Below are 211,706 nucleotides of genomic sequence, written 5' to 3'. Positions count from 1 at the left end.
TACATTCCGAACCCGGAAGTTAAGCCTTCCAGCGCCGATGGTACTGCACCGGGGACGGTGTGGGAGAGTAGGACACCGCCGGACAAAATTTCATACACGCAACACGGGCGGTAGTGTCGTGTTGTGTGGTTGTAGGGAAGCCATCCGGTATCCGGGTGGCTTTCCTGCGTTTCAGGACCCTTTTCCCCGCGGTCCCCTCTTCTGCCCCGGCGCCTCTTTCCCTCTCGGCCCTTTTTCTTCTCTGGGCCTGTGGGGATAGGCCTCCGCCGGCGATCACTCTTCCCCCCGGGTGACGAGGTGCGCCTTTTCGGCGCCGACGCGGCGGGAACTGGTCACGGTTTCGGCCGCCGGCCAACCCTGCCTACCCCCGACCGTCGTGGCCTCGTCCCTCATGGCGCCGACGCAGCGGGAAGCTGGTCGGCGAATCCGGCGCCGTCCTACGGCGCAGCACCTGGGGGCACACCACCCGTCCACTCGCGTTCCCTCCCCTGGCTCATCCCCTTCATCCGTACCGTGCACTCTGATCGGTCCGGACGCGACAGAACGCGGGTCACGGCTTGAGCCACCGGCCAACCCTCCTCACCCCCGACCGTCGTGGCCATCGGCCCTCATGGCGCCGACGCGGCGGGAAGCTGGTCGGCGAATCCGGCGCCGTCCTACGGCGCAGCACCCTTCCCGGTGGGAACAGCCTGCCCCCGGTCATCGGCTATTTCTCATGGCGTCCACGGAATACGGAATGGGGAACTGGTGTGCTGGCCATGGACGTGTGCCGGGTCGGGCACCGTACGGGGGCGCCGGCATCGCCGTACCGCTTCTCGCCGACCCGGCGCCGAGCACTCCACCACATGTCGGGTGGAGGAGGACGCTCGCTGGGCGGTGCTGGGTGGTGCGCTGGCGGCGCGGGGGCGGGGATCGTCAGATGGCTGGGGCGGATCGTCAGTTGGTTGGGTCGTATTGGAAGGCGCGGACTTCTTGTGCGCATCGGCATGCGGCTGCGATCTTCGCGGCCCACTCCAGTGCCGCCTCGCGGGATGGCAGTTCCAGAACGGTGTAGCCGCCTTCGATCTGTCGTGTCTGCGGGTATGTGCCCGCGGTCACGGTCCCGTCCCCATTAACCATGACGGGCGGAACGCTTTCGTCGATGCCACCGCCGAACACCCAGACGCCGGCGTCCTTCGCCTCCTGCACCACAGTGTGCGCGGCGTCCGCGACCGCCTGCAGCTCCTCGGCGGGAAAGACCATGGCGTCACTCGGGAACGAGATCAGGTACTTCGTCATCGCGTCGACTCCTTCTTCGCGTTCAGTGATCGCACCCATCCTCGACGACGACGTCGTGCCATGTGTGCGCTTTAACTCCCTTTTCGGACATCTGATCGAGGTGGTGATCGTCTCGGGAGATTCGTGAGATGCTCGCTGCCCAGTCACCCGGGTCATGTGCCGGTTGACGGGTTGACGGGTTGACGCGTCCCGGGGCGCGGTCTTCCACTGCGCATGCGCGAAGCTCACCTGCATCCCTAGTGCGAAGAGCCGCTTTCGGTGGGTGTGGGGTCAAGTTCCTGAGTGCGTCGGCGTGCCGTCCGGCATGGCCTTGCTGGAAGAACTAACCTGGGCGCGGTCATGGGAGTGCCCGCCGAACCCTCGCCTCCGGGGGCCTTCCTCACGCCTTCGGGGAGTTGCCCGCTTTGAGCATGGATCTGACCGCGAACCCCGACCTCCCTCGGGCCGCGGACGCTGCACACCTACAGCTTCACAACGGAGAACCCCCGGAGCCGATCACAGTGCCACAGCACGACGAAGGCGATCTCTCCGAGCTGCAGCGGTACGCCGAGGCGCTGGTGACCCATCTCGCCACTGACGGCACGGTGCCACCTGCGCCGCCCAACGCCCTGGACGTGCCCGGCTACTGGCTGGCCCCCGCGATCGAGGCGCTCATACTCATCCTGTCCGGTGAGGACGCGCTGGACCCCCTTGCGCGTGCCGCCCAGCTCGACCAGGGCAACACGGCCTTGTTCCTCTGCCTGGCCCTGGCCGTGAGTGGCCATGGCGACCGGATCCATGCCTCCTGGCTAGGCACCGCGTTCGGCGAGTTGACGACCGAACATCCTGTGACGCCCGGTCAGCGCGCCCTGTGGATGGCCGCCGCGCGCGGCGCGTACGGGCCCGCTGGGAAGATCTTCGTCCTTCGCAAACTGGACGCCGCGGCGGTGTCCTTCACGACGGAACCCGACCGCTGGCTGTCCGCCCTGGTCCCTGGTGACCCGCCGCCGCACGCCACGACGTCCTCGTCCATGGCCTCGTCTGATTCCGACGCCGCACCATCGGACGGCACATCCTCGTCTTCTTCCAAGGCCGTGCCGTCGGACGTCCCGGCGTCGCCGCCGAAGGCCGCAGACGCCCCGTCGCAGGAGGTCGGTGACTCGTCGTTGATGGTCGTGACGTCGCCGGAGGTGGTGGCGCAGGCTTTGGCGGAGTCACCGGCGCTTTCGGCGCTCCCCGCACTGGCGGAGGTATCGCAGCTGACAGAGCCCGTGCGGGCCGCTGCCAGGCTCGCGCGCCTGCTCGATCGGTGTGCGGAGATCACTGCCGCGCGTCCGGCCGCCGCTCCGCGATCCGAGCGCCCGGGGCCCTGGCCGGACACCGAGCCTCTGACCGTCCTGCGTTCGCTGGTCGGGTTCGGCGACCCCGGCCCGTTGGGTTCGCTGACCGGTCACCTGCTGGAGGACGTACGGTCGGGCTCCGACCCGCACCTGGCCGCGATCGCCTTCCACGTCGCCGCACCGGTCGTGCGTGCCGCCGCCGGGGAGCTCGCCGAGGCGACCCGCGTGACGCCTCCCGAGGAGATCACGGTTCCGATTCTCGGGCACGATGTCATCCTCAGGCCTGAGGGTGCCGACGAGGCTTCGCTGGCTGCCGCCGAGGCGCGGATCAGGGCCGAGGGAGCCGCGCGCCTGTCCGGACGCTGGCTCGTGTACGCGCCGGCCCTGCTGCCCATCGTGGCGGTGATACTCGCCTTCACGGTTTCCGAGATGTTCGCCGTCGCCGGGCTGCTTCTCGGAGGGGTGGCGGGTTACATCCTGTGGCGCCGCAGCGTACGTGAACAGGCGGAGGCACGTCGGGTCGAGGCCGAGGTGGCCGAGCTGCGCGGGCAGGCGGAGGCGGCCATGTGGGCGCTCCACGACTACGCCCGTGAGGCGACCGAGCGGGCCGAGAAGGCGGCCGAGAATCTTGCCGCGGTCACCCGCCTGCTCCGCCGCGGCCCGGCCGTCGCCACCGACCACCGTTCGTAGCGGAAGTGGCAATGCCCCCCAAGCCGTGACAGCCAGGCAGGTCGGCAACGGACGGGCCCGGCCGTCGCCGCTGACCACCGTTCGTAGCCATCGTTCGAGAGATGGTGGGCGGGGGGGTGATGGTGGTGGCGCCGCTCGTTGGTTGGGAGCGGCGCCACGGAGTTCGGATGGTGGTCAGGTCGTGGTGATCTCGACGTCGGCGGGGGCGAGAAGGAAGACCTTGTCGGCGATGCGCTCGATGCGTCCCTCGCAGCCGTAGGTCAGCCCGGCGGCGAAGTCGACCATGCGGGTCGCGTCGGCCATGGACATCCCGGCGACGTCCATGATGACCGCCTGGCCCTCCCTGAAGTGCTGCCCTACGGTGAGCGCGTCGGAGTACTTCCGCGGACGGATCATGACGATCCGCGCGGGATCGCCTCCCGACCCCCAGCGCCTGGCGGCCCGTTCCGACGCGGGCATCCACTCATCCTCGTACTCGTCGTACTCGTAGGGCTCGTCGTACTGATCCCCATCGCCCAGGCCAAGGTAGCTCACCACCCTGCGCACTGCCCCCATCGGCTGTCCTTTCCGCGAGAACCGGCCGCATTCGCCGTGCCCCGACACAAATGACCGTAACCGACATGCCGCGTGGGGCCGCGCGACACGCCCATGTAGTTTTGATTTTGCCCGGCTTTCGCTGCCGTTTCGACCGGTTATCTGGGGGTGGATAGGATCGAGAGCATGCGTATCTTCACCGTCGATTCGTTCACCGATCAGCCCTTCAAGGGTAACCCGGCGGCCGTCTGCCTGCTGGAGTCTGTGAGATCCGACAAGTGGATGCAGGCCCTGGCCAGCGAGATGCGGCACTCCGAGACGGCGTTCGTTCTGGAGCAGGGCGACGGCTCGCCGCGGTCGCTGCGGTGGTTCACCCCTGCCGTGGAGGTGGCATTGTGCGGCCACGCCACCCTGGCCGCCGCACACGTCCTGTATTCGACCGGGGCGGCGTCTGGGGTGGTCGAATTTTCCACGATGAGTGGAATCCTGACCGTCAATGAGCTTGATCACGGCTATATTTCGATGGATTTTCCGGCGTGTGCGCCGGCCGAGATTTCGCCTCCGGACGTCCTCGCCGAGGCGCTCGGGGCGCCCATCGTCTGGGCCGGGCAGGGCCGTTTCGACATCCTGGCCGAGGTGGAGTCCGAGCAGGTCGTGCGCACTTTGGCGCCGGACATCGACGCGCTGACGGCCCTGGACGCGCGCGCCGTCTGCGTGACCGCCCGGGCGGCGGATCCGTCGAGCGGCGCCGACTACGTTTCCCGGTTCTTCGCGCCGAACGCCGGAGTTCCGGAAGACCCGGTAACCGGTTCAGCCCATTGCATGCTCGCGCCCTACTGGTCGGCGAAATTGGGCGAAAAGGCACTTGTAGGTGCACAACTGTCGCAGCGTGGGGGTGTGGTGCGCACGACGGTTCGTGACGACGACCGCGTGGAGCTCAGCGGCACCGCGGTCACCGTCTGGTCCGGCACCCTGCACGTCTGATCGGGCGCTGTCGTAGGCCGGTTTCTGTCGCACGTCGCGCCTGGTGTGTCCGGTGGACTGCTCGGGATGGATGGAAGCACGCATGCCCGAGCGCACCGGGCGATCAGCCCGAGCGCACCGGGCAGGTGCGCTCGGTGACGGTCACGTGTGGTGGGGCGGCGGTGTCACATGCGGTCGGGGATCGGGACGCCCAGGAGGGTGAGGCCGGTCTCCAGCACGCGGAGGGTGAGGGCGCACAGCGCCAGGCGGGACGCGCGCGTGGCGGGCGGGACGTCGTCGCGCAGGACCGGGCACTTCTCGTAGAAGCCGGTGAAGGCGCTGGCCGTCTCGTAGAGGTAGGCGCAGACCCGGTGGGGTTCGGCCATGGCCGCGGCGTTCTCGACCACGGCGCCGAAACCGAGGAGCTGAAGCGCCAGGTCGCGCTCTGCGGCCTCGCCGAGGACGATGGGCCCGGTGACGCTCGCGGCGTCGATGCCGCCCTTGCGGAAGATCGACCGGATGCGGGCCGTGGCGTACTGCATGTACGGCCCGGTGTTGCCGGTGAAGGACAGCATGCGGTCGAAGTCGAAGATGTACTCGCTGTCGTGGCTGACCGACAGGTCGGCGTACTTCACCGCGCCGATGCCGACCGCGCGGGCGATCTCGTCGCGGGTGGCCTCGTCGTACCCCCGCTCGGCGATGGCGGCGGAGGCGCGTTCGACGGCCTCGTCGAGGAGGTCGGTGAGCTTGACCGACTCGCCGCTGCGCGTGCGGAACCGGCGGCCGTCCGCGCCCAGCATCATGCCGATCTGCACGTGCTCGGCCGAGACGTCGTCGCTGAGGTAACCGGCCATGCGGGCCGAGGCGAAGACCATCTGGAAGTGCAGCGCCTGATCGGCGCCCACGACGTAGAGGATGCGATCGGCCTTGAGGTCGCGCACGCGGTAGTGGATGGCGGCCATGTCGGTCGTCGCGTAGCCGTAGCCGCCGTCGCTCTTACGGATGATCAGCGGGAGCGGCCGGTCGTCGCTGCCGGTGAAGCCGGGCGGGAAGACGCACAGGGCGCCCTCGCTGATCACCGCGACCCCGGACGCCTCGAGATCGGCGCAGACCTCGGCGAGCATCGGGTTGTAGGTGCTCTCGCCGGCGATGTCGTCGTCGGTGAGCGTGACGGCGAGCGTGTCGTAGACCTTGTTGAAGTAGCGGATCGTGGCTTCCATGAACAGGTGCCAGAGCCGGATGGTCTCGGGATCTCTGCCCTGCAGGGTCGCCACCCGCCGCCGCGAGCGCTCTTTGAAGTCGGCGTCGGCGTCGAACTTGGCGCGGGCCGCCTGGTAGTACTCGTTGGTGCCGCCGGCTTCGAGCTGGGCGATGGCGTTGGACTCGCCGATGTCGAGCAGGTGCTCGATGAGCATGCCGAAGGGCGTGCCCCAGTCGCCGAGGTGGTTCTGCCGGATCGCCCGGTTGCCGAGATGTTCGAGCATGCGCACCAGCGAGTCGCCCACGATGGTGGTGCGCAGGTGGCCGACGTGCATCTCTTTTGCGGCGTTGGGCGCGGAGTAGTCGACGACGACGGTCTGCGGAGGCGTGGTGAGCCCGACGCCGCTGCGCGGGTCTTCGAGCGCGCGCAGGGCCTGGGAGGCGATCCACCCGTCGTTGAGGGTGATGTTAAGGAAGCCGGGGCCGCTGACCTCGACCTTGGAGAAGACATCGCCCGCGTCGAGGGCGTCGGCGATGGCCTGGGCGACCTCCCGCGGCGCGCGTCGCAGCCGCTTGGCCAGGCTCAGTGCCACGTTCGCCTGGTAGTCGGCGAACTGGGAGGGCCGGATCAGCGGGTCGGCGCCTGCGTACTCCGAGCCGAAGGCGGCGCCCAGCGCTTGCTGGACCCGCTCGGTGAGCACGAGCTGCGGGTCGGTCATGCGACAAGGATATCCGCTGATCATCAGGCGCCGAGAATGGTTGTCCGGTGCCTGTGGACAACGGTGTCACAGCGGTCTGGGGTGCTTGAGGGGTCGGTGCGACCCTAGTGACCGTCCGGCCGGTTCGTCATCGCATCCGGTCGGCATGGTCGTCCCGCCAGGCGTTCGGCCGCGTGCGGCGGGGCTAGGTGTACTCGGTCACCAGAGGCGGTGGGAGCGCTGGGTGGCCGCGATGCGGTCGCCCACGCGGGCCACGGTGCCCTGGCGGGCCAGCGTGGCGGCGAGCACGCAGGCCGCGGCGATGCCCTTGGCCGTCGAGGAACCGTGCGCGATGACCACGGTGCCGTTCAGCCCGAGCAGCACCGCGCCGCCGTACGCCTCAGGGTCCAGCCGCGCGCGCAGGTCGCGGAGCCGGCCGCGCTGCAGGCCCGCCGCCAGACGGGCGAGCCGGCCGCTTTCGAGCGTCTCGCGCAGCTCGGTGAAGGCGTAGCGGACGGCGCCCTCCATCGTCTTGAGCGCCACGTTGCCGGTGAACCCGTCGGTGACGATGACGTCGACCCCGCCGCCGAGCAGGTCGTGGCCCTCCACGTTGCCGGTGAAGTTCATGCCCGGGACGGTCGCGAGCAGTTCGTGGGTCCGTTTGGTGAGCTTGTTGCCCTTGCCCGGCTCGCCGCCGATCGTGAGCAGTCCGACGCGCGGCGCGACCAGGTTGAGCGCGGTCTCGGCGTACGCGACGCCGAGGTGGGCGAACTGGACGAGGATCTCGGGCTTGGCGTCGGCGGTGGCGCCGGCGTCCAGCAGCACGGTGGGGTGCGGGCGGGTCGGCAACGGGACGGCGATCGCGGGACGCAGCAGGCCCTGCTGGGCGCGCAGCCGCAGCTTGCCGGTCGCCACCACGCCCGCCGTGGAGCCCGCGGAGACGACCGCCGAGGCGTCGCCGCGCCGGACCAGGTGGCAGGCGAGGGCGATGCTGGACCGGGGCCGTCGCAGGCTGGCCAGGGCGCCCTCTTCCATCGTGAGGGCCTCCTCGGCCCGCACGATGGGGATCTCGCCGACCGCGCCGTGCCCGGCCAGAATCTCGGCGATCGGCCGGGGCGCGCCGACCAGGACGATGGGGACGCCGTGTTCGCGAACGGCCCGCACGGCTCCCGCCACGATCTCGCCAGGGGCGTTGTCGCCTCCCATGGCGTCAAGGGCTATCGGCGGAATGCCGTCCAAGCGGTCACCTCGTACGGAATGAGTGTGTGTCCCGCATCGTAGGTGGCCGGGCGGGGTGGTCGGCCCCCGTCCACGCGGCGCGTTCGCACACTTCCGTGGGGAAAGCCGTGCTTTTGCTTCGCGCGGAGCCGTGCTGCCGGCGGGTGAGGGGGCGTGTCCCGGTCAGGGTAAGGGGAGGGCGTCTTCCGGCCGGGTAAGGAAGGCGTGCGCCTGGCCGGTGCGGGCGTGCTTCGAGCGGGATGCGCTGGAGGTGGGATCAGTGGTTGCGCCAGGGCCAGTGCCAGTCGGCGGCGCCGCGGGAGACCACGACCTTGCCGAACATGGCGCGGCCCGTCACGCGGATGAGCGGCCCGTTCGGGTCGCCGCCCTGCTCGCTTCCCTGCGCGCCGCCGGAGACGTGGCGCTTGGCGAAGATGGCGCTGCCCTCGTCGATGACCCGCGCGTTGTCCGGGACGCGCACGATCAGCTTCCCGCAGAACGAGTTGAGCTCCAGGGTGATCTCGCGCCCGGGCAGGACGGCGTCGGAGAGGTCGATGATCAGCGCCCCGAAGGTCGAGCGCAGCGTGGTGTGCCGTCCGGCGACCCACCGGCCGCTGCGGATCACCTTGCTGAACACGGCCGCGACGTCCTGGTGCTCGGCGCTGAAGCCCGAGGTGGGCGCGCCGAGCGCGGGCGGCAGGTCGCGCGTGATGGGGACGAGGTCGCCGAGGGTGACGGCCGTGTAGGCCGCTTCCAGCCGGTCGGCGTGTTCGACGCTGGTGAGGCGGCCGGTGGCCATGGCCTCGCCGAGGATCGCGGCGACGCGATCGCGGTCGGCGTCCGAGGCGCGCTGTGCGGTGTCGCCTGACTCGAAAGGCGTAAGAGAGCTCACCTCCCCCAGAGTAGCCCAACTCAAGATATGTCGCGATATGCGGAAGGTTTTGCCCAGGCTTTTCGGTCGGGCGGAACCGAGCCGACACGTTGGCGCGTCCGTACAGAAAAGTGCGAGACGCTTAACAGGCGCATCAGGTTTACCGGAGAGCCCCAAAGAGAGGAAAATCTCGCGTGACCCTGACACAGACCGGTACACGAGGGTTCAAGGCCTACACGGCCAAGCATCTGGACGATCTGCTCAAACGGGCCCACCTAGACGCCGAGACGCGCCTGCGCGTCCGCGCGGTGGCGACGGTCCTGCCGTTCCGGACCAACCCGTACGTCGTCGACGAGCTGATCGACTGGTCCGACATCCCCGATGACCCGATCTACCGGCTGGTCTTCCCCCAGGAGGACATGCTCCCCGCCGATGACGTGTCCCAGATCGCCGGGCTGCTGCGGGCCGACGCGCCTCGGGAGGAGCTCCAGTCGATCGTCCGCGCCGTGCGCATGCGGCTGAACCCGCATCCGGCCGGGCAGATGGAGCTCAACATGCCCAAGGTCGGCGGCGAACCGTCGCCCGGCATGCAGCACAAATATCCAGAGACCGTGCTCTTCTTCCCCAAGCAGGGGCAGACGTGCCACGCGTACTGCACCTACTGCTTCCGCTGGGCCCAGTTCGTCGGCGAGCCCGACCTGAAGATGGCCTCGGACGACGCCCAGTCTCTGGTCCGCTATGTGCGCGACCACCCCGAGGTCACCAGCGTGCTGTTCACCGGCGGCGACCCGATGATCATGAGCGCCGGCGTGCTCAGACGCTACATCGAGCCGCTGCTCGCCCTCGACCAGCTGGAGTCGATCCGCATCGGCACCAAGTCGCTGGCGTACTGGCCGGGCCGCTTCGTCACCGACCCGGACGCCGCCGACACGCTGCGCCTGTTCTCCTCCGTGGTCGAGTCGGGCAGGAACCTCGCCTTCATGGCGCACTTCTCCCACCGGCGGGAGCTGGACTCCGACCTCGTCCAGGCGGCCGTGCGGGCGATCAGGGACACCGGCGCGGTGATCCGCACGCAGGCGCCGCTCATCCGCACCATCAACGACGACCCGGGCGCCTGGACCGAGATGTGGCGCAGGCAGCACGCCCTGGGCATGGTGCCCTACTACATGTTCGTCGAACGCGACACCGGCCCGCAGGACTACTTCGCGGTGCCGCTGGCCCGGGCGTACGAGATCTTCCGGGACGCCTACGCCGACGTGTCGGGCCTGTGCCGCACGGTGCGCGGCCCGTCCATGTCGTCGACGCCGGGAAAGGTGTGCGTCGACGGGGTCGCCGAGGTGGCGGGCCAGCCTGTGTTCGTCCTCCACCTCATCCAGGCGCGCGACCCTGAGCTGGTCGGACGGCCGTTCTTCGCGCACTACGACCCCGAGGCGGTGTGGCTGAGCGACCTTCGCCCCGCCTTCGCCGACCGGTTCCCCTTCGACGCGGCGGGGACCGGTGAGGAGCGGCCGCCGGCCGGCGAGGTGGGCGGCAAGAGCCTCGGCGGGGAGTTGGACGGGAAGGGGCCGGGCCGGGAGGCGGACGAGGAGCTCATGCTCCGCTGACCGGCCGGCCGGCGCCCGCGAGGGGCGCCGGCCGGAGGTGTCTTCGAACGGAGCTGTGTCTTCGAACAGATGGGGAAGTGCCGGGCTCGAACGAACGAGCGGACGTGCTTTCGGTTCTGGCCGCGCCAGGCGGCGGACGGACGGTCGTCAGGCGTCGGACGCCGGAGCGCGCACGTAGGTGCGGCGGGCGATCTGGGCCTGCAGGCGGGCCATCTGCCAGTGCAGCTCGATGAGCTGCTCGGCGAGCATGCCCCGTGGAATGTCCGACGGGTCTTCGGCGGACAGGTTATCGATCGCGTTCGCCAGCTCTCGCACCCCGCACCCCCACTCCATCACGGTATCCCTCGGATCGAATCTTCGTTCGAATCATAGTGGAATCGCGGAGGAGGTGTCAGCAGATTCACCTGGCGTGTCCGGACTTCTGTACGGTCTAGCCGCATCCGTCCCGGCACGCACTCGGATGCGCTCCGGTGCCGTCAGGTCTGGTAGACGGGGGCGATGTAGCCGCGCGCCAGGGTGTTGGCCACGATGTTGAAGCCCACGACCGCGGGCGAGGCGTCCTCGTCGACCCCGAGCCTGTCCACGCCCAGGGCGTGCACGGCGAACAGGTAGCGGTGCGGGGCGCCGGGCGGCGGCGCGGCGCCGCCGTACCCGCGCAGGCCGTAGTCGTTGCGGCCGTGGGCGGCGCCCTCGGGAAGCCCCTTGTGCTCGCCGGTGCCCGCGCCGGCGGGAAGCTCGGTCACGCTCGCGGGGATGTCGAACACCAGCCAGTGCCAGAAGCCGCTGGTGGTCGGCGCGTCGGGGTCGTAGCAGGTGACCGCGAAGCTCCTGGTGCCCTCGGGCGCGCCCGACCAGCGCAGGTGCGGCGAGATGTTCTGCCCCGACATGCCCCAGCCGTCGAACACGTGGGCGTCGGAGAGGCGCTCGCCGTCGCGGACGTCGTCGCTCTCGACGGTCAGCGAGGGGACCTCGGGCAGGTGGTCATAGGGAATCGGTGGCTGGTCGACCACGATGGACCTCCGAAGGAAGGACGTTCCGGACCTCCCCATCTTGCCCCCTGCCGCGGGCCCCGGACGATCAGCGCCTCGCGGCGGCGCGGGGGTGGCGCACCCGTGACCCCCCAAGCCGTGAAGGCGCCCTCACAGAGCCGTGAGGGCGCCTTCACGCGGCGTTCGGGAAGAGCGGCGGTCGCGTCCGGGAGACGAGCCCGGGCGGCCGCTTCAGGAGTTGTAGGCGGAGAGGACCGTCGCCGGGTCGCCGTCCATCTTGATCTTGCCCTTGTGCAGCCAGATGACGCGGTTGCAGGTCTCTTCGATCACGTCGAGGTTGTGGGCGACGAGGAACACCGTGCCGGCCTCCTCGCGCATCTGGTGGATGCGCTCTTGGCTCTTGCGCTTGAAGTCGCGGTCGCCGGTGGCGAGCGCCTCGTCGATCAGCAGGACGTTGTGGGACTTGGCCGAGGCGATGGCGAAGCGCAGCCGCGCGCCCATGCCGGAGGAGTACGTCGACATGGGGAACTGGACGAACTCGCCGATGCCCGAGAACTCGACGATCTCGTCGTACTTCTCTTTGACCTGGGCGGGCGTCATGCCCATGGCGTAGCAGCCGAGCACGACATTGCGCTCGCCGGTGAGCTCTTTCATCAGCGCGGCGTTCACGCCGAGCAGCGACGGCTGGCCGTTGGTGTAGACCGAGCCCTTGTGCGGCGGCAGCAGGCCGGCGATGGCGCGCAGCAGCGTCGACTTGCCCGAGCCGTTGCGGCCGATGATGCCGATGGCGTCGCCGTGGCGGGCGACGAAGGAGACGCCCTTGACGGCGTGGACCTCCTTCATCTGCGGCCTGCCCTGGCGGCGCACGATGCGCATGAGGGCGTTGGCGGCGTTGCCCTTCTCGGCCTCGCTGGCCGCGCCGTACACGCGGTAGACGATGTGCAGGTCGTCCACGATGACCGTGGGCGTGCCGAGCGGGGTCGCCTCGGCGGGGGCGGCCTGGCCGGCCTCGGGCGTCTCGTCCTGGGGATGGGCCATCTGGGACGGCTCCTTGGTCAGCTCAGCCACGGCCATACCTCTCCTCGGCCCGCCAGAAGTACCAGAAGCCGCCGATCAGCGCGACCGCGGCCCAGAAGCCAGCGTATAGCCACAGTTGGGGCAGGCTGCTGTGCGGGATCTGCTGCGCGTCGAGGTCCTGGGCGTAGGTGCGCATCAGCAGGTGGCGCATGAGGTCGATGAAGACCGAAGGAGGGTTGAACTCGAGCAGGAAGCGTGCCCACTCGGGGTTGCCCTTCATCTTCTCGGGGATGCTGAAGAACACGCCGGAGGTGTACAGCCAGGTGCGCAGGATGAACGGGAGCAGTTGGTTCATGTCGCGGACGAAGGCTCCGACGCGTGCGAGGAGCAGGCTCATCCCGACATTGAAGATCGTCTGCAGCAGCAGGACGAAGGGGATCAGCAGCCACATCCAGGTGAGCGGCTCATCCGTGACGAGCACGATGACGGACAGCACGCCCATCGAGATGGCGAGCTGCTGGAACTCCTGGATGGTGTAGGCCAAGGGGAGCGCGGCCCGGGGGAAGTGCAGCGCCCTGATGAGCGAGAGGTTCCCCGAGATGGACTTCGCGCCGCCGGTGATCGACCGCTGGGTGTAGGAGTAGACGAACACACCGGTGATGAGGAACGCGGTGTAGTTGGTGATGTCCTTCTTCTGCCCCAGGATCACGCCGAACATGAGGAAGTAGACGGCGGCGTTCAGCAGCGGCGTCAGCACCTGCCAGAGCTGGCCGAGCGCCGAGTCGGAGTACTTCGAGACGTTCCGCGACGTGGCGTACGTGAGGACGAAGTGCCGCCTGTCCCACAGTTGGCGCAGGTAAACGGGCAGACTGGGACGCGCGATGGCGCGTCGCAACCCGTGGCGCTCGGCGAGCGCGGACAGCGATTCCTTCCCGTTGGGAGAGGTGCCGCCCGCCCGGTCGCCCGCCCGGGAGTCCGCGACAGCGGATTCCGGCTGACTCATGGCATGGACTCTATTGGATGCCGGTGGATGAGGCGCCTGCGGTCCCGTTTGATCACACATGATGGCAACCCCGGCCGGTCGGGCCTCGCCCGGTAGGGGCGCCGGGGCGCATCGCCGCAGCTCGCCGACCCGTATGCGGGGAAACTCCGCGCAGGTCGAGTGTGCGATCTGCTGCGGGTCTGTGTACCTTGGTGACGGCTTTATGCCGTAACAAGGCATTGTTAACAGGCTTGTTGGTATGCGTGTGACGTCCGGCAGGGACACGTGTGACCGAACTGCAATGCGCCAGAGACTCGCTGGTGAGAAGTAGTGAGGAATGCTCGCGGTCGTCTGGCAGGGCGTCAACTGATTTGACCATGTCCGCGAACTCCAGGGATGGATCCCCTGGGAGGCGTGCCCGACATGAGCGGCTCAGTCCCGACGCCCACCTTAGAGGGAGGATTAATCCACGATGCGTGTGACCAAGGGCGCACAGATCGTCGCCGGAACCGCACTGCTGGCGCTCGCGGTTGCGGCGTGCGGCGGCAGCGGCGGCACCACCGGTTCAAGCTCCAGCGCCGCCGGCGACGCAGGCGCGGTCAAGGTCGAGATTGCTGAACCACAGCACGACCTCATCCCGGGCAACACCACAGAGACCAGCGGCGCCGAAGTGCTGAACGCGCTTTTCGTCGGTCTCGTCGACTATGACGCGGACAAGAAGCCCTACAACCGGGTCGCCGAGTCCATTGAGTCGCCGGATTCCACCACGTGGACGATCAAGCTCAAGGACGGCTACAAGTGGCACAACGGTGAGCCTGTCACCGCCCAGAACTTCGTCGACTCCTGGAACTTCACGGCCAACGGCGCCAACGCCCAGGAAGGCAACTACTTCTTCGGCAGCATCGTCGGCTACGACGAGATGAACCCGGGCGAGGGCAAGACCCCGACCGCCACGACCCTCACGGGTCTGAAGGTCGTCGACGACAAGACCTTCACCGTCGAGCTCAAGAACCCGTTCTCCGGCTTCCCGACGATGCTGGGCTACACGGCGTTCTACCCCCTCCCCAAGTCGGCTTTCGAGTCCGAGGGCAAGCTGAAGGCGGACTTCGGCGGCAACCCGGTCGGCAACGGCCCGTTCAAGATCTCCAAGCCCTGGAAGCGCGGCTCGGACCAGACCATCTCCCTGGTCCGTAACGACGACTTCAAGGAGGGCAAGGCCAAGATCGACGCGGTCGACTTCAAGATCTACACCGACCTGAGCACCGCGTTCAACGACCTGCGCGCCGGCAACCTGGACATCATGGACCAGCTGCCGCCGGAGGCCATCTCCACCGCCAAGCAGGAGTTCGGCGACCGCTACATCGAGCAGCCGTCGTCCGGCATCGGCTACATCGGCTTCCCGATCAAGAACGGTTCCGACTACGCCAAGAACGCCGACATCCGCAAGGCCATCTCCATGGCGATCGACCGCAAGACGATCACCGAGACGGTCTTCTCCGGCACCCGCGTCCCGGCCGACGACTTCATCAGCCCCGTCGTCTCCGGCTACCGCCAGGGCGCCTGCGGCGAGGCCTGCACCTACGACCCGGCCAAGGCGAAGGCCCTGTTCGAGTCGGCCGGTGGCCCCAAGGCCGGCACCATCGAGATCGGCTACAACGGTGACGGCGGCCACAAGGAGTGGATCGAGGCCGTCGCCAACAACCTGCGCACCAACCTCGGCGTCGAGGTGACGCCGAAGCCGGTCGAGAAGTTCGCCACCATCCTGGAGGACCTCGGCAACAAGAAGTGGAACGGCGCGTTCCGCATGGCGTGGATCATGGACTATCCGTCGCCGGAGAACTACCTGCGTCCGCAGTTCGGCTCGGGCGGCAGCTCGAACTACTCGGGCTACAAGAGCAAGGAGTTCGACGACCTGGTCACCCAGGGCGACGCCGCCAAGACCCTCGACGAGGGCGTGAAGTTCTACCAGCAGGCCGATGACCTGGTGCTCAAGGAGCTCCCGTACATCCCTGTGTACTTCTACCAGACGAACGGCGCATACTCGCAGCACGTGAAGAACGTCAAGATCGACCCGTTCGAGCGCATCGACCTCTTCAACGTAGAGAAGGCCTGACGTCAACCACTCCGGGTGGTTAGGTACCCTGAACCACCCGGAGTGGGCGACACCCACGAGGGCAGCTCTGTTGGTTGCGGCGGGCTGCCCTTTGTAATGATCGGGAGATTAGATGGGCCGCTACGTCATCAGGCGCCTTCTCCAGGCGATCCCTGTGCTGTTGGGCACCACGTTCCTCATCTTCGCCATCGTCTACGCGCTGCCGGGTGACCCCCTGCAGGCGCTGGCGGGCGAAAAGCGCGTCGACCCGGTGTTCGCGGCGGCACTCCGGGAGCAGTTCCACCTCAACGACCCACTCATCGTCCGGTACGGCTATTACCTCCGTGACATCGTGAGCGGGAATTTCGGCACCACCTTCCGCGGGCTGCCGGTCTCCACCATCTTCGAGGGCAAGTTCCAGGTCACCTTCAAGCTGGCCATCGCCGCACTGATCTTCGAGGCGATCATCGGCATCGGGCTCGGCCTGTGGGCGGCGCTCCGCCGCGGCAGGTGGGAGGACAAGGCCATCTTGGCCGTCACCCTGCTGATGGTCTCCATCCCCACGCTGGTCAGCGGCTTCGTCCTCCAGCTGGTGCTCGGCGTCAAGCTCAAGCAGTCCACGGGCATCGACTTCTTCCCCGTGGCGGGCGTCCAGGACGGGATCCGCAGCTATCTGCTGCCCGGGTTCGTCCTCGCCATGATCTCCATCGCCTATCTCACCCGGCTCACCCGGACGAGCCTGATGGAGACGCTGCGCGCGGACTACGTCCGCACGGCCATCGCCAAGGGGATGCCGAGACGAAGGGTGCTCGCGCGGCACGCGCTGCGCAACTCGCTGATCCCGCTGGTGACCTATCTGGGCGCCGACCTCGGCACGCTGATGGGCGGCGCGGTGATCACCGAGACGATCTTCAACCTGCCGGGCATCGGTCAGCAGCTCTTCCAGTCGGTGTACCTGCGCGAGAACTCAGTCGTGGTGGGCATCGTGACGGTCCTGGTCCTGATCTACATCGTGGCCAACCTCGTCGTCGACCTCCTGTACGCCGTCCTCGACCCCAGGATCCGCTATGAGTAACGACACCATTCCTTCGCTGGCTCCGTCGCAACCCGCCGGACCGGCCAAGGAGAGCAAGCCGGCGAGCCTGTGGTCGGACGCGTGGTACGACCTGCGGCGCAACCCGGTGTTCATCATCGGCGCCGCCATGCTGGTGCTGCTCGTCGCCATCTCGGCGTTCCCGTCGCTGTTCGACACCGTCGGGGTGGACCCCTCGACCTGTTCCCTCGCGCAGGCGCGCAAGGGCATCACCGGCGAGCACTGGTTCGGCACCGACAACCTCGGGTGTGACGTCTACTCCCGGGTCATCTGGGGCGCCAGGGTCTCCATCATCGTCGGGTTCGTCAGCGCCATTCTCACCGCCGTCCTCGGCGGTGCGCTGGGCCTGCTCGGCGGCTTCTACGGCCGCTGGGTCGACGTGCTGCTCTCGCGCGTCGCCGAGATCTTCTTCGCGATCCCCTCCATCCTCGGCGCCCTGCTGATCCTGGCGGTCATCGGACGCGACAACGCGGGCATCGGCAGCGTCGTGCTCGCCCTGTCGCTGCTCGCCTGGCCGATGATCCTGCGCATCATGCGCGCGGCGGTCATCACGGCCAAGCACCAGGACTACGTGGTGGCGGCCCGCGCCCTCGGCGCCGGCCCTGGGCGGATCATGCTCCGGCACATCCTGCCGAACGCCGTCGCGCCGGTCATCGTGGTGTCCACGATCAACCTCGGGGCGTTCATCGCCGCCGAGGCCGCTCTGTCCTTCCTGGGCGTGGGCATCCAGTCGCCGCAGATCTCCTGGGGCCTGATGATCGCGGACGCGCGCAACCGCTTCCTGGAGGCGCCGCTTCCACTGCTGTTCCCGGCGCTGTTCCTCAGCCTGACCATCCTCAGCGTCGTCATGCTGGGTGACGCGGTCCGTGACGCGCTAGACCCGAAGCTGCGGTAGGAGAGGGCACCGAAGGTGATTAACCCGTCAATCGACACGCACTCCTTGGAGACGAACGCCGCACACGAGCCTCTGCTCGTCGTGGACAACCTGCACGTGGAGTTCAACACGCGGCAGGGCGTCGTGCGGGCCGTCAACGGCGTGAGCTACACGGTGAACGCAGGGGAGTCCCTGGCCGTGCTGGGCGAGTCGGGCTCGGGCAAGTCGGTGACCGCCCAGGCCATCATGGGCATCCTCGACATGCCACCGGCCCGCATCCCCAAGGGCGAGGTCCGCTTCCGCGGCACCGACATGCTCAAGCTCTCCGACCAGGCCCGCAGCCAGATCCGCGGCCAGCGCATCGCGATGATCTTCCAGGACGCGCTTTCCGCGCTGAACCCGGTGTTCACCGTGGGCTGGCAGATCAGCGAGATGTTCCGCGTCCACCGCGGCATGTCCAAGCGCGACGGCATGAAGAAGGCCGTCGAGCTGATGGACCGCGTCCGCATCCCCGCCGCCAAGCAGCGGGTCAACGACTACCCCCACCAGTTCTCCGGCGGCATGCGCCAGCGCATCATGATCGCGATGTCGATCGCGCTGGACCCCGAGGTGCTGATCGCGGACGAGCCGACGACCGCGCTGGACGTGACGGTGCAGGCCCAGATCATGGAGCTGCTCGCCGAGCTGCAGCGCGAGAGCAACATGGGCCTGATCCTGATCACCCACGACCTCGGCGTGGTCGCGGACGTGGCCGACAAGATCGCCGTCATGTACGCGGGGCGCATCGTGGAGGACGCTCCGGTCCACGACCTGTACAAGAACCCGGCGCACCCCTACTCCAAGGGCCTGCTCGACTCGATCCCCCGGGTCGACATGAAGGGCCAGGAGCTCTACGCCATCAAGGGGCTTCCGCCGAACCTGCTCAACATGCCTTCGGGCTGTGCCTTCCACCCCCGCTGCCCGTACCGTCGCGACAACTGTGTGACCGACGTGCCTCCGCTGTACGAGATCAGCGGGACGCGCGGAAGCGCCTGCCACTACTACCGGGAGGTCCTCGATGGCACCCTCGGGTGAGCGGATCCTCGAGGTTCGTGACCTGGTCAAGCACTTTCCGCTGACCCAGGGCATCGTTCTCAAGCGCCAGATCGGCGCGATCAAGGCGGTGGACGGAGTCTCCTTCGACCTGCACCGCGGCGAGACGCTCGGCGTCGTGGGCGAGTCGGGCTGCGGCAAGTCCACGCTCGCCAAGCTCCTCATGGCCCTGGAGCGTCCCACCTCGGGCGAGGTGAAGATCAACGGGACCGACATGGCGCGGTCGCGCGGGGGAGACCTCAAGCGGATGCGCCGCAACATCCAGATGGTCATGCAGGACCCCTACACCTCGCTGAACCCCCGCATGACGGTCGGCGACATCATCGGCGAGCCGTTCGAGATCCACTCCGAGGTGGCGCCCAAGGGCGACCGCCGCAGGAAGGTGCAGGAACTGCTGGAAGTGGTCGGCCTCAACCCCGAGCACATCAACCGGTATCCGCACCAGTTCTCCGGCGGCCAGCGGCAGCGCATCGGCATCGCCCGGGGCCTGGCGCTGCAGCCTGAGATCATCATCTGCGACGAGCCGGTCTCGGCGCTCGATGTGTCGATCCAGGCGCAGGTGATGAACCTGCTGGAGCGGCTCCAGAGCGAGTTCAACCTCGCCTACATCTTCATCGCCCACGACCTGTCGGTCGTCCGGCACATCTCCGACCGCGTCGCGGTGATGTACCTGGGCAAGATCGTGGAGCTGGGCAAGGACGAGGAGATCTACGAGCGGCCTGCCCACCCGTACACCCAGGCCCTGCTGTCGGCGGTGCCCGTCCCCGACCCCGAGGGACGCGAGACCCGCGAGCGGATCATCCTGCAGGGCGACCCGCCGTCCCCGGCCGACCCGCCCTCGGGCTGCCGCTTCCGCACCCGGTGCTGGAAGGCGCAGGACATCTGCGCCGAGCAGGAGCCGGCGCTGGAGATGCGCGCGGGCGGGCACCTCAGCGCCTGCCACTTCGCCGAGGCGTACGACATCATCCACGCGTCCTAGCCTCCGGGCTTTCGCCCCGCGCGTGCGGAGAAACCCTCCACGGTTCGTCCGTGGAGGGTTTCTGCGTCACGGCGGGCGCGGCGGCCGTCGCCGCCCGAGGGTGGTGAACGTCAGCGGATGGCAATGATCGCGGAGAAGGCGCCGCGATCGGTCAGACCTCGCCCGCCCGTGCCAGCCGCACGTGGGCGCCGGGCGGCAGGCCGAGCCGTTCGGCGGCGTCGCCCGACCGCACCGCGAAGGTGATGCGACCGGCCGAGTCGACGAACGCGACCAGGGCGTCCCGCGGCACGGCGGCGAAGGTGTCGCGGAACGGGATCGTGATCTGCCGTCTGCCCATGGACACCGCCAGCGTGTCGCCGACGCGGACGCCGATCGACTCCAGATCTTCGGCGGTCACGGAGAGTTGCACGTTGCCGTAGCGGTCCAGCGAGAGGACCTCGCCGTCGGCCGCCCCCTCGCCCAGCCGCGCCGTCGGCGCCGGCAGCGAGAGAAGGCGGTCGAGGGGGATCTCGGGGCCGACATCCGTGATCTTGTGTCCCGCGCACAGCCGCGCCGCCACGGGGGCGTAGATGTCGCGGCCGGGGAAGGCCGGCGAGACCGGGTTGAGGAACAGCCTTCTGTTCGATATCTCGTAGGCCACCTGGGCGCCTCCCGCCGCCATCAGCGCCCACGAGAGCAGGCCGTTGTCGGGGCCGATGAACACGCGGTCGCCGGCCTCCACGACGACCGATCGCCGGGCGCTGGCCGTGGCGGGGTCGACGGCGCCGACGTGCACGCCGGCGGGCAGATATGGCAGCGTCTGGGCGAGGATCGCGGCACCGCGCCGGATGTCGCCGGCCGGGACCAGGTGACAGACGTCGATGACCCGTGCCTGCGGGGCGATGCTCATGATCACCCCGTGGCAGGAGCCCACGAAGCCGTCTTCCAGGCCATAGTCAGTGAGAAGCGTGATGACAGAGGTCACAACTGGTGACTGTACGTCGTTGGAACGCGGTGTCATAGGGGCGCATCCGCAGACGGCGGCAACCTTGTCGATCTCCGTGTCCGGCCGGGCGGATGGCGCATGGTTCTGCCCTGATACGGCCGTTATGAGGGTTCGGCGGTCGTGGAGGCGTGTCGGCGCTTCGTTGATCCAGGCCGACCGGGTCTCCCGAAGTGTCATGAACAGCCGCGAATTCCCGACTACGATTGCCACGGGCCGCACGCGCGTGTCGTGGCTCAGGGTCGCGTCGCCCGGGTGCCCGTCGCATCTCCCCTGCCCGGCCCGCCGTCCACGTCTCCCGTGTACCCGACCGAGGAGGACATCATGGACACCGCACCCGATCGTGGTGACAGCGACCCCGAGGAATCCTCCGTCCCCCCGGCTCAGGGCGGGCTGACCGAGCGCGAGCGCGAGCTGCTGGCCTTCGAACGGCAGTGGTGGCGTTACGCGGGCGCCAAGGAGCAGGCCATCCGCGACGCCTTCGACATCTCCTCGACGCGCTACTACCAGCTGCTGGGCCGGCTCATCGACCGGCCGGAGGCCATGGCGTTCGACCCGCTCACGGTCAAGCGGCTGCGGCGGCTGCGCGCCTCGCGGCAGCGCGAGCGTGCGGCGCGGCGCCTCGGCATGCGCCCTTGATCCGTGGGGTAGTGCTCAACGCGTGACTCATGATGTATTGCCGGACATAGCCGGATTGGCGGCGATCAAGGCCGATCCTCAGGGCGCCGTGGTCGGACTGGACTTCGACGGCACGCTTGCGCCGATCGTCCCCGACCCGGCGGACGCCCGGGTCGACCCGCACGCGGCCGCCGCGCTGGTGCGCCTCGGCGGCCTGGTCGGGGCGGTGGTCATCGTGACCGGCCGCCCGGCCGCCACCGCCGTCGCCTACGGCGAGGTGCCCGGCGGGCCGGGCCTCGCCGACGTGCCCGGGCTCGTGGTGCTCGGCCAGTACGGCCTGGAGCGCTGGGAGGGCGGCGAGCTCAGCTCCCCGCCGCCTCCGCCGGGGGTCGAGCGCGTCCGCGCCGAGTTGCCCGCTCTGCTGGCCTCACTCGGTCATCCGGTCAGCGACGGCGTGGAACCCGGGGTGACCATCGAGGACAAGGGCAGGGCGGTCGCCGTCCACACCCGCAGGGCCGCCCACCCCGAGACGAGCCTGAGAGCGCTGCGCGAGCCGCTGGCCAAGCTGGCCGCCGAGACCGGCATGGTGGTCGAGCCGGGGCGCCTGGTGCTGGAGCTGCGGCCCGCGGGCATGGACAAGGGGGACGCCCTCGGCGCGTTCCTCGCCGAGCGCGGGGCCCGGTCGGTGCTGTTCGCCGGGGACGACCTCGGCGATCTCGCCGCGTTCGAGGCCGTCCGTCTCTCGGGCCTGCCCGGCGTGACGGTGTGCAGCGCCTCAGCCGAGGTGACCGCTCTCGCCGATCGCGCCGACCTCGTCGTGGAGGGGCCCGCGGGCGTCGCAGCCCTGCTGGCGGCCCTGTCCGACGCCCTGACGCCCTGACGCCCTGACGTCAGCGTGCGGGCGGCGGCCGTCCCGGCTCGTGGCCCTGGCCGGCGTTCGAGGACGGCGGGCCGGTCGGCGTCCGAGGGCCGGTCAGTGTTCGAGGGCCGGTCAGTGTTCGAGGGCGGCGAGCTGGTCGGCGAACCATCGGCTCGGCGGCAGGGCCGTCGCCGCCGCGCGGAGGCGGGCGCCGCGCTTCGCGCGCTCCTCCTCGGGGAGCATCAGCGCCTCGTGCAGGGCGTTCGCCGTTCCCGAGACGTCGTAGGGGTTCACCATGAGCGCGTCCCCGCCCAGCTCGGCGGCGGCCCCGGCCTCCCTGGACAGCACCAGGGCGCAGTTGGGCGCGAGGATGGGCCCCTCCTTGGCGACGAGGTTCATGCCGTCGCGGATCGGGTTCACCAGCAGCACGTCGGCCATGCGGTAGGCGGCGAGCGAGCGAGCGTAGTCGTCGTCCACGTTCAAAATCAGCGGATCCCAGTCCTCGCCGACGAACTCGTCCTCGATCTGCTTGGCGCACCGCTGCACGGCCGCGGTGTACTCGCGGTACTCGGGCAGGTCGTGCCGCGAGGGGTAGGCGAACGCCAGATGCACGACCTTGCGGTGCCACTCGGGATGGTCGGCGAGGAACTGCCGGTACGCCGACAGGCCGCGGACGATGTTCTTGGACAGCTCGGTGCGGTCGATGCGCACGATGAGCTTGCGGTCGCCCACCCGCTCGCGCAACGCGATCATGTGCGACTCGACGTCCGGCTCCAGCGCCCGCGCCCACAGGGCGTCGCCGTCGACGCCGAGCGGGTGCACGCCGATGCGCGTCGAGCGCCCCTCGTAGGTGATCGTGCGCTGGACGCGGTCGACCTGGGCGCCGAGCAGCGTCTCGCAGCAGTCCATGAACGCCGACGCCCAGCGCGCCGTCAGGAAGCCGGCCTGGTCGGCGCCGAGGATGCCGGTCAGCAGTTCGGCGGCGATGTCGTCGGGCAGCAGAGAGAAGTACTCCGGCGGCGCCCAGGGGGTGTGGGAGAAGTGGGCGATGCGCAGGTCAGGGCGCTCGACCCGCAGCATCGCGGGGGCGAGGGTGAGGTGGTAGTCCTGGATCATCGCCCGTGCGCCGTGCGGGGCCTCCTCGGCCAGGGCGAGCGCGAAGGCGGCGTTGTAGTCCTGGTAGGACTCCCACTCTCTGCGGAAGCGCATGTCGAACTGCGGCGAGTTCGGGGTGTCGTACAGCAGGTGGTTGACGAACCACAGCGTCGAGTTGGCGACCGCGTTGTACGCGCGGTGAAAGGTGGCGGGCGGTATGTCCAGCATGCGCACCGGGCCGGTGTCGTAGCCGGCCTGGTCGAGGCGGCCGCCGGGCGCGAGCCGCACCGCGCTGCGGTCGCCGTCGGACAGCGCGGCGCACACCCACAGCACCCCGCCGGCCTTGGCGACCTCCGACAGGCCGGAGACCATGCCTCCCCCGCCGCGGCGCATCGTCAGCGTGCCGTCGTCGGCGAGCGTGAACGACACGGGCCCCCGGTTGGAGGCCAGCAGAACTGTGTTCATCCGCCCATCACCACTCCTCGTCCGCCCCTGGCGGTCGTCCCTCGCCGTTTCTCTCCGTTGTGATGCGCACGTGGCCGCAGATCAATTGAATTTAACCCTCCCAATAAGATGGGTTGGTGGTCAGGTCAGGGCTGGGCACAGGCGGTCGAGAGGGGCTCGGGCATGGCACTTGACGAGACGACCGAGGAACTGGCCCGCGCGGCCGCCGCCAAGGACCACCGGGCACTCGGCGAACTGCTCCGCCGCATCGAGCCGGATGTGCTGCGGCACTGCGCCAGACTGCTGCCCTACCAGCAGGACGCGGAGGAGGCCTGCCAGGATACGCTCCTGGCGGTCGCCCGCAACATCGGCAGGTTCGAGGGACGGGCGCGTTTTTCCACCTGGTTGCACATCGTCACCATCAACTGCGCCCGCACGACCTACCGCTCGCTCAAGCGCCGGGCCGCCGAGCAGACCTCCGAGGAGGTGCCCGACCTGCGGGCCGACCCGCGCCGGGTCAGCGTGATCGCCGGGTCGCGGCTCGACCTGCTCGACGCCATGGAGGCGCTGGAGGCCGACAAGCCCGATCTGGCCCAGGCCCTGGTGCTGCGCGACATCTGCCAACTCGACTACAACGAGGTGGCCGAGCAGCTAGGCATTCCGCTCGGTACCGCCAAGTCGCGCATCCACCAGGCCCGCAAGTACGTCCAGGCCGCGCTCGGCGACGCCTACGGCGGGCCCGCCTGACCGCGCCTTACGCCGCCTGCGGCCTCGCGCGAGCACGGCGCCGCGAGGTCCCCGCCGATGTGGCCCGCACCTCGTGCGGTTTCTTCTGACGTGCGCAGATGTCTCGTAGAGTGAGACGGGCGGCCAGAGGCGCTGATGGGCGAGGTACAGTTCTGTTGGCCTGCTTGTGATACGAGCGGGACCACAACTTCATATTGCTCATCCAGAGGGGTGGAGGGACCGGCCCTGCGAAGCCCCGGCAACCCTCCCGGCTGTGGTCATCCGCGTCTGCCGAACGACGCGGCACTCAAAGACCAGTGAGACCGGCCGGGACAGGTGCCAATTCCGGCCCGTGACCAAGGTGGTCCGGGCGAAGATGAGGGAAAGGCCTCGCTTCATGGCGCTCGCAACAGCTGAGACACCGACCGCGCTCGACTTCGGCCCCGCCGTCGCCCTCTCGTGCCGCGAATGCGGCACCAGGTACGACCTCGGCCCGATCTTCGCCTGTGCGGAGTGTTTCGGGCCACTCGAAGTGGCCTACGCCTGGAGTGCTCCCGCAGCCGCCGAGGGTGCGGTGACCCGGGAGCAGATCGAATCGGGTCCGACGAGCATCTGGCGCTACCGGGGGCTGCTCCCGGTGCCCCGCGACGTCGCGTCCCGCCCCAACCTGGCCCCCGGCTGGACGAAGCTGGTCAAGGCCGACAACCTGGCCCGTGAGCTGGGCCTGCGCAGCCTGCACGTCAAGGACGACTCCGGCAACCCGACCCACTCGTTCAAGGACCGGGTCGTCGCCATCGCGCTGGAGGCCGCCCGCAACTTCGGCTTCCACACCCTGTCGTGCTCCTCCACGGGCAACCTCGCGGGCGCCGTGACGGCCGCGGCGGCGCGCGCGGGGCTGGACGCCTGCGTGTTCATCCCGTCCGACCTCGAAGAGGCCAAGATCGTCATGGCCTCGGTGTACGGCGGCCGCCTGGTCGGCATCGAGGGCACCTACGACGACGTCAACCGGTTCTGCTCCGAGCTCATCGGCGACCCGCTCGGCGACAAGTGGGGCTTCGTCAACGTGAACCTCCGGCCGTACTACGCCGAGGGCTCCAAGACCCTGGCCTTCGAGATCGCCGAGCAGCTCGGGTGGCGCGTCCCCGACCAGATCGTCATCCCGGTGGCCTCCGGCTCCCAGCTCACCAAGATCGACAAGGGCTTCAAGGAGCTGATCCGGCTCGGCCTGGTCGAGGACCGCCCGTACAAGATCTTCGGCGCGCAGGCGCAGGGCTGCTCGCCGGTGTCGGCGGCGTTCAAGGCGGGCCACGACATCGTGCGGCCGGTGAAGCCCGACACCATCGCCAAGTCGCTCGCCATCGGCAACCCCGCCGACGGCCCCTACGTGCTCGACATCGCCCGCCGCACGGGCGGCGCGGTCGAGGACGTCACCGACGCCGAGGTGGTGGACGCCATCCGGCTGCTGGCGCGCACCGAGGGCATCTTCGCCGAGACCGCCGGCGGCGTCACCGTCGGCGTGCTCCGCAAACTGGTCGCCAACGGCCTTCTGGATCCAGAGGCCGAGACGGTGGTGCTGAACACCGGAGACGGTCTCAAGACACTCGACGCGGTCTCCGCGGAAGCGAGGCCCACCGCGGTCATCCGTCCCTCGCTCGACGCATTTCGTACGGCTGTCGCCGACAACTCCTGAAAGGGCCCGATTAATGAGCGTTTCTGTGCGGATTCCGACGATTCTTCGTACCTACACCGACGGAGCGTCGGAGGTGAGCAGTGAGGGGGCGACCCTTCGCGAGGTGCTCCAGAAGCTCGACGCCGACTTCCCCGGAATCGGGGCCCGTATTCTGGACGAAACGGGCAAGATTCGCCGTTTTGTCAACGTGTATGTCGGAGAAGAGGATGTCCGATTTGTGGAGGGGCTCGACACCGCCACTCCTGAGGGGGCGCACGTCTCGGTGATCCCCGCCGTCGCCGGAGGCTGACCTCCGCGGACTTCGCGTCCTTCCCGCGGGCGGGCGGCCTCCCGAGACCCGCCGCCCTTCCGCAGGCGCCCCACGCCCATGCGTCCCAGGTGGATGCATGGGCGTCCGCATGTCCGGGGGCCCTGAACGGCCGGCTGACTATCATAATAGAAGTGCTTACTAGGCCCTCCGTTAGTGTAATTGTCAACTAACTAAACGCGAGCATAAATGGCGGCGTGCCGCTGAGAGCGAACGTCAAGTAGTAGTTTCCTGATTGACTCTGTTGCTTCAACCCTTGCCACAGGTATGGTCGAGGACGATCGACGTGGCCGAGGAGTTCGCATGCGTCTCGCCACTGAAGGTCACGGGTCCCGCGGAGGAGTGGGCGGGGTCCGGAGCCCAGCAAGAGGAGTCGGAAAGTGGCGCAGGGCACCGTCAAATGGTTTAACGCGGACAAGGGCTACGGCTTCATCGCGGTAGACGGTGGTAAGGACGTGTTTGTCCACTACTCAGCGATCATGTCCGAGGGATATCGGTCCCTTGAGCAGGGTCAACGAGTGGAGTTCGAGATCACACAGGGTCAGAAGGGTCCTCAAGCGGAGGCCGTGCGCACTGTGTGACGCGACCGGCGTCCGTCCGGTCGATGACGAAGATCCACTAGTCTCTCAGTCCAGCAGTTGGAAGGTTCGGTCTGTCATGCACCAAGACGGGCCGGGCCTTCCTTCATGTCTCCCTGCATGGTCCTACCGCCCAGCCTGGCCGTTCGGGCCAAATATTGGGCATACGGTCTGAGAAATCCTTGTGCCGCCCAGGTCATAGGGGTTGTCGCTTGCACTCGACCGGGTAGAGTGCTAAACAGTTCGTTGGCACTCTCCTGTCGAGAGTGACAAACCTGGATCGAGGCGATGGGGCCTGGCGATCCGCGGCGACAGGTGCCGTGGGGGCCCGGGTCTAATGCCGTCGCGGGCGTCGGCTCGATCCGATGCAAGCCACCCTGTATCTGGGAGGTCTAGCCGTATGGCAGCCAAGATGATCGCGTTCAACGAGGACGCCCGGCGCGGTCTCGAGCGCGGTATGAACCAGCTCGCCGACGCCGTCAAGGTGACCTTGGGTCCCAAGGGCCGCAACGTCGTGCTGGAGAAGAAGTGGGGCGCGCCCACGATCACCAACGACGGTGTCTCCATCGCCAAGGAGATCGAGCTCGAGGACCCGTGGGAGAAGATCGGGGCCGAGCTCGTCAAGGAGGTCGCGAAGAAGACCGACGACGTCGCGGGTGACGGCACCACCACCGCCACCGTGCTCGCCCAGGCACTGGTTCGCGAGGGCCTGCGCAACGTCGCCGCCGGCGCCAACCCGATGTCCCTGAAGAAGGGCATCGAGGCCGCCGTCGAGCGCGTCAGCGAAGAGCTGTCCAAGATCGCCAAGGACGTGGAGACCAAGGAGCAGATCGCCTCCACCGCCTCCATCTCCGCCGGCGACACGCAGATCGGCGAGATGATCGCCGAGGCGATGGACAAGGTCGGCAAGGAAGGCGTCATCACCGTCGAGGAGAGCAACGCCTTCGGCCTGGAGCTCGAGCTCACCGAAGGCATGCGCTTCGACAAGGGTTACATCTCCGGTTACTTCGTGACCGACCCTGAGCGCATGGAGGCCGTCCTCGACGACCCCTACGTTCTCATCGTCAACTCCAAGGTGTCGGCCAACAAGGACCTGCTCCCCCTGCTCGACAAGGTCGTGCAGGCCGGCAAGCCCCTGGTGATCATCGCTGAGGACGTCGAGGGCGAGGCCCTGGCCACCCTGGTCGTCAACAAGATCCGCGGCCTGTTCAAGTCCGTGGCCGTCAAGGCCCCCGGCTTCGGCGACCGCCGCAAGGCCATGCTCGGCGACATCGCCATCCTCACCGGTGGCCAGCCGATCAGCGAGGACGTGGGCCTCAAGCTCGAGACCGCCACGCTCGACCTGCTCGGCCGCGCGCGTCAGGTCATCGTCACCAAGGACGAGACGACCATCGTCGACGGCGCCGGCGACCCCGAGCAGATCGCCGGCCGGGTCAACCAGATCCGCGCCGAGATCGAGAACACCGACTCCGACTACGACCGCGAGAAGCTCCAGGAGCGTCTCGCCAAGCTGGCCGGCGGCGTCGCCGTCATCAAGGCCGGCGCGGCGACCGAGGTCGAGCTCAAGGAGCGCAAGCACCGCATCGAGGACGCCGTCCGCAACGCCAAGGCGGCCGTCGAAGAGGGCATCGTCCCCGGCGGTGGCGTGGCCCTGCTCCAGGCGGGCGCCAAGGCGTTCGACAAGCTCGAGCTGTTCAACGACGAGGCCACCGGCGCCGCGATCGTCCGCAAGGCGCTCGAGGAGCCGCTGAAGCAGATCGCCGTCAACGCCGGCCTCGAAGGCGGCGTCGTGGTCGAGCGTGTCCGCAACCTCGAGACGGGCGTCGGCCTCAACGCCGCGACCGGCGAGTACGTGAACATGCTGGACAACGGCATCATCGACCCGGCCAAGGTCACCCGCTCGGCGCTGCAGAACGCCGCCTCCATCGCGGCGCTGTTCCTCACCACCGAGGCCGTCATCGCCGAGAAGCCCGAGAAGACCCCTGCCGCTCCCGCCATGCCCGGCGGCGGCGACATGGACTTCTGAGCCACCAGGCTCACGCAGAACCCGAAAGGGCCATCCCCGGACTCCGGGGATGGCCCTTTGGCTTTTCCGGTCATTGACCGGCCACCGCCCGGTCGACGGCGTCGAAGGCGCGCTCCAGCAGGGCCGCGTGGTCGCGGACGACCTGCCGCGCGTCCTCGCCGGCCAAAATCCTCCGGGCGCTGACGACGAAGGCGGCGCGGTAACCGGCGACGAACAGCCCGGCCGCGAGCCGGGGCTCGAAATCGTCGGCGTCGGCGCCGGTCGCCTCTGCCAGCAGGGTGGCGACCAGGCTCTCCAGCTCGTCCACCGACTCCCTGAGCCGTGCCCGCAGCGCCGGTGAGTCCAGGATGACCTGCCAGAAGTGCTGGTATCCCTCGCCGATGCCGGCCAGCGGATGGCCTTCTCGCAGGAGCCCGTCGGCCAGGCCGCGCAGCGCGGCCAGCGGCGGCACGCCTTCGGGCCGCTCGCGGACGGCCCGCTCGATCAGCTCGACGGCCTCCGGGATGCGGTCGAGGAACAGGTCTTCCTTGCGCGGGAAGTAGTTGAACACCGTTTTCGTCGAGACGTTCGCGGCCTCCGCCACCTCGGCGACCGTGACGTTGTCGAACCCGCGCAGCATGAACAGGCCCGAAGCCACGTCCGAGATCAGCCGGCGGGTCTCCCGCTTCTTGCGCTCACGCAGTCCGAGGTCGCTGCTCACCCAAGTGACTATAGTTGGTAGAAAGTTACTGCTACGGTAAGTTTCTATTCGCAGTAATCATCTGGGCTGGAGGCGGTATGTCGGACGACGTGGACGTGGTGGTCGCCGGAGGCGGTCCCGTGGGGCTGATGCTGGCCTGTGAGCTGGCGCTCGGAGGCGTCTCGGCCATGGTGGTGGAGCGGCTGGAGGGCATGGACCCCACGATCAAGGCCGGAGCGCTGAACACGCCCAGCGTGGAGGCGCTGTACCGGCGCGGTCTGCTCCCCGTCCTGCGCGAGGCCCAGGAACGCAACCTGGAGCAGTTCGCCGCCTTCATGCGTCAACGGGCCGGGGCGCCGGCCTCCGGGGGGACGGGAGGGCCGCCCGCGCCGCGGACGCCGCCGAGGTTCGCCGGGCACTTCGCCGGCATCATGCTGCACGGCGACCGGCTCGACCCCGCCGACATCGACCTCACCGGGCACGGCCCGGCCGACCAGATCGGGCTGGTCAACCAGCAGCAGGTCGAGGGCCTTCTCGCCGAGCACGCCGCGCGGCTCGGCGTCGAGGTGCGGCGGGGCGTCGAGGTGACCGGCCTAGCAGCCGACGACGAGGGCGTCACCGTGTCGACGAGCGCGGGCAAGGTGCGCTGCCGCTGGCTGGCCGGCTGCGACGGCGGGCGGAGCACCGTCAGGAAGCTCGCCGGGTTCGACTTCCCCGGCACCGATCCCGAGATCACCGCTTACCAGATGCTCGGCGAGATGGAGGGCGCCGAGGCCCTGGGCGCCGGGTGGCACGCCACCCCCACCGGCGTGTACGCGCACGGACCCGTCCCGGGGCGCATTCTCACCGTCCAGTTCACCGCTCCCCGCGCCGGCCGCGACACCCCGGTCACCTCAGAGGAGCTGCAGGAGGCCATCCGGCACGTCACCGGGGCCGAGGTGACCGTGACCGCCGTCAAGAGCGCCACCCGGTTCAGCGACAACGCGCGCCAGGCGACCACCTACCGCCTGGGCCGGGTGCTGCTCGCCGGCGACGCCGCTCACGTGCACTCGCCGTTCGGCGGCCAGGGCCTGAACCTCGGCCTCGGGGACGCGGTGAACCTCGGCTGGAAGCTCGCCGCGACCGTGCGCGGCTGGGCGCCGCAGGGCCTGCTCGACACCTACACCGCCGAACGGCACCCGATCGGGGCCTGGGTGCTGGACTGGACACGCGCCCAGGTGGCGCTGATGCGCCCTGATCCCCACGCAAGGGCCCTGCGGAACATCGTGAACGACCTGGCCGAGACCGTCACCGGCACCACCTACTTCGCCAAGAAGATCTCCGGCGTCTGGCAGCGCTATGACCTGCCGGGCGATCACGACCTCGTCGGCCGCAGCGCCCCCGACTTCGAGCTGTCCGACGGCTCGCGTCTCGCCGACCACATGCACGACGGCAGGGCGCTGCTGCTCGACCCGAACGGCGAGCTGCGCGAGCCGGCCGCCGGTTACCTCGACAGGCTGACGGTGGTCGCCGCGGGCGCCGCGGAGCTCCCCGAACTCACCGGGCTGTTCCTGCGGCCCGACGGGTTCGTCGCCTGGGCGGGCGAGCAGGGACGGGCCGACGCCGGTGCGCTGGAAAAGGCCCTTGCCACCTGGCTGGGCTCGCCCGCGAGCGCCCACGACGTGCGGCTTTAGCCGATTCCCAGCGTGGTGGCGGCCTTGGGGCGGTACGGCCAAGACGACCTTAAGCGGCCTCCAAGCCCTCCCGAACACCATTGATCCATCGGACGCGGCGACCGGCCGGAAAAGCGGCGGGCGCGCGTCCAGGGACATCAACGGTCATGAGGAGAACGTCATGAAGGTTCGTCACAGCCTCCGCGCCATCGCCGCCGGCGCCACCCTCGCCGGAGGGCTGCTGGCCGTCGCCGGCCCCGCCTCCGCCGCCACCACCAAGGGGGTCTCCAACTACACCGCGATCGCGCCTGCCTCCAGCACGACGATGCGTCTGGTGTGCCCGTCCTACGCTCCCACGATGCTGCTCGACACCGTCGCCTTCACCCCCAAGGCCGGTGTGACCGTGACCGGCACCTCACTGGACACCTACTCCGACGCCTTCCACCGCTACATCTTGACGATCAGCGCCCAGAACGACTCCGCCGTCTGGAGTGGGCTGACGGTCTCCGCCACCTGCACCAGCTGATCGCCTTCCACGCCGGCGGGGAACGACCGGCGTAGATGGGAACGCGAGCGCATGACAGGGGATCACCGGCGGCAGGGGGTGCGCCGCCGGTGAGGTCACCGCGCGCCGTAGGAGCCGATGCCCTTCTCCAGCAGGTCGAAGGCGAGCCCGGCCTGCGCGCGGACGTCGGCGACGACCCGGTCGTGGTCCTCGCCGGCCATCTTGCGCCGGACGCCGTCCGCGATGAGGCGCCGGGTGACCGCGCACACCTGGGCGGCGACCAGGCCGGGCCGGACGTCGTCCTCGGCGGCGTCGGTCTCCTCCGCCAGGGTCTCGGCGAGGCGCTGCTCCCGGCGCTCGGCCAGTTCGCGCAGGCGGGCCTGCAGCGAGGGACTGGCGCCGATCAGGCGGGTCATGACCTCCGCCCCCTCGTTCAGCCCGCTGCGCCAGTCGCCCTCGTCCAGCGCTTCGATGAAGTCGCGGCGGAGGGCGGCGACCACAGGCTCGCCCGGTCGCCGCTCGCGGACCACGCGGCTCGGCGCGTCCACGAACAGGTCCTGGCGGTCGAGGAAGAGGTCTTCCTTGGTCCTGAAGTAGTTGAAGACCGTGTTGACGGAGACGTCGGCCACCCGCGCCACCTCGGCCACGGTCACGTTGTCGAAGCCGCGCGTCATGAACAGGCCCATGGCCATGTCGGCGATGCGCTGGCGCGTCTCGCGTTTCTTACGCTCGCGCAGTCCGAGCCGTTCTTCCATGCGCTCGATCCTAGGCACGGAAATTTGGGCGGCACCACCTATGGGGCCGCTCCACGTTCGCTGAGGCGGGGAACCGGGTCGATGACCCACCCGACGCGCCGCGGGAGCGGCGACCGCGGCGCGGCCGGGTCACAAGGGCTTGACCCAGCGGCCCCACTGCGGCTGGCGCAGGTAACCGGCGGCGGTCCAGGCATGATGGGCCGCCGTGTTGTCATGCAGGACCATCGCGTCGGCGCGCATCCCCCCGTACTCGGTGAAGCGCTTCTCAGCGGTGTCCAGCAGGACGCGGGCGATGCCTCTGCGGCGGTGGGCGGGATCGACGGCCAGCCGGTACAGGTGGCACCGCCATCCGTCCCATCCCGCGATCACCGTGCCAACCATGCGCCCGTCCAGCTCCGCGATCAGCAGCGCCTCGGGGTCGCGCTCGATCAGCCGCCGCACGGCCTGCGCGCTGTCGCGCCGATCTGTGCCCTCGGCGGCGTAGGACCAGAACGCCAGCACCGCCTCCACGTCCTCCGCCGTCCCGGCCCGCAACGCCAGAGCCCCGTCCATCGCATCCGCCACGACCGTCACGCTAACAAACGGTGGGTGCCGAGGGGGGCTGGGGTGTGCGGGACCGTGAGGAAGGTGGGGATCCGGCAGGGAAACGGTCAAGCTCTCGTACACCAGTACAAAGGCGGGTGTGCCGTCCGCTGAGGCGATGTCACGCGGACGTAGAACGGGATCCCGTGTCATGTCGATGGAGGGGTCTCCATGCTGAGTGCGATCAGGAAGGCCAGGGGAAATCCCGCTGGGGAGGCGTCAGGCCGGTCGCCTCGCCGGCAGGGGCGGTCACGCGCTCGCCGCCGGCTGGTGGCCGCGATGGTGACCGTGGTTGTGGCCGTCGGGGCGGCGCCGGTGACGGCCGTGGCCGCCACGCGGGATCCGGACCTCTCCTACGCCATCTACGTGGTCAACACCGGGTCGGGCGATGTGTCGGTGATCGACACCGCCACCAACACCGTCACCGCCACCATCCCGGTCGGCGCCGGTGCGCAGCGGGTGGCGACCTCTCCTGACGGCACACGCGCTTACGTCACCAGCTCCCGGACCAACACCGTGAAAGTGATCGACACCGCGACCAACAGCGTCACCGCCACCGTCCACGTCGGTGAGAATCCGGTCTGGCTGGCGTTGAGCCCGGACGGTACCCGCGTCTACGTCACCAACGTCAACTCGGGCACCGTGTCGGTGATCGATACCGCGACCGCCACGGTCGCCGCCACGGTCGCCGTCGGCGACGAGCCCCACGAGGCGGCGTTCACCCCGGACGGCCGGCGCGCCTACGTCCCTGTATCCCGGACGAACGCCGTGAAGGTGATCGATGTCGCGACCAGCGCCGTCATCGGCACCATCCCGGTCGCGTACGGTCCGGGAGAGGTGGCGATCTCACCGGACGGGACCCGCGCGTATGTCGACGGCTTCTACCCGGCCGCCATTTCGGTGATCGATATCGCGGCCGGCGCCGTCGTCGCCACCGTCCAGGTCGATGATTTCCCCCACCCGGTGGCGATCAGCCCGGACGGCGCCCGGGCCTATGTGCTCTGCGGCTTTCCTTACCATGTCGTGCGGGTGATCGACACCGCGACCAACGCCATCGTCGCCACGATTCCCGCCGTCCGTGGCGCCGCCCAGCTGGTCCTCTCCCCGGACGGCGCACGCGCCTACATTCCCAATTCCGGCCCCAACACCCTGTCGGTGATCAATACCGCGATCAGTGCGGTGATCGCCACGGTCCCCGTGGGCGTCGGTCCGATGAATGTGGTGCTCACACCGGACGGGTCTCGTGCCTACGTCTCGAACATGGACGCGGGCACGGTGTCGGTGATCAACACCAGCACCAGCGCCGTCATCGCGACCGTCCCTGCCGGATCGTCTCCCAATGACGCGGCGGTCGCGCGGAGACCTCGTAAGATCGCGACGTCCACGAAGCTGAGCGTCTCACCGAATCCGGTGGCGGCCGGCGGTCCGGTGACGCTCACGGCCACGGTCGGCAGCCTGGTCCCTTCCCGCGGAGCGGCACGGACGACCGTCCGGCAGCCGGCGCCGACGGGGAAGGTCACCTTCTACGACGGGACGGCCGTGTTGGGCACGGCCGGCCTGACGAACGGGACCGCCGTCCTCACCATGAGGGGCCTGACGGCCGGTGCGCACCACGTCACCGCCTCCTACGGTGGTGACAGCGCGCATGCGGAGTCCACCTCCTCGCCCGTGTCGCTCGTGGTGACCCCGGCCGCGCAGGAAGGAGGGACGGCAGGCGGGACGCCGGAGCCGCGGACGCCTGAGGCGCGGAACGAGCCGCGGAGCCCCGAGACGCGCGAGAAGCCGCGAAGCACCGAGGTACGCGCCGATGAGCACCCGTTTGCCGCGAACGAGCACCAAGCGCCGCGACATCACACGCATCATCGCCGCGACCACGCCCGCGTCGTGACCGTCCAGACGGCGCACACGGTCGAGGGCGTCCTCGGCGAATGGGGGGACCGCGGACACCGGCACTCGTGGGCCGCCTCTCGGCCCGGCCATCGGTCCACGGGCCGGCACACCCACGGCGCCCCGCCGCGCCGGCATTCGCGGCCGGCCGTTCAGCATCCGCTGTCCTCCTTCGCCGTCACCGGATGAAGACGGTCGAAAGAGGACAGAGGCGGTGGTTCGCCGTGCGCCGCCGGGCACCATCGCGGTGCCCGGCGGGCATGGCGAACAGCGTGGTGCGGTGGGAACGCGGCGCATCGAAGGCGTGTCCCGCGGTCGCCGGCCCGTGAACTCACCGGCGGCCGGGCCGGGGAGCGCGCGGCGCTGTCAGACGAGCTGGGCGGGGAGGTCGCGGGTGTGCAGGACGGTGAGGGAGGTGACGGCTCGGGTGAGGACGACGTAGAGCCGGGCCAGGCCGCGGTCCTCCGCGGCGACGATGTCGGCGGGTTCGACGACGATGACGTGGTCGTACTCCAGGCCCTTGGCGAGCGAGGCGGGGATGACCGACACGCGCTGCTCGGGGGAGGAGTCGGGGCCGAGCAGGTCGTGCGGGAGGCCTTCCGCGGCGAGGGCGGCGGCCAGGTCCGCGGTCGAGCCGTCGGCGGCGATCACGCCGATGGAGCCCTCGCGTCCGGTCGTCTCGCGGACGGCCGCGACGAGGCCGGCGGGCACGTCGGCGGTCCGGCGCAAACAGAGCGAGCCGGCGCCGGGGCGCAGCGACCTGGGGGCGGCCAGGTCGGGGGCGACCGAGGGCAGCAGGCGGGCGGCGAAGTCGAGCACCTCCCTGGGGACGCGGAAGCCGAGGGTCAGCTCGGTCACCGCGCCCTCGCTGAAGCCGAGATGCCGTAGCACCTCCTCCCACGAGCGGGCCGACCACGGCGTGGTGCCCTGGGCCAGGTCGCCGAGGACGGTCGCCGAGCCGGTGCGGCACCGGCGACCGAGCGCGCGCAGCTGCATCGCCGAGAGGTCCTGCGCCTCGTCCACGACCACGTGACCGAGCGTCGGGGTGCGTTCGACGAGGTCGGCCAGCTCGTCCATCAGCGCCGCGTCGGCGGCCGACCACTTGGCGGACTTCCACGACCGCGGGGGCTTGGCCCACAGGAGCCTGTCGCGTTCTTCGGCGGTGAGGTCGGACTTCGCCGCGGCGGCGAGGAAGTCACCGTCGGAGAGCAGCCGGAACAGCACCTGCTGCGGCGTCACCCGGGGCCAGATCTGGTCGATGAGCTGCTTGACGGGCTTGGACCTGGCCACGGCGTCCTGCACCCGGTCGTCGGGGGAGTCTCCGCGCTGCTCCATGCGCACCAGCACGGCGTGCGCGAGCCGCTGGGCGAGGGCGGCGCGTCCCGGCCCGTACCGGGTGGTGCCGCGCAGCGAGGCGACGATCTCGCGCACCTCGTGGTCGGGGACGCGGAAACGGTTGACGCCCCGGGTGATCAGCAGCCCCTCCTCGGGTTTGCTGATGTGCATCCAGAGCGCCCGGCGGAGCACCGGCGCCATGCGGGCGTCGCCCTTGAGCGCGGCGACGGCCGGCTCCTCGGGGTTCGCGTGGTCGCCGAGGATGCCCGCGACGGTGGTCTGGTCGACCTTCACCTCGCCCAGGGCGGGCAGGACCGAGGAGATGTACGACAGGAAGGCGCGGTTCGGGCCGACGATCATCACGCCCGTCCGCGCCAGCTTCTCGCGGTGCGTGAACAGCAGGTACGCGGCGCGGTGCAGGCCCACGGCGGTCTTGCCGGTGCCGGGCGCGCCCTGGACGCACACGGTCTGCGTCAGGTCGGCGCGGACGATCTCGTCCTGGTCGGGCTGGATCGTGGCGACGATGTCGCGCATGGGGCCGGTGCGGGGCCGCTCGATCTCGTCGGTGAGGATGCGCGACTCCTGGAGCGCGGCGGCCCCCTGGTCGAGGGGCTCGTCCTCGTACGCGGTCAGTTCGCCGCCGTGGAAGCCGAACCGCCTGCGGCGCACGACGCCCATCGGCTCGGACGGGCGGGCCTGGTAGAACGCCCGGGAGACCGGCGCACGCCAGTCGATCACCAGTGGGCGGCTGCTGTCGTCGTGCACGTGGCGGCGGCCGACGTGGATGGTCGGGGGCAGATCGTCGTCGCCCGCCCTGTCGAGGCGGCCGAAGAACAGGGGGGTGTCGGGGTGGTCGGCGAGGGCGGCCACGCGCTGGTCGAGCAGGCCCTGCAGGATCTGCTGGGAGACCCAGTCGCCGGCCGCGTCCGACGACAGCGACTGGGCGTGCTCGCGCATCGCGCGCAGCGCCGCGCGGGAGGCGGCGAGATGGGCGCGCTCGGACCGCAGCACATCGGCGGGATCGCCGTCGGCGCCGGCCTCTCCCGGCGTGTCGCCGGTGACCTCGGGCGCGTCTTGCAGCAGGTTGGAACTGTGATGGAGGCGATGAGAGGGGGAGTTCCCCGGCGGGCCGGGTTCGTCGCCGGATATGTCGGGGGCCAATTGGTGTCCGGGCATGCCGAAGCGCTCCTTGAGGGACGGAGGTGGTTGACAAAGGCAGCGAACCCACAAGCTTATATGATTACGCCGCCTCCGGCGTGTGTCCGCCGGCCGCGCGTCACGGGATGGGCGTACGATGCGTGGCTTGTCCGGAGTTTGCCTGGTCTTGACCTTTGGGTACTCGAATGAGGGTGACGATGCGTGCCCCAGTGGCGGTCTCTCCGGTCATTCCCGCTCTGGCGAACCTGCTGCTCGGCGGCCTGTGGACGCTGTCGGTCTTCGCGGGGTGGGGGCTTGCGGCTTTCTGCGGGAACGCCGAGACGCTCGACGCGTGCATGGACCGCCTGACCGTCGTGTCGAGCCTGTCCGGCCTCTTCGCGATCGTGGGAGCCACCTGCACGGCCGGCGGCCTTCTGCCACCACTAATGCGCAGATATCCGGAAAAGTCTTTGATACTTGTGGGGATCGCGACGGCTTCGTGGCTAATAGCGCTGGGTGTGCTTTACGTCGGCGGGTTAGTCGGTCGGTGAGCTCGCCGACACGTTGCGTTAGCGCATACCAAAATCCTGAAAAAGCGGGACAAGTCTTGTGATTCGATTGAATCATGAGGGTATGTCGCAGTTGGCGCCGAGGCAGCCAATAAGCGAGGGGGTGATGTGGTTGAACAGGGCCCAGGGTATTTCGTGGACCTGAATGCCCGTCGCCTGGGGAACCTTTCCTAGGACGGGTTTGGGGGGTCGGCGACGTGCCGCTCAGCGAAGATCACTCGCTGGCGAGCACGTCGTCCGCATCGACGATCTGATAGGCGTACCCCTGTTCGGCCAGGAAGCGCTGACGGTGCGCGGCGAAGTCCTGGTCGACGGTGTCCCTGCTGACCACGGAGTAGAATCGCGCGCCCCCGCCGCTCGCCTTCGGCCGCAGCACCCGGCCGAGCCGCTGCGCCTCCTCCTGGCGCGAGCCGAACGTCCCCGACACCTGGATCGCCACCGAGGCCTCCGGCAGGTCGATCGAGAAGTTGGCGACCTTCGAGACCACCAGAACCTGGATCTCCTTCTCGCGGAACGCCTGGAACAGCCGCTCGCGCTCCTTCACCCGCGTCTCGCCCTTGATCACCGGGGCGTCGAGGTGGTCGGCCAGCTCGTCGAGCTGGTCGATGTACTGGCCGATCACCAGCACCTGCTCGCCCGCGTGCCGCCGCACCAGCGTCTCGGTGACGTGCATCTTGGACGGCGTCGTCGCGCAGAAGCGGTAGCGCTCCTCGGGGTCGGCCATGGCGTACGCCAGCCGCTCCTGGTCGGTGAGGGTGACCCGGACCTCCACGCAGTCGGCGGGGGCGATCCAGCCCTGGTTCTCCATCTCCTTCCACGGCGCGTCGTACCGCTTGGGACCGATGAGGGAGAACACGTCCCCCTCGCGGCCGTCCTCGCGGACCAGCGTCGCGGTGAGGCCCACGCGCCGCCTGGCCTGCAGGTCCGCCGTCATCCGGAAGATGGGCGCCGGCAGCAGGTGCACCTCGTCGTAGATGACCAGGCCCCAGTCGCGGGCGTCGAACAGCTCCAGGTGCCGGTACACGCCCTGGCGGCGGGTCGTCATGACCTGGTAGGTGGCGATCGTGACCGGGCGGATCTCCTTCTTCGTCCCGGTGTACTCGCCGATCTCGCTCTCGGTGAGCGACGTGCGCTTGAGCAGCTCCTGCTTCCACTGGTGGGCCGAGACGGTGTTGGTCACCAGGATCAGCGTCGTCGCCTGCGCGTGCGCCATCGCCGCCGCGCCCACGATCGTCTTGCCGGCGCCGCACGGCAGCACCACGACCCCCGACCCGCCGTGCCAGAAGGCGTTCGCCGCTTCCCGCTGGTAGGGGCGCAGCGTCCAGCCGTCCTCGGCCAGCGTGATCGGGTGGTGCTCGCCGTCGACGTAGCCCGCCAGGTCCTCGGCGGGCCAGCCGATCTTGAGCAGCGCCTGTTTGATGTTGCCGCGCTCGCTCGGGTGCACCGCCACGGTGTCGTCGCCGATGCGGTCGCCCAGCATCGGCTGGATCTTCCTCGCCCGCAGCACCTCTTCGAGGACGGCCTTGTCGGTGCTGGTCAGCGTCAGGCCGTAGTGATCGCTCTTCTCCAGCCGGAGCCTGCCGTACCGGGACATCGTCTCGGCGATGTCCACGAGCAGGGCGTGCGGCACCGGATAGCGGCTGAAGCCGATCAGCGCGTCGATGACCTGCTCGGCGTCGTGCCCGGCGGCCCTGGCGTTCCAGAGCGCGAGCGGCGTGACGCGGTAGGTGTGGACGTGCTCGGGCGCGCGCTCAAGCTCGGCGAACGGCGCGATGGCCTTGCGGCAGTCGTCCGCCCTCTCGTGCTCGACCTCGAGCAGCAGCGTCTTGTCCGACTGGACGATCAGCGGGCCATCAGACACGTTTCATTCTCCTGGGTTCGCGTACGGCCACCGTGCCGGCGGTCCCGTCCGCTTATCCAACAAGAGCGCGGCCCGGATCAGTCCCGCTTTCCCGCGGCTTGACGCCGCGACGGCGTTGCGCGGGGAATCGCGGGGAACATGGCGGCGGCGCGGGCGCCGGTCTCCCGCCTGGCCGGGCGCCGCGCTCCGCCCGGCCGTGACGGGGCGGCCGGCCGCCGCTCAGCTCTGGGTGACGCCGATGACGATGATCGTCGCGACGCCGAGGATGACCAGGCCGACGTTGATGCCGATGGCGATCCAGCCCCATTTGAGCAGCGAGCGCGCCCGGTCGGGCTCGGTGTCGACCTTGCTGAGCGCGACGCCGGACAGGACGACGCCGGCGATGCCGCCGAGCGTGATGTAACAGCTCATGGCGAGCAGGATGCTGACGACCAGGGCGACGATGGCGTGGGTGCGCGGCCCTTCGCTCGCGGGAGCGGCCGGGTGGCCGTAGGCCTGCGGGTAGGCGGCCCCATAGCCGTACTGCTGGTCGTAGCCCGGCTGACCGTAGCCGGGCTGACCGTAGCCGGGCTGGCCATAGCCGGGCTGACCGTAACCCGGCTGGCCATAGCCGGGCCGGCCGTAGGCGGCCTGCTCGTAACCGGGCTGCTCGTGACCGGGCTGGTCGTACCCAGGCCGGCCGTAGCCGGGTTGCCCGTAGCCGGGCTGCGCGGGCGCGCCGTAGGCGTCCTGGGGCTGGGCTCCCGCCGCGTACGGCTGCTGCTGCGCGGAGCCCCCGTAGGGCTGGTCGTAGGGCTGCTGCCCGGCCGTCCCGTACCCGCCCTGGTCGTAGGGACCCGGCGCGGGCGCGGCGTACGGGTCGGACGGCGGCTCCACGAGAGTCTGGTCGTACGGCGGCCGCGCGCCGTACCGCGGGTCGTGTGGTGCCTGGTCGTAAGGCGACGGCGAGCCGCCGGGACCGTCGTGGCCGCCTTGCGATCCGTATGGACTCTGCCAGCCGTTCGGGGAGTACCCGGCGGACTCGGGAGTGCCGCTGCTCAAGATCGTCTCAATTCTGATGGTGGTCCAGCGGATCAACATTTAACACGTTATGAGCCGACTGTGCCGTGTTAATGGTCGGACCGGTAGTACGGACGGGGCGGTGGGGACGTACGGACGAGGCGGTGGGGGACAGGGGCGGCGGCGTCAATTGACGTCGGAGACGCCGGTGATGCGGTGCAGCGCGAAACGGTGGACGGCCGCCCGCGTCTCGTCGTAGGCGGTCAGGTAGCCGCCCTCCATGCGGGCAGGCTCCAGGATGCGGCTGGTCGCGTGTCCCTGGGAGTCCATGTAGCCGATCCAGACGCGCGACCCCTGCCGGATGGCCTCCTGCAGGGCCATGACCGTGCCCGTCGAAGGCGAGCGCGGCACCTGCCCGTCAGGGGCCGCCACCGTCCGCCTGCGCGCCTGATGGGCGTCCTCACCGGCCATCACCGCCCGGACGGCGGCCGCCACCACGTCGGCGTCGGGGCCTGAGGGGCCGGGCGCGGTGCGGGCGGCCGAGGGCCGCTCGGTGCGCCTGGCGTCGGCCCTGGTCACCAGCACGTCCCCTTCCGAGGACTCGGCGACAGGGGAGTAGCCGAAGGCGCGCAGCGAGTCGACCACCACGGCCCGCGAACTGCGCGAGGCGATCACGGTGGGCGCCAGCCGGCGCAGCCGCAGCGGAACGGCGCGCTTGTCGGCCATCACCTCGTCGAGCACGGACGGATCGTCGCACCGAACGTAGGAGCCCGCCGTGCCGACGCGGACGCGGCCGTGCCTGCGGGCGACGTCGCTCACCAGGTAGCGCAGGGGCTGCGGCACCGGCGTCGTGGAATGCCTTTCGAGCATGGCGACCAGCTCGTCGGCGCTGGACCCGGCGTCCAGCGCCCGCCGGATCGACCCCTCGCCGAACCGGTAGACCGTCGCGCCGCCCTTGGACTCGACGTCGGCGGCGAGCGACAGCCAGCGTCCCAGCTCGCTGGTCAGCGGGCCCGGGGCCACGGCGGTCAGGTCGGCCTGGAGCAGCACGTGGTCGACCGGCTCGGGCAGCAGCGGCGCCAGCAGCCGGGCCGGCTCGCCCGGCGTGGCCGGGGGGAGCAGCGCGCGGCCGAAGCACGACAGCGCGCCGAGCCCGGTGAACCCCAGCTGCTCGGCCTCGCGCAGCGTGAAGTCGACCAGCCGGTCGCGGTAGGAGCCCCTGCGCCGCGGCTGCTCGAACGCCAGCCGCTCGCGCACCGAGGCTGCGGAGGGAGCCAGCCCGGCGGGGGCCGACGCGAGCACCCGCAGCGTCCGCAGCCGCACCTCGGCCGCGGCCGGACGGCGCAGCTCGGGGTGCAGGACGTTCAGCAACCGGTCGCGGTCGTCCCGCTCGCCGACCAGGCCGGGCACGCGGTCGCCGGCCAGCCAGGCCGCCGCCAGGACTTCCCAGCGGTCCTCGGTGCCCTTCACCCGCCAGGCGTCGTAGCCGGTCGTGGGAAGCCACTCGCCGTCGACCGGCGCGCTGGACGCCACCAGCCCGGCGGCGTAGGCGACCTCCACCGCCAGCGCGGCCGTCCACTCGGGCAGGTCGAGCAGCTGCGCGGTCCGCTTCAGGTCGCGTACGGCGACGCCGCCCGCGCGCAGGATGCCCGGCGGATCGACGCTCCAGTGCTCGCACAGCTCCTCGACCGTGCGCACGAAGGCGAACGCCTGCCCGGCGGCGGTGCGGTCGGCGAGGGTCTGGTCGCGTTCCGCGCCGTCCAGCGGGGGCGCCCCCGGACGCAGGTCGCGGTGCACCCGGCCGCCGCGCAGCACCAGCGCCACCTCGCGGGGCAGCACGACGCTCTCTTCGCCGGTCGCGGCGAGCAGGCCGCGGGCGAGAAGCTGCTCGATCGGCGACTGGGCGGTGGCCACGCTGACCTCGCGCCAGGCGTTGGGCAGCCGGCCGGTCGGCGGCCCCCAGGCCAGCTCTTCCAGCGCCGCGCGCGCCTGGGGGGCGACGTCCCGCAGCAGGCGCTCGACGATGCCCCCCTCGGCCAGCAGGCCGGCCAAACGTTCGGGGACGGCCTCCTCGCGGCCGGTGCCGCCCCGGTGGATGGCCTGGATCAGCTCGCGCAGCCGTTCTGGCGGGTGATGCCGGAACACCTCGGCCGCGGGCGGCCCGAGCCCGGCCGGGGACTCGGAGACGTCCCGCACGCCGGGCGCGAGCCGCAGAGCGGCGTCCGGCCCGAAGATCAGGCCGAGCGTCAGCAGCCAGTCCGCGGCCTCGCGCAGCGGCCCGTCCAGGCGCGCGGCGTCCTGCGGCGCCACGGACGCGGCCACCGCCGTGCGCAGATCGCCGTAGGAGAGGCCGGGGCCGTCCTCGGCCGTCATGACCAGGAGCGTCTCGACCACCGCGAGGGCGAAACGGTCGAGCCGGTCGAGGGCCCTGCCGGTGGCCGAGGGGCTGGTGGCGCGGAGCGCCAGGCCCTCGATGTGGGCGGGAACCGGGGTGATCAGCTCGGGACGCGCCGACACCAGGGCGCGCAGCCGGTCGTCGCCGAGGCCGCGCAGCCAGTCAGTGAACTCGGTGTTCATCACGCTCCACCGAACCCCCTGTCCACCGGCATCCGCCGCACGTCCCACGCGGTGGGACCGTCCCCTCCATCGTAGGAGCCCGCGGGCCGTCGCACGCCAGTCCTGATCACCGGCGTTCCCTTGAGCCTTCGCCGCGCCGCTGTTCGGGGGCGGCGTGAGGGGCAGGTGGCGGGACGGTGAGGTGGTCATTTCCGCGAAAGGGTGCGCGGGCCGGTGCGCTGGGGCAGTATGGCGAGAGTGATCGAGCGCGCCGATCAGCTGGTCCTGGAGTACGTCAGCAAGGTGGCGGACGCCGCCCACGGCGTACTCCGCACCGACCAGCGCCTCGACTTCGTGCAGCGACTGCGCGCCCGCATCGAGGAGGAACGCCGCGGCAGCGAAGACCCGGCGGCCGTCCGCAAGGTGCTCGCCCGCTTCGGCGATCCCGCGGTGCTCCTTCAGCGCGAGGTCGCGCGGCTGACCGGCGCCGACCCGGACGCCGGGCGGCGAGCGGCGGGCGCCCGGCGGCCCGGCGGGGTCCGCGGCGCCCGGCGGCAGATCGTCTCCCGCCCGCCGTCCTCCTCGCGGCCGCCCGCGGCGCCGCCGTCCGGCCTCCCGTCCACGGGTTCTCCGGCGGCGTCCGCGTCGCCGGCGTCCGGCTCCGGCGTCCCGGGGCAGGGGACGGCCGCCGCCCACGGCGCGGCGCCCCCTGAGGGCGCGGCCCCGTCCCAGGGCGCGGCGTCCGGCCCGGCCGCCGCGCCGGTGGAGGAGGCCGCCACGTCGGTGCTGCCCGCGGTGCCGGTCTCGGGTCCCGTCTCCGGTCCCGCGGCGGGCGACGAGTTCGGCGACTCCGCGACCGAAATCCTTCCCGCCGTGACCGGCGACGGCCCGCCGAGGACGCCGTCGCCCGTGACGCCCGCGCAGCGGCCCCGGCCGCCGAGGCCCGCGCGCCCGCTGCCCCGGGGCGCCGGCTCCGGCTCGGGCGCCCGCCGCGTCCCGCCCGGGGCCGTCCCGCGCGGCGGCTCGCGCGGCGCCCCGCCGTCGTCGCCGGGCCGGTTCGGCCGGCCGGCGATGGCCGCGCCGAAGGCCGCGGACGGGCGCGACGCCAGGACGGTCCTGACCAACGAGCGCCGCGAGGTGGCGGGCATGGCCCTGCTGTTGCTGGCCGGCCTGCTCGTGCCGCTGCCCCTGCCCTACGTCGCGATCTTCCCGGTCCCGGTGCTGGTGTGGGCGGTGGGCGCGCTCACGGTGCTGTCCTGCCACGGCTGGATCTTCAAGGACCGCCTGACCGGCCTGCTCGCCCCGGTGACGTCCTACGTGTTCGGCGGCGTGCTGCTCGGCGCCCTGCGCGCCCCTGAGGAACCCGGCGGCGGCCTCACGGCGTTCGTCAACTCGTTCTGGCACGTCAGCGGGCTGATGTTCATGCTGGGCACGGCGGGAGGCGTGGCCTGGCTGGCCTATCGCCTGTTCAACCCGCCACCTCCGCCACCCCGGCGGCAGCCGCTGGGCGTGTTCCGCTGAGCAGGCCGAGCGACAGGCGCACCCATGAGGCTACGAAACGGTCGCGGTCCGCCCGCCCGGGCGGCTCGCCGACGGTCTCCTGGAACAGCCGGTAGTACACCACCGCGCCCCCCAGTACGGCGCCGATCGCCGGCCAGTCGAGGTCGGCGTCCGCGTACTCCGGCTGGCCGCGGAACCAGGTCGTGATCGCCTCGAACATGGGCTGGAGCAGGCCGTCGCGGACGACCGCGACCAGCTCGGGGAACTGGCTGAGGTCGCGGAAGAAGACCCGGGTGAGCCGGCTCTCCTCGCGCACCTTGGCCAGACCGGCCCGGCACAGGCGCTCCAGCCGCTCCTCGACGGGGAGCGAGGCGCCGACGGCCTCGACCTCCAGCAGGGCCTCGGCGATCTGGGAGCGGGTGCGGGCCGCGTGCTCGTTCATCGCGGCGGCGAGGACCTCGTACTTCGACTTGAAATGCCGGTACAGGCCGCCGGCGCCGGGGGACAGCCCCGAGGCGGCCTCGATCTCGGCGACCGACGTCGCCGAGTAACCCTGCTCGGCGAAGAGCCTGAGGGACTCGTCGATGATCCGTTCGCGCGTCGATCTGGTCATTGCCCGTGGTTACCTCCGGCCCCCGACCTTATGCGGCCGGGGTAAGTCGGTTCGTACCGAAACGGCGTCGGCCGGCGTGCTGCCGGGCCGGGGGAGTTCCCGCCTCGAAGCCGTTCCGGGCTTTTCGCGGATGGGTCTCATAGAGCGCCCGCGGGCGCGGGATCGAGCCCGGAGAAGAAAGGCCCGGCGATAAGCGGGCCCTTTCTCCACGCCAAGGTTGCCACATGCGTAGTGGTACGCGCAGTCCTCTCCGTTTGGCATCCTTTCAAGGGTGTATTCCGTAGGTTTCGATCTTGATCTCACGCTTGCCGACACCCGCGCCGGAATCGCGGCGGTGTACGACGAGGTGGCGCGCCGTCTCGGCGTGCCCATCGACACCGCCGTCGTGGTCGAGCGGCTCGGCCCTCCGCTGGAGCAGGAACTGGCCTACTGGATGCCCGCCGAGGAGATTCCGGCCGCCGCGGCCCTCTACCGCTCCCTGTATCCCGGCATCGCGGTCGAGATGACCACGCCGATGCCCGGCGCCGCCGAGGCCCTCGCCGAGGTTCGCCGGCGCGGCGGGCGCGTCATCGTCGTCACGGGCAAGCACGTCGACGCGGCCCGCCGGACGGTCGAGAACCTGGGCCTGGACGTCGACGAGGTGGCCGGTTCGGTGTTCGGGGCCGCCAAGGGCGTCGAGATCTCGCGTTTCGGCGCGGCCGTCTACGTCGGAGATCACGTCGCCGACATCGAGGCCGCCAGGGCGGGGCGCGCGCTCAGCGTCACCGTCGCGACGGGCCCCTACACCGAGCAGGCGCTGCGCGACCACGGAGCCGATGTCGTGCTGGCCGATCTCACGGAGTTCGGCGGGTGGTACAACGCCTGGCAGGTCTCGCCGAGCCCGCGGAGCCCTGAAATCGGGGGCGTTTCGACGGTCATCCGATGCCCCTGGTGGGCATAACCTACATCCATTACCATTCATGACAGTCTGAACGAGGTCACCCCTGTGCCTACTGGCAAGGTCAAGTGGTACGACGCTGACAAGGGCTTCGGATTCCTCACCCGCGACGACGGCGGCGAGGTCTTCGTGCATTCATCGGCGCTTCCCAAGGGCACGGAAGCGCTCAAGCCGGGTCAGAAGGTCGAGTTCGGCGTGGCCGAGGGACGCCGTGGCCAGCAGGCGCTGTCGGTCCGTGTACTGGAGCAGCCGCCGACGCTCGCCAAGACCGTGAAGCCAAAGGGTAAGCGCAAGAAGCCCGACGAACTCGTCGTCATCGTCGAGGACCTGATCAAGCTGCTCGATGACGTGTCCAACTTCTACCAGCGGGGCAAACACCCCGACGCCGCGCACGCCAAGAAGATCGCGACCGTGCTGCGGGCCGTCGCCGACGACATCGACGCCTGAGCACCGGCCGGCCGCCGGCCCTCGGCGGTCGTCAGTGAAAAGGGTTGGTCAGCGGCTTCGTGCTGCCCGGCTTCGGCACGGGGCCCTGCGAGCCCCGGCCGTCCGGGCGCGGGTGGTGCGCGTCCCGGTCGTCTGAGGGGGACCCGTGCCTGCCTCGGCCTCCCGTGCGCGAGCCGTTCTCCGGGGCGGCGCTGTGTCCGCCGCGTCCGTCCGGGTGTGAGCCGTTTCCGGACGGGGTGCCGTGTGCGCCGCGTCCGTCCGGGCGTGACCCGTTCTCCGACGGGGCGCCGGGCGCGCCGGACGGGACGGGGCGCGCGGCGCGGACGCGTTCGTCCCTGCCGCGGAGCCGCCTGCGGCGCGCGACGACCAGCCAGACCAGCGCGGCGGCCAGCGCCGCCGCCACCGCCGCCAGGCCGATCGGGCCCGCCGAGCGGCCCGACAGCAGCGACAGCATCAGCCCGGCCAGGCCGCCGCCCACCCAGGCGATCTGGAGCAGCGCCTCCACGACGCCGAAGGTCGAGGACCGGACCTCCTCGCCGATCTCCCGCTGGACGGTGGCGTCCAGGGCCAGCTTGCCGATCTCCTGGGCGAAGCCCGCGACCAGCGCCACCCCGACGGCCGTCCACAGAGAGAAGAAGAACGCCCCCGCCCCGACCGCCACGGTGGACAGCGCCAGCGCCATCAGGGCGATGAGCTGCGGGGAGCGCCCGCGCACCCAGGACGCGACCGCCGCGCCGATCAGGCCGCCCGCGCCCGCGCCGCCCGCGAGGACGGCGATCGTGACCTGCTCGGGGAGGCCGGCCTCGCGCAGGTTGCCGTCCTGCACGAGGAAGAGCAGGAAGAAGAGCAGAAACCCGGACAGGACGCGGATCGCGGCGTTCGCCCGCATGGCCTCGGCCACGACCGGCCCCACGTTGAGCAATGTCCGCCAGCGGCCCCGCGTCCTGCGCCCGCCGCCCCGCTCCGCCCGGCCGTCCACGGCTCCATCCGCGCTTCCGTCCGCGGCTCTGTCGGTCCGGCGGTCCGCGGCCGGTTCCGTCCAGCCGTCCGCGCCTCCGTCCGTCCAGCCGTCCGTGCCTCCGTCCGTCCAGCCCTCTGCGGCTCTGCCCGTCCGGCCGTCCGCGCCTCCGCCGCGCCCCTCGCCTCGGTCCGCGGCGGGCGGTCCGGTTCCGGCCTCGGCGGCATGCTCGTCCGGACGTTCGCCCGGCTCCTCGTCCAGGTCGAAATCGGGCGCGTCGACGTGGCGCGGCAGCCGCACGGCGGCCACGCCGGCCACCAGGAAGAGCACCATGGTGACGCGCAACAGCCAGGCGGCGCCCGGCCACACGGTCAGCGCGACCGCGACCGGGGCGGCGAGCGCCGCGCTCACCAGCGTGAACAGTGCGACCCGCGCGTTCGCGGTGACCAGGGTGATGTCGGCGGGCAGCACGCTCGGCATGGTGGCCGCGCGCGAGACGTTGTAGGCCTTGGACAGCACCAGGACGGCCAGCGCCGCGGGGAACAGGGTGACCCCGTCCGCGGGGCCGATCGCGGCGGCCATGGCCCAGCACAGCAGGCCCCTCGCGAACAGCGTGCCCGCCATGACGTACCGGCGGCCGGACCTGAACCGGTCGAGGACCGGACCGACGAACGGCGCGACGACGGCGAACGGCACCATCGTGATCAGCAGGTACAGGGCGACCTGCCCGCGCGCCTGGTCGACGGGCAGCCCGAACAGCAGCGTCCCGGCCAGGCCGACGGTGATGAGCGCGTCCCCGGCGCTGTGCGCGGCGGTCAGCTCGATCAGGCGTCCGAGGCCGGTGCGGCCGGCGCCCTGGGCGTGGGTCATCCTGCGCGTCGCCCGGCCGACCCCGCGCCCGGCCCGTGCGGCGCCCTTGGCGGCGGCGCGGCCGGCGCCGGCGGTCTTGCGCGCGGCGGTGCGGCCGGCGCGGAAGGCGCTCCGGCCGGCTCCGGCCACGGCGTGACCGGCACGCGACAGCGACGTCCGGGCGCGGCCCTCAGGGGCGGGCGTCATGCGCCCACGGAGAAGGCGCCGGTGGTCGTGCCGGTGAACAGGCGCTCCACGCTTCACCCTCCGTTCGCTCGGTCGACGCCGCCGGAAGCCCCTTTCGCCCCACCCGTCCCGTCCACGAGCTCATGTAATCACCTGCCCGTGAGCCGCGCGGGCGAGTCGGCGCGCCCGCTTCCTTGGCGGTGGATCTTCCGGTTGATGGCATGCCGCTTCGGTTTACAGTCTTACCCGACCCATACGCGTGATGTCCGCTCGCCGCATGGGTGAGAATTGACATGTGAACCGCACTCGTTCCCGCACCTTCACCGTCGACCAGGCCTGCGCCTCCGCCGTGGAGCAGGCCAGGGCCGCCGCCGACGAGATCGCCCGCCCCGGCGAGGTGGGCGAGCATCTCGGCTTCGAGGCCGAGGGTGAGCGCGTCGTCACGCACTACTTCGCCTGTCTCGACCGTGCCTACCGCGGCTGGCGCTGGGCCATCACGGTGGCCCGCGCCTCCCGCGCGCGGGGCGTGACCGTCAGCGAGACCGTGCTGCTGCCGGGCGCGGGCGCGCTGCTCCCGCCGGCGTGGGTGCCGTGGAGCGAGCGGCTGCTCCCCGGCGACCTCGGCGTGGGCGACCTGCTGCCCACCTCCGATGACGACGACCGCCTCGCACCCGGGTTCACCGAGACCGATGACGACGCCGACCGCCAGATGATCTTCGAGTACGGCCTGGGCCGCGCCCGGGTCCTGTCGGCGATCGGGCGTGACCGCGCCGTGCACCGCTGGCACGCGGGCGACTCCGGCCCGCACACCCCGCTCGCCCACGCCGCGCCCGCGCAGTGCTCCACCTGCGGCTTCTACTGGCCGCTCGCCGGCGCGCTGCGCCTGGGCTTCGGGGTCTGCGCCAACGAGTACGCCCCCGACGACGGCAAGGTCGTCGCCGCCGACCACGGCTGCGGCGCGCATTCCGAGGCGGCCGTCGCGGCGCCGGGCGGTGTCGAGCAGCCGACGCCCATCCTCGACGATCTCGGCTACGACCTGATGCCCGAAGAGGGCGTCCCCGCCGCGGGCTCCGTCGACGACGAAGGCACCGAGCCGCTCGGCCACTCCTGACCGCCGGCCGCGTCCGGTGTGGAAGCCGGTCGCCGGGCGGGCGACCCGGCCTGCCCGCCCGCCGGCCGCGCGGCCCGGCGAACTCCCGGGCCTTCTCGGCCTTGGTGACGAACCATCCGATCGCCGGCCCGGGGGCGGCCGGCCCGTCTCTCCACCTTTGGACATGACTGGTGACTGACATCTTTGGCACCGAACGCATGCGCACCACCGTCCTCGCCGCCTGGACGGCCTCGCCCGCGAGGTTCCGCGAGGACGCCAACGCCGAGGAGGACTTCGCCCTCGGCGGCTACCGCGACCGCCTGATCGTCGAGCTGGCGCAGAACGCGGCCGACGCCGCGCTGCGCGCCGGCGTCCCGGGGCGGCTGCGGCTCACCCTCCGCGACGGCGTGCTGAGCGCCGCCAACACCGGAGCCCCGCTGGACGAGGCCGGCGTCGAAGGGCTCGCCACCCTCCGGGTGTCCGCCAAGCGCGACGAGGCCGGCTCCATCGGCCGGTTCGGCGTCGGTTTCGCCGCCGTCGTGTCGGTCTGTGACGAGCCGCTGATCGCCTCCCGGGCGAGCGGGGCGGTCCGCTGGTCGCGGTCCGACACCGCCGCGCTGGTCGCCGCCGAGCCCGCACTGGCCCGCGAGCTGGCCGTCCGCGGCGGGCACGTGCCGCTGCTGCGCCTGCCGTTCGAGGCCGATCCGGTGCCGGTGCCGGACGGTTTCGACACCGTCGTGCGGCTGCCCTTGCGCGAGGCGTCCGCCGAGCCGGCCGTGCGCCAGATGCTCGACGAGACCGGCCCCGCCCTGATGCTCGCCATGCCGGCGCTGACGGTCATCGAGATCGAGGTCGGCGGCGAGACGCGCACCATCACCGCCGACGGCTGGCAGGTCGTCGAGGAGTCCGGCCGGTTCACCCCCGAGCAGGTCGCCGAGCTGTTCGCCGACCGTCCCACCGAAGAGCGCGCCCGCCCGAGCTGGCTGGTCCGCTGGGCCGTCCCCGCCGACCACGGCGACCTGCCCAAGGACGTCTCCCCGGTCGTGCACGCGCCGACGCCCAGCGACGAGCCCCTGGACCTTCCCGCGCTGCTCATCGCCACCTTCCCGCTGGCCACCGACCGGCGGCACGTGGCCGCGGGGCCGCTGACCGACTTCCTGGTCGAGCGGGCCGCCGAGACCTACCTCCGGCTGCTCGCCGCGCTGCCGAGGACGCCGCGCCTGCTCGACCTGGTGCCGGGGCTGATGGGCAAGGCCGAGCTGGACGCCGCGATCCGGCGGGCCATCCTGCGCCGCCTGCCCGACGCTCCGCTGCTTCCGGCGATCTCCCCGCCCGCCGACCCCGCGAAGCCCGCGGCTCCCGCGGATCTCTCCGAGGTCACGGCGGGGGGCGAGGCGCCGTACGCGGTGTCGGGCCGCGAGGCGTCCGTCGTGGCCGGGCCGGCCGAGTTCCTCGCCAAGATCGCGCACGTGGTGCCGGGCCTGCTGCCGGCCGGCTGGGCGTCGCGGCACCCGGCGCTGACCTCGCTCGGGGTCAGGCGCCTTGAGCTGTCCGACGTCGTAGACCTGCTGTCCGGCGACGCCGTGGCGGACACCACCCCGGCCTGGTGGCGGTCGCTGTACGAGGTGGTGCCCGCCGACGACCGGGAGGCCCTCGGCGCCGTCCCCGTCCCGCTCGCCGACGGCCGCCTGGTCCGCGGTCCCCGCGGCACGCTGCTGCTCAGCGAGAGCTCCTCGCTGGACCCGGCGCTGCTCGGGCCGCTCGGACTGCGCGTCGTCCACCCGGAGGCCGCCCACCCGCTGCTGCTGCGGCTCGGCGCCGCCGAGGCGACCCCGAGGAGCGTGCTCGAAGACCCGCTGACCCGCGCCACCGTCTCAGAGTCGCTCGACAGCGCCGACCCCGAGCCCGTGGCGCAGGCCGTCCTGGCGCTGGTCGACGCCGCCGGCCTGTCCGCCGGCGAGGCGCCCTGGCTGTCGGCGCTGGCGCTGCGCGGCGCCGACGGCGAGCTGTACCCCGCGGGCGAGCTGCTGCTCGGCGAGGGATCGCTGGCCAAGCTCATCGACCAGGACGTCCCGTTCGGCGTCGCCGCTCCCGACCTCGTCGAACGCTACGGCTCGCGCGTGCTGTCGGCGACCGGCGTGCTGGACGGCTTCGCCGTGGTCAACGACTCCGACGTGCTGCTCGACCCCGACGAGTGCGACCACGACCTCGACGCCGAGGAGGAATGGCTGGAGGCCGTGCTCGACCTGCTGCCGGAGGCCGACGTGCCGCCGGTCGTCCGCGAGTTCGCCGCGGTCCGCGACCTCGAGTACGTCGCCGACTGGCCCTCGGCGCTCGCGCTGCTGTCGCGCCCGCCGCTGCGCGCCGCGCTCCAGCCGCTGCGCGCGCTGGTCGGCGGCGAGGTCGTCGAGGTCCCCTCGTACACCGCCTGGTGGCTGTCGCGCCACCCCGTGCTCGACGGCAGGCGTCCCACCTCGCTGCGCATGCCCACCGGCGACCCGCTGCTGTACGGCCTGTACGGCGACGCCCCCGAAGGGGTGGACGGGACGGCGCTCGCGCTGATCGGCGTGCGCACGACGCTGGCCGACCTGCTCGCCTCCCACGGTGGTCCCGACGAACTGCTCGACCTGCTCGCCGACCCGTCACTGGAGGTCGACCGGGCACAGCTGCGGTCGCTGTGGATGGCGCTGGCGGCCGTGGAGCCCGCGAGGGTGGCCCCGCCCACCGCCGTGCGGGCCGTGCTGCGGGGCGAGATCGTCGTCGCCGACGCCGAGGACGGCCGTCCGATCGGCGGCAACGGCGGCCCGGTCGCCGAAGGCCTGACCGCCGCCGGCGGGCCGGTGGTCGTCGAGGCGCCCGACCTGCTGCCGCTGGCCGCCTCCCGCCCGCTCGTGCTCGCCCCGTTCGACCTGGCCGAGGCGCTGTCGGAGCTGCTGGACCTGCCGGTCATCGGCGAGGAGGTCGCCGGTGAGATCACCTCGACCGGGCAGGAACGGCCGGTGCCGCCGCAGGTGCGGTCGCTGCTGCCCTCGGCGCCGTCGAGCTATATCGAGCACGACGAGTTGACGGTCGACGGCGTCCGGGTGCCATGGCGGTTCCACGAGGGCGCCGTCCACGCGACCGGGGTCGAGGGACTGGCCCGGGGGCTCGCCTGGGCGAGCGGCCAGTGGGGAGACCGGCTCGCGGTCGCCGCGCTGCTCCGCGACCCGCAGGCCGTGCCGCTCCTGCTCGCGGAGGCCGACCTCGACGGATGAGACCGGCGGATGAGCCGGCGATTCCCCTCGCCGGCTCACATCCGCCGGGACTCATGCCCAGTGGCTCTCAGGAGCCCTCAGGACGGGGTGCGGCCGGGGACGGAGGCGTCGTCGCGGGCCCCGTCCGGCGTCCCCTCGCCGCGCGCGGCGGCGCGCCGGTCGCGGCGCCGGACGAACCAGCACCCGAAGATCCCCAGGCCGACGCCGGCCACGCACGTCCAGATCCACCACTGGTGGTCGGCCGACGGCCGGATGATCAGCAACACCACCAGCGCGACGACCCACAGGCCCGTGCCCGCGAGGATCGTCGCGGCGTCCTTGGTCTCCAGCGGGGTGGGATCCGGGGGGCGCGGCTCGTTCACGCATTCCAGCCTAGGCGAGAGCGGCTCCCACCAGGCTCAGCGGGTCCGATAACCTCCTGCAGGATCCGAACTGCACACAAGTTGGTCTCATTCGGACGACGAGCGCCCCGGAGGTCTTTCCCGCTGTGGTACCGCCTGCCAATCTGCCCGCGTGAGCGAGATAACCGCACCCGCATCCCAGCCGACCGGACTGCTCGGCCGGCTTGACCGCTATTTCCTGATCTCCGAGCGGAGCTCGACGTTCAGCCGTGAAGTCCGTGGCGGGCTGGCCACTTTCTTCACGATGGCGTACATCGTCGTCCTGAACCCGCTGATCCTCGGCGGGGCCAAGGACGCCGACGGCCAGTTCCTGGGCGACGGCACCGGCGCCGCGAACATCGCGGCGATCGCCGCGGCCACCGCGTTGACGGCCGGCGTGCTGACCATCCTGATGGGCTTCGTCGGCAAGGTGCCGTTCGCGCTGGCCGCGGGGCTCGGCCTGAACGCGTTCGTGGCCTTCGGCATCGCCTCCCAGATGTCGTGGGAGGACGCGATGGGCCTGATCGTGCTGGAGGGCATCGTCATCACGATCCTGGTGCTGACGGGCTTTCGCACAGCGGTGTTCCACGCGATTCCGAGCCAGTTGAAGACCGCCATCAGCGTGGGCATCGGCCTGTTCATCGCGTTGATCGGTTTCGTGGACTCCGGGTTCGTCCGCAAGGCGGCCGGCACCCCGTTGGAGCTGGGCATCGGCGGCGGGCTGACCAGCTGGCCCATCTTCGTTTTCGTGATCGGCCTGCTGATCACCGCGCTGCTCGTGGCCCGCAAGATCAAGGGTGCCATCTTGATCGGCATCGTCGGCACCACCGTACTGGCGATCATCGTGGAGGCGATCGCCAAGGTCGGCCCGTCCATGGGCGGCGAGAACCCGGTCGGCTGGAGCCTGGTCGTCCCGGCGATGCCCGACCAGATCGTCGGTGTTCCCGACACCAGCCTGATCGGCCAGTTCAGCCTGTTCGGCTCGTTCGGCAAGGTCAGCGCCGTGCTGGCCGTGCTGTTCGTCTTCACCCTGCTCATCACCGACTTCTTCGACACGATGGGCACCGTGGTGGGCGTCGGCGCCCAGGCCGGGCTGGTCTCCGACGAGGGGACGCTGCCCCGCACGCGCGAGATCCTGCTGGTCGACTCGATCGCGGCCGCGGCCGGCGGCGCGGCGTCGACCTCCTCCAACACCACCTACATCGAGTCGGCTGCGGGCGTCGGCGAAGGCGCCCGCACGGGCCTGGCCAGCGTCGTGACCGGCGTGCTGTTCCTGCTCGCGGCGTTCCTGTCCCCGCTGGTCAAGATCGTCCCCTACGAGGCCGCCGCCCCCGCCCTCGTCGTCGTCGGCTTCCTGATGATGACCGCCATCAGGGCCATCGACTTCAACGACTACGAGATCGCCATCCCGGCCTTCCTCACGATCGTCCTGATGCCCTTCACCTACTCCATCTCGAACGGCATCGGCGCCGGCTTCATCACCTACGTCCTGATCAAACTCGTCAAGGGCAAGTCCCGCGAAGTCCACCCCCTGCTGTGGGTGGTCTCCGCCCTCTTCGTCATCTACTTCCTCATCGGCCCGGCCAAGATCCTCCTCGGCCTGTCCTGATCCACTGGAACGAGGGTCTCTGGCCTTTCCGGGGATTCGCGTCGGAGACCGCCATGTGGTTCGCGGAAGTGGACGTCGTGGCGGTCTCCTTGTGATCCGCCACCATGGCGGGTACGTCAGCGGCGGCCGGGCCGCGAGCGTGGTGAAGCGGTGAGCGAAGGCGGCGCGGGACGGCCTCCGGAGGAGTGGGCGAGAGGCGCGGTGGCTTAGCGTTCGCCGAAGACCGCTCGGGCGAGGGGTGGGACGGCTCCGCAGGCGCGGAAGAACAGCCGGGTCGCCGACCGCTGCAGAGGGTTGCGGATGATCGCGGCGTTGGTGTTCCGGACGACCTCGCGGACGGTCTGGAACCCGTAGCTCAGCATGTCCGCCTCGTAGGCGTGCAACGCCTGTGACAACGGCTCCTCGCCGCGGTCGGCCGCGGTGAGCGCGGCGCAGAGCCGGTGCGCGTCGCGCAGCGCCGTGTTGCCGCCGAGGCCGCCGACCGGTGGCATCTGGTGGACGGCGTCCCCGAGTCCGGTGACGTTGCCCGTCTTCCACGGCCGGAGTGGTTCGGCGGCGCCGAACTCGGTGCTGTAAAGGGTGTCCGGAGTCGATTCGGTGAGCAACCGGTGCAGGTCGGGATGCCATCCGGCCGTCCGCTGGGACAGCATCCTCCGCACTGCGGCCGGGTCGGCCCGGGCTTCTGGGGCGAAGTCGCCCGGAAGGGAGTCGCGGTGTGCGATGAACGCCCACAACACGTAGTCGTCGTCATGCGAGTCCGCCAGCAGTTGCTCCGGCTCCAGTCCGAGCGCCCGTAACCGGTCGCCGAGCCTCGCGGTGATCGCCGCCGGGTCTTCGCGCCTGCGGAAGACCGCGGTGAACAGGAAGTCCTGGTGTGGCCAGAAGACGTTCATGCCGGCGAGCAACTGCTCCGGCAGCCATCGTCGGTTCGCCTCGGTGAGGAACAGCTTCCCGGCGACGGCCGTCGCCGGCAGTGTGGTGCGGCCGGCCGAGGGATGGAGTTGTGCCCACACCCGGGAGTTGGCGCCATCGGCCGCGACGAGCACGTCGGCGGTCGCGGTGGTGCCGTCGGCGAACGTCGCCGTGACCGTCCCGTCGTCCGTCCGGGTGAAACCGGTGAACTCCTTGCCGAAGCGGACGACGTCCCCGAGGCCGGCCAGCATCAGCTTGCGCAGGGTGACGCGGCTCACCGCGTGCCGGCCGGTCGTGGGGTCCAGCGGGTCTGGAACCCGGCCGTCCTGGCCGTCCTGGCCGATGCGGACGAGCGGCCGCATCCGCTCGTCGAGGAAGCTGATCCCGGGCCCTGGGTCGCCCGAGCTGGCCACCAGCACCTCCCATAGCTCGGGCGGTAAGCAGGCGTGCAGAGCGATACTCCCGGCCGGCTCGATGTTGAGCCGGAAGCCCTGGAGCCGGGAGTCGGGAGTGGTGTCCCGTTCGTACACGGTTACGTTCACGCCGGCTCGCTTCAGGCCATGGGCCAAGCAGAGCCCGCCGATGCCGCCGCCGATGACGGCGACGTGCAGACGCCCAGGTGACATTGGTTGCCGCTTTCTGGTCGAGGGCGCCTTTGGGGGTGCCCGTGCTGTCAGGCCGGCTCGGCCGTGTTCGCGAGTTCGGCGAGCAGGCGGTCATGCCAGGTCAACTCCGTCTCCAGCCGCATCAGGGTGTAGTCGAAGGCGACGGCCTCCAGCCTGGTCAGGTACGGCTGGGCTTCGGCGCGCAAGGTGCGCCAGAAGTGGAGATGCGTTGCGTAGGCATCGCGGCGCTGCCGGATGGCCGTGTGCAGTTCGTCGGGGCCGATCGCGCCGCCGTGGAGGAGCACCAGCTGGATCGGGTCCGGCCGGAGCTTGGTGTCGGCGAGGACGGATCTGATCAGCGAGACCAACTCGCTGCGGCCTTTGTCGGTGATGCCGTACACGGTGCGGGCGGGGAGGTTGCCTTCCTGCTCGGTGCGGACCACCTCGACGATGCCTTCGTCCGCCATCCGGCGCAGCGCACCGTACAACGAGCCGGGCTTGACGTCCGCCCACAGCTCCACCCGGTCCATCTGCGCGGCGGCCCGGATCTTGTGCCCGTGCATGGGGCCACCGTCTGCCAAGGCGCCGAGAATGAACAGCCGCGTTGCTCGCATATGAGTACTCAAACACGAGCATCTGAACAGGTCAAGAGAGAGTGCTCAAAAATGAGTACTAAGGAGTGGCCATGCGGCAGGGGGCGTCTGCGCTGTGCCGCATGTGGGTCGGTCGGCCACCAGGAACGGTGTAGAGCGTCTGCCGCTGTCGGTCAGATGGTCTTCGGCGATGTACCTGATCGCATCGGCGTCGGCGCCTGCGTCCTGATCAAGGGCTATGCCACTGGTGTGCCGGGTTCGGAGGGGGAGAGGGATGAGCGGAGGTGTCTGCGGGAGGTGACGCCGAGTTTGGCGAACACGTTGCTGAGGTGCCACTCCACCGTGCGCGGGCTGACGAACAGCTGGGCGGCGATCTCGTCGTTGGTGTACCCGTCTCTGGCCAGTCTGGCGATCTGGGTCTCCTGGCTGGTGAGACCGGCGACCGCGCCGGGCGTCCGCTTGCGTATGGTCTCTCCGGTCGCCAGAAGCTCCCTGCGGGCGCGTTCGGCGAAGGCGTCGGCTCCGAACCGGCTGAAGGCCTCGTAGGCGGGGCGTAGCTGCGCGCGGCCGTCCAGGCGGCGGTTCTGGCGCCGCAGCCACTCGCCGTACAGCAGGCGGGCGCGGGCCAGGTGAACGGCCATCCGGCAGCGCTGCAGATGCTCGATGGCCTCCCGGTAGAGTTCCTCGGCGACCTGGCCGTCGCTCAGCAGCGCGCGCGAGCAGGCCTCCATGCCGAGACCCCACTCGGTTCCGCCGGCGCGGGTGCGTTCGGCGAGCTTGTCCAGCGCCGCCGCCGCGGTCTCCGGCTGCGCGCTGCGGGTGGCCGCCTCGATCAGTTCGACCAGTGCCCATCCGAAGAATCCGAGGTTCTCGTACTGGCATGCGCGCGTCGCGGCCGCCAGCGCGGCGTCGTAGCGGCCGAGGCCGTTGTACAGCAGGGAGGTCGCGTACTCGGCCAGGCTGAGGGCGCGTCCCTCACCCCGGGCGCCCACTTCCGCGACGGTGGTCTCGATGAGGTCCAGCGCCTCGGACTCCTGTCCCCGCCAGGCGGCGAGCACCAGCGACGTGTACATCATGGGTGTGCCGCCCGTCGCCTCCGAGATCGCCGTCGCCTCGTCGATCAACGCCGCGGCGGTGTCGAACTCGCCCGTGTGCACGTGGAAGCACGCCTGGTAGGTCAGCGCCATCGGCAGGACGGCGAGCGCCCCCGCTTCACGGGCGCTGCCGGCGGCGCCGGTCGCCAGCTCGTACCAGGCTTCGTCGTCCCACAGCTCCGGTGCGATGGGTTCGGGTGTCACACGGACCGCCAGCCACAGCCAGCGCCGGTCCGCGCCCGCCGCGCCTGATTGCTGCTCCTGCCGGACGACGCGCAGTGCGCGCCGGAGAGCGCCGGCGCTGGCGGCGCAGCCATCGATGATGAGACCGGCCATGCCGTCCAGAAGGATGTCGATCATCCGCGGTGGCGTCGGCGGCGACGGTCCGGCGCGGGCGGCCTCGGCCACCTCCCGCTGTCCGGGGCCCTCGTTGAGACGGCCGGCGAAGATCGCCGCGCCGGTCGCCTCCAGCAGGGTCTCGCGGGCGAGGGCGGCGTCGAGGGGCGCCAGCCGGTGCGCGGCGTCCAGCAGAAGCTGCGGCGCCTGGTTGCCGCGTACCTGGGAGAAGACCAGCCGGGCTCGCAGCCGCTCGAGTTGGGCGCGCTGCATGTCGTCGAGTGGGCCGGACTCCGCGACGGTCAGCAGGTTGCCGGCCTGGTCGGCTCCGCCGGCGTCGATCTGGGCCTGAGCGGCGGCCAGCGCGCGGGTGACGCGGATCGCCGGATCGGGCGTCAGCTCCGCCGCCCTGCGCAGGAACGAGGCCGCCGCGGCCGCTCCGCCCCTGCCTTGGGCTCGGCCGGCCGAGCATTCCAGGGCGACGGCGACGCTCTCGTCGGGACAGGTGGCCGCGTGCGCGCGGTGCCACGCCCTGCGGTCAGGATCAAGGGGGTCGGTGGCCTCCGCGAGCGCCCGGTGGGCCGTCCGGCGATCCGGCGCGCACGCCCTCCGGTAGATGGCCGAGCGCACCAGGGGATGGTGGAACCGCACCCTGGCGCCGAACTCGACCAGGCCCGCGGCCTCGGCCGGCGCGGCGGCCTCCACCGGTATCCCCTGCGAACCGGCCGCACGCCAGAGCAGGGCCACGTCTCCGGTCGGCTCGGCCGCGGCGGTCAGCAGCAGCCGCCGGCTGTCCATCGGAAGTGATCGGAACCGCTGGTGGAAGGCGTTCTCTATGCAGTTCGCCAGGGGGCGCCTGCCGGGAAGCCAGAAACCGCCCGCCAGTTCGACGGGTGCGAGCGCGCATGGCATGTGCAGCAGGGCCATCGGGTTGCCGTGAGCCTCGGCGACGATCTGGTCCCGCACGAGCGGGTCGAGCGGCACGCGGACGGCCGAGGCCAGCAAGGCCCGCGCGTCGGATTCGCTGAGCCCCTCGACGGCCAGCATCGGTAGACCGGCCAGCTCGTGGGCGTCATCCGGCTCCCGCAGGGCGAAGATCAGAGCTATCGACTCGGCCTTCAACCTCCTGGCGACGAACGCCAGCACCTGCACGGACCCGTCATCGAGCCACTGCGCGTCATCGACGAGACAGAGCAGCGGCTGATCCGCCGCGGCGCCGGCCAGCAGGCTGAGCGCGGCCAGGCCTACCAGAAACCGGTTCGGCGCCCCGCCCGCCTGGAGTCCGAACGCGACGGACAGAGCGTCGCGCTGCGGCCCGGGAAGCTCGTGCAGCCTGCCCAGCATGGGCGCGCAGAGCTGATGGAGGCCCGCGAACGGAAGCTCCATCTCCGACTCGACGCCCGAGACCTCGGCGGTATGGAACCCGACGGCCCGGCCGGCCGCGAAGTCCAGCAGCGAGGTCTTGCCGATCCCCGCCTCGCCGCGGAGGACCAGGACGGCGCTGCTGCCCGCCCGCGCTGTGGCGAGCACGCGCTCCAGCGCGGCCAGCTCCCGGCTCCGGCCCCGCAGTGCGACCTGCTTGTCGATGGCGGGTACGCCCATGGGTCGATCTTCCTGCTTTGCGGCTTGGTACGTCGTGCGGCCGATGCGGTCGTCGATCAGGCAGAGACGTCCGGCGTGCCGGTGGACCTCGGCTCGCGACTCGATCTCGCGACGCTCGTGGCCGATCGGAAGCCGGTCAGAAGCCGGTCGGAAGGCCGGTCGAAGGCCGGCGGGCCGGGCACGCTACCGTCAGGCGCTACCTGATGTGGTCAATGCCACTTTAGTGCATTTATGGCCTTTAGTCGGGATTTGAGGATGGGGGAGAGCCGGAGCGCCACCGCGAACCCGGTGTCCCGGGGTTCGAGCACGGGGCCGGCCCTGGGGGTGACTCCCGGGGTTGTCCCGGGGGCGTCGCTCCGCTCACCAGGGCGATCGTGGGCATTCCAGCGACACGAGGTCGCTGGTGACAGCAAGGAGACCCACATGTCTGCCGCTCCCGGAGAGCAGGCCATCCGCCCGTTCAAGGTCGAGATTCCCGAGGCGGAGCTCGAAGAGCTGCGCGCGCGCATCGTGGCCACGCGCTGGCCCGAGCAGGAGACCGTCGCGGACCAGTCGCAAGGTGTGCAGCTCGCGACGATCCAAGAGCTCGCGCGCTATTGGGCGTCGGAGTACGACTGGCGCAAGATCGAGGCGCGGATGAACTCGCTGCCGCAGTTCATCACCGAGATCGACGGGCTGGACATTCACTTCGTCCACGTTCGCTCGAAGCACGAGGACGCTCTGCCGCTCATCGTCACCCACGGATGGCCCGGCTCGGTCATCGAGCAGCTCAAGATCGTCGAGCCGCTCACCGATCCCACGGCGTATGGCGCGGACGCCTCGGACGCCTTCCACCTGGTGATCCCGTCGATGCCCGGCTACGGGTTCTCCGGCAAGCCGGCCACGACCGGCTGGGGTCCCGAGCGCATCGCACGCGCCTGGACAGAGCTGATGAGGCGTCTCGGATACACGAAGTTCGTGGCGCAGGGCGGCGACTGGGGCGCGATCGTCACCGACCTCATGGCCGTGCAGGCGCCTCCGGAGCTGCTCGGCATCCACTCCAACATGCCGGGCGTGGTACCTCCCGCCGTCGACAGGGCCCTCCAGACCGGCACTCCGCTGCCGGACGGTCTCTCGGACGAGGAAAAGCGCACGTGTGAGCAACTGGACTTCGTGTACCAGCACGTCTACTACGCGTACATGATGGGGTCGCGTCCGCAGACGCTGACCGGTTTCGCGGATTCGCCCGTCGGCCTGGCGGCCTTCATGATCGACCACGACGCGCGCAGCCTGGAACTGATCTCCCGGACCTTCGCCGGACACCCCGAAGGCCTCACGCGAGACGATGTCCTCGACAACATCACGCTCTTCTGGCTGACGAACACGGCCATCTCCGCGGCCCGTCTCTACGCGGAGAACAAGCTCCCCTTCTTCGGCGTCAAGGGCGTCTCCATCCCGGTCGCCGTGAGCGTCTTCCCCGACGAGCTCTACCAGGCCCCGAAGAGCTGGGCGGAGCAGGCGTATCCCAAGCTCATCCGCTACAACAAGCTCGGCAAGGGCGGGCACTTCGCGGCCTGGGAGCAGCCGGCCCTCTTCGTGGACGAGGTCCGCGCGGGGTTCCGCTCGCTTCGCTAGCCGACCGGGTCCGGGCGAAGGCACGTGACCGCGCCCGGCGGTGCGGTTGAGGGCGCAGGCCTTCGCCCGCGGGCGCGGCCGGGCGGCTCAACGGCGAGCCGCCCGGCCGGCACGGGCCTGTCCGTCCGCGCCGCACCCGCTGTCGAGCCTGCTCATGAGCGAACCTCGCTCCAACACAAGGAGCGTTACGTGCGACTGTGGCCGCACGCGATCGTCCGTGACGACCGACGCTGTTCATCCAGGAGGCCGGGCCGCTTCCCTGAACGCCGTACCTCCGGCGGCGCTACTCCGCGTAGGGCTGGTCCTTGCCCTGAGCGCTGTATCCGAGGCTCCAGATGTAGCCGTCCGGGTCGGCGAAGGTGCCGCCGTACCCGCCCCACGGCAGGGCGCCGGCGGGCTTGAGGATGGTGGCGCCCGCCTTCTCGGCCTCTGCCATGATCTCGTCAACCCGCGCCTCACTGCGGACGACGTAGGTGAGGACGATCCCGCTGAAGCCGCTGCCTTCCGGGCTCGTTCCCACCTGGCCGGCCAGGCCCTCGCGGCCGTAGAAGCCGACCGGCGAGGCTCCGTCCGACTCGAAGAACACCGAGATGCCGTAGTCATTCTTGATCTTCCAGCCGAGCCCTTCGGTGTAGAAGCGCTTGGCCCGGTCCATGTCGTGGACGGCGAGGAGGATCGAGCTGACGTGTGCTTTCATGCCTTGTCTCCTTCGTGGGTAATGGTCGTGCACATGCAAGTCACGCTACGGAGGACTCCGGATGTGGCGCTTCTTCATTCCTGACCGGTTCGGCGAAAGGCGCAGAGGTGACCAACTGGCTTGCCGAGACGGAGTCCCTGCTCTCACGTCACCGTTCCTCGCCGGTCACCGTGCTCGACTGGCGGCGGCTGGAGCCGTGGGACATCGCGAGAGCACAGCTGGCAGGCGGCCGTCCCGAACGTGTGATCGTCAAATGGGTGCGGTCCCACCACCCGGACCAGACCCGTCCCGTGGCGTGGCGGTCCCGCACCGAGCTGGCCGCTCTTCGGTTCCTCTCCGAGGACCTCGCCCTGGACCTGGCTCCGCGGGTCATCGCCGCCGATGTCCCAAGCGGACTCATCGTGCTGGAGGACCTGGCCCCGCGTGTGGCGTTGGATCAGTTGTTGCGCGCGGACGGCGCCGCGGCCCATGCCGATCGGCTGGTCGCCTTCGCCCGCGTCCGCGGTGAGTTCAGCGCGGCCACCGCCGGCAGGGCGGCGGCCTACTACACCCGCAGGGCCGCTCTCGGGCCGGTCGACCCGGCCGCCGACCGCTTGGGGCTGGAGGCCACCGCCCGCACCGCCGAGGCGCACCACGCCTTGCCGCACCTCGCCGGCTGGGCGCGGCAGTTGGTCGGCCTGCTCCGCCGGCGCTGGCCGGACACCGATGTGGACCTCAACGACCAGACGAGGTTCCCGCCCTACTCGGCACGCCGCCGGTGAGCCTTCCGGCCTCGAGTCCGAGAGCCGCCGCTTCTCAGCACGCCGGCACGCCCTTGTTCTGCAGCGCGCCTATGGTTTGAGCGGACGGGGCGAGGTGGCGTGCGTGCATTGTTCGGTCCAGATGCATTTGCCGGTGGCGGTGTAGCGCGTGCCCCAGCGGCTGGAGAGGGCGGCGACGAGTTGCAGGCCGCGGCCTCCCTCGTCGGTCTCCGATGACCGCCGGATGCGGGGCGTGCTGAGGCTGCCGTCGGAGACCTCGCAGGTGAGCACGTCGCCGCGGATCAGGCGCAGCCGGATGGGGCCCCTGGCGTGCCGGACGACGTTGCCCACGAGCTCGCTGGCCAGCAGTTCCGTGGTCATCGACAGCTCGTCCAGCCCCCACGCGGCGAGCTGGTTCCTGACGTGTTCGCGCGCCTGCCCGGCGGCGATCGCCTCCTCGGGCAGCGGCCAGGAGGCGACGTCGCCGGACGGCAACAGGTGGGTGCGGACGATGAGCAGGGCCGTGTCGTCGGTGGTGGACCGATGGACCGGCAGCAGGGTGGTCGTGAGGGCGTCGCACAAGGACTCCAGGCGGTCCTGCTCTTCGTCGACGGCCGCGTCCCCTGCCGGCGGGAAGGCGTCTCGCGCCGCCGGCCGGTGCGGCTCCTCGGCGAGCGCGGCGGTGAGGGTCCGGGCGAGGTCGGCCATGCCCGTGTCGATGTCCAGGGTGGCCGATTCGACCAGGCCGTCGGTGTACAGCGCCACCAGGCTGCCCTCGGGCAGGCGCATCCGGAAGGTGTCGAAAGGCGGGGTCGCGGCGCCCAGGGGCGGATCGGGGTCGCCCTCGGGGAAGAAGGCCGTGCCGCCGGGATGGACGATGGCGGGCGGAGGATGACCCGCACGGGAGAACACGCAGTCGCCGGTGGTGGGGTCGTAGATCATGTACAGGCAGGTGGCGTAGGAGTCGTCGCCGAATCGGGCGACGAGATCGTTGAGGTGGGCGAGCAGTTCGTCGGGGGACAGTTCGAGGTCGGCCAGGGCGTGCACCGCCGTGCTCAGGCGGCCCATGGTGGCGGCCTGCGCGACACCGTGGCCCATCACGTCGCCGATCACGAGGGCGACGCGCTCGCCGGACAGCCGCATCACGTCGTACCAATCGCCGCCGACCTCCATGTCCTTGTTCGCGGGCAGGTAGCGGGTGGCGGCACGGACGCCCGGCGGTGAGGGGAGGGCCCGGGGCAGCAGGCCGCGTTGCAGCTCCTGGGCGCGGTTGTGCTCGACGTCGTAGAGGCGGGCCCGCTCCAGGGCCTGGGCGACCAGGCCGCTGATCGCGGTGAACAGGCTGCGCTCCTCGGCGGTGAAGAGATGCTCCTGGTCGAAGGCGATGACACAGCCACCCATGGCGCATCCCGAGGCGATCAGCGGGAGCGCGGCCCAGGCGTTCTTGCCCCCGGTCGCCGGGACCTTGGCCAGGCTCGGGTGGCCTGCGACGAACTCGTCGGCCGAGGCGATGAAGATGGGGGCGCGTTTTCTGATGGCGTGCGCGATCGGCCAGTCGTCCTGCATGGGCGCGTCGAGGATCTCCGCCACGAATTTCCGCGAGTACCCGACGGTGCCGACCGGGCGCAGGCGGTCGTCCTCCTGGTAGAAGATGCTCAGCCCGGTGGCGCCGAACGGCCGCAGGACATGGTCGGCGACGGCGTCCACGACGTCCTGCACGGTCAGCGCGTCCGCGAGCGCCTGGGTCAGCTGCTGGATCGTGGCGACGCGCCGCGCAGCGACCTGCTCGGTGCCGGCCATCTCGGCTTCGTGCCTGCGCCAGGCGGTGACGTCCCTGAGATGGATCGTCGTGCCGCCGGGAAAGCGGGCGTGGTGGATTCGGTACCAGAGCTGGCCGTTCGGCGACTGGACGTCCAGATCGGCCGGCGTGCCGTCGGCCGCCTGGCAGTGGGCTTCGAGCTGGGGCATGCCGGCGTCGCGGAAGACGTCCCAGAGCAGTCGTCCGGCCGGATCCGCGTCGGAGTCGAGCAGGCGTCCGGCTTCGAGGTTGACGAAGGTGATCCGCCAGTCGGTGTCGACCACGAGGAACCCGTCGCTCATGTGGCGCAGGACATGATCGAGAAGTTCCCGGGCGACGAGGTTGTTCCCCAACCCTCCTCCCCTGGGTGGACCGCCGAGCGCGGTAGATCGTGCGGATGCCGCACGTTGGAATCAGTTACCTGAAACAATATGCGCAAAAGCACAAAGAAATGGGCAAACCAGGGCATCTGTGTGTAATGTGCTGGTCGACTTCCAGCCCCCATGAGACCGGTTGTGCCCGGATCGTCCCCGCCCGGGCCTCGGTACGCCCGCCCGATGCCCGGTGCGCGCGCTGCCGCTGAGCGGACCGGTACGCTCCACGCCCGTGACGCCGCGGCAGGCCGCGCCCTGCCAGGGGCGCGAGGCCGGACGTCGGTTAGTGTCGTGACGTGGCCGTCAAGGGGAATCGGACGGTGCCGGTGGAGCTGCTGCCCCGGCTCCGGCTGGCGCGTGACCACATCGACCGTCACTACCAGGCCAAGCTCGACCTGGACGGGCTCGCGGCCGTCGCGGGCATCTCCAAGTTCTACTTCGTCCGTTGCTTCGAGGCCGCCTACGGTGAGACCCCGATCCGCTATGTCCTGCGCCGCCGGCTGGAGCGGGCACAGGATCTGCTGCGCTTCGCCAACCTCACCGTCACCGAGGTGTGCATGGCCGTGGGCTTCAGCAGCCTGGGGTCCTTCTCGTCGAAGTTCACCCAGGTCGTCGGAGAGAGCCCGAGCGCCTATCGTGACCGGTGGGCGGCCCACGGCGCCCCGCGGGTCCCCGGGTGCTATCTGTTCATCTGCGGAGTGCTCGACCCGGCGGGCACGGTGGCGCCGGAAAACCAAGATCGCGATTTGTGCAATATTGGAGAAGTCGCAGATGAGAGGTAGGGAGTAGCTTCTCCCGCATGATTACGAACATCTCTCTGACGACGATCTACTGCCTCGACCAGGACGCGGCCCGCGACTTCTACGTCGACGTCCTCGGCTTCGTCCCACGGGTCGATGTCGTCATGGGCGACGACTTCCGCTGGGTCACCGTGTCGCATCCCGACCACCCCGAACTCGAGATCACGCTCATGAAGCCCGGCCCGCCGCTCGACTCCGAGGCCGCCGACTTCCACCGCCGCCAGCTTGAGAAGGGCCAGAGCGGCGGTCTCGGCCTGGCCGTCGACGACTGCCGCAAGACCTACGAGGAACTGTCCGCCAAAGGCGTGACCTTCCTGCAGGAGCCGTCCGAGCGCCCGTACGGCGTGGAAGCCGTCATGCGCGACAACTCTGGCAACTGGCTCGTGCTGGTCGAACAGCGGGAGTACCAGCCGAACGCCGGCGGCTGAGCGAGGCCGGAGAGCGCCGCGCTCCGCCGGTGGCCGTCGCGGGTGCCTCGCCACCACCTGGACGGCCGCCCGCCGCCCTGCGGTGTGCGGGCGTACGGGCGGCCGGGAACTCAGGTGCGAGAACTCAGGTGATGGTGCAGGGGACGCCGTTGAGCAGGAATCTCACGGGCCTCGGGGGATTGCCGTCATGGGCGGCGTTGAAGCCCGTCTGGACCGAGGCGCCCGGCATGATGACCTTGTTCCAGTCCAGGGCCCGGGCCGTGATCTGCAGGCCCGTCTGGCTGAACAGGGCCGAGTGCCCCGAGAGGAAGCGGACGCCGGGCGGCGCGTACTCGATGACCAGCGTCCAGTCGTAGATGGGCGTGGTGCCCGTGTTCTTGATCGTCACCCAGGCGGCCAGGCCGGTGTTCCACACCGTGACCCCGTAGGTCACGGCGCACGACAGGGCCGGGGTCGGCGTGGGCGTGGGCGATGGCGTCGGGGTCGGACGGGGAAGCCCCTGGCGGGCGAGGGCCGCGAGCGGGTCGGACGGCGCGCTGAGGTTGCCCGCCGCGTCCTTCGCGACCACGACATAGGTGTAGTACGTCCCGGTGACCAGGTTGCCCTCGGCGAATGCCAGCCAGCTGGAGGGGCGCACCGTGCCGGCCCTGACGTACCCGGTCGCGGTCTGGCGGTAGATGTCGTAGGCCGTGACCGCGACGTTGTCCGTCGAGGCCTGCCAGCAGAACGTGACGCCGGGGTAGTCGGCCAGGCAGCCCTCGACCAGGCCGGTCGGCTTCGTCGGCGGGGTGGTGTCCCCGGTGGGCGACGGACTCGGCGACGGGCCCGGGCTGGGCGACATGCCGATCGCCGCCCCGACGCTGATCAGGCTGGAAGGCGGGCTCACGTTGCCCGCCGCGTCCTTGGCCACGACGTACAGCGTGTACTGGCGGCCGAGGACGCCGGAGAAGCCGCCCACGGTGCCGGTCGTGCTGGCGGCGAGGACGAAGCCGTCGGTCTCCAGGCGGTAGATGTCGTAGCCGGTGACGCCCTGGTAGTCGGTCGAGGCGGTCCAGCAGATCGCGACGTATCCGGAGGTGGTGCTCGGGACCGGGCAGGGGAGCAGATTGGTGGGCCGCGTGGGCGGCGTGGTGTCGGCGGCCGCGCTCGCGGGAGCGTCCGGGAAGGCGGCGGCGTGCACCGCGTGCAGGGCGGCGGCGGGGGCGGAGGCGGCGGCGTGCGCCGCCGGGGCGACGGTCACGGCGGCGAGGAATGCGGCGGCGAGGGTCGCCCATAAGGACGGTTTGCGAGGTCTCATCGTTCCCCTAATCGGTCATGACGACGCGTGACTCTGGCAGCGAGCGTGAGACGGCAGCGGCAGCGCGTAAAGCCTCCGGCCGTGCGCGGGGCCGGACGCGCTGGTCACCGGTGAACGGTTCACCGGCCGCGCCGCCGGCACCGTGGAGGCCCGTATCACCGCCTGAGCCGAGGTGCTGGCGACCGACCTACGCCGAGGCGCCCGTCCGGGTGAAAACCGATTGTCCGGTCCCCGGCGGCCCGGGTGCTCGTCCGCAGGGAAAACCGATTGTCCGGTGCTCGGCGGCCCGGTTAACGTCGAACGCCCTTCTCTACTCGATCGGACGATGATCATGCCTTGGAGCGCCCTGAGCCGACGCTTCCCGGTGCTCGCGATCCGCGACTTCCGGCTGCTGCTCGCAGATCGCTTCCTGGCGCCGGCCGCCGTCGCGTTCTCGCTGGTCGGCATCTCCTTCGCCGTGCTGGACCTCACCGGGTCCACCGCCGACCTGGCGTACGTGCTCGCGGCGCAGATCGCGCCGTCGCTGGTGTTCACGCTGATCAGCGGGGTGATCGCCGACCGCATCCCGCCGCAGCGGGTCATCATCGCGGCCAACGTCATGATCGCGGTGTCCGAAGGGCTGCTGGGCATCCTGGTGATCACCGGGCAGGCCCGGCTGTGGCACATGATCGTGCTGGAGACGCTGACCGGGGTGGGGATGGCCGTGTTCTACCCGGCCTCGCAGGCCCTGCTGCCCAAGATCGTGCCGGACGAGCTGCTCCAGCAGGCCAACGCCGTGAGCAGACTCGCCATGAACGGCGCGCAGATGGGGGGCGCGGCGGTCGCGGGCGTGGTGGTCGCCGCCGTCGGTCCCGGGTGGGCCCTGTCCGTCTGCGGCATCGGGCTGCTCGGCACGATCCCCCTGCTGCTCTCCATCAGGGTGACCGGGCACACGAGGACGGCCGCCGCCGGCATGATCGCCGACCTGCGCGACGGCTGGTCGGAGTTCATCTCGCACACCTGGCTGTGGGCCATCGTGGTGCAGTTCTGCGTCGTCCTCATGGCCTGGTACGGCGGGTTCATGGTGCTCGGCCCCGCGGTCGCCAAGGCCGAGCTGGGCGGCCCGGCCGCCTGGGGGGCCGTCACCTCGGCCGAGGCCCTCGGCCTGATCATCGGCGGCGTGGTGTCTCTGCGCTTCACCCCGCGAAGGCCCATCCTGGCCGCGGCGCTCATCGGCGGCCTGCTGGCGCTCTCGCCGCTGTCGCTGGCGATGCACTGGCCGCTGGCGGCGGTGTGCGGGTCCGCGGTGTTCCTCGGCGCCAGTCTTGAGGTCATGATGGTGCAATGGAGCGTCGCGCTGGCGCGCAACGTGCCCGCCGAGCGGCTGGCCAGGGTCTCGGCGTACGACGCGCTGGGCTCGGTCATGGCGATGCCGCTGGGCGCGCTGGTCGCCGGGCCGATCGCCGAGAACATCGGGCTGGCGCCCACGCAGTACGGCGCCGCCGCGGTGATCGTCGTGGCTTCGGCGCTCACCCTGCTCTCCCGCGAGGTGCGCACCATGCGCTCGCCGGCGACGCCCGCCGTGGACGACCCGGAGGCCGAGACCGCCGCGTCCACCCCGCGGTGAGCCGTGACGCCCATCCCCCGTGACCAGCGGATCCCCGTGTCCGGCCCGTGAGGACCGGCCCGCCGGGGGCGATGTGGAGCCCAGAAGACGTTCGAGCCACCGGGAATTGGGACATGTCATATATAGTTAGCAAAGGTAATGACCTATGCTAACGAATACCCCAAAGAAGACGGAGCGCCCGTTGGACCTGCGCAGCGACGCCGGGCTGGCGTCCGCGCTGCGCGTGTCACTGGCGCGGCTGACCAGACGGCTCCGGCGCCAGGGCGGAGCCCACAAGCTGACCCCCACACAGGCCGCGACGCTCGCCGCCGTAGAACGGCACTCAGGGATCACCCCTGGCGAGTTGGCCGAACTCGAAAAGATGCAACCGCCCTCGATGACACGGGTGATCGCCGCACTGGAGGAGCGGGGCCTGGTCGCCCGCGCCCCGCGGCAGACCGACCGGCGGCAGGTGACCGTCAGTGTGACGGAGGCCGGGCGAGGGCTGCTGAGGGAGGAGCGCCGAGGCAAGGAGGCGTGGCTGGCCCAGCGGTTGAAGGACCTGTCGCCCGAGGAGCGGGCGACGCTGCGGGCCGCGGCGCCGATATTGGAGAAGCTCTCGCAGATGTGACCCGTCCACAGGCTGTGGACGACGAGCCCGCCGACCCTCCCGAACCCGGCACGCCGTCCGCGGCACCCGATACCGTCACGGCCGGCCCTCGGGGCGCGGCCGTGCGGAGATCGGAGCTGGGGGAGGTGCAGGCCGAGGAGACCCGGGGCGCCGTGACCGTCACGCCGTCGACCGGCGGCATGTTCCGTTCGCTGCGCAACTACAACTACCGCCTGTTCGTCTCCGGCAGCGTCGTGTCCAACGTCGGCACCTGGATGCAGCGCACCGCCCAGGACTGGCTGGTGCTGGAACTGACCCACGGCAGCTCGGCCGCGCTCGGCGTCACCACCGCCCTGCAGTTCCTGCCGGTGGTCCTGTTCGGCCTGTGGGGCGGCATGCTCGCCGACCGCTACCCGAAGCGGCCGCTGCTGATGACCGCCCAGTCGCTCATGGGGCTGCTCGCGCTGACGATGGGCCTGCTGACCATCACCGGGCACGCACAGGTGTGGCACGTGTACGTGATGGCGTTCATGCTCGGCCTCGTCTCGTGCGTCGAGGTGCCCACGCGCCAGTCGTTCGTCGTGGAGATGGTCGGCCGCGACGACCTGTCCAACGCGATCGCGCTGAACAGCTCCACCTTCAACCTCGCCAGGGTCGTCGGCCCCGCGATCGCCGGCGTGCTGATCTACGCGCTCGGCGGCACCGGGCCGATCTTCCTGCTCAACGCGGCGTCGTTCGCCGCCGTGATCACCGGCCTGATGCTGATGCGCGGCGCCGAACTGCGCACCCCCGAGCGGCTCGCCCGGGCCAAGGGACAGCTCCGCGAGGGCCTGCGGCACGTCTGGCAGCGGCCGGAGCTGCTGATGCCGATCCTGCTGGTGGCGTTCGTGGCGATGTTCGCGACCAGCTTCTCGATGAGCATCGCGCTGATGTCCAAGCAGGTGTTCGGGCAGGACGCGTCGTCGTTCGGCGTGGCCTCCAGCGTGTTCGCGATCGGAGCCCTGGGCGGGGCGCTGCTCGCCGCCCGCCGGGCGCGGCCGAGCCGCCGCATGCTGATCGGCGGCGCCGTCTGCTTCGGCGTCGCGCAGATCGCCGCCGGCCTCGCCCCCGCCTACCCGGTGTTCCTGCTCCTGCTGATGCCGGCGGGCATGGCGATGATCACGACGAACACCGCCGCCAACTCCTCGGTCCAGCTCGCGGCCTCGCCGGAGATGCGCGGCCGGGTCATGGGAATCTATGTGCTGGTGTTCACCGGTGGCGCCCCCATCGGCGCGCCGTTGATCGGCTGGGTCGGCGAGCTCGCCGGGCCCCGCCTCGGAGTGGTGATCTGCGGAGTGATGTGCCTTCTGGGCGTCGGTCTGGCGATGCTGCTCACCCGTTTCGCCGAGGGAAGGACGCGCGGTGCGGCTGTTCGTGGCGTTGTCGCCGCCCCCGGAGGCGCTCGCTGAGGTCGCCGAGGCCGTCGAGCCCCACCGGGACGGCTGGCCCGACCTTCGCTGGGTCGCCCCCGAGCTGTGGCACGTCACGATGAGTTTCCTCGGCGAGGTCGCCGAGGAGATGCTGCCTGACCTGTCGGCGCGGCTGGCGCGGGCGGCGGGCCGCCATCCGGCGATGACGCTGTCGTTCGGGGCCGCGGGCGCGTTCTCCTCCCCCGCGCGGGCCCGGGTCGTCTGGCTCGGCGTGCGCGGCGGCGGCGCGGGCCTGTCGCGCCTGGCCGCCTCGCTGGCCGCCGGCGCGCGGCGCGCGGGGGCGGGACACTCCGACGACAAGCGCTTCCACCCCCATCTCACCCTCGCCCGCGCGCGCCCGCGCACGGGCGTCGACGCCCGGCCGCTGGTCGAGGCGCTGAGCTCGTTCGACGGAACCCCGTGGCGCGCCGGCGCCGTCCACCTCATGCGCAGCCACCAGGGGCCGTCCGTGCGGTACGAGGCACTCGGGGCATGGTCACTCGCCGGACGCGGCTAGGCTCCAGGACGTGGACCGTCCCCGTCGTTGGCTGCTGCCCACCGTGCTCGCGCTTCTCGTGGTCATCGTGGTGATCGGCGCCCTGCTCACCTAGCCGTCCGCCGGGCCGGGCGGGCCGGGCGGGCTGTGCGGGCGAGGCCCGCTGGTAAGGCGAAGGGCCCCCGGCGCGGCGCCGGAGGCCCTCTGTTCACGAGCGGCGCCCAGGCGGGCGCCCGTGGTTCACCAGGCGTAGGCCTCGGGAGCCGGTCCGCCGGGACCGGGGAAAATCTCGTCGAGCGTGGCCAGCGCCTTGTCGTCGAGTTCGATCTCCAGCGCCCGCAGGCTGCCGTTGAGCTGGTCGACCGTGCGGGGACCGATGATCGGGCCGGTCACGGCCTGCTGCACCAGCAGCCAGGCCAGCGCCACGTCGGCCGGTTGCTCGCCCAGCTCGTCGCAGAACGCCTCGTACCGCTCGATCTTGTCGCGGTGCTTCTCGAGCACGGAGGTGACGTGCTCGGAGGCGGAACGGCCCTTGTCGATCTTCCGGAGGATGCCGCCCAGCAGGCCGCCGGCGAGCGGGCTCCACGGGATGACCCCGAGGCCGTACTCGTCGCACGCCGGAAGGACCTCCAGCTCGACGGTCCGGGTGAGCAGGTTGTAGTGCGACTGCTCGCTGACCAGGCCGGTGAAGTGCCGCCGCTCGGCCGCCTCCTGCGCCCGGGTGATGTGCCATCCGGCGAAGTTGGACGACCCCACGTAGATGATCTTGCCCTGCCGGCGCAGGACCTCCATGGCCTCCCAGATCTCGTCGATCGGGGTGGCCCGGTCGACGTGGTGCATCTGGTACAGGTCGATGTAGTCGGTCTGGAGCCGCTTGAGCGATGCGTCGCAGGCCCGCCGGATGTTCAGCGCCGACAGCTTGCTGTCGTTGGGCCAGTCGCCCATCGCGCCGTTCAGCTTGGTGGCGATGACGGTCTTCTCGCGGCGGCCGCCCCCCTGGGCGAACCACCGTCCGATGATCTTCTCGGTTACGCCCTCGCCCTTCTTCCAGCCGTACACGTTGGCCGTGTCGAAGAAGTTGATCCCCAGCTCGTGCGCCCTGTCCATGATGGCGAACGAGTCCTCTTCCGAGGTCACAGGTCCGAAGTTCATGGTGCCGAGGCAGAGCCGGCTCACGGACAGACCTGAGCGTCCAAGGTGTGCGTATTCCATACGACTCACACTAAACACCTGGAGTGCACTCCAGCCCAGCCCGTCCTCCCGTGAGGACGAGGCCGGGGGCGGACCGCGTCCCCGACGTCCCCGACGCCGGAGGCCGTGACGGCGCGGACCGTGTCTCGACCAGACCTATCCCAACTCCAGCCCTGAACCCGCGCGGTGGCTGCGGCGCGCCGCCCGGGGGCGCGGGGCATGATGTGCGAATGGGGAGCAACAGGAGGGTGTTCACGGGGGTCGGCGTTCTGGCGGTGCTGGGGGTGGTCGCCGCCGCCCCGGTCGCGGCGTCCGCCACGGCGGCGCACCAGGGCACGGGAGCCGCGCCGGTCGCCGCCGCTCCGCGGGACGCGGCGCAGGCGGGTGAGGCGGGCGGGCCGTACGCCGCCGTGAGACCGCGCGGCGAGAGGGCCGGGTCCGACGACGGCGAACAGCGACTGCTGTTCCGGTTCAAGGACCCGCGCATCGCCGAGTCGAGCGGCATCGCCGTCTCGCCCACGCACAAGAACGTGGTCTACACCCACAACGACAGCGGCGCGGGGCCGCAGTTCTTCGCCGTCGGGACCGACGGGCGCACTCTCGCCACGTTCACGGTCGCCGGGGCGGCGGCGAGAGACTGGGAGGCGATGGCGGCCTCCGTCGATCCCGCCACCGGCCAGAGCGTGCTGTGGTTCGCCGACATCGGGGACAACCTCAACGGCGGCTGGCCGGACTACTCGATCTACAAGGTGGCCGAGCCCAAGGTGCTGCGGGACGCCACCCTGCCCGCGACCCGCTACCGCTTCCGGTACAAGGACGGCAACCGCAACGCCGAGGGCATCATGGTCCATCCGACCACCGGGCGGCTGTACGTCGTGAGCAAGGAGTTCGCCGGCTCGGTGTACGCCGCGCCCGCCAAGTTGCGCACGGACAGGGTGAATTTCCTGCGGCGCGTCGCGCCCGCGCCGATCATGGCGACGGACGCCGCGTACGCGCCCGACGGGTCGAGCTTCGTGATCCGCACCTATTTCTCGGCGTCGGTCTACCGCGCGCCGGGCGATCTGATCGCCCGGGTCTCCATGCCGTCCCTCCAGCAGGCCGAGTCGATCACCTACACCAGGGACGGGAGATCGCTGCTGACCGGCACCGAGGGCGCCGCCAGCCCGGTGTACCGGGTGCCGCTGCCGGCGGCCGCCCTGCGGGGCAGGGCCGCGGACGCCCCGGGGCGTACCGCCGGTCCGCAGGTGAGCGTCACGCCGTCCCGGGCGGCAGGGGCGCCCGACGTCGCCGCCTCGCACGCGGCGGCGAGCGACGGTGACGACGGCGGCGTGCCCGCGGGGGTCATCGCCCTGTGGCTCGGGGTCGCCCTGGGCGCCACCGGCATCATCGCGGTCATCGCCCGCCGCGTCGGCTGAGCGGTCCTCCTCGCCGCCTCGCGTACGGGAGGCGCCCGCCGGGGCCGGTGCACGCGGTCCCGGCGGGCGCCTCCTATCCCCATGTCCACGGCCGCCGTCCCGGCTCGCCCGCCTGCGCCGTCGACCGGCGGCGACCGTGCCGTGGATCAGCCGTGGATCAGGGCCGGCTCACCGCGCGGGGCGCGGCAGGATGGAGTCGGTCGCGGTGCCGATGGGCGCGGGGTACGCCGGGCGTCCGTGCGGATGGTGCGACGGCGGACCGGCGGGGCCGGCGGGGACGTGGTACAGGGGCAGGCCCCAGCCGTCGCACGCCCGATGCGGGAAGCGCAGCTTGGGGCACGGCGGGCTGCACGTCACCTCCACCGAGTCGAGGAAGTTGCCGAGGCTGGGGGAGCCTCCGGCGGAGGACACGGCCTCGACCGAGAACCGCGTGAGCTTCTGGCCCTTGGGGACGCGGTAGATGCCGGTGTAGTGGCCCCACGAGATGCCGCCGTCGGAGATGTCGGACGTGGTCTGGCCCAGCGGGATCTGGACCGTCGTGCCGCCCGGAGTGCCGATCCTGACGCGGATGACGTCCTTGTGGTCGGGGCTCGCGCTGCGCGCGCGGTGCGCCAGCCGCCATACCAGGACGGTCCTGGGGGTGGTGGCGACGTCCTGGTACAGGGTGGACGCCTGCGTGCCGTTGATCTCGGCGAACGTCCTGCCCGAGTCGGCGGGGACCTCGGGGCCGGCGGCCGGCGCGTTGCCCGGCCCCCAGAGTTCGATGACCCCGTCGGGGGAGGTGGTCCGCCAGTTCGGGATGTCGGTTCTCATGTTGCCGGCGCCGCGCACGCCGGTGGGCTCCTCGAACCCTCCGTTGCTCAGCGCGCACGCGGGGGCGGGCGTCGGCGGGGTGGCCGGCGCGGAGGGGGACGACTGCGCGGAGGCGGAGGAGATCCCCATGGCGGGGACCGTCAGGAGCGCCGTGGCGCCGAGAAGGAGGACCCGCTGTGGCAGGGAGGCCAGAGCATGGGCTGAATTCATGAACTTCCCCTCGATCGGATGACTTCGCCCCGGGAGGTCGGGGCTGGAGGGCACGCCGGAACATCAGTGCGGATCATGCCGGCGTGCCTGTCGTGGTATGCCCTGCGGAAACGTGGAACCGAGGGAAGGGGAAGACTCTTGGGCCGTCCCGCCTCAGGGTTTTACCTGGGCGATCTTGTTTGTCCGGAGGTGTCCATGCGGGCGACGAACGGCTCGCCGCGCAGGGCCCGCTCGACCAGCTCGATCGAGGCGGCCAGCCGCACCAGACGCGGGCCCTCGCGGCGGTAGGTCTCAAGGACGGCTTCGATGGCGTGCGGCGGCAGGTGTTCCTTCAGCTCGACGGCCGCCCGCCGGTACCCGGTGCGCGCGGCGTCGACCGTGGCGTTCACGTGGTGCAGCGCCATGCGCGCCAGGGCCAGGGGGTGCCGCCGGAGCACGCCGTAGGCCCGGTAGTCGGGCGGGACGGCGTCGAGCAGCCAGGTCACCGCCGAGGACTCCCAGTCGGGGCTCCCCGGCGGACGGACCTCTGGCGGCCATCCCGGCGGAAGATACACGTCACGAAGTGTATCGAATGTCTGTTCGAGACACTGCTGGCCGTTATGCCGTTTTCCCTGGATCTTCCCCAACCTTTGCCGCCCGCGCACGGCGAGCCCGGCCCCGCCCGGCCGGGCGCCGGTCGTCTGGCGCGCCCTTCGCAAACCGAGGAAGATATCGGCTTGTGAGTGAGCGAATCGGAATCATCGGCGCGGGCATCCTCGGGCTGGCCGTGGCCCGCGAGCTGGCCGCGCGCGGTGCCACCGTGACCGTCCTTGACAAGGAGGACCGCGTCGCCGCTCACCAGACCGGGCGCAACAGCGGCGTCGTCCACGCCGGCATCTACTACACCCCCGGCTCGCTCAAGGCCCGGCTCTGCCGCGACGGCGCCGCGCTGCTGCGCGAGTACTGCGCCGAGCACCACATCCCCTACGAGGAGGTCGGCAAGCTCGTCATCGCCGCCACCGCGACCGAGCGCGCGGGCCTGCGGCGCATCGCCGCCCGCGCCAGGGAGAACGGCGTGGCGGACATCGCCGAGGTGGACGCCCTCGGCCTGCGCGAGATCGAGCCGCACGCCGTCGGCGTCGGTGCCGTCCACTCCCCGCGCACGGCGATCGTGGACTTCCCCGCCGTCGCCCGCCGCCTGGCCCTCGACGTCGCCGACGGCGGCGGCAGCGTACGGCTGGGACGGCCGGTGCGGGCGCTGCGCGAGACTGCGAGCGGCGTGGAGGTGCTCGCCGGTCGCACGCGGCTGGCCTTCGACCGGCTGGTCGCGTGCGCGGGCCTCGGTTCCGACGCCGTCGCCGCGATGAGCGGGTACGCCGGGAACGTGCGCATCGTCCCCTTCCGCGGGGAGTACTACAAGCTGGCCGGCGCCGCCAAGGACCTCGTCCGCGGGCTCGTCTACCCCGTCCCCGACCCGCGCTACCCGTTCCTCGGCGTGCACCTGACCCGCCGCGTCGACGGCGAGGTGCTCGTCGGCCCGAACGCCGTACTGGCGCTCGCCCGCGAGGGCTACTCCTGGCGCCAGGTGTCACTGCATGACCTGCGCGACATCCTGACCTGGCCTGGGACGCGCCGGATGGCCGCCGCGCACTGGAGGACCGGCCTGGCGGAAATCTACGGCTCGCTCACCAAGAGGGCCTTCCTGAAGGCCGCGCGCCGCTACGTGCCGAGCCTCGCGCCGCAGGACCTGGTGCGGACCGCCGGCGGAGTGCGCGCCCAGGCCGTAGGCCGGGACGGGAGCCTGCTCGACGACTTCGTCGTGGACGTCCACGGCAAGGTGATCGTGGTGCGCAACGCCCCCTCGCCCGCCGCCACGTCCAGCCTGGCGATCGCCCGGCACATCGTTTCTTTCATCTCGGCTTAAGACGATGAGGCCACTATAGGAAGGTGACCGAATCGCCTGAAGCCCGACTGCTGGTCGTCGAGGACGATCCGAACATCCTGGAACTGCTGGCCGCGAGCCTGCGCTTCGCGGGATTCTCGGTGACCCCGGCCGGAAACGGCGCCGAAGCGGTGGAGGCCGCCCAGCGCCGCCGGCCCGACCTGATCGTCCTGGACGTCATGCTCCCGGACATGGACGGGTTCGACGTCGTACGGCGCCTGCGGGGCGGCGGCGCCCACACCCCGGTGGTCTTCCTCACGGCCAGGGACGCCACCGAGGACAAGATCAGAGGGCTCACCCTCGGCGGCGACGACTACGTGACCAAGCCGTTCAGCCTGGAAGAGGTCATCGCGCGCATCCGCGCGGTGCTGCGCCGCACCGCCGGCGACCCGACGGCGCCCCCGCCCCGCATGAGCTTCGCCGACATCGAGCTGGACGAAGAGAGCCACGAGGTGTGGCGGCGGGGCACGGTCATCCCGCTCTCGCCCACCGAGTTCAAGCTGCTGCGCTACTTCATGGCCAACGCCGGGCGGGTGCTGTCCAAGGCGCAGATCCTCGACCACGTCTGGGACTACGACTTCCGCGGCGACGCCGGCATCGTCGAGTCGTACGTCTCCGTGCTGCGCCGCAAGATCGACAACACGACTCCCCGGCTCATCCACACCCTGCGCGGCGTCGGCTACGTCCTTCGCACCCCGCCCACATGAACACCCACCGGCGGGCGTACGTCGCCTCGCTGTTCGCCCGGACGCCGCTGCGGATCAAGCTGATCGCCACGATGCTGGCCCTCGTCGCGATCGCCCTCGCGGGCATCGGCGCGGGCAGCGTGTCCGTCCTGCGCGGCTACCTGGTCGACCGGGTGGACCGGCAACTGGCCACGTTCGCCCAGGACGTCGCGCGGCGCCTGCAACGCGGTCCCGGCCTGGGCAACCGGGTGCCGCCCGACGGGCTGATCCAGCTCCGCGACCGCGAAGGAAGGGTCGTGGCCACCCTCGCCGGGCTGGAGGCCGAGCACCGGCCCGGCCCGAAGCTGCCGGACCTCGCCGCGGCGGCGTGGCAGCCGCAGACCGTCCCCGCCGAGTCGGGCGCGGGGGAGTGGCGGCTGCGCGCCGCCTCGGTGGCGGGCGCGGGAAGCGTGGTCATCGCCATCGACCTGTCCTCGGTCAACGAGATCACCGCGCAACTCGCGCTCACCGAACTGCTGGGCGGCGGCCTGGTCATGGTCGTCCTCGCCGTCCTCGGCGTGGTGATCGTCCGCCGGAGCCTGCGCCCGCTGGTGGAGATGGAGCACACCGCGGCGGCCATCGCCGCCGGCGACCTCGGCCGCCGCGTCCCCGACCGCGACCCGCGCACCGAGGTCGGCAGCCTGGCGGCGTCCCTGAACGGCATGCTCGCCCAGATCGAGACCGCCTTCCGCGCCCGTGAGGTGTCCGAGGCCGCGGCCCGCACCTCCGAGGAGCGCATGCGGCGGTTCGTCGCCGACGCCTCGCACGAACTGCGCACCCCGCTCACCTCCATCCGCGGCTTCGCCGAGTTCTACCGGCAGAACCCCGCGGGCGACCCCGCCCGGCTCATGCGCCGGGTGGAGGACGTCGCCGCCCGGATGGGCGTGCTGGTCGAGGACCTGCTGCTGCTCGCGCGCCTCGACCAGCAGCGGCCGCTCGCCATGAGCCCGGTCGACCTGCTCGCCCTAGGGGCCGACGCCGTACAGGAGGCGCGCATCCTCGCCGCCGACCGTGACCTCGTCCTGGAGGTGACGGGGGACGTGGCCCCGATCGTCTCCGGCGACGAGGTGCGGCTGCGCCAGATCGTCGGGAACCTGGTGAGCAACGCCCTCACGCACACCCCTGCCGGCACGCCGATCACGGTGCGGGCGGGGACCGAGAGGGCGACCGCGTTCCTGGAGGTGGCGGACAAGGGGCCGGGACTCGCCCCCGACCAGGCCGAACGCGTCTTCGAACGCTTCTATCGCGCCGACCCCGCCAGAACCCGCGCCCGTCTGACCTCCGGCGCCCGCCAGAACCCGAACGCCCGCCCAGAAGACGCGAACAGCGCTGAAGCTTCGCGAAGCGGCGGAGCGTTGGACAGCAGTGAAGTCCCGGACAGCGACGGAGCATCGAACAGGGGTGGAACCTCGGACAGCAGCGGAGCTTCGGCCAGCGCCCGAGCCTCGGATGCCGGTGGGGCCTCGCACAGCGCCGGAGCTTCGAACGGTGCCGGAGCCCCGGACAGCGGTGGGGCCTCGAGCGGCAGTGGTCTCGGCCTCGCGATCGTGGTCGGCCTCGTCGCGGCGCACGGAGGCACCGTGACCCTGCGCACGGCCCCCGGCGCCGGCGCCACCTTCCGCGTGACCCTCCCTCTGGCCCCCGACGTCCTCCCCCCGGCCCCCTGAGGTCCTCCCAACGCGCCCGCCGTCCCGCCTTCCCGTCCCGGCATCGGCATCGGTGGCCCACCCCATGGGCGTCCGGTTCCGGACCGATCATTGAGGGCCGTGAAATCGTTATCTAAGCTCGCCGAATGAGCATCCCCACCGAACCGATCGGCAGCATTCCCCGGCCTCCCGCTCTGCTGACCGCGATGGCGGAGCACGCGGCGGGCCGCCTAGGAGATGACGACCTTGCCGCGGCGCAGGATGAGGCCGTGGCCGACACGATCGCGAGGCTGGAGCGCATCGGCAGCCCCGTCCTGGTGGACGGCGAGCAGTCCAAGCCGAGCTTCGCCACCTACCCGATCGCCGGGCTGGACGGCCTCGCCCCGGACGGGGCGGTCATCCCGTTCGCCGACGGGCACACCCGGCAGCTCCCGCGCCTGGCGGCGGGGCCGTTCCGCTACCGGGCGCGCGCCGCGACCTACCTGCGGGCCGCGCGCCGGCACACCGGCCTGCCGGTCAAGCAGGCCGTCATCGCCCCCTCGGCGCTCAGCCTGCTGTACCCGGCCGACGGCATCGCCGGCTATCCGCGCGAGACCTTCGTCGACGACCTGGTCGCGGAGGCCGAGGCCGACATCAGGGGCTGCCTGGACGCCGGAGCGCACGTGGTGCAACTCGACTTCACCGAAGGGCGGCTGTCGCTCAAGCTGGACCCGAGCGGCGGGCTGCTGGAGCAGTTCGTCGCCCTCAACAACCAGGTGCTCGACCGCTTCACCGACGCCGAGCGCGCCCGCATCGGCGTGCACACCTGTCCCGGAGGCGACCAGGACTCCACGCACAGCGCGGACGTCGACTACGCCGCCCTGCTGCCCACGCTGTTCACCCTGCGGGCCGGCAACTTCTACGTCGAGCTCGCCGGTGAGGTCGACCCGGGACGGGTGCTGGACCTCGTCGCCGCGCACCTGCCCGCACAGGCGAGGATCTTCGTCGGCGTGACCGACCCCATCGATCCGGTCGTCGAGAAGCCGGAACAGGTGCGCGACCGGGTGCTGGAGGCCGCGCGGCGCCTGCCCGCCGAGCGGCTCGGCACCTGCGACGACTGCGGCTTCGCGCCGTTCGCCGACGACACCTCCACCTCGCGCGACACCGCGTTCGCCAAGATCGCGGCCCGCGTCGAAGGCACCGCCCTGGCGGCGGAGGCCCTGGGCGCCTGACCCGGCCCGGATCGGGGCGCCGGCCTGGTCGTGGCCGGGTCCGGATCCGGGGTGGTCAGGGCGTTCGGGAGGGGGATGGGACGGGAGAGGAGAGGCCGGGGAAGCCGTCGTCGGGGAAACCGCCGGTGGCGCCCCCCGGCAGCTCGATCTGGTCGCCCGCCGTGAGGCCGGAGACGACCTCGACATACTGGTCGCCGCGCACGCCCAGCTCGACCGGCCGTTCGACGCCGCGTCCGCCGTCGCGCACCCGCACCGTCGCGGCGCCGTCCGCCCGGGTCCGGACGGCCTGCGCGGGCACGTACACCGCGTCCTGCGCCTCGTCCAGCGTCACCTGGACGGTCGCCGTCTGCCCCAGCAGCAGCCCCTTGGGCCGGCGGTCGAACGCGATCATCACTCCGTACTGCACGAGCCGGTCGGTCGTGGTCGCCGTCACGTCGATATGGGCTACCTTGCCGCGGTAGATGGCGCCGGGCCGGGTGGCCAGGGACACGGTCGCGGGCTGGCCGGGCTTCAGGCGGACGACGTCGGTCTGCGAGAACATGGCGCGCACCTGGAGCTTGTCGAGGTCGCCGAGCGTGATGAACGTCGAACCCGCCTTGACCGGCGTTCCCGTCATGCCGGACACCGTCAAGATCGTCCCTTTCGCGGGCGCCTTGATCTCCACGCCGGCCAGCGCGTCCTCGGCCTGCCGCAGGGCCGTCTCGGCCTTGGCGACCTTCGCTTCCGCCTCGGCAACGGTGGTCACCGCCTGTCCGCCCTGCCCGTTCTGACCGCCGCCCCGGCCGTCCTGCCCGGTTCGGCCGGCGCGTCCGCCCTGGCCGCCGGCCCCTTGATCGCTCCCGCCCCGCCCGTTCTGGCCGCCCTGTCCCTGAGGGTTACGCGGGTTCTGGTCCGGCCCGCCGTCCTCCCCATTGGGCTTTCCACAGGTTGGGGACGGGTGCGCGGTCGGCGTCGGGCTCTCCTGCGGGCCGGGCGTCGATCCGTCCGGCGAAGGGACGACGGGCACGATCGTCCGAGTGGGCTCGCCCGTCGGCCGCCTCGTGTGCTCAGGGGCGGGCTCGCCGGTCGGCCGCCTCGTGTGCTCGGGAGCGGGCTCGCCCGTAGGCCGGGTCGGGTGCTCGGGGGTGGGTCTGGTCGGCGGCCGAGTGGGGTGCGCCGCCGCCGGCCTGACCGGGTGCGGGGTGACGGTGAAGCCGACGCTCGGAACGGTGCTGGGCTCGGGAGCGTCCGGCCCCGGGGACTGCGAGGGACGCGGCGCGGCGGTCGTCCGCGGGCACGACGTCGGGACGGCCGGCGGCCGTCCGGAGGGCTGCGCGGACGGGCGGCCGGTGGGGGAGGTCGCCCGAGGAGCACGGCCGGAGCCGCCCTGGCGTGCCGAGCCGCCAGAGCCGCCATAGCTGCCCGAGCCGCCGGAACCGCCGTTCTCGGCGGCTTCGAGCTTGTCGCGCGTCTCCTCGGCGGCGGTCAGGGACGCCTTGGCGGCCGTGTAGTCCTCCCGGGCGATCGTGTCGTCGACGCGGGCGAGCACCTGCCCCTCGCGGACCTTCTGCCCGACCGACACGTACACCTTCCGCACCGTGCCGTCGGCGCCGAAGGCGAGGTCGCGGATGTGGGCGTCCACGGTGTTGCCCGCCGCCGAGGCGCCGCTCACGACCGTGCCGCGCCTGACGGACGCCAGTTCGACGCGGGGCCCCGCGGTGGTGTCCGCGTCTCCGAGGCGGACCAGTCCGACGGCCGCCAGCACGACTCCGGCGAGGGCGAGTCCCCCGACGCGCATGGCGGTGGGCGGAGTGCTCGTTCTCATGCGGCCATCCTGGTCACCGGACGTCACCCCAAGCTCATGCGGGCCTGAGAGTTTGCTGTGTATCGGCGCCCGCCCAGGCCGAGCTGAGCAGCGGTTTCGTGCTCTCGGGGCCGGCGGCCAGGGCCTTGGCGGCGGGCGGCCCGCGAAGAACGTCCCCGGCTTTCAGCAAACCTTCAGGGACGACGGAGGTTGGCCCAAGCGGCGTGGTCCAGGCTCGGTGGTCGTGAAGCTGTCGACGAAGCGCAGAGCGCTGATCGTGAACGGCGCCCTCGGGGTGCTGTTGCTGGGAGGCGCCGGCGTGGCGTACGCCTCCCTGAACGGGGGCTCCTCCGCCGAGGTCGCGCCTTCCACCACGCCGGTCACCCGGGGAACCGTGCTGTCCTCGGTGTCGGCCTCCGGCGCGGTGGAGAGCGCGAAGACCCGGTCGCTGAGCTTCGGCTCCAGTGGCACGGTCGAGAAGATCTACGTCGAGAGCGGCGACAAGGTCACCAAGGGGCAGATCCTCGCCCGCGTCGACGACACGGCGGCCCAGGAGGACCTGGACGCCGCGGCGGCGAGCCTCGACGCGGCCGAGGACGGCGACACCTCCACCGCGTCCGGCTACTCGCAGTACATCCAGGCCAGGAACGCCTACCGGGACGCCAAGCGGGCGCTCGACGGCACCGTGCTGAAGGCGCCGTTCGGCGGCACGGTCACCGCCGTCAACGGGACGGTCGGCGGCTCCTCCTCCGGTTCGGCAGGCTCGGCCACGTCGAGCGGCTCCTCCTCCGGCGGCTCCGGGAGCTCACGGGCGACGGGATCGTCCGGCGGCGGCTCCGCGTCGACCGGCGGCTCGGCGGGCTCGGGGTCCTCCGGCGGCTTCATCGAGATCGCCGACACCAAGAACCTCCAGGTCGTCGGCGACTTCACCGAATCGGACGTGACCAAGCTCAAGGTCGGCCAGGCAGCGACCGTCACGTTCGACGCCCTGCCCGGCGTGACGGCCTCCGGCAAGGTGACCCTGATCGACCCGGTGGCGCAGACCAGCGACAACGTGGTCCAGTACGCCGCCACCATCTCCCTCACCGACGTGCCCAAGACGGTGCGGCTCGGCCAGACGACGAGCGTCCAGGTCATCGTCGCCAAGGCCGACGACGCGCTGACCGTCCCCACCTCGGCGGTCAGGACGGCGGGCGGCCAGAACACGGTCACCGTCCTCTCCGGCGGCAGGCAGGTCACCAAGACCGTCGAGGTCGGGGTGAAGGGGGACACGCTCACCGAGATCAGGTCCGGGCTGGCCGAGGGCGACCAGGTGGTGCGGTCCACGACGGGTGGCACGGGCGGCCTGCAGGGCGGCTTCCCCGGCGGAGGCTTCCCCGGCGGCGGCGCCGTCCGCCTCGGCGGCGGTGGTGGCAGGTGACCCCCTGGCAGAGCGCCGGCCGCACGCCCCCGGTCCTGGACGTGCGGCAGGTCACGAAGGTCTACGGGGAGGGGGACGCCCGCGTCCAGGCGCTGCGCGGCGTCTCGGTCGCCGTCGAGCGCGGCGACTACGTCGCGATCATGGGCGCGTCCGGCTCCGGCAAGTCGACGCTGATGAACATCCTGGGCTGCCTGGACGTGCCGAGCGGCGGCGAGTACTTCATCGACGGCACCGACGTCGGGGTGCTCGGCGAGCGGCAGCTCGCGATCCTGCGCAACCGCAAGATCGGCTTCGTCTTCCAGTCGTTCAACCTGATCCCCCGCATGACGGCGCTGGCGAACGTGGAACTCCCGCTGGCGTACGGAGGGGCCGGCGCGGGCGCTCGCCGCCGGCGGGCCCTCGCGGCGCTGGACCAGGTGGGGCTGTCCGACCGCGTCCACCACGAGCCGAACGAGCTGTCCGGCGGCCAGCAGCAGCGGGTCGCCGTGGCCCGCGCCCTGGTCACCGCGCCGTCGCTGCTGCTGGCCGACGAGCCGACCGGCAACCTCGACACCAGGTCGACGGCGGACGTGCTCGCCGTCCTCGACCGGCTGAACGAAGCCGGGCGCACCATCGTGCTGATCACCCACGAGAACGACGTGGCCGCGCACGCCAAGCGGATCATCCGCCTGGTGGACGGCCTGGTCGTCGAGGATCGCCGTCAGGCGCCCGTCGAAGGCCCGCCGCCCCGGCCGGCCTCCCAGGTGGTGAGGGACAGATGAACGCCCTGGAAGTCCTGCGCTTCGCCGTGCGCGGCCTGACGGCCAACAAGATGCGCAGCGCGCTGACCACGCTCGGCATCCTCATCGGCGTCGCGGCGGTCATCCTGCTGGTCGCGGTCGGCGAGGGCTCCTCGCAGGCGATCCAGCAGAACATCCAGCGGCTCGGCTCCAACACCCTCACCGTGATGCAGTCCTTCACCGGAGGCGGGGGCGGGGGCGGGGGAGCGCGCGGCGGAGGCGGCGGGTTCTTCGGCCGCGGCGGGGGCGGAGAGAGCCGGCAGCAGGCCGCCGCCGGTCCGCGCACCCAGGCCAAGGAGCTGACCCTGGAGGACGCCAGGGCGCTGGCCGACCCGGCGGCCGCGCCGTCGGTCAAGAGCGTGTCCCCCGTCGTCACCGCCTCGGCGCGGACGGCGACCTACGAGGGGGCGAGCCATTCGATCGCGCAGCTCGTCGGCACCTACCCGAGCTACTTCGAGGCGTCGAACAAGCCGGTGGCCACGGGGTCGTACTTCTTCAACGACGACGTGGTGAACGCGCGGAAGATCGTCGTCATCGGGCGGACCGTGGCCGACGACCTGTTCGGCTCGGTGGACCCGGTCGGCAGGCAGATCACGATCACCGGCGTGCCGTTCACCGTGGTCGGCGTGCTCAAGCAGGCGGGGTCGGCCGGCTTCCAGGACGCCGACGACGTCGCGATCGCGCCGCTGCCGGCCGTGCAGCAGAGCCTCACCGGGTTCGGGGCGCTCGGCCAGATCATCGTCCAGGCCAAGAGCGCCACCGCGGTCGACGCCGCGCAGTCGGAGGTCGCCCAGATCCTCGACCAGCGGCACGGCATCACCGGCACCGCCGCCGCCGACTACCGGATACTCAACCAGGCGGCGCTCCAGGAGACGGTCAGCGCCGCGACCGGCACGTTCACCGTGCTGCTCGGCGCCGTCGCCGCCATCAGCCTGCTCGTCGGTGGCATCGGCATCACCAACATCATGCTCGTGACCGTCACCGAGCGGACCCGGGAGATCGGCATCCGCAAGGCCATCGGCGCGCCGCGCGGCGCGATCCTCGGCCAGTTCCTCGCCGAGGCCACGATGCTCAGCCTGATCGGCGGCCTGCTGGGCGTCGCCATCGCGCTCATCGGCACCAGGTTCACGATCGCCGGCGTGCGACCGGTCGTCGTGCCGGCGTCGATCGTGCTGGCCCTCGGCGTGTCGGTCGCGATCGGCCTGTTCTTCGGCAGCTATCCGGCGAACCGGGCGGCGAAGCTGCGTCCCATCGAAGCGCTGCGGCACGAGTGACGTACGGCCGTCGCACAAGGAGTGATCATGAGTTCGAGCAGGCGCAAGCAGTACGTGACGGAGGAACCGGCGGCGGAGCACGAGCTGCTGGAGACCTCGCCGTTCGACGACGACCTGGACGCCGAACTCGCGGCCCGGCCCGAGCGGCGTCGCGCGTCCAGGCTGACCATGGCTCTCGCCGGGGCCGTGCTGCTGGTCGCGGGCATGGTCGTGGGCATCCAGCTGCAGAAGTTCTGGGGCGCCGCGAGCGCCCGCCAGGCCGCGATCCAGGGGCTGCTGGCCGGAGCGGGCGCGGGAGGCGGGCAGCGGGCCGGAGGCGGACGGTTCGGCTTCCCCGGCGCGGGCCAAGGCCGAGGTCAGGACCAGGGCCAAGGGCAGGGCCGGGGGGCGGGGCAGGGCGGCGCGGGCGGCCCCTTCGCCGGCGTCACCGTCGGCACGGTCAAGCTCGTCGACGGCGGCAAGATATACGTGGAGACCACGGGGGGCGGCATCGTCACCGTCAGGACCTCGGCCGACACCAAGGTCCAGGTCAGCAAAGAGGGCAAGGTCAAGGACCTCAAGCCCGGCAGCACCGTCATCGTCCAAGGGCAGCGGGGCGGCGACGGCTCCGTCACCGCCACCTCGGTCAACCAGGGCGGCGCGGGCGGATTCGGCGGCGGTCCCGGCGGCGGGAGGTCGTGATGTCCGGTGAGGCGAAACTGCTGATCGTGGACGACGAGCCCAACATCCGCGAGCTGCTGTCGGCGACGCTGCGCTACGCCGGCTTCGACGTCACGACCGCCGCGGACGGGCGCGAGGCGGTCCAGCTCGTCGAGCGCGTCCGGCCCGACCTGGTCGTGCTCGACGTGATGCTGCCCGACATGGACGGCTTCGCGGTGGCGAACCGGCTCCGCGCGAGCGGCAGGCGCACCCCGGTGCTCTTCCTCACCGCGCGGGACGAGACCGAGCACAAACTGACCGGGCTCGCCCTCGGCGACGACTACGTGACCAAGCCGTTCAGCCTGGAGGAGGTGCTGGCCAGGATCCGGGCCGTGCTCCGCCGCACCAGGGGCGACCTCGACCTGCCCACCAGGCTCCAGGTGGCCGACCTGGAGCTGGACGAGGAAGGCCACCAGGTCTGGCGCGCCGGCAGCCGGGTGAAGCTGTCGCCCACCGAGTACAAACTGCTGCACTACTTCATGGTCAACGCCGGGCGGGTGCTGTCCAAGGCGCAGATCCTCGACCATGTCTGGAACTACGACTTCGGCGGGGACCGCAACGTGGTCGAGTCCTACGTCTCCTACCTGCGACGCAAGATCGACATGGTGGATCCGCGGCTGATCCACACGCTCCGAGGGGTGGGTTACGTCCTCCGCGCGCCGCGACCGTGAACCGCCCCTCACCCCGGCCGGACACCGGATGACTCCCCGATGAGCCCGCGATGAACCCGCTCCGGCCGCTCCGGGCAACCCGGATGCTTCGGGCGCTCCGGACAATCCGGCTGCTCCCGGCGGCTCGGTCCCCCCACGCGTTCCCGGCGGTGCGGGACTTCCGAGCGGTGCGGCGATGGGCGGCGCGGTCGCTCCAGGCGTTCCCGGTGGTGTGGACACTCCGGGCGTTCCCGGCGGTGCGGCGGTGGGCGGCGCGGTCGCCGCTGTGGCTGCGCCTGGTCGCGGGCACGCTCGCCCTGGTCACCCTCGCCATCGCGCTGACCGGCGCGGTCGCCGTCCAGCTGCTGCGCGGCTACCTCGTCGACCGGGTCGACCAGCAGCTCGTCGTGGCCGGGACGATACGGCGCGACCTCATCGCCTCGTCCCCCGTGCAGCCGCGCGACCTGTCCCGCCCGCTCAGGCAGTTCGGCCTGTTCTACATGGCGCTGCTGCGGCCGGACGGCACCGTCGAGCGCACCCTCCAGGAGCCCCCCGGCGCCACGCCGCCCGTCATGCCGCCGCTCGGCGACGGCGCGGCGGCCGTGTCCGGACGGCCGCGCCCGTTCACCGTGGCGTCGGGTTCGGGGACACGCTGGCGGGCGATCGTGGTGGCGGACGGCGGCCCCGCCCGCGTGATCGCCGTCCGCATGGACGAGATCGACGCCACCGTCACCCGGCTGGCCGTCATCGTGGCGAGCGTCGGCGGCGGCGTGCTGCTCATCCTCGGCTTCGCCTGCCACTGGCTCGTCCGGCGCAGCCTCCGCCCGCTGGGGGAGATCGAACGGACCGCGGGCGCCATCGCCGGGGGAGACCTGTCGCGCCGCGTGCCGCGGTGGCACCGCCGCACGGAGATGGGGCGTCTCGGCCGGGCCATCAACGGCATGCTCGCCCAGATCGAGGCGGCCTTCGAGGACCGGGAGGCATCCGAGATCGCGGCGCGCAAGTCGGCCTTCGAGGCGCGCAGGTCCGAGGACCGCATGCGCAGGTTCGTCGCCGACGCCTCTCACGAGCTGCGCACCCCGCTGACGTCCATCCGGGGGTTCGCCGAGCTGTACCGGCACGAGACGCCGAGCCTTCCGGAGGCCGCCAGGCTGCTGCGCAGGATCGAGGACGAGGCCACCCGCATGGGCCTCCTCGTGGACGACCTGCTGCTGCTCGCCCGGCTCGACCAGCAGCGCCCGCTGGAACGGCGGCCGGTCGACGTGCTCAGCGTGGCCGCCGGAGCGGTGCTGGACGCCCAGACGCTCGCCCCCGACCGCGAGATCGACCTGGTGAGGCTGGACGACTCCGACGGGACGGTCACCGTGAACGGCGACGAGGCGCGGCTGCGGCAGGTGCTCGCCAACCTGGTCGGCAACGTCCTCCGGCACACCCCGGCCGGCACGGCGTTCCACGTGGGCGTGGGCGATCTCGACGGGCACGTCGTCATCGAGGTGGCCGACCGCGGACCGGGGCTGCCCCTCCAGGACGCCGAGCGGGTGTTCGAGCGCTTCTACCGGGCCGACCCCTCTCGCACGCGGAACGGTTCGGGCGGCACCGGGCTCGGCCTGTCGATCGCCGCCGCCCTCGTCCACGCCCACGGAGGCGTGATCACCCTCGACAGCACCCCCGGCCGCGGCGCCACCTTCCGCGTCGCCCTCCCCGCCGACGCCTGACCCGCCCACGGCGCCCCGTTCCACCTCGCCCTCCATCGACGGTTGACCCGGCCACGGCCACGCGACCCGATCGCCCCTACCGAAGGCGGTGTGGCGCGTACCCGACGTTGACAGCGGATATTCAGCTTTGTCCCACCTGACGCTGAGTTTGGTGTCCTTCGATAGGAGTCGCCAAAGCCCCTCGGTCCCCCGATGGAGTTCACTTCGTGAATGCGTTGCCCCGTGCTCTCGGCGTCGCGGTCATGGCCACTGTCCTGATGGCCTCCGGATGTGGCGCCGGCTCCACCGCGACCGCGGCCCAGCCGACTCCGGGCCGTTCCGGCGGCGGAGCCGCCGCGTTCGCCGAGTGCATGCGCAAGAACGGCGTGAACATGCCCACCGGCCGCCCTGGCGGCGCACCCACGGCTCGGCCGGGCGGTTCTCCGTCAGCTCGGCCGAGCGGGGGATCGAGGGGCTTTGGCACCATGTCACCGGAGGCGCGCAAGGCCTTCGAGGCGTGCCGCTCGCTGATGCCCCGAGGCCGTGGTCCGGGCGGTCAGGACGGCCGGCGCGGCGGTTTCGACCCTTCGGCGCTCCAGGCGTTCCGCTCCTGCATGAAGGACAACGGCGCCGATCTGCCCGCGAACGGCGGCGTACGACGGCTCAAGACCGACGACCCGGCCACAGCCAAGGCCCTCAACAAGTGCCGCCCTCTCCTCCCCACCCCCGCCGCCACCCCGTCCGCGAGCTAGCGGCCACCCTCTTCCCCGGTAGCGACGAAGCCCTGGCGCGACGCGACCGGATGCCGCGCGGTCTTGCCGACGTCCCGTCCAGTGACCGTCGTCACGAATACTTGACCGATCATTCAAGATAGCGGTAGTCTGCTGCCATGGCTCGAGTCAGGGAGTTCGACACCGAGGCCGCGCTGGAGGCGGCCATGTCCGCCTTTCGCCGGAGGGGGTACGAGGGGACCTCGGTGCAGGACCTGGTCGACGCCACGGGAATCGGACGCGGATCGCTGTACGCGGCGTTCGGCAGCAAGGAGGGCCTGTACCTGGCGGTCATGGACCGCTACCGCGAGCAGTACGCGGTCCCGCTGATCGAACTCTTCGACAGCGGCGCACCCGCGCGGGAGCTGATCCGGGCCGTGCTGGTCAGCGTGGTGGACGAGATCGTCGGCGACGGAGAGCGGTTGTCCTGTCTCATCGTCAGCGCCACGACCGAGCGGTTGCCTCATGACCCCGATGTCGCCAAGCGTGTGCGAGCGACGACCTCGTCACTGGAGGATGCCCTGACCGAGCTGATCCGCAAGGCCCAGGCGGACGGCCAGGTAACCAGCGATCGCGTTCCGAGGGACCTGGCGGGGTTCATTCTGACGACCGTCCACGGGCTGCGCATCATGGGTGCGATCAACACCGACAGGAAGAACCTGACGAACATCGCGGAGGTGGCCCTGGGCTGCCTCGACTGAGCTTTCACGCCCTGATTATGTAATGATCGTTCAAGATTTTTGTATGACGGCCCCGAGCCGTCACTGGAAAGGAGCGACTATGGCGGACGACGACCTTCGGCGCCTCTTGGATGTCGAAGAGATCAAGCAGCTCAAGGCGCGCTACTTCCGGCACCTCGACGCCAAGGATTGGGACGCCTGGCGTGAGTTGTTCGCCGCGGACGCGCGCATCGACATCGGCGGCGCCGTCAGAACACCCGACGAGTTCGTCTCCGTGACCCGCACATGGCTCGGCGACGCCGTGTCCGTGCACAGCGGGTCCATGCCCGAGATAGAGATCCTCGGTGCCGAGGAGGCCGCCGGGATCTGGAGCATGCACGACTACATCGCCTTCCCCGACGGCGGCGGTGCCCCGAGAGGCATGCACGGCTACGGGCACTACCACGAGCGATACCGGAGGGTCGACGGTCAATGGCGCATCCACGCCATGAGATTGACCCGCCTGCGGATCGACCCGTTCGAAGGGGGCCTTCCCGATGTGTGAGCATTCGGGCGAACGAAGCGGTTCGGGACTCGGGCACGGCACCGGGCTCCGGGCATCGGAGGGCACATGAAAGCGGTGGGAGCCTTCGCGTTCGGCGGTCCGGAGGTGCTGCGAGTCGTCGACGTTCCCGAACCGCACGCGGGCCCCGGGGAAGTGCGCATCCGCGTGCACGCCGCGGCGGTCAATCCGTCGGACACGCTCATGCGCGCGGGTCTTGTCCCCCTTCCCGGCGTTCGGCCGCCGTATGTCCCCGGCCAGGACGCCGCGGGAGTGGTCGACGAGATCGGGGAAGGCGCCGTCACCGGCCTGCGAATCGGCGACCGGGTGATGGCCATGGTCATGCCGACCGGGCCGCGCGGCGGCGCCTACGCCGAGCACGTGGTCCTGCCCGCGTCATGGGTGACCAGGGCGCCGGCCGGCACGAGTCACGCCGAGGCCGCGGCCCTTCCGATGAACGGGCTGACCGCCCGCATGACACTCGACCTGCTGAGCCTGCCGCCCGGACGGACTCTCGCGGTGACCGGTGCCGCAGGAGCGTTCGGCGGCTACACGGTTCAGATGGCCAAGGCGGCAGGGTTGCGCGTCGTCGCCGACGCGTCGCCGGCCGACGAGGACCTCGTCCGGTCTCTGGGCGCGGACGTCGTCGTCGCGAGAGGCGACGGCGTCGGAGCCCGCATCCGGCAGGCCGTACCCGAGGGTGTGGACGGGGTGGCCGACGGCGCACTCATCGGGGCGTCCGTGGTGGGAGCGGTGCGTGACGGCGGAGGCGTCGCCGCGCTGCGCGGCATCGGAGCTCTCGGCACACCTGAGCGCGGCATCGCCTTTCACACCGTGTACGTCCCTGACTATCGCGGCCGCTGGGACAAGCTTGATCAATTGCGATACCTGGCGGAGGCCGGTGCCGTGACCTTGCGGGTCGCGGGCGTCTTCCCGCCCGAGCAGGCGCACGAGGCCCACCGTCGTCTCGAAGCCGGCGGCGTCCGGGGACGGTTGGTCATCGAGTTCTGAGACCGCCTGCCGGCCGTACCGACGGACCGGCGCGTCCCTTTCCATCTGCACGTTCTCTGTACATCTCAGCACACATCACAACATCCGGGCCGCGCCAGCGGCCGGTTCCACCACGGGGGGAAGCACATGAAGAAGATCGGTGTCGGCGTCATCGGGGCGAGCTCGCAAGGATGGGCGGCCATCAGCCACATCCCGGCGCTCAAGGCCCTTCCTGACTACGAACTGCGTGCGATCAGCACCTCGCGCCGGGAGTCCGCCGAGCGCGCCGCCGAGGAATTCGACGTTTCGGCGGCGTACGACGACCCCAGGGACCTGATCGCGCATCCAGGTGTCGACCTGGTCGTGGTGGCGGTGAAGGTGACCCATCACCACGCGCTGGTCTCGGCGGCGCTGGAGGCCGGAAAGATGGTCTACAGCGAATGGCCATTGGGCGTGGATCTCCGTGAGGCGTCCGATCTGACCGAGCGAGCCCGGGTCGCGGGCGTGCGTACGGTGATCGGGCTGCAGGCGCGCTTCTCCCCGGTGGTCCGTTACGTCCGCGATCTGGTCAAGGACGGCTACGTCGGTCAGGTGCTCGGCACGACGCTGATCGGGTCAGGGCTCTCTTGGGGGGCGGAAACCGACCGCGCCCACGCCTACGTCTTCGACGCGGCCAACGGAGCGACGGTCCTGACCGCAGCGGGCATTCACGCCCTTGAAGCGGTGAACTTCGTGTTGGGGGACTTCACCGGCGTCTCGGCCAACCTCGTCAACGGCCGCAAGGAGGTACGGGTGATGGACGAGGGGACCACGATCCCGGTGACGACGGCGGACCAGTTGTCCGTCATAGGGACGCTGGACGGCGGCGCGGCCGTGTCCTTCTTCTACCGCGGCGGCTTCTCGCGTGGCGACAACCTGCGCTGGGAGATCAACGGCACCGAAGGCGACCTTGTCCTGACCGCGCCGGGCATCAACGGGAACCTGCAGGCGGCGGACCTGAAGCTGGAAGGCGGCCGCGGTGCCGACACCGCGATCGCCGAGATCACCGTCCCGGATCACTACTTCCATCCCGTCCCCCGCGCCTTGGCCGCAATCCCGCAGAACGTGGCCCAGACCTACGCGTTCCTGGCGAAGGACCTACGGGACGGCACTGACGCCGTCCCCGGCTTCGACTACGCCCTCGCACGGCACCGGCTCGTCGACGCGATCGAGCAGGCGTCCCGGACCGGATCCGTCCAACTCCCGGCATGACCCGCCACGACGCGTCCACTTCTGGTCGTCCTGGCCGTCGCAGTCCCAGATGATCACGGCGGCGCCGGCGCCGGCTCACTCTTCCGGGAGGTCACGCTTCGCGGTCGGCGGGACGCCCCAACGGGCTGATCGTCCATACGGCGCCCACCCGTTCGCGGCCGGTGGGGATACCTTGCCCGTGCTGGGGCATTACCGGTCGTATGGCAGGGAACAACGGGCTGCTCGTGGCCCTTGAGGGCCTGCGGCGCCAGCTCGATCGCGATCTGTTCCCGCTCGCGATCGGTGACGTCGCATCACATCGCCGTGCTCTCAAGGAGCTGAGAGGACAGCTCGACGACTACCTGCTGCCGCGCGTCGCCGCCATGGACGCGCCGTTGCTGACCGTGGTCGGCGGCTCCACGGGAGCGGGCAAGTCGACGCTGGTCAACTCGCTCGCCTGCGCCGACGTCGCCGAGCCGGGGGTGCTCCGCCCGACGACGCTCGCGCCCACGCTCGTCACGAGCCCCGCGGACGAGGCGTGGTTCACCAGGCAGAGCGTGCTTCCCGGCCTGGCCAGGACGACCGGACGGGGACGCGGCGAGCCGGGCACGCTGCGCATCGTCACGGCGGACACCCTGCCCGCCGGGCTGGCGCTGCTGGACGCCCCCGACATCGACTCGGTGGTCACCGCCAACCGCGAGATCGCCGCTCAGCTTCTCGCCGCCGCCGACCTGTGGCTCTTCGTCACCACCGCCGCCCGTTACGCCGACGAGGTCCCGTGGGGCTTCCTGCGCAGCGCGAGAGAGCGGAGCACGGCCCTCGCGGTGGTGCTCGACCGGGTGCCCCCCGAGGCGCTGGAGCCGGTGACCGCCCACCTGACCCGCCTGCTGGACGCCAACGGCCTCGGCGGCACGCCGCTGTTCAGCGTCCCCGAGGTGGCGCTGCCCGAGGAGAACGCCCGCCTGCCCGAGGACGCCGTACGGGACGTGCGCGGCTGGCTGGCCGCGATCGCGGCCGACGCGCAGGCTCGGGCGGACGTCGTGCGCAGGACGCTGTCCGGAGCGCTGGACAGCGTGACCACCCGGGTCCCCGCTCTCGCCGACCAGGCCGACCGGCAGCGGGCCGGGCTCGCCGACCTGCGGCTGTCGGTGGAGTCGGCGTACGGGGCGGCGATGGCCACCTTCGACGACGGCATCCGCGACGGTTCCCTGCTGCGCGGCGAGGTGCTGACCCGCTGGCAGGACTTCATCGGCACCGGCGATCTGATGCGGTCGCTGGAGTCGCGCATCGGCTGGCTGCGCGAACGCATCGTCGCGGCGTTCATGGGCACGCCGCCACCCGACACCCGGCTGAGGGTCGCCCTGGAGACCGGCGTGGAGTCGCTGATCCGCTCGGCCGCGGACGCCGCCGCCGAACGGGCGCTCGAAGCGTGGTCCGGCATGCCCGCCGGACGTGACGTCATCGAGCGCGCCGGCGCGGTCTCGGCCGCGCGTCGTCCACCTTGCCCGACCGCGCCGCGTCGGCCGTCCGCGCCTGGCAGGCGTACGTTCTGGAGCTGGTCGCCAAGGAAGGGGCCGAGAAGCGCACCACCGCGCGGCTGGCGTCCTTCAGCCTCAACGGCCTCGGCCTGCTGCTGATGCTCATGGTCTTCGCCTCCACCGGCGGGCTGACCGGCATCGAGGTCGGCATCGCCGGAGGCACCAGCGTGCTCAGCCAGAAGCTTCTGGAGGCCGTCTTCGGGGACCAGGCCGTGCGCACCCTCACCCAGGCGGCGCGCGACGACCTCCGTGAACGGGTGCGCGTCCTGTTCGACGAGGACGCCGCGCGGTTCACCTCACTGCTTGAAGGGGTGGAACTGCCGGAGCAGGTCTCCGCCGATCTGCGGCGCGCGGCGCAGGCCGTACGCGACCACCGCGGCGAGATCACCTCCCGGTCCACCGGAGAGGCCGACATCCGTCCCGCCGGAGAGGCCGACGCGGTTACGGCGACTCCGAGCCAGACCCCCGCGGACGCCGCGCCGGCCCCGCAGGACGCCGCGCCTCCCAGTGATGCCGTGCCCGTGCAGGACGCGCCGCCTGTCGGGCCGGTCCATCCCGTCGGTCCCGTTCGTCCCGGTTCCGGGGAGCGGCCGTGAAGGTGCTCAGGCGTCCCAAGAGCGCGCCGCTGGACGACCGGCTCGCCGCGCTGGCCGAGGCGGCGGGCCTGGCCGAAGGACGGCTCGCGGCGGCGCCGGTCGTCCAGGTCGCCGACGTGGTGGCCCGCGCGGGAACGCGGCGGAACCTCTCGGTGGAGCACACGGTCGTCGCGCTCGCCGGCGCCACGGGCAGCGGGAAGTCGTCGCTGTTCAACGCCCTGTCCGGCACTTCGCTCGCCAAGGTCGGGGTCACCCGGCCGACCACGTCGACGGCTCAGGCCGCGATGTGGGAGCCGGAGGGCGCCGGGCCGCTGCTCGACTGGCTGGAGATCCCCCGCCGCCACTCGGTCGGCGGGGCCGAAGCGGCGGACGGCACGCTGTCCGGGCTGATCCTGCTCGACCTGCCGGACCACGACTCCATCGAGGCGGCCCACCGGCTGGAGGTCGACCGCCTGGTCTCCGTGGTCGACCTGCTGGTGTGGGTGCTCGACCCGCAGAAGTACGCCGACGCGGCCGTCCACGAGCGCTATCTGCGCCCGCTCCGGCGGCACCGCGACGTCATGATGATCGTGCTCAACCAGGCCGACCGGCTGGCTCCGCCCGCGGCGGACCGCTGCATGAGCGACCTGCGGCGACTGCTCGGCGAGGACGGCCTGTCCGGCATACCCGTGGCCGCCACCTCGGTACGAGAGGGCAGGGGCATCGCCGAGTTGCGGGCGACGCTGGCGAAACGGGTCGCCGACCGGCGCGCGTGGGCCGCGCGGCTCGAAGCGGACGTCGAGCGGGCCGCCGACCTCCTCGCCGCCGCGTCCTCCGGCGTCCTGACCGCCGGCGTACCACTGGCCGTCGATGTGCCACTGACCGCCGACGCGCCACTGCGCGATGCGTCGTCGGGCGGCGCGCTCGCCGCCGCCGCTCCGATGGACGTGGCCTCGCCGGCGGACCAGGCCGCGACGGCGCCGCCCGGGGATCCTGAGCAGTGGGCGGAGGCGTCGAGGGCACTGGAACGGCGGGCCGAGGCAGCCGAGAAGGCGCTGCCGGATGAACTCTCCAGGCCGCTGACCGCCGCGCTGGCGGAGGCGGCGGGGGTGCCCACCGTCGTGGAGGCCGTCAGGAAGGCCCACCGGCACCGGGCGATCGCGGCCACCGGCTGGCCGCTCACCCGCTGGCTGCGCCGGCTGCGCCCCGACCCGCTGCGCCGCCTGCGCCTCGGCGGTTCCACGGCCGCCGCCGGCGGCCGCACGTCCATCCCGGCGGCCACGGGAGTGCAACGGTCGCGGATGGACACGGCGGTCAGGGACGTGGGCTCGGCCGCCTCGGCGGACCTGCCCGAGCCGTGGGCGGTGGCCGTGCGCGGCGCGGCCCGCTCACGGACGGACGAACTGGCGGACGCCCTGGATCGCGCGGTGTCGGTCACCTCCATGGACGCGGGCAGGCGCCCCCGGTGGTGGCGGGCGGTGGGCCTGCTCCAGTGGCTGGTGTTCGCCGCCATGCTCGCCGGAGCCGTCTGGCTGTTCGCGCTGTTCGTCGTGGACTATCTGAGGTTCCCGGAGGTGCCCACCCCGACGCTCGGCGCCGTCCCCTGGCCCACCGTTCTGCTGGTGGGCGGCGTGCTCGCCGGGCTGCTGATCGCCCTGCTCTCACGCGTGGCGGCCGCCCTGGGCGGCGCCCGCAGGGCGCGCAAGGCCCGGCGGGCGCTGTGGGCCGGCGTCCACGACGTCGGCCGCGAACTCGTCCTCGACCCGGTGCGCGACGAACTGCACAACGCCCGCCGCTTCGCCGAACTCCTCACCATCGCCCGAGGATGACGGCTGACGGCTGACCCCCAAGGGGTGTCTCAGGAGGAGGCGTCGGGAGTGTTGCGGGCGGGTTGCGGGGCGGTCGGCTGGGTGAGGGGGTCGGGGAGTGACGAGGAGGCCGTGATGCTTCGGGGGCCGGAGTCCTCGGCATCGGCGATGGCGTCCTCCGCGGCCTTCTGAGCCTTGGCGGCCTCGTCCTGGGCGGCGGTGTTGCCCTCGGTCACCTCGCGGGTCGCCGGCGACCTGGGCAGCGACTCGGTGAACGCCTTGGACACGCCCTGCAGCGCGGAGGTGACCTCGCTCGGGATGACCCAGAAGGTGTTGCCCTGGCCCTGCGCGAGCTGCGGAAGGACCTGAAGGTACTGGTAGGCGAGCAGCTGCGGGTCGGGATCGTTGCGGTGCACCGCCTGGAACACCTCGTCGATGGCCTGCGACTGGCCCTCGGCCTTGAGGATCGCCGCGGTGCGGTCACCCTCGGCGCGCAGGATCGCGCTCTGCTTCTCGCCCTCGGCGGTGAGGATCTGCGACTGGCGGAAACCCTCGGCGGTCAGGATGGCGGCGCGCTTGTCCCGCTCGGCGCGCATCTGCTTCTCCATCGCCTCCTTGATCGTCCTGGGCGGGTCGATGGCCTTGATCTCCACCCGGTTCACCCGGATGCCCCACTTGCCGGTGGCCTCGTCCAGCACGCCGCGCAGCTGGCTGTTGATGGTGTCGCGGGAGGTGAGGGTCTTCTCCAGGTCCATGCCGCCGACGACGTTGCGCAAGGTCGTGACCGTGAGCTGCTCGACGCCCTGGATGAAGTTCGCGATCTCGTACGCGGCCGCGCGCGGGTCGGTGACCTGGAAGTACAGCACTGTGTCGATGTCGACGACCAGGTTGTCCTCGGTGATGACCGGCTGCGGCTTGAAGGAGACCACCTGCTCGCGCAGGTCGATGAGCGGCCGGACGCGGTCGACGAAGGGGATCACGAAGTTCAGCCCGGGGCCGAGAGTGCGCGAGTAGCGGCCGAGGCGCTCGACGTTGCCCGCCCTGGCCTGCGGGACGATGCGCACCGATCGCAGGACGGTGAACACCGCGAACAGGACGATGAGTACTCCGGCGATCAAAGCGGCGTCCATGCTTACTCCCGGGGATAGACGAGCGCTGTCGCGCCTTCGATTTCGATCACGTCCACCGTCGCGCCCGCCGGGATCACCAGCGTTTCGTCATAGGCGCGGGCCGACCACTCTTCACCGCCGATGCGCACCCGGCCGTTCATCCCGGTGACCTCGCGGGTGACGTAGGCGGGCTTGCCGACCAGGGCGGACACGCCGAAACGCTGGGCCGGCGGCTGCTTGATGTGACGTTGGGCGATGGGACGCAGCAGGACCAGGCCTGAGATCGAGGAAATGATGAACACCGCGAGCTGGATGCCGGTCGGCAGGCCGATCGCCGCGACGGCGGCCGTCAGCAGGGCCGCCGCCCCCAAAAGCCCCAGAGCGGCGGTGAGGGTGAAAAGCTCGGCCGCCCCGAGCACCGCCGCCATTATCAACCAGAAGATCCATGAGTCCATAGCCCCGGCCCTCCTATGAATGAGAACGCGATCCGGGCTCCGGTGGTTCCTGATTTTCCACCGTAGCCGCGATTTTCCGGGCGTGGCGTGACAAATGAGTCACGGGGCTCTTCAGGTGGACGATCTTTCGGCGGAAGCGGGCAGGACGGTGCCGGTCACCTCCCCCAGGGCGATGCGGGTGCCGCCCGGCCCGGGGGCGGTGGCGGTGATCGTCACGGTGTCGCCGTCCTCCAGGAAGGACCGGGACTGCCCGTCGGACAGCTTGACCGGCTCGGTGCCGTTCCAGGTGATCTCCAGCAGCGACCCGCGACGCGACAGCTCGTCCCCCGAGACGGTGCCGCTCGCGTACAGGTCGCCGGTGCGCAGCGAGGCGCCGTTGACGGTCATGTGGGCGAGCATCTGGTCCGGCGTCCAGTACATCTCGCGGTACGGCGGGCTCGACACCGGGTCGCCGTTCAGCGTGACCTCCATGCTGATGTCCAGGCCCCACGGCTCGCGCCTGCGCAGATACTCCAGCGGTTCGGGGTCCTGTTCGCGGCCGGGCACGCGCGCGGCCGCGAGGGCCTCCAGCGGCGTCACCCAGGCGGAGATCGACGTGGCGAACGACTTGCCGAGGAACGGCCCGAGCGGGACGTACTCCCACGACTGGATGTCCCGGGCGCTCCAATCGTTGACCAGCGTGACCCCGAAGACGTGGTCGGCGAAGTCGCCCGCGCTCTCGCCCAGGCGCGTCGGCGTCCCGACGATGAACCCGAGCTCGGCCTCGATGTCCAGCTTGGCGGTGGGGGCGAGCACGGGCTCCTGCCCCGGCGCGGGGACCCGCTGGCCGCGCGGACGGGTGATCGGGGTGCCGGACACCACGACGGTGCCCGACCGGCCGTGGTAGCCGACCGGCAGGCGACGCCAGTTGGGCTTGAGCGGCTCGTCCCCGGGCCGGAACATGCGGCCGACGTTCGTCGCGTGCTCCAGCGAACAGTAGAAGTCGACGTAGTCGCCGATCTCGACCGGCAGGTGCAGGCGCACCTGGCGCAGCGGGATGAGATGCGGTTCCAGCGCCGCCCGGTTGGCCGAGGCCTCCTTGGCGTCGGCGGACAGCAGCCGCTGGAGCAGGCTGCGGGTGTCCTGCCACGCCTGCCGTCCCCTGGCCATGAACGCGTTGAGGCTGCCGGTGGCGAACACCTCGTCGTGCAGCACGGGCGCGAGGTCGAGGACGTGGTCGCCGATGCGCACCCCGGCGCGCGCCGGCTCGCCGGGACGGGAGAACACCGCGTAGGGCAGGTTGGCGACGGTGTAAGGGGTCGCGTCGGCGCCGGGCACCCAGGTGGGGGTCACGGTGTCCTCTCTGACGGTCGAGGTCTGCCGCCTGCGGGGCACGGCCAGTCCGAGCGCGCGCAGGTCCTCCGTGGGCGCGCCTGTGGTGCACGAGCCGTAGGAGACCAGCAGCTCGCGGGCGCGGCCCGCCACCTCCGGAGACGTGGCTCCGACCAGCGCGACCAGCTCGCCCTTGTCCATCGTCTCCAGGACGGGCACCGGGTCGCGGCCCTGGACGGCGGCGCAGACGGCGAGCACCAGGTTCAGGAAGCCGTGCCGGTACACGCCCAGGCTCGGATCGGGATGGCGGACGGCGTGGTGCAGGCCGGCGGTGGCCTTGAACGGCGTGCCGTTCGCGACGCAGTTGCGGATGAACGCCCCGAGCTCGTGCGTGGAGGGGAACTTCTCGGGCGTGATGCCTCCGCAGCGGACCTTGAGCCCCACCCCGTCCGGCACCTGGTGCAGGTCGGTGGGGGAGACCTCGACGAACAGCCGCACCACCGGATCCGCGGCCGGGGTCGTCCCCGGATTCGCCGCCGGGGCCGCCGCTGTGTTCGCCGCGCCCCCGTCCGCCGCCTCGCCTGTCGTGGCCGCGTCCGCCGCCGCGTGCGGCGCCGGGCGTGCGGTCGCCCACGGCTCGCCTCCCACCGGCGCCGTCGTCGCGTGAGGCCGTCCGAGGCGTTCGGCGATGTCAACGACGGTGGAGCCGTGGGCCAGCGGGGTCTCGAACCAGTCGATCTCGATGGCCGGATCACCGGCCGCCAGAGCGGCGACGTCCGGCAGGTCGGGCGTGTCGACGATGACGCCCACCCGGATGGGACGGGTCACGGAGGCGCGCAGCTCTTCCAGGCGGCTGGCCGGGCACAGCAGCCGGTGGGTGAGCATGGGGTCGCCCGCGTCCCGGTCGGCGTAGTGGCGCGCCAGCGCCCGCGACATGGGCAGCATCGTCGGAGGGAACAGGCCCGCGTCGTCGACGAGCGCGCGGAAGAGCGTCTCGGTGGTGCCGGTCATCGGGCCCACGTCCAGGCGTAGCCGGGATCCTCGCAGGCGAGCGCGGCGTCGCCGAGGTCGAGCGGCCGGAAGGTGTCGACCATGACGGCCAGCTCGCTGGTCATGGTGTGCCCCTGCCGCACCGCCTCGACGACCGCCTCGACCGCGCCCGGCTGCGGGCCGTGGGTGAAGCCGGCCGGATGCAGGGAGATGGAGCCGACGTCGATGCCCGAGCCCTTGCGGGCGGTGTAGTCGCCGCCGGCGTAGAACATGAACTCGTCGGAGTCGACGTTGTGGTGGTTGTACGGGATCGGCACGGCCTCGGGATGGAAGTCCAGCGGGCGCGGGCAGAACGAGCAGACCACGAAGCCGGGCCCCTCGAAGGTCTGGTGGACCGGCGGCGGCGCGTGGGTGCGCTTCACGACCGGCTCGAAGTCGGCGATGTTGAAGGCGTACGGGTACAGGCAGCCGTCCCAGCCGACCACGTCGAACGGGTGGTGGGCGTAGGTCAGCCTGGTCAGGCCGCCCCGGGTCCTGACCAGGACCGGCGTCTCGGCGTCCTCGACGATCAGCGGCTCGGACGGCGCGCGCAGGTCACGCTCGCAGTAGGGGGCGTGCTCCAGGAACTGGCCGTACTGCGACAGGTAGCGCTTAGGCGGCCGGATGTGCCCGGCGGCCTCGATGGTCAGCGCCCGCACCGTGGTGCCGTCCAGCGGCACCCAGCGGTGGATGGTGCCGGTCGGGATCACGACATAGTCGCCCTCGCCGACGTCAAGCGCCCCGTATGTGGACTCGAACCGCACCCGCCCGCTCGCGATGTAGACGCACTCGTCGCCCTTGGAGTCGCGGTACAGCTCACTCGGACGGTCGGCGGCCGCGTACGACATGCGGACGTCGGCGTTGCCCGCCAGCGGCTGCCGACCGGTGACCAGGTCACCGCCGGTGGGCAGGTTCTGGGTGCGGAAGTGGCGCGGCGACAGGGGGAGGTTCGGGGACAGCGCGGTGCGGACCATGTCGGGCACGGCCTCCGCCTTGACGATGGCGGTCGGCAGGTGCCGGTGGTAGAGCAGCGAGGAGTCGGAGGAGAAACCCTCCTCGCCCATCAGTTCCTCGGCGTACAGGCCGCCGTCGGGCTTGCGGAACTGGATGTGACGTTTGCGCGGCACCTCGCCGACGGTGCGGTAGTACGGCATCGTCCCCTCCTGGTGTACGCATATCGGACATCAATGTCCTCTATACGTACGACGATCCGCCATCCTCCCTCCAATGTCAACCTGCCCACACCACACCCCCTCACCTGCGCCCTTCGCCCCATGGCGCGGTCTTGCTCGGGGCCCGCACGAGGGCGCCTTCCTCGGCGGCGGGAGGAGGAGCCACAGTTGGTGGGCGGGGTTCGAGTGACTGGCGTGCAACTGACCGAGGTGGAGTCCGGCGGCGCAGAGGAGTGGCGAGAGGAGCGGCGCAGAGAAACGGTGAGAAGAGCTGAATGGGACGGTTGGTAACGTGCAGGGACGTCGGGGGATATCGGAAGATTTTTCGTAACACTTGAGGCTCCCAGCCCACTTCCTCGTGTCGGAACGAACACCCGGGACGAAGGGGGGCGGGCGGTGACGGACGATGCTCACCGGTTCACCACCATGTACGACCAATGCCGCCAGCGCGTGTGGGCCTACGTGGTCGGCCAGGCGGGACGGCAGGTCGCGGACGAGGTGGTGAGCGAGACGTTCGCGATCGCCTGGCGCCGGTTCGATGCGGTGCCGGACCCCGCCTTGCCGTGGCTGCTGGTCGTCGCGCGCAACGTGCTGCGCGACAACATCCGCGCCGAGATCAGGCGCGAGTCCCTCGCCGCCGAGCTGCGGACCTGGACCGTGGAGGACCCGGCCGAGCAGGTGACCGAGCGGCTGGCCGTCCTGAAGGCGATGGCCTCCCTCGGCGAGGAGGAACGCGAGCTGCTGCTGCTCGTGGCCTGGCACGGGCTCGCCCCGCGTGACGCTGCCCGCGTCGTCGGATGCTCCCATGCGACCTTCCGCGTGCGGCTGCACCGCGCTCGCAGGCGGCTGGCCGAGGCGATGAAGGCGGCACCGGCGGTTCACCGCCCTTCCCGGGTGCGCAATCTCAGTGAGGAGTGGTCATGAACCCCATGGACGAACTTCGGGCGGCGCGCCCGGCCCATTTCGATGCCCCCGTTGACGAGCGGACGCGTGCCGCAGAGCTGCACGCCGCGATGGCGGGACCCCGCCCGGTGCGGCTCGACGCCCGGCCGACACGGCGGACGCCGAGCGCCCGGCCGGCGTGGATCCTCGGCGGGGCCCTGGCCACCGCCGCGGCGGCCACCGCCGTCGCCGTGACGCTCAGCGCGACCGGCGGCGTGGTGCCCGCGCCGCCGACGGCGAGCGCGGCCCTGCCGGCGGTGTCGAGCAGCGCGCCCACGATCCGGCTGTCCGCCGAGCAGGTTCTGCTCACCGCGGCCGATTCGTCGCTGAAGGCACCCGTCACGACCGGCGCGTACTGGTACGTCGAACGCCTGGGCGGCTCCGCCTACGAGGCGGGCGACAAGGAGCGGTACATCGTGCACAGCACGGACCGCGGCCGCACCTGGGTGGCACGCTCGCCGAAGGGCACCAGCTGGTGGGTCAGCCAGAACCTCGGCGCCAAGCCCGCCCCCGGCGCTGAGGACGCCTGGAAGCGGGACGGCTCCCCGACGAGGTGGACGATCGAGCTCCCCGTGCCCAAGGGCAAGGAAGGGGGCAAGCGCCTGGAACTGGACGGCAAGATCGGCAAGCCCTTCGGCAACCCGATCAACGTCGGCGACAAGGTCTTCGACCTGGCCGGGCGCAACGTGTCGGTGGCCGAGCTCCAGGACCTGCCCACGACCGCGGACGGGCTGAAGCGCCGCCTGCTGCAGGGGTACGCCGGACACGGTACGGAGACGACCGGCGACAAGATGGACGCCGACACCTGGCTCTACCAGGTGACCGCGGGGCTGCTGAGCGACATGCCGGTGAAACCCGCCGTCCGGGCCGCGGCCTACAAGCTGCTCGCCGAGCTGGACGGCGTCCGCTCGCTGGGCGAGGTCACCGACATGCTGGGCCGCAAGGGCCAGGGCATCGCGCGGGCCGAGACCTGGTCCGGCGGCGACTTCGAGCGGCAGATCATCATCGATCCCGAGACGGGCATCCTGCTCACCGACCAGATCGTGGCCGTCCACCCCTCCGGTGACCACGCCTGGGCGAAGCCGGGCACGCCCACCTGGTGGTCCTCCACGGTCAAGGCCGAGTGGACCGACGACAAGCCCGCCATCGGGAAGTCCCGGCACGATTCCTCCCCCGAGAAGGCCCAGCAGGATCTGTGACCCCCACCCCGTTCGCGGCCGCCGCTCCGAGGCCGACAGTGTCGGCAGTGCTCGGCCCCGGAGCCCAGCGGCGAGTAGACGGTCGCGACGGGCGCGACAGGCTGACGTGACGGTCTCGTACCGTGCTTCGGCTATATCCGCGGTTTCCACGGAGCCGGTACCGCTCGCCGCCCTGGTAGATGATCTGGTTCCCGGCGGCCTGGTAGATCCGCGCGAACCCCGACGCGGTCGCCCGCTGGCTCACCGGCCGGCCTTGTTGAGCCGTGCTCACCGCTCGTTGATGGTCTGGTCGCGGCCGGCCTGATAGACCCGGCCATGCCCGGTGGCCTTGGCCTGTTGCCGCACCACCGGCCGCCCCTGCCCATCGGCGTTTTCCCCGCTGGTTGCGGTCGGTGCAGGTCGCGGCTCTGCCGGTCTGTCGGTGAGGTCGCGGCCGGCCTGATGCACCTGGCCGTTTTCGACGGCTTCGGCCTGCTGCCGTACCACTCCCGCACGCCGGTCGGCGATCAGCCCGTACACCGACACTCCCAGCCCGGCCAACGCGACGAACAGCGCGAGCACGCTGGCCAGCTGGTCGGCCGCATCCAGCCCTACCCTGGCGAAGTACACACCCAGCGCCGCGGCGGCCGCCACCGCGACCGCCGCCCCACCCCATATCAGCGCACGCCGTGCCATACCGCCATCATGGATCACCCACCAAGATCACGCGCAGTGATTGTCGCGCAACGCAGCGAAACATCCCTTGTCGTCCCGAAGATGATGTTTCCAGACCACTAGGTGGCCTCGAGAGAGGCAGCGATATAGCTGGACGTCCCGGCGGCCTCATGGCTGTCTGATGTTCTGATCACGATTGGCCTGGTAAACCCGGCCGCCGCCGGCGGCCGACGCCTGGCTGGCCTGCGCGGTCTGCCCGACGGCTTGGGCGCCCACCACGCTCACCCCGCCGGTCTGGATGACGCCCTGGTTGAGAATGGTCATCTGCTGGGCACGGAATTCGGCGGTGTCCACGCCGTGGTCGTCGAGGTGGTCCAGTATCGCGGCGAGCACATGGCGTTCGACGACGCTCAGATACTTATTGACATCGACCACCTGGAAATAGTTCTGGAAGTGTGGATCGACGGCCAGGTCACGAATGCTGTCGCGCGCACCGTAGTCGAACGCCTCGTCTTCCAGGGCGGTACTGTGCGCCTCGAAGAACTGTCTGAGTTGGCGGCCCCGCGATTGCAGGTCATGCAGCGCGCGCAGTGGCGCGCCGGCCGCCTTGCTCGGGAGATCCGCCAGAGCTTGGACGAGCACGAAGAGCCGCTGCCGTGAGGTCATCAGCGGAGGCATCCGATCCACATCATGGAAGCGCTGGTCGATGGGACCGGATATGCGGCGGTCGCAGCGCACATAAAGAACGTCGCCTTCCACCGACAGGTGTAAGAACGTGCTCGCGCTGATCTCGCCTCCCCACGAAAGGATGTGGGCGCACAGGTAATGCCGGAACGGTCCGGAGGACCGCAGGGAGATCTCCTCGACCGCCTCTGGTGGCAACCGGGTCTCAGGAACCTCCCCTCGGTAGGGGAGGAGATCGGTTCCTACCAGGGAACTGCCGCGGGCGAAGACCCGGTCCTCGACCACGAAAGTGTCCAGACGGTCGGACGTCGCTGTGTCCGGGATATCGGGGTGCGGTTGTTCGAGGCGTTCCAGACGTCGCCGGATATGCGCCCGCAGCTCCCACGTATTGACGCGCACGGTCTCTCGGTGGGTCTGTGCCCGCTCAGCGGAACCCGGCTTCCGAGGTGATAGCAGTGGTACGGCGAAAGACCACCCGTCGATCGGTTTGCCGAATCCGACGAACGGATCATATTCGCTGTACACGGTAACATTTCCCGCCTCGGCCTCGTCGAGCGCTTCGAGTCGCTCCGTAGCCCATTTCGGCCGGTCGTCGGCCACGGCCTTCATGTCAGTTGTGAAGACCTCCCGCCGTAACCGGCCGGTCAGGACCTGTCGGGTCAGGAACGCATCGCGAACCACCACCGCGTACATCGCCGCCAGCACGACCAGCGTGAAGACGTCGAGCGGAGCGGCGCCCCAGAGCCAGGCCGCCCACCTGCCGGCGCTGCTGAACTGGAGCGATACCGAAAACGCCGTCAGCACGATGACAATCAGGATCACCCCCAGTCCGGCCGCGTGGGCGGGACGCAAGAAGAGGGTGGGACGGCCGGTGGCCTGGTCGGTCAGCCAGGGCTTGACGATGGCAGCCGTCAGCATGAGGAGTCCGATGAGCAGCAGCGTCCAGAGTGGTGTGATCAGCACGCTGAACCCGAGCGCGGCGGCAAGCACGAGATCGCGTCGCTGCCGCTGCCGCCGCGCCGCCAGGCTGTGCGCGGCCACCGGCCGCAGCTTGATCCCCGGTGAGGGCGCGATCGCCCGGATCTCGTCGGCGAGCATGTCTTCGACTCGCTCGGCGAATCGCGCGTCCACCCGCGCTGCCACGCATAGGTAGCGCGTCGCGTCGTCCATGTCTCTCACACTCGCGGCCGGATTACCGGCGGCCACGACTGAGACCGCGATGGTGCGGAGCTCGGGCTCTCCTCAATGCCGCAGGAACCGGCTGCCAGGGCTCGGTCTCGTCACGGTGGTCATGACATCCCATTCCAGGGAGCTCCGCACCAAAGCCGCTTCGGACAAAGGGGCACCCGCGAGTGGGCGAGGTAATCGGCATGACGCAAACTGTAAGCACGCAGTGGTGTCAGCAGCGCATATTTCACCGAATGAATGACCGACGCCGAGTAACGGACGTACTGAACGCCCAAAAGGGGAGGGGGTCCATCATTTCGGCGCCAGGTCTGAAGCGGTTGCGTCGGGCCGCTACGCGACCTGGGTGTGTGGTCGCGTAGCGGCCCTCCGAATCAGGACGCCGGTGGACGGTGGGGCGGCGCTAGCCGCCTATTGCCATGGCGAAGATGTGCATGGTCGCGACTCCGGTGGTCGCTCGTGGGCTGATGTTCGGCAGGTCGACGCGGGACACCTCCTTGTCCTGCAGCGCCACGCCCGCGAAGTAGATGGTCGCGGCGGTGTTGGCCCGCTGGTTGCCCGGACGGTTCTGGTAGGCGGCCACGACGGCGGCGTCGCCCTCCGGCCTCGGCGCGCCGTACCAGTCGGGCGAGCTGAGGGTGAAGGTCTGCCTGGTGCCGTCCTTGTAGACGATGGTGGCCGGTCCGGAGACCGCGCCGTAGGTTCCGGCCAGCAGGAAGCCGAGCGTCTTGCCGGTGCCGGTCAGCTTGATGGACTGCCCGGAGGCGATGGCGTTGTCCGGGGTGCCCGCCGGGACGTCCGGCCAGGTGAAGTTCACCCCGCCCTTGCTGATCGTGCCGCCCGGGGTGGCGCCGGCCTGGGCCAGCGCCTGCGCGGAGATGCTGGCGCCGCCGCCGTCGATGTTCCCCGGATCGGTGTTGGTGTCGTCGGTGATGCCGACGTTGCTGAAGCTCTCTGAGAGCGGCGCCTCCCGGCCGTCCCACACTCGGACGGTGGCCTTCGCGGACGCGGCCCAGTCATGGCCGCCCACGGTGGCGGCCAGGGCCGCCGCGCCCGCCGGCTCGGCCGCGCCGGGGGTGACGGTGAACTCGACGGTGGTCTCCGAGTTGGGCTTCAGCGGCCGCAGCACGATCTGCGCGGGGGTGACGGTCCACCCGTCCGGGACGTCCATCGTCACGGTGGCCTTGGGCGCCATCGGCTTCTCGACCGCCCGGACGGTGACGGCGACCTTCGCCTCCTGGCCCGGGCTCACCTCGGCGGGCACGGCGAGCTTGATCTTCTGCAGGGCGTGCACGCGGTAGGTGTGCCCGGCCTTCCCGGTGAGCTCGATCATGCCGGGCTCGGCCTTCTTGACGTGGGCATGGCCGCGGGTGGTGTCGGTCACCTCGTAGCGGCCGGCGAGCAGCTCGGCGCGCAGCTTGACCACGCCGTCGCGATCGGGCGTGATGTGGAACTCATCGGCCTGCCCGTCGCTCCACGCGGCGCCTACGGTGTGCCCGCCGCGGCCGCGCAGCCCCTTGACCTTTCCGCTCGGCCAGGCGGACGGCAGCGCGGGCAGTACGTGCAGCTCGCCGTTGTGGCTCTGCAGGAGCATCTCGGCGATGCCGGACGTGGCGCCGAAGTTGCCGTCGATCTGGAACGGCGGGTGCAGGTCGAACATGTTGGGCGCGAGCCGGGCCGGAGTGACCAGGAAGCGGACCAGGTCGTGGGCCCGCGTGCCCTCTTCCATCCGCGCCCAGTAGTTGATCTTCCAGGCGAGCGACCAGCCGGTGCCGTCGTCGCCGCGCAGCTCCAGCGTCCGCCGGGCCGCCGCGAACAGCTCGGGGGTGCCGCGCTTGGTGATCTGGTTGCTGGGGTGCAGGCCGTACAGGTGGGAGACGTGCCGGTGGTTCCGCTCGGTCTCGACCCAGTCGTACAGCCACTCCTGGATGTTGCCGCGCGAGCCGATCTGCATCGGGGCCAGCCGCTCGCGGGTGGCCTTGACCTGCGCCCGGAAGTCGGCGTCGACGCCGAGGACCTCGCTCGCCTTGGCGCAGCCGTCGAACAGGTCACGCAGGATCTGGTTGTCCATGGTGGGGCCGGCGCACACGCTGGCGTCCGGGTGGTGGCCGAGTTCGGGGGAGTTGGATGGGTTGGTCACCAGCCACCCGAGGGTGGGCTCCTCGACCAGGGTGTCGAGGAAGAACTGGGCGGCGCCCTTCATCGCCGGGTAGTTCTCCCGGAGGAAGCCGATGTCGCCGGTGAACAGGTAGTGGTCCCAGATCAGGGTGGACAGCCACGCGCCGCCGGTCTGCCACATGCCCCAGAACGCGCCGTCGACGACGGACGTGGCCCGCCAGGCGTCGGTGTTGTGGTGGGTGACCCAGCCGCCGGCGCCGTACTGCGCCTGCGCGGTGCGGGCGCCGGTCACCGTGAGGTCCTTGATCATGCCGAACACCGGCTCGTAGCACTCCGACAGGTTCGTCGTGTTGGCGGGCCAGTAGTTCATCGGCAGGTTGGCGTTGATGGTGTACTTCGAGTCCCACGGCGGGGCCATCTGGTCGTTCCAGATGCCCTGCAGGTTGGCCGGCTGGCTCCCCGGGCGCGAGGAGCTGATCAGCAGGTACCGGCCGAACTGGAACAGCAGCGCCGAGAACTGCGGGTCGTCGGCGGACGCGTGCTGCGCGATGCGCACGTCGGTCGGCTGATCGGCCGCGGCGGTACGGCCCAGGTCGAGCTCTGTCCGGCCGAACAGCTTGCGGTAGTCGGCCACGTGCCTGCCGCGCAGCGCGTCATAGTCCTTGCCCTGGGCCGCTTCGAGGTGCTCGCGCGCGATGCGCTGGTAGTCGCCGCTGACGTCCTTGTAGTCGACGTAGCTGGAGCCGATGGAGATCAGCACCGTCACACTGTCGGCGGCCGACACCTGCAGCGTGCCGCCGGAGCTGGTCACGCTGCCGCCCTCGGCGACGGCCCTGGCCAGGGCCAGGAACCGGACCGAGCCGGTCACCCCCTCGAAGTTGCCCGAGACGCCGTCGAGCGCCACCGTCGTGCCGTCCGGGCTTGAGCGCGTCGTCCGCTGCGGGCTGTCGAAGGTCGCGGAGAAGGTGATCGAGCCGGGCTTGTCGGCGGTCAGCCGGATGGCGATGACCTGGTCGGGCGCGCTGGCGAGCACCTCGCGCCGGTACCGCACCCCGTTCTGGACGTAGGTCGTGGACGCGGTGGCGGAGGTGAGGTCGAGCTGGCGGTTGTACTCGGTGACCCCGCCGCTGCCGCCGGGGAAGCTCAGCCTGAGGTTGCCGACGGGCTGGTAGGCCAGCTGGCCCGCGGGGCTGCCGAGCATGTTCTGGTTGATCAGGTTCTGGGCCTGGGCCCATTGGTTCTCGAAGACCAGCCGCCGGATCTCCGGCAGCGCCGCCGCGCCCTTCGGGTTGCTCTGGTCGTACGGCCCGCCGGCCCACACGGTGTCCTCGTTGAGCTGCAGACGCTCCTGGTCCACGTTGCCGAACACCATGGCGCCGAGGCGGCCGTTGCCGATCGGCAGCGCGCGCAGCCAGTCCGTGCCGGCGGCCTCGTCGTACCAGAGCGCCAGGTCGCCCGCGGCACGCACCTCGGGCGGCGCCACCGAGGCGGCCCGGGCTGCCGCCGTCCATTGCATCGGCAACAGCAGAGCTCCCGCTCCGGCTGCGCCGAACTTCATCAGTTGCCTACGCGTCAGATCTGCCATCTCGCTTCTCCAACCGCCTGCGGCCTTGCGAGCGGCCGGCGCCGCACCCATGCGGAGACGAGCTCGCGATCGGTGAGAAAGGCGAGCTCAGCGGAACCGGCGGCATCACGAGGCACTGTTCTGGGAGGTGATGGCCAAGCTACAAACATTCCATGTCTCGGTCAACGGTTGTAACAAATGCAACCGAAACTCCCGCGATTGGGCCGGGTGTCCGCCCCATACATCCCATGTCTGCGCCGAGGACGGCAGGGATGTGGCCACCTGGAGCCTGGGGAGGTTCGGGTGTTGGTGTGCGGTCTTGGTCGTGGCCCTCGCGAGGGCGGCTTCGCGCAGTGGGCACGAGGACGGTGTTCTGTGGGGTCCCCCCACCACACCCCCGGCGAAGGACCTCCGGTCCCTCACGCTCCCCGGCCCGTTCTGTCCCCGGTAATTGCTTCCTACTCCTTTTAGATCGATTTTGACGGCGTAGTCGGCCTTATCCCAAGGGAAAAGGTGACAGCCGATTCACTGCTCAAAACAGCGGCGGACATCTGCTGTTCCGTCGGGCCGCACAAATCCAAGGCGGGTTGCGTAGCGTGGTTGCATAGCGTTCCTTCGGCGGAAGGCACGGTGATGTCGCCATTACCAAGTCCGTGGGTCACGATCACTCCACGGCCGAGCTTTACGCTTCCGCGTCCGCCTCAGCCTTCGGCGTGTCCTCTAGGGGAAATCTGGCACTGGGCCGCGCGTCAGTGCTTGCCACCCTCTCCCCAACCACGCCTGACACTGCCTCCGGCAATGCTGCAACGGTCAGCCGATCTGACCGGCCCCTTTTCCTTCCATATGGTGCTGTTGCTGTGCGCCGTAAATGCGTGGTTGTTGTTCGTGCTGGTCATCGCCGGACTGGTCGATGAAACGTCCGCCCGGTACTCCATCGTCTGGCGTCGCGTGTTCACCCTGACGCAGGGCTGGCTCATTCCCCTCATCCTGGCCGGGTGTTTTTGGCTCACCACTGCTGTCGCGGTTCTTCACTTCGCGCGAGATCGCCACGCCGAAGCCGCCGGCTGGCTGCTCCTGGGAATCATGTTGCTGGCGGCGCTACCGATGATCGGCGATCTGAGCTTCACCTCGGCGACAGCACGGCTTTGTTGGATCGTAATGACGCTCTCCATATATGGCGTCGGCATGATCGCGGTGGACCAGACCGGATCTCCCGGAGAGACACATCGCACCCGGGACAGCCATCAGATGGAATCAGTCGACAGGTTCGAGCCGATGCCCAGGCCTGTGCATGGTCGATGAGGCATGACGCGAGACGGGCGCGGACGGAGTCGCGGCAGCCGATCGGGCTTGCTTGGTCGCATGGCGTCCGTTCAGTTGGAGGTGATGGAGGTAGGAGTGTTGAGGGCGGCACGGTAGTCGGGGAGGGCGGGAAGGCCGGCTCGCTTGTCGGGCGGGACGGTGTCGAGGATCAGCCGGGCCGTGTGCAGCATCGGATGGGTGCGGTAGGCCGGGTCAAGGCCGGACAGCACCTCTGCGGCGAGGTTGAGGGCTTCGTTGTGGCCCCCGCATACGCCGACGCACAGAGCCTCGTGCAGTCGTACGTTCACCGTGCTCTGGTAGCGGGGGGCGCAGGCGAGGACCTGCTCGCGGGCTTCGCCGGCCTTGTCGCCCTGAGCGCCGTACGAGTAGACCCACGACGCGGTGAACCAGACGGCGTCGTCCGTCCAACTGAACTCCGCTGCGGACGTGGTTCGTCCCGCCAGCTCGAACAGGTCGTGGAGGCGGCTCTCGGCCTCTTGTCGTCTGCCCATCACGGCCAGCGCCTGCGCCTCGGCGGCCACGGCTCGCAGCAGACCGGGGGTCACCCGGTCTCTCATTAAGGTTTGCGCCGCTCGGGCGAGATTCACCGGAGTCGTGAGCGGGAGCGGCGAGTAGAGCGAGAACACGGCCTCCGTGCCGCGTACCCACACCCGCATGTCGAGATCCAGTGAGGCGTCCGCCGCGTGTCTGGCGGTGGCCAGCCAGCGGTGCCCGGCGCTGTAGCGGCCGAGTCGCATGAGCACGTTGGCGTACATGGTCGACAGCCATGCGGTGATGCGATGCAGGTCGGCCGCCTTGCTAGGGGCGCTGCGCGCGAGGCTTCGCTGGATGCCGATGAGGTCGGCCAGAAGGTCGTCACAGATCATCGCCGCAGGCCGGTTGAGGATGGCGTACATGTGGCCGGCGCACCGGGCCTCCCAGTCGTCCGCTGGGAGGTCGTCGGCCGTGCCGAGGGCATGTTCGAGCATTTGGCGGATGTGCTCGCCGTTGCTGAAGATGGGAGATTGGGCGAGAAAGCCCCACCCGGCCAATTGGAGCAAATGGCGGCGTTCCATGTCATCTCCTCTGGCGAGGGCGCAGGGTGCGTTTTCACGGTAACTCGGACTAATGCGGTTTGTCGTTGCGGCAAGTTCTTCCAGGGGGCGGTGACCCAGGCGTTGCACCAGAGGCCAGAGTGTTCTCAGGTGGCCTTCGGCATGCAGGGCATCATCGAGGGACGCCACGCGCGTGCCCGACTCGGGGAGGGTCTCGCCGCGTTCGATCTGGCCGATCATCGATGGTGAGTAGCTTGTGCGGGCCGACAGGCGAGCCAGGGTGAGTGGCTCGCCGACCCGGGTTTCATACGAATCACGAAGATCGCGGATGAGTGCGCCGAAATAGTGCGCCATTGATTGATAACGGTCAGTGCTCTTGCGGGGGGCGGGCATGCGGTTTCTCCTTCCCGGGAGGCCGGGGATCGCCAGTGGATCGCCACTGTCGATCAGCTCTTGTCCGACGCCTGGACGTATACGAACGTGCTGATGACTCTAAATGATGAGTCGATTACAGAACGCCAGTTCCCCAAGTTGTCCACAGGTCGATCAGGAGTACGACATGGCTCTCCTCGATGCGCGCCGCCGTCCCGGCCGCGGTCGCCTCCCGTTCTCGCGACGTCCTCCGGCGGGCCGGCACCGCCTCCGGCGGCGCGCGGCCATGCCCGAGCCGCCGGCGGGGGACGGCGGACAGCAGGTGTGGGACGAGAGGCAGAAGGCGAAAGCCGAGCAGCTCGGCCTGCTGGAACCCGGATGGCTGGTGATCTACGGGGTCTACTCGCGCCGCTTCTACGCCTTCGCGCGCATGGCCGGGGTCGCCGAGCCGCTGGTCGAGGCCGCCACTCCTGGAGAGCTCCGCGGCCTCATGCGCGACTCCGAGGTCACGCGGCTCGTACCTCGGCCTCGCCCGCCGGAGGCGGGGACGTCGCGCTGCACGATGGGCGGTCCTTCGTGGGCGGGAAGCCGGGAATGACGGGCACGCTGATGTACGGCATGCCGGAGGGGCGGGCCGACGAGCATCGCCGGGCGCTGCGTGAGCTGGCCAAGCACCTGCAGTCTCATGGGCTGCGCTGCCGCCACGTCGAGCGCGTCCATCTCCCCATGCGGTGGGGGTTCGACAAGGGCTTCCTGCTGCCGCCCGAGATGGACGTGTACGGAGGCGGCCGGCCGGTGGGCACCGTCGCCGTGGTCGACGTGCCCGGCGACGGGGCCTGGTACCTCGTCAAGCGGCCCGACGGCCTGCCCGTGCGGGCGTGCGCGGCGGGCGACCCGGCCCGCGCCGCCGAGGACATCGCGGCCGACGCGGCAGGGCCGGCGCACACCCCTGAGCGCGACTGAGATCCCGGTAGAGCCGATGACACGATCGGCGATGATGCGCCGCGTACGTGCCCTTGGCGCTCGATACGCCGTTGGCGGCAACGTGGGAGGGCGCGGCCCCGATCGCGGCCGGCACGGAATGTGGGTCCCGGGGGTGCGGGGTGGGTGGGGAGGCGGTGGGGGCGGGGACCGGATAATCGGGAAGGTGGATCACAAGGGGAGTCCGGAGTCGGCGCAGACGCTGGAGCGGGGGCTGCGGCTGCTGCGGCTGCTCGCCGACGGCCATCGCGCCCGTACGCCGACCGAGCTGGCCCAGGAGCTCGGGCTGAGCCGTCCGATCGTCTACCGGCTGCTCACCACGCTCCAGAACGAGGGCTTCGCCCGCAGGGACGCCGAAGGCCGCGCCCATCTCGGCTTCGGCGTCCTCGCGCTGGCGCGCGCCGTCCAGCCCCTGCTCAGGGCGGCGGCCCTCCCGGCGCTGCGCCGGCTCGCCGAGGACACCGGGGCCACCGCCCACCTGACCGTGGCCGAGGCCGACGAGGGGCTGGCCATCGCCGTGGTCGAGCCCACCTGGACCGACATGCACGTGGCCTACCGCGAGGGCGCCCGCCATCCTCTCTCGCGCGGCGCCGCGGGCCTGGCGATCCTGGCCCTGCGCGAGGGCCGTACCGACTACACCGTCACGAAGGGGCAGCTCCAGGAGGGCGCCCGGGGGGTCGCCGCTCCGCTGCCGAGGTTGCCGTGGCTGGAGGCGTCGGTCGGCGTCGTGACCTTCGGCGCCCTGGACACCGCCGCCCTCGGCCCGCGCGTCGTCGCCGCGGCCGTCGAACTGAGCGAAGCCCTCGCCTGAGCCCGGCTCAGGGAGTGGTGTGGCGGTCGAAGCCCAGGGTGGCGATGAGGTCTTCGTGGAGCTCGAACCAGACGCGGTGGCAGGAGTCGACGTCGGTGTGGTCGACCCAGGCTCCGTCCCCGGCTCGCGCCCGCTCCAGGGCCGCGGTGAAGCGTTCGTCATAGCCCTGGAAGCGGACCAGGACGCGTGAGAGCCGGTCCGCCAGTGGCGTGAGCGCGCGGCCGATGTCGCCGAGCTCCCGCAGGACCCTGGCGTCCCAGGCGTGATCGGAGTGGTCGTTGGCGGCGAGCCGGTCGCCGACGGCAGGCCGAAGCTGCCAGTCGGTGCAGGCCTGGAGCAGGCGGGCGTTCAGTGGGAGGAACGCGCGGTAGACCTCACGGACCTCCTCGGCGCCGCCGGCGTCTGCCAGTTCGGCCGCGAGCCGGCGCTCGTTCTCGGCCCGGCCTCGTTCGGTCAGCGACCACCCTGCGGTGCCGGCGAAGGCGGTGTGCTGGACCCAGCCGTATGCCTCGGCGTCGCGCAGCGTCTCTTCGGTCTCGGCGGCGTCGAGCCCGTACCGGCGTGCGATCACGGGGGTGTCCGCGAACCCGGTGACGCGTACGGAGTGCAGGACCAGCAGGTCGGGCACGGAGGCCCGCGTCATGAGCCGGACTCGCGCCGCGTCGTCAGCCGGTTGTAGCGCTGCTGGCATGCCTGCGGGGAGTTGAACCCCATCGCCTGCGCCATCTGCGCCCAGGTCAGTCCTGCGCTGCGGGCCGTGAACAGCAGACCGGCTTCGAGCGTGTCGATCTCGGCGCGTGCGGCGGGCATGAGGGCGAGCGCGCCCAGGATGTCCTCCGGGCCCAAGCTCGCCCAGCGCCAGACGGCGAAGTGCGCGAGGTCCACGGCCGACGGCGGGGCGGCCGCGGCGCGCCACGGGCGGGCGTCCAGCGCATCGGCGCCCAGGCTCAGAAGACGCTCGCGCGCGTCGCGCTCGCGCTGGGCCTGGGCGTGGTCGGCGCGCACTGTGTGAGCGATGTCCTGCTTGCGTGACATGCGAGTCATAATCGAGAATCAACAAAAAGTTGTCAACATAGCGTTGAAAGGCGGACGGGTGATCGTACCCCTCGGCGAGGCCGTCGCGGACACCTGCGGAGGCAAGGCCGGCGCGCTCGGCGCGCTGCTCCGCGCGGGTCTGCCGGTGCCGGACGGCTTCGTCGTCCCGTACGCGGCCTATCTCGCCGCGGTCCGCGATCTGGACATCGGGCGGTACGCCCGCGAACCGGATGATCTCGCCACCAGGCGGTCGACCCCGGTGCCGGACGATCTCGCCACGTTGCGGGGCATCGGCGACGCGGCGCGGCGGGCGATCGAAAACCGCCCGGTCCACGCCACCGTCATCGACGCGGTGGGGCGCGCCCTCCGCGAGCTCGGCGATCCGCCCGTGGCGGTGAGATCGTCGGCGGCGGGTGAGGACACCGGCCGGGCGTCGGCGGCCGGGCAGCACGAGAGCTTCCTCGCCGTGCGCGGAACCGCCGGCGTCGCCCGTGCCGTACGTGCCTGCTGGGCTTCGCTGTTCTCCGCGCGAGCCGTCGACTACCGCGATGCCTCCGGCCGGCCGTCCGGCGACCTCGCGATGGCGGTCATCGTGCAACGCCACCTGGACGCCGAGGTGTCCGGGGTCATGTTCACGCCCGCGGACGGGGACGACCCGACCCTGATCGAGGCGTCCTGGGGTCTCGGCCCCAGCGTCGTCGGGGGCCGGGTCGCCCCGGACGCCTACCGCGTCGCCGGTGACGGTTCGGTCACCCGCACCGGCGCGGACAAACGGACCCGCCTCGACCGGCTCGGCACGCGGCTGGTCGTGCGCGAGGTGCCCACCCGTGCCCGTGAGCGGCCGGCGATCGACGACGCCACCGCCCGGCGGCTGGCCGAGCTGGGACGGCGGATCGCCGCCGTACTCGGCGGACCGCAGGACATCGAGTGGGCGATCGCCGACGGCCGCCTGTGGCTTCTGCAGGCACGGCCGGTCACCGCCGCGCCCCCGCCGCCGGCATCGCCCCCCGTCGCCCGGGGCGCCACCGCCGCCGTGCTCAGCGGAGTCCCCGGCAGTCACGGGACCGTGACCGGCGCCGCGAGGATCGTCCGTGGCCCCGGCGACTTCGGGCGCGTGCGCGCGGGCGACATCCTCGTCTGCCCGTTCACCGACCCTGCGTGGACGCCGTTGCTGCGCGTCGTCGCGGGCGTCGTCACCGAGACCGGAGGCGTGCTCTCCCACGCCGCGATCGTCGCTCGCGAGCACGCCATTCCCGCCGTCCTCGGTGTCGCGGACGTGACGAGCAGGCTCCGCGACGAGACCGTCGTCACCATCGACGGCACCGCCGGCACCGTCACGGTCGCCGGCTGACGCTCGCCCGAGCCGCGCTGGACCGGGTTCTCGGAACGCGTGCGGCCGTGAGGCGGCTTCCGCCGTCCGCGGGCGTGTCGGACGGGCCGGGGGTGGCTGAACGGGGAGTGACGCGGGTCGTACGGGTGCGTGAAAACCCGGTTCGGACCAGCGTATTGGGCGAGACGATCCTGCGAGCCCAGGACAGGGTGGGCCGCGTCAGCGGGGGTTCTTGGTGCTGGAGCAATCACATGGTTCCTCTGGTCGTGTAGAGATGTGCCCGATACAGTCGTTTCGATCGTTTTGCACGATCACGGTCGTATCGCCCCCGCCCAAGGAGACGCTTGATGCGAATCAGGAGAGCCCTCGCCCTCAGCGCCGCCCTCACCGTTCTCGCGGTGGGGATCCCGGCCGCCACGGCGTTCTCCGAGGACGGCGCCGAGGACTGCAAGAACGTCACCAACGGCGGTTCGCAGTCCGACCCTCAGTGCTTCTGGATGGCCGACCCGGGCGAGGCGCTGGACATCGTCCGCTTCTGGGCCAGAGACGACGGCGCGAAGCTGAAGGAGGCCACCGAGTACCCGATCGGGTGGATCGACTGCACGGTCGAGCAGTGCTCCGCCGAGGGCGAGGGCGACGGCCAGGCGCACGACGAGGGCGACCCGGCCCCCCAGGGCTACCAGGACGACAACACCCCGCCGGCCTGCCAGACCGCCGGCGAGACCTGCTCGGTCACCCCGGAGGAGATCGCCGCCGCCGCGCAGACCGCCGCCGGTCAGGCCATCGCGGCCGCGGCCGCCAACAACATGCGGGTGTGGGTCGACACCGAGCTGCTGGACGACTACAAGGCCGGCGCCGCGACCTTCGCCGCGGCGGTGCGCAAGGTCGGCGCGCTGGCCGCGCAGCCGGGCGTCGTCGGCGTCCGCTTCACCTCCCAGCTCGGATACAACGGCGCGGTCAAGACGCCCGAGGAGATGAGCGCGTTCGTCACCGCCGCCGCCGCGGCCCTGCACCAGGTGGCCCCGGGCAAGAAGCTCGGCGTCCACACGGTCGTGCCGTCGTTCGGCTGCGGCGCGGACGACTCCTGCAACACCGAGATGACCAAGAAGTACCCGCTGCTCACCCCCGAGCGCATCGAGCCGCTGCTCACCTCGGGCTCGGTCGACCAGCTCGCGCTCGACGCCGGCCTGCTGTCGACGGCGTACGCCACCTGGAAGATCACCCCGCAGCAGGCGCAGCGCAACCAGTGGAGCAAGGTCAAGTCCCTGGCGTGGGACACGCTGGCGCAGATCGCCGCCGAGGACGCCGGGCTCGCCGGCAAGGACGCCTCGCCGCTGACCGCCGACCAGGCCGCCGTCGCGGCGCAGGAGCGCATCGCCACCCCGCTCAAGGGCGGCGCCGCCACCGTCAACCTGTGGACCCGCTGGCAGGACACCTCGGGCGCCACCTACCGCGTCATGGGCTCCGGCCTGGCCGCCACGCCCGCCTGGGACCAGCTCACGAAGCTGCAGCCCCTCCAGCGGCGCCTGTCCACCATGTACAGCCCGGCGTCCCCCGAGGTCGGCATCACCGAGGACGTGAAGAAGCTCTCCGAGGTCTTCAGCCAGGTCTACGTCACCGAGTGATCCCAGCGGCCCGGTTCGCCGTGATTCGCCGGGCCGCCTGCCTCCTACGCCGCATCGAAACCCCCGCCGTCGTCAGGACCGGCGGGGGTTTCGCACGTCCGGGCTCCGCTGAGGGCGCGGTCCGAGATTCCGTCATGACATAGCGTGATAACTGCGCTTTTCTGCGGCGTGTCAGCGTGAATTCCAGAATCACCGTTATGTTTCGCCCTACCATCCCTTTGTGGCATATCCGGGACCGGGTCGGCAGATCCCATCACAGCAGGCGCCCCCACCGCCGGAGCCGGTGCCGTTCGTCCAGGCCCCCGCGCTCCCCGGGCGGTTCGCCCCGCCGCAGCCCGGCGCGGAGCCGGTCGTGGTCGACGTGGGAGCCGGGTCCAAGGCGAAGGCCGTGGCCGGCGCGGTCGTCGCGGGCGCGGTCGGCGCGATCACCCTGTACTCCGTGCTGACGGGCCAGGTCGAGGGAGGAGCCGCGACCTCCGTCGTCGCCGCCGTCCTCGGCGTGGTGTTCATCGCCCTCGGACTGCTCCCGCTGCTGGCCTGGCGCAAGATCACCCGGCCGCGCAAGCTCATCATCGAGCAGCTCGGCATCCGGTGGGAGGACCCGCGCGGCACGTCGTGGGCGGTCGCCTGGCCCGAGCTGTCCGGGGTCGCCATCTCGCGCACCGTTCAGCGCCGGTTCAAGCTGGACGACTACCTGCTGCCGCGCAAGGTGATGGTCCGGGTCGACCTCTTCCCGGCCGACCCGGGCTTCCGCGCCAGGCACCCCGAGATGGAGCCCATGTGGGAGTTCCACCGCGTCCAGAACGGGTACCGGCTCCCGCTGGGCTCCGCCCGCGCGCACATCGAGCCCATCGACCGGGGAATGCGGGCGCACCGGCCGAACATCTATCTCGGCGTGCGCGACGAGGGCTTCATGGTCGGGCTCGTCTGACACGGTGCCCTTCCCCACGGCCGCCCACCCGGGACGGCGGCGCTCAGCCGCCGGACCCGCCCGGCGTGCCCTGCCCGGCGTCGCAGCTCCCGTCCCACGTCACGCCGCCTTCCTTCCCCCTGCCCTCTTTGCCTTCCCTGCCCGTCGCGCCGGGTTCCGGCAGCGCGTCCACGACCGAGACCTTCGACTGCGCGGTCAGGGCGAGGACGCTGCCGACCGGCGCGCCCACCGCCTTCTCGTCGACGACCGTGCCGCGCTCCCCGAGGTACATGAAGGTCGCCGGGTCGAAGATGAGCTGGGTGAGGACGCCGTCGCGCACCCTGCCCACCGCGACGCCCCGGCGCCCCGCCGAGTCCTCGACGCCCTCGGCCACCTCCACGCCGCCGATCGTCTTGGCCGCCGCCACGAGCGCCGCCCGCTGCGCGAAGGGCATGTAGTTCTCGCGCACCAGGTCGCCGACGGCGGTGAACGCCGCGACGTCGGCGGGGTTGTCCCCACGGGGCCGGCTGTAGAGGTGGTCGCGCATCTCCGCCTCGCCGGACGGCAGCCCGCTCAGGTACGCGTAGTCGGTCCGGGAGTCGTCCTGGGCGCCGGGGCAGTGGCCGGCGATGTCGTGCCACTGGACGCCGGGCAGGCTCTCCGCCTCCGCCGGCAGCGGCTCGCCGGGGAACGGCTTGGCCGGCAGCCATTCGATCGACAGCAGCCCGCGCGTCCTGCCGTCGGCCGGACGCCAGATCTTGCGCTTGGTCCGGTAGAGGTAGCGGACCACGCCCTCCTGGTGCACGGAGGAGACCATGTACATCGTCTCGGACTCCACCATGACGAACTGGCCGGGCCGCGGGCGCAGTTCCGCGCCCTCCACGGGCGGGGCGACCGCGATCGTGTCGGTCGCGGGCTCGGGTGACCCGGCCGTGGCCACGGCGGCGGGCGCCGGGACGGGGGCCGAGCGCGACGACAGCGTGAGGCCGACCCCGCCCACCAGGGCGAGGGTCACGCCGAAGGCCGCCGCGGCCTGCCAGCCGAGCCGGGGCACGCCCGGCCGGGCGCCCGGCAGCACGAACCGGGCGCGGGCCCGCGGTCGGCTCGCGGCCTGGGCGAGCAGGCGGCGGCGTGCGGTCTCCCGGGCTTCGGACGGGTACGCGGGGGCGGCCGGGCGGCCGTCGGTGAACTCCTGGATCTCGTCAGCCATGCTGGTGCTCCAAGTTGAGGGGGTCGCTGCCACCGAGGGCCCGGCGGAGCTTCACGCGCACGCGGTGCAGCCGGGAACGCACTGTTCCCGGCGGAATGCCGAGCGCCTCGGCGACGTCCTCGTAGCTCAGGTCGGCCCAGGCGACGAGCAGCAGCAGGTCGCGTTCGCCCGGCGACAGCACCGACAGCGCCCGGGCCAGCCGCGGCTGGAGTCGCTGGGCGGCGACCCGCTCGTCGCTCCGTTCCTCGAACGTGCCGGGACGGTCGGGGGCGATCCGCGCGGCGGCGTGCGTGCGCCGGCGTTCCGCCCGCCGGTGCTGCGAGGCCACGTTCGTCGTGATCCCGTACAACCACGGACGGGCGTCGGGACGCGCGAGGTCGTACCGGCCGCGCAGGCGGAACGCGACCAGGAACGTCTCGGCCACCACGTCCTCGGCGAGTTCGGCCCCGAGGCGCCGCGCGGCGTAGCGGAAGATCTCGTCGGCGTGCCGGTCGAAGACCACCGCGAAGATTTCCGGCTGCTCCAGCGAGCGCGCGATCACGGTGGAGTCGTCGGCCGCGGAGCCGTCGAGCAGTGCCTGGGCACCAACCACGTGCGGTCCTCTCCGGGTTCTCGATGCTTTCACCCTGTACTTGTCGGCTCGGGGGACCTTGGGTCCGACTTTCTGCCGATTCCACCCGGCGCGGGCCGCGTGGTCCAGTCGCCGTGGACCCAGACGGACAGGACGGAAGGGCGGACAGGACCGGAAGGACAGGACGGCACGAAAAGGATGTCCAGCCATTGAACTCGGCGTCTAATACGCCACAATTGGATGACTCCGCCCTGGAGGGACCGTTGGCCATCGCATCAGACGACGAGCTCTGGGCCGCCGTGCCGGCCGGTGTGGTCGCGATTCTGCGCCCGGTGGCCGGCGACCTGGCCGATCAGATGATCCACGAGATCCAGCGGCGCGTGCCCGAGTACGCCCGCCCTGGCGACGACGTCTACGTCAAGGTACTGCGCCTGGCGGTCGGCGAGGCGCTCCAGCGCTTCCTCGGCCGCATCGAACGGCCGCACGACCGCTGGGACCCCGAGGTCTTCCGCGCGATCGGGCGAGGCGAGGCGGCCGAAGGCCGTGATCTCGAGCCGCTCCAGACCGCCATGCGCCTCGGCGCGCGGGTGGCCTGGCACCGTCTCACCGAGCAGGCCGACCGGCTGGGCCTGGACCCGCGCACGCTCTACGACATCGGGGAGGCGATCTTCGTCTTCCTCGACCAGCTCGCCGACGCCGCGACCGAGGGGTACAACGAGGCCCGCGCCAACGCGGCCGGCGAGATGGAGCGCCGCCGCCATCGCCTCCTCGACCTGCTGCTGTCCCAGCCGCCCGCCTCTCCGGAGGCCATCGCCGAGCTGGCCAGGGCCGCCGGATGGCGGACGCCGAAGACGGTGGCGGGCGTGGCGCTGGAGGACCGGGACGGATGCCCGGCGCCGTCGCTGCCGCCGGAGGTGCTGACGGGACTGGCGTGCGAGCAGCCCTGCCTGATCGTCCCCGACCCTGCCGGGCCGGGACGGGCTCGCATGATCGAGTCGGGGCTGCGCGGCCGGCGGGCGGCCATCGGGCCGCCCGTCCCGCTGCTCAACGCCGCGACGTCGCTGGGGTGGGCCAGGGACGCGCTGAGCCTGGCCGCGCGCGGCGTGCTCCCCGGCGACGGCGGGGTGCTGCGGTGCGCGGACCACATGGCCACGCTCGTCGTCTTCCGGGACGAGGAACTGGTCGACGCCCTGGCCGCCGTACGGCTGGCGCCCCTCGCGCATCTGCGCCCGCGGCAGCAGGACCGGTTGGCCGAGACGCTGCTGGCCTGGCTGAGGCACGGACGCGGCGCGGGCGAGGTCGCGGCCCGGCTGAAGGTCCACCCGCAGACCGTCCGTTATCGGTTGCGGCAACTGGAGGAGCTGTACGGCGACCAGCTCGCCGACCCGGACGTCCGCTTTGAGCTGGAGATCGTCCTGCGCGCCCGCCAGGCCCTCAGGTGAGAGCGGTTCAGCCGGTGGTGGCGGCGAGGTAGCGGGAGAACTCCTCCAGCGAGATGCGCCCGTCGCCGTCGAGGTCGAGCTGCCGCACCGCGGCCTCGGCGGCCTCGGACGACACCGGCTGGCCGAGGACGTTCATCAGGTTCAGCAGCTCCTCGGCCGAGATGAGCCCGTCCTTGTCGGCGTCGACCAGGTCGAAGGTCACCGCGTAATCGCTCATAGCCACTCCTTGCGAGATGGGTCGTCCAGCACCTTAGTGGGCAAACTGCCACCAATTCGGGGTTTCATTCACTTACGTCACTGTTGGTACATCTCGCTCGCGGGGGCGGACGCCGGCGGCGGGGCCGGGATGGGGGCGCCGACGGTGGGTATCAGGTTCGTGCCGGTCGAGGCGGGGTACGGGACGCGTCGGCGCGGCCCGCGGGCGGGCGCCGCCGGACACGCGGTGCGCCGGGGAGGAAGAGGAGGAGCGCTGATGGCCGTCGAGGGAGACGAGACCGGGCTGCGCGAGGAACTCCGCATGGTCGAGGAAGACCTGGCCAAGCTGCGCGAGACCGTGGCCGAGCTGCGCGGCACCGTCGGAGACCGCGCGGAGGCCCCGACCGACGCGGTCGAGGTCTCCATGCTGATCGCCATGGCCGACGAGCAGGAGCAGGTCATGACGACGCTCGAAGCCAGACGCGACGACCTGTTGCGCCGCCTGGGCGAGGCATGAGCACGCGAAGGCCGCCTTCCGCGCGGAAGGCGGCCTCGGACGATGCCGTCCCGGCCAGGACCGGTGATCGGCCGCAGTGCTCGAAGTGCCGTCGTGGGCGGGTGCTCAGCCGTACTTGCTCGAAGGGGCTGTCGTAGGCAGGTGCTCAGCCTTACTGCTGGAAGTGCCGTCGTGTGTCGGTGCTCAGCCGCAGTGTTCGAAGGGGCTGTCGTAGGCCGATGATCCGGCCTTGCCGCCCCACTTGACGCAGCTGTCCGCCGCCGGCGCCCGCACCGGGCCCGCATAGTAGGCGAAGTTCCCGGAGTCGGTGATCCTCGTCGCCCCCTGCACCTCCAGGTAGGCCGAGGTGGCCGTGGCGGTCCCGAGCGAGGTGCTCTTGATCGTGGTGACGCAGTTGTAGCCGTTGGCGGTGTTGTAGAGCAGGTACACCGTCCCCGACGACCCGAGCGCGGCCGAGTCGATCACGCTGTAGCCGCTGCCGCACACCTGCTCGGGCGTGTACGGATTGCCGCCTCCGCTCCCGGTGACGTACTGCATGTACTTGGTCCAGTTCCAGTTGGGACCCGGGTCGGTGTGGTCGGTGCCGGGCACCTGGACGTGGCCGACGATGTGCGTGCGGTCCTTGGGGATGCCGTACTTGTCGGCGACATGGCGGGTGAGCGCCGCCGACGAGCGGTACATCGCGTCGGTGAACCAGCTCGCGTCGCTGACGTAACCCTCGTGCTCGATCCCGATCGAACGGTCGTTGTACACGGTCGCGTGGTAGGCGACGTCCTTGTCGCGGACCATCTGGGTGATGTCGCCGTCCGACGAGCGCACCAGGTAGTGCGCCGAGACCTTGGCACTCGGATTCTGGAACCAGGAGATCGTGCCGGCGTAGGAGCCCTGCATCACGTGGACGACGATGCGGTCGATCGTGCTCGCGCCGCGGCTCGCCACCCGGTAGTTGCTCGTGCTCGCCGGCGCCCAGTGGGCGCTCGGGTAGTCCACCGACGCCGCAAGGCGGGGGGCGTTCAGGTCGGGCGCGTCGGCGTACTCGCCGCGGTCGGGCGTCACGGGGCGGGCCCGGACGCTCACCGTCTCGCCGCCGGGCGTGACGGCCCGGACGCCCCGGCCGAGCAGGTCGTAGACCGTGTCGGCGTAGAGCCGGGCCGACGCGGGGCTCGCCGCCCCGCCGTACCTGGCCACGGCCGTGTACCACTTGCCGATGTCCGCGCGGTCGGCGGCGCTCAGTCCGAGCCGGTCGGCCTCGGCGCGCAGCACCGCGGCGCCGCCGGCGATGTTGGCCGCGCCGTCGGTCTTCAACGCCGCCACGGGCCTGGCGGTGAGCGCCGCGGCCTGATCCAGAGTGTGGTGGGCCGGGTTGGCGACCAGGTGCATCACGCCGTAGCCGCCGCTCGCGCTGGGCTCGCCCCCGTGCCCGTCGAGGTGGGTCTCGGAGTAGGCCAGCGCGACGAGCAGGTCGCGCGGCACCTCGTACGCGGCGGCGGCGGCGCTGAACGCGCCACCCAGCGACGCGCGTCCCGGAGGGTCGGCCGGTGCGGCGGGCGCGGCGCTCGCGGGCGAGGCGAGCAGGCAGACGGGGGCCGCGAGCAGACCGGCCAGCGCGACCGCCAGGCGAAGCGGGCGGCGCGCGCGTAAAGCCATCATGGATCCTCCTCAACACGGGCGCTCCAGGTGCGAAGCGCCGTGCCGTCCAGCGTCCGGAGGACCCATATAAGAAAGCTCCAAAGTGCGTACAAACCGCACCGAACAGCGTTGCCCGTGGCAGAACGGGACTCGGGAAAAGGCTTAGAACCCGAATCCGGCCGGAAATTGAGAAGGCTCAGAACCGGAGCAGGTCTGAGACCGCCCCAAGTCCGACCAGGTTCCGAGCAGTGCTCAAGGCTGCTTGGCGGGGGACCGGTCGGCGCGGCGCAGGCCGTTGAGGGCGAGCACCAGCGCCGTGCCATAGACGGTGTGCCCCGCGGCCATGACGGCCTGCCGGCCCGGCCGGTCGCGGTGGATCGGCGGCAGGATGCCGAGGCCCGGCACCCACCCCTGGTAGCTGACGGCCCAGATCGCCAGCCCGTAGGCGACTCCCAGAGGGACGCGGGGCTCAAGCCGGGCGGAGGCCACCGCGAACAGCGCGCCGCTGACGGCGCCGAACCCGAAGTGCGCGATCGTGCCGAGCACGCCTTCACCCCGCTTGGGACGGTGCTTCGGCCCTGGCATCGCCGCACGGGCGATGCGCTGGGGCGGATGTTCGCCCATCAGGCCGGCCCGGTCGCCGGCGGCCATCACGGCGCTCATGGCTCCGGTCGCGAGCACTCCGCTGACGGCGCCCTTCACGAGGTTGCGGATCATTGCGGCTACGTGCCCTGTCGCGCGCCGCGGAAACCGGCCGTCCGAACCGGCGCGGCGCGGCCCGGAGCGTTGACGGAGACCGGCCGTCCCAAGCGGTACGGCGTGGCCCGGTGGGGCCGGGCCGTCAGCGGAAACCGGCCGTCCTAAGCGGTACGGCGCGGCCCGGGGGAGGGCGGGGCCGTCAGAGGAAGGACGAGTCGGCGTCCTGGCCCGAGACGGCGAGCACGCCGTCGATCTCGCTGAGCGTGGCCGTCAGCTCCGAGAACGTCCCGGGGCCGTGCACGCTGAGCCAGACGGTCACGGCCTCCGGGTCGTGGCGTTCGATCCGCCGGTCGACCGACAGCTCGCTGATGGTGAACCCCAGGCCCGTGCACACTTCGAGCACTCGCCGCAGCGCGCCATGGCCCTGCACGTACGTCAGGTGGATGCGCGAGGGCGTGTACTTGGACCGGGGCAGCCGGGCGGACACCGGCGCCAGCACGAACACCGCCACGAAGTGGCCGGCGGTCACGATGAGGGCCAGCAGCCACAGCCCGGCTCCCGCCGCCATGCCGATGGCCGCGGTCATCCAGATCGTCGCGGCGGTGGTGAGCCCGCGCACCGCGTCCCGCCGGATGAAGATCAGCCCCGCGCCGATGAAGCCGATGCCGGACACGATCTGGGCGGCCACGCGGGACGGGTCGAGTGTGACGTCGCCCCCGAGGACGTCCTGGAAGCCGTACTTGGACACCAGCACGATCAGGGCGGCGCCGAAGCCGACCAGGATGTGGGTGCGCAGGCCCGCGCTCTTCTGGCGGATCTCGCGTTCGAGCCCGATGACCGCCGACAGCGCGAACGCCAGGGCGAGCTCCCCGACCTGTGCCCACCCTTGCCCGGGGAGGCCGCCGAGATGTGCCGCCACCATTGGACCAGGTTAGAGGAGATTCTCCCCCTCGCCCGGGAACCGGACCGCGTCGGCGAGGGCGGACGCGAGCACCTCGCGGGCCTCGGCCAGCGACGGGCCGTACCAGGTGAGGTGCCGGCCGCTGACCAGCGCGGCGGGGACGCCGGGGAAGAACCCGGGCCCGTCGTCGGCGGTGAACCGGTACGGCTCGTCCGGCAGCACCACCAGGTCGGGACGGGCGGCCAGCAGCTCGGGAAGGGGGACGCGCGGGTAGCGTTCGGCGTGGCCGGCGTAGATGTTGCGGACGCCCAGGCGCAGCAGCAGGTCGCCGGCGAAGGTGTCGCGTCCTGCGACCATCCACGGCTTGCGCCACACCGGGATCACCGCCCGCCGCGTCCTGTCCGTGCCGGCGGACGCCGGGCCGCCGCCCCATGCGCGTTCGGCTGCGGTCAGCCACGCGGGCTCGGGCAGCCCCATCGCGGTGACCAGCAGCCGCCGCAGTGACGCGAACGCGTCGTCGAGGGTGCGGACGAGCGTGACCCAGACTGGCACCCCGGCGGCGCGCAGCGTGTCCAGATCGGGGACGCGGTTCTCCTCCTCGTTCGCCACCACCAGGTCGGGACGCAGCGCCACGATCGTGTCCACATCGGGGTTCTTGGTGCCGCGCACCCGGGTCACGTCCAGGCCGGCCGGGTGGGAGCACCAGTCGGTCGCGCCGACCAGCAGCCCTGGGGCCGTGGCCGCGACCGACTCGGTCAGCGAGGGCACCAGGGACACCACCCGGCGCACCTCACCGGGCACCCGCACGGCCAGGCCGAGATCGTCATGGCGGAGCGTCATGCGTCCTGGCCTTCCCCCTCGTACGCGGCTCGCGCCCGCCGTACGGCCCCGGCCCACTGGGCGCGGCGCTTCGGCGGGTCGAGCAGGGCGCAGTCGTCGCACATCCCTCCGCCGGGGACGCGGTAGTACAGGCAGCAGCTCGTCCGGACGAAGAAGTAGTGGCCGGGCGCGGGCTCGGCGAGCCGCCCGGTGCCCGCGAGCGCGCCGTGCCCGAGCACCCCGCGCACCAGCCGCGCCGCGCGGGGGCCGAGGTCAGGGCGGGCGGCGGGGAGGGTGCGCAGCGTCCCGGCCAGCGACGAGGCGGCGTTGCCCCACAGCAGCGACGCCGAGACCTTGGTGACGCGGCGCACGGACTCGACCAGCGGCTCCAGCAGCTCGGCGGCGACGACCCGGTAGACCGTCGCGGAGCCGTCCTCCACGGGCCGGCGTGCCCGTCGGTGGCCGCTCCCGGCCTCCTCGGCGTCGCCGTCGCCGTCGCCGTCGCCGTCGCCCGAGCCGGGCCGGCCGCCATCGCCTGCGCCGGGCAGCCCGCCGTCACCCGCGCCGGGCCGGCCGCCCTCGTCCACGGTGAGCCAGTCGGACGCCGGGGAGGTCCACAACGGGAGCGGGCCGGTGGGGACCGGACGCCACATGATGTGCGCGGGAGCCTGGGCCGGGAGCAGCCCCCGGGCGGCGACGGCGCCCACGATGGGCGACCACAGCCGGGCCGCGAGCCCCTGGAACAGGATGGAGGCGGCGACGCGGCTCTCTGCGGTGCCGAGCCGGTGCGCGTAATCCTCGATCTTCGCCCGCAGGGCGGCGGTGTCGGCGGCGAGTTCCCCGAGCGGACGCCAGGCGCCGTCCTCGGCGAGCCCCGGATCGGTGGAGATGGCGAAATAAGGGCCGATGGCCGACACCTCGGCCAGGGCCGCCACGACCGACTCGGAATCCGCCCGCACGCCCCTCACCCCCCGGCCACGCCGCCCAGCCTCGGCTCCACCGCCGCGCCCTCGCCTCCACAAATGGTCCCACGCCGCCCCGTGCCGCCACCCGCTGTTGGTTCCACGCGCGTCCCGTGCCATCGGCCGTGCCGCCCGCCGCCACCCGCCGCCCCGTACCCGTTGCCGGTTCGACGACGTGCGGAGCGCTCGCGGCGGATGTTACCAACAGGTCAGTAACTTGTAATGTGAGGTTGTCAATCGAGCCAAGCGGGCCGACAGTCTGAGCAACAGCCGATCGGGGGATCACCCCAGGAGCCAGCTTGGACATCCGCCGCCGCACCCTCGTTCTCATCTCGGCAGTAGCGTTCCTCTTCCCCGCCTCCGCCGTGGTGCTCCCGTCCTCCGCCGCCGCCGAGGCCCCTCCGGTCCCGGGCGCGATGGCGTCGATGGGCGACTCCATCACCCGTGGCTTCAACGCCTGCGGCTTCTATGTGGACTGCACCTCCCGTTCGTGGTCCACCGGATCCAGCGGCAACGTCAACAGCCACTACCTGCGCCTGCGGGCCGTCAACCCCTCCCTGGTGGCCTACAACGACGCCAAGTCGGGCGCCACGGTCTCCGACATGCCGGGGCAGGCCCAGCGAGCCGTCTCCCAGGGCGTCGACTACGTGACGATCCCGATCGGGGCCAACGACGCCTGCGCCTCCTCCGAGAACGGCATGACGTCGATCGCAGACTTCGAGGCCGATTTCCGCGCCGCCGTCGGCACCATCGTCACCGGGCTGCCGGACGCGTCGATCTTCGTCGCGAGCATCCCCGACCTCAAGCGGCTGTGGCAGGTGGGCAAGGGCGACCTCGCCGCGCGCGCCGCGTGGGCGGCCCTGGACATCTGCCAGTCGATGCTCGCCCGTCCCCGCTCGACCGACGCGGCCGACGAGGCCCGGCGCGACCGGGTGCGGCAGCGCGTGGCCGACTACAACACGGTGATGTCGCAGGTGTGCGCCGAGCAGCCCGCCTGCCGGTACGACGGCGGCGCCCTGTTCGGCTACCCGTTCTCGCTGTCCGACCTCAGCGACTGGGACTACTTCCACCCCAACACCAACGGTCAGCGACTGCTCGCCGAGGTCACGTACGCGGCGAGCTTCGGCCTGAGCTCCCAGGACGCCGCTGACGCCCGCTGACGCCCGCTGACACGGCGCCCCGGAGCGCCGGCCCCGGTCAGGGCACCAGGTAGGCGGAGTCCCTGACGTCCGTGATGGCCATGTGGCCGGGCGCGTGGCCGATGGCGAACGGCGGACGCGAGCGCATCACCGCCGCCTGGGGTGTCACCCCGCAGGCCCAGAAGACGGGGATCTCTCCGGGCCGCACCTCGACCGGTTCGCCGAAGTCGGGCCGGTCGAGGTCGGCGACGCCCAGCGCGTCCGGGTCGCCGATGTGGACCGGTGCGCCGTGCACGGCCGGGTAGCGGGACGTGACGCGCACCGCCGTCGCCACCAGGTGCGCGGGCACCGGGCGCATGGACACGACCATGGGGCCGGACAGCGTTCCAGCCGGCCGGCAGTCCCGGTTCGTGCGGTACATCGGCACGTTCGTCCTGGTCTCCAGGTGCCGTACGGGCACCCCGGCCTCCAGCAACGCTGCCTCGAAGGTGAAGCTGCAGCCGATGAGGAAGCAGACCAGGTCCTCGCGCCAGTACGCGACCACGTCGGACACCTCGGCGACCGGCTCCCCGTTCTCGTAGACCCGGTAGGCGGGCAGGTCGGTGCGCAGGTCGCCGCCGAAGATCGACGCCGTCGTCTCGCCCGGCTCGGTCACGTCCAGCACCGGGCAGGGGCGCGGGTTGCGCTGCGCGAACAGCAGGAAGTCGTACGCGCGGTCCTTGGGCAGCGCCAGCAGGTTGGCCTGCGTCCAGCCGGACGACCAGCCGGACGTGGGCGTCACCAGCCCTTCACGGAACAGCGAACGTGCCTCTCCTGGCGCCAGCAGAGCGGGATCCACCATGCCTTCGTCCTCCTAGTCCTTGATGTGGCCGCCGGTCGTCTCCGGTACGCGACCAGTCCGCGTGCCCCGGTACGCCGGCCGGATCGTGTGGCGCGGCGCGCCGGTCATGAGCGGGCCAGGCGGAAGCGGACGCGCTGGCCGGGGCGGGTCTGGGCCGCGCGGTCGACGTCGGCCGTGCGCACCACCGCGATCACCGGGTACCCGCCCGTGACGGGATGGTCGGCCAGGAACAGCGTCGGCTGTCCGGACGGCGGCACCTGGAGCGCCCCCGGGACCATCCCCTCGGGCGGAAGCTCTCCCTCACGCGCCCGCGCGAGGACCGGTCCGCGCAGCCGCATGCCCACCCGGTTGCTGTCCACGGTCACCTCGTACGGCCCGGCGCACAGCGCCTTGAGCGCATCGGGGGCGAACCAGTCGTCCCGCGGGCCGGGAAGGATCTCAAGGACGGGTTCCTCCGCGTACAGGGGAGTCACCGGGGCGAGGTCCACCAGCGGGAAGTCCTCCGGCGGCGGCCCCACAGGCAGCGCCGAGCCGCGCGCCGGGCGGTCCGGCCCCACCCCGGCCATGATGTCCGTCGCCCGCGACCCGAGCACCTCCGGCACCTGCAGCCCGCCGCGTACGGCGACGTACGTGCGCAGGCCGCGCCTGGGCACGCCCAGGCGCAGGGCGGCGCCGTCGGGCAGCCGTTCGACGGCCTGGTGGCCCACGCCTCGCGTCCGTCCCGCGGCGTCGGTGACGGTGGCGGGGCACGGCGCCCCGGTCAGGGTGAACAGCAGGTCGCCGTGGGCGCGCACCTGGAGACCGCCCAGGGTGACCTCCAGCGCGGCGGAGCCTTCGGGGTTGGCCAGCAGCCGGTTCGCCAGGCGCAGCGCGCCCCGGTCGGCCGCGCCGGAACGGCCGACGCCGAGATCGGCCCGGCCCGGACGCCCGAGGTCCTGCACCGTCGCCATCGGCCCGGTGGCCAGCACCTCCAGCCACCGCGCCGCCACCCGCTCACCGGACGTCCCTGCCGCGTGCTCATTCGTGCGAGACGTCCCTGTGCCGGGCGTCCCTGCCGCCTGCTCACGCGTCAGCGGCGTCTCTGGCTCGTGCTCACCCACGCCGGACCTCCCCGTCGCCGGTCTCGGCGAACCGTACGCGCATGCCGGGACGCAGCAGCGCGGGCGGGTCGGCGGCGAGGTCCCACACCGTGAGCGGGGTGTGCCCGATGAGCTGCCAGCCGCCGGGCGACTCGCGCGGGTAGACCGCGCTGTACCCGGCCGCCAGCGCGACCGCCCCCGCAGGGACCCGCACCCGGGACTCCGTGCGCCGGGGGACCCGCAGCCGCGGGTCGCCGCCGACCAGGTAGGCGAAGCCGGGAGCGAATCCGGAGAAGGCCACCGTCCACGGTGTTCCGGTGTGCGCGTCGATCAACTCGCGTTCCGAGAGCCCGGTCAGGGCGGCCACGTCGGCGAAATCGTCCCCCTCGTAGACGACGGGGACCGTGACCTCCCCTCCTGCGGGACGCAGGCCGGCCGCCGGGCGGGCGCGCAGGATCGCCGACTCGACCGGTTCGCGGCACGCGGGCCGGTCGAAGCGGACCAGCAACGTCCCCGCCGCGGGGAGCAGGTCGGTGACCCCGTGCGGCGGGTCTCCGGCGAGTACCTCGTACAGGGCCAGGACCTCCTCGACCCCGTCCAGTTCGACGAGGACGGCGCTGTCCCCGCACCGCCGCAGGCGCGGGCTCACGACGCCTCCTTCCCGGTGAAGGGGGCCAGTGCGACGCCGCACCCGGTGAGGGCCTCGCGCACCCGGCGGGCCATGGCGACCGCGCCGGGGCTGTCGCCGTGTACGCAGATCGACGCGGCCCGGACGCGCAGCGGCGTGCCGTCGATCGCGGCGATCGGCTCGCCGTGCGCCATGCGCAGGCAGCGCTCGGCCACCTCGTCGGGGTCGTGCAGCACCGCGCCGGGCTCACTCCTCGGCACGAGCGTGCCCTGGGGGGTGTACGCCCGGTCGGCGAAGCACTCGGTGACGGGGGTCAGGCCCGCGCGCTCGGCCAGGCGCAGCCACTGCGAGCCGGGCAGGCCGAGGACGGGAAGGCCGGGGTCGTAGGCGCGGACGGCCGCCACGACGGCGGCCGCCTGAGCCTCGTGGTGCACGATCGCGTTGTACAGGGCGCCGTGCGGCTTGACGTAGCTCACCCGTGTCCCGGCGAGCCGGGCGAACGCCTCCAGGGCGCCGATCTGGTACACGATCTCGTCGGTGAGCGTCTCGGGCGGCACGTCGATGAAGCGCCGCCCGAAGCCCGCCAAGTCGTGGTAGCTCACCTGGGCGCCGATCGCTACCCCGCGCGCGGCCGCCGTCTCGCACGTGCGACGCATGATCGTCGGGTCGCCCGCGTGGAAGCCGCAGGCCACGTTGGCGCTGGTGACCACCGAAAGCAGCGCCTCGTCATCGCCGAGACTCCACCCTCCGAACCCCTCACCGAGGTCGGAGTTGAGGTCGACCGTTCTGATCAGGCCGGAGCCGGCGGCTGTAGCGATCGGGCCAGACATGTTGAGCTCCCATGTCCTCGTGCGGATGGGTCGGGAAAGGTCTCGTGCGGGCGGGCGGGTCAGTCGAGCCGTCGGGCGCGGGTCTCGGGCAGGCCCAGCAAGGCCACGACGGCGAGCCCGTAGGCCAGGGCGCCGAAGGCCATGGCGCCGCCGACGCTGTACGCCGTCGCCAGGTACCCGATGATCGTAGGGAAGAAGGCGCCGATGCCGCGGCCGACGTTGTAGGTGAAGCCCTGGCCGGTGCCCCGGATGGCGCTCGGGTACAGCTCCGACAGGAACGCCCCGAACCCGGAGAAGATGGCCGAGGAGCAGAACCCGAGCGGGAAGCCGAGGAACATCACGTACTGGCCGGCCGAGCTCGGCAGCTGCGTGTACAGCAGGATGAGCACCCCGCTGAGCACCGAGAAGATGGCGAAGGTGCGCTTGCGGCCGATCTTGTCGGTGAAGTGGCCGCCGGTCAGGTAGCCGAGGAACGCGCCGGTGATGAGGAAGACCAGGTAGCCGCCCGTGCCGATGACCGACAGGCCGCGTTCGGTCTTGAGGTAGGTGGGCACCCACGTGGCGAGCGTGTAGTAGCCGCCCTGCACGCCGGTGGCGAGCATCGTCGCGAAGACGGTGGTGCGCAGCAGGCCGCCGCTGAAGACGGCGAACGGGGGCACGCGTTCGCCGGTGGCCCGCTGCTCGGTGAAGACCGGCGCGTCGCTGACGTTGCGCCGCACGTAGATCACCAGCAGCGCCGGGAGGGCGCCGGTCCAGAACAGCACCCGCCAGGCGAGGTCCTCGTCGGCGAGCTGGAACACCAGCGTGTAGGCCAGGACGGCCACGCCCCACCCGATGGCCCAGGAGCTCTGGATGACCGCGACGGCCCGGCCCCGGTGGCGTGCCTGGGCGTACTCGGCGACCAGGATGGCCCCGGCCGCCCACTCGCCGCCGAAGCCGAGGCCCTGGAGGGCGCGGAACCCGAGGAGGGTCTCGTAGTTGGGCGCGAGCCCGCACAGCGCCGTGAAGACGGCGTAGACGGTGACGGTGATCATGAGCGTCCTGGCGCGCCCGACCCGGTCGGCGAGCACGCCCGCGATGATGCCGCCGAGCGCCGAGCAGACCAGCGTGGCGGTGGCGAGCAGCCCGGTCTGCGCGGGGCCGAGGCCGAAGGTCGCCGCGATGGCGGTCAGACCCAGGGGGAGCACCCAGAAGTCGTAGGAGTCGAGGCTGTAGCCGAGGAAGGCCCCGGTGAACGCCTTGCGGCCCTTGGCGCCGAGCGTGGAGTACCAGGCGAGCGAACCCTTGTGGGGCTCGTCTTCCCGGGAGAGGTATGCGGGTGGTTCCGGCTTGGACGATGTCGTCATGGCGCACCTCGCTGCCACTTTGCCAGACGGGAGACGCCACCGTTTCGGCGAGGCCGAGCGGTGCCCCGAGCGTCTCGTGGCTCCTAGCGAGCCAGTGCATTCAACATAAGGATCGTTCAACGATCTGGCAATAGCCTTGTGCTAAGATTCCACTTCACAACCGGAAGATGAAGGGGCTGAGCCGTCGTGACCGATGGTGCCGCCGGGGTCACAGAACGCCTCGCCGAAGACCGCGCCCTGCTCGGGCGCACCAGCACGGCCGAGCGCGTCGCCGCCATCCTGCGCGAGCGCATCACCGAGGGCATGTTCGCGCCCGGCACCCGCCTGTCGGAGGAGTCGATCGGCGCGGCGCTCGGCGTGTCCCGCAACACGCTCCGCGAGGCGTTCCGCCTGCTCTCACACGAGCGGCTGCTCGTCCACGAGCTCAACCGCGGCGTGTTCGTCCGCCGCCTCACCGCCGAGGACGTCGTCGACCTCTACCGCGTCCGGCGCCTGATCGAGTGCTCGGCGATCCGCCTGGCCGGCGGCCCGTCCCCCGAGGTGCTCGCCGACCTGCGCGAGGCGGTCGCCGGCGCCGAGCGCGCGGCGCGTGAGCAGCGGTGGGAGGACGTCGGCACGGCCAACATCCGCTTCCACCAGGCGATCGTGCAGCTCGCCGGCAGCCCGCGCCTGGACGAGACCATGCGCCGCCTGCTCGCCGAGCTGCGGCTGAGCTTCCTTGAGATGGACAACCCCCGCGCGTTCCACGAGCCCTACCTGTGGCGCAACCGCGACATCCTCCGGCACATCGAGTCCGGGGACGCCGAGGGCGCCGAGCGCCTGCTCGCCGACTACCTGGCCGACGCCGAACATCAGCTCATCACCGTCCACTCCTGAACCGCCGCACCTGCGGCACCCTTCGCGCCTTCCGTACGGCCCTCGGCCCGCGTCCGGGGAGGCTCCGGCTCGGGCCGGCCGTGCGTGGAGGGTGCGCGCGTTGGGCAGGGGGATCCCTGTGAGAGTCGTGGTGCTGTCCGACACGCACGCTCCGCGGTACTGGAAGGCCTGTCCGCCGCGGGTGGCCGGCCATCTGCGCGGCGCCGACGTCATCCTGCACGCGGGGGACGTGTGCACGGCCGGCGTGCTGGAGGAGCTGGCCGCGTACGCGCCGGTGCACGCGGTGAAGGGCAACAACGACGGCCCGGACGTGCGGGCGCCGGAGACGCTGGAGCTGGACCTCGGCGGGCTGCGGGTGGCCATGATCCACGACAGCGGGACGGCCAAGGGGCGCTGGGCCCGCATGCGGCGGCGCTTCCCGTCCGCCGACCTGGTGGTCTTCGGCCATTCGCACATCCCGCTGGACCACGCCGGGGAGGGGCTGCGCATCTTCAACCCCGGCTCGCCCACCGACCGCCGCCGCCAGCCGCACGGCACGATCGGCGTCCTCCACATCGAGGACGGCCGCCTGCTGCACGCCGAGATCATCCCCGTCACCTGACGGAGCTGCCCCCCAAGGGTTGGGTGCGACTTCTGCCGCGGATCCTGATACGGCTGCCGCCGCCGATCGGCGCGGCGCCGGGGTCTAGTCGGTGGCGGGGGTGGAGCGCTGGAGCCGGGTGATCTCGCGGAAGGTCTGTTTGAACAGGGCGTAGACCTCCTCGCCGACGGCCTCGGCGTGGCGGCGTTCGATGTCGGCCACGATCGCGTCCGAGCGCCGCATCTCGTCGAGCCCGAGGGGGGTGGGCACGATGAGCTTGGCCCGCCGGTCCTGAGGGTCGGGCTCGCGGCGCACGTAACCGAGCTCGGCGAGTTCGTCGACGAGCGTGCCGATCACCTGCTTGTGCTGGCCCGACTGCAGCGACAGGTCCGTGGCGCGGCTGCCCTCCTCGTCGAGGTACGCGAGCACCGCCCCGTGCCGGGGGCGCAGCCGGGGATGACCCTGCCGGGCGAGGGTCTCGAACAGTTCCTTCTGGACGGCGAACAGCGTCTGCCCGGCCATGATGCCGAGATCCGGATCGATCTTCTTGCGCTCGCTGCGCCGCATCGAGGTCCCCTGTCCGTCGCGTTCATCAGTCATGTATATTGATAGTCACTGATTTTGACTTTATCGGTCTTCCATCTCACTGGGAGGAGACGGCGATGACCACCGTAGAACTGACCAGGTTCCACGTGGCACCCGATCGCGTGCAACCGCTGCTCGCCGCGCGGGCGGCGATGCTCGCCGACTTCCGTGCCGACCGGGCGGGCTTCCTCGGCGCGAGCCTGGTGCGCCTGCCCGGCGACCAGTGGCTCGACATCGTCCGCTGGCGGACCCCCGAGGACTTCGCGAGCTCTCGTGCCAAGGGCGCGAACCTCCCGGGCATCAAGGCCTTCTTCGAGGCCATCGACCATGTGGTGTCCGCCGAGGAGGGCGCCGCCGTCGAGGTCGAGGACGAACGATGACCAGCTGACCACCTGGCCACCTGACCACCGGCGTGACCGGCGGCGACGTCTCCGGCGCGCTCCCGCGTCCTGAGATCTTCGCGCCGCGAATCCGCGGCGGCCGAGGAGGGAAGGTACCTGGGATCGATCAGGGGCCGGCGGCCCCCGGCCGAACGGGAGGCGGGCGGATGGGCGAGGTGGGGACGATCGTCGTGCGCGGGCTGTGCGGCGGCCTGCTGGTCATGGCGTTCGCCCTGGTCGGCGAGATCGTCAGCCCGAAGCGGTTCGCCGGGATCTTCGCCGCGGGTCCCGCCGTCGCGCTCGCGGGGATGGCGGTGACGCTGGTGGTCATGGGGGACCGCCAGGTCGCGCAGGCCGGGTACGGCATGATCGTCGGGGCGGTGGCGCTGGTCGCCTACTGCGCCTCGGCGGTCTCCCTGGTGCGGCGCCTGGGAGCGGTCGCCGGCAGCGCGGTCGCGATGGTCGTCTGGGCGGCCCTCTCCGCTCTCGGCTGGGCGCTGATCCGGTGAACGGCCCGCGCTCGCGCCGTCCGGACAAGGTGCGCGTCCAGCCCGGCAAGATCCGTGAGGTGTCGCTGCCCGGCATGGCGCTGCGCTTCGCCTTTGGCGCGGCCGTGTCCGTGGTCGCCGCCCTGGTGGGCAAGCGCTGGGGGGTGACCGCCGGGGGCGTGTTCCTGGCCTTCCCCGCCGTCATGGCGGCCACGCTCACGCTGATCCAGGACGAGGAGCACAGTCGCGTCCCCGTCGCGCAGGACGCGCGCGGCGCGGTGCTGGGCGCGGTCGACATGATCGCCTTCGCGGCGTGCGTCTGGGTGCTGGCCACGCGCATCCCGGCGGCGCCGGCCATGCTGATCGCGACCCTGGTCTGGATGGCCGTCTCAGCCGTCCTCTATTGGATCGTGCGGCGTCACACGGATGACGGATAGTGGTGCGCGTCGGCGGCCTTGTCACGCCGGATAGGCATGGGTTTCTGTGGCCTTGACCGAGGCCCAGATCGTCCGGCCGGGCACCAGGTCGAGCTCGGCGACGGCGGCGGGCGTGATGTCGGCGGCCGCGGGGATCGGCCCTTCCAGATGGACGCGGACGTTGTCGCCGTGGCGCTCGACGCCCTCGATGCGCGCCTGCCAGAGGTTCCGCGGGGTGCCGTCCGGGCGGGTCCGGTACAGGGCGACCGCCGACGGCGGGAAGGCGACGAACACCGGCCCGCTGAGCTGCTCGGCCACGCTGAGAGTGACCGCATCCACGGTCACTCCGCGCGCGCCGTCGGCCTCGCCGCGATAGAGGTTGAGACCCACCAGACGGGCCACGTAGTCGGTGCGCGGCCGGCGCGCGACCTCGGACGGAGCGCCCTGCTGGACGATCGTCCCGTCCTCGATGACCACCAGCCGGTCGGCCAGCACCATGGCGTCCAGCGGGTCGTGGGTGACCAGCACGGTGGCCCCGTCGAAGTCGGCCAGGTGGCGGCGCAGCTCGGCGCGCACCTCCAGCCGCGTGTGGGCGTCGAGCGCGGCGAGCGGCTCGTCCAGCAGGAGCAGGCGGGGCGCGACGGCGAGGGCGCGCGCGAGCGCGACCCGTTGCGCCTGCCCGCCGGACAGCCGGCGCGGTCGCGCGCCGGCGTGGGCGGCGAGCCCGACCCGCTCCAGCCACTCGGCGGCGACGCGGCGCGCCTCGGTCCTGGACGCGCCGTGGCAGCGCGGCCCGAAGGCGACGTTCTCCAGCGCCGACAGATGGGGGAACAGCAGATAGTCCTGGAAGACCACCCCGACGGGCCGCATCTCGGTCGGGACGGAGTGCAGCGGGCGCCCGTCCAGGTCGACGCGCCCCGCGGACAGCGGGGTGAGCCCCGCCAGCGCGCGCAGAGCGGTGGTCTTGCCGGCCCCGTTCGGGCCGAGCAGCGCCACGACCTCGCCCGCCGCCACCTCGAAGGAGATGTCCAGGCGGAACCGGGGCCGGTCGACGGTCAGCCGGGCGCGCAACGTCACGTCCCGCTCGCCGGCGTCGTCAGCGGTCACGCGCCGCTCACCCACCTGTCGCGCAGGCCCGCCAGGACGATCACGGAGACGGCCAGCAGGAGCAGGCTGAGCACGATAGCGGCCTCCGGGTCGGTCTCCAGGGCCAGGTACACCGCGAGCGGCATGGTCTGCGTCCTGCCGGGGAAGTTGCCGGCGAAGGTGATCGTGGCGCCGAACTCCCCGAGCGCGCGGGCCCAGCACAGCACGGCCCCCGCGGTGATCCCCGGGGCGACGAGCGGCAGCGTGACGCGGCGGAAGGTCGTCCACCGCGAGGCGCCGAGGGTGGCGGCGGCCTCCTCGAAGCGCTGGTCGGCGGCGCGCAGCGCCCCCTCGACGCTGATCACGAGGAAGGGCATCGCCACGAACGCCTCGGCGAGCACGACACCGGCGGTGGTGAACGGCAGGGTGACGCCGAAGGCCTCGTCGAGCCACCTGCCGACCAGGCCGCGGCGGCCGAGGACCAGCAGCAGGGCCACGCCGCCCACCACGGGAGGCAGTACCAGCGGGACCGTCACCAGAGCCCGCACCACCCGCCGCCCGGGAAAGGTGGCGCGCGCCAGCAGCCAGGCCAGCGGCACGCCGAGCACCAGGCACGCCGCGGTCGCCACGGTGGCGGTGAGGAGCGAAAGCCGCAGCGCTTCGAGAACCCGGGGCTCGGCCAGCCGGGTGAGCAGAGTGGGCCAAGGCGCCCTGACGAGCAGTCCGACGAGGGGCAGTACGAGGAAGGCCAGCCCGGTCACGGCGGGCAGGATCAGCATCCACGGCACCCGTGCGCGGATGCGGTCCTCGCCGATGTTCATGACGCCTCTTCGGCTGCCCGGGCGGTGCGGAGGGTCGTCACGGACCTCACAATACCCGCGCGCATTCCCACCGTAATGGGCGATGGCCATCGCATCCACCCAAGGACGGCGCGCCTCCCCCTCGTACCTGCGGCAGGCCGCACGAGGCGAGCGGTCCGGTCATGGAAGGCCCGGGGCGGGGGGATGGGGCCGGGCGTAGGGCGAGCGCGGGGGGATGTCACCGGGAGGACTCAAAGTCCTTACCCCAGATCGTCTCGTGGCGAGTGGCGCGGCCCGGCGCTCCGGCGGCGGCCGGTAGGGGGGTCGATAGCGCGGTAGGGGTGGCCGGCGGAAAGAGATCTTTTTGTTTTTCTTCGGGCCGGGAGGCCGCTCTTCCAAAAGCGGCCGGAAAAGGAAGAATGCGACCGGAGAATTCAATCTCCAGCCGCATGTCAGCCGTCTGCCACTACGGGGATGTCAGCCCCAGGGGGTGTTGATGTCGCCGGTGGGGGTCGGGGTCGGGGTCGGCGTCGCGGCCTGTGTCTGCGGGGTGGCCGGGGTGGTCGCGGTCGTGGTGTCGGCCAGGGCCATGCCGGCGACCGCGGAGCTTCCGCCGAGGGTGACGATGGCGATGACGGCGATCCGGGCGGCGGCGGACTTCATGTTCTTCGTCATTTCAGCTGACCCCTTTTCTGTGGCCTTCGGCTTGTTCTCTCCCGTTGTTTTCTCCGGGCAATTACGAAGGTATTAGGGGTCACTATCCAGACGTTATCGCTCCGCTTCTGTTTCACCACCGCCGAACTGGGGTGGGACGATAGCGGCTTATCGCGGCCCTTCGGGCGGGTGCGCGGGCCGGTTCCGCCGGACGCGTGCGGGCGCCGCGGGGCGGACCGGCGTGCTCGGCCCGCGCACCCGTGGCATCCGCAGGGCGCTGAAGGTAGGAGGCGGGTCGTCTGATCGCTACCGTGTCGATCGTGAAGCCACATCGACGTACGCGGCGCGGTGGCCGCGCTGAGCGGAGCACCCGGCCGGCGAAGGAACCGCCGGCGGCGGAGCCCGCCGGGCTCGCGGGCATGGACGTCGTGCTCGTCGGCTACTTCTCCGCCAAGGAGCGGCAGTACCTGGTGATCATGGACGAGTTCGCCGGCTCCGTGGCGGCCCTCGGCGCGCACGTCGTGGGGCGGTTCGTCCAGCGCCGCGGCGTTTCCGACGGCGGCGTGCGGACGATGGACATGCCCTACTCCTCCCGCACCCTCGTCAGCGCCGGCAAGGTGGAGGAGATCGCGTCAGTGCGGGAGAAGACCCGCGCCGACGCGGTCATCTTCCTCAACCCGCTGACCGCGCAGCAGCGCGAGACCCTCGCCGGGCTGTTCAACTGTCCCGTGCTGTCCTCGCGGGACCTGTCACCGTGACATCCGGGCACCGCGGGCGGAGGCCTCCGCGAGCACCTCTGCCGGACGGAGGCCGTGGCCGGTCTGCCGGACATCGGACGCCCAGCGCCCGCCCCCGGCGTGAGGGCGGGCTGACGCCCAGGTCAGGGACGACGTGATGGACGTGTCCCTGACGGGCGCGACGCTCGTCGGCGGGTCTCGCCGAATTGTGAGCGCTAACAATCGCTGTCGCTCGGTTGAATCGATTTTCCTGGCGCGGGCCCTCTTCGTAACTCGGCGTGACGCGGCCTGTCAACCCGCCCCCCTCCCAGGGTGAAACGTTCAGTCGTCCGCGGCCCCGTGCCACGTCGTCGCCGTTCCGTCGGCGCGTGGAGAACGCGCCGCTCACCGGCCCCGTACGGCGGCCGGGCGGCCTTCGGGACGTGGCCGCGCGGGCGCGCGCCGGCCATTGCGTGATCGTGATCGCGGACGTACATTCGCCACCACCTCACCCCTCCACAGAAAAGGGGCGGGCCCAACACGGCGCCGACCGCGTGGCCGCGACAGACGGCCGCCGGGCGCCGGCCTGGCGCGGGATGCCGGGCACCGGCGAACGCGCACCGCGGCGGCCTCGTCGCCTCCGGCTCGGGCCGGGGCGGCCCCGTCCGAGCGCGTCACCGCCCTGCCCGGAGAGTCCCGCCGCCCGCCCGCCCTTCGCCGCGGCGCGGGCGGCCCCCCAGACAACGGATGAGGACAAGGAATGAACGCCATGACAACCGTGCCCGGAGCCGGCCCGCGCCGCGGGCTCCGGGGCACGCTGACGGCGGTGGCCGTCGCCGTGGCCGCCGTGTGCGCCGCGGCGCCGCTGCCGGCGCACGCCGGAACGGCTTCCGGGGCGGCCGTGACCGGAACGACCGCGCAGCGGGCCGTGGCCGGGACGGCCGCTCAGGGAAGCGCGGCCGGGACGGCGCCGCGGTCCGCCACGGTGAGCGCCGCCCTGCCCGCCCGTGCCGCCTACCCCAACCCGGGTTACGTCACCGGCGCCATCTCGGTGCACGACCCGTCGATGATCAAGAGGCCCGGCGGCGGCTACATTCTGGTCAACACCGGCGACAACATCGCCATCAAGACCTCCACGGACCGGACGGCGTTCCGCGACGCCGGCACGGTATTCCCCGGAGGCGCGCCCTGGACCATGACCTACACCGGAGGCAGCCGCAACCTGTGGGCGCCGGACATCTCCTACCGCAACGGTAGGTACTACCTGTACTACTCGGCGTCCACCTTCGGCTCCAACCGCTCGGCGATCTTCCTGGCGACCAGCACGACCGGGGCGTCCGGGAGCTGGACCAACGAGGGCCTGGTGATCGAGACCAGGACCTCCGACAACTACAACGCCATCGACCCCAACCTCGTCGTCGACGACCAGGGCCGCTGGTGGCTGTCCTTCGGCTCGTTCTGGTCGGGCATCAAGCTCATCCGGCTGGACCCCGCGACCGGCAAGCGGGCGGACTCCTCCCTTCTGTCCATCGCCGGGCGCAACGGCGGCGCGATCGAGGCGCCGTACATCTTCAAGCGCGGCTCGTACTACTACCTGTACGTGTCGTTCGACCTGTGCTGCCGGGGCGCGTCCAGCACCTACCGCGTCATGGTGGGCCGCTCGACCAGCGTCACCGGCCCCTACGTCGACCGCAACGGCGTCGCGATGAACGCCGGAGGCGGCACGGAGATCATGGCCGGGCACGGGAGCATCCACGGCCCCGGCCACCAGTCCATCTTCGCCGACGTCGACGCCAACGTGCTCGTCTACCACTACTACACCGACAGCGGCGCCTCACGACTCGGCATCAACCTCATCAACTACGACTCCGCCGGCTGGCCATACGTCTACTGACGCGAGACGGGGGCCGGGCGCGGCCCGGCGCCCGTCCGTGCCGGTGCGCGTCTGTGTCTCCGGGGGCCTTGCGGGACGCGCTTTCTCGAAGCCAGGGTGCTCTGTGCCGGTGCCGGGTGGACGGCGGTGGGGCCGCTCTGCGTTCCGAGTAAGACGGTCGGCATGTACTTTTCATCGTCGGAGCTTCGCTCGTCGGATCCTTGACCACGAAAACCACAGATGCCGATTTTCTGGTGTTATGGCTACATTGCCTACATGTGATGTCGTCGTTATGATCCCATGGATGCGGCATCGCTTCGGAGCCAGTCTGTGTGAACGAAGCGCCGGCCTCCGCCTTGACAGCGCGACGGCCGGCGCTTTCTCAGCGTGTACCGTCCGATTCTCCCGATATAGAGGTGCTTCGAATCGTGCATAACGCTGACCGGCCGATATTCGCGGCGCCAGAAAGGGGAGGCTCTTTTACGGCGGCGCGCTACCCGGTTCCCGCGCCTTCCCGCTCCGGCCTCGCGTCGGTGTGACATGTGGGTCCTCGGGCTCAACTCACCCGCGGTCGGCTGGCACGACGTGGCCGCCTGCCTCGTCGACGGCGACGGAGTGGTACACGCGCTGGTCGAACAAGAGCGGGTCAGCCGCGTCAAGCACGGCCTGCGCGAGTACCCCGTCCACGCGGCCCAGGCGTGTCTGGACATGGTGGGCATCACCCCCGCCGACATCGACCTCGTCACCGTGGGCTGGGACATGCCCCGGCACTCCGCGCGCCCCGACCTGGGCCTCGACCCGCCGGTGCACGGCCGGCCGTGGCGGTTCGGCGACAGCCACGACTTCCTCGGCGCCGCGCTCGGCTGGCGGGTGGACCCGGCCCGCCATCCCGAGGTGGTCTTCGTCCCCCACCACCTCGCCCACGCCTGCGCCTCCTTCTACGCCTCCGGCCACACCGAGGCGGCCGTCCTGGTGGTCGACGGCAACGGCGACGACGAGAGCGTGTCCATCTACGACGCCCGCTACGGCCGGATGCTCGTGCGCCGCGAGCGCTGGCCCATCCCGCACTCGCTCGGCTACATGTACGACGCGGTGTCCACCATCCTCGGCATGACGTTCCTCGAGGCCGGCAAGACCATGGGGCTCGCGGCGTACGGCAAGGCCCGCGGCGTCGAGCGCTGGCCGATGTACGAGATCCGCTCCGGTGTCTTCACGCCCCCCTTCGATCTGCCGCCCGACGCCCCCCACCGCCACATCATCGACGCCTGGTGGACGCACTTCGCCCGCGTCGGCTTCCGGCAGCGCGGCGGCGACCGCGCCACGCTCGACGCCGACGAGGACGCCGTCCGGCTCGCCTGGAGCGCCCAGGCGAGCCTGCAGGAGGTCATGGCGCTGCTGGCCAGGCAGGCGAGGGACATCACCGGGCAGGACGCCCTGTGCCTGTCGGGCGGCGTCGCGCTCAACTGCTCCTCCAACGGCCTGCTGCCGCCGCCGGTCTACGTCCCGCCGGTGCCGCACGACGCGGGCGTGTCGCTCGGGTCGGCCTGGGCCGTGGCGCCCCCCGCCCGCCCGCGCGCCCCGCTCAGCCCCTACCTCGGCCGGCGGGTGCGCGCCCGCGACATCGACGAGGCGATCGGACGGCACGGGCTCACGGCCCAGGAGGCCGTTCCCGAGACCGTCGCGCGGTGGTTGCTGGCCGGCCGGATGGGCGGGGTCGTCACCGGGCGGGCCGAGGTCGGCCCGCGCGCCCTGTGCCACCGTTCGATCATCGCGGCGGCCACCGACGACCGGATGCGCGACCGGGTCAACCGGGCCAAGGGGCGCGAGCTGTGGCGGCCTCTCGGGCCGGTGGGCCTGAGCGGCAGCGAGGGACGGCACTGGGAGGGCAGCCCGCTGCACCGTTACATGGTGGGCGCGAGCGTCGTGAGCGACCTCGGCGCGAAGGAGGCCCCGGCCTGCGTCCACGTCGACGGCACGGCGCGTCCGCAGGTGATCGGCCGGGAGGACGGCATCGTCTGGGACGTGCTCGAACGGTTCCGCGCGTCCGGCGCCCCGGCCGTGGCGATCAACACCTCCTTCAACACCAGGGGAGAGCCGATCGTCGACGACGCGGAGGGCGCCGTGCGCTCCGCCCGGTCCATCGGCCTGGACTTCCTGGTCCTGGAGGACCGCCTGGTCGACCTGACCGGCGACGCATGAGCCCGACCGCCCGCCGGGTCCACCACGACTGAGCCCGACCGCGCGCCGGGTCCGCTACGACCCGTCGAGCCGTCCGAGGGCGGCCGCCACCTGCTCGTCGGTGAGCTCGTGGTCCACGAGCTCACCGGCCAGGTACGCCTGGTAGGCGCCGAGGTCGAGCAGCCCGTGGCCGCACAGGGCCGTGAGGATCACCTTCTCCTCCCCGGTCTCGGCGCAACGCGCGGCCTCCTCGACGGTGGCGGCCAGCGCGTGGGCCGGCTCCGGGGCGGGGACGATGCCCTCGGATCTGGCGAACAGCACTCCGGCCCCGAAGCACTCTCTCTGCGTCTTGGCCACCGCCTCTATCAGGCCCAGCTCGTGGATGTGCGAGACCAACGGGGCCATGCCGTGGTAGCGCAGGCCGCCGGCGTGGATCGGGTCGGGGACGAAGTCGTGGCCGAGGGTGTGCATCTTCATGAGCGGCGTGATGCCGGCCGTGTCGCCGAAGTCGTAGGTGTAGCGGCCCTTGGTCAGGCTGGGGCACCCGGCGGGCTCCACCGCGCGGATCGTGACGTCCAGCCGGCCGGAGAGCTTCTCCCGGAGGAACGGGAAGGCCAGGCCGCCGAAGTTCGACCCGCCGCCGGTGCAGCCGATGATCACATCGGGGGTCATGCCGACCAGGGCGAGCTGGGCCATCGCCTCCTCCCCGATGACCGTCTGGTGCAGGAGCACGTGGTTGAGCACGCTGCCGAGCGCGTACTTGGTGTCCTCGTGCTGGGCGGCCGTCTCCACGGCCTCGCTGATGGCGATGCCGAGGGAACCGGGGGAGGCCGGGTCGGCGTCCAGGATCGCCCGTCCGGCGGCGGTCAGCGGTGACGGGGAGGGGTGCACGACGCCGCCGAACACCTCCATCATGATCTTGCGGTAGGGCTTCTGGTCATAGCTGGCGCGCACCTGCCAGATTTCGCAGTCGAGCCCGAACCAGCCGCACGCCAGCGCCAGCGCGGTGCCCCACTGGCCGGCGCCGGTCTCGGTGGTGAGCCGGCGGACGCCCGCGTCGGCGTTGTAGTAGGCCTGCGGCACCGCCGTGTTGGGCTTGTGCGAGCCGGCGGGAGAGACTCCCTCGTACTTGTAGAAGATCTTCGCGGGCGTGCCGAGCGCCTTCTCCAGCCGGTGGGCGCGGAACAGCGGCGAGGGCCGCCAGACGCGGTAGGCGTCCAGGACCGGCTCGGGGATGTCGACGTGGCGCCGCGTGGTGACCTCCTGCTCGATGAGCCGCGCCGGGAACAGCGCTTCCAGGTCGCCGGGCGCGATGGGTCGCCTGGTGCCGGGATGCAGCGGCGGCTCCGGCGCGCTAGGCAGGTCGGCGAGCAGGTTGTACCAGCGGCGGGGGATGTCGGCCTCGGACAGTGTGATCTTGGTTGCCGCGTTCGGATCGCTCATGGCGTGACGGTAAATCGGCCCGGCGCTTTCGGGCAGCGGAATCCCGGGGGACGTCCGGGAAATCCGGTTACGTGCCGTTGGTTCCGCTGGTTAACGCAACTTTCATCCGCCGTTGGGCGGCCCGGACCGGGCGGAGCCGATGCCGGATCATGCGTAGTACAAGGCCAGTTGTGGTGGTCTGCCGGTTAAGGGCGATATGTAATGAATGTGGGATGCTGGTGTAATGAAGAGCTGACATTTCAACATCTGTCAGATTTCGCGACTCTCCAAGTTGTCTGACTTCTCCGTCCGAGACCAGGACCCCCCACCTGGCCGGAGAGCAGGCAGAAGGAGAGGCTCGTGAGACGAGTCTTCACCGGCGCCTTCGCCGCCATCGCCGCCATCGTGCTCACCCTGACGCTCACCACGGGCCCGGCCGGCGCGACCCCGCCGAACATCCCCTCCGCCGGCACCGCCGCGTCCCGCCTGGCCACGCTCACCGTGGCGGCGGAGTCCCACCAGAGCAGCTACGACCGCGACCTGTTCCCGCACTGGATCGCCATCTCGGGCGCCTGCAACACCCGGGAGACCGTGCTCAAGCGCGACGGCGCGAACGTGACCACCGACTCGGCCTGCGCCGCCGTCTCGGGCAGCTGGTACAGCCCCTACGACGGCGCGACCTGGACCTCGGCCGCCGACGTCGACATCGACCACATGGTGCCCCTGGCAGAGGCCTGGCGGTCCGGGGCGTGGGCGTGGACCACCGCCCAGCGGCGGACCTACGCCAACGACCTCGGCGGCCCGGAACTGTGGGCGGTCACCGATGACGTCAACCAGGCCAAGGGCGACCAGGACCCCGCCACGTGGAAGCCCTCGCGCACCGCGTTCTGGTGCACCTACGCCCGGGCCTGGATCCAGGTGAAGTGGTACTACAGCCTCACGCTGCAGAGCGCGGAGAAGTCCGCGCTGACCACCATGCTCGGCTACTGCTGACCGTCCCCGGACGCGCGAACGCCGCCCACGCCCGCGAAGGCGTGGGCGGCGAACGAGCCTGCCGCTACGGGGTGTCCCGCTCAGGGCGGGCCTAGATCAGGTGGCGGTGCAGGTGACGGTGGCTCCGGCGCCGGTCCCGGTGCCCTGGAACCCGAAGTTGGTGCTCTGCCCGGCCGACAGCCGCCCGTTGTAGTTCGCGTTGGTGACGGTCACGGTGCCGCTGGTGCCGGAGTTCACGCCGCTCCAGATGGACGTGAGCGTGGCCCCGGACGGCAGGGTGAGAGTGACCCGCCAGCCGTTGATCGCGGCGCCGCCCGCGGTGACGTCGACGGCGGCGACGAACCCGCCGGGCCATTGGTTCGACACCGAGTAGGCCGCCGAGCAGCCCCCGGTCCCGCCGGTGGGCGTCGGGGTGGGCGACGGGCTGGGGCTGGGCGAGGGGGACGGGGAGGGGCTGGGCGTCGGGGAGGGGGTGCCGCCGTCGAGGGTGAGGTTCTTCTGCTGGACCTGCCACTGGGTGTTGCACAGGCCGCAGTTGGGGCCGACGAAGTTGGCGCCCGCCGTCGTGTCGCCCTTCAGCCGCCACTTGAGGTACAGCACCCCCACGCGGCCGAACTCGCCGCCGTTGGTCTGGCCGTAGGTGCCGCCGTGTCCGACGTTCAGGTTGCCCATGAACGCGGGCAGCCCCGACGGCAACTTGCCCCAGTCGTCGATGGCGTTCGGGTAGGCGATGTCACTGGTCCCGCCGATGAAGTAGGCGATCGGCTTCGTCAGCCGGCGGAGCTGGTAGTCGTCGGAGTCGTTCAGCAACCCGCTGCTGAAGATGGTGGTCGTGGTGATGCGCGAGTCGTTGGAGACGGCGTAGGCCTCCAGCCCTCCGCAGGAGTAACCCCCTACGGCGATCTTGCCGGTGTCGAGCTTGCCGTTGTACTTGCCGCCCTGGCGGCTGTTCTCCGCGACCGCCCAGTCGATCGACTGGGTGAGCATCTGGGACGTCGTCGAGCCGGAGCCGTTCGGGCTGCCGCTGGCGATGACCAGGAAGCCGTGCGAGGCGATCTCGCGGAGGAAGTTCAGCTGCGACGTCCCGTTGGCCGAGCAGCCGCCGTTGCCCCATACGTAAATGGGCATTCTCTCGGACGGGAGGGTGCCCGGCCGGTAGATGGTGTGATTGGGCAGGCTGCTGGAGGTCTCGTAATCGGCCGGATAGGGGCCCGAGCCGCCGACCGCCGCGGCCGTCGGCGTCATGGTGAGCGCCACTATTCCAGCGCAGAACGGGGCGACCGCCGCCGCCACTACTGCCCTGATGATCGAGCGTTTTCTCATTTCGCCCTCCGAAGGTGTGACGACGGCGCTCTGTTTCTGATGTGCCATGCGACGTCGATGGAGCCGGACCACGGCACACCCACTCCCACCGCGGCCAGGCTGGTCGATGCCGGCCGAATCTGGAGATCGATATGGCGAACCATCGATGGAATGGTCGCGTTCTTGCCAGGCGGAACGAGCCGATGAGCGCAACGTGCAGTTACTATCACTGCCGTCATACAAAGTGTCAAGCGACCGAACTCGGCGTGTTGAACGGTACGCGCGCGGATCGGAAACGCCTTTACGCGCCCGGCTCCGGGCGCGCGCCGGCCGAACATGCGAACCGTCGGGAGGACGCCACCGGCGTCGGAAGGACTGGCCGGTGCGGGCGGCTCCGGCGCAGGTCACGACGCCCGTCCGGCCTGACGCTCCGGTGGGTCTCCGCGCGCGGCCACCGGTCGGGAAACCGGCGCGCCGCGGTGGCCGGCCGGAAATGCGACGCGCCGCGGGGGGCGGCGAACGCGTCCCGGCGGCGGGCGCTCGTCAGGTGAGTGAAAGTTTCCTGCGGCCGTCCCGGTCGGCCGGAGCCGAAACGTCGTTCTCCGACGCGTGAAAATGGGTGATCCAGGACGCGGCGTCCGGCCAGTACGGTTTCGCGACCTCGATGAGCCGCGCCTCGGCGAGCGAGCCGAGCGCGGAATGGATCTCCAGCATGAGCTCCCTGGCGGCCTGGCGGGGCCACGGCGCCGGCAGGAGGTGCTCGGGCAGGTCCGGGTCGATGTCCGGGAACTTCCGCCAGGAATCCATGATGGAGGTCCGGGCCACCAGCGCCCGGGTCGCGTCGATGCGCCCGTCGCGGACGACCGCCCGCAGGTCCGAGTACCGCGCGATGAAATCCTCGTAGGCCGAGGCGAGGCCGGCCAGATCGTAGGCGGCGGCCGGACCGTGCGGGCCGGTCTCCTCGTCGAACCGCGTGTGCATCACCGTCCATCGGCCACCGTCGACGTCGTCCAGGACGTCGTGCATCGCCTTGGTCACCGGACCGGAGTCCGACCCCGGCCGGATCCACACGCTGTCGTACAGCCGCGCGAAGCCCAGCGACCCCAGCGCCTTGCGCACCGCGTGCCGTGGAGCCTGCCCGGACTGCGGGACCGAGAAGGAGACGGTCACCCAGTCGCCGGTCCACCGCGGCGGGCGGGCGCCGAAGCCCAGGAAATGATCCATCCGGGAGCGGTGCTTGGCGATCGCCTGCGGCGTCAGGTGGTACACCGGCGGCCGTCCAGACCCGCGCACGGCGATCAGGCCGCGCTTGGTCAGCCGGGACAACGCGGCCCGAGCGCTGGACTCGCTGATGCCGAACTCCCTGAGGATCACGACCACCGCCATCGACGGAAGGTCGGCGTCCGAGGAGTCGAGATACTCGCCGAGCACGGTCGTCAGCAGGTGCTGCGGGTTGGGACCGACCTGAGCCCGCGGGGCCCCCACTTCGTCCGAAGGCACATCGCGCGAAGGTACATGGACGCTCACCTTCTCAGCTTGCCATCAGATCAACCCGCGGTCGCGGGCGTAGACGGCGGCCTGGGTGCGGTCGCGGAGGCCGAGGCGGGTGAGGATGCGGGAGATGTGGTTCTTCACCGTGCCTTCGCTCACGTAGAGGCGGCTCGCGATCTCACGGTTGGTGGAACCGGTGGCGATCAGCCGCAGCACCTCGGTCTCACGGGACGTGAGGACCGGATCGGGACGCCGGCCAGGAGTGAGGTGGTGGGCGACGGTGGAGTCGATCTGGGTGACGCCGGCGTGCACCAGCTTCACGGCCTCGGCCAGTTGGGCGGCGGGAAGGTCCTTCAGCAGGTAGCCGGCGGCGCCCGACCGCAGGGCCCGCACGACGTACTCCTCGTCGTCGAAGGTCGTCAGCATGACGACGCGGCACCCGGGGACCTGGCGATGGAGGGCGGCGGCGGCTTCGACGCCGTCCATGACGGGCATGCGGACGTCCATCAGCACGACGTCGGGGTGGAGCGCCAGCGCGGCCGCCACCGCCGCGGCGCCGTCGGGCGCGGTGCCGACGACGGTCACGCCGGGCTGGATGCCGAGAAGAGACGCGATGCCCTCGCGCACGAGCTCCTGGTCGTCCACCACCAGAACCCGCACCCCGGTCAACGAACCGCTCCTGCCTGAACGATCGTGACGATGACCGTCGAAAAGGAAACCCGGCCGCAGTTCATCCGCGTCCTCCCGCATGGGGGATCGTCACGGTGACGGTGGTGCCGGCGCCAGGGGTGCCGTTGACCGTCACCTCGCCGCCGAAGGGACGGACGCGTTCGCGCATGCCGCGGAGGCCGTAGCCGTCCAGGGACGACGCCGGCAGCCCGCGGCCGTCGTCGGCGACGACGAGGCGGGCCTCGGAGTCTCCGCACGTGAGCGAGAGCGTGACGCGGGTCGCCGCGGCGTGCCTGCGGGCGTTCGTGAGGGCCTCCTGGGCGGCGCGATAAAGGACGGTGAGCGCCGCGGGGGTGTACCGCGACTCCTCGCCGGCGATGTCGAGGGCGACACTCGTGTCGTGGCGCACCAGATCGGTCAGGGCGGCGGTGAGGGAGAACGGCTCGCCGTCCGCACGCAGGGTCCGCACCGACTGCCGGACCTCCGCGAGCGCCTGCGCGGCCGACCACCGGGCGTCGGCGAGCGCCCGTTCGGCCGCCGCCCGGTCGCGGTCGAGGAACGCCGAGGACTTCTCCAGCTGGATGCCGATCGCGGTCAGGTGATGCCCCAGGCTGTCGTGAATGTCCCGGGCGAGCCGGTTGCGTTCCGTGGCCGCGGTCAGCTCCGCCACCCGGCCCGCGTACGCCGCCAGCCGCGCGCGAGCCTGCCGCGCGCTCACCGCGACCGCCGCCATGGACAGCGCGAGCACGACCCCGAGGGAGAACATCAGCAGGTCGGAAAGGTACGCCGGCCGCAGCCACCACCCCGGCGCCGACACCGTGAACCACCCGCCGAGCAGCACGGCGGACGCCACCCCGAGCGCCACCCCGGCCACCCGCCCGAACGCGAAGTACGCCGTGAACGGCACCAGCACGAACAGCACCCGCGCCAGCCCCGCGGTGTCGAACGCCGCCACCACCACGAACAGGGACGACCGCGCGCAGAGCAGCGCCACCGCGACCCCGCCGGGCGTCCGCACGGGGTGACGCCTCCGCTCCCACACGTCCACCGCGAACAGCGCCGCGAGCGCGCCGGCGAACCCGGCGAGCCGCCCCGCCCGCGGGCCGCCCGCGCCGAGCAGCTCGTAGTACACCCCCGCGGCCAGCACCGCCCCGTACAGCACCGACGGCACCCACGGCACCGGCGGTCCGGCCTCCGCGGACCGCGTCATGACGGATGCCACGCCCGCGCCTCCCGAGAGATGGTTCATGTGCAGGCTACGCCGAACCCCCCGCCTCCAGGAGCCTCCGCCGAGCACTCTGGCCGAACGGCACATGCCGGTCGGCCGCCACGTGAGGCCACTCGGGACTTACGCCTCGCCCCCGTCGCTTCCTACGTTCGAGGGCGTTCCCACCCCCTCATCAAGGAGGCGCCATGCCTTCGTGGTTGCTGCGTTTCGGTGTGGTCTGCGGGGTCCTGACCGGCATCACCCTCGGCCCGCCCGCCCTGGTCGAGGTCTTCACCGGCGAGACCACCGCGACGAGCTTCGTCATCGGCCTCGGCACGGCCTTCGGCCCGCCGGCCCTCACCGCCCTCTACCTGCACCACGGCGCCGCCGCGGACCGGTTCGCCGCCGTCGCGTACGCGGCGAACGTCATCGGCCTCACCCTGTTCGGCGCCGTCGCGTTCGGCCTGAACATCCTGCTCTTCCAACTGGACCAGCCGACCGTCGCCCGCCTCGTCGCCGGCCCCGCGAGGCTCGCCCTGCTCACCGCCGCCGTGGTCTTCGTCGCCGGGACGCTGCTGTTCGCGGCCTCGATGGTCCGCTCCCGCAGATTCCCCCGCGTCCCCGTCTACGCCTACGCCGTCTCTCTCCCCCTGCTGGCCTTCCTCGCCCGCCTCCCCGACACCCCGCTGACCAGCGCCGTCCACCTCACGGCCGCCGCCGCCCTCATCTGGCTCTCCCTGTCCGCCTGGCCCACGACACGGAACGGCGCGGCCGCCCGGGGCGGGGCACAGCGTCAGGCCACGTCACCTGAGGCATCACGGGCGGGACGGGGCTCCTGAGGCGCCCGCTTGAGAGGGCAACGGCGAGTGCCGAGGCGCACCGCGATGTGAGCGAAGCGGATCCGCACGCCGCGCGGATCCGCTCGACCGTCACCGCGAGATGCGCGCCCCGGCGCGGGCGGCGAACCGATGGTAGGGCTGACCCCCCTGTGACAAGGCGGGTGGGCAGCAATGTGGCAGCGGCCCGCGACCGGGAGTCTGGGCCGTGACTCTGGTCGTCCCCAGGAGGTTTCGTGTCCGCCGTTCTTGGTGCGCCGCGTCGCCGGGTGATGCGGTGGCATCGACCGCTGATGCTGATGGTCGCCTCGATGCTGGTTCTGCTGGTCGTTTCCGCGGCCGGGCTCGTGTTCGACGACCGGGTACTTCTCGGCGCCCCCGTCTGGCTCAAGCCGTTCAAGTTCGCGGTGTCGATGGCCGTCTACGGCACCACCCTCGCCTGGATGCTGTCGCTGCCGCACCGGGGCAGGAAGTGGACCTCCGGCCTGGCCACCGTCTTCGCCGTCACCGGGTTCGTCGACACCGCCATCGTCGCGATCCAGGCGGCCCGCGGCACCTTCAGCCATTTCAACAAGTCCACCGCCCCGGCCGAAAAGATCATGTTGGTCGTCTTCGGCAATGGTGTGCTCTGCATCATGCTGGCCAACCTCGCGCTCGCGGTCTTCCTGGCCTTCCAGCGTGTCCACGCCGACCGCGCCATGAGCCGGGCGATCCACACGGGCCTGACCATGGCCGTCGCCGGCATGGCCCTGGGCTTCCTCATCCCCGCTCAGGGGAAGACGGAGACCGCGCTGACCACCAGCGGTGACAGGGTCCTGCTGAACAGCGGACACAGCGTGGGCGTACCCGACGGCGGCCCCGGCCTCCCGCTGACACAGTGGAGCACGACCGGCGGCGACCTGAGGATCCCCCACTTCGTCGGCCTGCACGGCCTGCAGGTCATGCTCATCGCCGCCCTGCTCCTGACCGCGCTGGCGACTCGCCATCCCCTGTTGCGTGACGACCGGATCCGCGCTCGCCTGATCGGCGTGGCAGCCGCGGGCTACACCGGCCTGATCGCCCTGGTCACCTGGCAGGCCTTACGCGCCCAGCCCCTGATCCACCCCGACGCCCTGACCCTGACCGCCGCCGCCCTCCTGACGGCCGCCACCGCCCTGGCCGCCGCCGCGGTCCTGGCCACGGCCGGCCGTGTCCCGGCCAGCGATCAGACTCCCTCGCACGAGACCGGCTCACGAAGGCATCGGGCACGCGGTGGGCACGCGGCGGACCCGGAAACCGGAACATGGCGTCGCCGCTCAGACCGGCGGTGAAGCGCGCGCCCTCACATCGAGGGCGCGCTTCGCTTCCCGCCTACGCCGCCGCCTTGGCGGCCGAGCCCTGCGCGACCCGACCGCGCGTGACGCGGCGGCGCCGGACCGGCAACCCGAGTGTCGGGTTGCCGACGCCCCAGGCGGCGCCCTTGCAGACCAGCTCCTTGTAGACGGCGGCGAGCCGTCCGGTCAGGACCATCCGCACGGCGCGGTCGTCGGCGGTGACGTACTGGATCAGGCCCTCCTTGCGGCCCAGCGAGATGCACTGGTTGAAGTAGCGGACCGGCGCGTCCGAGACCTTCCCGCCGGTCAGGCGCGCCGCGATCGCGTCGGCGGCCCGCCACGCGGCCGGAGTCCCCGAGGCGCACGACATCCGCAGCGGCTTGTCCCCGGCGCCCATCGCCATGGCCGCGTCCCCGATGGCGTACACATCCGGGTGCGAGACCGAGCGCATGGTCCCGTCGACCACGATCTGCCCGGTGTCGGAGATCTCCAGGGTGGTCGCCTTCGCGATCGGGTGGACGGCGAAGCCGGTGGTCCACACGGTGACCGCGGCGGGGATGGCCTCGCCGTCGGCGGTGACGACGCGGTCGGCTTCGACACCGGTGACGGCGGCGTGCTCGTGCACCGTGATACCGAGGTTGCCGAACACCTTGCGCAGGTGCTCACGGCCCTTGGGGGAGAGCCAGTCGCCGAGGCCGCCGCGGGCGGCGAGGGCGACGTCGAGGTCCGGGCGGGTCTCGGCGATCTCGGTCGCGGCCTCCAGGCCGGTCAGGCCGCCGCCCACGACCACCACGCTCTGCCCGGCGCCGAGGCGGGCCAGGCGCTCGCGCAGCCGCAGGGCTCCGGGACGGCCGGCGATCTCATAGGCGTGCTCGGCGGTCCCTGGGACGCCCTGGGCGTCCCAGCCGCTGCCGAGCGCGTAGACGAGGGTGTCATAGGGGAGTTCCTCGGTGCCGTTCGCGTCGGCGACCGCCACGGTCTTGCGGTCGACGTCGACGCCGGTGACCTGCGCGAGCCGCAGTTCGACGCCGGTGCCCGCGAACATCTCGGCGAACGGCCGGGGCTTGAGGTCCTGGCCGGCCGCGAGCTGATGGTTGCGGACGCGTTCGACGAAGTCGGGCTCGGCGTTGACGAGGGTGATGGCGACGTCCTCGCGGCGAAGCCGCTTGGCGAGGCGACCGGCGGCGATGGTCCCGGTGTATCCGGCTCCGAGGACGATGATGCGGTGCTGCATCTTCTTGTTCCTTCCTGCGCGGGTTCGCCACTTGAACCGAACGGCCCGCCGTTTCCTGACAGGAACGCGATGTGAAGCACCTCACATCGCGCTCAGAAGGCGTTGAACAGAGGCTCACCGTGGTCAGCGGCCGCCCACTGCGCGGTCGCGCGTTCGAGCTTGTCGGGATTGACCTGGCTGCGGACCGCGGCGATGCCCTCGGCGGTGACCTCCAGGCACATGACGCCGACCACCCGGCCGTCCACGGCGACCACGGCGGCGGGCTCGCCGTTGGCCGTCCAGGCGTAGACCTCGGGCGAGCCGCCGACCAGGGCGCGCTTGGCCTCGGCGGGCTTGAACAGGCCCCACAGGAACTTCGCGACCGCGACGGCCCCCTCGAACGCCTTGGCGCGGGCCGGGACCTTCCCACCGCCGTCGCCGATCGAGACGGCGTCCGCGGTGAGCAGGCGCACGAGCGGCTCGGTCCGGCCGCTGGTGGCGGCGGCCAGGAACTCCTCGACGATCCGCCGGGCGGCGGCCTCGTCGACCTCGGTGCGCACCTTGCCGTCCGCGATGTGCTTCTTGGCGCGGTGGAAGTGCTGCTGGCTGGCGGCCTCGGTGATGTCGAGGATCTCGGCGATCTCCCGGTGCGGGTAGTCGAACGCCTCCCGCAGCACGTACACCGCCCGCTCGTTCGGCGGGAGGCGCTCCATCAGGGTGAGGACCGCGTACGAGACCGATTCGCGCTGCTCGACGGTGTCGGCCGGGCCGAGCATCGGGTCCCCGGCGAGCAGCGGCTCGGGAAGCCATTGGCCCACATAGGTCTCGCGGCGCGCCCGCGCGGAAGCGAGCTGGTTGAGGCACAGGTTGGTGAGCACCTTCGTCAGCCAGGCCTCAGGAACCTCGATGAGGTCGACATCGGCGGCCTGCCAGCGCAGGAACGTCTCCTGCACGGCGTCCTCGGCCTCCGCGGCGGAGCCGAGGAGACGGTATGCGATGGCCTCCAGTCGCGCTCTGGAAGCCTCGAACCGGTCGACATCGTTCACAGTCGATGGCATGGCCCGAGCCTAACCCGCACGCCCATACCAGCCACCCCCACGGCCCACCACGCCAAGCAGACAGCCGCGCGACAACCGCTCTAGGAGAGCGGCGTCTCTACTCGTTGTATTCCACTCTGACCTGCTGAGACGCCCCTTCGGGTATCGCCCCAGCCCTTGGTCATTCCGTACATGTTACGCGCCCTGGCCTCGGCGCCTAGTACTACAGTCGGATTTCGTGACTTTTGAGCCAGCGTCGCCAGTAGTGGCTGCGGCGGGCGCGGGCTTGGTGGTGGCGGCGGCGGAGGTGTGACCAGGTGAGGGCCTTTTCGAGTGGCCGGGTGATGGCGGTGGTCAGATGTGCCAGGAGACGGCGGACCTCGGCGGGGGTGAGCCGGACCAGGTCGCGGACGCTTTTGGGGCGCCTGCCGCGGTGACGGCCAGGTAGGCGTGGGCGAGCATGGACAAGGTGATGTGCCGATACCAGGCTTCGTACTGGCGTACCTGGTAGTGGTCCAGGCCGGTCTCGTTCTTGGCCGATTGGAAGCACTCTTCGATGGCCCAGCGGGCCCCGGCGACGCGGACGAGCTGGTCGATGGTGGTGCCGGCAGGGCCGAAGCACAGGTAGTAGGCCATCTCGTCGGGGTCGGTGATGCTGCGGCGGATCAGCAGCCACCGGGCTAGGCCCTCCTGTGGTTCACGCACGATCGGCAGGGTGGCCATCGCCCAGTCGTACATGCGGGGCCCTTTGGCTCCTTCGCCTGCCGACAGGCGTTTCCATGCCTGCTGGGGGGCGTCGGCAGCCACGGTGTCGGCCCGTGAGCCGGTGTTGCCGTAGCCGACCCCCGGGCCCACCGACTGATTGCGCGGCACCGCGACCACGTAGTACACGCCGTGCCGCTCCAGGAAGGTCCGGAATTTGTGGTCCTGGCCGTAGGCCTCGTCCGCGGTCACCCAGCGGGCCGGCACTCCCGCCTCCACCGCGCGAGCCAGCATGGTGCGCGCGAGCTGTGGCTTGGTCGCGAACTCCACGTGGGCCGGAATACCGGCCTGGGCGCAGCGCTGAGGGTCATCGGTCCAGGACTTGGGCAGATACAGTTCCGCGTCGATCAACGCCCGGCCACGCGCCGAAGCGTAGGCCACGAAAACTCCCAGTTGACAGTTCTCCACCCGGCCCGCCGTACCGGAGTACTGGCGTTGCACCCCGGCGGATTTTCACAAACCCGGTCTCGTCCACGATGAGCACACCATCAGGGTCGCCCAGCCCTTCGACCACATAAGACCGCAGGTCATCACGTACTTCTGCGGCATTCCAGCGGGCGTTGCCCAGCAACCGCTGCATCTTCTCCGGGCCGGCGTCCCCGGCCGCCTCCGCCAACTGCCAGCCGTTCTTGCGTTCCACCGGCGCCAGCAAACCCAGTAGATAGGCCCGCGCCTACCGGCGCGGCTCCACTCGCCCGAACCGGCGCGCCACCCGCGCGAACATCTCATCCAGCCCAGCCATCCAGGACCGGAGATCCTCAGCAGTGACCACATCAGACACGACAAGAACTATAAATCACAAAACATGACTGTAGTACTAAGCGCGACAGTGGCCCCCATTCGTTGATCTTGGGGATCTTGATCGCACACGTGTTTGGGTTCTGGATCAAAGATTGTGGAGCGATGACGCCGTTCGCTGGAACTCGACACGTCTAGCTCGAAGGAAGCCGAGGCCTCGATCGCCCTCGGACCTGATCACCTGAGCGCACCTGATGATTCGCCAATCAGACGGAAATTGTCCTAGCCAGGTCGTACCATCTCGACTTATCAAGGCGCGGCGGTCGAAGGAGGCCTATGACGCCATTTTTAGAGGAGGCAGACGAGCCAGGAAGCGGGCCCGTTGCGGCGGATGTGGTCGCTATCGGCTCCGACGGGCTCAGTGTGCATGAGCCCTCATTTCCCGCACGCGTGGCGGCGTTCCTGCGGTTCAGTCCGGTGATCGAAGCCGCGCAAGCGGCTCACCGCCGGGACTGGCCGGAGGGAATCTATGACATCGTCACTTTGGCCTTAACCGCCATCGATCTGGTCGTGGCGCGACAAGGCTTCGAGTTCGAAGCCACCCGGCAGGACGTGGTGGACGCGCTGTCGGTGCTCTCCGGGGTGGCGGCTCCGGGACGCCCGGTCGGCGAGCACACGGACGTCGCGATGTTCGTGGTGGACGCCCTGCTGAACCGGTCGAGCGGCCAGGCCCCCTTCCGATACGTCACCAGCGACTACTCCGATCATGAAGCCGGTTACCGGCAGCGCGAGGTCCCCTTCTCTCTCCTGGTCGAGCACGATCATGCGTCGCGCGACGAGAATGTGCTCCGCGCCACGAAAGACGCCATCAACGCCTTGATCGGCGGCCTCGACTTCGATGTCGAAGACGAGCAGGTCGCCACGGAGCTGGTGCTGGAACGGCAGTTGGCGCGCAACGCGTTCGACGCGGCGTTGAAGTCTGCAGAACGAGCCCGGCTGCTGTCGGTCAGCCTCGCGGAAGGGCTGGACCGGCTGCTGAAGCAAACGCGCCGTGATCTGCGGATCGTGGAGGAAGAATGGGCCACAACGGTACCGGACAGCCTGGAGGCTGCTCGTAAGCACATCAGGGAGCGGCTGAGTACCGAACGGCACCTGCTGGGGAAGGTCCGGGAGGCACTGGTGAGCGGCGAGGCGAAGTTTCTTACGTCCGGGGTGCGGATCGCTCAGCTGCTGGAGGAATGCCAGCGCCGCCACGAGTCATTGCATCATCGGGTCATCGCGGCCCGAGGGGTGTTCCTGGAGGAGCAGGAACGCCAAGCCTTCCGTCCACCCGCGTTGGTCAACCTGCCGGATCCGCAGCAGGAGATCCTCCTACCGGTCCTGGAGCTGGGCAGCACCGAGGCGGGCAGTCTGACAGAGCGGTTCCTGATCGACATGGCGGGCCCCCGTACCCCGCGACTGCCCCGCCTCTACCGGTTGATCAACGACTTGTGGATGCGCAGCGGCGGCACCGCCGCAGGCGAGCGGGGCGACGATGAGACCGAGCTCGCCGACCTGCCGGCACCACTCATCCGGGCAGAGGTCGTCGATGTGGCGATCCGCGCCGTGCAGAGCGTCGGCCTCCCCAGCCGGCTGTCCCGGCTGCTGCATACCTGCCTGAACGATGTTCAAGCCCCATCTCCTCGTGTCCGCCAGCAGGGTGCCGAGGTCCTGAACCTGGCCGTGTTGTGGGCTTTCTCCCCCGAGGACGCCGACAATGAAGGCGGCCGGATGGCCGATGACCTGATGGCCCGCATCCTGGGAACGCGCACCGCCGTCGACTCTGACGGCACCCCGCTGCAACTGCCCGGGTGGGACGGCGACGACGTCATCGTCGCCCCCGACGCCGATGCCCTCGCCGATGCAAATCCGGTCCCGATCAGCAAGAAGTCAGCATGAGTCTCATCGACACCGATCACACCGATATAGGCCTCCTGGTGTCGTTCGCGATCCGGCCGACTCAGCGGCCCGGTCGCAACCCCGACTACCAGCGCGTTCTCAGTCGCTACCGGACCGAGCTGGAGTTCAAGACCGCCGCGAACGCGATTTTGCACGGCTTGGGCGCGCGGGTTCTGTCCGACGGCGACTTCGGGCTCATCCTGGGTATAGAGCCTGAGTCTCCGCTGGCCTTCCGTATCTCCGACCTGCCCTACACGGGAAAGCCGGAGAACAAGCTGCTGGCCGGTCTGGTTCTCACCGGCCTGGTCGCGTTCGCCTACCCCAGTACACAGGAGCTCGACGACGACCGCGTCCGGCGTATCTCAGCCAGGGACCTCGATGCATGGCTGCGGGAGCTGTGCGAGCGATTGCGCTCTCACGACGCCGCCGGCGACGTCATCCCCGAGGAGGGGCTGAACGAGGCCTGGCGGACCTATCTGGCCTTGCCGTCGGTGCATTACGGGGAGGCCGGTCGCGGCTCCGGCAAGCTGACCAGCCGCTGCACCCGCTATTGGGTGCAGACGATCCTGACCTGGCTGACAGGACAGGGTATGGCCCGCGTCGACAGCTCGGCTGAGGACACCTGGACGCTGACCGAACGGTTTCGGGTGCACGCTAAGGAGGTCGCTCTCGAGCGGGCCTACAGTTTCATCGCCGAGCTGCACCGCAGAGGGGAATTTCGCGGATGACCTATCAGCTCGCCTCGCTGCGGTTTCGGACCGTGGGCGAACGTTCCGCCCGATTCACCGATCTTCTGCTCGACTTCACCGCCCCGGTCGACGGTGCAGCCGTACCTCAGGACTCGGTCGTCTGGCTGCGCAACGGCGGAGGCAAGTCGAGCATCCTGTCGCTGACGTACGCGCTCCTGTTGCCGCACGCCAACGACTTCATGGGTAAGACCGTGCAGCGCAGCCTCACCGACTACGTCGACACGGGCGACACCTCACACGTGATCGCGACATGGCAGCCTCATGACGCCAGCCGTACCCTTCTGGGCGATCCGGAAGAAATCCTCGTCACCGGTGTGGTCCATGAATGGTCGGACTTGCGCAAGCCTGTGAAGGCCGCCGACTCCAAGGACAAGCTGAGCAGCTACTTCTACGCCTTCCACGCCGTCTCCGGCGTTTTGGAGCCGGACACGTTGCCGTTCTGCGACGATTCCGGACGCCCCAGGCGGCTGACCGGGTTCCTGGAGGAGCTGCGCGAGTTGGCCAAACCACATGCCCGGCACGCGAACCTGGTGGTGACCGACAAGCAGCACGTCTGGATGAAAGCGCTCCTAGACCGGCACTTGGATCCGGAGATCTTCCGTACGCAGAAGCAGATGAACCACGTCGAGGGCGGCGTGGAAGACCTGTTCAAGTTCCCCGCTGCGAAGGACTTCATCAACTTCCTGCTGGATCTGGCCACCCAGCCGGACGCCGCCACCAGCGTCGCGACCCGGCTCGCGAGCGTCACGGCCTTGCTGGCCGCCAAGCCGCAGAAAATCGAGGAGCGTGACTTCTGCACCGCCGCCGCTGACGATCTGAGCGACGTCGCCGCGAGCTATGAGCATGTGCAAGCCGCTGCCGGTGAACTGACCGCTGTCACCACCGCCGCGGAGGTCCTGGCCGCGTCCTTCACCGCCGCAGTCGCCGCCGCGGAGGAGCTCCAGGAGAGTTTGAAAACACAACTGACGGTGTACACAGAAGCCCGCACCGCAGCTAACAACGATCGCTCCACGGCCACTGACTTGGCCTACCTGTACCGGAAGGAAAGCGCCAGGCTGCGTCTGGCCGAGGCCGAAACCCAAGAGCAGGAGGCGGGCCAGAACGTCGACCAAGCGCGAGCTTTGGTGCAGGCCTGGGAGACCACCATCCAGCTTGCCGCGTTCGCCGAACTGGAGTCACGCCTGGCCCAGGCCGAGCTGCTGGCCGCAGCCGAAGAAGCCGAGATCGCCCCACTCCGCGAAGAACACGCCCGGCATGCGGCCCTGCTGCGACACCGTCTGAACGCGCTCGCCGAAGAAGCCGATTTCGCGGCCGACCTGGCTGACGAGCAGCAGGAGATCATGCAGGAGGCCCTCACGAAACATGGAGAGCTGGAGGAGCGAGCGCAAACCGACAAGACACAGGCGACCATCGACGAATCCCAGGCCCAGACCCAGCTCGACATTCTCGATCAACGCCGCAGGGACGGCGTCGCCCGCGGTCACCTGCCCAGCCACACCATCCCACTCCAAAGCCATCTCAACATAGTGATCACCGAGCGCGCCGGAGTCGATCGACAGCTCAAGGAACTGGCGGCACGGTGCGAAGGCCGCCGTGCCCGCCGTACCGAGATCACCGACCGGGACGCCGCCCTGGCGGGCGAGCACAGCACCGCCGACGCGATGCGCACCCAGACAGTCGAGCGGCACGCCGATCTGGATACCAAGTGGGCCGAGCTGACCGGTTCTGAACGGCTGCGCGGGCTGGCTGAGACCGCCGGCGACGAGACCGTCGACTTGTGGGTCGAGGGCCCGATCCTGCTGCGCCGGTTGAGCGACGCGGTCATCGCGGCGGACGACGAGCGCATCCTGCACAGAGCCGAACAACACGCCGACAGGAGGAGCATCGAGGCGCAGGAACGCAACAAGGTCCTGCCGTCCAGCCTGGACGCCGAACGCATCGAACGCGAGCTCCTCGACGCCGGCGTACCCGCCCAGACCGGCTGGGCTCATCTGCGCTCGGTCATGCCCGCTCACCAGCTGATGACTGCACTGAACCTGCCCGAGATCGCCCGGCTCGGTTGTGGAGTGGTGGTCCCGACCAGCCGGGTCGCCGACGCGACGCGGGTCTTGGACTCCCATGCGGCTGTCACGACCTCGCTCATCGGGGTCTACTCCGCCGAAGCCGCGGACGTCCTGGTCCGGGGCGGGGTAGTGTCGGCGGACTCCCTGGCCGCCGCGGCTTGGACCCGGCTGCAACCGGGCTTGGTTGACCAGACCGAGGCAGAGGCAGCGGTCCGGCTGCTCAAGGAACGCGCCCACGCCCACACACTCAAGGACCAGGATCTAGCCCGGCAGCGCGCGGCCGACGATGAGCTGCGCCGCCAGATCACCCAGTTCCTCGACGACTGTCCCGCCGGACACCTGGCCATCCTGAGCGACGAGATCAACCGGCTCGACCGCAAGCTGCAGGCCATCGACGACGAGCAGGAAGACAACAGGGCAGAGCTTCAGGGCCTCGATGATGGCGACCGGCTGGACGATGCCCTTCGTGACATGCTCAACACCGACCTTCGCAAAGCCGACGCCACTATCAACTGGCTTGAGGAGTTCGCCCTCGTCTTGGCCGATGCAGACGGCTGGCGCGAGCAACTGACAGCAGCGCAAGAGCGCGGCGCCGACGCGGACCGTCGCGCCCGCCAGCACAACGCCGACGCCCGGCAAGCCCTCCTTGAGACCAAGCAGTGGGAGGTCACCGCTGAAACCGAGCGCGGCAGAGCGACTGAATACCGGTCAGAATGCGACAGCCTCCCCGACACCGCGACCGATCCACTGGACGTGCATGGGGATCCGGCCATGCCTCTGGATGCTCTGCGCCGCTGCCAGCAAGACGCACTCAAGGCTCTGGAAATCCGCGCCGCCCAATCGGTGCTGGCCGATCGGGTGCAGGGCCTCGCCCGGCAAGTCGCCGATGCCAAGCGCGAACTCATGCAACGGCCTGCCGCCGATCGCGCCACCGCCGCGCGATTGCTTGCCTCCCCCGAAGGCCAAGAGCCGCACCTTCGATCCGCCGCGCTTGCCCGCGCCCGGCAGCATTCGGAAGCGGCGACCGACGAACGCGGCGCGGCCAGGAATCAGGTGAAACAACGTGGTTCCGAACTGGAGGCGATCGAACGGGTCTATCGGCAGCCGCCACGCCGTACCCTGCCCGTCGTCCCGACCAGTTCCCAGGAAGCCGAGGCCTTCGCCGCTGAGCAGGAGCTCCGCAACCAGGGGGCGCAGGAACGGCTCACCCAAGCCGAAGGCCTCATCAAGGGCGTCGAGCAGCAGACTTCGCAAGCTGAGCACCGCAAGACGCTCCTCGGCACGCTCCTGGAATCTCTCCCGGATCCGGGCGAGCAGCTCCCAGAGCCGTTCGCCGAAGACGAGGACACGGCGCGCACCCGATCCCGGCAGGCCAGGGATGCGGTGAGCGCCGCGGCCAAGGCCCTCACCGGCGCCGAGGCCGGCCTCAACACGTCCGTGGACCGGCTCCGGCGCACGGCCGCTCGCTTCACGGGGATCTCCGGGCCGATGAAAAACCGGGTGGCGAACGATCCGCCCGCGCTTCTTGGCCCGCACGCCGACGAGCTGGGCGGCAAACTGCGGCTGCGGGCGCAGACCCTGGCTGGCGAACTCGGTGCCATCGCCCAGGACCAGGCCATCCTCAGCGAGGCGCTCGCGCACCTGGTGAAGGACAGCCTCGACATGCTTAGCAAAGCAGAACGTGCCTCCCACATGAAAACCTGCTCCGGGTCGTGGGCCGACAAGAAGGTCCTGCGGATCAGCTTCGACCGGCCCGACGACGCCGACCTAGTCGTCTATGCCGAGAGAGTCATCGACAGACTCGTGCAGAAGGGGCTCAAACCCGAAGGCATGCCGCTGCTGAAGGCTGCCGTTCACGAAGCCGCAGGACCTCGAGGTTTCACCGTCAAGGTCCTCAAACCCACCGACGACACCGCCGGGACCACCGAAGACATCAGCCGCATCGCCAAGTGGAGCGGCGGCGAGAAGCTGACCGTATGCGTCGCGCTTTACTGCACCCTCGCCGCGCTACGCGCCGCGCACATCGGCCGCAAGGGACATTCCGGAGGGGTCTTGCTGCTCGACAATCCCATCGGCCGAGCTTCATCTGCCTCCTTGATACGGCTGCAGCGCGATGTCGCCGCCTCACACGGCGTCCAGCTCATCTACACCACCGGAGTGAAGGACCCGGCCGCCGTGGTCCAGTTCCCCAATGTCATCCGGCTCGACAACCGGGAAGGACGCACCCACAACCGCCGCTACATCATCCCCGAATCCAGTTACGTCACCGGTATCCGCGTCGCGCACACCGACCACCCCTGGGACAGCGCCGAATGAACCAGCCGATGTCACCGCTCGCCGCCGAGCTCGCCCGACTCGTCATCCAGTTCCGTGGCAAACGGATCCCTGTTACCGATCTATTCGGTGAGGCCAGCAGGTTCGATCCTGGGTTGGTCGGCGATGCTGAGGGGCTGGCCAGATTTCGCAGCGCCCTCGGCGAACTCGAGAATGCTGAGAAGATCACGCTGCCGGCGCCGAGATCGGCTACCGGCTGGGATCGTCGAACCGTTCCCGCCATCCCGTTCTGGGTCATGCGCGTCGAACCGCTGACTGTCATGCGCCCGTCTCGTTCTCCGCGTGTGTGGCCTCATCTGCTCGAAGCCGCCGGGGCCATCGCCACCAGAGCCGACGAACAGGAGATTCTCGATCGGATCGCCACCTGGATCCGCGACGACCCCTTCCCGGAGTTCGTCCCCGTCCAGGAACGCTCCCTGGAACTCTTCGACGATGAGAAGGCCATCGACGGCTACCTGAACAACCGGCTCTTCACCTCCGGCGCCCTCACCCTGGAACTGCTGGCCTGCTTCCCGCCCGCCTTGCCGTTCGTATCGCAGCACGTGCCGGGCGCCGGATCCACGGGACTGCTCGTCCTGGAGAATCGCGCCACCTACACGTCCTTTCTCACTGCCTTGCGCGACCTCGATCCAGCGGCGAGACCCGATCTGCACCTCGGCTGGGGCCATGGCAACGGCTTCGCGCAAAGCGTCCTGAGCATCCCCTTGCTCGAACCGGCTCCCGGCGTCGTGCATTACTTCGGAGATCTCGACCTCGCCGGGCTTCTCACCGCAGCCAACGCCGCCGCGCAAGCTTCCGCCGCAGGACTTCCGACGTTGCGTCCGGCTTCTTCCTGTTACCAGTTTCTCCTGGATGGGCCGTCACGCTGGCGGAGCAACGATGCCAGCAACCAGCGCACCGGCACCGACTATCCCGCGGTCTGCTCTTGGCTGCCTCCCGCGTTACGCCCGCGGGCGGTCGAGCTGCTCTCCACCCGCCTGCGTGTGCCGCAGGAACGGCTCGGTCTCAAGATGCTGCGTCGCCACCCACATTTCTGGGATAGCTTCGCTGCGGGTGAGCGGCTTTGACCGGCAGCATGAACTCGCACGATCGATCTCAGGGGCGAAGTACTTGGCCTGGCCTGCAGCAGGAGCTATCACGCCAGGTAGAGGCTGTCACGGAAGGGCAGCCAAGGTGCCTGGAGGAGATCGACGAGAGATGCTGGCACCCGGCTCGAGCTAGGGGTGATCTCGCATCCGCGCCAGTCAGCCGATCGCAGGAGAGCCGCAGGACGGTCTCATGCGGCTCGAGATCGCAGACGGTCCTCGTTCGTACGGCCGGACTGTCGGTGAGGCAGAGTACCTACGCGCTGGCCTGGCCTTCTTGTCAGGAATGGACGGTGCCTCCAGCAAACCAGGCACGGGCTGTGTGCTCCGCTATTGGGGACAGGTCATTCAAGAAGACGACGGCGAGGCGGCTCTTAGCCCGGGAGCAGGAGACGTAAAAGAGGTTTTTTGTGCGGACGATCCTATCCTTGGCTCCGGAAGGGTCGGCCAGCATCTCGTTCATGCTGTACATCGTCCACGCCTTGTCGTCGATTACGACCACGACGTCGTCGAACTCGGCGCCCTTCACACCATGCTGCGTGGCAAGTGGGGTTTGCCCGTTCATATAGAGGCCATAGGCAATGGCCTGCGTGTAGGGGAGAGCAAGCACGCTGCGGGCGAGCTCTGCTCTCCGCTGAGCGCGAGTGTCAAGGTCCTTCGCCATGATGCTGCGTTCGCGCGCGCGGACCTCTGTGGACTTGAGCAGCAAGCCAGACTCATGGGAGTAGTCGAAGACCCCGCCGACGGTCATGGTCGAGCGTGAGGTGATCATGCTCTGAAGGGCCCGCGAGATGCTGCCTTTGTCCCTATGCCTGGCGATTTTCACCTTTCTGGCGGCGAGTAGCCCGGCCAGCAGTGCGTGGTCCTCAGACTCGAAGGCCGAGCAGAGAGCCTCGATATCGAGAGCGTGGCGTGCTAGAGGGTCGGTACCGTCGTGTAGGGCGTCTAGTCGGTTGGCCTTTCGATAGGCTTCAAGAAGATCGGAGTAATCCAGATCGCGGGCGATTGCCCGGTGGGTGAGATAGAGCCGCTTGGTGGTCGCGCGAGACCAGCCCAGGCCGTCGAGTCGGCTGAGCGCCGAGTTGAGGCGCTCCTCCTTTGGGACGTCCCGCTGTAAGAAGAGCTGGACCTCTCCGCTGCGAGGCAGGCCGACTGGCTTCTGTAGCAGATCAGGGCGTATGGCGTTGAGGAGATCGATGATCGACTGGGCGGAGCGGCGATTTTCGTCCTTGGTGATCCGTTCGAGGTCTGGGTATCCCGTCACCTCCCCCACGCCTGTCCGGTAGATCTTCTGCATCGAGTCGCCAAACAGTCCGATGGTGCATCCACGACTGCCGGCGCCCGCCAAATGATCGAGTAGGACTTCCACGGTCAGGGGAGAGGTGTCCTGATACTCATCCACGAGGATGTATGGGAACCGGTCGGCGATGATCCGTGCCAGTTTCGGTGAGCCGGACACGAGCCGGTGAGACAGAGCCAGGACGTCATCATGTGAAATCCGGCCCTGGGCGAGGTTGCGACCCAGCTGGACATATTGAATCGGAACGTCCGACGTCAGGGTATCCAGGTCCTGCGGGTCGTCGGACTCGTCATTCCTCGCGATGAGCGCCGTGCGTAACGGCGCCTGGAATCGTTCGATCTCCGCCCAGAGAAACTCGTGGATTGTTGCGACGATCACGAGGGGGTCGGCGCCGACCCGCTCGCGGATCTCATCCTTCGCCACGTTCGTGTAGGTGATGCACGCGACCCTGCCGCTGGTGCGCTCCAGGTCTGCGCGGCGCTGGGTGAGCAGATGTCGCAGTGCCTGGACGAGCGTGTAGGTCTTCCCGGAACCTGCACCAGCGTCGACGAGAAAGCTGCGCCGCTCATCCAGCGCAAGGATCACCTGTTCGGCGACGTCGCGATCAGCCACTGCAGCCCTTCGGCGATGTATCGGGGGACGTTCCAGCCATCCAGCATGAGGATGTCGAACGCGAAGTCGGTCTTCTCGCTACTGAGAGATTTGGCGATCGCGTATGCGTTCTCAGCGATCTCCTCGGGAGTGATGGGGACTTGCAGGTGCTCTTCGAACGCATGTCTGACTGCTAGCTGATCCAGGTTCTTGGCCAGGATGTCGGCGTTGGCGAGGATAAAGGCTTCCTCGAAGCTCCTCCCGCAACGTCGCCCCGGGGCTTCGGCTACTTGGTAGGCCAACCGCACACGGCCGAAGGTACGTTGCTCACTAGTGGCGGTGAGCAGCGTGTCGATCCCTGGCAGCTCAGGCAACCATCCCTTGATGGCGGCGTTCGACGTGACGGCGCCCTCGGAATCCGTCGGGCACGCCCGGTAGATCGTCCGTAACTTCCCGTTCTTGTCGGTTATCTGGACTGGCTCGACAGAGTCCACATCCGTGATGACCAAGGTGCGTACACCGAGGAAGGCGAGGAGTTCACGGAAACGGTGGGCATAGGCGTCGCCTACCTCGACCACGGAGACATACTCGCGGCGCAGTTGCTCAGCGCAGTCCCGGATCATGGCTGGCATGAGGAGCCGTTCGGTGGCGCCTTCGATGAGAACGACGCTGTCAGCGGAGAACATGTCGCATCGGTGCAGTACCATGTACTTGGCGAGAAAGCGCAGCGTCTCTTCCGCGGGTACCGGTTCCGTTGTATGACGGAACTCCGCCAGGTCCTTCACGACCAGGGTGCGATCGGTGCAGTCGAAGTAGCGGACCGCCTCGAAGTGGCCGCTGGCGACGATGTGGGACGAGTGCGTGGTCACGATGACCTGGACGCCCTCCGCGTCTTGGTCTTCCAAAAGATCTCTGATCCCTCGGACGAAGACTTCCTGCATCTGGGGATGGAGATGGGCTTCCGGCTCCTCGACGAACAGCAGGCTCACAGCCGGTTTGGGCGACGCTCGCCGATGGGACTCCAGGAAACTGATGACCTGTAGCACGGTAAAGGCCAGCTTGCTGTAACCGAGACCGTTGTGCCCTTCGGGTAGTTGCCGACTGCCGTCGCCGCTGGCATAGGTGATGCGTGTGGTGTTCTTGACGATGGACACCGGGTCGAGCTCAGAGACTATGCGGGGGCGCTGGCCCGGGCCGAAGATACCTTTGCCGAAGGCACCCATCCAGGTGAGAACCGGGGCAAAGATATCGTCGTAGTTGCTATCGAGTCTTCTGGCCATTCCCGTGAGAGCATTCTCGAACTTAGCGATAGTCGTGTGCTCGTCCTGGTGATAGGTCTCCATAAACTTCTCGAAGGTCCGTGACAATTTTCTGGTCCGGTCAGCAGAGACGTCGTCGAACTTCACCTGGGCAAAGACAAACATCGTTGAGACGATCTGCCTTGCCGTCGAGCGTTCAATAGGGAGCTCGGTCCCCGACGCCGAGCCTGTGCCCACTGCGTGGAACGTCGCGGCGAAGTGGCGCTGGAAATGCTTCGCGAGCTGCCTGTCATCGGCCTTTGCCTTGATGGCGCTGCTGAGGAAGTCCAGAGCGCTCCGTACCTCAACCCGTGCCTCGATTTCGGCCTCGTGGCAGTCCTCGGACAAATCGACGATGATCGCGCTGATCGCGGAAAGATCCTCGTCTTCCCCGTAACTGATGGTGAGCCGGAGACGGATCTCCGGCAGCAACCCGATCGCCCGATCGGTCAGCGTGCTTGCATGCGCGGGGTCTGAATCCCTCAGTCGCTCGGCCTGGCGGTAGGTGCGCACAGCCAGCTTGAGGGCATGGATCCGGGAGGTCGGCAGATCGTCCAGCGTGAAACGTGGCCGCTCGCTGCCAAAGAACCTCTCAAAGAGCTCGACGAAGGAAGTCTTCCCGCTGTTGTTCCTTCCGACGATGAGTGTGGTCCGGTCGTCGATGCGTACCTGCACATCTGCGAGGGCACGGAAGTTCGTGACGTTTGCGCGTACGAGTCGCATTTTTGTCCTGGAAAGTTCCTGCTCGGCCGTTCATCGCCTGTGTGCGGCCGGTGCTCCTGAGAAGTATAGGAGTCTGCGATGAAGTAGGGGTGCGAGAGGCGAGAAGTGGCATCCGGGGCCAGTGGTTCGGCCGTCGATTGGGATAGGGATGTCAGTAAGACCGTGCCACCAGGTACCCGCGTTTGAGCTCGCGCAGCTCAGACGGTCGTCTTGAGGTGACTCTCGTTCTCGGATCTCACGACGTATTTGATCATCTGCGCTGCAGTATTGACCCTGTCTTCGTGGGGTTTGCGGTGGCGAACGGCCGGCCGCATGCCCGAGAGCTTGATGTCGCGTAGCGCGTGTGCTGGACGAGGATGAGAGGGGCGGCAGCTTGATGCTGATCGGGGATGAGCTGGAGGCGCTGTCGGAGCGCCGTGGTCCGACGAAGCTCGAGTTCTCGCTAATGCTCCGCTTCTACGCTGTCCGCGGTCGATTCCGGCGGTCGGAGCGAGATCCCGGACCAAGCGGTCGTCTATGTCGCGCGGCTCGTTGATGTTCCGACCTCTGGCCTGGGCTTGTGTGAGTGGGACGGGCGGACGAGGAAGGCGCACTAGACGGACATCCGGAAGTTCTTAGGCTTCCGGAGTGCTCGGTCCAAGACGAGGAGAAACCGGCGACGTAGATGACCGTGAACGTGTGTGAGAAGGAGCGGCAGGTTGACTCGGTCTGCCAAGAACTGCCCGCGTGCCTGAAGGACGAGCACGTCGAGCCGCCGTTCTGGGACCGTCTGCGGCGGATCACCGGGTCGGCGCTGTGGCAGGCCGAGCAGACCCAGACTCCCCGGATCACCGGCCGTTTCTGTGGCTCAGCGCGTTTCTGGGCTGAGCTGGTCAAACATCTACAAGGTCATTCCGCGTATATTCCGCGAACGCTGACATGTAGCTGCCTACGGCTGCGTCCAACTGCACATGATCGTCAAGCGGTGGGGGAGAAGCCCCAGGTAGATGCCTGTTTGTGCTGCTCAAAAAGTGCCCCCGGCAGGATTCGAACCTGCGGCACCCGCTTTAGGAGAGCGGTGGCTGTACGTTCGACTCAGGTACGCTGAACTGCGCGAACGTTCTGCGCATCCTGGAGCGCGCACAAGATCATCCCGCTCATGTCGCGCATGTCGTGGCAAGGGCCGAGACAGCGCATGGCGGTCCGCTTTCAGAGCCGAACCTCCACAGCCCCATGAGGCCAGTCGGTCGGCCTCGGCCGCATGCTCGAGAGGCAGGGGTAGGGCATGCGCAGGTAGGCGCACAGCGCATCAAGGAGACGAAGCTCCCGGATGGGGGCTTCGTCGGCCAGCTCAGCCAGTGCGTACGCGTCGGCTAGCCGCACACTAGGGATGGCTGAGCTGCCCGGCAGCGGTGGCGAACCGCTCGTTGTGCAAGCTGAGTCGCGTCCCGCTGACCGGACTGCTCGGCCAGCGCCTGAGCAGCCTCGGCTACTTCTGCCGCCGGTACCACCACCAACGCCACTAGCCCACCCAAGCCAACAGCTACTCGAACGCGATCTTGGGCAGATCGAACAAGTCAGAGCAATCCTCGGACGAGGCTGGCTGCACGTGCACTTACCGCGCCGACGTCTTCCACGGCATGAATGTCGGCGCCGAGTGCGTGGAAGACCTGTTCCGCCTCTTCGTAGGCTGTGTCCTGTTGGGGAGTCTCGGGTGTCGCAATAACCACTTGCAGGTCTACATCTGAAGCAACTTCGCTCACTCGCCCCCGCGCGTCGACCACTCTAGCTTCATCGCCGCGACGTAGGCGCTCTAACGCAAAGCCCCAGGCCTTAACCTGTGTGAGTAGTCTTTCCAAGCCAGTGACGCGGAAGGACCATCCTTGGGCTAGTTGCACTACTTTGCCATTAGCGATGGCGATATCTACAGTGGAATGCAACCTATCGCCGATGAATACATCAGACTTAGGTCGTAGCAGGTGTGCCGGTATCTCGGCACGCACATAAGCCTTGCGTAGATCTTGAACCACTCGATCTTTGCCGATAGTGACCTGCCGGCGTTGTGATGCCGGATCGATAATCATGTGGCCGAAGATGATGTCCAATGCAGCTTCGGCGTGGGTAGCAACGATCGGCGCAGGAGGGCTGAGCTGCACGATGTTCCGATGATCATGATGTAGCTTAGCTAGCCAGTCCTCACCTAGTGTATGATTTGTCTCGGTTTCCAGGGCCTCGCGTGCTTCGCCGATCTCGCTACTCATGCGAGCTAGAAACCGGTCTGTTACATCGATGGCCGATGCCGGCGCGAACTTCTTGATCCGGTCGGTGTTGCTCAAGCGCCGCACAGCCCAATCTCCTGTTGCGGCATCTCCGGCAACCGCGCCGACGTTCACAAACTCCCCAGTGCGCGGATCAGGAAGACAGCGAACGATTGAGTAGATGTATCTGCCCAATGGATATACTCCCTTCAGATTAGCGCTCGGAGTCGGTTTGCTACGGCGGGTGCTCTGTACTCGAGGAACCAGCCGAGCGTGGCCAAAGCTTCGTCGGTCACTGGCCACGATGCTGGCACGGCACACAGGATGTTGACGAGAGCATCACGATCAATTTTCTCAAGAGCTTCGGCAACAGTCTCGACTGCCCCCCCATCCAGGCCGGCTGGGCTGTCAGGCAGCTCGTTGGGCTCATCAGCGGATAGCTGGAGGAACTTGCTCTCGATGCGTCCATCGTTGGGTGGTAGGTACAGGCCGTGATCATGGGAATAGATCGATTGGTCGTCGTCGAGGTCGTGGAGCCACTGGGCATCACTGCCCCAACACCAGTCGTAGAGGGCGTACACCCCGACATGGCGAACACGATTGTCGTCCTGGTTCCGATAGGCGAGGTTGTCACGCCGCTCGTCAGCATGCTCGAGGGCCTTGCTGGCATGCGCGATCCCTGGGACAAGGGGGAGACCGCGGCGGATCTCGCTGCCTCTAAAGTCCTCGGGTATAAGGATCAAGCCACTGTCGCATACCGGCGCGTTGATCAGCTTTCCTACCTGGCCGACGACGTACTCAACCGCGAGCGAGCCTCTCGCCCAGTCCCGACTGCAGGACTCCAAGGTCTTGACGAAGTAGCCGTGACCGTCGTTGGCGACAGCCCGGAAGGGACTAGCCCAACTTCGGCTGCCCGGCGCAACTACAGCTACTAGCTGAAGGCTGTCGTAGTCGTTGGTGCGCCCGCTAACCAGACCGTGCCAGTCAGCAAGGTCGACCAAGACTGCCTCCGTTTGCTCGCCTCCGACCCACTGCCGCAGCATAAGCGGGTCATGGGCAAACCGGAAGTTATTTCGAAGAGTGAAGCTGCAGCAGTTTAGCCAGGTTCCCTCAGAGGGTCGACGTCGGCAAGGGATTGCAGCCAACAAGATCAAAACATGTCTATCTGTCCCTTTTGTTCTAGATCTACGGTCTGTGGGATCAAACATCCTTTTTGCTTCCTGAGGTTAGAAGATGCATAGGGCCGCGTTAGTCCAGAAACGAAGCGATCTGCCCCGATCTCGCGATAACCAGGCCACTGAATCTCGGGTAACAACTGCTCGGTCCCGCCTCCGCGTGCTGTCAGAGTCGACGATGTTCTATCACTCGACTCCGACGTTCTTGGCTCGGGCAGGCGGGTAGCGGCGATCGACATCGACGACGCATCTGGTTTGCGGCGCGATGTCCTAGAGAGAGCCAGGTGCCGCTCTATCACCGATCCAGCAGGTGGACCAGTACTTAATGTTGGCGCTGCAGCACTAGCCTCGGGCTTTCGCGGCGAATTTGTGCTGGCTTGATCGTTTACATGAGAAAAGTGCCTTTGAGCTGGGAGGATTGGGCTTGTCTAAGGTCCTGTCCGCATCAGCTCAAAAGGCACTTTCCACGTGAAGACTATCGCCTCGCAGCGCAAGATCGTGGTGTCCGCAGACGGTCGGGGACTCATCTCCCAGGCCGGCGGGCTGCTATTGCTGGAGACGCTGCGAGTCACCGGCCTGGGCAGGGAGCTATCGGCGCAGTTGGAGCGGTGGCGGCCAGCCCGCGCGATCCATGACCCGGGTAAGGTCATCGCCGATCTGGCCCTCACCCTGGCACTGGGCGGGGACTGCCTGGCCGACATCGCGATGCTGCGCGCCCAGCCCGAGTTGTTCGGCCTGATCGCCTCCGATCCCACGGTGTCCCGGCTGATCGACCGCTTGGCCGCCGACCCCGTCCGCGCGTTGAAGGCAATCCGCCTGGCCCGTGCCACCGCCCGGGAGCGGGCCTGGACGCTGGCCGGCACACACGCCCCCGGCGCCGACGGGGAGCTGATCGCCTTGGACATCGACGCGACCATCGTCATCGCCCACTCCGACAAGCAGCAGGCCGCGGCGACCTGGAAGAAGACCTTCGGATTCCACCCGATGACGGTCTTCGCCGACCACGGCCCCGGCGGAGGCGGGGAACCACTGGCCCTGCTGCTGAGGCCCGGTAACGCCGGGTCCAACACCGCCGCCGATCACATCGACGCGACCCGGCTGGCCCTGGCCCAGCTCCCCAAATACCGCCGGCGTCAGGTGCTGATCCGCACCGACTCCGGCGGCGGCACCCACGAGTTTCTGTCCTGGCTGTCTCGGCCCGGGCGGCGGCTGTCGTACTCGATCGGGTTCACCCTCACCGAGGAAGTCCAGGCTGCGATCCTGGCGCTGCCCGCCCACGCGTGGACACCCGCCTACGACGCCGAGGGCCAGGTCCGGCCCGGTGCATGGATCGCCGAGCTGACCGGCCCGGCCAAGCTGGACGGCTGGCCGAAAGGGATGCGCCTGATCGTGCGCAAAGAGCGCCCGCACCCGGGCGCGCAGCTGCGCTTCACCGACATCGACGGGCACCGCTTCACCAGCTTCGTCACCAACACCAAGCGGGGCCAACTCGCCGACCTGGAGCTACGCCACCGCCGCCGCGCCCGCTGCGAAGACCGCATCCGCGCCGCCAAGGACACCGGGCTGCGCAACCTGCCGCTGCACGACGCCGCCCAGAACCGGATCTGGTGCGAGATCGTCGCCCTGGCCTGCGAACTCATCGCCTGGATGCAGATGCTCGCCCTGGACGGGCCCGCCCGCCGCTATGAGCCCAAACGGCTGCGGCTGCGCCTGTTCGCCGTCGCTGCCCGCCTGGTCCGCGGCGGACGCCGACTACGGCTCCGCCTGGCCACATCGTGGCCCTGGGCCGGCCAACTGGCCGCCGCCATCACCCGGCTCCAAGCGCTCCCCGCACCGACCTGACCAGCACCAAGCCGCCCCGACAACCCAGGAAGGACACCCCCGCGGGCCCGTGGAACCCCGCCCACCCGACGCGACAGCCGGGCTACCACGCTGACCACGACAACGATTTCAAACTCCAGCCGAACCGCTCAGCCAGCCACCGGATGAGCGCGAAAGATCGAGGCTAGAAGCAGAGAAAACTGGAGGCGGATTTGATCGTGGGCGCGTAGGTTGAGGTCTTATGAGTGAAGCTTCGGATGAGATGAAGCAGGATGAAATGCCGATCTTCGAGCCCGATTGGAGTGAGTTGTCGGCGGCGAAAGACGAGAACCCGTTCATCAATGCAGCGGTTGAACTACTCAAAAGTGTCGCGATGAATGCAACTTGCATTGCCTCTGTCACGCCTACCTCACCTCATGATCGCAACTCTGCGATCCGGTGTGGCCTGCTCGCCAGAGGGTGCAAGCTATCAGTTGCTCTCATCCGGGACGCGTGCTGGGATCAAGGTGTTCTCCAGCTCGGCCTGTTCCGCCAACTGATAGAGACGCTTGCCAACCTGCACTTTCTATGCGGAGACGAGACGGGCGAGCGACATGACGCCTACATCCAGGACAGTTTGATCTCGGAGCGAGAGTTCCTAAGGACTGTTCAGCGGCGGATTCAGGCAGGTGGTGGCAAAGAGCTGGCAATAGAGGAGAGGATCAAACGCTCGATTGACCGCGCAGCGGCGGCTGCTGCGGTCGACTTGAGTGCTTTGCCAAGCCGCGGGGCCATTGGCTGGCCATCGGCTTTGAATCGAGTTGAGCTCGCTTACGGCCTGACGGCTTACCCTGCATACCGCGTCGGCTCCGACGCGTTACATGGCGGGTGGAACGATCTGTTCCGTAATCATCTGCGGGAGGTGGATGGTGGCTTCGAGCCTGAACTCGATCCACGCCCCGTGAGACCTCAAGGCCTCCTAGGTGCCGCGATCATCCTATGTCGTGCCGCCCTTGATTATCTGCAGGGCCGTACTGAAGACGAACAAGTGATTCGTAAGCATGTGATCGAACAGCTGCTCGACTTCAGCCTCAAGGTGGACTGTCTGCACGAGGATTGGCTCGGTAACTGATCAAAATCATCTTCTGTCTCGAATCGGTCGATGGATGCGACCGATTCGCGCTGGAGTCCAGGCCTGGCCTGTGGACCGTGGGCCCCCGTGCGACCTGGTCGGCGTGCGGACAAGATCATCCCGTGGATAGACCGTGGCCAGTGAATCAGGACTGCGTTCAGTGGCATGGGGCTGCACAAGAGTGCATGTCACCCCGGGGGGATCTTCAGGTCAGGTGATGGATGACAAGGTCAGGAGAGTGCCCCCGGCAGGATTCGAACCTGCGGCACCCGCTTTAGGAGAGCGGTGCTCTATCCCCTGAGCTACGGAGGCGGGATCTGGAGTAAGCGTACCGAAAGGCGGGCACCGTGTGGGCCGTGGTGGGGTGCGGCTTTCGGGCGGGTCTCTCATGTGTGCGGTGTGCGGGAGTAAAGGGCTGACATGCTGTCAACTTTCGGTAGCCGTCAGTGACTATTGTCGCGCTCCGTGAGCGGGCAACGACGTAAGTGTGTGCAGAGAGGCCGGGGTGTCCGGCCTGGGGTGCTTGTGTTGGCCATGCTGGCGCCCGCGGTGCTCGCGGTAGGGCTTCTTGTCGCGGAGCTCACCGGGTACGAGCAGCAGGCGCGAAGCGGGGCGCGGCACGCGGTGAAGGTCAAGGCGGCGGCACGGTGGGGTGACGTGCCCAGCGCGTACTTCGTCACGCCCCTGCCGGCGCCACCGCATGCCGAATTCGAATATGAGGGTCGGGTGCCGCCGTTGGTGACGCCTGTTGGGAAGCGCCGCGGGGTTTCGTGTGCGTCGTCGTCGGTTGGTCGACGTAGCGATGCGGGGCGGCTTGCGGCTGATCAGCGGTCGGTTGGTTGTGGGATGGGTGGTTCGTCGGGGCGTGCGGGGTTGGGCGATCCGCAGCGTGCCCCGGGCCGGTGGGGGGATGGAGAAGCGGTCGTACGGGGTTCGGAGCTGGACACCGGGGCCGGAGGTGTGGGGGGTGGAAGCGCTGGGGGAGAGCGTCCGCCTTCTTGGGCGCAGACGCGAGCGGATGGGGGTGGGCGGGCCCGGCGGCTGTCGGACGTGCGTGCGCGTCAGCCGCTGGACGGGCAAGTGCCGGATGCGCGGCCGGGCAGGGGATCTGCGGAGGCCAGGGCGGCACGACCTTCTACCGGAGTAGGGGCGGGGAAGCGGTCTGCCGGAGCGGGAACGAGGCATGGGTCTTCGGAGGCGAGGGTGGGGCGGCCATTCTCCGACATTCGGAAGGGAGGCGGACCCTCGAAAGGGCGGGTGGGGCGGCCGATCTCCGGTGCCCGGGCGGGAGGCGGATTCTCGGAAGGGCGAGGAGGGTCCTCTTCTGAGAGGCGGACGGAGTCCTTTCCTGAGAGGTGGACGGGGCGAGGTGCGGGCGAGGCGCCTGGGCGCGGGGTGGGGGCGACGGGCGGTCGGGAAGGCGGGCTGGCCAGGGAATGTGGAGCGGGTGCCGGCCGATCTGGTGCTAGCGGCTCGTTGCCTTCTCCTCGCCAGTCTGGGCGGTCTGGGCGGGCGGTCATCCGGGGGAGCGCGAGGTCGCATCGGCGGGGAGGCGTGAAGCCGCCTCGGGAGGGAGGGGGTGCGCTAGCTCGGGAGGGAGAGGCGGGGGGCTGGGGATGGGACGGCTAGATGGGTGGTGGTCGAGGTTGGGGTTGGAGCGGTGAGTGGAGGGTCCGCCGTATTGCCTGAGGGTTTGTGTGGGCGGGAGTGATCTTTCGTGGGGGAGGTCGAGGGAGACCGAGGGGGGCTTGGGGCCTTGGGAGTGTGAGGAGACCGAGGGAGAACGAAGGAGACATGGGGGCCTGGGGGACGTGGGGACCGGGGGAGAACGAAGGAGACGCGGAGGGCCTTGGGGGACATGGGGAGATCGGGGGAGAGGTGTCCGGGGGAGAGGGGGCGGAAGTGCGGGGTGGGGGGGAGGTGGGCGGGGCAAAAGGCGTGATCCGTACATAACGGCTCTCGCTACTCCGCCCCGGGCAGTCAGCTTGCTGTAGTAACGTGCGTGCGGGCGCAGGTCACGATTTCGTACATGGAGGGGTCCTTAACGTGCCATCTCCTCGATCGGCCGGCCTGGTCGCGGTCCTTATGGCGATGATTTCCATGCTCAGCATGGCCTCGCCGGGCGCGGCGCACGCGCGATCCGCAACGCACGAAGCGGCCGGCCGAAAACCTGACCCGACCAACCTGACAGAGCTGCGCCGCGAGGCGGAGAAGTCTTCCCAGGCGCTGGCGGACGCCACCAAGGCGCTGGAGAAGCGCCAGACGACGCTGGTGAAGGCCGACAAAGAACTCAAGGGCAAGCTGGAGCAGCTGCGCACGGCCAACCTTGAGCTGTCCAAGATGCGCCAGCCGCTCGCCGATCTGATCCAGTCGCTGTACCAGGTGCCTTCCGGCGGCGACATCGCGCCGTTCTTCAATGGCGACGATGATGCGAGCCTCCGGGCTCTGAGCGACATGACGTACCTGGTGTCCGGGCGGGACGAGATACTCGCGGACGCCGGACGCCTGTATCAGCAGCAGCAGAAGCTGGCCGCTGAGGCTCAGGAACTCCGGGCGACCAAGCTGCTGGTCGAGGCCCAGCTCAGCGTGGAGATCGATACGCTCAGGAAGCGGTCCGCGACCGTTGTAAAGTCGCTTTCGCGGACTCTTGTGAAGCTGGGCGTGCGCGTGAACCAGGGCGGTCGGTCGGGCGCGGCGTGTGACCCGACCCGGGTGAGCTCCGCCGCGCAGTTTCCGAACGGGCTGCTTCCGGCGGACGTCCTGTGCCCGTTGCAGCAACGAGGACGTGAGCTGCGGGCCGACGCGGCGATCGCGTTCGTGGCGCTCAACGAGGCCTACCGCAAGCGGTTCGGCAGGCCGATGTGCGTGACGGACAGCTACCGCAACCTGGCGCAGCAGCAGTCGATCTTCTATCGGAGGCCGGGGTTCGCCGCGGTGCCGGGGCGTAGCAACCACGGGCTCGGCCTTGCGGTGGACCTGTGTGGCGGCGTCCAGGTCTTCCGGTCGGTGGAGTTCAACTGGCTTGAGGGCAATGGCAAGCGGTTCGGCTGGATCCACCCCGATTGGGCCTACAGCAGTCCCTTTGAGCCTTGGCACTGGGAGTACGACCCCAAGCTGGGATCGTTGCTGTGAGCGTTCTTCGAGTTCTGTGAGCGGTCCCCGATCACGCCGTTGGCCCTTCTGGTCGGGTCAGTGAGGGTTCGTGGTCGGGGTTCGGCCGTGGATGGTGATGGAGAGGCGTGAGCTTGTGCCGGCTTGGGCGAGCCGCGCCGCTTGGTCCAGTGTGGTGGCGAGGACGACCAGGGCGCCGGTTTCGGCCATGGAGTCCGCGGAAGCGCCCCAGCGTGGCCCGTGCGGTACGGCGATGACCGTGACGGCATGCGCCGCTGTGGAGGTTCGGCGGTTCGAGACTCCAAGGGTCGCCGGCGGCGGGAGGGTGTCTCGGGTGGTGGAGGGGGACGGTCGCGTGGTGCTCAGGGCCTCGCCGTGGTCGGGGAGCGCGGTGGTGTCCACCGAGGGCGGGGTGAGGTCGTCCCAGCCGGCGGATGAGGCGATCACGTCGATGACGTCGCCAGGGCGGAGCAGGCGGGCGGACGCGGCGTCCGTGACACGCACCGGAGTCGCGACCATGGCGGGGCCGTAGGCGTCGATGAGGGCGGGGCCGAGCAGGCGTAGGTCGGTGATGGGTTCGCCGCGCCGGGCCGGTCCGGTGAGGACGCGGCCGGTCACCCGGGCTCCCGGACGCAGGGCACCGTCGGGGACGGCCTCTTCTGGCAGGCGGACGACTGTCAGGTCGGACGCCGACAGCGTCCCTCCGCTCAGGTCGTGGCCGGCGGCCAGGATCGGGATCAGGGGAGGGGGACGTACGGCGAGGCCGGCACACGCGGTGCCCAGCGCGGCGAGGACGACGGCCACGAGCCGGCGGCGCCGGTTGAGCAGCCGAACTGCGCGAACGGGGACGACGCGCCGCATCGCTGACTCCTGTTCGTGGTGGTTGGGGTGGCGGTATGACGGCGTAGGAGGTGGACACCCGCTGTGCAGGGGTTGGACACCCCGCTGGCGCATCGGTGCGGGGCGGTTGCTTCCGATCGTCGGTTGTCCGGCGCCTCCGATCGGTTGACGGCACCTTGGGTTGGTAGTCCGGACCCTGGGATCTGAGGGCTTGCGGGCGTTGATGCCCATTGGTCGGGGTGTGGGGTGCCGTCGTGCGGGGCGAGGCTGGCGGCCGTCGTGCTGGGCGAGGGCATGGGGTATCGCCGCGCCGGGCAGGCGTATCCGGGGCTCGGCGGGGAGAGGCCAGGTGGTCTGCGTCTCCGGCAAGGGCGGCGCGACCACGAGCCAGATGGCCACTGCGCCGCCATGCCGGGTCGGCCTGGTCTTCCCACCGACGCCTGCAGGCACGGAAGGAGGTGGTCGGAAGCGGGGATTAGGGGAGTTCGAAGGGGAGTTTGATGCCGTTCAGGGCGTCGCCGCATGGGCAGGCACGGTCGAGGGGGAGCTCAGCGACGACCGAGCCGACGAGGGCGCGCATGCGCTCGCTGTTGGCGGCGAAGAAGGCGAAGACCTCGTCTTGGGTGACGCCCTCGCCCGCGTCGACGCCCGCGTCGTGGTCGGTGACGAGCGACAGCGAGGTGTAGCAGAGCGCCAGCTCGCGTGCGAGGACGGCCTCCGGGTGGCCGGTCATGCCGACGATGGACCAGCCGTTGGAGCTGAACCAGCGTGACTCTGCCCGTGTGGAGAAGCGGGGCCCCTCGATGATGACCAGGGTGCCGCCGTCAACGGCGTTCCAGCCGTCGGCCTCGGCCCGGGAGTAGGCGAGGGCTCTGCCGACCGGGCAGTAAGGGTCGGCGAAGGGGACGTGCACCGCGCCGCCCGTGTCGTAGTAGGTCTGCACCCGGCCGGAAGTGCGGTCGACCAACTGGTCGGGGATCACCAGGGTGCCGGGACCGTACTCGGCGCGCAGGGAGCCGACGGCGCTCGGCGCGATCACCTGGCGCACGCCGAGGGAGCGCAACGCCCAGAGATTGGCCCGGTAGGGGATGTGGTGCGGCGGGAAGCGGTGATCCCGGCCGTGGCGCGGCACGAACGCCACCGTGCGGGAGCCGATGCGGCCGACCGTGATGGTGTCGCTCGGTGACCCGTACGGGGTGGTGATCTCGACCTCTTCGGCGTTGTCGAGGAGAGAGTAGAAACCCGAGCCGCCGATGACCCCGATGTCAGCTGTCATGACCATGCGCCCGAGATTAGCGTCCTGGGCGCGGGGCGGAGAGAGCGGATCGTTAGCCTGTGGAAAACTCGGTTGCCGGTTGCCGGTTGCCGATTGTCGTTGTCGGCGGGAGTGCTCGCCGGGTCGGTGCTCAGTGGGCCGACATGCTCGGCGGGCGAGGCGGCCGCGCCCTTCTCGCCGTGCTCGGCCGCTTTTCGCCGTGCTCGATGCCCGGGCGCGGCGGCGCTCACCAGGGGGTGGGTGGTGGGTTGTACGGCGTGCGCGGCCGTACAACCCGGACAGGCGTCAGGCGGCGGAGGTGCTGGGCGTGGTGCTCGCGGAGGCGGGCTCCTTCTTCGCCGGCGTGCTGGAGCCCGAGTCGGACGAGCCGCCGGCACCCGAGGAACCGGTGGAGCTCGACGAGCCGGTGGACGTCGTCGACGTCGTGGACGTGGTGGTCGAGGCGCCGGAGGAGCGGTTGTCCGTCCGGTAGAAGCCCGAACCCTTGAACACGATGCCGACGGCCGAGAACACCTTGCGCAGCTGACCTTGGCAGTTCGGGCACGTGGTCAGCGGGTCGTCGGTGAAACGCTGGACGACCTCGAGCCCTTCACCGCAAGCGGTACAGGCGTACTGGTAGGTGGGCACGCGCTCCTCCTCAATATGGCTCAGCATGGCTCAACGCAGATTGGCACTCTACCGCTGCGACTGCTAATGGTACGCAGCCGATTAGGCTAAACGCCACCCGGACGGGTTCTAATCCCTGTCCTCGGTCATGAGACCGGGGCCGGTTGGGGGCGGCCGGAACGGGTCGAGGCGGCGGCCGGGTCATTCGCCGCGTTCGCCGTACCAGCCGGCGAGCTTGCCACGGCGGCTGACCGCTCGCAGGCGGCGCTCGACGATGTTGCGGCACGCGGCCGTGGTCACGACGAGCAGTTGGTCCCCCGCTCGCAGCCGCGCGGTGCCTTCGGGGACGAACGATCGGCCCTCCCGCACGACCATGGTGACGGCCGCGTCGGACGGCAGCCGCAGCTCGAAGATCTCGACTCCGTGCAGCCCGGAGCCCGGCGGGATGGAGACCTGCAGCAGGTCGGCGTTCAGCTCCTCCAGCGGCGCCGCTTCGACGCCGAGGTCGCGCGCCTCGGCCGGAGCGCTGACCCGTAGGAGGCGGGCCAGGAACGGCAGCGTCGGCCCCTGCACCATGGTGAAGACGACCACGATGACGAAGACCTCGTTGAACACCCCTTTGGCGCCGGTGATCCCCGCGGCCCACGGAATGGTGGCGAGCACGATGGGCACCGCGCCGCGCAGGCCGGCCCACGACAGGAACGCCTGCTCCTGCCAGGACAGCCGGTCGGAGCCCGACACGCGTACGACCAGGGCGGAGAGCACCACTGACAGGGGACGGGCGACGAGTAGCAGCACAAGCCCGGTGATCAGCCCCGGAATGACCATTGCTGGCAGTTCGAGCGGGCTGGCGAGGACGCCGAGCATGACGAACAGTCCGATCTGTGCCAGCCATGCGGCTCCCTCGGCGAAGCCGCGAGTCGGTACCCGGTGGGGCAGCCGCATGTTGCCGAGCACCAGCGTGGCCAGGTAGACGGCGAGGAAGCCGCTACCGTGCAGCAGCGCGGCGCCGCTGTAGGCCACGAAGGCGAGGGCGAGCACGGCGATGGGGTACAGACCGGACGCCGGCAGGGCGACCCGGCGCAGGGCGTAACCGCCCAGGGGGCCGACCGCGAGGCCGACGGCGGAGCCGATGCCCAGTTCGACCGCGGCGTCCAGCACGACATGCCCCACGCTGGGCATCGGCGTGCTGACCTGGCTGAGCATGATGACGACGATGACCGTCGGCGCGTCGTTGAATCCGGACTCGGCCTCCAGGATGCCGGACAGGCGTTCGGGGAGGGGCAGGCGCCGCAGGACGGAGAACACGGCGGCCGCGTCCGTGGACGCCAGGATGGCGCCGAGGAGCAGGGCCGTGCGCCAGTCCATGCCGAGCAGGTAGTGCACCGCTGTGGCCAGCGCGACGATGCTCACCGCGACTCCGACGGTGGCGAGGACGACCGCGGGGGGCACGGCCCGCCGGACGTGATCCCAGTTGGTGGTGAGACCGCCTTCGGCGAGGATCAGCGCCAGCGCCGCCAGGCCGATCTGCTGGGCGAGCCACGCGTTCTCGAACTGCAAACCCAGGCCGGCCTCGCCGAGCAGGATTCCGAAACCGAGGTAGATCAACAGGCTGGGCAGGCCGGTGCGGTGGGCCACGCGCACCGAGGCGATGGCCGCGATGACGACGATCGACGCGAGGAGCAACCAGAAATTCAGATTCACTGGCTCCCCTCCATGTCGCGGTCCATTATGTCGTATTCGTATTGGCCACTACCACGAACAACAGCTATGAGCTACCGTCACACCCGACACAAACGACGTCGTACAACCGGTTCTCAGGGGACGAAATTGGCCGACGACACTTCCCCGGTCCTGGAGAGCGCGAGGAAGGACCATTACGTCGACGGCGAGGAGGTCGTCCCCCTGGCGGCGTCCGAATCGCCCTGGTCATCCGGGTCGCCCGAGCCGCCCGAGCCGCCTGAATCGCACGGAACGCCCGAGTCGGCCGAGCCGGTGCGGCGGCCCGACGTCGCCAGACCGCGCAAGAAGCGACGGCTCTTACGCCGACTGTCGATCGCGACCGGGCTGGTTCTCGCCATGGTGGTGGCGGCGGGGTTCGCGGTCGTGATGGAACGTCAGATCACGCTCAACGGCAATATCGAGCGTATCCCTGGAGCGTTCCCGGAGGAGGCGGGGCGGCCGGGCAAGGCCGTGGGCGACGCGCAGAACTGGCTGCTCATCGGATCGGACAAGCGGCCGGGCGAGTCGGGTTCCCAGCGGGCCGACACGATCATGATGGTTCATGTCCCGGCCGACCGGGAACGGCTCACTCTCATCGCAATCCCCCGCGACTCTTATGTCCGCATCCCCGGCCACGGAAACAACAAGATCAATGCGGCGTACGCGTTCGGCGGCCCCAAGCTGCTGATCAAGACCGTCGAAGGCCTGACCAAGGTCCGCATCGACCATTTCGCGGCGTTGAACTTCAAAGGGTTCATCACGATGACGCAGGTCATCGGCGGCGTCGACGTCTACGTCGCGCGCAAGGTGTACGACCCGATGAACAAGGTCACCTGGCCGCAGGGGCTCGTGCACCTGGAGGGCGAGAAGGCGCTGCTGTTCGTCCGCCAGAGGTACAACCTGCCGGGCGGCGACTTCGACCGGATCAAGCGGCAGCAGGCGTTCATCGGCGCCCTGGGGCACAAGATCGTCAGCAGGGACATGCTGACCGACCCGCTCAAGCTCAACGACTTCCTCGAGGCGCTCACCCGGGCGGTCAGCGTCGACTCCGGCGTGACGCTCAGTACGCTGCGCGACCTGGCCCTGGAGCTGCGCGACATTCGGCCGGAAACCGTCGATTCCACCACGATCCCAACGCTCGGCACCGCCACGGTCAAGGGCGCGAGCATCGTGCGCCTGGACCGGAAGGCGGGCCGGAGCTTCTTCGACGCGGTCAGGAACGACGACCTGGAGGAGTACTTCAGTGAGAACGGCGGCCTGAACGACCTGCAGATCCTTCCCTAGCTTCTTTGACTTCCCCGCTTCCCTGCCAGACGTCCCCGCGGCGATCGGCGGCCTCAGCCGGTCCGCTGTCCCAGATGATCAGCCGAAGGCTCGCCGGAATCCACCGAAGGGTTGCCGGCATCCGCCGAAGCCCCGCCGGCGTCTCGGAAGGTGACGATGCCGGACGGCAGGGCGGCCATCGACACGGGGCGGTCGTGCGGTTCGGCCGGGACGCCGTCGATCAGCTCGCCCTCGTGGAGCAGGGCGATCGTCGGCACGTTCGGCCCGACCCGCGCCAGCGCCCGGTCGTACGAACCGCCGCCGCGCCCGAGCCGGACGCCGGTGGCGGCGTCCACGGCCAGGGCGGGGACGATGACCAGGCCGGCCGTGCGGATCGCGTCCACGCCGCGCCTGGTGTCCACCGGCTCCATCAGGCCGCGCGGCCCCGGAGCCAGCGAGTCGGGCCCGTCGTAGACCGCCCAGTCAAGGTCGTCGTCAGACCGCAGAACGGGAAGGATGATCGTGGTGCCGTGCTTCCAGAGCGCCAGGATCAGGCTGTGCGTCGCCGGTTCGGTGCCCGAGGACCAGTAGCACGCGACGAGCCCGGCCATCTGCACCCATGGCCGGTCGAGTAGCGTTTCCCTGATCGCGGTGGCCGAGCCGCGCGGATCGGACAGCCCTGCTCGTGCGGCGACGATCCTCCGGCGCAGCTCCGCTTTGTCCACTCGGCCCTCCATTAAGGTGCATTCATGGCTGACTTCGATCCAGTGACGAAAGTTGTCATCCCCGCCGCCGGTCTGGGCACGCGATTCCTCCCGGCGACCAAGGCGACTCCGAAAGAGATGCTCCCGATCGTCGACAAGCCGGCCATCCAGTATGTCGTCGAAGAGGCCGTCTCGGTCGGGCTCCTCGACCTCCTCATGGTGACAGGCCGGAACAAGCGTTCCATCGAGGACCACTTCGACAGAGCCTACGAGCTCGAGGAGGTCTTGGCCGCGAAGGGCGACTCCGAGCGCCTCTCCCAGGTTCTCGAACCGGTGGAGATCGCCACCTTCCACTACGTACGGCAGGGGGAGCCCAAGGGCCTCGGCCACGCGGTGCTGTGCGCGAAGCAGCACGTCGGCGGGCACCCGTTCGCCTGCCTCCTGGGCGACGACCTGATCGACCACCGCGACCACCTGCTCAAGCGGATGATCGAGGTGCGCAACACCTACGGTGGCAGCGTCGTGGCGCTGATGGAGGTGCCGAGGGAGCAGGTCTCCCTGTACGGCTGCGCGGAGATCCTCCCGACCTCCGAGGACGACGTCGTCCGCGTCACCGGGCTGGTGGAGAAGCCTCCGGCGGACGAGGCGCCGTCCAACTGGGCCGTCATCGGACGCTACGTGATCGACCCCGCCGTGTTCGAGGTGCTGGAGAACACCGAGCCGGGCCGCGGTGGCGAGATCCAGCTCACCGACGCCCTGCTGGAGCTCGCGGGCCGCTCCACGGAGGAGGGCGGTCCCGTCCACGGCGTCCTGTTCCGCGGCCGCCGCTACGACACCGGCAACAAGCTCGACTATCTGCGCACCGTCGTCCAGTTCGCCGCCGATCGCCCTGATCTGGCGCCGGAGTTCATCCCGTGGCTGCGCGAGTTCCTGAACGAGTCCTCCGAGTCGTCGGCGTCCTCCGAGTCGTCCGAGTGAACGAGTCCTCCTGAGTGGACGAGCCGCACGGTCTCCCGCGATCTCCACGGAGGTGGTTGCCATGAAAACGGTCGACGCCCATCTGGCCGACATCCTCGGCGCCGTGCGTCCGCTCGACCCTGTGCCGGTCGATCTGGAGTCGGCGCTCGGCGCCACCCTGGCCGAGGACGTCGCCTCGCCCGTCGCGCTGCCGCCGTTCGACAACTCGGCCATGGACGGTTACGCCGTACGGGCCGAGGACGTCGCGGGGGCGAGCGAGGACGCCCCCGTGGTGCTGCCGGTGACGATCGACGTGGCCGCCGGGGACACCGCGCGGCGGGCGGTCGAGCGGGGGTTCGTGACGCGCATCATGACCGGCGCGCCGGTGCCCGAGGGCGCCGACGCGGTGGTGCCGGTCGAGTGGACCGACGGCGGCACGGTGAAGGTCGCGATCCGCCGTCCGCCGCCGCCGGGCAACGCGATCCGCAGGTCGGGCGAGGACGTCCGGGCGGGCGATCTCGTACTGCCCGCGGGTACGGTCATCGGCCCGGCCCAGCTCGGCATTCTGGCCGGGGTGGGGCGGCGCACGGTGCTCGCTCATCCGCGTCCCCGGGTGGTGGTGCTGTCCACCGGCACCGAGCTGGTCGAGCCGGGGACGCCGCTCGGGCACGGGCAGATCTGGGAGTCCAACAGCTTCACTCTCGTCGCGGCCGTCCGGCAGGCGGGCGGCGAGGCGTCCCGGCGCGGCGCGGTCGGCGACGACCCGCGAGCGTTCTCCGCGACCCTCGACGCCCTGCTCGGCGAGGCCGACGCCGTGATCACCAGCGGCGGCATCTCCATGGGCGCCTACGAGCCCGTCAAGGAGGCGCTGTCGCCGCTCGGCACCGTCCGGTTCGAGAAGGTCGCGATGCAGCCGGGGATGCCGCAGGGCTTCGGGCTGCTGGGCGATCGCCAGGTCCCGATCTTCACGCTGCCGGGCAATCCGGTGTCGTCCTATGTGTCCTTCGTCCTGTACGTGAAGCCGGCGCTCGCGAAGATGCGCGGTCTGCCGGCCGGTCCTCCCGTGACCGTCACCGCGACGGCGGCCGCGGCGCTGCGCTCGCCGGCCGGTCGGCGCTCCTACCTGCGCGGCGTGCTGACCACGAAGGGCGGTTCCGCCTCGGTGGCGCCCGTGCACGGGCAGGGTTCCCACCAGCTCGCCGCGCTCGCCGGGGCGAACGCCCTGATCGTGGTGCCCGAAGATGTCACAGACCTGCCGGAGGGGGCGGTCGTGGAGGTGATCCCGCTGTGAGCGAGTTGACGCACATCGACGAGTCCGGCGCGGCGCGCATGGTGGACGTGTCCGCCAAGGACGTCAGCGTCCGTACGGCGTGCGCCACCGGCCGGGTGCTGCTGTCGCCGGAGGCCGTGCGCATCCTGCGATCGGGAGAGGTGCCCAAGGGCGACGCCATCGGGGTGGCGCGCATCGCGGGCATCCAGGGGGCCAAGCGCACGCCCGACCTCATCCCGCTCTGCCACCCGATCGCCCTGCACGGGGTCAAGGTGGAGGTCGTCGTGGTCGACTCCGGGGTGGAGATCACCGCGAGGGTGAAGACCGCCGACCGCACGGGCGTCGAAATGGAGGCGCTCACCGCCGTGTCGGTGGCCGGACTGGCGATGATCGACATGATCAAGGCGGTGGACCCGGCGGCGGTGATCACCGACGTGCGGGTGGAGGAGAAGACGGGCGGCAAGACCGGCGTCTGGACCCGGCCGTGAGGGCGCTGGTGGTGACGGCCTCCAACCGGGCCGCTGCCGGCATTTACCCCGATAAATCAGGACAACTGCTGGCCGAGTTGCTCGCCGAGGCCGGCTGCGAGCAGGTGGACGGCCCGCGGGTCGTCCCGGACGGCGAGCCCGTCGAGGCCGCCCTGCGCGAGGGGGTCCACGCCCAGTACGACGTGATCGTCACCACCGGAGGCACCGGCCTGACCCCGCAGGACCTCACCCCGGAGATGACCCGACGGGTCATCGAACGGGAGATACCGGGCATCGCCGAGGCCGTACGTCAGGCCAACCGGGAGAAGGTGCCCACCTCCATCCTGTCGCGCGGGCTGGCGGGGCAGGCGGGTAACACGCTGATCGTGAACCTTCCGGGGTCGTCCGGCGGCGTGCGCGACGGCATGGCGATCCTCGCCCCCATCCTGCGGCACGCCATCGACCAGATCAGAGGCGGCGACCACCCCCGAGGCTGACCTGCCCGCGGGCCTGGCATGTTCCTGCTGACGTGCCCGGCAGACTGCCATGACGTGCCGACGTGCCGACGTGCCGACGTACGCGATGGGCAGGCGTGGCGTGCCGACGTACCCGACACGGTGACAGACCCGCCAGCCGCTGGCGCCATCCGCTCGGACGGCACTGGCACGCGCCGCTGCGGGACGCGACAAATGATCGACGGCCGCTGTCAAAGAGAGCGCCCGGTGGCTGCCATGGCGGATTCAGGGTCGGACAGGGGATGATTGTTCCGTGGATCGACTTCGCGGCTGGCCGGTGACCCTGACCGAGGGACCGGTGGCACTCCGGCCGCTGCGCCTGCGCGACGTGAGCGCCTGGCGTGAGACGCGGTTGCGCAATGCCGACTGGCTGCGTCCGTGGGAACCGAGCAACCCCGAGACCCCGCTGTTCCGCACCGGCCTCGGCCCCTACATCTCCATGGTCGGCACCCTGCGGCGCGAGGCGAGGCAGGGGCTCGCGCTTCCGTGGGTGGTGACCTACCGGGGGGCGTTCGCCGGGCAGCTCACCGTGGGCGCCATCGTGTGGGGTTCGGCGCGATCGGCGCAGGTCGGGTACTGGGTGAGCGGCACGCTGGCCGGGCGCGGCATCATCCCCACGGCGCTCGCGATGGCCGTCGACCACTGCTTCTTCACCGTGGGCCTGCACCGCCTGGAGGCCAACATCCGGCCCGAGAACCACGCCAGCCGGCGCGTCGTCGAGAAGCTCGGCTTCCGCGAGGAGGGCGTACGCCGCCGGCAGCTCCATATCGACGGCGCCTGGCGCGACCACATCTGCTACGCCCTCACTCTGGAGGACGTCCCGCGCGGGCTGCTCGCACAGTGGCGGCAGACGAGGGAGAAGACCGCCCATGACGGCTTGTCGTAGCCGACGATAGAAAGCCTTGACGTAGGCCTGGGGATAAACGGGTTGACGATCTCGCGACACACCGCACCGAATGCTCGTCAATCAGTGACATGCGGTCCTACGGTGCGTGACGTGAACACATTTGCGACGGCCCAAGCCCCGTGCTGTGTTCATGCTGCCCCGGCAACGGCACTTCCATGCCCCCCGAACCCCATTCCACCCACCTCCCACAGCCACCACACCGCCACCTCCCGCGTCCGCCGCGCCGCCACCTCCCATGCCCGCCGTACGTCCGCCTGCCGCGCCCGTCACACGCCCGCCTCCGGCGCCCGCCGGGGCCAGGCCGGCTCACATCATCCGGAGGTGGGCGCGTGAGCAGTGCCTTCCTCTATCTCGGCATCGTTCTCATGTGGCTGTGCGTCCTGGTGCCCATGTGGCTGCGTCGCGACCGCCACACGCTCGACATCGCCGACCTGTACGCCGAAGGCGAGGAGCACGAGGGCGCCGAGGAGCCCGGCGAGTGCGAAGAGGGCGAGGGAGACACCCTCGCCGACCTCCCGGTGTCCAAGACGCCCGTCGGTAAGGCCCGCGCCGCGGACCCCGCCGACGACGAGATCACCATGGAGATCGACGCCTCCTCGTCCGGCATCCGGAACGGCAACGCCTCCACCGACGGCGCCTCCGAGAAGAAGACGTCCGGCAAGACCTCCACCCGCACGGACACCCCCGGCCCTCCTCTGCCCACCGGTACGGGCACCTCCAGCCCCTCCCTGACCACCAGCACGGCCGTCCCGCCCACCGGCACCTCCCAGCCTGCCGCCGGAACGTCCATGGAGACTTTCACCGGGTCCGATCACCAGGACCTTCCCGATGACGGCCTCGTCGGCGAGTACGCGCCCGCGCCGGAGGCCTTCCTGGACGAACGCCGCCGCCGCGCCCGTGTCATGGCCCGTCGCCGCCGGTGGTTGCTCTTCAGCGTGCTGCTCCACATCGCCTCGGTCGTGACGGCGGCCGTCGGCGTGGCTCCGTGGTGGAGCGTCGCGCCGTCCGTGGTCGTGGTGCTGGCGTACCTGTCCGTCCTGCGGGTGGCCGTCGCCGTGGACGCCGAGCGCCGGATCGCCGCCGCGAAGGCCCACGCCGAGCAGCGGCGCAGGGCACAGGAGCGACAGCGCGCCCTCGAACTGGCGGCCCAGCAGGCCGAGGCCGAGATCATCGAGTTCCGCAAGCGCGCCGAGCCCTTCGACCAGTACGCCGACCGCTCCCGCCGCGCCGTAGGCGACTGACAGAGACGACTCAACGGGCACCCGTCACGGCGCTCGCACGCAGACTCAGAAGCCGCCCGGCCACCCAGGTGGCGCGGGCGGTCCCCAAAGTTTGCTAATCTGGTCCAGTCCTTGGGGCTGTAGCGCAGTCCGGTAGCGCACTTCGTTCGCATCGAAGGGGTCAGGGGTTCGAATCCCCTCAGCTCCACCCAGAGACAAGGCCCGCCAGGCGTGAACCTGACGGGCCTTTCTGCTGCTCAGGGACTTTCAGCAGACCTCGGGATACCCTGCCCCGGACGCGGACAGCAGAGGCTACCCGGAGATCTCCGGCCCCGGAGTCAGCGAAAAATCAGCAAAGACCGCGCGAGCCCGATCGTTCCGCCGTCGACCGGCGGCTCAGGAACCCGCCACGTTCGTGGGCGCGGTCCAGCCGGTAGCTCGGATCCACTCGACCAGGTCCAGGGGGGCCGGCTCGATCGAGCGCACCACCGCGAGGTCCGAAGGGTATTCCGCCGCCTTCGCGAACTCGCGGAACATCGCCTTGTCGAGGTCGTTGGGAAGCACGCTCAACGGGAGGGCCTCGTACCGTGCCGGGAGCCCGGCGCGCGCGCCGAACGCCGCGGCGATCTGGGGGCCCGTCAGCTCGTCGCCGACGAGCTCGACGGCTCCGCCGGGCGCCTCCGTTGAATCACAACCGAGAGCCAGAAGAGCTTGTCGCCATAGTCCACGCCGACCTCCCCGGTTCGATGACGTTCGATGACGAACGATCAGCCTACTCGTCGCAGGCCGGCAGACCACGCCACTCACCAGGAGATGCACACCTCTGCGAGACCGGCCTGGCACTCCTACCCCCAACCACTTTGATCGACTTACCCTGTCCCTTCACCCTCAGGTGGCGCCTCTACCGGCGCGCGCCGGGTCGCGCGCCGGCGCCATGTCACTTCTGTGCCGTGTCGACTTATAGGCCCCGGTCTTGATCGAGTGTCGGTGAGTCGACGTAGCCTGGCCCGCGTCGGGTCGGGATGGGACGGGATGGCGGATGCGGTTCGGGTCTGGGTGGGCGGACGAGCGTGGTGCGACGGAACTGCTGGCCGCGGCTCGGGCCGGGGACGATGCCGCTTTCGGATGCCTGGTGGGGCCGCTGCGGGACGAGTTGCGCGCGTACTGCTACCGGATGCTGGGTTCGGTCCACGACGCGGAGGACGCGGTCCAGGAGACGATGGATCGGGCGTGGCGCAACCTGGAGCGGTTCGAGGATCGCGGGTCGATCCGGCCGTGGCTGTACAAGATCGCGACGAACCGGTCGCTGACGCTCATCGAACGGCGGGGGCGGCGGGAACTGCCTGCGGATCTGAGTCCGGCGGGAGCGCCGCAAGCCGAGGCGACCTGGCTGGAACCGTACCCCGACCGTTTGATGAGGTGGACGGCGGAGCAGGTCCCGGAGGACCGGGCGGTGGCGCGGGAGAGCGTGGAGCTGGCGTTCGTCGCAGCCCTGCAGCATCTGTCCGGTCCGCAACGGGCGGTCCTGGTATTGCGTGATGTGCTGGGCTATACCGCCCGGGAGACCGCCGACACGTTGGAGAGCACGGTCGCGGCGGTCAACAGCGCCCTGCAACGGGCCCGCAAGGTCATGGCGACCCTGCTCCCGGAGACCACCCAGCAGCGGACGCTGGACGCGTTGGGTGAAGCGAAGCGGCGGGAGCTGGCCCGGAAGTACGCGACAGCCTGGGAGGCCGCGGACGTCGATGCCATCGTGGCGATGTTGACGGAGGACGCCAGGTATTCGATGCCGCCACTGGCGACCTGGTACGCGGGTCACATCGACGTCCGCGGCTTCTTGACCGAGGCGGTGGCGAAGCGACGCTGGCGCTTCCTGCCCGCTCGCGCGAACGGGCAACTGGCGTTCGGCACTTACATGTGGGACGGGCGTCGAGCCGTCTACGTCGCGGCAGGCCTGGACCTGCTCACTTTGCGCGGCACCCGGATCGCCGAGGTGGTCTCGTTCCTGGACGCGGACCTCCCGGCGTTCGGCCTGCCATCGGAACTGGAGGAGAAGCGGTACGGCGATCCGCGATGAGTTTCCAGAGACGCGCGGGTTGTAGTCCCGACAGATGCACCGATCTGAAGGGACCAAGGGTTCATGCCCACCGACGAGGAACAGATCCGTGACCTGATCGAGCGCTGGGCCGAGGCGGTCCACCGCGGTGAAATGAACGGGGTGGTCGCCGACCACGCCGACGACATCGTGATGTTCGACGTGCCGCCCCCCTACGAGGGGGTGCGCGGCGTCGAGTCCTACCGCCGGACGTGGCCGCCCTTCTTCCGCTGGCAGGCGCGGGGGGCCGTCTTCGAGATCGAGACGCTGGACGTCACCGCGGGCGGCGACGTCGCCTTCGCCCACGCCCTGCTGCGCTGCGGCACCCCGGAGCAGTTCGCCGGAAACCCGGAGAACCGGCTACGGCTGACGTTCGGGTTGCGAAGGCAGGGGGGCCGGTGGGTCATCGCCCACGAGCATCACTCGTTCCCGATCGTCGACGCCGGCCGGGACGGCGGCGCCGAACAGGAAGTGCGCCGGCTCCACCGAAGGTGGTTCGAGGCCACCGCTGCGAGGGACCTGGACGGCATGATGGCCGCCGTCGCCGACGACGTCGTGTCCTACGAGCACGAGGAGCCCCTCCAGTATCTCGGCGCCGAGGCCGTACGGGAGGTCTGCCGACACAACCTCGGTGCGCCCGGCGTCGCCGTCAGCTGGGACATCCCCGATCTGAAGGTGATGGCCCGGGAGGACCTGGCGGTCGCCTGGGGGCTCAACCACGTCCGGATCAAGCAGGCCGACGGCGGGTTCCTCAGCAGTTGGTCGCGGGGGACCCGCGTGTTCGAGCGGCGGAACGGCGCCTGGGTGATGATCCATCAGCACCTCTCCGTCCCATACGTCCCGGGCACCGGTGAGGCGGAGACCGACTCGCGTCCGTGAGACCTCGCCATGTCGATGCGTTCACCCTCCTACCGGGCAGGGACCACGAACTTCGGCTGAACGGCCGGAGCCAGGATGGACTCATGATCGGCGAAGGCCGGCCGGAGACAGTGAAAAGTCAGCGAACCCGCTGATACCCGGGCTTGGCCGAGATCGTCAGACGGCACGGACCCGGCACTTGACGGCACCGGTTGGCATCCGTTGATCGAAGGCGATGCGTCCCACGGGGGCTCACATCGAAGGGTCAGGGGTTCGAACTCCCTTAGCTCCACCCAGGTCAAAGGCCGTTTCCGTGACCGGAAACGGCCTTTCGATCTTCCGGGTGCTCGACTGGGTGGGCAAGGGGCTGACCGGTGGATCATGTGACTACTGACCTGCGACGATGGAACGCGTAACCGGGTTGCCCGGAAGCTTCGTCCGGTCTGTGGATCGGGGACAGGTGAACGACTACGACGGGTTCGCCGAGGCTTACTCGGCGGAGAACGAGAACAGCCTCGTGAACGCGTACTACGAGCGCCCCGCGATGTCGGCCCTCGCCGGAGACGTGGCCGGCCGTCGGATCCTGGACGCGGGATGCGGCTCGGGCCCTCTGTCCGCCGCACTGCACGACCGTGGTGCGGTCGTCACCGGCATCGACGCCAGCGCAGCCCGACCGGCCGCCCGTGAGCTGTTCCCCGACGACTGTCATGACCTTTCACGCAGTACCACCTTTCCGTTCTTCGTCGTCGAGGTACCGCTGTCGGTTGCCGGCTCGCACGACTAGGCCGTCGCGGACCACGAGCGGAGCCGGTGATGGATCTACTGGCTGTGATCTCCGATGGCGCCGGTCAGGCGATCCAGGGGGGTGTGATCTTGTTGTCGGCCTCGCCGAGGGGCCAGGCGTGCGCGTCGGCGGGAGCCGTGACGATGGCCGTGAAGCCCCGGGGGCCGGCGGTGAACCGGCGGGCGGTGTGGGCGGGTAGTACGGCCGTGTCGCCGGGGCCCGCCGTGGAGGTTTCGCCGTCGAGTTCGATGGTCGCCTCCCCTTCGAGGAAGGTCCAGATCTGTTCGACGTCGAAAATGTGGGCGGGGCCCTGCACGTCGGGTTTGACCTCGGTGCGCCAGATGGAGGATCGCGCACCGCCGAGGGTCGGCGAGGCGAGGGTGGTCATGACGGCGTTCGGGGTCTCGGATCGACGACTTTCGGCATGACGGACGAGCGTCACGGTTCACATCCCTAAGATGGACAATGCAATTGTCTATATAGTTAACGAGGTTGTCCATCGTGTCAAGTGATCCGCCGGGCTTCGAACTGCCGCTGCGGCTGCTGCTGGGGTTTCGGGTGCTCATCGACGAGCTGCACGAGGAGCTCGCCCAGCAGGGCCATCCGCAGATGCGACCCATGCACGGGTTCGTCTTCCAGGCCATCATGCGGGCCGGCGGCCGGTACGGGGCCACGGCGGCCGACCTGGGCCGGGTGCTGGGAGTCTCCAAGCAAGCGGCGGGCAAGACCATCGGCATGCTGGAAGGGCTCGGCTACCTGCGGCCCGGGCACGATCCTGACGATGCGCGCCGTAAGACCTACACGCTGACCCCGCACGCCCACGACGCGCTGGAGCGATCGGAGCGGATCTTCGGGAAGCTGCGCGACCAGTGGGCCGAGACCATCGGCGAGGAGCGGTTGCGGGCCATGGTGGAGGACCTGCGCAAGGTCACGCCGTCCGACGTGTTCCGCCTTGACACCCCGCAGTGGTTCAACTCACCGTGACGAGCCCTTCGAGCAACGCAGGTCGGGACTCCGCCCGGGGCTTCCCCGTCCACGATTGACGGTCGGACCGCCCGGTCGTGCTCGCCACCGGTTCGACGCCGCAGGCCCCGCCCGTCTCACCGCCTCGCACGACAATGGCCCCGAACGAGCCCGGATGCCGCCCGGCCTTTCGCCTGGTTCACGGGCCGGTGCCGGGCATGCCTCCGGTGGGGCCGGCGGGCCCTTGTCCTAGGCTGCTGAAGTAGTGGTGGCATGAGGTGACGATCGGCCCGCCCCGACCGGGTTGTCACGAGGACGAACCGCGTCCCCGGAGTCGTACGGGCTTCCGGATGCGCGGGGTGGACGGCCGCATCCGGCTCAGCCGGCCCTGCTACGCGGGCGAACACCATGCTGACGACATCGTGCCCTCCTCGTGGTCGGCGCCGGACGGACTTCTTCCGCTTCGATCCGGACGAGGAGCGGAGGGCGGTCGAGCCGGACGGCGGCGGTCACGAGGCCGGCCGATACGGGATACCGGATACCGGAGGGGATGCGCTGTGGCCGTTCTGATCTCCCTGAACGTCGGTATGCCCAAGGACGTCGCCTGGAACGGATCGACCGTCCACACGGGTGTGTGGAAGGAGTCCGTCACCGGGCCCCGGATGGTCCGGCGGCTGAACGTCGACGGCGACGGTCAGGGCGACCTGGCCGGGCATGGCGGCGAGCAGCGCGCCGTCCTGGTCTACCAACTCGACTCCTACCGGTACTGGCAGGAGCAGCTGAACAGGGACGACTTCACCTACGGCCAGTTCGGGGAGAACTTCACCGTCGACGGGATGCCGGACCAGGAGGTCTGCATCGGTGACCGCTACCGCATCGGCGGCGCGGTCTTCGAGGTCACCCAGCCCCGGGTGACCTGCTACCGCGTCGGACTGCGCATGGGGGAGCCGCGGATGGCCGCGCTCCTGGTGTCGCACCGCCGGCCGGGCTTCTACATGCGCGTCCTCAGCGAAGGACAGGTGGAGGCCGGCGACGAGATCGTCAAGATCTCCGGTGGTCCCGAGGGGATGACCGTCGCCGAGATGGACGCCCTGCTCTACCTGCCGGGTCACCCGCCTGAGCAGCTGAAACGCGGACTGCGCATCCCGGCGCTGAGCCCGGGTTGGAAGAACTCCCTGCAGGAGTTGCTGGACGGCGGGGACGGGCCGGCCACCGGCAACCGCGGGCTCACCGCGGCCGCCACGAGCCCGCCGCCCGCCTGGACCGGGTTCCGCCCGCTCAGGGTCGCCCGCGTCGAGCCGGAGACCAGCGGCATCTTCTCGCTGGTCCTCGCCTCGCCTGACGGTCCGCTGCCCGCCGCGCTGCCGGGGCAGTTCCTCACTCTGCGGCTGTGGCCGCGACCCGGCGGACCGCCGCTGATCCGCACCTACTCGCTCTCCGGGCGGCCGGGCGCCCCCGAGTACCGGATCAGTGTCAAACAGGAGCCGCACGGGGCCGGCAGCGGACACCTGCGCCGCCACGTCAAGGCGGGCGACGTCCTCGACGTCGCCGCGCCGCGCGGCACCTTCGTCCTCACGAAGGGCGACCGGCCCGTCCTGCTGATCTCCGCCGGCGTGGGGGCCACCCCGGTCCTCGCCATGCTGCACGCTCTCGCGGACGCCTGCTCGCGGCGCCCGGTGTGGTGGCTGCACGGGGCCCGGGACGGCGCCGGTCATCCCTTCGCGCGGGAGGTACGCGCGCTGCTGGAGCGCCTGCCCGCCGCCCGCGTGCACGTCTCCTACAGCAGGCCGTTCCCCGGTGACCGTCTCGGAGAGGACTACACGGCTGCGGGACGGCTCTCCGCGGAGCGGATCGGCGGGCTCGGCCTGCCGGCCGACGCCGACGCCTTCATCTGCGGACCGGTCGGCTTCATGGACGACATGTCCAAGGCCCTCGTGGACCTGGGGATCGCGCCCGCCCGCGTCCACACCGAGATCTTCGGCGCGCCGGCGGCCATCCGGCCGGGGGTGCTCCCGGACGCGGCCCGCGCCCCGCACCTGCCTGCGCGGCCGTCGGGCGCGGGCGCCGGGCCGACGGTGTCGTTCGCCCGCAGCGGGATCACCGTCGCCTGGGACCAGGAGTACGGCAGCCTGCTGGAACTGGCCGAGGCGTGCGACGTACCCGCCCGGTGGTCCTGCCGTACCGGCGTGTGCCACACCTGTGAGACCGCCCTCCTGTCCGGCCGCGTCGACTATTCACCTGAGCCGATCGACGTCCCCGCCGAGGGGAACGCGTTGATCTGCTGCTCCCAGCCGTCCGTGGACCTGGTCCTGGACCTGTGACCTGCGCCCTGTGACCTGCGACCGCACCACCGGCCGCGTCGGCTCATCCGCCGGTGGACCTGGGCGGGCCGGCCGGGAGCCGGGTCGACGCCGATCGGATGTACCAGCGCGGCGGGCGGCGCTGGGCAAGCCTGCCGCATACCTCGCCGACCGTTTCGCGGTGCATCGCGGCGCCGTCCGCCGGGGGCTCGCCGGCTGGATGCGGGCTGTGGAGTCATTCGCGTACTGAACGCCAGTCGGCGGTGATGGGTGAGTCTTCGATGATTCCGCCTTCGGCTGCCTTCTGGCGTATGGTGGCATTCTCCGCGGTGATTCCGGAATTTATGATCTGACCGCCGTTCTCCGCAATTTGGCCGACATCCGCGCCGGTCGCGCCGATCGGGCTGGTGGCGATGCGGGCGCCGGGTCCCACGGCGCGTTGGTCGGTTCTGCCCGCGACGGCATCTTGTTGTTCTCCGGTGCCTTCCATGCGATGGGCGATCGCGGCCACGACGACCAGCAGCCCGGCGGCGAGCGCGAACACCTGCCAGCTCCACGAGTCGGTGAGCAAATTCACCAGGCCGCCGACGATCGCCGACAAGATGGCGCCGAGTGCCGCCAGCGGAGCGGGCCGCATCCACCTAGGCATATGAACCTTCCTCACGTAAGGTGATTTCTTTACTCATGCTACGGCGGGTGATGATAGGTGCGGGCGTTTTCTTTCGTCGGAAGAGACAGAGAGATCGCTGAGGCGGAGGCCGTACTCGCCCCTCATTCGGACATGCGCATCCTCGGCATCTATGGCACCTCTGGAATCGGCAAATCCTGCTTGCTGGCGGAGATCGTCCGGCGCGCCGTCGATAACGGCTATCGGTACGCGTCCATCGACCTGAGCGCTGGAGCCACCGGTGACCGGCCCGACGGCCTGGATCAGAGCCTGCTCGACGATCTGGTCCGCACCCTGCTCCGTCTGGGCTGTGCCGGCAGGCGCGAGCAGGTCGCGCGCCACACCGGATTCACCACGCAGGTGCACGCCGTGCAGAGGCAGCTCCGCCTGTCACACGCGGACATCCAGATCCACATGACCGCCTCCGACGGCAGCGCCATCACCGGGTCGCCCATCTCCCATCAGGGAGGACAGCCGACGGCCGATCTTTACGTGGCCTACCGTGCCGCGCTCGTCGACGCCGCTCTGGACGCCATCGCCGACCTTCGGCTGTCGAAGGTGCTTCTCACCGTGGACGGCCTCGAATGGCTGACTCGTCACGACGGCCTGTCGGCGGGCACTTCGCGGGAAGGGCTGGTCAATTGGGTCACGCACAAACTGCTGCCGCAACTCGTCGAGGCCGCGCCCGATCTGCGGATCATCACGGCCGGATGGGAACGCCCCGAATTCCCCGGTGTGCTGCACGCGATGGCCGACACCCTGTATCTGGGCGCATGGAGCCGGGAGGAGACGACCGCTTATCTGACCGGGCGCGGCCTGGATGATCCGGAATTGATCGCCCTGGCACACGCCCGATGCTCTGGAACGCCGATAATGGTCGGCATGCTGGCCGACGCCTACCGCGAGGGACGGCAATCCGGCGTGGACGCGGGATGGATGGACGGCGCACAGGATTCGGCCGTTCACGACTGGCTGCACCGGTCATTTCTGCACCGGCTGGATCCCCGTCAGCAGAAACTCGTGCAGGCCGCGGCCGTGCTGCGTCACATCACCATCGACGGCCTGCGCGCGCTGCTGAGTCCTGTTCCGGTCGACAACGATTCCTTCGGCCGTTTGTGCCGCTATTCCTTCGTCCAGCGCATTCCCGACCGAGTGCACCGTAAGACGTGGTTGCGCGTCCACGATCTGGTCCGGACGGCTTTTCTGGCCGACGGCCATCACAGCGACACCATCACCGCGCTCCACCGGGCCGCGGCCGCCTGGTATACGGCTCACGACAATGCCGTGGAAGCCGCTTACCATTACTTCGCCATCGGCGATGCGACCGGTCTGGAGCGCTGGGAGGAACTTCTCGACCAAGCGCTGCAGAGCAATGACCTGTCGACCGCGCGCATCCTGATCGACACTGCGACGGCTCCGGAGACCGGTGGCGACGAACGCCTGCGCGAAACCGGCATGGCCGCCGTCATCGACCTGTACCAAGGAAGACTGGCCTGTCTCGACAGGGCGCTCCCAGAAGCGGAGCGGCTCCTGACCCGGGCGTTGCGCGGGTCCGACCGCACCACCAGCCGATCGCGAACGGCGAAGGCCCATCGCTGGCGCAGCGCCGTCTACCGCTTGCGGAGCGACTACCCCCGGGCCGAGCAGGAGACCAGGGAGGCCCTGTGGCTGTACCGGGCCCTCGGCGATCGGCCCGGCGAGGCCTGCGCCCACCGCGACCTGGGCATCCTCTACCGCCTGTGGGACGACTATCCACAGGCCGAGCAGGAGACCAGGGAGGCCCTGGCGCTGTACCGGGCCCTCGGCGATCGGTGGGGCGAGGCCTACGCCCTGGGCGAGCTGGGCATTCTGTACCGTTTGTGGGACGACTATCCGCCCGCCGAGCGGGCGACGACGAAGGCCCTGGAGCGGTTCGAGGTCATCGGTGATCCGCTCGGTGAGGCCTACGCCCACCGTGACCTCGGCGTTCTGTATCGCCTGCGGGACGACTACCCGCAGGCCGAGCGGGAGACCAGGAAGGCCCTGGAGCGGTTCCGGGTCATCGGCAACCGCTTCGGCGAGGCCAATGCGCACCGCGAGTTGGGCATTCTGTGCCGCCTGCGGGACGACTACCCCCGGGCCGAGGAGGAGACCAGGAAGGCCCTGGCGCTGTACCGGGCCATCGGCGATCAGTGGGGTGAGACCTACGCCCATGGCGAGCTGGGAATCCTGCATCGACTGCGGGACGACTACACGCGCGCCGAGCAGGAGACCGGGAAGGTCCTGGAGCTCTATCGCGCCATCGGCAACCGATGGGGTGAGACCTACGCCTTGCGCGAGCTGGGCATTCTCTACCGGCTGTGCGGGGACTACCCGCGGGCCGAGCAGGAGACCACGGAGGCCCTGGAGCTCTATCGGACCATCGGCAATCGGCTCGGAGAGGCCAACGCCCGCCGGGAACTGGGAATCCTGTCGCGGGAGCGGGACGACTACCCGCGCGCCGAACAGGAGACCAGGAAGGCCCTGGAGCTGTACCAGGTCATCGGCAACCGATGGGGTGACACCCCCGCTCGCCGGGAGTCTGGTCTGCTGTATCGCCCGAACGAGAACCACACGCGGGCCGAGGAGGAGACCAGGAAGGCCCTGGAGCTGTACCAGGCCCTCGGCAACCGATGGGGTGCGGCCAACGCCCATGGTGAACTGGGTGTTCTGTACCGGCTGCAGCGCGACTACGCCAGGGCCGGGCGTGAGACGGAGGAGGCCCTGGGGCTCTATCGGGCCATCGGCAACCGGCTTGGCGAGGCCTACGCCCGCGGCGAGTTGGGCATTCTGTACCGTCTGCGGGACGACTACGCCAAGGCCGGACGCGAGACCGAGGAGGCCATAAGGCTCTATCAGGCCATCGGCAACCGGCTTGGCGAGGCCTACGCCCATATGGAGTTGGGCATTTTGTGCCGTCTGCGCCAGGACCACACGAAGGCCGAGCACGAGATGGGGCAGGCGCTTGAGCTCTGCCGGGCCATCGGCAACCGGTTCGGTGAGGCCGATGTCCGCGGCGAGCTGGGTGCCCTGCATCGGCTGCGTGATCGGCGCCAGGATGCTAGAGGACAGTACGCGGCGGCGAGAGCCATCTACTCCGACCTGGGCCGTCCCCGGGATGCGCGATGGTGCTCGGAGCGGATCGACCTGCTATGACGTCCGTGACAGGAGCCCTCCGGGGCGTGGAGCGGGTTGGCGGAGTGGTTCAGCCGGTGGGGGCGTGGGTGAGGCGGTGGCGGACGAACATGGCTGTGGGGATGGCCACGGTGAGCAGGACGGCGCCGATCACGACGAAGCCCGTGTGGGCGGCGTCGGTGAAGGCGCGCGCGACCGCTTCGTGGACGACGCCGGCCAGCGGGGCGGGAGGCCGCGCGGCCGTCCCGCGCACCGCCGCGTCCACGACCTGGCGGGACACGCCGTCCGGGACGGCCGCCGCGTCGAGCCGGGTGGGGAGCCGGGCGGCGAACGTCGAGGTCAGCACGGTGCCGAGCACGCTCGCGCCCAGTACTGAGCCCAGTTGCCTGAACATGTTGACGATGGCGACGGCCATGCCGGCCCGTTCGGGCGCGACGCTGATCACGGCGGCCGCCGTCGAGGGGGCGACGAGCAGACCGCTGCCGACGCCGAACAGCAGCAGGCCGGGCCAGACGGGGCCGAAGTCGCCCGCCGGCGGAGCGAGGACCAGCAGCAGCGCGCCGGCCGCGCCCAGGACCAGACCGGCCGTGAGGGTGGCGGTGAAACCCAGCCGCCGCACCGCCGGCGACGCCAGGGCGCTGACCGTGATGTAGGTCAGGAACATGACCAGCAGGCATGCTCCGGTCACCAGCGGGGTCAGCCCTTGGACCCGCTGCAGGTACAGAACGCTGAGCAGGGCGATGCCGGTGAAGCCGAACAGCGACGTGGCGGCGGTGAGGAGCACGACGCTGAACGACGCCGAGCGGAACAGGCGGATGTCGACCATCGGTTCCCCGGCGCGCAGTTCGACCGCGACGAACGCGGCCGTGGCGAGCGCGATGACGGCATAGCCGGCGACGGCCGCCGGGCTCGTGTAACCGGTGGAGCCGCCCTGGATGATCGTGAAGGTGAGCGCGCCGACCACGAGCGTCCCGAGGACGAGGCCGGCGGCGTCCAGACGGCGCGCGGTGCCGCCGGTGGGGATGACCAGCGGGAAGGTCAGCGCCAGCACGACGGCGCCCATGACGACGTTGGACAGGAAGACCGCGTGCCAGGGGAAGTGGGCGAGCAGGAATCCCGCCGACAGCGGGCCGACCGCGAGGCCTAGCCCTGAGCATCCGGCCCAGACGCCGATCGCCGCCGTCTTCTCGTGCGGCCGCGTGAAGGTGTGGCTCACGGTGGCCAGGCTGGTGGGCAGGACGATGGCCCCGCCGACGCCCATGACGGCCTGGGCGACGATCAACGCGGCCGCGCCGCCGGACCCGTAGGCCAGAGCGCTCCCCACGGTGAAGATCAGGGCGCCGGCGAAGAACGTCCGGCGGTGGCCGAGCCGGTCGCCGATCGTGCCGGCCGACAGCACCAGGCCCGCGACCAGCAGGCTGTACGCGCTGGTGATCCACACGATGGTGGTGGCGGAGGCGTGCAGATCGGCCTGGATCGCGGTCAGCGCGGCCAAGGTCGCGGAGATGTTGACGAACGTCATCATCGTGCCCAGGCACACGACGACGAGGCTGAGCCGGCGCCGTGACCCGCCGTGGACAGCGGCGGCGGCACGTGTGCGGGACGTGCCGCCATGAGGGACGGACGTGCCGGCGTGAGGGGCGGGAGTGCCGGACGTGCCGGCGGGAGGGGCGGACGTGCCGATACGGGGGCCGGGCGTGCCGGTGTGCGTGGCGGGGTCGGAAAGGGGCATGCCCGCCACCATACGTGCTGACTATAGGAAAGCAAAGTCAGCCGGTGGTGGGCGGCGCCCTCCAGGTGTCGCTGGGGATGACGGCGAGGTCCTCCATGTCGAGTTCCCTCCCTCCTTCGCCGCGGAGCCCGATGGTGACGGGGGCGCCGGTCTCGCGTTCGACCACGCGGAGCGGCCCGCCTTCGGGCTGGAGGTACTTGTCGCCCCACTGCATGAGCACGAGCAGCGCCGGGAGGAGATCTCTGCCCATCGGCGTCAGCACGTACTCGTAGCGGGTGCGCTTGCCCGGCTCGCGGTACGGACGCTTGTCCAGGACGCCGGCGCTCACGAGCTGCTTGAGGCGCGCGGCGGCGGCGGCGTCGGTGACGCCTACCCGTTCGGCGAAGTCGTCGAACCGCGTCGTGCCGTAGTAGGCCTCGCGGAGCAGGAGGATCGCGGACCGCGTGCCGATGAGGTCCATGGCCTTGCCGATCGAGCAGTGGTCGGTCTTCCAGCCGGCCCGGTCGGCGAGGGGGCCTTCGAGTGTCATGGCCATGCTGGGATCCTACTCTGGCTATCTCACGGCAGAGTCAGCCCGGCATCTGCCGCCGATCTATGAAGCCAGGTGCCCGCGCGCCCTGATCGAGCGCATGGGCATCACGGGAAGGTCGTTCACCGCTGAAACTTTCCCGGAGATCGCTCTGGTCGCGAGGATGCCGCCAGGCTGCCGGGCATCGCCCTCCCGCGGGTTCTGTGGCGTGTTGACGCCTCGCGGGCGCCTCCTCACACTGGCTCGCGAATGGGCGCCCCTTGATGCCGGCAGGCCCACCGATCAGCGGTTCCAGTGGAGGAACAGACATGATCGACAACGCCGTCCCGCGCGGCGGGCGCGGGAAACGTCGCTCGGGCGTACGAAGCGCGCTGGTCATCGGCGCCGTCGGCGTCCTCGGCGCGGGCCTGCTCGCCCTGTCTCCGCCCGCGGACGCGGCCGGCACGCTGGGTGCGGCGGCCGCGGAGACCGGACGCTACTTCGGTGCGAGCGTCATGGCCGGCCGCCTCGGCGAATCCGACTACTCGGCCGTGCTGAACCGCGAGTTCACCATGGTGACGCCCGAGAACGAGATGAAGTGGGACGCGGTCGAGCCGGCGCGGGACACGTTCATTTTCACCATGGCCGACCAGATCGTCGGCTCCGCGCTGAGCCACGGTCAGCGGGTGCGCGGGCACACGCTCGTGTGGCACCCGGGCCTGCCCGCCTGGGTGGGCAACCTGTCGGACGCCGATCTGCGCACGGCGATGAACAACCACATCACCAACGTGATGAACCACTACAAGGGCCAGATCTACGCCTGGGACGTGGTCAACGAGGCGTTCCAGGACGGCAACAGCGGAGCCCGCCGCGACTCGCTGTTCCAGCGGCGGATCGGCGACGGCTTCATCGAGGAGGCGTTCAGGACCGCGCGGGCCGCGGATCCGGACGCCAAGCTCTGCTACAACGACTACAACATCGACGACGCCGGCCAGGCCAAGACGCTGGCCGTCTACAACATGATCAAGGACTTCAAGGCCCGCGGCGTGCCGATCGACTGCGTCGGCCTGCAGTCGCACTTCAGCTCCCTGTGGCCGGTGCCGAGCAACTACCAGCAGAACATCCAGCAGTTCGCCGACCTGGGAGTCGACGTCCAGATCACCGAGCTGGACATCGAGGGCTCCGGTTCGGCCCAGGCCGACGGTTATCGCAAGGTCGTGAACGCCTGCCTGGCGGTCCCGCGCTGCACCGGCATCACCGTGTGGGGCGTCACCGACAAGTACTCCTGGCGCAGCGGCGGCACGCCGCTGCTGTTCGACGGCTCGTACGCCAAGAAGCCCGCCTACGACGCCGTGCTCGCCGCCTTGAACAGCGGCACGTCGCCGTCGAGCCCACCCCCCTCCAGCCCACCCCCGTCGAGCCCGCCGCCGTCGAGCCCGCCGCCCACCGGCGGCCGGAGCTGCGGCGTCGCCGCCACCACGCGGGGCCAGTGGGACGGCGGCTACATCGTCCCGGTCACGGTGACCAACACCGGCACCTCGCCCATCACGGGCTGGACGGTGACCTTCACCCTGCCCCCGGGCCACACCGTCATCACTTCGTGGGACACCGTTCTCACCACCAGCGGCCGGACGGTCACGGCACGCAACACCCGCCGTAACGGCGCACTGAGCCCCGGCACCGGCACCGCGTTCGGCTTCCGGGCCGAGCGCCCCGGTGGCGATACCTCGGTGCCGTCGGACTACACCTGCGCCGCCTCCTGGCCGGCCCGGAGGTGACGGCCGGGGGCCGGGGTGGTGATGCGGGGCGCGGTGGGGCGCCCCGCACGGCCGTGGGTCAGAGCGCGCCACTCTCGATGGCCTGCTTGAGCGCGGTCTGGGTCTGCTGGTGCGAGGCGACGCCGTTCGCGACGACGAAGTCGATCAGCGCGTCGTCGGCGTCGAACGTCAGCCGCTCGGTGACCTTGGTGCTCCCGTCGTCCAGCACGCTGAAGCTGATGCGCTGGTGGGTCACGACGTTGGGCTGCGACCAGGTGTGGGTCTCGTAGTAGAGCTCGGACTGGTGGACGCGCTGCTGCGCGTGCGTGTTCAGGGTGACGATCGTCCCCTCGTAGGGGACCTCTTCGATCGCCGTGAGGTTGATGAAGCGCGTGTCGTACTGGTTCCAGTCCTGGTGGGTGACGACGCGCTTGAGGAACGCCGCCCGGCCGATGTGGTTGTTGATGTTCGAGTACGCCGTGAAGACCTGCTGCGCCGGGGCGCCGATCTCGACGGAGATGGTCTGGGTCTGCCGGGAGCGCCCCGACCCCGGGAGCGGAGGCGGCGAGGCGTCATAGAACTTGTAGGTGTCCCACGCGGTCTGCCACTCGGCGGCCAGTTCGGCGTCGGTGGGCGTGGTGTCGGCGTGGGCGCCGCCGGAAAGGGCGGTGAGGAGGAAGGCCGCGGCGAAGAGCTGCGCCGCGAGAACCCGAAGAAGCTTTGTCACATGTACCTCAAGGGGGGACAGTAGGTGCAAGAGTTCTTCTATCGCATGTAAGCGGCATTTATCCCCGTTTTACGGGCAACTGCCCGCGAAACCCGGCGGCCCTTCCCCGGCGGGCCGTCCAGCGCCCGCCGCGGCGCCGTCCCGGCCCCGTACGCCCGCCGGCCCCGTACGCCCGCCCCGCTCCGTACGCCCGCCGCCCTTTCCGTGACGTGCCCGCCGCCCCTTCCGCGACGCGGCCGCCGCGGGCCGTGGTGAACAATGGCGGCGAGCGATTCTTCGTGCCTTTTCCAGCTTGTCGGAAAAGCCGGTGAGTGATCAGAGCCCGCTTCACCGATTAACGGGTGGCCGGCCCGCGCGGCGTGCCACAGTGGAAGCGCGCCGCCTTTCCGGGGCGCGATATCCGTGGAATTCACGCCGCCGCGTGTCGCGGCCGTCCGGAGGTCGAAGTGGCCACAGCCGACAACGGAGGCCGCGGGCGATCGGGCCTGCCGCGCATCGCCGTTCCGGTTCTGGTGGGCACCGCCGTGGTGCTCATCGTCTCGGCCATCGGCTATTCCGCCACCACGCCCGCCGACTCGGCGCCCCCGATCGCGTCGGCGTCCGCGCCTTCGTGCGACCAGCCGCCGTCCCGGGCCCTCGTACGGCAGCGCGGCGGCTCGGTGACCTTCCCCGAGGTCTCCTACGCGATCGACCACGCCGGCGGGCGGCCGCGCATCGACCTCGCGGGCAGCTACCAAGGGGTCATCGACGAGGGGAAACGCGTCGCCGTGATCGTACGGGGGTACGTCGGCTCCTACGACTCGGCGTCCGGCGGCCATCCTGGCGAGGGCCGCTACTACTTCCAGCGGGAGCTCCAGATCGACGAGGAGGCGCACTGCTGGACGGCGCTCTCGCTCGCGCCGGCGCTGTCGCTGAGCCCGGCCTACCACGGGGCCGAGCGGCCGCTCTGGCATGTCTACCTCGTCTTGGTCCCGGCCGATTTCGCGGTCACGTCCGTGTCGGCGCGCGGCCACGTCCAGGACGGCGTCTTCGACGATCTGCAGGTTCTCGCCGATTTCATCGTCACGGCATAAGGCCGTCGTCGTCGGCAGGTCAACCCTGTGGCCGCAATATCTCTGCAAATCCGACGTCTAGTCTGAGTGCCTTTTATCTCCTTATCCGCGCTTATCGTTACGAGCCATGACGAAGGGTAGGAACGTAGCGTCAACACGCCGCTATCAAGGGGGGCATATGATCAGGACACTCCACAGAATGGGCATCCGGTCGGGCATGATGTACACGGCCGGCATCGTCTCCGTCGGCGCGTCGTTCGTCTCGTGGCTGCTCTCCAAAGAGGTCGAGCAGGACATCGCCCGCGCCGACCGCTGGGGCCTGTTCATCGGCGAGTGGGCGCCCACGTTCTTCGCCATGGGCGTCGCCCTCAGGATCGAGGAGACCCGCCAGGAGATCATCTCCGGCCGCCCCGAAGAGGAGAGGCGTCAGGAGGAGCGCATGGGCCGCCGCCTGGGCGGCCGCATGACCGCAGGGGTCTAGCCGCCCCCCGCCCCGACAGGCAAGAGGTCGGCCGCGCGCGTCCCGCATGCGGCCGGCCCGCCGCCAGGTTCCGAGGTGACCCGCCGCCGTGCCCCGGGACGGGGCCTCAGGCGACGGTGACGTACTTGCGGGGCCGCAGCGCCTGGCCGCGCAGGGCGGTCAGGGCGGCCGCCTGCCCCGCCGGGGTGAGGGTGACGGCGGCGGTCTCCTCCGTCTCCGCCGTGGACGGCCGCTCGTGCGCCTCGCACAGGTGGAGCGCCTCCAGGCGGTGGCGCAACTCCACCAGTGGCGCGACCACGTCGGCCGGGGTGGTCGTACGCCAGCCCTCGCCGACGACGACCTCGGTGACCCGCTCGCTGAACGAACCGCATGGCAGGTCCTCGCGGTCGAGCATCAGCATCAGCCCGACCTCGCGGACCGAGATCTCCATCTCGCGCTCGCCCGTCGAGGGCGTCAGCAGGGCCGGCGCCGCCCCCTGCCACATCGCGGCGGGGTCGTCCAGCAGCCTGCGGCCCTCAGGAGTGATCAGCAGGGCCTCGCCGGTGCGGCTGAGCGCGCCCATCTCGTGCTCGGCGATGTGGCGCAGCGCGCGCAGGGACGTCACACCGCCCTCGCTGCGCGTGCCCGCCATCTCCCAGCCGAACCGCTCGGCCGCCTCGACGACGACGGCGCGGGCGATGTTGTGCCGCTTGGTGAGCGGCACGCCGTCGGGCAGGGCGGCGAGTTCGAGCAGCCAGCGCAGAGCGGGGAACTGCGGGCCGTCCGGGACCGGGATCGGCGCGTGGAGCCGCACCTCGAACGGCTGGGCCAGCTCGCGCCGGGCGGCTCCCCGGCCGAGCACCCAGCGGTTGAGCCGCTCGCCGTGCACGCGGTTGACCCAGTTGTCGCCGCCCAGCTCGGTGCGCGGCGCGGTCAGCCAGCGGCGGGTGAGCGCCTCGGCCCGGGACTTCCAGGCGCCGGCGGCCGGCACCAGCTCGCCGGAGACGACGGCGAGCTCCAGCGCCGCCGAGCAGGCGATGTGGGCGCCCATCTCCTCGGGGCCCATGATCGAGCTCCAGTGCAGCTCGGGCACGTCGGGCGGCAGGACGCCGGTGGCGTTGAGCGCGCGCTGGTAGGCCGCCGTCCCGGCCTCCTCACCCCCGCGCGCGTAGGTGCGCAGGATGCGGGCGGTGGCGGGGGAGGAGCACAGCTCGGCGTAGCGTTCCATTCCGCCGAGCCGCAGCAGCCTGCCGAGGGCCAGGGCCAGCGCGCCGTGCTCGCCGGTCACCTTGAGGGGGAGCGTGTACCAGAGGAACTCGCACACATCGAGCTGGGTGATCGTCTCTAACGGCTCGCCGCCGGTCAGCCACTCGACGGCGACCCTGGCGTCGTCGGCGACCTCCGGATCGGAGCGCTCGAGCTCGGTGAGGAGCGCGGCGACGTCGGGTGCGGGCATGCCTCGCAGTCTGCCGTATAGGGCCGGGCCCTGACGACGACCACCGCCTCGGACGATTTCCACGTCACCTACCTGTAAGAGCAGAAAGTGCAGAAGGGCTGGGTTGTAGCGAATGGGAGGTCATGTCGGGGTCATATCCAGCGATCGAGCAGCATGCGCCGGTGCCAATCGTCGTAGGGGATGATCTCGGCGGAGATGACGGGGTACAACCACCAGAAGTTAATCAGGGCCACGAGCACGAAGGCACCCGAAAGCGAGGCTCCGAGGATCCTTCTCATCGGCCGGGGGCTGTTCGCCGGTCCCATGAGCAGCCCCGCCCCGAGCACCAGCGCCAGGATCATGAACGGCAGCATGGGCGCGGTGTAGAACAGGAACATGGTGCGGTGGTCGGCGATCGCGTAGTACACCCACGGCAGCAGGCCCACGCCGTAGGCCAGCAGCACCGCGCCGGCCCGCCAGTCGCGGGTGGCCACGTACCAGGCCACCAGGGTGATCAGCGCGACGACGCCCACGTACCAGATGATCGGTGTGCCGACTCCGAGCACGGCCTGCGAGCACCTGTCGGTGCCGCATCCGGCGGGGCTCTCGTAGAAGAAGGCGACCGGGCGCAGCAGCAGCGGCCACTGCCAGGGCCACGACTGGTACGGGTGGGTGGAGTCCAGGCCGGTGTGGAAGCTCAGGACCATCCACTGGTAGTCCCACCAGGAGCGCAGCGAGCTGAACACGAAGTAGGGCCAGCCGCTTGAGGTGGCCTGCGCCCAGTTGCGGCCGTAGCCGTAGGCGGTGGCGAACCAGCCGGTCCAGGTGGCCATGTAGGCGATGGCGGGGACGGCGGCCAGCCCGGCCAGAGCGGTGGGCAGATCGTTGCGGAACATCCCCCCGTACGGGCGGCGCA

At 70.5% G+C, this 211,706-nt stretch carries 178 protein-coding genes, 2 tRNA genes, 1 rRNA gene, 2 pseudogenes and 1 riboswitch; of the genes and pseudogenes, 99 read left to right on the top strand and 84 right to left on the bottom strand.

What is annotated here, in order from left to right:
- A 5S ribosomal RNA gene (rrf, locus tag ACZ6QO_RS27410) occupies positions 1–84 on the top strand; the annotation flags it as partial.
- Positions 85–936: 852 nt separating this feature from the next.
- Here rrf and ACZ6QO_RS27405 read toward each other — a convergent pair.
- Entirely contained in the window at positions 937–1,278 is a 342-nt protein-coding gene (locus ACZ6QO_RS27405; RefSeq protein WP_465854529.1) for a YciI family protein, read from the bottom strand.
- A 500-nt stretch (positions 1,279–1,778) separates the two neighbouring features.
- On the opposite strand from ACZ6QO_RS27405, the gene ACZ6QO_RS27400 reads away from it, so the two are divergent.
- Positions 1,779–3,287 carry a hypothetical protein gene (locus tag ACZ6QO_RS27400; RefSeq protein WP_465854527.1) on the top strand — a complete coding sequence of 503 codons (1,509 nt, stop codon included), beginning with the start codon at positions 1,779–1,781 and terminating at the stop codon, positions 3,285–3,287.
- A gap of 174 nt (positions 3,288–3,461) precedes the next feature.
- On the opposite strand, the gene ACZ6QO_RS27395 is transcribed toward ACZ6QO_RS27400, so the two are convergent.
- Positions 3,462–3,842: a cell division protein SepF gene (locus ACZ6QO_RS27395; RefSeq protein WP_465854525.1), complete on the bottom strand. Its 381-nt coding sequence runs from the start codon at positions 3,840–3,842 to the stop codon at positions 3,462–3,464.
- 165 nt (positions 3,843–4,007) lie between these two features.
- Here ACZ6QO_RS27395 and ACZ6QO_RS27390 point away from each other — a divergent pair, with 165 nt between their 5' ends.
- Positions 4,008–4,805, top strand: coding sequence for a PhzF family phenazine biosynthesis protein (locus ACZ6QO_RS27390; protein WP_465854523.1), 798 nt, complete (start codon positions 4,008–4,010; stop codon positions 4,803–4,805).
- Between the two features lie 164 nt (positions 4,806–4,969).
- On the opposite strand, the gene argS is transcribed toward ACZ6QO_RS27390, so the two are convergent.
- The 3 genes from argS to ACZ6QO_RS27375 form a co-directional block, all read right to left on the bottom strand.
- Positions 4,970–6,703, bottom strand: coding sequence for an arginine--tRNA ligase (argS, locus tag ACZ6QO_RS27385; RefSeq protein WP_465854521.1), 1,734 nt, complete (start codon positions 6,701–6,703; stop codon positions 4,970–4,972).
- Between the two features lie 198 nt (positions 6,704–6,901).
- The gene (gene plsX / locus ACZ6QO_RS27380) at positions 6,902–7,921 is read right to left on the bottom strand and encodes a phosphate acyltransferase PlsX (RefSeq protein ID WP_465854519.1); all 1,020 of its coding nucleotides are present in this window, start codon (positions 7,919–7,921) and stop codon (positions 6,902–6,904) included.
- Positions 7,922–8,177: 256 nt separating this feature from the next.
- Complete coding sequence (locus tag ACZ6QO_RS27375; protein ID WP_465854517.1) at positions 8,178–8,792, bottom strand: DUF1707 SHOCT-like domain-containing protein; 615 nt, start codon at positions 8,790–8,792, stop codon at positions 8,178–8,180.
- Between the two features lie 173 nt (positions 8,793–8,965).
- Between ACZ6QO_RS27375 and ACZ6QO_RS27370 the strand changes: the two genes are divergently transcribed.
- Entirely contained in the window at positions 8,966–10,375 is a 1,410-nt protein-coding gene (locus ACZ6QO_RS27370) for a KamA family radical SAM protein (RefSeq protein ID WP_465854515.1), read from the top strand.
- 147 nt (positions 10,376–10,522) lie between these two features.
- On the opposite strand, the gene ACZ6QO_RS27365 is transcribed toward ACZ6QO_RS27370, so the two are convergent.
- The 4 genes from ACZ6QO_RS27365 to ACZ6QO_RS27350 all read right to left on the bottom strand — a co-directional run bounded on the left by ACZ6QO_RS27365 (position 10,523) and on the right by ACZ6QO_RS27350 (position 13,384).
- Positions 10,523–10,708: a hypothetical protein gene (locus ACZ6QO_RS27365; RefSeq protein WP_465854513.1), complete on the bottom strand. Its 186-nt coding sequence runs from the start codon at positions 10,706–10,708 to the stop codon at positions 10,523–10,525.
- A gap of 143 nt (positions 10,709–10,851) precedes the next feature.
- Complete coding sequence (locus tag ACZ6QO_RS27360; RefSeq protein ID WP_465854512.1) at positions 10,852–11,385, bottom strand: YbhB/YbcL family Raf kinase inhibitor-like protein; 534 nt, start codon at positions 11,383–11,385, stop codon at positions 10,852–10,854.
- Between the two features lie 210 nt (positions 11,386–11,595).
- Entirely contained in the window at positions 11,596–12,432 is an 837-nt protein-coding gene (locus tag ACZ6QO_RS27355; protein ID WP_465854510.1) for an ABC transporter ATP-binding protein, read from the bottom strand.
- Positions 12,425–13,384 (bottom strand): ABC transporter permease, encoded by a 960-nt coding sequence (locus tag ACZ6QO_RS27350; RefSeq protein ID WP_465854508.1) that lies wholly within the window; start codon positions 13,382–13,384, stop codon positions 12,425–12,427. Before ACZ6QO_RS27350 ends, ACZ6QO_RS27355 begins: the two co-directional genes overlap by 8 nt.
- A 451-nt stretch (positions 13,385–13,835) precedes the next feature.
- On the opposite strand from ACZ6QO_RS27350, the gene ACZ6QO_RS27345 reads away from it, so the two are divergent.
- From ACZ6QO_RS27345 to ACZ6QO_RS27325, 5 genes are all read left to right on the top strand, one after another.
- Positions 13,836–15,476 (top strand): peptide ABC transporter substrate-binding protein, encoded by a 1,641-nt coding sequence (locus tag ACZ6QO_RS27345; protein ID WP_465854506.1) that lies wholly within the window; start codon positions 13,836–13,838, stop codon positions 15,474–15,476.
- Between the two features lie 112 nt (positions 15,477–15,588).
- Positions 15,589–16,530: an ABC transporter permease gene (locus ACZ6QO_RS27340; protein WP_465854505.1), complete on the top strand. Its 942-nt coding sequence runs from the start codon at positions 15,589–15,591 to the stop codon at positions 16,528–16,530.
- Positions 16,523–17,443: an ABC transporter permease gene (locus tag ACZ6QO_RS27335; RefSeq protein ID WP_465854504.1), complete on the top strand. Its 921-nt coding sequence runs from the start codon at positions 16,523–16,525 to the stop codon at positions 17,441–17,443. Before ACZ6QO_RS27340 ends, ACZ6QO_RS27335 begins: the two co-directional genes overlap by 8 nt.
- 15 nt (positions 17,444–17,458) lie before the next feature.
- Positions 17,459–18,496 carry an ABC transporter ATP-binding protein gene (locus tag ACZ6QO_RS27330; protein WP_465854503.1) on the top strand — a complete coding sequence of 346 codons (1,038 nt, stop codon included), beginning with the start codon at positions 17,459–17,461 and terminating at the stop codon, positions 18,494–18,496.
- Positions 18,480–19,493 carry an ABC transporter ATP-binding protein gene (locus tag ACZ6QO_RS27325; RefSeq protein ID WP_465854501.1) on the top strand — a complete coding sequence of 338 codons (1,014 nt, stop codon included), beginning with the start codon at positions 18,480–18,482 and terminating at the stop codon, positions 19,491–19,493. Before ACZ6QO_RS27330 ends, ACZ6QO_RS27325 begins: the two co-directional genes overlap by 17 nt.
- Positions 19,494–19,644: 151 nt before the next feature.
- On the opposite strand, the gene ACZ6QO_RS27320 is transcribed toward ACZ6QO_RS27325, so the two are convergent.
- Positions 19,645–20,457 (bottom strand): SAM hydrolase/SAM-dependent halogenase family protein, encoded by an 813-nt coding sequence (locus ACZ6QO_RS27320; protein WP_465854499.1) that lies wholly within the window; start codon positions 20,455–20,457, stop codon positions 19,645–19,647.
- A 342-nt stretch (positions 20,458–20,799) separates the two neighbouring features.
- On the opposite strand from ACZ6QO_RS27320, the gene ACZ6QO_RS27315 reads away from it, so the two are divergent.
- Positions 20,800–21,114: a DUF3263 domain-containing protein gene (locus tag ACZ6QO_RS27315; RefSeq protein ID WP_465854497.1), complete on the top strand. Its 315-nt coding sequence runs from the start codon at positions 20,800–20,802 to the stop codon at positions 21,112–21,114.
- A 22-nt stretch (positions 21,115–21,136) separates the two neighbouring features.
- Positions 21,137–21,973, top strand: a complete 837-nt coding sequence (gene otsB, locus ACZ6QO_RS27310; RefSeq protein WP_465854495.1) for a trehalose-phosphatase — start codon at positions 21,137–21,139, stop codon at positions 21,971–21,973.
- A 111-nt stretch (positions 21,974–22,084) separates the two neighbouring features.
- Here the strand turns inward: otsB and ACZ6QO_RS27305 are convergent, their stop codons facing one another.
- Positions 22,085–23,512, bottom strand: coding sequence for an alpha,alpha-trehalose-phosphate synthase (UDP-forming) (locus ACZ6QO_RS27305; protein WP_465854493.1), 1,428 nt, complete (start codon positions 23,510–23,512; stop codon positions 22,085–22,087).
- A 162-nt stretch (positions 23,513–23,674) separates the two neighbouring features.
- Between ACZ6QO_RS27305 and ACZ6QO_RS27300 the strand changes: the two genes are divergently transcribed.
- From ACZ6QO_RS27300 to groL, 5 genes are all read left to right on the top strand, one after another.
- Complete coding sequence (locus ACZ6QO_RS27300) at positions 23,675–24,238, top strand: RNA polymerase sigma factor (RefSeq protein ID WP_465854491.1); 564 nt, start codon at positions 23,675–23,677, stop codon at positions 24,236–24,238.
- 195 nt (positions 24,239–24,433) lie between these two features.
- A riboswitch (SAM riboswitch) is annotated at positions 24,434–24,600 on the top strand.
- A gap of 14 nt (positions 24,601–24,614) precedes the next feature.
- Positions 24,615–25,907 (top strand): threonine synthase, encoded by a 1,293-nt coding sequence (gene thrC, locus ACZ6QO_RS27295; RefSeq protein ID WP_465854489.1) that lies wholly within the window; start codon positions 24,615–24,617, stop codon positions 25,905–25,907.
- A gap of 13 nt (positions 25,908–25,920) precedes the next feature.
- The gene (locus ACZ6QO_RS27290; RefSeq protein ID WP_465854487.1) at positions 25,921–26,196 is read left to right on the top strand and encodes a MoaD/ThiS family protein; all 276 of its coding nucleotides are present in this window, start codon (positions 25,921–25,923) and stop codon (positions 26,194–26,196) included.
- Positions 26,197–26,594: 398 nt separating this feature from the next.
- On the top strand, positions 26,595–26,795 hold the full coding sequence (locus ACZ6QO_RS27285; RefSeq protein ID WP_380851964.1) for a cold-shock protein: 201 nt from the start codon (positions 26,595–26,597) through the stop codon (positions 26,793–26,795).
- Between the two features lie 397 nt (positions 26,796–27,192).
- Complete coding sequence (gene groL / locus ACZ6QO_RS27280) at positions 27,193–28,818, top strand: chaperonin GroEL (RefSeq protein ID WP_465854484.1); 1,626 nt, start codon at positions 27,193–27,195, stop codon at positions 28,816–28,818.
- A gap of 70 nt (positions 28,819–28,888) precedes the next feature.
- On the opposite strand, the gene ACZ6QO_RS27275 is transcribed toward groL, so the two are convergent.
- Positions 28,889–29,518 carry a TetR family transcriptional regulator gene (locus ACZ6QO_RS27275; RefSeq protein ID WP_465854482.1) on the bottom strand — a complete coding sequence of 210 codons (630 nt, stop codon included), beginning with the start codon at positions 29,516–29,518 and terminating at the stop codon, positions 28,889–28,891.
- A 77-nt stretch (positions 29,519–29,595) separates the two neighbouring features.
- Here ACZ6QO_RS27275 and ACZ6QO_RS27270 point away from each other — a divergent pair, with 77 nt between their 5' ends.
- Entirely contained in the window at positions 29,596–31,170 is a 1,575-nt protein-coding gene (locus ACZ6QO_RS27270) for an FAD-dependent monooxygenase (RefSeq protein WP_465854480.1), read from the top strand.
- Positions 31,171–31,330: 160 nt separating this feature from the next.
- Positions 31,331–31,675 carry a hypothetical protein gene (locus ACZ6QO_RS27265; RefSeq protein ID WP_465854478.1) on the top strand — a complete coding sequence of 115 codons (345 nt, stop codon included), beginning with the start codon at positions 31,331–31,333 and terminating at the stop codon, positions 31,673–31,675.
- A gap of 95 nt (positions 31,676–31,770) precedes the next feature.
- On the opposite strand, the gene ACZ6QO_RS27260 is transcribed toward ACZ6QO_RS27265, so the two are convergent.
- Positions 31,771–32,409, bottom strand: a complete 639-nt coding sequence (locus tag ACZ6QO_RS27260; protein WP_465854476.1) for a TetR/AcrR family transcriptional regulator — start codon at positions 32,407–32,409, stop codon at positions 31,771–31,773.
- A gap of 129 nt (positions 32,410–32,538) precedes the next feature.
- Complete coding sequence (locus tag ACZ6QO_RS27255; protein WP_465854474.1) at positions 32,539–32,973, bottom strand: GNAT family N-acetyltransferase; 435 nt, start codon at positions 32,971–32,973, stop codon at positions 32,539–32,541.
- Positions 32,974–33,270: 297 nt separating this feature from the next.
- Here ACZ6QO_RS27255 and ACZ6QO_RS27250 point away from each other — a divergent pair, with 297 nt between their 5' ends.
- Complete coding sequence (locus tag ACZ6QO_RS27250; protein WP_465854472.1) at positions 33,271–35,067, top strand: Ig-like domain repeat protein; 1,797 nt, start codon at positions 33,271–33,273, stop codon at positions 35,065–35,067.
- A 177-nt stretch (positions 35,068–35,244) separates the two neighbouring features.
- Here the strand turns inward: ACZ6QO_RS27250 and ACZ6QO_RS27245 are convergent, their stop codons facing one another.
- Complete coding sequence (locus ACZ6QO_RS27245) at positions 35,245–37,389, bottom strand: HelD family protein (RefSeq protein WP_465854470.1); 2,145 nt, start codon at positions 37,387–37,389, stop codon at positions 35,245–35,247.
- Between the two features lie 167 nt (positions 37,390–37,556).
- Between ACZ6QO_RS27245 and ACZ6QO_RS27240 the strand changes: the two genes are divergently transcribed.
- Positions 37,557–37,901 carry a hypothetical protein gene (locus ACZ6QO_RS27240; RefSeq protein ID WP_465854468.1) on the top strand — a complete coding sequence of 115 codons (345 nt, stop codon included), beginning with the start codon at positions 37,557–37,559 and terminating at the stop codon, positions 37,899–37,901.
- 232 nt (positions 37,902–38,133) lie between these two features.
- On the opposite strand, the gene ACZ6QO_RS27235 is transcribed toward ACZ6QO_RS27240, so the two are convergent.
- From ACZ6QO_RS27235 to ACZ6QO_RS27225, 3 genes are all read right to left on the bottom strand, one after another.
- The gene (locus ACZ6QO_RS27235; protein ID WP_465854466.1) at positions 38,134–39,780 is read right to left on the bottom strand and encodes a DNA repair helicase XPB; all 1,647 of its coding nucleotides are present in this window, start codon (positions 39,778–39,780) and stop codon (positions 38,134–38,136) included.
- Between the two features lie 219 nt (positions 39,781–39,999).
- Complete coding sequence (locus ACZ6QO_RS27230; protein WP_465854465.1) at positions 40,000–40,860, bottom strand: DUF4190 domain-containing protein; 861 nt, start codon at positions 40,858–40,860, stop codon at positions 40,000–40,002.
- Between the two features lie 105 nt (positions 40,861–40,965).
- On the bottom strand, positions 40,966–43,356 hold the full coding sequence (locus ACZ6QO_RS27225; RefSeq protein WP_465854463.1) for a helicase C-terminal domain-containing protein: 2,391 nt from the start codon (positions 43,354–43,356) through the stop codon (positions 40,966–40,968).
- A 237-nt stretch (positions 43,357–43,593) separates the two neighbouring features.
- On the opposite strand from ACZ6QO_RS27225, the gene ACZ6QO_RS27220 reads away from it, so the two are divergent.
- Positions 43,594–44,856, top strand: coding sequence for a hypothetical protein (locus ACZ6QO_RS27220; RefSeq protein WP_465854461.1), 1,263 nt, complete (start codon positions 43,594–43,596; stop codon positions 44,854–44,856).
- Here ACZ6QO_RS27220 and ACZ6QO_RS27215 read toward each other — a convergent pair.
- Positions 44,804–45,448, bottom strand: a complete 645-nt coding sequence (locus tag ACZ6QO_RS27215; protein WP_465854459.1) for a TetR/AcrR family transcriptional regulator — start codon at positions 45,446–45,448, stop codon at positions 44,804–44,806. The two genes, ACZ6QO_RS27220 and ACZ6QO_RS27215, sit on opposite strands and share 53 nt — an antisense overlap.
- Positions 45,449–45,719: 271 nt before the next feature.
- Here ACZ6QO_RS27215 and ACZ6QO_RS27210 point away from each other — a divergent pair, with 271 nt between their 5' ends.
- Both ACZ6QO_RS27210 and ACZ6QO_RS27205 read left to right on the top strand, forming a co-directional pair.
- Positions 45,720–46,388, top strand: a complete 669-nt coding sequence (locus ACZ6QO_RS27210; protein WP_465854457.1) for an HAD family hydrolase — start codon at positions 45,720–45,722, stop codon at positions 46,386–46,388.
- 45 nt (positions 46,389–46,433) lie between these two features.
- Entirely contained in the window at positions 46,434–46,832 is a 399-nt protein-coding gene (locus ACZ6QO_RS27205) for a cold-shock protein (RefSeq protein ID WP_380851608.1), read from the top strand.
- Between the two features lie 31 nt (positions 46,833–46,863).
- Here the strand turns inward: ACZ6QO_RS27205 and ACZ6QO_RS27200 are convergent, their stop codons facing one another.
- A complete protein-coding gene (locus ACZ6QO_RS27200) occupies positions 46,864–48,846 on the bottom strand; it encodes an MFS transporter (protein WP_465854455.1) in 1,983 nt (660 codons plus the stop codon).
- 274 nt (positions 48,847–49,120) lie between these two features.
- Between ACZ6QO_RS27200 and ACZ6QO_RS27195 the strand changes: the two genes are divergently transcribed.
- Both ACZ6QO_RS27195 and ACZ6QO_RS27190 read left to right on the top strand, forming a co-directional pair.
- Positions 49,121–49,936 (top strand): DUF3027 domain-containing protein, encoded by an 816-nt coding sequence (locus tag ACZ6QO_RS27195; protein ID WP_465854453.1) that lies wholly within the window; start codon positions 49,121–49,123, stop codon positions 49,934–49,936.
- 197 nt (positions 49,937–50,133) lie between these two features.
- Positions 50,134–53,169 (top strand): sacsin N-terminal ATP-binding-like domain-containing protein, encoded by a 3,036-nt coding sequence (locus tag ACZ6QO_RS27190; RefSeq protein ID WP_465854541.1) that lies wholly within the window; start codon positions 50,134–50,136, stop codon positions 53,167–53,169.
- 77 nt (positions 53,170–53,246) lie between these two features.
- Here the strand turns inward: ACZ6QO_RS27190 and ACZ6QO_RS27185 are convergent, their stop codons facing one another.
- Positions 53,247–53,531: a DUF2530 domain-containing protein gene (locus tag ACZ6QO_RS27185; protein WP_465854451.1), complete on the bottom strand. Its 285-nt coding sequence runs from the start codon at positions 53,529–53,531 to the stop codon at positions 53,247–53,249.
- 151 nt (positions 53,532–53,682) lie between these two features.
- On the opposite strand from ACZ6QO_RS27185, the gene ACZ6QO_RS27180 reads away from it, so the two are divergent.
- A complete protein-coding gene (locus ACZ6QO_RS27180) occupies positions 53,683–55,158 on the top strand; it encodes an NCS2 family permease (protein ID WP_465854449.1) in 1,476 nt (491 codons plus the stop codon).
- 206 nt (positions 55,159–55,364) lie between these two features.
- On the opposite strand, the gene ACZ6QO_RS27175 is transcribed toward ACZ6QO_RS27180, so the two are convergent.
- The 3 genes from ACZ6QO_RS27175 to ACZ6QO_RS27165 form a co-directional block, all read right to left on the bottom strand.
- Positions 55,365–56,696 carry an FAD-dependent oxidoreductase gene (locus ACZ6QO_RS27175; RefSeq protein ID WP_465854447.1) on the bottom strand — a complete coding sequence of 444 codons (1,332 nt, stop codon included), beginning with the start codon at positions 56,694–56,696 and terminating at the stop codon, positions 55,365–55,367.
- Positions 56,697–56,743: 47 nt separating this feature from the next.
- Positions 56,744–57,289: a PadR family transcriptional regulator gene (locus ACZ6QO_RS27170; protein ID WP_465854445.1), complete on the bottom strand. Its 546-nt coding sequence runs from the start codon at positions 57,287–57,289 to the stop codon at positions 56,744–56,746.
- Between the two features lie 215 nt (positions 57,290–57,504).
- Complete coding sequence (locus tag ACZ6QO_RS27165; RefSeq protein ID WP_465854443.1) at positions 57,505–60,300, bottom strand: AAA family ATPase; 2,796 nt, start codon at positions 60,298–60,300, stop codon at positions 57,505–57,507.
- Between the two features lie 423 nt (positions 60,301–60,723).
- On the opposite strand from ACZ6QO_RS27165, the gene ACZ6QO_RS27160 reads away from it, so the two are divergent.
- Positions 60,724–61,914, top strand: coding sequence for an epoxide hydrolase family protein (locus ACZ6QO_RS27160; RefSeq protein ID WP_465854441.1), 1,191 nt, complete (start codon positions 60,724–60,726; stop codon positions 61,912–61,914).
- 283 nt (positions 61,915–62,197) lie between these two features.
- Here the strand turns inward: ACZ6QO_RS27160 and ACZ6QO_RS27155 are convergent, their stop codons facing one another.
- Entirely contained in the window at positions 62,198–62,611 is a 414-nt protein-coding gene (locus ACZ6QO_RS27155) for a VOC family protein (protein ID WP_465854439.1), read from the bottom strand.
- Positions 62,612–62,718: 107 nt separating this feature from the next.
- Here ACZ6QO_RS27155 and ACZ6QO_RS27150 point away from each other — a divergent pair, with 107 nt between their 5' ends.
- Positions 62,719–63,372, top strand: a complete 654-nt coding sequence (locus ACZ6QO_RS27150) for a hypothetical protein (RefSeq protein WP_465854437.1) — start codon at positions 62,719–62,721, stop codon at positions 63,370–63,372.
- 69 nt (positions 63,373–63,441) lie between these two features.
- Here ACZ6QO_RS27150 and ACZ6QO_RS27145 read toward each other — a convergent pair whose 3' ends face one another.
- Positions 63,442–65,451 (bottom strand): ATP-binding SpoIIE family protein phosphatase, encoded by a 2,010-nt coding sequence (locus tag ACZ6QO_RS27145; RefSeq protein WP_465854435.1) that lies wholly within the window; start codon positions 65,449–65,451, stop codon positions 63,442–63,444.
- Between the two features lie 368 nt (positions 65,452–65,819).
- On the opposite strand from ACZ6QO_RS27145, the gene ACZ6QO_RS27140 reads away from it, so the two are divergent.
- Entirely contained in the window at positions 65,820–66,305 is a 486-nt protein-coding gene (locus tag ACZ6QO_RS27140; RefSeq protein WP_465854434.1) for a helix-turn-helix transcriptional regulator, read from the top strand.
- Between the two features lie 17 nt (positions 66,306–66,322).
- Positions 66,323–66,751: a VOC family protein gene (locus ACZ6QO_RS27135; protein ID WP_465854433.1), complete on the top strand. Its 429-nt coding sequence runs from the start codon at positions 66,323–66,325 to the stop codon at positions 66,749–66,751.
- A gap of 124 nt (positions 66,752–66,875) precedes the next feature.
- Here ACZ6QO_RS27135 and ACZ6QO_RS27130 read toward each other — a convergent pair whose 3' ends face one another.
- Complete coding sequence (locus ACZ6QO_RS27130; protein ID WP_465854432.1) at positions 66,876–68,048, bottom strand: cellulose binding domain-containing protein; 1,173 nt, start codon at positions 68,046–68,048, stop codon at positions 66,876–66,878.
- Between the two features lie 325 nt (positions 68,049–68,373).
- Here ACZ6QO_RS27130 and ACZ6QO_RS27125 point away from each other — a divergent pair, with 325 nt between their 5' ends.
- The 4 genes from ACZ6QO_RS27125 to thpR all read left to right on the top strand — a co-directional run bounded on the left by ACZ6QO_RS27125 (position 68,374) and on the right by thpR (position 72,208).
- A complete protein-coding gene (locus ACZ6QO_RS27125) occupies positions 68,374–69,654 on the top strand; it encodes an MFS transporter (RefSeq protein WP_465854431.1) in 1,281 nt (426 codons plus the stop codon).
- Positions 69,655–69,799: 145 nt separating this feature from the next.
- Positions 69,800–70,264, top strand: coding sequence for a MarR family winged helix-turn-helix transcriptional regulator (locus ACZ6QO_RS27120; RefSeq protein WP_465854430.1), 465 nt, complete (start codon positions 69,800–69,802; stop codon positions 70,262–70,264).
- A 101-nt stretch (positions 70,265–70,365) separates the two neighbouring features.
- Entirely contained in the window at positions 70,366–71,691 is a 1,326-nt protein-coding gene (locus ACZ6QO_RS27115; RefSeq protein WP_465854429.1) for an MFS transporter, read from the top strand.
- Positions 71,645–72,208, top strand: a complete 564-nt coding sequence (gene thpR, locus ACZ6QO_RS27110) for an RNA 2',3'-cyclic phosphodiesterase (protein WP_465854428.1) — start codon at positions 71,645–71,647, stop codon at positions 72,206–72,208. Before ACZ6QO_RS27115 ends, thpR begins: the two co-directional genes overlap by 47 nt.
- Positions 72,209–72,427: 219 nt before the next feature.
- Here the strand turns inward: thpR and ACZ6QO_RS27105 are convergent, their stop codons facing one another.
- Complete coding sequence (locus ACZ6QO_RS27105) at positions 72,428–73,399, bottom strand: aldo/keto reductase (RefSeq protein WP_465854427.1); 972 nt, start codon at positions 73,397–73,399, stop codon at positions 72,428–72,430.
- Positions 73,400–73,608: 209 nt separating this feature from the next.
- On the opposite strand from ACZ6QO_RS27105, the gene ACZ6QO_RS27100 reads away from it, so the two are divergent.
- A complete protein-coding gene (locus tag ACZ6QO_RS27100) occupies positions 73,609–74,793 on the top strand; it encodes a hypothetical protein (RefSeq protein ID WP_465854426.1) in 1,185 nt (394 codons plus the stop codon).
- A 168-nt stretch (positions 74,794–74,961) separates the two neighbouring features.
- On the opposite strand, the gene ACZ6QO_RS27095 is transcribed toward ACZ6QO_RS27100, so the two are convergent.
- Together ACZ6QO_RS27095 and ACZ6QO_RS27090 are read right to left on the bottom strand one after the other, a co-directional pair.
- The gene (locus ACZ6QO_RS27095; protein ID WP_465854425.1) at positions 74,962–75,816 is read right to left on the bottom strand and encodes a hypothetical protein; all 855 of its coding nucleotides are present in this window, start codon (positions 75,814–75,816) and stop codon (positions 74,962–74,964) included.
- 161 nt (positions 75,817–75,977) lie between these two features.
- Entirely contained in the window at positions 75,978–76,370 is a 393-nt protein-coding gene (locus tag ACZ6QO_RS27090) for a hypothetical protein (protein ID WP_465854424.1), read from the bottom strand.
- Positions 76,371–76,534: 164 nt separating this feature from the next.
- On the opposite strand from ACZ6QO_RS27090, the gene lhgO reads away from it, so the two are divergent.
- From lhgO to ACZ6QO_RS27070, 4 genes are all read left to right on the top strand, one after another.
- Positions 76,535–77,719 (top strand): L-2-hydroxyglutarate oxidase, encoded by a 1,185-nt coding sequence (gene lhgO / locus ACZ6QO_RS27085; RefSeq protein ID WP_465854423.1) that lies wholly within the window; start codon positions 76,535–76,537, stop codon positions 77,717–77,719.
- Between the two features lie 23 nt (positions 77,720–77,742).
- Entirely contained in the window at positions 77,743–78,444 is a 702-nt protein-coding gene (locus tag ACZ6QO_RS27080; protein ID WP_465854422.1) for a response regulator transcription factor, read from the top strand.
- The gene (locus ACZ6QO_RS27075) at positions 78,441–80,129 is read left to right on the top strand and encodes a sensor histidine kinase (RefSeq protein ID WP_465854421.1); all 1,689 of its coding nucleotides are present in this window, start codon (positions 78,441–78,443) and stop codon (positions 80,127–80,129) included. The genes ACZ6QO_RS27080 and ACZ6QO_RS27075 overlap by 4 nt, the downstream gene beginning before the upstream one ends.
- Before the next feature lie 125 nt (positions 80,130–80,254).
- Positions 80,255–81,319, top strand: a complete 1,065-nt coding sequence (locus ACZ6QO_RS27070; protein ID WP_465854420.1) for a cobalamin-independent methionine synthase II family protein — start codon at positions 80,255–80,257, stop codon at positions 81,317–81,319.
- A 55-nt stretch (positions 81,320–81,374) separates the two neighbouring features.
- Here ACZ6QO_RS27070 and ACZ6QO_RS27065 read toward each other — a convergent pair whose 3' ends face one another.
- Positions 81,375–83,123: an efflux RND transporter periplasmic adaptor subunit gene (locus ACZ6QO_RS27065; protein ID WP_465854419.1), complete on the bottom strand. Its 1,749-nt coding sequence runs from the start codon at positions 83,121–83,123 to the stop codon at positions 81,375–81,377.
- A gap of 223 nt (positions 83,124–83,346) precedes the next feature.
- On the opposite strand from ACZ6QO_RS27065, the gene ACZ6QO_RS27060 reads away from it, so the two are divergent.
- The 13 genes from ACZ6QO_RS27060 (at position 83,347) to ACZ6QO_RS27000 (ending at position 97,771) form a co-directional block, all read left to right on the top strand.
- Entirely contained in the window at positions 83,347–84,522 is a 1,176-nt protein-coding gene (locus ACZ6QO_RS27060; protein WP_465854418.1) for an efflux RND transporter periplasmic adaptor subunit, read from the top strand.
- Complete coding sequence (locus ACZ6QO_RS27055) at positions 84,519–85,283, top strand: ABC transporter ATP-binding protein (RefSeq protein ID WP_465854417.1); 765 nt, start codon at positions 84,519–84,521, stop codon at positions 85,281–85,283. Before ACZ6QO_RS27060 ends, ACZ6QO_RS27055 begins: the two co-directional genes overlap by 4 nt.
- Positions 85,280–86,575 carry an ABC transporter permease gene (locus tag ACZ6QO_RS27050; RefSeq protein WP_465854416.1) on the top strand — a complete coding sequence of 432 codons (1,296 nt, stop codon included), beginning with the start codon at positions 85,280–85,282 and terminating at the stop codon, positions 86,573–86,575. Before ACZ6QO_RS27055 ends, ACZ6QO_RS27050 begins: the two co-directional genes overlap by 4 nt.
- Before the next feature lie 27 nt (positions 86,576–86,602).
- The gene (locus tag ACZ6QO_RS27045) at positions 86,603–87,256 is read left to right on the top strand and encodes a hypothetical protein (RefSeq protein ID WP_465854415.1); all 654 of its coding nucleotides are present in this window, start codon (positions 86,603–86,605) and stop codon (positions 87,254–87,256) included.
- Entirely contained in the window at positions 87,256–87,945 is a 690-nt protein-coding gene (locus tag ACZ6QO_RS27040; RefSeq protein ID WP_465854414.1) for a response regulator transcription factor, read from the top strand. Before ACZ6QO_RS27045 ends, ACZ6QO_RS27040 begins: the two co-directional genes overlap by 1 nt.
- 206 nt (positions 87,946–88,151) lie before the next feature.
- Positions 88,152–89,639: a sensor histidine kinase gene (locus tag ACZ6QO_RS27035; RefSeq protein WP_465854413.1), complete on the top strand. Its 1,488-nt coding sequence runs from the start codon at positions 88,152–88,154 to the stop codon at positions 89,637–89,639.
- A gap of 464 nt (positions 89,640–90,103) precedes the next feature.
- Complete coding sequence (locus ACZ6QO_RS27030; RefSeq protein WP_465854412.1) at positions 90,104–90,370, top strand: hypothetical protein; 267 nt, start codon at positions 90,104–90,106, stop codon at positions 90,368–90,370.
- A gap of 137 nt (positions 90,371–90,507) precedes the next feature.
- Positions 90,508–91,089, top strand: coding sequence for a TetR/AcrR family transcriptional regulator (locus tag ACZ6QO_RS27025; protein WP_465854411.1), 582 nt, complete (start codon positions 90,508–90,510; stop codon positions 91,087–91,089).
- 79 nt (positions 91,090–91,168) lie between these two features.
- Positions 91,169–91,612, top strand: a complete 444-nt coding sequence (locus tag ACZ6QO_RS27020) for a nuclear transport factor 2 family protein (protein ID WP_465854410.1) — start codon at positions 91,169–91,171, stop codon at positions 91,610–91,612.
- Positions 91,613–91,678: 66 nt separating this feature from the next.
- Complete coding sequence (locus tag ACZ6QO_RS27015) at positions 91,679–92,620, top strand: NADP-dependent oxidoreductase (RefSeq protein ID WP_465854409.1); 942 nt, start codon at positions 91,679–91,681, stop codon at positions 92,618–92,620.
- A gap of 126 nt (positions 92,621–92,746) precedes the next feature.
- Positions 92,747–93,850: a Gfo/Idh/MocA family protein gene (locus tag ACZ6QO_RS27010; protein WP_465854408.1), complete on the top strand. Its 1,104-nt coding sequence runs from the start codon at positions 92,747–92,749 to the stop codon at positions 93,848–93,850.
- Between the two features lie 200 nt (positions 93,851–94,050).
- Positions 94,051–95,466 (top strand): GTPase family protein, encoded by a 1,416-nt coding sequence (locus tag ACZ6QO_RS27005; protein ID WP_465854407.1) that lies wholly within the window; start codon positions 94,051–94,053, stop codon positions 95,464–95,466.
- Positions 95,467–95,959: 493 nt separating this feature from the next.
- Positions 95,960–97,771: a GTPase gene (locus tag ACZ6QO_RS27000; RefSeq protein WP_465854406.1), complete on the top strand. Its 1,812-nt coding sequence runs from the start codon at positions 95,960–95,962 to the stop codon at positions 97,769–97,771.
- Positions 97,772–97,800: 29 nt separating this feature from the next.
- On the opposite strand, the gene ACZ6QO_RS26995 is transcribed toward ACZ6QO_RS27000, so the two are convergent.
- From ACZ6QO_RS26995 to ACZ6QO_RS26980, 4 genes are all read right to left on the bottom strand, one after another.
- A complete protein-coding gene (locus tag ACZ6QO_RS26995) occupies positions 97,801–98,880 on the bottom strand; it encodes an SPFH domain-containing protein (RefSeq protein WP_465854405.1) in 1,080 nt (359 codons plus the stop codon).
- Positions 98,881–98,882: 2 nt separating this feature from the next.
- Positions 98,883–99,314, bottom strand: a complete 432-nt coding sequence (locus ACZ6QO_RS26990; protein ID WP_465854404.1) for an NfeD family protein — start codon at positions 99,312–99,314, stop codon at positions 98,883–98,885.
- Between the two features lie 111 nt (positions 99,315–99,425).
- Positions 99,426–100,646 (bottom strand): fumarylacetoacetase, encoded by a 1,221-nt coding sequence (gene fahA, locus ACZ6QO_RS26985; RefSeq protein WP_465854539.1) that lies wholly within the window; start codon positions 100,644–100,646, stop codon positions 99,426–99,428.
- Positions 100,647–101,632: 986 nt separating this feature from the next.
- Positions 101,633–102,808, bottom strand: coding sequence for a homogentisate 1,2-dioxygenase (locus tag ACZ6QO_RS26980; protein ID WP_465854403.1), 1,176 nt, complete (start codon positions 102,806–102,808; stop codon positions 101,633–101,635).
- 414 nt (positions 102,809–103,222) lie between these two features.
- On the opposite strand from ACZ6QO_RS26980, the gene ACZ6QO_RS26975 reads away from it, so the two are divergent.
- A complete protein-coding gene (locus tag ACZ6QO_RS26975; protein WP_465854402.1) occupies positions 103,223–103,750 on the top strand; it encodes an RNA polymerase sigma factor in 528 nt (175 codons plus the stop codon).
- Positions 103,747–104,967, top strand: coding sequence for a CU044_5270 family protein (locus ACZ6QO_RS26970; protein WP_465854401.1), 1,221 nt, complete (start codon positions 103,747–103,749; stop codon positions 104,965–104,967). The genes ACZ6QO_RS26975 and ACZ6QO_RS26970 overlap by 4 nt, the downstream gene beginning before the upstream one ends.
- Before the next feature lie 267 nt (positions 104,968–105,234).
- Here ACZ6QO_RS26970 and ACZ6QO_RS26965 read toward each other — a convergent pair whose 3' ends face one another.
- The 3 genes from ACZ6QO_RS26965 to ACZ6QO_RS26955 all read right to left on the bottom strand — a co-directional run bounded on the left by ACZ6QO_RS26965 (position 105,235) and on the right by ACZ6QO_RS26955 (position 111,193).
- Positions 105,235–105,642 (bottom strand): hypothetical protein, encoded by a 408-nt coding sequence (locus tag ACZ6QO_RS26965; protein WP_465854400.1) that lies wholly within the window; start codon positions 105,640–105,642, stop codon positions 105,235–105,237.
- 147 nt (positions 105,643–105,789) lie between these two features.
- Positions 105,790–107,475 (bottom strand): hypothetical protein, encoded by a 1,686-nt coding sequence (locus ACZ6QO_RS26960; RefSeq protein ID WP_465854399.1) that lies wholly within the window; start codon positions 107,473–107,475, stop codon positions 105,790–105,792.
- 418 nt (positions 107,476–107,893) lie between these two features.
- Positions 107,894–111,193 carry a glycoside hydrolase family 95 protein gene (locus tag ACZ6QO_RS26955; RefSeq protein WP_465854398.1) on the bottom strand — a complete coding sequence of 1,100 codons (3,300 nt, stop codon included), beginning with the start codon at positions 111,191–111,193 and terminating at the stop codon, positions 107,894–107,896.
- 777 nt (positions 111,194–111,970) lie between these two features.
- Between ACZ6QO_RS26955 and ACZ6QO_RS26950 the strand changes: the two genes are divergently transcribed.
- Positions 111,971–112,474 carry a hypothetical protein gene (locus ACZ6QO_RS26950; protein WP_465854397.1) on the top strand — a complete coding sequence of 168 codons (504 nt, stop codon included), beginning with the start codon at positions 111,971–111,973 and terminating at the stop codon, positions 112,472–112,474.
- Positions 112,475–112,545: 71 nt separating this feature from the next.
- Here ACZ6QO_RS26950 and ACZ6QO_RS26945 read toward each other — a convergent pair whose 3' ends face one another.
- Positions 112,546–113,922: a helix-turn-helix domain-containing protein gene (locus ACZ6QO_RS26945; RefSeq protein ID WP_465854396.1), complete on the bottom strand. Its 1,377-nt coding sequence runs from the start codon at positions 113,920–113,922 to the stop codon at positions 112,546–112,548.
- 166 nt (positions 113,923–114,088) lie between these two features.
- Between ACZ6QO_RS26945 and ACZ6QO_RS26940 the strand changes: the two genes are divergently transcribed.
- The 3 genes from ACZ6QO_RS26940 to ACZ6QO_RS26930 all read left to right on the top strand — a co-directional run bounded on the left by ACZ6QO_RS26940 (position 114,089) and on the right by ACZ6QO_RS26930 (position 115,693).
- Positions 114,089–114,499, top strand: a complete 411-nt coding sequence (locus ACZ6QO_RS26940) for a hypothetical protein (RefSeq protein ID WP_465854395.1) — start codon at positions 114,089–114,091, stop codon at positions 114,497–114,499.
- Positions 114,496–114,864, top strand: coding sequence for a hypothetical protein (locus ACZ6QO_RS26935; protein WP_465854394.1), 369 nt, complete (start codon positions 114,496–114,498; stop codon positions 114,862–114,864). Before ACZ6QO_RS26940 ends, ACZ6QO_RS26935 begins: the two co-directional genes overlap by 4 nt.
- 184 nt (positions 114,865–115,048) lie before the next feature.
- A complete protein-coding gene (locus tag ACZ6QO_RS26930; protein WP_465854393.1) occupies positions 115,049–115,693 on the top strand; it encodes a helix-turn-helix domain-containing protein in 645 nt (214 codons plus the stop codon).
- A gap of 7 nt (positions 115,694–115,700) precedes the next feature.
- Here the strand turns inward: ACZ6QO_RS26930 and ACZ6QO_RS26925 are convergent, their stop codons facing one another.
- Positions 115,701–116,336, bottom strand: coding sequence for a transcriptional regulator (locus ACZ6QO_RS26925; RefSeq protein ID WP_465854392.1), 636 nt, complete (start codon positions 116,334–116,336; stop codon positions 115,701–115,703).
- Positions 116,333–116,728, bottom strand: a complete 396-nt coding sequence (locus ACZ6QO_RS26920) for a DNA-binding protein (protein WP_465854391.1) — start codon at positions 116,726–116,728, stop codon at positions 116,333–116,335. Before ACZ6QO_RS26920 ends, ACZ6QO_RS26925 begins: the two co-directional genes overlap by 4 nt.
- Before the next feature lie 58 nt (positions 116,729–116,786).
- Here ACZ6QO_RS26920 and ACZ6QO_RS26915 point away from each other — a divergent pair, with 58 nt between their 5' ends.
- The 3 genes from ACZ6QO_RS26915 to ACZ6QO_RS26905 all read left to right on the top strand — a co-directional run bounded on the left by ACZ6QO_RS26915 (position 116,787) and on the right by ACZ6QO_RS26905 (position 120,614).
- Complete coding sequence (locus ACZ6QO_RS26915) at positions 116,787–118,079, top strand: PEP/pyruvate-binding domain-containing protein (RefSeq protein ID WP_465854390.1); 1,293 nt, start codon at positions 116,787–116,789, stop codon at positions 118,077–118,079.
- 326 nt (positions 118,080–118,405) lie between these two features.
- Entirely contained in the window at positions 118,406–119,683 is a 1,278-nt protein-coding gene (locus tag ACZ6QO_RS26910) for a hypothetical protein (protein WP_465854389.1), read from the top strand.
- A 220-nt stretch (positions 119,684–119,903) separates the two neighbouring features.
- Positions 119,904–120,614 carry a hypothetical protein gene (locus ACZ6QO_RS26905; protein WP_465854388.1) on the top strand — a complete coding sequence of 237 codons (711 nt, stop codon included), beginning with the start codon at positions 119,904–119,906 and terminating at the stop codon, positions 120,612–120,614.
- A gap of 43 nt (positions 120,615–120,657) precedes the next feature.
- On the opposite strand, the gene ACZ6QO_RS26900 is transcribed toward ACZ6QO_RS26905, so the two are convergent.
- Complete coding sequence (locus tag ACZ6QO_RS26900; protein WP_465854387.1) at positions 120,658–121,803, bottom strand: CU044_5270 family protein; 1,146 nt, start codon at positions 121,801–121,803, stop codon at positions 120,658–120,660.
- On the bottom strand, positions 121,796–122,395 hold the full coding sequence (locus tag ACZ6QO_RS26895) for an RNA polymerase sigma factor (protein WP_465854386.1): 600 nt from the start codon (positions 122,393–122,395) through the stop codon (positions 121,796–121,798). Before ACZ6QO_RS26895 ends, ACZ6QO_RS26900 begins: the two co-directional genes overlap by 8 nt.
- Before the next feature lie 242 nt (positions 122,396–122,637).
- On the opposite strand from ACZ6QO_RS26895, the gene ACZ6QO_RS26890 reads away from it, so the two are divergent.
- Entirely contained in the window at positions 122,638–123,816 is a 1,179-nt protein-coding gene (locus tag ACZ6QO_RS26890) for a PucR-like N-terminal domain-containing protein (protein WP_465854385.1), read from the top strand.
- 7 nt (positions 123,817–123,823) lie between these two features.
- Here the strand turns inward: ACZ6QO_RS26890 and ACZ6QO_RS26885 are convergent, their stop codons facing one another.
- Positions 123,824–124,033: an EF-hand domain-containing protein gene (locus tag ACZ6QO_RS26885; protein ID WP_465854384.1), complete on the bottom strand. Its 210-nt coding sequence runs from the start codon at positions 124,031–124,033 to the stop codon at positions 123,824–123,826.
- A gap of 255 nt (positions 124,034–124,288) precedes the next feature.
- On the opposite strand from ACZ6QO_RS26885, the gene ACZ6QO_RS26880 reads away from it, so the two are divergent.
- On the top strand, positions 124,289–124,528 hold the full coding sequence (locus ACZ6QO_RS26880) for a hypothetical protein (RefSeq protein ID WP_465854383.1): 240 nt from the start codon (positions 124,289–124,291) through the stop codon (positions 124,526–124,528).
- A gap of 183 nt (positions 124,529–124,711) precedes the next feature.
- Here ACZ6QO_RS26880 and ACZ6QO_RS26875 read toward each other — a convergent pair whose 3' ends face one another.
- The 5 genes from ACZ6QO_RS26875 to ACZ6QO_RS26855 form a co-directional block, all read right to left on the bottom strand.
- On the bottom strand, positions 124,712–126,178 hold the full coding sequence (locus tag ACZ6QO_RS26875) for an N-acetylmuramoyl-L-alanine amidase (protein WP_465854382.1): 1,467 nt from the start codon (positions 126,176–126,178) through the stop codon (positions 124,712–124,714).
- 231 nt (positions 126,179–126,409) lie between these two features.
- Positions 126,410–126,874, bottom strand: a complete 465-nt coding sequence (locus tag ACZ6QO_RS26870; RefSeq protein ID WP_465854381.1) for a DUF6789 family protein — start codon at positions 126,872–126,874, stop codon at positions 126,410–126,412.
- 181 nt (positions 126,875–127,055) lie between these two features.
- Positions 127,056–127,778 (bottom strand): MgtC/SapB family protein, encoded by a 723-nt coding sequence (locus tag ACZ6QO_RS26865; RefSeq protein ID WP_465854380.1) that lies wholly within the window; start codon positions 127,776–127,778, stop codon positions 127,056–127,058.
- 9 nt (positions 127,779–127,787) lie between these two features.
- Positions 127,788–128,597 carry a helical backbone metal receptor gene (locus tag ACZ6QO_RS26860; protein WP_465854379.1) on the bottom strand — a complete coding sequence of 270 codons (810 nt, stop codon included), beginning with the start codon at positions 128,595–128,597 and terminating at the stop codon, positions 127,788–127,790.
- Positions 128,594–129,535, bottom strand: a complete 942-nt coding sequence (locus ACZ6QO_RS26855) for a (2Fe-2S)-binding protein (RefSeq protein ID WP_465854378.1) — start codon at positions 129,533–129,535, stop codon at positions 128,594–128,596. The genes ACZ6QO_RS26860 and ACZ6QO_RS26855 overlap by 4 nt, the downstream gene beginning before the upstream one ends.
- Before the next feature lie 302 nt (positions 129,536–129,837).
- Here ACZ6QO_RS26855 and ACZ6QO_RS26850 point away from each other — a divergent pair, with 302 nt between their 5' ends.
- On the top strand, positions 129,838–130,698 hold the full coding sequence (locus ACZ6QO_RS26850) for a GDSL-type esterase/lipase family protein (protein WP_465854377.1): 861 nt from the start codon (positions 129,838–129,840) through the stop codon (positions 130,696–130,698).
- Positions 130,699–130,735: 37 nt separating this feature from the next.
- On the opposite strand, the gene ACZ6QO_RS26845 is transcribed toward ACZ6QO_RS26850, so the two are convergent.
- From ACZ6QO_RS26845 to ACZ6QO_RS26825, 5 genes are all read right to left on the bottom strand, one after another.
- Positions 130,736–131,518: a putative hydro-lyase gene (locus ACZ6QO_RS26845; protein WP_465854376.1), complete on the bottom strand. Its 783-nt coding sequence runs from the start codon at positions 131,516–131,518 to the stop codon at positions 130,736–130,738.
- A 104-nt stretch (positions 131,519–131,622) separates the two neighbouring features.
- Entirely contained in the window at positions 131,623–132,618 is a 996-nt protein-coding gene (locus tag ACZ6QO_RS26840) for a 5-oxoprolinase subunit C family protein (protein ID WP_465854375.1), read from the bottom strand.
- Positions 132,611–133,246, bottom strand: coding sequence for a 5-oxoprolinase subunit B family protein (locus ACZ6QO_RS26835; protein ID WP_465854374.1), 636 nt, complete (start codon positions 133,244–133,246; stop codon positions 132,611–132,613). The genes ACZ6QO_RS26840 and ACZ6QO_RS26835 overlap by 8 nt, the downstream gene beginning before the upstream one ends.
- Complete coding sequence (locus ACZ6QO_RS26830) at positions 133,243–134,055, bottom strand: LamB/YcsF family protein (protein ID WP_465854373.1); 813 nt, start codon at positions 134,053–134,055, stop codon at positions 133,243–133,245. Before ACZ6QO_RS26830 ends, ACZ6QO_RS26835 begins: the two co-directional genes overlap by 4 nt.
- Before the next feature lie 59 nt (positions 134,056–134,114).
- A complete protein-coding gene (locus tag ACZ6QO_RS26825) occupies positions 134,115–135,401 on the bottom strand; it encodes an MFS transporter (RefSeq protein ID WP_465854372.1) in 1,287 nt (428 codons plus the stop codon).
- Between the two features lie 186 nt (positions 135,402–135,587).
- Here ACZ6QO_RS26825 and ACZ6QO_RS26820 point away from each other — a divergent pair, with 186 nt between their 5' ends.
- The gene (locus ACZ6QO_RS26820; RefSeq protein ID WP_465854371.1) at positions 135,588–136,277 is read left to right on the top strand and encodes a GntR family transcriptional regulator; all 690 of its coding nucleotides are present in this window, start codon (positions 135,588–135,590) and stop codon (positions 136,275–136,277) included.
- A gap of 118 nt (positions 136,278–136,395) precedes the next feature.
- Positions 136,396–136,878, top strand: a complete 483-nt coding sequence (locus ACZ6QO_RS26815) for a metallophosphoesterase family protein (RefSeq protein ID WP_465854370.1) — start codon at positions 136,396–136,398, stop codon at positions 136,876–136,878.
- 84 nt (positions 136,879–136,962) lie between these two features.
- Here the strand turns inward: ACZ6QO_RS26815 and ACZ6QO_RS26810 are convergent, their stop codons facing one another.
- Positions 136,963–137,457, bottom strand: a complete 495-nt coding sequence (locus tag ACZ6QO_RS26810; protein WP_465854369.1) for a MarR family winged helix-turn-helix transcriptional regulator — start codon at positions 137,455–137,457, stop codon at positions 136,963–136,965.
- 62 nt (positions 137,458–137,519) lie between these two features.
- Between ACZ6QO_RS26810 and ACZ6QO_RS26805 the strand changes: the two genes are divergently transcribed.
- The 3 genes from ACZ6QO_RS26805 to ACZ6QO_RS26795 all read left to right on the top strand — a co-directional run bounded on the left by ACZ6QO_RS26805 (position 137,520) and on the right by ACZ6QO_RS26795 (position 138,747).
- Positions 137,520–137,822 carry an antibiotic biosynthesis monooxygenase gene (locus tag ACZ6QO_RS26805; RefSeq protein ID WP_465854368.1) on the top strand — a complete coding sequence of 101 codons (303 nt, stop codon included), beginning with the start codon at positions 137,520–137,522 and terminating at the stop codon, positions 137,820–137,822.
- Between the two features lie 167 nt (positions 137,823–137,989).
- A complete protein-coding gene (locus ACZ6QO_RS26800; RefSeq protein ID WP_465854367.1) occupies positions 137,990–138,331 on the top strand; it encodes a DUF3147 family protein in 342 nt (113 codons plus the stop codon).
- Positions 138,328–138,747 (top strand): DUF3147 family protein, encoded by a 420-nt coding sequence (locus ACZ6QO_RS26795; protein ID WP_465854366.1) that lies wholly within the window; start codon positions 138,328–138,330, stop codon positions 138,745–138,747. The genes ACZ6QO_RS26800 and ACZ6QO_RS26795 overlap by 4 nt, the downstream gene beginning before the upstream one ends.
- A gap of 21 nt (positions 138,748–138,768) precedes the next feature.
- Here the strand turns inward: ACZ6QO_RS26795 and ACZ6QO_RS26790 are convergent, their stop codons facing one another.
- From ACZ6QO_RS26790 to ACZ6QO_RS26780, 3 genes are all read right to left on the bottom strand, one after another.
- Positions 138,769–139,833, bottom strand: coding sequence for an ABC transporter ATP-binding protein (locus ACZ6QO_RS26790; protein ID WP_465854365.1), 1,065 nt, complete (start codon positions 139,831–139,833; stop codon positions 138,769–138,771).
- The gene (modB, locus tag ACZ6QO_RS26785) at positions 139,830–140,633 is read right to left on the bottom strand and encodes a molybdate ABC transporter permease subunit (protein ID WP_465854364.1); all 804 of its coding nucleotides are present in this window, start codon (positions 140,631–140,633) and stop codon (positions 139,830–139,832) included. Before modB ends, ACZ6QO_RS26790 begins: the two co-directional genes overlap by 4 nt.
- A gap of 456 nt (positions 140,634–141,089) precedes the next feature.
- Positions 141,090–141,287, bottom strand: coding sequence for a hypothetical protein (locus ACZ6QO_RS26780; protein WP_465854363.1), 198 nt, complete (start codon positions 141,285–141,287; stop codon positions 141,090–141,092).
- Positions 141,288–141,586: 299 nt separating this feature from the next.
- Here ACZ6QO_RS26780 and ACZ6QO_RS26775 point away from each other — a divergent pair, with 299 nt between their 5' ends.
- The 3 genes from ACZ6QO_RS26775 to ACZ6QO_RS26765 all read left to right on the top strand — a co-directional run bounded on the left by ACZ6QO_RS26775 (position 141,587) and on the right by ACZ6QO_RS26765 (position 146,054).
- Entirely contained in the window at positions 141,587–142,024 is a 438-nt protein-coding gene (locus ACZ6QO_RS26775) for an HflX-like GTP-binding protein (protein WP_465854362.1), read from the top strand.
- Between the two features lie 718 nt (positions 142,025–142,742).
- A complete protein-coding gene (locus ACZ6QO_RS26770) occupies positions 142,743–143,876 on the top strand; it encodes an arabinan endo-1,5-alpha-L-arabinosidase (RefSeq protein WP_465854361.1) in 1,134 nt (377 codons plus the stop codon).
- Positions 143,877–144,395: 519 nt separating this feature from the next.
- On the top strand, positions 144,396–146,054 hold the full coding sequence (locus ACZ6QO_RS26765; RefSeq protein ID WP_465854360.1) for a carbamoyltransferase C-terminal domain-containing protein: 1,659 nt from the start codon (positions 144,396–144,398) through the stop codon (positions 146,052–146,054).
- Positions 146,055–146,108: 54 nt separating this feature from the next.
- Here ACZ6QO_RS26765 and ACZ6QO_RS26760 read toward each other — a convergent pair whose 3' ends face one another.
- On the bottom strand, positions 146,109–147,476 hold the full coding sequence (locus ACZ6QO_RS26760) for a TrpB-like pyridoxal phosphate-dependent enzyme (RefSeq protein WP_465854359.1): 1,368 nt from the start codon (positions 147,474–147,476) through the stop codon (positions 146,109–146,111).
- Between the two features lie 339 nt (positions 147,477–147,815).
- Here ACZ6QO_RS26760 and ACZ6QO_RS26755 point away from each other — a divergent pair, with 339 nt between their 5' ends.
- Positions 147,816–148,448: an HNH endonuclease family protein gene (locus ACZ6QO_RS26755; protein ID WP_465854358.1), complete on the top strand. Its 633-nt coding sequence runs from the start codon at positions 147,816–147,818 to the stop codon at positions 148,446–148,448.
- A 96-nt stretch (positions 148,449–148,544) separates the two neighbouring features.
- Here the strand turns inward: ACZ6QO_RS26755 and ACZ6QO_RS26750 are convergent, their stop codons facing one another.
- The 4 genes from ACZ6QO_RS26750 to ACZ6QO_RS26735 form a co-directional block, all read right to left on the bottom strand.
- Entirely contained in the window at positions 148,545–149,771 is a 1,227-nt protein-coding gene (locus ACZ6QO_RS26750) for a cellulose binding domain-containing protein (RefSeq protein ID WP_465854357.1), read from the bottom strand.
- Between the two features lie 522 nt (positions 149,772–150,293).
- The gene (locus ACZ6QO_RS26745) at positions 150,294–151,250 is read right to left on the bottom strand and encodes a PaaX family transcriptional regulator (protein ID WP_465854356.1); all 957 of its coding nucleotides are present in this window, start codon (positions 151,248–151,250) and stop codon (positions 150,294–150,296) included.
- A 42-nt stretch (positions 151,251–151,292) separates the two neighbouring features.
- Positions 151,293–151,901: a response regulator gene (locus ACZ6QO_RS26740; RefSeq protein WP_465854537.1), complete on the bottom strand. Its 609-nt coding sequence runs from the start codon at positions 151,899–151,901 to the stop codon at positions 151,293–151,295.
- Positions 151,902–151,971: 70 nt separating this feature from the next.
- Positions 151,972–153,132 carry a sensor histidine kinase gene (locus ACZ6QO_RS26735; RefSeq protein WP_465854355.1) on the bottom strand — a complete coding sequence of 387 codons (1,161 nt, stop codon included), beginning with the start codon at positions 153,130–153,132 and terminating at the stop codon, positions 151,972–151,974.
- Between the two features lie 191 nt (positions 153,133–153,323).
- On the opposite strand from ACZ6QO_RS26735, the gene ACZ6QO_RS26730 reads away from it, so the two are divergent.
- Positions 153,324–153,956, top strand: coding sequence for a hypothetical protein (locus tag ACZ6QO_RS26730; protein ID WP_465854354.1), 633 nt, complete (start codon positions 153,324–153,326; stop codon positions 153,954–153,956).
- A 233-nt stretch (positions 153,957–154,189) separates the two neighbouring features.
- On the top strand, positions 154,190–155,263 hold the full coding sequence (locus ACZ6QO_RS26725) for a hypothetical protein (protein ID WP_465854353.1): 1,074 nt from the start codon (positions 154,190–154,192) through the stop codon (positions 155,261–155,263).
- A 40-nt stretch (positions 155,264–155,303) separates the two neighbouring features.
- Here the strand turns inward: ACZ6QO_RS26725 and ACZ6QO_RS26720 are convergent, their stop codons facing one another.
- The 3 genes and pseudogenes from ACZ6QO_RS26720 to ACZ6QO_RS26710 all read right to left on the bottom strand — a co-directional run bounded on the left by ACZ6QO_RS26720 (position 155,304) and on the right by ACZ6QO_RS26710 (position 159,020).
- Complete coding sequence (locus tag ACZ6QO_RS26720; RefSeq protein ID WP_465854352.1) at positions 155,304–156,500, bottom strand: NAD(P)/FAD-dependent oxidoreductase; 1,197 nt, start codon at positions 156,498–156,500, stop codon at positions 155,304–155,306.
- Positions 156,501–156,592: 92 nt separating this feature from the next.
- Entirely contained in the window at positions 156,593–157,537 is a 945-nt protein-coding gene (gene sigJ, locus ACZ6QO_RS26715; RefSeq protein WP_465854351.1) for an RNA polymerase sigma factor SigJ, read from the bottom strand.
- A gap of 202 nt (positions 157,538–157,739) precedes the next feature.
- Positions 157,740–159,020, bottom strand: a pseudogene (locus tag ACZ6QO_RS26710) (IS701 family transposase).
- Positions 159,021–159,352: 332 nt separating this feature from the next.
- Between ACZ6QO_RS26710 and ACZ6QO_RS26705 the strand changes: the two are divergent.
- Genes ACZ6QO_RS26705 through ACZ6QO_RS26690 form a run of 4 tightly spaced genes read left to right on the top strand, consistent with a single transcriptional unit; the run spans position 159,353 to position 167,167 of the window.
- Positions 159,353–160,954, top strand: coding sequence for a hypothetical protein (locus tag ACZ6QO_RS26705; protein ID WP_465854350.1), 1,602 nt, complete (start codon positions 159,353–159,355; stop codon positions 160,952–160,954).
- Positions 160,951–161,682 (top strand): hypothetical protein, encoded by a 732-nt coding sequence (locus ACZ6QO_RS26700; RefSeq protein WP_465854349.1) that lies wholly within the window; start codon positions 160,951–160,953, stop codon positions 161,680–161,682. Before ACZ6QO_RS26705 ends, ACZ6QO_RS26700 begins: the two co-directional genes overlap by 4 nt.
- Complete coding sequence (locus tag ACZ6QO_RS26695; protein WP_465854348.1) at positions 161,679–166,082, top strand: coiled-coil domain-containing protein; 4,404 nt, start codon at positions 161,679–161,681, stop codon at positions 166,080–166,082. Before ACZ6QO_RS26700 ends, ACZ6QO_RS26695 begins: the two co-directional genes overlap by 4 nt.
- Positions 166,079–167,167: a hypothetical protein gene (locus ACZ6QO_RS26690; RefSeq protein ID WP_465854347.1), complete on the top strand. Its 1,089-nt coding sequence runs from the start codon at positions 166,079–166,081 to the stop codon at positions 167,165–167,167. Before ACZ6QO_RS26695 ends, ACZ6QO_RS26690 begins: the two co-directional genes overlap by 4 nt.
- Before the next feature lie 298 nt (positions 167,168–167,465).
- On the opposite strand, the gene ACZ6QO_RS26685 is transcribed toward ACZ6QO_RS26690, so the two are convergent.
- The 4 genes from ACZ6QO_RS26685 to ACZ6QO_RS26670 all read right to left on the bottom strand — a co-directional run bounded on the left by ACZ6QO_RS26685 (position 167,466) and on the right by ACZ6QO_RS26670 (position 174,335).
- Entirely contained in the window at positions 167,466–169,097 is a 1,632-nt protein-coding gene (locus tag ACZ6QO_RS26685; RefSeq protein WP_465854346.1) for a UvrD-helicase domain-containing protein, read from the bottom strand.
- Positions 169,067–171,097 carry an ATP-dependent nuclease gene (locus ACZ6QO_RS26680; protein ID WP_465854345.1) on the bottom strand — a complete coding sequence of 677 codons (2,031 nt, stop codon included), beginning with the start codon at positions 171,095–171,097 and terminating at the stop codon, positions 169,067–169,069. The genes ACZ6QO_RS26685 and ACZ6QO_RS26680 overlap by 31 nt, the downstream gene beginning before the upstream one ends.
- A gap of 1,556 nt (positions 171,098–172,653) precedes the next feature.
- Positions 172,654–173,637, bottom strand: coding sequence for a DUF3037 domain-containing protein (locus ACZ6QO_RS26675; protein ID WP_465854344.1), 984 nt, complete (start codon positions 173,635–173,637; stop codon positions 172,654–172,656).
- Entirely contained in the window at positions 173,544–174,335 is a 792-nt protein-coding gene (locus tag ACZ6QO_RS26670) for a hypothetical protein (protein ID WP_465854343.1), read from the bottom strand. The genes ACZ6QO_RS26675 and ACZ6QO_RS26670 overlap by 94 nt, the downstream gene beginning before the upstream one ends.
- 642 nt (positions 174,336–174,977) lie before the next feature.
- Here ACZ6QO_RS26670 and ACZ6QO_RS26665 point away from each other — a divergent pair.
- Positions 174,978–176,351: an IS1380 family transposase gene (locus tag ACZ6QO_RS26665; RefSeq protein WP_465854342.1), complete on the top strand. Its 1,374-nt coding sequence runs from the start codon at positions 174,978–174,980 to the stop codon at positions 176,349–176,351.
- Between the two features lie 220 nt (positions 176,352–176,571).
- Positions 176,572–177,441 (top strand): DUF5677 domain-containing protein, encoded by an 870-nt coding sequence (locus tag ACZ6QO_RS26660; protein WP_465854341.1) that lies wholly within the window; start codon positions 176,572–176,574, stop codon positions 177,439–177,441.
- 239 nt (positions 177,442–177,680) lie between these two features.
- Here the strand turns inward: ACZ6QO_RS26660 and ACZ6QO_RS26655 are convergent.
- Positions 177,681–177,753, bottom strand: a tRNA-Arg gene (locus tag ACZ6QO_RS26655).
- Between the two features lie 1,734 nt (positions 177,754–179,487).
- Here ACZ6QO_RS26655 and ACZ6QO_RS26650 point away from each other — a divergent pair.
- Positions 179,488–180,573 (top strand): D-alanyl-D-alanine carboxypeptidase family protein, encoded by a 1,086-nt coding sequence (locus ACZ6QO_RS26650; RefSeq protein ID WP_465854340.1) that lies wholly within the window; start codon positions 179,488–179,490, stop codon positions 180,571–180,573.
- Positions 180,574–180,630: 57 nt separating this feature from the next.
- Here ACZ6QO_RS26650 and ACZ6QO_RS26645 read toward each other — a convergent pair whose 3' ends face one another.
- From ACZ6QO_RS26645 to ACZ6QO_RS26630, 4 genes are all read right to left on the bottom strand, one after another.
- Positions 180,631–181,413 carry an SAF domain-containing protein gene (locus ACZ6QO_RS26645; RefSeq protein WP_465854339.1) on the bottom strand — a complete coding sequence of 261 codons (783 nt, stop codon included), beginning with the start codon at positions 181,411–181,413 and terminating at the stop codon, positions 180,631–180,633.
- 454 nt (positions 181,414–181,867) lie between these two features.
- Positions 181,868–182,674: an S-methyl-5'-thioadenosine phosphorylase gene (locus tag ACZ6QO_RS26640; protein WP_465854338.1), complete on the bottom strand. Its 807-nt coding sequence runs from the start codon at positions 182,672–182,674 to the stop codon at positions 181,868–181,870.
- Positions 182,675–182,953: 279 nt separating this feature from the next.
- A complete protein-coding gene (locus ACZ6QO_RS26635; protein WP_465854337.1) occupies positions 182,954–183,322 on the bottom strand; it encodes an FmdB family zinc ribbon protein in 369 nt (122 codons plus the stop codon).
- A 153-nt stretch (positions 183,323–183,475) separates the two neighbouring features.
- Positions 183,476–184,978: a potassium/proton antiporter gene (locus tag ACZ6QO_RS26630; protein ID WP_465854336.1), complete on the bottom strand. Its 1,503-nt coding sequence runs from the start codon at positions 184,976–184,978 to the stop codon at positions 183,476–183,478.
- A 126-nt stretch (positions 184,979–185,104) separates the two neighbouring features.
- Here ACZ6QO_RS26630 and ACZ6QO_RS26625 point away from each other — a divergent pair, with 126 nt between their 5' ends.
- Complete coding sequence (locus tag ACZ6QO_RS26625) at positions 185,105–186,280, top strand: LCP family protein (protein ID WP_465854335.1); 1,176 nt, start codon at positions 185,105–185,107, stop codon at positions 186,278–186,280.
- A 53-nt stretch (positions 186,281–186,333) separates the two neighbouring features.
- On the opposite strand, the gene ACZ6QO_RS26620 is transcribed toward ACZ6QO_RS26625, so the two are convergent.
- Positions 186,334–186,984: a 5-formyltetrahydrofolate cyclo-ligase gene (locus ACZ6QO_RS26620; protein WP_465854334.1), complete on the bottom strand. Its 651-nt coding sequence runs from the start codon at positions 186,982–186,984 to the stop codon at positions 186,334–186,336.
- Between the two features lie 24 nt (positions 186,985–187,008).
- On the opposite strand from ACZ6QO_RS26620, the gene galU reads away from it, so the two are divergent.
- The 7 genes from galU (at position 187,009) to ACZ6QO_RS26585 (ending at position 192,507) form a co-directional block, all read left to right on the top strand.
- Positions 187,009–187,941, top strand: a complete 933-nt coding sequence (galU, locus tag ACZ6QO_RS26615; RefSeq protein ID WP_465854333.1) for a UTP--glucose-1-phosphate uridylyltransferase GalU — start codon at positions 187,009–187,011, stop codon at positions 187,939–187,941.
- 61 nt (positions 187,942–188,002) lie between these two features.
- Positions 188,003–189,211, top strand: coding sequence for a molybdotransferase-like divisome protein Glp (glp, locus tag ACZ6QO_RS26610; protein WP_465854332.1), 1,209 nt, complete (start codon positions 188,003–188,005; stop codon positions 189,209–189,211).
- Positions 189,212–189,249: 38 nt separating this feature from the next.
- Positions 189,250–189,678, top strand: coding sequence for a cyclic pyranopterin monophosphate synthase MoaC (gene moaC / locus ACZ6QO_RS26605; protein WP_465854535.1), 429 nt, complete (start codon positions 189,250–189,252; stop codon positions 189,676–189,678).
- Entirely contained in the window at positions 189,675–190,154 is a 480-nt protein-coding gene (locus ACZ6QO_RS26600) for a MogA/MoaB family molybdenum cofactor biosynthesis protein (protein ID WP_465854331.1), read from the top strand. Before moaC ends, ACZ6QO_RS26600 begins: the two co-directional genes overlap by 4 nt.
- A gap of 271 nt (positions 190,155–190,425) precedes the next feature.
- On the top strand, positions 190,426–191,058 hold the full coding sequence (locus tag ACZ6QO_RS26595; RefSeq protein WP_465854330.1) for a GNAT family N-acetyltransferase: 633 nt from the start codon (positions 190,426–190,428) through the stop codon (positions 191,056–191,058).
- A 350-nt stretch (positions 191,059–191,408) separates the two neighbouring features.
- The gene (gene sepX, locus ACZ6QO_RS26590) at positions 191,409–192,320 is read left to right on the top strand and encodes a divisome protein SepX/GlpR (RefSeq protein WP_465854329.1); all 912 of its coding nucleotides are present in this window, start codon (positions 191,409–191,411) and stop codon (positions 192,318–192,320) included.
- 113 nt (positions 192,321–192,433) lie between these two features.
- Positions 192,434–192,507 (top strand) — tRNA-Ala (locus ACZ6QO_RS26585).
- Between the two features lie 188 nt (positions 192,508–192,695).
- On the opposite strand, the gene ACZ6QO_RS26580 is transcribed toward ACZ6QO_RS26585, so the two are convergent.
- Positions 192,696–193,097, bottom strand: a complete 402-nt coding sequence (locus tag ACZ6QO_RS26580; protein WP_465854533.1) for an NmrA family NAD(P)-binding protein — start codon at positions 193,095–193,097, stop codon at positions 192,696–192,698.
- Positions 193,098–193,338: 241 nt separating this feature from the next.
- Between ACZ6QO_RS26580 and ACZ6QO_RS26575 the strand changes: the two genes are divergently transcribed.
- The 3 genes and pseudogenes from ACZ6QO_RS26575 to ACZ6QO_RS26565 form a co-directional block, all read left to right on the top strand.
- Positions 193,339–194,376: a sigma-70 family RNA polymerase sigma factor gene (locus ACZ6QO_RS26575; RefSeq protein WP_465854328.1), complete on the top strand. Its 1,038-nt coding sequence runs from the start codon at positions 193,339–193,341 to the stop codon at positions 194,374–194,376.
- 63 nt (positions 194,377–194,439) lie between these two features.
- A complete protein-coding gene (locus ACZ6QO_RS26570) occupies positions 194,440–195,273 on the top strand; it encodes a nuclear transport factor 2 family protein (RefSeq protein WP_465854327.1) in 834 nt (277 codons plus the stop codon).
- Positions 195,274–195,655: 382 nt separating this feature from the next.
- A pseudogene (locus tag ACZ6QO_RS26565) lies at positions 195,656–195,952 on the top strand (class I SAM-dependent methyltransferase); the annotation flags it as partial.
- Positions 195,953–196,100: 148 nt separating this feature from the next.
- On the opposite strand, the gene ACZ6QO_RS26560 reads toward ACZ6QO_RS26565, so the two are convergent.
- Entirely contained in the window at positions 196,101–196,478 is a 378-nt protein-coding gene (locus tag ACZ6QO_RS26560; RefSeq protein ID WP_465854326.1) for a cupin domain-containing protein, read from the bottom strand.
- Positions 196,479–196,537: 59 nt separating this feature from the next.
- On the opposite strand from ACZ6QO_RS26560, the gene ACZ6QO_RS26555 reads away from it, so the two are divergent.
- Both ACZ6QO_RS26555 and ACZ6QO_RS26550 read left to right on the top strand, forming a co-directional pair.
- On the top strand, positions 196,538–197,020 hold the full coding sequence (locus tag ACZ6QO_RS26555) for a MarR family winged helix-turn-helix transcriptional regulator (protein ID WP_465854531.1): 483 nt from the start codon (positions 196,538–196,540) through the stop codon (positions 197,018–197,020).
- A gap of 536 nt (positions 197,021–197,556) precedes the next feature.
- Entirely contained in the window at positions 197,557–199,320 is a 1,764-nt protein-coding gene (locus tag ACZ6QO_RS26550) for an MOSC domain-containing protein (protein WP_465854325.1), read from the top strand.
- 214 nt (positions 199,321–199,534) lie between these two features.
- Here the strand turns inward: ACZ6QO_RS26550 and ACZ6QO_RS26545 are convergent, their stop codons facing one another.
- Positions 199,535–199,948 carry a hypothetical protein gene (locus ACZ6QO_RS26545; RefSeq protein WP_465854324.1) on the bottom strand — a complete coding sequence of 138 codons (414 nt, stop codon included), beginning with the start codon at positions 199,946–199,948 and terminating at the stop codon, positions 199,535–199,537.
- Between the two features lie 57 nt (positions 199,949–200,005).
- Between ACZ6QO_RS26545 and ACZ6QO_RS26540 the strand changes: the two genes are divergently transcribed.
- Complete coding sequence (locus tag ACZ6QO_RS26540; protein ID WP_465854323.1) at positions 200,006–203,140, top strand: tetratricopeptide repeat protein; 3,135 nt, start codon at positions 200,006–200,008, stop codon at positions 203,138–203,140.
- Positions 203,141–203,189: 49 nt separating this feature from the next.
- Here the strand turns inward: ACZ6QO_RS26540 and ACZ6QO_RS26535 are convergent, their stop codons facing one another.
- Complete coding sequence (locus ACZ6QO_RS26535) at positions 203,190–204,851, bottom strand: MFS transporter (protein ID WP_465854322.1); 1,662 nt, start codon at positions 204,849–204,851, stop codon at positions 203,190–203,192.
- A gap of 37 nt (positions 204,852–204,888) precedes the next feature.
- A complete protein-coding gene (locus ACZ6QO_RS26530) occupies positions 204,889–205,386 on the bottom strand; it encodes a winged helix-turn-helix transcriptional regulator (RefSeq protein WP_465854321.1) in 498 nt (165 codons plus the stop codon).
- 302 nt (positions 205,387–205,688) lie between these two features.
- Between ACZ6QO_RS26530 and ACZ6QO_RS26525 the strand changes: the two genes are divergently transcribed.
- Positions 205,689–207,137 carry a glycoside hydrolase family 10 protein gene (locus ACZ6QO_RS26525; RefSeq protein ID WP_465854320.1) on the top strand — a complete coding sequence of 483 codons (1,449 nt, stop codon included), beginning with the start codon at positions 205,689–205,691 and terminating at the stop codon, positions 207,135–207,137.
- A gap of 58 nt (positions 207,138–207,195) precedes the next feature.
- On the opposite strand, the gene ACZ6QO_RS26520 is transcribed toward ACZ6QO_RS26525, so the two are convergent.
- A complete protein-coding gene (locus ACZ6QO_RS26520; RefSeq protein ID WP_465854319.1) occupies positions 207,196–207,843 on the bottom strand; it encodes a hypothetical protein in 648 nt (215 codons plus the stop codon).
- A gap of 446 nt (positions 207,844–208,289) precedes the next feature.
- Here ACZ6QO_RS26520 and ACZ6QO_RS26515 point away from each other — a divergent pair, with 446 nt between their 5' ends.
- Together ACZ6QO_RS26515 and ACZ6QO_RS26510 are read left to right on the top strand one after the other, a co-directional pair.
- Positions 208,290–208,916 carry a hypothetical protein gene (locus ACZ6QO_RS26515; protein ID WP_465854318.1) on the top strand — a complete coding sequence of 209 codons (627 nt, stop codon included), beginning with the start codon at positions 208,290–208,292 and terminating at the stop codon, positions 208,914–208,916.
- A 178-nt stretch (positions 208,917–209,094) separates the two neighbouring features.
- The gene (locus tag ACZ6QO_RS26510) at positions 209,095–209,376 is read left to right on the top strand and encodes a hypothetical protein (protein ID WP_465854317.1); all 282 of its coding nucleotides are present in this window, start codon (positions 209,095–209,097) and stop codon (positions 209,374–209,376) included.
- Between the two features lie 106 nt (positions 209,377–209,482).
- On the opposite strand, the gene ACZ6QO_RS26505 is transcribed toward ACZ6QO_RS26510, so the two are convergent.
- Entirely contained in the window at positions 209,483–210,811 is a 1,329-nt protein-coding gene (locus tag ACZ6QO_RS26505) for a hypothetical protein (protein WP_465854316.1), read from the bottom strand.
- A gap of 131 nt (positions 210,812–210,942) precedes the next feature.
- The coding region (locus tag ACZ6QO_RS26500) for a dolichyl-phosphate-mannose--protein mannosyltransferase (protein WP_465854315.1) at positions 210,943–211,706 on the bottom strand (764 nt) is incomplete at its 5' end.

It is taken from the genome of Sphaerisporangium sp. NPDC049457 (genome assembly GCF_055586705.1).
The sequence above is the reverse complement of the archived record's forward strand: the minus strand, read 5'-3'. Positions and strand labels throughout refer to the sequence as shown.

Bases quoted from the DNA above. Each gene is read 5' to 3' on its own strand.
- ACZ6QO_RS27405 (WP_465854529.1), bottom strand. From the start codon at position 1,278: ATGACGAAGTACCTGATCTCGTTCCCGAGTGACGCCATGGTCTTTCCC.
- ACZ6QO_RS27395 (WP_465854525.1), bottom strand. From the start codon at position 3,842: ATGGGGGCAGTGCGCAGGGTGGTGAGCTACCTTGGCCTGGGCGATGGG.
- ACZ6QO_RS27390 (WP_465854523.1), top strand. From the start codon at position 4,008: ATGCGTATCTTCACCGTCGATTCGTTCACCGATCAGCCCTTCAAGGGT.
- argS (WP_465854521.1), bottom strand. From the start codon at position 6,703: ATGACCGACCCGCAGCTCGTGCTCACCGAGCGGGTCCAGCAAGCGCTG.
- ACZ6QO_RS27365 (WP_465854513.1), bottom strand. From the start codon at position 10,708: ATGGAGTGGGGGTGCGGGGTGCGAGAGCTGGCGAACGCGATCGATAAC.
- ACZ6QO_RS27350 (WP_465854508.1), bottom strand. From the start codon at position 13,384: ATGAGTCAGCCGGAATCCGCTGTCGCGGACTCCCGGGCGGGCGACCGG.
- ACZ6QO_RS27345 (WP_465854506.1), top strand. From the start codon at position 13,836: ATGCGTGTGACCAAGGGCGCACAGATCGTCGCCGGAACCGCACTGCTG.
- ACZ6QO_RS27340 (WP_465854505.1), top strand. From the start codon at position 15,589: ATGGGCCGCTACGTCATCAGGCGCCTTCTCCAGGCGATCCCTGTGCTG.
- ACZ6QO_RS27335 (WP_465854504.1), top strand. From the start codon at position 16,523: ATGAGTAACGACACCATTCCTTCGCTGGCTCCGTCGCAACCCGCCGGA.
- ACZ6QO_RS27325 (WP_465854501.1), top strand. From the start codon at position 18,480: ATGGCACCCTCGGGTGAGCGGATCCTCGAGGTTCGTGACCTGGTCAAG.
- ACZ6QO_RS27315 (WP_465854497.1), top strand. From the start codon at position 20,800: ATGGACACCGCACCCGATCGTGGTGACAGCGACCCCGAGGAATCCTCC.
- ACZ6QO_RS27305 (WP_465854493.1), bottom strand. From the start codon at position 23,512: ATGAACACAGTTCTGCTGGCCTCCAACCGGGGGCCCGTGTCGTTCACG.
- ACZ6QO_RS27300 (WP_465854491.1), top strand. From the start codon at position 23,675: ATGGCACTTGACGAGACGACCGAGGAACTGGCCCGCGCGGCCGCCGCC.
- thrC (WP_465854489.1), top strand. From the start codon at position 24,615: ATGGCGCTCGCAACAGCTGAGACACCGACCGCGCTCGACTTCGGCCCC.
- ACZ6QO_RS27290 (WP_465854487.1), top strand. From the start codon at position 25,921: ATGAGCGTTTCTGTGCGGATTCCGACGATTCTTCGTACCTACACCGAC.
- groL (WP_465854484.1), top strand. From the start codon at position 27,193: ATGGCAGCCAAGATGATCGCGTTCAACGAGGACGCCCGGCGCGGTCTC.
- ACZ6QO_RS27270 (WP_465854480.1), top strand. From the start codon at position 29,596: ATGTCGGACGACGTGGACGTGGTGGTCGCCGGAGGCGGTCCCGTGGGG.
- ACZ6QO_RS27265 (WP_465854478.1), top strand. From the start codon at position 31,331: ATGAAGGTTCGTCACAGCCTCCGCGCCATCGCCGCCGGCGCCACCCTC.
- ACZ6QO_RS27260 (WP_465854476.1), bottom strand. From the start codon at position 32,409: ATGGAAGAACGGCTCGGACTGCGCGAGCGTAAGAAACGCGAGACGCGC.
- ACZ6QO_RS27250 (WP_465854472.1), top strand. From the start codon at position 33,271: ATGGTGACCGTGGTTGTGGCCGTCGGGGCGGCGCCGGTGACGGCCGTG.
- ACZ6QO_RS27245 (WP_465854470.1), bottom strand. From the start codon at position 37,389: ATGCCCGGACACCAATTGGCCCCCGACATATCCGGCGACGAACCCGGC.
- ACZ6QO_RS27240 (WP_465854468.1), top strand. From the start codon at position 37,557: ATGAGGGTGACGATGCGTGCCCCAGTGGCGGTCTCTCCGGTCATTCCC.
- ACZ6QO_RS27230 (WP_465854465.1), bottom strand. From the start codon at position 40,860: ATGTTGATCCGCTGGACCACCATCAGAATTGAGACGATCTTGAGCAGC.
- ACZ6QO_RS27225 (WP_465854463.1), bottom strand. From the start codon at position 43,356: ATGAACACCGAGTTCACTGACTGGCTGCGCGGCCTCGGCGACGACCGG.
- ACZ6QO_RS27215 (WP_465854459.1), bottom strand. From the start codon at position 45,448: ATGACCAGATCGACGCGCGAACGGATCATCGACGAGTCCCTCAGGCTC.
- ACZ6QO_RS27200 (WP_465854455.1), bottom strand. From the start codon at position 48,846: ATGACGCCCGCCCCTGAGGGCCGCGCCCGGACGTCGCTGTCGCGTGCC.
- ACZ6QO_RS27190 (WP_465854541.1), top strand. From the start codon at position 50,134: ATGCGCACCACCGTCCTCGCCGCCTGGACGGCCTCGCCCGCGAGGTTC.
- ACZ6QO_RS27175 (WP_465854447.1), bottom strand. From the start codon at position 56,696: ATGTCACCTGGGCGTCTGCACGTCGCCGTCATCGGCGGCGGCATCGGC.
- ACZ6QO_RS27170 (WP_465854445.1), bottom strand. From the start codon at position 57,289: ATGCGAGCAACGCGGCTGTTCATTCTCGGCGCCTTGGCAGACGGTGGC.
- ACZ6QO_RS27165 (WP_465854443.1), bottom strand. From the start codon at position 60,300: ATGGGCGTACCCGCCATCGACAAGCAGGTCGCACTGCGGGGCCGGAGC.
- ACZ6QO_RS27160 (WP_465854441.1), top strand. From the start codon at position 60,724: ATGTCTGCCGCTCCCGGAGAGCAGGCCATCCGCCCGTTCAAGGTCGAG.
- ACZ6QO_RS27155 (WP_465854439.1), bottom strand. From the start codon at position 62,611: ATGAAAGCACACGTCAGCTCGATCCTCCTCGCCGTCCACGACATGGAC.
- ACZ6QO_RS27145 (WP_465854435.1), bottom strand. From the start codon at position 65,451: ATGAGCGACGGGTTCCTCGTGGTCGACACCGACTGGCGGATCACCTTC.
- ACZ6QO_RS27135 (WP_465854433.1), top strand. From the start codon at position 66,323: ATGATTACGAACATCTCTCTGACGACGATCTACTGCCTCGACCAGGAC.
- ACZ6QO_RS27130 (WP_465854432.1), bottom strand. From the start codon at position 68,048: ATGAGACCTCGCAAACCGTCCTTATGGGCGACCCTCGCCGCCGCATTC.
- ACZ6QO_RS27125 (WP_465854431.1), top strand. From the start codon at position 68,374: ATGATCATGCCTTGGAGCGCCCTGAGCCGACGCTTCCCGGTGCTCGCG.
- ACZ6QO_RS27120 (WP_465854430.1), top strand. From the start codon at position 69,800: ATGCTAACGAATACCCCAAAGAAGACGGAGCGCCCGTTGGACCTGCGC.
- ACZ6QO_RS27105 (WP_465854427.1), bottom strand. From the start codon at position 73,399: ATGGAATACGCACACCTTGGACGCTCAGGTCTGTCCGTGAGCCGGCTC.
- ACZ6QO_RS27100 (WP_465854426.1), top strand. From the start codon at position 73,609: ATGGGGAGCAACAGGAGGGTGTTCACGGGGGTCGGCGTTCTGGCGGTG.
- ACZ6QO_RS27095 (WP_465854425.1), bottom strand. From the start codon at position 75,816: ATGAATTCAGCCCATGCTCTGGCCTCCCTGCCACAGCGGGTCCTCCTT.
- ACZ6QO_RS27075 (WP_465854421.1), top strand. From the start codon at position 78,441: ATGAACACCCACCGGCGGGCGTACGTCGCCTCGCTGTTCGCCCGGACG.
- ACZ6QO_RS27070 (WP_465854420.1), top strand. From the start codon at position 80,255: ATGAGCATCCCCACCGAACCGATCGGCAGCATTCCCCGGCCTCCCGCT.
- ACZ6QO_RS27065 (WP_465854419.1), bottom strand. From the start codon at position 83,123: ATGAGAACGAGCACTCCGCCCACCGCCATGCGCGTCGGGGGACTCGCC.
- ACZ6QO_RS27050 (WP_465854416.1), top strand. From the start codon at position 85,280: ATGAACGCCCTGGAAGTCCTGCGCTTCGCCGTGCGCGGCCTGACGGCC.
- ACZ6QO_RS27045 (WP_465854415.1), top strand. From the start codon at position 86,603: ATGAGTTCGAGCAGGCGCAAGCAGTACGTGACGGAGGAACCGGCGGCG.
- ACZ6QO_RS27040 (WP_465854414.1), top strand. From the start codon at position 87,256: ATGTCCGGTGAGGCGAAACTGCTGATCGTGGACGACGAGCCCAACATC.
- ACZ6QO_RS27030 (WP_465854412.1), top strand. From the start codon at position 90,104: ATGTCACCGGAGGCGCGCAAGGCCTTCGAGGCGTGCCGCTCGCTGATG.
- ACZ6QO_RS27025 (WP_465854411.1), top strand. From the start codon at position 90,508: ATGGCTCGAGTCAGGGAGTTCGACACCGAGGCCGCGCTGGAGGCGGCC.
- ACZ6QO_RS27020 (WP_465854410.1), top strand. From the start codon at position 91,169: ATGGCGGACGACGACCTTCGGCGCCTCTTGGATGTCGAAGAGATCAAG.
- ACZ6QO_RS27015 (WP_465854409.1), top strand. From the start codon at position 91,679: ATGAAAGCGGTGGGAGCCTTCGCGTTCGGCGGTCCGGAGGTGCTGCGA.
- ACZ6QO_RS27010 (WP_465854408.1), top strand. From the start codon at position 92,747: ATGAAGAAGATCGGTGTCGGCGTCATCGGGGCGAGCTCGCAAGGATGG.
- ACZ6QO_RS27005 (WP_465854407.1), top strand. From the start codon at position 94,051: ATGGCAGGGAACAACGGGCTGCTCGTGGCCCTTGAGGGCCTGCGGCGC.
- ACZ6QO_RS26995 (WP_465854405.1), bottom strand. From the start codon at position 98,880: ATGGACGCCGCTTTGATCGCCGGAGTACTCATCGTCCTGTTCGCGGTG.
- ACZ6QO_RS26990 (WP_465854404.1), bottom strand. From the start codon at position 99,314: ATGGACTCATGGATCTTCTGGTTGATAATGGCGGCGGTGCTCGGGGCG.
- ACZ6QO_RS26980 (WP_465854403.1), bottom strand. From the start codon at position 102,808: ATGCCGTACTACCGCACCGTCGGCGAGGTGCCGCGCAAACGTCACATC.
- ACZ6QO_RS26970 (WP_465854401.1), top strand. From the start codon at position 103,747: ATGAACCCCATGGACGAACTTCGGGCGGCGCGCCCGGCCCATTTCGAT.
- ACZ6QO_RS26965 (WP_465854400.1), bottom strand. From the start codon at position 105,642: ATGGCACGGCGTGCGCTGATATGGGGTGGGGCGGCGGTCGCGGTGGCG.
- ACZ6QO_RS26960 (WP_465854399.1), bottom strand. From the start codon at position 107,475: ATGGACGACGCGACGCGCTACCTATGCGTGGCAGCGCGGGTGGACGCG.
- ACZ6QO_RS26955 (WP_465854398.1), bottom strand. From the start codon at position 111,193: ATGGCAGATCTGACGCGTAGGCAACTGATGAAGTTCGGCGCAGCCGGA.
- ACZ6QO_RS26950 (WP_465854397.1), top strand. From the start codon at position 111,971: ATGCTGCAACGGTCAGCCGATCTGACCGGCCCCTTTTCCTTCCATATG.
- ACZ6QO_RS26945 (WP_465854396.1), bottom strand. From the start codon at position 113,922: ATGCCCGCCCCCCGCAAGAGCACTGACCGTTATCAATCAATGGCGCAC.
- ACZ6QO_RS26940 (WP_465854395.1), top strand. From the start codon at position 114,089: ATGGCTCTCCTCGATGCGCGCCGCCGTCCCGGCCGCGGTCGCCTCCCG.
- ACZ6QO_RS26935 (WP_465854394.1), top strand. From the start codon at position 114,496: ATGACGGGCACGCTGATGTACGGCATGCCGGAGGGGCGGGCCGACGAG.
- ACZ6QO_RS26925 (WP_465854392.1), bottom strand. From the start codon at position 116,336: ATGACGCGGGCCTCCGTGCCCGACCTGCTGGTCCTGCACTCCGTACGC.
- ACZ6QO_RS26920 (WP_465854391.1), bottom strand. From the start codon at position 116,728: ATGTCACGCAAGCAGGACATCGCTCACACAGTGCGCGCCGACCACGCC.
- ACZ6QO_RS26910 (WP_465854389.1), top strand. From the start codon at position 118,406: ATGCGAATCAGGAGAGCCCTCGCCCTCAGCGCCGCCCTCACCGTTCTC.
- ACZ6QO_RS26900 (WP_465854387.1), bottom strand. From the start codon at position 121,803: ATGGCTGACGAGATCCAGGAGTTCACCGACGGCCGCCCGGCCGCCCCC.
- ACZ6QO_RS26885 (WP_465854384.1), bottom strand. From the start codon at position 124,033: ATGAGCGATTACGCGGTGACCTTCGACCTGGTCGACGCCGACAAGGAC.
- ACZ6QO_RS26880 (WP_465854383.1), top strand. From the start codon at position 124,289: ATGGCCGTCGAGGGAGACGAGACCGGGCTGCGCGAGGAACTCCGCATG.
- ACZ6QO_RS26875 (WP_465854382.1), bottom strand. From the start codon at position 126,178: ATGATGGCTTTACGCGCGCGCCGCCCGCTTCGCCTGGCGGTCGCGCTG.
- ACZ6QO_RS26870 (WP_465854381.1), bottom strand. From the start codon at position 126,874: ATGATCCGCAACCTCGTGAAGGGCGCCGTCAGCGGAGTGCTCGCGACC.
- ACZ6QO_RS26865 (WP_465854380.1), bottom strand. From the start codon at position 127,778: ATGGTGGCGGCACATCTCGGCGGCCTCCCCGGGCAAGGGTGGGCACAG.
- ACZ6QO_RS26860 (WP_465854379.1), bottom strand. From the start codon at position 128,597: ATGACGCTCCGCCATGACGATCTCGGCCTGGCCGTGCGGGTGCCCGGT.
- ACZ6QO_RS26845 (WP_465854376.1), bottom strand. From the start codon at position 131,518: ATGGTGGATCCCGCTCTGCTGGCGCCAGGAGAGGCACGTTCGCTGTTC.
- ACZ6QO_RS26830 (WP_465854373.1), bottom strand. From the start codon at position 134,055: ATGTCTGGCCCGATCGCTACAGCCGCCGGCTCCGGCCTGATCAGAACG.
- ACZ6QO_RS26825 (WP_465854372.1), bottom strand. From the start codon at position 135,401: ATGACGACATCGTCCAAGCCGGAACCACCCGCATACCTCTCCCGGGAA.
- ACZ6QO_RS26810 (WP_465854369.1), bottom strand. From the start codon at position 137,457: ATGACTGATGAACGCGACGGACAGGGGACCTCGATGCGGCGCAGCGAG.
- ACZ6QO_RS26805 (WP_465854368.1), top strand. From the start codon at position 137,520: ATGACCACCGTAGAACTGACCAGGTTCCACGTGGCACCCGATCGCGTG.
- ACZ6QO_RS26800 (WP_465854367.1), top strand. From the start codon at position 137,990: ATGGGCGAGGTGGGGACGATCGTCGTGCGCGGGCTGTGCGGCGGCCTG.
- modB (WP_465854364.1), bottom strand. From the start codon at position 140,633: ATGAACATCGGCGAGGACCGCATCCGCGCACGGGTGCCGTGGATGCTG.
- ACZ6QO_RS26780 (WP_465854363.1), bottom strand. From the start codon at position 141,287: ATGACGAAGAACATGAAGTCCGCCGCCGCCCGGATCGCCGTCATCGCC.
- ACZ6QO_RS26770 (WP_465854361.1), top strand. From the start codon at position 142,743: ATGAACGCCATGACAACCGTGCCCGGAGCCGGCCCGCGCCGCGGGCTC.
- ACZ6QO_RS26765 (WP_465854360.1), top strand. From the start codon at position 144,396: ATGTGGGTCCTCGGGCTCAACTCACCCGCGGTCGGCTGGCACGACGTG.
- ACZ6QO_RS26760 (WP_465854359.1), bottom strand. From the start codon at position 147,476: ATGAGCGATCCGAACGCGGCAACCAAGATCACACTGTCCGAGGCCGAC.
- ACZ6QO_RS26750 (WP_465854357.1), bottom strand. From the start codon at position 149,771: ATGAGAAAACGCTCGATCATCAGGGCAGTAGTGGCGGCGGCGGTCGCC.
- ACZ6QO_RS26730 (WP_465854354.1), top strand. From the start codon at position 153,324: ATGCCTTCGTGGTTGCTGCGTTTCGGTGTGGTCTGCGGGGTCCTGACC.
- ACZ6QO_RS26720 (WP_465854352.1), bottom strand. From the start codon at position 156,500: ATGCAGCACCGCATCATCGTCCTCGGAGCCGGATACACCGGGACCATC.
- sigJ (WP_465854351.1), bottom strand. From the start codon at position 157,537: ATGCCATCGACTGTGAACGATGTCGACCGGTTCGAGGCTTCCAGAGCG.
- ACZ6QO_RS26705 (WP_465854350.1), top strand. From the start codon at position 159,353: ATGACGCCATTTTTAGAGGAGGCAGACGAGCCAGGAAGCGGGCCCGTT.
- ACZ6QO_RS26700 (WP_465854349.1), top strand. From the start codon at position 160,951: ATGAGTCTCATCGACACCGATCACACCGATATAGGCCTCCTGGTGTCG.
- ACZ6QO_RS26695 (WP_465854348.1), top strand. From the start codon at position 161,679: ATGACCTATCAGCTCGCCTCGCTGCGGTTTCGGACCGTGGGCGAACGT.
- ACZ6QO_RS26690 (WP_465854347.1), top strand. From the start codon at position 166,079: ATGAACCAGCCGATGTCACCGCTCGCCGCCGAGCTCGCCCGACTCGTC.
- ACZ6QO_RS26680 (WP_465854345.1), bottom strand. From the start codon at position 171,097: ATGCGACTCGTACGCGCAAACGTCACGAACTTCCGTGCCCTCGCAGAT.
- ACZ6QO_RS26660 (WP_465854341.1), top strand. From the start codon at position 176,572: ATGAGTGAAGCTTCGGATGAGATGAAGCAGGATGAAATGCCGATCTTC.
- ACZ6QO_RS26645 (WP_465854339.1), bottom strand. From the start codon at position 181,413: ATGCGGCGCGTCGTCCCCGTTCGCGCAGTTCGGCTGCTCAACCGGCGC.
- ACZ6QO_RS26640 (WP_465854338.1), bottom strand. From the start codon at position 182,674: ATGGTCATGACAGCTGACATCGGGGTCATCGGCGGCTCGGGTTTCTAC.
- ACZ6QO_RS26635 (WP_465854337.1), bottom strand. From the start codon at position 183,322: ATGCTGAGCCATATTGAGGAGGAGCGCGTGCCCACCTACCAGTACGCC.
- galU (WP_465854333.1), top strand. From the start codon at position 187,009: ATGGCTGACTTCGATCCAGTGACGAAAGTTGTCATCCCCGCCGCCGGT.
- glp (WP_465854332.1), top strand. From the start codon at position 188,003: ATGAAAACGGTCGACGCCCATCTGGCCGACATCCTCGGCGCCGTGCGT.
- moaC (WP_465854535.1), top strand. From the start codon at position 189,250: ATGGTGGACGTGTCCGCCAAGGACGTCAGCGTCCGTACGGCGTGCGCC.
- ACZ6QO_RS26575 (WP_465854328.1), top strand. From the start codon at position 193,339: ATGCGGTTCGGGTCTGGGTGGGCGGACGAGCGTGGTGCGACGGAACTG.
- ACZ6QO_RS26570 (WP_465854327.1), top strand. From the start codon at position 194,440: ATGCCCACCGACGAGGAACAGATCCGTGACCTGATCGAGCGCTGGGCC.
- ACZ6QO_RS26545 (WP_465854324.1), bottom strand. From the start codon at position 199,948: ATGCCTAGGTGGATGCGGCCCGCTCCGCTGGCGGCACTCGGCGCCATC.
- ACZ6QO_RS26535 (WP_465854322.1), bottom strand. From the start codon at position 204,851: ATGCCCCTTTCCGACCCCGCCACGCACACCGGCACGCCCGGCCCCCGT.
- ACZ6QO_RS26530 (WP_465854321.1), bottom strand. From the start codon at position 205,386: ATGGCCATGACACTCGAAGGCCCCCTCGCCGACCGGGCCGGCTGGAAG.
- ACZ6QO_RS26525 (WP_465854320.1), top strand. From the start codon at position 205,689: ATGATCGACAACGCCGTCCCGCGCGGCGGGCGCGGGAAACGTCGCTCG.
- ACZ6QO_RS26510 (WP_465854317.1), top strand. From the start codon at position 209,095: ATGGGCATCCGGTCGGGCATGATGTACACGGCCGGCATCGTCTCCGTC.
- ACZ6QO_RS26505 (WP_465854316.1), bottom strand. From the start codon at position 210,811: ATGCCCGCACCCGACGTCGCCGCGCTCCTCACCGAGCTCGAGCGCTCC.